Annotated in this window: 214 protein-coding genes, 4 tRNA genes, 1 other RNA gene and 1 pseudogene (1 of these 220 only partly in view); 88 read left to right on the top strand and 132 right to left on the bottom strand. The window is 70.0% G+C overall.

Annotation, left to right across the window (positions count from 1 at the left end; translation table 11 throughout):
- The 3 genes in view from IE173_RS03145 to IE173_RS03135 are tightly spaced (at most 25 nt apart) and all read left to right on the top strand, a layout consistent with a single transcriptional unit that may run on beyond the window.
- A protein-coding gene (locus tag IE173_RS03145) for an NAD+ synthase (protein WP_191281895.1) crosses the window boundary here: on the top strand, positions 1-1,311 show its 3' portion. The gene continues 423 nt to the left of window position 1, outside the view; 1,311 of the gene's 1,734 nt are visible here — the last part of the coding sequence; the start codon falls outside the window, past its left edge; the stop codon is at positions 1,309-1,311.
- Between the two features lie 25 nt (positions 1,312-1,336).
- On the top strand, positions 1,337-2,158 hold the full coding sequence (gene panB, locus IE173_RS03140; RefSeq protein ID WP_191281894.1) for a 3-methyl-2-oxobutanoate hydroxymethyltransferase: 822 nt from the start codon (positions 1,337-1,339) through the stop codon (positions 2,156-2,158).
- Between the two features lie 4 nt (positions 2,159-2,162).
- Positions 2,163-2,897 carry a DUF72 domain-containing protein gene (locus IE173_RS03135; RefSeq protein WP_229841843.1) on the top strand — a complete coding sequence of 245 codons (735 nt, stop codon included), beginning with the start codon at positions 2,163-2,165 and terminating at the stop codon, positions 2,895-2,897.
- On the opposite strand, the gene IE173_RS03130 is transcribed toward IE173_RS03135, so the two are convergent.
- Complete coding sequence (locus tag IE173_RS03130; protein WP_191281892.1) at positions 2,894-3,064, bottom strand: methionine aminopeptidase; 171 nt, start codon at positions 3,062-3,064, stop codon at positions 2,894-2,896. The genes IE173_RS03135 and IE173_RS03130 overlap by 4 nt on opposite strands.
- Before the next feature lie 31 nt (positions 3,065-3,095).
- Here IE173_RS03130 and map point away from each other — a divergent pair, with 31 nt between their 5' ends.
- The 3 genes from map to IE173_RS03115 all read left to right on the top strand — a co-directional run bounded on the left by map (position 3,096) and on the right by IE173_RS03115 (position 5,130).
- Positions 3,096-3,980: a type I methionyl aminopeptidase gene (gene map, locus IE173_RS03125; protein ID WP_191281891.1), complete on the top strand. Its 885-nt coding sequence runs from the start codon at positions 3,096-3,098 to the stop codon at positions 3,978-3,980.
- A gap of 14 nt (positions 3,981-3,994) precedes the next feature.
- Complete coding sequence (gene ppgK / locus IE173_RS03120) at positions 3,995-4,753, top strand: polyphosphate--glucose phosphotransferase (RefSeq protein WP_191281890.1); 759 nt, start codon at positions 3,995-3,997, stop codon at positions 4,751-4,753.
- A gap of 173 nt (positions 4,754-4,926) precedes the next feature.
- A complete protein-coding gene (locus IE173_RS03115) occupies positions 4,927-5,130 on the top strand; it encodes a cold-shock protein (RefSeq protein WP_191281889.1) in 204 nt (67 codons plus the stop codon).
- A 78-nt stretch (positions 5,131-5,208) separates the two neighbouring features.
- Here IE173_RS03115 and rnpB read toward each other — a convergent pair.
- The 6 genes from rnpB to IE173_RS03085 form a co-directional block, all read right to left on the bottom strand.
- Positions 5,209-5,597, bottom strand: an RNA gene (gene rnpB, locus IE173_RS03110) — RNase P RNA component class A.
- Positions 5,598-5,606: 9 nt separating this feature from the next.
- Positions 5,607-6,041, bottom strand: coding sequence for a reverse transcriptase-like protein (locus IE173_RS03105; protein WP_191281888.1), 435 nt, complete (start codon positions 6,039-6,041; stop codon positions 5,607-5,609).
- Positions 6,038-6,778: a zinc ribbon domain-containing protein gene (locus tag IE173_RS03100; RefSeq protein WP_191281887.1), complete on the bottom strand. Its 741-nt coding sequence runs from the start codon at positions 6,776-6,778 to the stop codon at positions 6,038-6,040. Before IE173_RS03100 ends, IE173_RS03105 begins: the two co-directional genes overlap by 4 nt.
- 44 nt (positions 6,779-6,822) lie before the next feature.
- The gene (locus tag IE173_RS03095) at positions 6,823-7,641 is read right to left on the bottom strand and encodes a Nif3-like dinuclear metal center hexameric protein (protein WP_191281886.1); all 819 of its coding nucleotides are present in this window, start codon (positions 7,639-7,641) and stop codon (positions 6,823-6,825) included.
- Between the two features lie 4 nt (positions 7,642-7,645).
- Positions 7,646-10,354: a purine-cytosine permease family protein gene (locus tag IE173_RS03090; RefSeq protein WP_191281885.1), complete on the bottom strand. Its 2,709-nt coding sequence runs from the start codon at positions 10,352-10,354 to the stop codon at positions 7,646-7,648.
- A gap of 9 nt (positions 10,355-10,363) precedes the next feature.
- Entirely contained in the window at positions 10,364-11,293 is a 930-nt protein-coding gene (locus IE173_RS03085; RefSeq protein ID WP_229841842.1) for a DMT family transporter, read from the bottom strand.
- Between the two features lie 217 nt (positions 11,294-11,510).
- Here IE173_RS03085 and kdpF point away from each other — a divergent pair, with 217 nt between their 5' ends.
- Genes kdpF through IE173_RS03055 form a run of 6 tightly spaced genes read left to right on the top strand, consistent with a single transcriptional unit; the run spans position 11,511 to position 19,290 of the window.
- On the top strand, positions 11,511-11,600 hold the full coding sequence (kdpF, locus tag IE173_RS03080; protein WP_191281884.1) for a K(+)-transporting ATPase subunit F: 90 nt from the start codon (positions 11,511-11,513) through the stop codon (positions 11,598-11,600).
- A gap of 17 nt (positions 11,601-11,617) precedes the next feature.
- The gene (gene kdpA / locus IE173_RS03075) at positions 11,618-13,291 is read left to right on the top strand and encodes a potassium-transporting ATPase subunit KdpA (RefSeq protein WP_191282458.1); all 1,674 of its coding nucleotides are present in this window, start codon (positions 11,618-11,620) and stop codon (positions 13,289-13,291) included.
- Between the two features lie 3 nt (positions 13,292-13,294).
- Positions 13,295-15,361, top strand: a complete 2,067-nt coding sequence (gene kdpB / locus IE173_RS03070; RefSeq protein WP_191281883.1) for a potassium-transporting ATPase subunit KdpB — start codon at positions 13,295-13,297, stop codon at positions 15,359-15,361.
- A gap of 26 nt (positions 15,362-15,387) precedes the next feature.
- A complete protein-coding gene (gene kdpC, locus IE173_RS03065; protein WP_191281882.1) occupies positions 15,388-16,035 on the top strand; it encodes a potassium-transporting ATPase subunit KdpC in 648 nt (215 codons plus the stop codon).
- 4 nt (positions 16,036-16,039) lie between these two features.
- The gene (locus IE173_RS03060; RefSeq protein ID WP_191281881.1) at positions 16,040-18,550 is read left to right on the top strand and encodes a DUF4118 domain-containing protein; all 2,511 of its coding nucleotides are present in this window, start codon (positions 16,040-16,042) and stop codon (positions 18,548-18,550) included.
- Positions 18,547-19,290 (top strand): response regulator, encoded by a 744-nt coding sequence (locus IE173_RS03055; RefSeq protein WP_191282457.1) that lies wholly within the window; start codon positions 18,547-18,549, stop codon positions 19,288-19,290. Before IE173_RS03060 ends, IE173_RS03055 begins: the two co-directional genes overlap by 4 nt.
- Here IE173_RS03055 and IE173_RS03050 read toward each other — a convergent pair.
- A tRNA-Val gene (locus IE173_RS03050) sits at positions 19,250-19,322 on the bottom strand. The two genes, IE173_RS03055 and IE173_RS03050, sit on opposite strands and share 41 nt — an antisense overlap.
- Before the next feature lie 40 nt (positions 19,323-19,362).
- Between IE173_RS03050 and IE173_RS03045 the strand changes: the two genes are divergently transcribed.
- On the top strand, positions 19,363-20,184 hold the full coding sequence (locus IE173_RS03045; protein ID WP_191281880.1) for an ion transporter: 822 nt from the start codon (positions 19,363-19,365) through the stop codon (positions 20,182-20,184).
- 38 nt (positions 20,185-20,222) lie between these two features.
- Positions 20,223-22,136 (top strand): clostripain-related cysteine peptidase, encoded by a 1,914-nt coding sequence (locus tag IE173_RS03040; RefSeq protein WP_191281879.1) that lies wholly within the window; start codon positions 20,223-20,225, stop codon positions 22,134-22,136.
- Between the two features lie 25 nt (positions 22,137-22,161).
- On the opposite strand, the gene IE173_RS03035 is transcribed toward IE173_RS03040, so the two are convergent.
- Positions 22,162-22,635: a peroxiredoxin gene (locus IE173_RS03035; protein WP_191281878.1), complete on the bottom strand. Its 474-nt coding sequence runs from the start codon at positions 22,633-22,635 to the stop codon at positions 22,162-22,164.
- Between the two features lie 188 nt (positions 22,636-22,823).
- Here IE173_RS03035 and aceE point away from each other — a divergent pair, with 188 nt between their 5' ends.
- Both aceE and IE173_RS03025 read left to right on the top strand, forming a co-directional pair.
- Positions 22,824-25,550, top strand: coding sequence for a pyruvate dehydrogenase (acetyl-transferring), homodimeric type (aceE, locus tag IE173_RS03030; RefSeq protein ID WP_191281877.1), 2,727 nt, complete (start codon positions 22,824-22,826; stop codon positions 25,548-25,550).
- Positions 25,551-25,565: 15 nt separating this feature from the next.
- Positions 25,566-26,753, top strand: coding sequence for a PucR family transcriptional regulator (locus IE173_RS03025; protein ID WP_191281876.1), 1,188 nt, complete (start codon positions 25,566-25,568; stop codon positions 26,751-26,753).
- Positions 26,754-26,768: 15 nt separating this feature from the next.
- On the opposite strand, the gene IE173_RS03020 is transcribed toward IE173_RS03025, so the two are convergent.
- Entirely contained in the window at positions 26,769-27,572 is an 804-nt protein-coding gene (locus IE173_RS03020) for a DeoR/GlpR family DNA-binding transcription regulator (protein WP_229841841.1), read from the bottom strand.
- A 159-nt stretch (positions 27,573-27,731) separates the two neighbouring features.
- Between IE173_RS03020 and IE173_RS03015 the strand changes: the two genes are divergently transcribed.
- The 10 genes from IE173_RS03015 (at position 27,732) to IE173_RS02970 (ending at position 37,609) form a co-directional block, all read left to right on the top strand.
- Positions 27,732-29,018, top strand: coding sequence for an ABC transporter substrate-binding protein (locus IE173_RS03015; RefSeq protein ID WP_191281874.1), 1,287 nt, complete (start codon positions 27,732-27,734; stop codon positions 29,016-29,018).
- 84 nt (positions 29,019-29,102) lie between these two features.
- A complete protein-coding gene (locus tag IE173_RS03010; protein ID WP_229841840.1) occupies positions 29,103-30,011 on the top strand; it encodes a carbohydrate ABC transporter permease in 909 nt (302 codons plus the stop codon).
- A 3-nt stretch (positions 30,012-30,014) separates the two neighbouring features.
- Positions 30,015-30,881 carry a carbohydrate ABC transporter permease gene (locus tag IE173_RS03005; RefSeq protein WP_191281873.1) on the top strand — a complete coding sequence of 289 codons (867 nt, stop codon included), beginning with the start codon at positions 30,015-30,017 and terminating at the stop codon, positions 30,879-30,881.
- 32 nt (positions 30,882-30,913) lie between these two features.
- Positions 30,914-31,777, top strand: coding sequence for a ketose-bisphosphate aldolase (locus IE173_RS03000; RefSeq protein WP_191281872.1), 864 nt, complete (start codon positions 30,914-30,916; stop codon positions 31,775-31,777).
- Positions 31,778-31,806: 29 nt separating this feature from the next.
- Entirely contained in the window at positions 31,807-32,997 is a 1,191-nt protein-coding gene (locus tag IE173_RS02995) for an ADP-dependent glucokinase/phosphofructokinase (protein ID WP_229841839.1), read from the top strand.
- A complete protein-coding gene (locus IE173_RS02990) occupies positions 32,994-33,968 on the top strand; it encodes a class I mannose-6-phosphate isomerase (RefSeq protein WP_191281871.1) in 975 nt (324 codons plus the stop codon). Before IE173_RS02995 ends, IE173_RS02990 begins: the two co-directional genes overlap by 4 nt.
- A gap of 118 nt (positions 33,969-34,086) precedes the next feature.
- The gene (locus IE173_RS02985) at positions 34,087-35,001 is read left to right on the top strand and encodes an ACP S-malonyltransferase (protein ID WP_191281870.1); all 915 of its coding nucleotides are present in this window, start codon (positions 34,087-34,089) and stop codon (positions 34,999-35,001) included.
- Positions 35,001-35,999, top strand: a complete 999-nt coding sequence (locus IE173_RS02980; RefSeq protein WP_191281869.1) for a beta-ketoacyl-ACP synthase III — start codon at positions 35,001-35,003, stop codon at positions 35,997-35,999. Before IE173_RS02985 ends, IE173_RS02980 begins: the two co-directional genes overlap by 1 nt.
- Positions 36,000-36,063: 64 nt before the next feature.
- Positions 36,064-36,312 carry an acyl carrier protein gene (locus tag IE173_RS02975; RefSeq protein WP_191281868.1) on the top strand — a complete coding sequence of 83 codons (249 nt, stop codon included), beginning with the start codon at positions 36,064-36,066 and terminating at the stop codon, positions 36,310-36,312.
- Between the two features lie 55 nt (positions 36,313-36,367).
- Positions 36,368-37,609, top strand: coding sequence for a beta-ketoacyl-[acyl-carrier-protein] synthase family protein (locus IE173_RS02970; RefSeq protein WP_191281867.1), 1,242 nt, complete (start codon positions 36,368-36,370; stop codon positions 37,607-37,609).
- Between the two features lie 81 nt (positions 37,610-37,690).
- Here IE173_RS02970 and IE173_RS02965 read toward each other — a convergent pair whose 3' ends face one another.
- The 8 genes from IE173_RS02965 to IE173_RS02930 all read right to left on the bottom strand — a co-directional run bounded on the left by IE173_RS02965 (position 37,691) and on the right by IE173_RS02930 (position 45,147).
- Positions 37,691-38,167, bottom strand: coding sequence for a hypothetical protein (locus IE173_RS02965; RefSeq protein ID WP_191281866.1), 477 nt, complete (start codon positions 38,165-38,167; stop codon positions 37,691-37,693).
- Between the two features lie 135 nt (positions 38,168-38,302).
- On the bottom strand, positions 38,303-38,473 hold the full coding sequence (locus IE173_RS02960; protein ID WP_191281865.1) for a hypothetical protein: 171 nt from the start codon (positions 38,471-38,473) through the stop codon (positions 38,303-38,305).
- Between the two features lies 1 nt (position 38,474).
- Positions 38,475-38,987, bottom strand: a complete 513-nt coding sequence (locus tag IE173_RS02955; protein ID WP_373298442.1) for a DUF3145 domain-containing protein — start codon at positions 38,985-38,987, stop codon at positions 38,475-38,477.
- A gap of 120 nt (positions 38,988-39,107) precedes the next feature.
- The gene (locus tag IE173_RS02950) at positions 39,108-40,742 is read right to left on the bottom strand and encodes a bifunctional 3'-5' exonuclease/DNA polymerase (protein ID WP_191281863.1); all 1,635 of its coding nucleotides are present in this window, start codon (positions 40,740-40,742) and stop codon (positions 39,108-39,110) included.
- A 34-nt stretch (positions 40,743-40,776) separates the two neighbouring features.
- Positions 40,777-41,187, bottom strand: coding sequence for a DUF779 domain-containing protein (locus IE173_RS02945; protein WP_191281862.1), 411 nt, complete (start codon positions 41,185-41,187; stop codon positions 40,777-40,779).
- 94 nt (positions 41,188-41,281) lie between these two features.
- Positions 41,282-42,805 carry an acetaldehyde dehydrogenase ExaC gene (gene exaC / locus IE173_RS02940; protein ID WP_191281861.1) on the bottom strand — a complete coding sequence of 508 codons (1,524 nt, stop codon included), beginning with the start codon at positions 42,803-42,805 and terminating at the stop codon, positions 41,282-41,284.
- 59 nt (positions 42,806-42,864) lie between these two features.
- Positions 42,865-44,184 (bottom strand): sigma-54-dependent transcriptional regulator family protein, encoded by a 1,320-nt coding sequence (locus IE173_RS02935; protein WP_191281860.1) that lies wholly within the window; start codon positions 44,182-44,184, stop codon positions 42,865-42,867.
- A gap of 108 nt (positions 44,185-44,292) precedes the next feature.
- Entirely contained in the window at positions 44,293-45,147 is an 855-nt protein-coding gene (locus tag IE173_RS02930) for a DUF1684 domain-containing protein (protein ID WP_229841838.1), read from the bottom strand.
- Positions 45,148-45,259: 112 nt separating this feature from the next.
- Between IE173_RS02930 and IE173_RS02925 the strand changes: the two genes are divergently transcribed.
- Positions 45,260-48,928 carry an SCO7613 C-terminal domain-containing membrane protein gene (locus tag IE173_RS02925; RefSeq protein WP_191281858.1) on the top strand — a complete coding sequence of 1,223 codons (3,669 nt, stop codon included), beginning with the start codon at positions 45,260-45,262 and terminating at the stop codon, positions 48,926-48,928.
- On the opposite strand, the gene IE173_RS02920 is transcribed toward IE173_RS02925, so the two are convergent.
- Complete coding sequence (locus tag IE173_RS02920; protein WP_229841837.1) at positions 48,929-50,458, bottom strand: FAD-dependent monooxygenase; 1,530 nt, start codon at positions 50,456-50,458, stop codon at positions 48,929-48,931. It lies immediately after the preceding gene.
- Positions 50,459-50,529: 71 nt separating this feature from the next.
- On the opposite strand from IE173_RS02920, the gene IE173_RS02915 reads away from it, so the two are divergent.
- Entirely contained in the window at positions 50,530-50,970 is a 441-nt protein-coding gene (locus tag IE173_RS02915; RefSeq protein WP_191281857.1) for a hypothetical protein, read from the top strand.
- Here IE173_RS02915 and IE173_RS02910 read toward each other — a convergent pair.
- Positions 50,967-52,229 carry an HNH endonuclease gene (locus IE173_RS02910; protein ID WP_191281856.1) on the bottom strand — a complete coding sequence of 421 codons (1,263 nt, stop codon included), beginning with the start codon at positions 52,227-52,229 and terminating at the stop codon, positions 50,967-50,969. The genes IE173_RS02915 and IE173_RS02910 overlap by 4 nt on opposite strands.
- A gap of 136 nt (positions 52,230-52,365) precedes the next feature.
- Here IE173_RS02910 and IE173_RS02905 point away from each other — a divergent pair, with 136 nt between their 5' ends.
- Entirely contained in the window at positions 52,366-53,547 is a 1,182-nt protein-coding gene (locus IE173_RS02905) for an LCP family protein (protein ID WP_191281855.1), read from the top strand.
- Here the strand turns inward: IE173_RS02905 and IE173_RS02900 are convergent.
- The 3 genes and pseudogenes from IE173_RS02900 to IE173_RS15655 form a co-directional block, all read right to left on the bottom strand.
- The gene (locus tag IE173_RS02900; RefSeq protein WP_191281854.1) at positions 53,541-54,758 is read right to left on the bottom strand and encodes an MFS transporter; all 1,218 of its coding nucleotides are present in this window, start codon (positions 54,756-54,758) and stop codon (positions 53,541-53,543) included. The two genes, IE173_RS02905 and IE173_RS02900, sit on opposite strands and share 7 nt — an antisense overlap.
- 256 nt (positions 54,759-55,014) lie before the next feature.
- Positions 55,015-56,067 (bottom strand): ATP-dependent nuclease, encoded by a 1,053-nt coding sequence (locus IE173_RS02895; RefSeq protein WP_191282530.1) that lies wholly within the window; start codon positions 56,065-56,067, stop codon positions 55,015-55,017.
- Between the two features lie 228 nt (positions 56,068-56,295).
- A pseudogene (locus IE173_RS15655) lies at positions 56,296-56,388 on the bottom strand (ATP-binding protein); the annotation flags it as partial.
- A 192-nt stretch (positions 56,389-56,580) separates the two neighbouring features.
- Between IE173_RS15655 and IE173_RS02885 the strand changes: the two are divergent.
- Both IE173_RS02885 and IE173_RS02880 read left to right on the top strand, forming a co-directional pair.
- Entirely contained in the window at positions 56,581-56,817 is a 237-nt protein-coding gene (locus tag IE173_RS02885; protein WP_191281853.1) for a hypothetical protein, read from the top strand.
- An 88-nt stretch (positions 56,818-56,905) separates the two neighbouring features.
- Positions 56,906-57,250 (top strand): hypothetical protein, encoded by a 345-nt coding sequence (locus tag IE173_RS02880; protein WP_191281852.1) that lies wholly within the window; start codon positions 56,906-56,908, stop codon positions 57,248-57,250.
- Between the two features lie 10 nt (positions 57,251-57,260).
- On the opposite strand, the gene IE173_RS02875 is transcribed toward IE173_RS02880, so the two are convergent.
- From IE173_RS02875 to IE173_RS02865, 3 genes are all read right to left on the bottom strand, one after another.
- Positions 57,261-57,335 (bottom strand) — tRNA-Ile (locus IE173_RS02875).
- Between the two features lie 185 nt (positions 57,336-57,520).
- A complete protein-coding gene (locus IE173_RS02870) occupies positions 57,521-58,738 on the bottom strand; it encodes a glycosyltransferase (protein ID WP_191282453.1) in 1,218 nt (405 codons plus the stop codon).
- Positions 58,739-58,791: 53 nt separating this feature from the next.
- Positions 58,792-59,727 carry a DMT family protein gene (locus IE173_RS02865; protein ID WP_191281851.1) on the bottom strand — a complete coding sequence of 312 codons (936 nt, stop codon included), beginning with the start codon at positions 59,725-59,727 and terminating at the stop codon, positions 58,792-58,794.
- A 41-nt stretch (positions 59,728-59,768) separates the two neighbouring features.
- Between IE173_RS02865 and def the strand changes: the two genes are divergently transcribed.
- Positions 59,769-60,335, top strand: a complete 567-nt coding sequence (gene def / locus IE173_RS02860; protein ID WP_191281850.1) for a peptide deformylase — start codon at positions 59,769-59,771, stop codon at positions 60,333-60,335.
- Between the two features lie 9 nt (positions 60,336-60,344).
- Here def and IE173_RS02855 read toward each other — a convergent pair whose 3' ends face one another.
- Entirely contained in the window at positions 60,345-62,753 is a 2,409-nt protein-coding gene (locus tag IE173_RS02855) for a phosphoketolase family protein (protein WP_191281849.1), read from the bottom strand.
- Positions 62,754-62,851: 98 nt separating this feature from the next.
- Between IE173_RS02855 and mgtA the strand changes: the two genes are divergently transcribed.
- On the top strand, positions 62,852-65,380 hold the full coding sequence (gene mgtA, locus IE173_RS02850; protein ID WP_191281848.1) for a magnesium-translocating P-type ATPase: 2,529 nt from the start codon (positions 62,852-62,854) through the stop codon (positions 65,378-65,380).
- On the opposite strand, the gene IE173_RS02845 is transcribed toward mgtA, so the two are convergent.
- From IE173_RS02845 to IE173_RS02825, 5 genes are all read right to left on the bottom strand, one after another.
- Positions 65,370-65,765: a response regulator gene (locus tag IE173_RS02845; protein ID WP_229841922.1), complete on the bottom strand. Its 396-nt coding sequence runs from the start codon at positions 65,763-65,765 to the stop codon at positions 65,370-65,372. The genes mgtA and IE173_RS02845 overlap by 11 nt on opposite strands.
- 2 nt (positions 65,766-65,767) lie before the next feature.
- Positions 65,768-66,655, bottom strand: a complete 888-nt coding sequence (locus IE173_RS02840; protein ID WP_191281846.1) for a sensor histidine kinase — start codon at positions 66,653-66,655, stop codon at positions 65,768-65,770.
- 80 nt (positions 66,656-66,735) lie between these two features.
- Positions 66,736-67,047 (bottom strand): SHOCT domain-containing protein, encoded by a 312-nt coding sequence (locus IE173_RS02835; protein ID WP_191281845.1) that lies wholly within the window; start codon positions 67,045-67,047, stop codon positions 66,736-66,738.
- A gap of 158 nt (positions 67,048-67,205) precedes the next feature.
- Complete coding sequence (locus tag IE173_RS02830; RefSeq protein WP_191281844.1) at positions 67,206-67,880, bottom strand: response regulator transcription factor; 675 nt, start codon at positions 67,878-67,880, stop codon at positions 67,206-67,208.
- Positions 67,877-69,076: a sensor histidine kinase gene (locus IE173_RS02825; protein WP_191281843.1), complete on the bottom strand. Its 1,200-nt coding sequence runs from the start codon at positions 69,074-69,076 to the stop codon at positions 67,877-67,879. Before IE173_RS02825 ends, IE173_RS02830 begins: the two co-directional genes overlap by 4 nt.
- Positions 69,077-69,165: 89 nt before the next feature.
- On the opposite strand from IE173_RS02825, the gene IE173_RS02820 reads away from it, so the two are divergent.
- Genes IE173_RS02820 through IE173_RS02810 form a run of 3 tightly spaced genes read left to right on the top strand, consistent with a single transcriptional unit; the run spans position 69,166 to position 70,494 of the window.
- Positions 69,166-69,735 (top strand): hypothetical protein, encoded by a 570-nt coding sequence (locus IE173_RS02820; RefSeq protein ID WP_191281842.1) that lies wholly within the window; start codon positions 69,166-69,168, stop codon positions 69,733-69,735.
- 31 nt (positions 69,736-69,766) lie between these two features.
- A complete protein-coding gene (locus IE173_RS02815; protein WP_191281841.1) occupies positions 69,767-70,027 on the top strand; it encodes a hypothetical protein in 261 nt (86 codons plus the stop codon).
- Positions 70,028-70,077: 50 nt separating this feature from the next.
- Positions 70,078-70,494, top strand: coding sequence for a DUF4262 domain-containing protein (locus tag IE173_RS02810; RefSeq protein WP_191281840.1), 417 nt, complete (start codon positions 70,078-70,080; stop codon positions 70,492-70,494).
- Between the two features lie 61 nt (positions 70,495-70,555).
- Here IE173_RS02810 and IE173_RS02805 read toward each other — a convergent pair.
- The 9 genes from IE173_RS02805 to IE173_RS02765 all read right to left on the bottom strand — a co-directional run bounded on the left by IE173_RS02805 (position 70,556) and on the right by IE173_RS02765 (position 78,512).
- Positions 70,556-70,628: transfer RNA gene (locus tag IE173_RS02805), tRNA-Asn, on the bottom strand.
- Between the two features lie 165 nt (positions 70,629-70,793).
- Positions 70,794-71,573, bottom strand: a complete 780-nt coding sequence (locus tag IE173_RS02800) for an ATP-binding cassette domain-containing protein (RefSeq protein ID WP_191281839.1) — start codon at positions 71,571-71,573, stop codon at positions 70,794-70,796.
- A 45-nt stretch (positions 71,574-71,618) separates the two neighbouring features.
- Complete coding sequence (locus IE173_RS02795; protein WP_191281838.1) at positions 71,619-73,205, bottom strand: ABC transporter substrate-binding protein; 1,587 nt, start codon at positions 73,203-73,205, stop codon at positions 71,619-71,621.
- An 81-nt stretch (positions 73,206-73,286) separates the two neighbouring features.
- The gene (gene dnaG / locus IE173_RS02790; protein WP_191281837.1) at positions 73,287-75,161 is read right to left on the bottom strand and encodes a DNA primase; all 1,875 of its coding nucleotides are present in this window, start codon (positions 75,159-75,161) and stop codon (positions 73,287-73,289) included.
- Between the two features lie 9 nt (positions 75,162-75,170).
- A complete protein-coding gene (locus IE173_RS02785; RefSeq protein WP_308433074.1) occupies positions 75,171-76,148 on the bottom strand; it encodes a bifunctional riboflavin kinase/FAD synthetase in 978 nt (325 codons plus the stop codon).
- Positions 76,145-76,606, bottom strand: coding sequence for a hypothetical protein (locus IE173_RS02780; protein ID WP_191281836.1), 462 nt, complete (start codon positions 76,604-76,606; stop codon positions 76,145-76,147). Before IE173_RS02780 ends, IE173_RS02785 begins: the two co-directional genes overlap by 4 nt.
- Positions 76,607-76,630: 24 nt before the next feature.
- Positions 76,631-76,999 (bottom strand): hypothetical protein, encoded by a 369-nt coding sequence (locus IE173_RS02775; RefSeq protein WP_191281835.1) that lies wholly within the window; start codon positions 76,997-76,999, stop codon positions 76,631-76,633.
- A complete protein-coding gene (gene truB / locus IE173_RS02770; protein ID WP_191281834.1) occupies positions 76,996-77,895 on the bottom strand; it encodes a tRNA pseudouridine(55) synthase TruB in 900 nt (299 codons plus the stop codon). The genes IE173_RS02775 and truB overlap by 4 nt, the downstream gene beginning before the upstream one ends.
- Positions 77,895-78,512 carry a TetR/AcrR family transcriptional regulator gene (locus tag IE173_RS02765; protein WP_229841836.1) on the bottom strand — a complete coding sequence of 206 codons (618 nt, stop codon included), beginning with the start codon at positions 78,510-78,512 and terminating at the stop codon, positions 77,895-77,897. The genes truB and IE173_RS02765 overlap by 1 nt, the downstream gene beginning before the upstream one ends.
- A 71-nt stretch (positions 78,513-78,583) precedes the next feature.
- Here IE173_RS02765 and IE173_RS02760 point away from each other — a divergent pair, with 71 nt between their 5' ends.
- Positions 78,584-80,029: an MFS transporter gene (locus tag IE173_RS02760; protein WP_191281833.1), complete on the top strand. Its 1,446-nt coding sequence runs from the start codon at positions 78,584-78,586 to the stop codon at positions 80,027-80,029.
- Between the two features lie 9 nt (positions 80,030-80,038).
- The gene (locus tag IE173_RS02755) at positions 80,039-81,046 is read left to right on the top strand and encodes a ketopantoate reductase family protein (protein WP_191281832.1); all 1,008 of its coding nucleotides are present in this window, start codon (positions 80,039-80,041) and stop codon (positions 81,044-81,046) included.
- Here IE173_RS02755 and IE173_RS02750 read toward each other — a convergent pair.
- Entirely contained in the window at positions 81,027-81,731 is a 705-nt protein-coding gene (locus tag IE173_RS02750) for a nucleoside/nucleotide kinase family protein (RefSeq protein WP_229841835.1), read from the bottom strand. The genes IE173_RS02755 and IE173_RS02750 overlap by 20 nt on opposite strands.
- Before the next feature lie 30 nt (positions 81,732-81,761).
- Between IE173_RS02750 and IE173_RS02745 the strand changes: the two genes are divergently transcribed.
- The 3 genes from IE173_RS02745 to IE173_RS02735 are packed head-to-tail and all read left to right on the top strand — an operon-like array spanning position 81,762 to position 84,923.
- The gene (locus IE173_RS02745; protein ID WP_308433073.1) at positions 81,762-82,637 is read left to right on the top strand and encodes an HhH-GPD family protein; all 876 of its coding nucleotides are present in this window, start codon (positions 81,762-81,764) and stop codon (positions 82,635-82,637) included.
- A gap of 9 nt (positions 82,638-82,646) precedes the next feature.
- Positions 82,647-84,047: an RNB domain-containing ribonuclease gene (locus IE173_RS02740; RefSeq protein WP_191281829.1), complete on the top strand. Its 1,401-nt coding sequence runs from the start codon at positions 82,647-82,649 to the stop codon at positions 84,045-84,047.
- Between the two features lie 15 nt (positions 84,048-84,062).
- Positions 84,063-84,923 carry an Fpg/Nei family DNA glycosylase gene (locus IE173_RS02735; protein WP_191281828.1) on the top strand — a complete coding sequence of 287 codons (861 nt, stop codon included), beginning with the start codon at positions 84,063-84,065 and terminating at the stop codon, positions 84,921-84,923.
- Here the strand turns inward: IE173_RS02735 and IE173_RS02730 are convergent.
- Positions 84,904-85,557, bottom strand: coding sequence for a TetR/AcrR family transcriptional regulator (locus IE173_RS02730; RefSeq protein WP_191281827.1), 654 nt, complete (start codon positions 85,555-85,557; stop codon positions 84,904-84,906). The genes IE173_RS02735 and IE173_RS02730 overlap by 20 nt on opposite strands.
- A gap of 91 nt (positions 85,558-85,648) precedes the next feature.
- On the opposite strand from IE173_RS02730, the gene IE173_RS02725 reads away from it, so the two are divergent.
- Positions 85,649-86,053: a DUF4259 domain-containing protein gene (locus tag IE173_RS02725; RefSeq protein ID WP_191281826.1), complete on the top strand. Its 405-nt coding sequence runs from the start codon at positions 85,649-85,651 to the stop codon at positions 86,051-86,053.
- A 24-nt stretch (positions 86,054-86,077) separates the two neighbouring features.
- Here the strand turns inward: IE173_RS02725 and IE173_RS02720 are convergent, their stop codons facing one another.
- The 8 genes from IE173_RS02720 to nusA form a co-directional block, all read right to left on the bottom strand.
- The gene (locus tag IE173_RS02720) at positions 86,078-87,178 is read right to left on the bottom strand and encodes an NAD(P)-dependent alcohol dehydrogenase (protein ID WP_191281825.1); all 1,101 of its coding nucleotides are present in this window, start codon (positions 87,176-87,178) and stop codon (positions 86,078-86,080) included.
- A gap of 14 nt (positions 87,179-87,192) precedes the next feature.
- Positions 87,193-88,695 carry an aldehyde dehydrogenase family protein gene (locus tag IE173_RS02715; protein WP_191281824.1) on the bottom strand — a complete coding sequence of 501 codons (1,503 nt, stop codon included), beginning with the start codon at positions 88,693-88,695 and terminating at the stop codon, positions 87,193-87,195.
- A 38-nt stretch (positions 88,696-88,733) separates the two neighbouring features.
- On the bottom strand, positions 88,734-89,456 hold the full coding sequence (locus tag IE173_RS02710) for an alpha/beta hydrolase (protein ID WP_191281823.1): 723 nt from the start codon (positions 89,454-89,456) through the stop codon (positions 88,734-88,736).
- Between the two features lie 80 nt (positions 89,457-89,536).
- Positions 89,537-91,807 (bottom strand): ATP-binding protein, encoded by a 2,271-nt coding sequence (locus IE173_RS02705; protein ID WP_191281822.1) that lies wholly within the window; start codon positions 91,805-91,807, stop codon positions 89,537-89,539.
- Between the two features lie 52 nt (positions 91,808-91,859).
- Positions 91,860-92,345, bottom strand: coding sequence for a 30S ribosome-binding factor RbfA (rbfA, locus tag IE173_RS02700; RefSeq protein ID WP_191281821.1), 486 nt, complete (start codon positions 92,343-92,345; stop codon positions 91,860-91,862).
- Positions 92,346-92,530: 185 nt separating this feature from the next.
- Positions 92,531-95,236, bottom strand: a complete 2,706-nt coding sequence (gene infB, locus IE173_RS02695) for a translation initiation factor IF-2 (RefSeq protein ID WP_191281820.1) — start codon at positions 95,234-95,236, stop codon at positions 92,531-92,533.
- 73 nt (positions 95,237-95,309) lie between these two features.
- Positions 95,310-95,564 (bottom strand): YlxR family protein, encoded by a 255-nt coding sequence (locus tag IE173_RS02690; RefSeq protein ID WP_191281819.1) that lies wholly within the window; start codon positions 95,562-95,564, stop codon positions 95,310-95,312.
- Positions 95,565-95,592: 28 nt separating this feature from the next.
- Entirely contained in the window at positions 95,593-96,573 is a 981-nt protein-coding gene (gene nusA / locus IE173_RS02685; protein WP_191281818.1) for a transcription termination factor NusA, read from the bottom strand.
- A gap of 146 nt (positions 96,574-96,719) precedes the next feature.
- On the opposite strand from nusA, the gene IE173_RS02680 reads away from it, so the two are divergent.
- The gene (locus IE173_RS02680; RefSeq protein ID WP_191281817.1) at positions 96,720-97,994 is read left to right on the top strand and encodes an MFS transporter; all 1,275 of its coding nucleotides are present in this window, start codon (positions 96,720-96,722) and stop codon (positions 97,992-97,994) included.
- Here the strand turns inward: IE173_RS02680 and IE173_RS02675 are convergent.
- The 6 genes from IE173_RS02675 to IE173_RS02650 form a co-directional block, all read right to left on the bottom strand.
- Positions 97,980-99,743, bottom strand: a complete 1,764-nt coding sequence (locus IE173_RS02675; RefSeq protein ID WP_191281816.1) for a proline--tRNA ligase — start codon at positions 99,741-99,743, stop codon at positions 97,980-97,982. The two genes, IE173_RS02680 and IE173_RS02675, sit on opposite strands and share 15 nt — an antisense overlap.
- 48 nt (positions 99,744-99,791) lie before the next feature.
- Complete coding sequence (locus tag IE173_RS02670) at positions 99,792-101,603, bottom strand: choice-of-anchor G family protein (protein ID WP_191281815.1); 1,812 nt, start codon at positions 101,601-101,603, stop codon at positions 99,792-99,794.
- The gene (locus IE173_RS02665) at positions 101,600-102,262 is read right to left on the bottom strand and encodes a hypothetical protein (RefSeq protein WP_191281814.1); all 663 of its coding nucleotides are present in this window, start codon (positions 102,260-102,262) and stop codon (positions 101,600-101,602) included. Before IE173_RS02665 ends, IE173_RS02670 begins: the two co-directional genes overlap by 4 nt.
- Entirely contained in the window at positions 102,259-102,744 is a 486-nt protein-coding gene (locus tag IE173_RS02660; RefSeq protein WP_191281813.1) for a signal peptidase I, read from the bottom strand. Before IE173_RS02660 ends, IE173_RS02665 begins: the two co-directional genes overlap by 4 nt.
- Positions 102,745-102,755: 11 nt before the next feature.
- Complete coding sequence (locus IE173_RS02655; protein ID WP_191281812.1) at positions 102,756-103,418, bottom strand: hypothetical protein; 663 nt, start codon at positions 103,416-103,418, stop codon at positions 102,756-102,758.
- A 161-nt stretch (positions 103,419-103,579) separates the two neighbouring features.
- Positions 103,580-104,575 (bottom strand): NAD(P)-dependent alcohol dehydrogenase, encoded by a 996-nt coding sequence (locus IE173_RS02650; RefSeq protein ID WP_229841834.1) that lies wholly within the window; start codon positions 104,573-104,575, stop codon positions 103,580-103,582.
- 123 nt (positions 104,576-104,698) lie between these two features.
- Between IE173_RS02650 and IE173_RS02645 the strand changes: the two genes are divergently transcribed.
- Positions 104,699-105,367 carry a TetR/AcrR family transcriptional regulator gene (locus IE173_RS02645; RefSeq protein ID WP_191281811.1) on the top strand — a complete coding sequence of 223 codons (669 nt, stop codon included), beginning with the start codon at positions 104,699-104,701 and terminating at the stop codon, positions 105,365-105,367.
- Here IE173_RS02645 and ispG read toward each other — a convergent pair.
- From ispG to IE173_RS02600, 9 genes are read right to left on the bottom strand one after another with little or no spacing between them, the layout of a single operon-like run.
- Positions 105,357-106,508 (bottom strand): flavodoxin-dependent (E)-4-hydroxy-3-methylbut-2-enyl-diphosphate synthase, encoded by a 1,152-nt coding sequence (gene ispG / locus IE173_RS02640; RefSeq protein WP_191281810.1) that lies wholly within the window; start codon positions 106,506-106,508, stop codon positions 105,357-105,359. The two genes, IE173_RS02645 and ispG, sit on opposite strands and share 11 nt — an antisense overlap.
- A 9-nt stretch (positions 106,509-106,517) precedes the next feature.
- Positions 106,518-107,588, bottom strand: coding sequence for an alpha/beta fold hydrolase (locus IE173_RS02635; protein ID WP_191281809.1), 1,071 nt, complete (start codon positions 107,586-107,588; stop codon positions 106,518-106,520).
- An 11-nt stretch (positions 107,589-107,599) separates the two neighbouring features.
- Positions 107,600-108,460, bottom strand: a complete 861-nt coding sequence (locus IE173_RS02630; RefSeq protein ID WP_191281808.1) for an alpha/beta fold hydrolase — start codon at positions 108,458-108,460, stop codon at positions 107,600-107,602.
- Positions 108,457-109,215: a 3-hydroxybutyrate dehydrogenase gene (locus IE173_RS02625; RefSeq protein WP_191281807.1), complete on the bottom strand. Its 759-nt coding sequence runs from the start codon at positions 109,213-109,215 to the stop codon at positions 108,457-108,459. The genes IE173_RS02630 and IE173_RS02625 overlap by 4 nt, the downstream gene beginning before the upstream one ends.
- Positions 109,212-110,306, bottom strand: a complete 1,095-nt coding sequence (locus IE173_RS02620; protein WP_191281806.1) for a branched-chain amino acid ABC transporter permease — start codon at positions 110,304-110,306, stop codon at positions 109,212-109,214. Before IE173_RS02620 ends, IE173_RS02625 begins: the two co-directional genes overlap by 4 nt.
- The gene (locus IE173_RS02615; protein ID WP_191281805.1) at positions 110,303-111,178 is read right to left on the bottom strand and encodes a branched-chain amino acid ABC transporter permease; all 876 of its coding nucleotides are present in this window, start codon (positions 111,176-111,178) and stop codon (positions 110,303-110,305) included. Before IE173_RS02615 ends, IE173_RS02620 begins: the two co-directional genes overlap by 4 nt.
- Positions 111,175-111,918 (bottom strand): ABC transporter ATP-binding protein, encoded by a 744-nt coding sequence (locus IE173_RS02610; RefSeq protein WP_229841833.1) that lies wholly within the window; start codon positions 111,916-111,918, stop codon positions 111,175-111,177. The genes IE173_RS02615 and IE173_RS02610 overlap by 4 nt, the downstream gene beginning before the upstream one ends.
- Positions 111,915-112,673 carry an ABC transporter ATP-binding protein gene (locus IE173_RS02605; RefSeq protein WP_191282529.1) on the bottom strand — a complete coding sequence of 253 codons (759 nt, stop codon included), beginning with the start codon at positions 112,671-112,673 and terminating at the stop codon, positions 111,915-111,917. Before IE173_RS02605 ends, IE173_RS02610 begins: the two co-directional genes overlap by 4 nt.
- A gap of 28 nt (positions 112,674-112,701) precedes the next feature.
- The gene (locus IE173_RS02600) at positions 112,702-113,892 is read right to left on the bottom strand and encodes a substrate-binding domain-containing protein (protein ID WP_191281804.1); all 1,191 of its coding nucleotides are present in this window, start codon (positions 113,890-113,892) and stop codon (positions 112,702-112,704) included.
- Between the two features lie 149 nt (positions 113,893-114,041).
- Here IE173_RS02600 and IE173_RS02595 point away from each other — a divergent pair, with 149 nt between their 5' ends.
- Positions 114,042-114,971 (top strand): LysR family transcriptional regulator, encoded by a 930-nt coding sequence (locus tag IE173_RS02595; protein ID WP_191281803.1) that lies wholly within the window; start codon positions 114,042-114,044, stop codon positions 114,969-114,971.
- A 1-nt stretch (position 114,972) separates the two neighbouring features.
- Here the strand turns inward: IE173_RS02595 and IE173_RS02590 are convergent, their stop codons facing one another.
- The 6 genes from IE173_RS02590 to IE173_RS02565 form a co-directional block, all read right to left on the bottom strand.
- The gene (locus IE173_RS02590; protein WP_191281802.1) at positions 114,973-115,665 is read right to left on the bottom strand and encodes an ABC transporter ATP-binding protein; all 693 of its coding nucleotides are present in this window, start codon (positions 115,663-115,665) and stop codon (positions 114,973-114,975) included.
- Positions 115,658-116,434: an ABC transporter ATP-binding protein gene (locus tag IE173_RS02585; protein ID WP_191281801.1), complete on the bottom strand. Its 777-nt coding sequence runs from the start codon at positions 116,432-116,434 to the stop codon at positions 115,658-115,660. Before IE173_RS02585 ends, IE173_RS02590 begins: the two co-directional genes overlap by 8 nt.
- Positions 116,431-117,540: a branched-chain amino acid ABC transporter permease gene (locus tag IE173_RS02580; protein WP_191281800.1), complete on the bottom strand. Its 1,110-nt coding sequence runs from the start codon at positions 117,538-117,540 to the stop codon at positions 116,431-116,433. The genes IE173_RS02585 and IE173_RS02580 overlap by 4 nt, the downstream gene beginning before the upstream one ends.
- Positions 117,537-118,406, bottom strand: a complete 870-nt coding sequence (locus tag IE173_RS02575) for a branched-chain amino acid ABC transporter permease (protein WP_191281799.1) — start codon at positions 118,404-118,406, stop codon at positions 117,537-117,539. Before IE173_RS02575 ends, IE173_RS02580 begins: the two co-directional genes overlap by 4 nt.
- Positions 118,407-118,479: 73 nt before the next feature.
- Positions 118,480-119,715 carry an ABC transporter substrate-binding protein gene (locus IE173_RS02570; RefSeq protein ID WP_229841832.1) on the bottom strand — a complete coding sequence of 412 codons (1,236 nt, stop codon included), beginning with the start codon at positions 119,713-119,715 and terminating at the stop codon, positions 118,480-118,482.
- Between the two features lie 200 nt (positions 119,716-119,915).
- Positions 119,916-121,244 (bottom strand): M50 family metallopeptidase, encoded by a 1,329-nt coding sequence (locus IE173_RS02565; RefSeq protein ID WP_229841831.1) that lies wholly within the window; start codon positions 121,242-121,244, stop codon positions 119,916-119,918.
- Positions 121,245-121,333: 89 nt separating this feature from the next.
- Between IE173_RS02565 and IE173_RS02560 the strand changes: the two genes are divergently transcribed.
- Positions 121,334-122,512 carry a serine/threonine-protein kinase gene (locus IE173_RS02560; RefSeq protein WP_191281797.1) on the top strand — a complete coding sequence of 393 codons (1,179 nt, stop codon included), beginning with the start codon at positions 121,334-121,336 and terminating at the stop codon, positions 122,510-122,512.
- Here IE173_RS02560 and IE173_RS02555 read toward each other — a convergent pair.
- The 4 genes from IE173_RS02555 to IE173_RS02540 are packed head-to-tail and all read right to left on the bottom strand — an operon-like array spanning position 122,509 to position 126,566.
- Positions 122,509-123,543: a DUF2330 domain-containing protein gene (locus IE173_RS02555; RefSeq protein ID WP_191281796.1), complete on the bottom strand. Its 1,035-nt coding sequence runs from the start codon at positions 123,541-123,543 to the stop codon at positions 122,509-122,511. The genes IE173_RS02560 and IE173_RS02555 overlap by 4 nt on opposite strands.
- The gene (gene dxr, locus IE173_RS02550; RefSeq protein WP_191281795.1) at positions 123,540-124,622 is read right to left on the bottom strand and encodes a 1-deoxy-D-xylulose-5-phosphate reductoisomerase; all 1,083 of its coding nucleotides are present in this window, start codon (positions 124,620-124,622) and stop codon (positions 123,540-123,542) included. Before dxr ends, IE173_RS02555 begins: the two co-directional genes overlap by 4 nt.
- Positions 124,623-124,635: 13 nt before the next feature.
- A complete protein-coding gene (locus IE173_RS02545) occupies positions 124,636-125,580 on the bottom strand; it encodes an FKBP-type peptidyl-prolyl cis-trans isomerase (protein ID WP_191281794.1) in 945 nt (314 codons plus the stop codon).
- Positions 125,581-125,600: 20 nt separating this feature from the next.
- On the bottom strand, positions 125,601-126,566 hold the full coding sequence (locus tag IE173_RS02540) for an FKBP-type peptidyl-prolyl cis-trans isomerase (RefSeq protein WP_191281793.1): 966 nt from the start codon (positions 126,564-126,566) through the stop codon (positions 125,601-125,603).
- Between the two features lie 47 nt (positions 126,567-126,613).
- Here IE173_RS02540 and IE173_RS02535 point away from each other — a divergent pair, with 47 nt between their 5' ends.
- Both IE173_RS02535 and IE173_RS02530 read left to right on the top strand, forming a co-directional pair.
- Entirely contained in the window at positions 126,614-127,936 is a 1,323-nt protein-coding gene (locus tag IE173_RS02535) for an aminotransferase class III-fold pyridoxal phosphate-dependent enzyme (RefSeq protein ID WP_191281792.1), read from the top strand.
- Positions 127,933-128,994, top strand: coding sequence for a hypothetical protein (locus tag IE173_RS02530; protein WP_191281791.1), 1,062 nt, complete (start codon positions 127,933-127,935; stop codon positions 128,992-128,994). Before IE173_RS02535 ends, IE173_RS02530 begins: the two co-directional genes overlap by 4 nt.
- Positions 128,995-128,997: 3 nt before the next feature.
- Here IE173_RS02530 and IE173_RS02525 read toward each other — a convergent pair whose 3' ends face one another.
- Positions 128,998-129,477 carry an OsmC family protein gene (locus IE173_RS02525; RefSeq protein ID WP_191281790.1) on the bottom strand — a complete coding sequence of 160 codons (480 nt, stop codon included), beginning with the start codon at positions 129,475-129,477 and terminating at the stop codon, positions 128,998-129,000.
- Positions 129,478-129,530: 53 nt separating this feature from the next.
- On the opposite strand from IE173_RS02525, the gene gabT reads away from it, so the two are divergent.
- Complete coding sequence (gabT, locus tag IE173_RS02520; protein WP_191281789.1) at positions 129,531-130,874, top strand: 4-aminobutyrate--2-oxoglutarate transaminase; 1,344 nt, start codon at positions 129,531-129,533, stop codon at positions 130,872-130,874.
- A gap of 4 nt (positions 130,875-130,878) precedes the next feature.
- Here gabT and IE173_RS02515 read toward each other — a convergent pair whose 3' ends face one another.
- The 5 genes from IE173_RS02515 to IE173_RS02495 form a co-directional block, all read right to left on the bottom strand.
- A complete protein-coding gene (locus IE173_RS02515) occupies positions 130,879-131,838 on the bottom strand; it encodes an NADP-dependent oxidoreductase (RefSeq protein ID WP_191281788.1) in 960 nt (319 codons plus the stop codon).
- Between the two features lie 73 nt (positions 131,839-131,911).
- The gene (locus IE173_RS02510; RefSeq protein WP_191281787.1) at positions 131,912-132,730 is read right to left on the bottom strand and encodes an ABC transporter permease; all 819 of its coding nucleotides are present in this window, start codon (positions 132,728-132,730) and stop codon (positions 131,912-131,914) included.
- A gap of 13 nt (positions 132,731-132,743) precedes the next feature.
- On the bottom strand, positions 132,744-133,664 hold the full coding sequence (locus IE173_RS02505; RefSeq protein WP_191281786.1) for an ABC transporter permease: 921 nt from the start codon (positions 133,662-133,664) through the stop codon (positions 132,744-132,746).
- A complete protein-coding gene (locus IE173_RS02500) occupies positions 133,664-134,854 on the bottom strand; it encodes an ABC transporter ATP-binding protein (protein ID WP_191281785.1) in 1,191 nt (396 codons plus the stop codon). The genes IE173_RS02505 and IE173_RS02500 overlap by 1 nt, the downstream gene beginning before the upstream one ends.
- Positions 134,855-134,861: 7 nt before the next feature.
- Entirely contained in the window at positions 134,862-136,073 is a 1,212-nt protein-coding gene (locus IE173_RS02495) for an ABC transporter substrate-binding protein (protein ID WP_191281784.1), read from the bottom strand.
- A gap of 150 nt (positions 136,074-136,223) precedes the next feature.
- Between IE173_RS02495 and ald the strand changes: the two genes are divergently transcribed.
- Positions 136,224-137,348: an alanine dehydrogenase gene (ald, locus tag IE173_RS02490; protein WP_191281783.1), complete on the top strand. Its 1,125-nt coding sequence runs from the start codon at positions 136,224-136,226 to the stop codon at positions 137,346-137,348.
- Here the strand turns inward: ald and IE173_RS02485 are convergent.
- The 10 genes from IE173_RS02485 to IE173_RS02440 all read right to left on the bottom strand — a co-directional run bounded on the left by IE173_RS02485 (position 137,319) and on the right by IE173_RS02440 (position 156,108).
- The gene (locus IE173_RS02485) at positions 137,319-140,003 is read right to left on the bottom strand and encodes an FtsK/SpoIIIE domain-containing protein (protein ID WP_191281782.1); all 2,685 of its coding nucleotides are present in this window, start codon (positions 140,001-140,003) and stop codon (positions 137,319-137,321) included. The genes ald and IE173_RS02485 overlap by 30 nt on opposite strands.
- 102 nt (positions 140,004-140,105) lie before the next feature.
- Positions 140,106-140,978 carry a double zinc ribbon domain-containing protein gene (locus tag IE173_RS02480; protein WP_191281781.1) on the bottom strand — a complete coding sequence of 291 codons (873 nt, stop codon included), beginning with the start codon at positions 140,976-140,978 and terminating at the stop codon, positions 140,106-140,108.
- Positions 140,975-143,284, bottom strand: a complete 2,310-nt coding sequence (locus IE173_RS02475; protein WP_191281780.1) for a transglutaminase TgpA family protein — start codon at positions 143,282-143,284, stop codon at positions 140,975-140,977. Before IE173_RS02475 ends, IE173_RS02480 begins: the two co-directional genes overlap by 4 nt.
- Positions 143,281-144,645 (bottom strand): DUF58 domain-containing protein, encoded by a 1,365-nt coding sequence (locus tag IE173_RS02470; protein ID WP_229841830.1) that lies wholly within the window; start codon positions 144,643-144,645, stop codon positions 143,281-143,283. The genes IE173_RS02475 and IE173_RS02470 overlap by 4 nt, the downstream gene beginning before the upstream one ends.
- Positions 144,642-145,613, bottom strand: coding sequence for an AAA family ATPase (locus IE173_RS02465; protein WP_191281779.1), 972 nt, complete (start codon positions 145,611-145,613; stop codon positions 144,642-144,644). The genes IE173_RS02470 and IE173_RS02465 overlap by 4 nt, the downstream gene beginning before the upstream one ends.
- Positions 145,614-145,640: 27 nt before the next feature.
- Entirely contained in the window at positions 145,641-151,550 is a 5,910-nt protein-coding gene (locus IE173_RS02460; RefSeq protein ID WP_191281778.1) for an Ig-like domain-containing protein, read from the bottom strand.
- A gap of 3 nt (positions 151,551-151,553) precedes the next feature.
- Positions 151,554-152,981, bottom strand: a complete 1,428-nt coding sequence (locus IE173_RS02455) for a serine/threonine-protein kinase (protein ID WP_191281777.1) — start codon at positions 152,979-152,981, stop codon at positions 151,554-151,556.
- A 67-nt stretch (positions 152,982-153,048) separates the two neighbouring features.
- On the bottom strand, positions 153,049-153,897 hold the full coding sequence (locus tag IE173_RS02450; RefSeq protein ID WP_191281776.1) for a PP2C family protein-serine/threonine phosphatase: 849 nt from the start codon (positions 153,895-153,897) through the stop codon (positions 153,049-153,051).
- Positions 153,894-154,511, bottom strand: coding sequence for an FHA domain-containing protein (locus IE173_RS02445; protein WP_191281775.1), 618 nt, complete (start codon positions 154,509-154,511; stop codon positions 153,894-153,896). Before IE173_RS02445 ends, IE173_RS02450 begins: the two co-directional genes overlap by 4 nt.
- Before the next feature lie 160 nt (positions 154,512-154,671).
- Positions 154,672-156,108, bottom strand: a complete 1,437-nt coding sequence (locus IE173_RS02440; protein WP_191281774.1) for an aminobutyraldehyde dehydrogenase — start codon at positions 156,106-156,108, stop codon at positions 154,672-154,674.
- A gap of 114 nt (positions 156,109-156,222) precedes the next feature.
- Here IE173_RS02440 and IE173_RS02435 point away from each other — a divergent pair, with 114 nt between their 5' ends.
- The 4 genes from IE173_RS02435 to IE173_RS02420 are packed head-to-tail and all read left to right on the top strand — an operon-like array spanning position 156,223 to position 159,984.
- A complete protein-coding gene (locus IE173_RS02435) occupies positions 156,223-156,687 on the top strand; it encodes an Lrp/AsnC family transcriptional regulator (protein ID WP_191281773.1) in 465 nt (154 codons plus the stop codon).
- A 2-nt stretch (positions 156,688-156,689) separates the two neighbouring features.
- The gene (locus IE173_RS02430; protein WP_191281772.1) at positions 156,690-158,081 is read left to right on the top strand and encodes an aspartate aminotransferase family protein; all 1,392 of its coding nucleotides are present in this window, start codon (positions 156,690-156,692) and stop codon (positions 158,079-158,081) included.
- Entirely contained in the window at positions 158,066-159,430 is a 1,365-nt protein-coding gene (locus IE173_RS02425) for an NAD(P)/FAD-dependent oxidoreductase (protein ID WP_229841829.1), read from the top strand. Before IE173_RS02430 ends, IE173_RS02425 begins: the two co-directional genes overlap by 16 nt.
- Before the next feature lie 32 nt (positions 159,431-159,462).
- A complete protein-coding gene (locus tag IE173_RS02420) occupies positions 159,463-159,984 on the top strand; it encodes a TspO/MBR family protein (protein WP_191281771.1) in 522 nt (173 codons plus the stop codon).
- On the opposite strand, the gene IE173_RS02415 is transcribed toward IE173_RS02420, so the two are convergent.
- On the bottom strand, positions 159,981-160,940 hold the full coding sequence (locus IE173_RS02415; protein WP_191281770.1) for an aldo/keto reductase: 960 nt from the start codon (positions 160,938-160,940) through the stop codon (positions 159,981-159,983). The two genes, IE173_RS02420 and IE173_RS02415, sit on opposite strands and share 4 nt — an antisense overlap.
- 104 nt (positions 160,941-161,044) lie before the next feature.
- On the opposite strand from IE173_RS02415, the gene IE173_RS02410 reads away from it, so the two are divergent.
- Positions 161,045-161,635 carry a methylated-DNA--[protein]-cysteine S-methyltransferase gene (locus IE173_RS02410; RefSeq protein WP_191281769.1) on the top strand — a complete coding sequence of 197 codons (591 nt, stop codon included), beginning with the start codon at positions 161,045-161,047 and terminating at the stop codon, positions 161,633-161,635.
- Complete coding sequence (locus IE173_RS02405) at positions 161,632-162,225, top strand: DNA-3-methyladenine glycosylase I (protein WP_191281768.1); 594 nt, start codon at positions 161,632-161,634, stop codon at positions 162,223-162,225. Before IE173_RS02410 ends, IE173_RS02405 begins: the two co-directional genes overlap by 4 nt.
- A 9-nt stretch (positions 162,226-162,234) precedes the next feature.
- Here IE173_RS02405 and IE173_RS02400 read toward each other — a convergent pair whose 3' ends face one another.
- The 14 genes from IE173_RS02400 to IE173_RS02335 form a co-directional block, all read right to left on the bottom strand.
- On the bottom strand, positions 162,235-162,699 hold the full coding sequence (locus tag IE173_RS02400) for a hypothetical protein (protein WP_191281767.1): 465 nt from the start codon (positions 162,697-162,699) through the stop codon (positions 162,235-162,237).
- A gap of 43 nt (positions 162,700-162,742) precedes the next feature.
- On the bottom strand, positions 162,743-163,486 hold the full coding sequence (locus tag IE173_RS02395; RefSeq protein ID WP_191281766.1) for a YaaA family protein: 744 nt from the start codon (positions 163,484-163,486) through the stop codon (positions 162,743-162,745).
- A 17-nt stretch (positions 163,487-163,503) separates the two neighbouring features.
- Positions 163,504-164,016 (bottom strand): P-loop nucleotide/nucleoside kinase family protein, encoded by a 513-nt coding sequence (locus tag IE173_RS02390; protein WP_229841920.1) that lies wholly within the window; start codon positions 164,014-164,016, stop codon positions 163,504-163,506.
- Positions 164,017-164,041: 25 nt separating this feature from the next.
- Positions 164,042-164,314 carry a F0F1 ATP synthase subunit epsilon gene (locus tag IE173_RS02385; protein ID WP_191281765.1) on the bottom strand — a complete coding sequence of 91 codons (273 nt, stop codon included), beginning with the start codon at positions 164,312-164,314 and terminating at the stop codon, positions 164,042-164,044.
- Positions 164,315-164,316: 2 nt separating this feature from the next.
- Complete coding sequence (gene atpD / locus IE173_RS02380) at positions 164,317-165,819, bottom strand: F0F1 ATP synthase subunit beta (RefSeq protein ID WP_229841828.1); 1,503 nt, start codon at positions 165,817-165,819, stop codon at positions 164,317-164,319.
- Positions 165,820-165,848: 29 nt separating this feature from the next.
- Complete coding sequence (locus IE173_RS02375) at positions 165,849-166,745, bottom strand: F0F1 ATP synthase subunit gamma (RefSeq protein WP_191281764.1); 897 nt, start codon at positions 166,743-166,745, stop codon at positions 165,849-165,851.
- A 3-nt stretch (positions 166,746-166,748) separates the two neighbouring features.
- Positions 166,749-168,386 (bottom strand): F0F1 ATP synthase subunit alpha, encoded by a 1,638-nt coding sequence (gene atpA / locus IE173_RS02370; protein WP_191281763.1) that lies wholly within the window; start codon positions 168,384-168,386, stop codon positions 166,749-166,751.
- A gap of 36 nt (positions 168,387-168,422) precedes the next feature.
- Positions 168,423-169,211 (bottom strand): F0F1 ATP synthase subunit delta, encoded by a 789-nt coding sequence (locus tag IE173_RS02365; protein WP_191281762.1) that lies wholly within the window; start codon positions 169,209-169,211, stop codon positions 168,423-168,425.
- Positions 169,211-169,777, bottom strand: a complete 567-nt coding sequence (locus IE173_RS02360; RefSeq protein ID WP_191281761.1) for a F0F1 ATP synthase subunit B — start codon at positions 169,775-169,777, stop codon at positions 169,211-169,213. Before IE173_RS02360 ends, IE173_RS02365 begins: the two co-directional genes overlap by 1 nt.
- 30 nt (positions 169,778-169,807) lie before the next feature.
- Entirely contained in the window at positions 169,808-170,029 is a 222-nt protein-coding gene (gene atpE, locus IE173_RS02355) for a F0F1 ATP synthase subunit C (RefSeq protein ID WP_191281760.1), read from the bottom strand.
- A 42-nt stretch (positions 170,030-170,071) separates the two neighbouring features.
- On the bottom strand, positions 170,072-170,827 hold the full coding sequence (gene atpB, locus IE173_RS02350) for a F0F1 ATP synthase subunit A (RefSeq protein ID WP_229841827.1): 756 nt from the start codon (positions 170,825-170,827) through the stop codon (positions 170,072-170,074).
- 189 nt (positions 170,828-171,016) lie between these two features.
- Positions 171,017-171,460, bottom strand: a complete 444-nt coding sequence (locus tag IE173_RS02345; protein WP_191281758.1) for a hypothetical protein — start codon at positions 171,458-171,460, stop codon at positions 171,017-171,019.
- On the bottom strand, positions 171,457-172,737 hold the full coding sequence (locus tag IE173_RS02340) for an MraY family glycosyltransferase (protein WP_191282443.1): 1,281 nt from the start codon (positions 172,735-172,737) through the stop codon (positions 171,457-171,459). The genes IE173_RS02345 and IE173_RS02340 overlap by 4 nt, the downstream gene beginning before the upstream one ends.
- The gene (locus IE173_RS02335) at positions 172,734-173,411 is read right to left on the bottom strand and encodes an L-threonylcarbamoyladenylate synthase (protein WP_191281757.1); all 678 of its coding nucleotides are present in this window, start codon (positions 173,409-173,411) and stop codon (positions 172,734-172,736) included. The genes IE173_RS02340 and IE173_RS02335 overlap by 4 nt, the downstream gene beginning before the upstream one ends.
- Before the next feature lie 67 nt (positions 173,412-173,478).
- Between IE173_RS02335 and IE173_RS02330 the strand changes: the two genes are divergently transcribed.
- Positions 173,479-174,108 carry an HAD-IA family hydrolase gene (locus tag IE173_RS02330; RefSeq protein WP_191281756.1) on the top strand — a complete coding sequence of 210 codons (630 nt, stop codon included), beginning with the start codon at positions 173,479-173,481 and terminating at the stop codon, positions 174,106-174,108.
- Here IE173_RS02330 and IE173_RS02325 read toward each other — a convergent pair.
- From IE173_RS02325 to argS, 10 genes are all read right to left on the bottom strand, one after another.
- Positions 174,105-174,359 (bottom strand): PLDc N-terminal domain-containing protein, encoded by a 255-nt coding sequence (locus IE173_RS02325; RefSeq protein ID WP_229841826.1) that lies wholly within the window; start codon positions 174,357-174,359, stop codon positions 174,105-174,107. The genes IE173_RS02330 and IE173_RS02325 overlap by 4 nt on opposite strands.
- Positions 174,360-174,398: 39 nt before the next feature.
- Positions 174,399-175,253, bottom strand: coding sequence for a peptide chain release factor N(5)-glutamine methyltransferase (gene prmC / locus IE173_RS02320; RefSeq protein WP_191281755.1), 855 nt, complete (start codon positions 175,251-175,253; stop codon positions 174,399-174,401).
- 10 nt (positions 175,254-175,263) lie between these two features.
- Positions 175,264-176,346: a peptide chain release factor 1 gene (gene prfA, locus IE173_RS02315; RefSeq protein WP_191281754.1), complete on the bottom strand. Its 1,083-nt coding sequence runs from the start codon at positions 176,344-176,346 to the stop codon at positions 175,264-175,266.
- A gap of 3 nt (positions 176,347-176,349) precedes the next feature.
- Positions 176,350-178,185, bottom strand: coding sequence for a transcription termination factor Rho (gene rho, locus IE173_RS02310; RefSeq protein WP_229841825.1), 1,836 nt, complete (start codon positions 178,183-178,185; stop codon positions 176,350-176,352).
- Between the two features lie 150 nt (positions 178,186-178,335).
- Positions 178,336-179,280, bottom strand: a complete 945-nt coding sequence (thrB, locus tag IE173_RS02305; RefSeq protein ID WP_191281753.1) for a homoserine kinase — start codon at positions 179,278-179,280, stop codon at positions 178,336-178,338.
- Positions 179,277-180,356 carry a threonine synthase gene (gene thrC / locus IE173_RS02300; protein WP_191281752.1) on the bottom strand — a complete coding sequence of 360 codons (1,080 nt, stop codon included), beginning with the start codon at positions 180,354-180,356 and terminating at the stop codon, positions 179,277-179,279. The genes thrB and thrC overlap by 4 nt, the downstream gene beginning before the upstream one ends.
- A 2-nt stretch (positions 180,357-180,358) precedes the next feature.
- Positions 180,359-181,672: a homoserine dehydrogenase gene (locus tag IE173_RS02295; protein ID WP_191281751.1), complete on the bottom strand. Its 1,314-nt coding sequence runs from the start codon at positions 181,670-181,672 to the stop codon at positions 180,359-180,361.
- A complete protein-coding gene (gene lysA / locus IE173_RS02290) occupies positions 181,669-183,057 on the bottom strand; it encodes a diaminopimelate decarboxylase (RefSeq protein ID WP_191281750.1) in 1,389 nt (462 codons plus the stop codon). The genes IE173_RS02295 and lysA overlap by 4 nt, the downstream gene beginning before the upstream one ends.
- 104 nt (positions 183,058-183,161) lie before the next feature.
- Complete coding sequence (locus IE173_RS02285; protein WP_191281749.1) at positions 183,162-184,001, bottom strand: LmeA family phospholipid-binding protein; 840 nt, start codon at positions 183,999-184,001, stop codon at positions 183,162-183,164.
- Positions 184,002-185,654, bottom strand: a complete 1,653-nt coding sequence (argS, locus tag IE173_RS02280) for an arginine--tRNA ligase (protein ID WP_191281748.1) — start codon at positions 185,652-185,654, stop codon at positions 184,002-184,004. It lies immediately after the preceding gene.
- A gap of 33 nt (positions 185,655-185,687) precedes the next feature.
- On the opposite strand from argS, the gene IE173_RS02275 reads away from it, so the two are divergent.
- The gene (locus IE173_RS02275) at positions 185,688-186,287 is read left to right on the top strand and encodes an arginyl-tRNA synthetase (RefSeq protein WP_191281747.1); all 600 of its coding nucleotides are present in this window, start codon (positions 185,688-185,690) and stop codon (positions 186,285-186,287) included.
- 1 nt (position 186,288) lies between these two features.
- Here the strand turns inward: IE173_RS02275 and IE173_RS02270 are convergent, their stop codons facing one another.
- Positions 186,289-187,098: a transglutaminase-like domain-containing protein gene (locus IE173_RS02270; RefSeq protein WP_191281746.1), complete on the bottom strand. Its 810-nt coding sequence runs from the start codon at positions 187,096-187,098 to the stop codon at positions 186,289-186,291.
- 24 nt (positions 187,099-187,122) lie between these two features.
- Between IE173_RS02270 and IE173_RS02265 the strand changes: the two genes are divergently transcribed.
- Positions 187,123-187,195 (top strand) — tRNA-Arg (locus tag IE173_RS02265).
- A gap of 27 nt (positions 187,196-187,222) precedes the next feature.
- On the opposite strand, the gene IE173_RS02260 is transcribed toward IE173_RS02265, so the two are convergent.
- Positions 187,223-188,668 (bottom strand): helix-turn-helix domain-containing protein, encoded by a 1,446-nt coding sequence (locus IE173_RS02260; protein ID WP_191281745.1) that lies wholly within the window; start codon positions 188,666-188,668, stop codon positions 187,223-187,225.
- A gap of 115 nt (positions 188,669-188,783) precedes the next feature.
- On the opposite strand from IE173_RS02260, the gene IE173_RS02255 reads away from it, so the two are divergent.
- From IE173_RS02255 to IE173_RS02225, 7 genes are all read left to right on the top strand, one after another.
- A complete protein-coding gene (locus IE173_RS02255) occupies positions 188,784-190,673 on the top strand; it encodes a phosphoenolpyruvate carboxykinase (GTP) (protein ID WP_373298441.1) in 1,890 nt (629 codons plus the stop codon).
- Between the two features lie 190 nt (positions 190,674-190,863).
- Positions 190,864-191,418: a sigma-70 family RNA polymerase sigma factor gene (locus IE173_RS02250; RefSeq protein WP_191281744.1), complete on the top strand. Its 555-nt coding sequence runs from the start codon at positions 190,864-190,866 to the stop codon at positions 191,416-191,418.
- Positions 191,402-192,160 carry a hypothetical protein gene (locus IE173_RS02245; protein WP_191281743.1) on the top strand — a complete coding sequence of 253 codons (759 nt, stop codon included), beginning with the start codon at positions 191,402-191,404 and terminating at the stop codon, positions 192,158-192,160. Before IE173_RS02250 ends, IE173_RS02245 begins: the two co-directional genes overlap by 17 nt.
- 106 nt (positions 192,161-192,266) lie before the next feature.
- Positions 192,267-194,258, top strand: a complete 1,992-nt coding sequence (locus IE173_RS02240) for a TPM domain-containing protein (RefSeq protein WP_191281742.1) — start codon at positions 192,267-192,269, stop codon at positions 194,256-194,258.
- Between the two features lie 38 nt (positions 194,259-194,296).
- A complete protein-coding gene (locus IE173_RS02235; protein WP_191281741.1) occupies positions 194,297-195,034 on the top strand; it encodes a PspA/IM30 family protein in 738 nt (245 codons plus the stop codon).
- 17 nt (positions 195,035-195,051) lie between these two features.
- Positions 195,052-196,116, top strand: a complete 1,065-nt coding sequence (locus IE173_RS02230; RefSeq protein WP_191281740.1) for a DUF418 domain-containing protein — start codon at positions 195,052-195,054, stop codon at positions 196,114-196,116.
- Positions 196,113-196,916 (top strand): arginase family protein, encoded by an 804-nt coding sequence (locus IE173_RS02225; RefSeq protein WP_229841824.1) that lies wholly within the window; start codon positions 196,113-196,115, stop codon positions 196,914-196,916. The genes IE173_RS02230 and IE173_RS02225 overlap by 4 nt, the downstream gene beginning before the upstream one ends.
- A 26-nt stretch (positions 196,917-196,942) precedes the next feature.
- Here the strand turns inward: IE173_RS02225 and IE173_RS02220 are convergent, their stop codons facing one another.
- Positions 196,943-197,524, bottom strand: coding sequence for a DUF4333 domain-containing protein (locus IE173_RS02220; protein ID WP_191281739.1), 582 nt, complete (start codon positions 197,522-197,524; stop codon positions 196,943-196,945).
- Between the two features lie 70 nt (positions 197,525-197,594).
- Here IE173_RS02220 and IE173_RS02215 point away from each other — a divergent pair, with 70 nt between their 5' ends.
- Both IE173_RS02215 and IE173_RS02210 read left to right on the top strand, forming a co-directional pair.
- Entirely contained in the window at positions 197,595-198,377 is a 783-nt protein-coding gene (locus tag IE173_RS02215) for a crotonase/enoyl-CoA hydratase family protein (protein WP_191281738.1), read from the top strand.
- Positions 198,378-198,400: 23 nt separating this feature from the next.
- On the top strand, positions 198,401-198,880 hold the full coding sequence (locus tag IE173_RS02210; protein WP_229841823.1) for a hypothetical protein: 480 nt from the start codon (positions 198,401-198,403) through the stop codon (positions 198,878-198,880).
- On the opposite strand, the gene IE173_RS02205 is transcribed toward IE173_RS02210, so the two are convergent.
- Positions 198,877-199,233 carry an SIP domain-containing protein gene (locus IE173_RS02205; protein WP_191281737.1) on the bottom strand — a complete coding sequence of 119 codons (357 nt, stop codon included), beginning with the start codon at positions 199,231-199,233 and terminating at the stop codon, positions 198,877-198,879. The genes IE173_RS02210 and IE173_RS02205 overlap by 4 nt on opposite strands.
- Before the next feature lie 55 nt (positions 199,234-199,288).
- A complete protein-coding gene (locus IE173_RS02200) occupies positions 199,289-200,707 on the bottom strand; it encodes an amidase (RefSeq protein WP_191281736.1) in 1,419 nt (472 codons plus the stop codon).
- A 90-nt stretch (positions 200,708-200,797) separates the two neighbouring features.
- Here IE173_RS02200 and IE173_RS02195 point away from each other — a divergent pair, with 90 nt between their 5' ends.
- From IE173_RS02195 to IE173_RS02180, 4 genes are read left to right on the top strand one after another with little or no spacing between them, the layout of a single operon-like run.
- Positions 200,798-201,166 carry a GntR family transcriptional regulator gene (locus tag IE173_RS02195; RefSeq protein WP_191281735.1) on the top strand — a complete coding sequence of 123 codons (369 nt, stop codon included), beginning with the start codon at positions 200,798-200,800 and terminating at the stop codon, positions 201,164-201,166.
- A complete protein-coding gene (locus IE173_RS02190; protein WP_191281734.1) occupies positions 201,163-202,086 on the top strand; it encodes an ABC transporter ATP-binding protein in 924 nt (307 codons plus the stop codon). The genes IE173_RS02195 and IE173_RS02190 overlap by 4 nt, the downstream gene beginning before the upstream one ends.
- Positions 202,083-202,862 (top strand): ABC transporter permease, encoded by a 780-nt coding sequence (locus IE173_RS02185; RefSeq protein ID WP_191281733.1) that lies wholly within the window; start codon positions 202,083-202,085, stop codon positions 202,860-202,862. The genes IE173_RS02190 and IE173_RS02185 overlap by 4 nt, the downstream gene beginning before the upstream one ends.
- Positions 202,863-202,904: 42 nt before the next feature.
- The gene (locus IE173_RS02180; protein ID WP_191281732.1) at positions 202,905-203,513 is read left to right on the top strand and encodes a hypothetical protein; all 609 of its coding nucleotides are present in this window, start codon (positions 202,905-202,907) and stop codon (positions 203,511-203,513) included.
- A 14-nt stretch (positions 203,514-203,527) separates the two neighbouring features.
- Here the strand turns inward: IE173_RS02180 and IE173_RS02175 are convergent, their stop codons facing one another.
- The 4 genes from IE173_RS02175 to IE173_RS02160 are packed head-to-tail and all read right to left on the bottom strand — an operon-like array spanning position 203,528 to position 205,713.
- Positions 203,528-203,947 carry a VOC family protein gene (locus IE173_RS02175; RefSeq protein ID WP_191281731.1) on the bottom strand — a complete coding sequence of 140 codons (420 nt, stop codon included), beginning with the start codon at positions 203,945-203,947 and terminating at the stop codon, positions 203,528-203,530.
- Positions 203,944-204,522, bottom strand: a complete 579-nt coding sequence (locus tag IE173_RS02170) for a GNAT family N-acetyltransferase (RefSeq protein WP_191281730.1) — start codon at positions 204,520-204,522, stop codon at positions 203,944-203,946. The genes IE173_RS02175 and IE173_RS02170 overlap by 4 nt, the downstream gene beginning before the upstream one ends.
- Before the next feature lie 25 nt (positions 204,523-204,547).
- On the bottom strand, positions 204,548-205,231 hold the full coding sequence (locus tag IE173_RS02165) for a uracil-DNA glycosylase (RefSeq protein ID WP_191281729.1): 684 nt from the start codon (positions 205,229-205,231) through the stop codon (positions 204,548-204,550).
- Positions 205,228-205,713: a phosphoribosyltransferase gene (locus IE173_RS02160; RefSeq protein WP_191281728.1), complete on the bottom strand. Its 486-nt coding sequence runs from the start codon at positions 205,711-205,713 to the stop codon at positions 205,228-205,230. The genes IE173_RS02165 and IE173_RS02160 overlap by 4 nt, the downstream gene beginning before the upstream one ends.
- A 44-nt stretch (positions 205,714-205,757) precedes the next feature.
- Here IE173_RS02160 and IE173_RS02155 point away from each other — a divergent pair, with 44 nt between their 5' ends.
- Positions 205,758-207,209, top strand: a complete 1,452-nt coding sequence (locus IE173_RS02155; RefSeq protein WP_191281727.1) for an MFS transporter — start codon at positions 205,758-205,760, stop codon at positions 207,207-207,209.
- 5 nt (positions 207,210-207,214) lie between these two features.
- Here IE173_RS02155 and IE173_RS02150 read toward each other — a convergent pair whose 3' ends face one another.
- Entirely contained in the window at positions 207,215-207,988 is a 774-nt protein-coding gene (locus IE173_RS02150; RefSeq protein WP_191281726.1) for an SDR family oxidoreductase, read from the bottom strand.
- Between the two features lie 23 nt (positions 207,989-208,011).
- On the opposite strand from IE173_RS02150, the gene IE173_RS02145 reads away from it, so the two are divergent.
- The 7 genes from IE173_RS02145 (at position 208,012) to IE173_RS02115 (ending at position 216,018) form a co-directional block, all read left to right on the top strand.
- Complete coding sequence (locus IE173_RS02145) at positions 208,012-209,160, top strand: acyltransferase family protein (RefSeq protein WP_229841822.1); 1,149 nt, start codon at positions 208,012-208,014, stop codon at positions 209,158-209,160.
- A 54-nt stretch (positions 209,161-209,214) separates the two neighbouring features.
- Positions 209,215-210,531, top strand: coding sequence for a bifunctional o-acetylhomoserine/o-acetylserine sulfhydrylase (locus tag IE173_RS02140; RefSeq protein WP_191281725.1), 1,317 nt, complete (start codon positions 209,215-209,217; stop codon positions 210,529-210,531).
- A 77-nt stretch (positions 210,532-210,608) separates the two neighbouring features.
- Complete coding sequence (metX, locus tag IE173_RS02135; RefSeq protein WP_191281724.1) at positions 210,609-211,814, top strand: homoserine O-acetyltransferase MetX; 1,206 nt, start codon at positions 210,609-210,611, stop codon at positions 211,812-211,814.
- Entirely contained in the window at positions 211,811-212,665 is an 855-nt protein-coding gene (locus tag IE173_RS02130; RefSeq protein WP_191281723.1) for a hypothetical protein, read from the top strand. Before metX ends, IE173_RS02130 begins: the two co-directional genes overlap by 4 nt.
- Positions 212,666-212,867: 202 nt before the next feature.
- Positions 212,868-214,037, top strand: coding sequence for a sensor histidine kinase (locus tag IE173_RS02125; RefSeq protein ID WP_191281722.1), 1,170 nt, complete (start codon positions 212,868-212,870; stop codon positions 214,035-214,037).
- Positions 214,034-215,332 (top strand): L-lactate permease, encoded by a 1,299-nt coding sequence (locus tag IE173_RS02120; protein ID WP_229841821.1) that lies wholly within the window; start codon positions 214,034-214,036, stop codon positions 215,330-215,332. Before IE173_RS02125 ends, IE173_RS02120 begins: the two co-directional genes overlap by 4 nt.
- Before the next feature lie 23 nt (positions 215,333-215,355).
- Positions 215,356-216,018, top strand: a complete 663-nt coding sequence (locus IE173_RS02115; protein WP_191281721.1) for a response regulator transcription factor — start codon at positions 215,356-215,358, stop codon at positions 216,016-216,018.
- Here IE173_RS02115 and IE173_RS02110 read toward each other — a convergent pair.
- Complete coding sequence (locus IE173_RS02110) at positions 215,991-217,229, bottom strand: MFS transporter (RefSeq protein WP_191281720.1); 1,239 nt, start codon at positions 217,227-217,229, stop codon at positions 215,991-215,993. The two genes, IE173_RS02115 and IE173_RS02110, sit on opposite strands and share 28 nt — an antisense overlap.
- Positions 217,230-217,266: 37 nt before the next feature.
- A complete protein-coding gene (locus IE173_RS02105) occupies positions 217,267-218,541 on the bottom strand; it encodes a glycosyltransferase 87 family protein (RefSeq protein WP_229841820.1) in 1,275 nt (424 codons plus the stop codon).
- Between the two features lie 98 nt (positions 218,542-218,639).
- Between IE173_RS02105 and IE173_RS02100 the strand changes: the two genes are divergently transcribed.
- The 6 genes from IE173_RS02100 (at position 218,640) to IE173_RS02075 (ending at position 223,526) form a co-directional block, all read left to right on the top strand.
- The gene (locus IE173_RS02100; protein ID WP_191281719.1) at positions 218,640-219,470 is read left to right on the top strand and encodes an ABC transporter substrate-binding protein; all 831 of its coding nucleotides are present in this window, start codon (positions 218,640-218,642) and stop codon (positions 219,468-219,470) included.
- Positions 219,471-219,479: 9 nt separating this feature from the next.
- Positions 219,480-220,337: an amino acid ABC transporter permease gene (locus tag IE173_RS02095; protein WP_191281718.1), complete on the top strand. Its 858-nt coding sequence runs from the start codon at positions 219,480-219,482 to the stop codon at positions 220,335-220,337.
- A complete protein-coding gene (locus tag IE173_RS02090) occupies positions 220,334-221,071 on the top strand; it encodes an amino acid ABC transporter ATP-binding protein (protein WP_191281717.1) in 738 nt (245 codons plus the stop codon). Before IE173_RS02095 ends, IE173_RS02090 begins: the two co-directional genes overlap by 4 nt.
- A gap of 69 nt (positions 221,072-221,140) precedes the next feature.
- Positions 221,141-221,917: a VOC family protein gene (locus tag IE173_RS02085; protein ID WP_191281716.1), complete on the top strand. Its 777-nt coding sequence runs from the start codon at positions 221,141-221,143 to the stop codon at positions 221,915-221,917.
- The gene (locus tag IE173_RS02080) at positions 221,917-222,366 is read left to right on the top strand and encodes a YdeI/OmpD-associated family protein (protein WP_191281715.1); all 450 of its coding nucleotides are present in this window, start codon (positions 221,917-221,919) and stop codon (positions 222,364-222,366) included. The genes IE173_RS02085 and IE173_RS02080 overlap by 1 nt, the downstream gene beginning before the upstream one ends.
- Complete coding sequence (locus IE173_RS02075; RefSeq protein ID WP_191281714.1) at positions 222,363-223,526, top strand: iron-containing alcohol dehydrogenase; 1,164 nt, start codon at positions 222,363-222,365, stop codon at positions 223,524-223,526. Before IE173_RS02080 ends, IE173_RS02075 begins: the two co-directional genes overlap by 4 nt.
- 4 nt (positions 223,527-223,530) lie before the next feature.
- Here the strand turns inward: IE173_RS02075 and IE173_RS02070 are convergent, their stop codons facing one another.
- Genes IE173_RS02070 through IE173_RS02060 form a run of 3 tightly spaced genes read right to left on the bottom strand, consistent with a single transcriptional unit; the run spans position 223,531 to position 226,711 of the window.
- The gene (locus tag IE173_RS02070) at positions 223,531-224,892 is read right to left on the bottom strand and encodes a glucose-6-phosphate dehydrogenase (protein ID WP_191281713.1); all 1,362 of its coding nucleotides are present in this window, start codon (positions 224,890-224,892) and stop codon (positions 223,531-223,533) included.
- A gap of 19 nt (positions 224,893-224,911) precedes the next feature.
- A complete protein-coding gene (locus IE173_RS02065) occupies positions 224,912-225,631 on the bottom strand; it encodes a purine-nucleoside phosphorylase (protein WP_191281712.1) in 720 nt (239 codons plus the stop codon).
- Between the two features lie 24 nt (positions 225,632-225,655).
- Positions 225,656-226,711, bottom strand: a complete 1,056-nt coding sequence (locus IE173_RS02060) for an isopenicillin N synthase family dioxygenase (protein WP_191281711.1) — start codon at positions 226,709-226,711, stop codon at positions 225,656-225,658.
- A 54-nt stretch (positions 226,712-226,765) separates the two neighbouring features.
- On the opposite strand from IE173_RS02060, the gene IE173_RS02055 reads away from it, so the two are divergent.
- Both IE173_RS02055 and IE173_RS02050 read left to right on the top strand, forming a co-directional pair.
- A complete protein-coding gene (locus IE173_RS02055; protein ID WP_191281710.1) occupies positions 226,766-227,128 on the top strand; it encodes a hypothetical protein in 363 nt (120 codons plus the stop codon).
- A 128-nt stretch (positions 227,129-227,256) separates the two neighbouring features.
- Positions 227,257-229,338, top strand: a complete 2,082-nt coding sequence (locus tag IE173_RS02050; protein WP_229841819.1) for a UvrD-helicase domain-containing protein — start codon at positions 227,257-227,259, stop codon at positions 229,336-229,338.
- Positions 229,339-229,671 lie beyond the last annotated feature (333 nt).

The raw sequence follows: 229,671 nt of genomic DNA, 5'->3' as shown, positions 1-229,671 counted from the left end.
GTCTTCATCCCCGGCGACGAGCTGCTCGTGCTGCGCATGAAGGGCGTGGATGTCGCGGTCATCATCTGCGAGGACCTGTGGCGTGACGGCGGGCCGGTCGGCCGCGTGCTCGACGCCGACGCCGGGCTGCTGCTCGTGCTCAACGCGTCCCCCTACGAGCGCGACAAAGACGAGGTGCGGCTGCCCCTCGTGACCCGCCGCGCGGTCGAGACCGACACGATCGTCGCCTACGTCAACCTCGTCGGCGGGCAGGACGATCTCGTCTTCGACGGCGACTCGGTCGTCGTCGACGGGCAGGGCACCATCCTGGGTCGCGCACCGCAGTTCCGCGAGCACCTCCTCGTCGTCGACGTCGACCCGGCGCCGGCCGAGGCCGACCACGAGGCGCCTCCGGCCGTTCTGCGCGTGGAGGTCGACGCCCGCGGTGACGAAGCCGGCGACCTCGCGCGAGACATCGCAGAACTGCCCGACGACCGCGAACAGCTGTGGAACGCTCTCGTGCTGGGTCTGCGCGACTACGTCGAGAAGAACGGCTTCCCGTCGGTCGTGCTGGGCGTCTCGGGCGGCATCGACTCGAGCGTGTGCGCCACGATCGCCGCGGATGCGATCGGTGCCGACCGGGTGTACGGCATCTCGATGCCGAGCCGATACAGCTCCGAAGGCTCGGTCGACGACGCCGCCGACCTCGCCCAACGTCTCGGCATCCACTACTCGGTCGAGCCGATCGGCGACATCGTCGCGGTGATCGAGAACCAGCTCGGGCTCACCGGCGTGCCCGCCGAGAACGTGCAGGCGCGCGTGCGCGGGCTGCTCTGGATGGCGGAGTCCAACCGCAACGGCCACCTCGCGCTGACCAACGGCAACAAGACCGAGGTCTCGGTCGGCTACTCGACGATCTACGGCGACACCGCGGGCGGATTCGCCCCGATCAAGGACGTACCGAAGACGCTGGTCTGGGAGCTCGCGCGCTGGCGCAACGAGTACGCGGTCGCCCGCGGCGAGACCCCGCCGATCCCGCAGAACTCGATCACCAAGCCCCCGAGCGCCGAACTGCGACCCGATCAGACCGATCAGGACACGCTGCCGCCCTACGACCTGCTCGACGAGATCCTCGAGCGTTACGTCAGTCGACGGCTCGGTCGCGAGGACATCATTGCCGAAGGCTACGAGCGAGTGACCGTGGAGTACGTCGCGAAGCTGGTCGATCGTGCCGAATGGAAGCGTCGCCAGGGCGCCATCGGCCCGAAGGTCTCGGGCATGGCCTTCGGTCGCGACCGCCGCCTGCCGATCACCTCACGCCCCGCGGGCTAGCCCCCGCCCCGACTAGCCTGGACTCATGGCAGACGAGGTCGTCAAACGCGTACGCACCCGGCACTTCCACAACGCGAAGCAGCAGGGCATCAAGATCACCGGCCTCACGTCGTACGACATGCTGACCGCGGCGATCTTCGACAAGGCGGGCATCGACTTCCTGCTGGTCGGAGACTCCGCCGGCAACAACGTGCTCGGCTACGACACCACCGTGCCGGTGACACTGGATGACCTCATCCCGCTCACCCGCGGGGTCGCGAGCGCCGTCAAGCGCGCGTTCGTGGTCGCCGACATGCCGTTCGGGTCGTACGAGACCTCCGCCGACGAGGCCCTGCACACGGCCTTCCGGTTCATGAAAGAGACCGGCGCGCACGCGGTGAAGCTCGAGGGCGGCGTGCGCAGTGCCGAGCAGATCCGGCGCATCGTGTCGGCCGGCATCCCGGTCATGGCCCACATCGGATTCACCCCGCAGAGCGAACACCAACTCGGCGGCCACGTCATCCAGGGTCGCGGCGAGTCCGGCGTCGAGGCGCTGCTCGCCGACGCGAAGGCCGTCGAGGCGGCGGGCGCGTTCGCCGTCGTGCTCGAGATGGTGCCGAACGCGGCGGCGAAACGGGTGACCGAGGAGGTCTCGATCCCCACGATCAGCGTCGGCGCCGGGCCGCACTGCGACGGCCAGCTGCTGGTCTGGACCGACTGGGCGGGCCTCACGACCGGACGCATCCCGAAGTTCGTCAAGCAGTACGCGAACCTCGCCCAGGTACTCGGGGATGCCGCGACCACGTGGGCGGCCGACGTCGCCTCAGGTGCATACCCGGCACCCGAACACTCCTACGACGACGACTGACCTGGTGCCACGCGCGGTCGTCGGGATGGCGGGGTGGGTCTACCCGCCCTGGCGCGGAACGTTCTATCCGGTGGGTCTGAAGCAGTCCGACGAGCTCGCACACGCTGCGAGTCGCGTCACGTCGATCGAGATCAACTCGTCGTTCTACGCCACCCCCAAGCCGGCATCCTGGCTCGCCTGGCGCGACGCCGTGCCCGACGGTTTCGTGTTCTCGGTGAAGGCCCATCGCTACCTCACCGTCGTGAAGCGGCTCCGTGATCCCGCCGAGTCGATCGACCGCTTCCTCGACTCAGGGGTGCGCGACCTGGGGAGCAGACTCGGCCCGATCCTGTGGCAGCTCCCCGAAAACCTCCCGTACGACGAGGATGCCGTCGGCGCCTTCCTCGCTGCGTTGCGCCGGCATCCGATGCGCTTCGCGGTCGAGGTGCGGCACCCCTCGTTCGACGACCCGCGTTTCCACGCACAGGCCGAAGCGGCGGGCGTCGCGGTCGTCGTCGGTGACACCGCGAACGGGTGGCCGGTGCTCGACTGGCCGACGGCAGACTTCGCCTACGCGCGACTGCACGGCGATGTCGAGCGCTACCCCGACGGCTACGACGAAGCGGGCATCGCGCGCTGGGCTGAGTGGACCCGCGCACAGCTCTCTGCGGGCCGTGACACCTACGTGTATTGCCTCACCGAGAACAAGCTGCACTCGCCGCGAGACGCCGAAGCACTGCTCAGGGCACTCGGCAGCTAGCCGTCGGCCTCGTCTTCGGCCGCCCACGCGCGCGCACGTTCCCGCGCGATCTCCGGAGCGCGAGCCGCGTCCTCCCGGGTCGCATACGGCCCGTCGCGATCGGATCCGAGAGACTGCGGCCCCTCTTCGACCTCGCCGGTCTTGTGGTTGTACCACCACTCGCTCATGCCGCGAGCCTACGCTCGGTAGTCTCGAATCATGCCTCGCGACGACCTCGGAAACCTGATTCCGGGCCGGGTCGGAGCCTCCCGCCGGGTGCCGGACCGCATCCCTCGCCCCGAGTACGTCGGTCGCCCCGGGCCGCGCCCGTACACCGGCGACGACCGCTACGACGCCGAACAGATCGCCCGCATCCGCGCGGCAGGACGCATCGCCGCTCAGGCCGTCGATGCGGTCGCAGCGGCCATCCGGCCGGGCGTCACGACCGACGAGCTGGATGCGATCGGCCATGAGTTCCTCCTGGCCCACGACGCCTACCCGTCCGCTCTCGGCTACCGCGGCTTTCCGAAGTCGATCTGCACCTCGGTCAACGAGGCGATCTGCCACGGCATCCCCGACGACACCGTTCTGCAGGACGGCGACATCGTCAAAGTCGACATCACCGCATTCAAGGACGGGATGCACGGCGACCTGTGCGCGGCATTCGGCGTGGGCGAGATCGCGGCCGAAGCCGGCGACCTGATCGAGCGCACCCGCGAGGCGCTGTCCCGCGGAATCCGCTCCGTCGCTCCCGGCCGCGAGATCAACGTCATCGGACGCGCGATCGAGAGCTACGCGAAACGCTTCGGGTACGGCGTCATTCGTGACTACACCGGGCACGGCGTGGGCGAGGCATTCCACTCCGGGCTCGTCGTGCCGCACTACGACGCGGCACCCGACCACGCCACCGTGATCGAACCGGGGATGGTGTTCACGATCGAACCGATGCTGACGATCGGCACGCCCGAGAGCCCCGGCACGATCGAAGCCGACGAGTGGGATGACGGATGGACCGTGGTCACCCGCGACCGTCGGCTCACGGCACAGTTCGAGCACACGATCGTGGTGACCGAGCGCGGCTCCGAGATCCTGACACTGCCATGAGGCAGGATGCAGGAATGGCGACCACGAGCCTCGCGATCGGAATCGACATCGGCGGCACCGGCATCAAGGGTGCCCTCGTCGACGTCACGACCGGTGAGCTGGTGAGCGAACGGATCAAGGTGGCGACGCCCGCCGGCGGCGAACCGGCGGACATCGTCGCCGAGGTGGCGGCGATCGTCGAGCAGCTCGGCGACAGCACGGGCAAAGTGCCGGTCGGAGTCTGTTTCCCCGCCGTGGTCATCGGCGGTCGCACCATGTCGGCCGCCAACGTCTCGAAGCGCTGGATCGGACTGCCCGCAGAAGCGTTGTTCGAGCAGACCCTGGGCCGCGACATCGTCTTCGTCAACGACGCGGATGCCGCGGGCGTCGCCGAGCTGCATTTCGGGGCCGCTCGCGGCATCCGCGGTCTCGTCATCATGACGACGCTCGGCACGGGCATCGGCAGCGCCCTGCTGTTCGACGGCGTTCTCATCCCCAACACCGAACTCGGGCACCTTGAGATCGACGGGCGAGACGCGGAGCGACGTGCCTCGTTCGCCGCGAAGGAACGGGGCCGCCTGAGTTGGACCCGTTGGGCGAAGCACCTGCAGCGCTACTACGAGACCCTCGAGATGCTGTTCTCGCCGACGCTGTTCGTCGTCGGTGGCGGGGTCTCGAAGGAGTCCGACCAGTTTCTGCCCCTGCTCAAGTTGCACACCCCGATCGTGCCCGCCGAGCTGCGCAACAACGCCGGCATCCTCGGTGCCGCCTGGCTGGCCGCCCGGTTGCTCTGACGGGGCCTGCACAGCCGTTCTCGTCGGCGAATCGGCACGTTGACGGCGGGTTTCGCCATATTTCAGTTGTATGAAGTTCTGTGCGCGGGGGGAGACAAATGCGGCGGTCGTCCGCTACCGTCAATCCACAGTTGCTCCGATCGACGGAGTCTTGCGCCAGAAAGCAGTACGCAATGCCCAGTGGAACCGTGAAGTGGTTCAACGCCGAAAAGGGTTTCGGCTTTATCGTCCCGGACGACGGATCGCAGGATCTGTTCGCCCACTACTCCGCGATCGAGGCGTCGGGCTACCGGTCCCTCGAAGAGGGACAGAAGGTCACGTTCGAGGTCGCACAGGGTCCCAAGGGCCCGCAGGCCGCGAGCATCAAGATCGCCTGATCCCGCTCCTTTTCGAACGCGTCGTCCCGTTGGGGCGGCGCGTTCGTGTTTTCCGCGTGTGAGTACCGGTCGGGGGTGCAAACGGGTCGGCCGATACGCCGGGTTCTGTCCCCTGCTTTGCAGCAGGGTGACGGCCATCTCTCTCGGGACTACGTTGCCGCAGCCCTCTAGCGGTCTACCCGGGAACTCGGGGGGCCCCGTCAAGCGTTCCCTGTCTGACCTTGCACCGGACGAGGTTTACCCAGCGAGCCCGATCACTCGGGCCCCTGGTGGTCTCTTACACCACCGTTTCACCCTTACCGACTTGCACGCCCCTCGAAAGGTTCGGTCAAGCAGGCGGTCTGCTCTCTGTTGCACTTTCTCGCGGATCACTCCGGGTGGGTGTTACCCACCGCCCTGCCCTGTGGTGCCCGGACGTTCCTCGGCACCCTGCCGAAGCAGGATGACGCGACCGTCTGGCCGGCCCGTTTGCCTTCTCAGGGTACCGCGGGCCGCGCGAACGACAGCCTCTTGTCCATCGCCTCGTTCGCCAGCCGGTCGGCACGGGCGTTCTCGGCACGCGGGATCCACTCGAATCCGACCGGCGTGCCCATGAGGAGGTCGCGCGCCTCGGCGGCGAGGTCGGCCATGTCGGGGTGCTTGATCTTCCACCGGCCGCTCATCTGCTCGACCACGAGTTTCGAGTCGAGCCGGATGCGCAGTTCGGCGTTCGGGTCGATTGCGAGGGCGCGAGTGACGCCGGCGATCATCCCCGAGTACTCCGCGACGTTGTTGGTGGCCACCCCGACGTAGACCCCGAGTTCGGCGAGCACCTCACCGGTGGCTTCGTCGATCACGACCGAGCCTCCGGCGGCGATCCCCGGGTTGCCGCGCGATCCGCCGTCGGCCTCCACGATGAGCCGCCTCGTCACAGTCCCGACTCCGCGGTGCGGACGAGGATGGCGCTGGAGTCCGGGCAGAGGATGACGTCGTCGGGCGCAGCAGCGCGGATCTTCGTCATGTCGGTCGCGGCGAGGGCCACCCCGCTCGCACTCGACACTCCGCCGCGCAGGTGCGAGGCGCCCGTACCGTAGCGCTCCCGCTGCTTCTCATAGAGCGCGAGCAGGTCGGCGGGCACCTTCGCCGCGACCGTCTGCCGATTCGCGGCCGCGTGGGTTCGCTCCCCCTCGATCTCGGCGAGTGCGGCGTCACGCGCGGCCGTGGCTTCGGAGATCTCGGTCGACAGGGCCGCGAGTTCGGCCTCCGTGCCGGCGAGGGCGGCTTCGCGTTCCTCGAGGGTCTCCATCACCGCGAGTTCGATGTCTTCGAGATCGCTCTTGCGGCGCCCCAGGGATTCGAGCTCCTGCTCGAGCGCGGCGACGTCTTTCACCGACGTGCTCGTGCGCAGCCGTTCGGCGTCACGGGTGATGCGCGCCTGAACGACCTCGACATCGGACTCCGTGCGCTTCAGTTCGAGCCGCACGTCTTCGACGGCACCGGACTGCTCGGCCCGGGTGCGCTCCAGTTCGGTCTTCTTCCCGGTGAGGGTGTCGACGACCTCGCGCTCGGGGAGTTTCTCGGAGCGCCGCGCGAGCTGCCGCAGCTTCGTGTCGAGTTCCTGCAGCTCCAACAGCAGCGCCTGATCTTCGGGGGCGGCCTTCAGGCCCATGCGTTCCTCATCTTCGTCACACTCATCAGGTCAAGCCGGGTTCATCAGACTATGGCGAAGTCCCACGGGTCGGTGCGCAGGTCGCTCACCGTCACCTCGACTCCCGGCAACGCATCCCGCAGCTGAGCCGCCGCCACCTCGAGCCAGAGCCATTCGCTCGCCCAGTGCGACACGTCGATGAGCGCGGGCCCGCTCGCCACCCGTGCGTTCTCGCGCGCCTCCGACGCCGGGTGGTGGCGCAGGTCGCTCGTGATGTACACGTCGGCGGTGAGCACGTCGGGCAGAGCCAGGTAGGCGTCGCCGGCGCCGGCGCACAGGGCCACCCGGGTGACCGGGCGGTCGTACTCCCCCGCGACCCGGATGCCCTGAGCGGTGGCCGGAAGGATGTCGGAGAGCCCCCGCGCGAGCCGGCCGAGCGTCGTCGGCTCGGTCAGGTCACCGACCCGGCCGATGCCGTGCGCGGGGTTCGTCGGCGAGGGCACCAGCGGGTGCAGGTCGCGCAGGCCGAGCCGTTCGGCCATCACCGCCGAGGTGCCCGAGGTGACGACATCCGCATTGGTGTGCGCTGCGATCAGAGCGCAGCCGGCCCGGATCAGCCGGGCCAGCACCGCCCCCTTGTAGCGGGTCTCGGCGACGGTCGTCACGCCGCGCAGCAGCAGCGGGTGGTGCACGATGAGCAGGTCGGCCCGGGCGTCGATCGCCTCGTCGACGGTGTCGAGCACCGCATCGACCGCGAGATGGATGCGGCGCACCTCGCTCGCGGGATCCCCCGACAGCAGGCCCACGGCATCCCAAGGTTCCGCGCCGGCGATCGGCCACAACGCCTCGACGCACGTCTCGACGTCGGCGAGGGTGGCTGTCATCCGTTCAGTCTACGAGCGCACGTTCTTGACGACGGATCGCCGGCACCGCGCTGACCAGCGGGAGCAGCAGGCCGAGCACGAGGGCGACGAGAACGCCCACGTCGCTCGTCAGCAGCGGATCGTCACCCGCCAACCCGAGGAACGGGAGCAGGTAGCCCTGCCAGTCGAGGCCGGGGAGCACGGCGGAGGTCAGCCCGAATCCGATGACGCTGATGACGACGAGGCCGGCCAGGTTGACCCAGCGCACCGCGGGGTAGATGCCTCCGCGGCGTAGCAGCGATTCCGCGTCGAACCCCTGGCGGCGGATCATGACCTCCGCCCCGAAGATGCCCGCCCATACCGCCACCGGCACCGCGATCGTGGTCGCGATGTCGCGGATGAGCGCGCGCGCGTCGCCGGCGAGGAACACCAGCGCCGCCGCAGCTGCGAGCACGAGGAGTCCGGCGATCGCCGTCGTCACCGACCGGCGGGCGCGTACGCCCAGCGACTGCAGCGCGAACCCTCCCGAGTAGACCGTCAGCACGACGCCGGAGAGCAGGCCGAGCGCGAGGGCGGCGATGAGCGGCGCCGGGTACCACAGCGGCAGGAGCGCCGCGATCGTGTACAGCGGGTTGGTCACCAGTCCGTCGGCGATGAGCGGGTCGGATGCGGCGAGCAGGGCACCCCAGGCGATGAGGATGAAGGCCGGCAGCGTCGCCCCGAACGTCGCCCAGAGCATCGTCGAGCCGCCGTCGCTCTCGGTGCGCTGGTAGCGCGCGACGTCGGCGCTGGAGTGCACCCAGGCGAGTCCGACGAAACTGAACACCAGCACGACGCCGGTGACGAGCAGCGTCCACGGTCCGTCGTCGATGCCCTGCGCCGCGGTCAGGTCGAGCCGCGGGAAGGTGAGCACGACGACCCCGATCACCAGAAGTGCGGTGACGATGCTCAGCACCAGCTGCACCCGCGCGATGAGGCCGTAGCCGAAGATCGCGACGACGAAGGCGAGCGCGAAGCCGGCGCCGAGCCCGACGAGGGTCCAGACCAGTTCGCCGAGACCCGCGTCGAGCCCGGCATCGACGAGAACACGGGCGACCCCGGTGGCGAGAATCCACAGCAGCGCGCCTCCCCAGAAGACCCGGGAGACGAGGGCGATCACGGCGGGCAGTCCGTTGCCGACGACGCCGAAGGTCGCCCGCGACACGACCATCGTCGGCTGACCGCTCCACTTGCCGGCGAGGGTCACCAAACCGAGCGGCAGGAACGACAGGGCGACCCCGATGAGGATCGCGACGAGCGCCTGCCGCAGGCTCATTCCGAGCCCGAACAGCACGGCACCGAGCGACAGCGACACGATCGACGAGTTCGTCGCGAACCACAGCCAGAACAGCCGGGCGGCGCGCCCCGCCCGCAGATCGAGCGCGGTCGGTTCCGTTCCGGCGGACTCGACGAGGAGTGCCGGATGCGACTGGGGTTCCTCGTCGACCAGCGCGTGCTCGTCGTCGGCGAGACGCACGGTCGGGATCGGCTCCGACGGCGGGGCGACGACGTGCACCGACCCCGTGGAATCGACGGCGATCGCCCCCGTTCCGAAGGCACGATCGACATCGTCGACGTCGTCATCCTCGTACGCGGCCGCGACCGGCTCCCCCGGCCCGAGGTCATCGGGATGGGGAGCGGGGATGCTGCCGGTCGGCGCGCCGAGCAGGGCCTCGAAGTCGGCGGGCGGCGGGGCGAGATCGCCGAGCCGCGGCGCGACGTCGGTCGTCGGATCGTAGGGCGGAATCGGCGCGGGCTCCAAGCCGATCGGCGGCGGCAGATGCGCGAAATCCGGTGTTGCCGGCGGAGGCAGGTCGACCGCCGGACTGGCGGGCGGGGGCAGGTCGACGGCCGCTGTGGTGGGAGCGGCCGCAAAACCGGGAGGTTCGACGAGCGGAGGCGGCGCGATGAACGGAGGTTCCACCAGTGGCGGCGGCGCGGATCCCCCGAAGGCTGCGGCACCCCAGGCCGGCGGCTCGGCCGGGGCAGGCTCCACGGGTGCAGGCTCCACCGGGGCCGGCTCCACGGGTGCTGCCTCAACCGGGGCGGGCTCGACCGGGGCAGGCTCGACCGGGGCAGGCTCGACCGGGGCTGCCTCGACCGGGGCAGGCTCGACCGTTGCGGGCTCGACCGGTGCCTCGAACCCCTCGGGCGGTGCCGGCCGCAAGAAGGTCGGGGGCGCCGGGAAGAGCGGAGCATCGGGATACGGCGAACCTTCCGGCGCGGTCGGGGGCGGTGCCGCGACGACGCGCGCCTCCTCCGCTCGACGCCGCAGCTCGCTTTCGAGCCGTTCGATCGCCTCCAGGGTGGGACTCAGCGATGTCTCGATCACCGGCTCGGCGATGCTCGGCTCCTCGTTCGGCGACGCCTCCGCCTCGACCGTCACCACCGGTTCGACCGGTTCGACCGCTTCAGCCGGTTCACCCCACCCGGCACGCTCGACAGGCGGGACCGGGGCGGGCTCCTCAGCCGACGGGATCGGTGGAAGCGGATCCGCCACCGGGGGGATGATCGAAACCGGGGAGGTGTACGCGGCGACCTCGGCCGCCATCGCCGCGGCCAGTGCGTCGTCGTCGAAATCGGCGCCCTCGGTGTCCGACCCGGGCGGCGTGTACGTCGACCGACGGATCCCTGAAGGCACATAGGGGTCGGGGTTGTCCCCCGATTCGGCGTCCCCCTGCGGTACGTCGGTCATGCTCGGATTCTAGGCCGGGGGGATCGCGCGAGCGCCGCGACGAGCCGAAACCAGCACGGCGAGTCCGATCAGCACGAGCGCGAACCCGGCCCAGCCGACGACGGAAAGTCGCTCTCCCACGACGAGCACCGCGAGCACCGTGGCGAACACCGGCTCGAGCAGCGTGATCGTCGTGGCCGTCGAACTGCGCACCGACCGCAGCCCGATCCCGAACAGCAGGTAGGCGACGAACATCGGGCCGAGCACGAGATACCCGACGAGCCCGACCGACGTCCACGACTGCAGCAGCGGACCGCCGACGACGAGCAACACCAGGAGCAGCGGCACGGCACCCAGGCCGAACATCCCGCCCATCACGCCTCGCGACGGGTGTCCGGCGCGAATCGCCCGCGACGACGCATAGGTGTACAGGGCGTAGGCGAAACCGGCCAGCAACCCGAGGCCGACCCCCAGGGCCGCGACCGCGGCGGATCCCCCCGCAGCGCCTCCCTCCTGACGGCCGAGTGCGAGCAGGGTGATCCCGATGACGGCGAGCGCTGTGGAGACGAGCCAGCGCGTCGAGAGTCGCTGCCGCTCGATCAGCCACTCGATGAGCGCGGCGAACACCGGGCCGGAGCCGAGGGCGACGACGTTGCCCACCGCGACCCCCACCAGATCCATGCCGGTGTAGAAGGCGAGCGGATAGACCGCGACGCCGATCGCCCCGATCGTCGCCCAGCGTCGACCGACGGGGTCGCGCAGCACACCGCGCGACATCCGGGGCGCCGTGACGAGGAGCAGCACGCCGCCGATCCCCATCGTCGCGGCACCGATCGCCAGCGGGCTGACGTCGTCGGGCATCAGGGTCGCCGTCGTGCCGGTCGTTCCCCAGAGCAGGCAGGCGAGCACCAGCGCGACGACCCCGGCAGCTGAGAAACCGGAGTTGCGCGCGCCCGTCACCCCACGACGATAGCGGCGTGAGGGATCCGCCCGGATCGGCGTTCCCGCCGTGAGGGTTTCGTAAGGACCGGCCTCACGCCCCAGGTCCGGGCGTTGACTCGACCGTCACCACCCACCCGATCGAGGGAGAACGCACCGTGCTCGACGTCGTGTTCATCGCCGGCATCCTCGCGCTCGTCGCGCTGGTCGCCGCCGTCGCGAAGGGGGTGGAGCGACTGTGACCGCCTTCGAGATCATCGCCGCCGCCCTCGCCCTTGCGGCCGTCGGCTACCTCATCGCGGCCCTGCTGAAACCGGAACGATTCTGATGGCCGCATCGACGTCGATGGAGTGGCTCTACTTCGTCGCCCAGCTGGCGACCCTCGCGGTTCTGCTCACGGTCGTGCACCGCCCGCTCGGCGACTACCTCGCGCACACCGTCACGACGACGAAGGAGCTGCGGGTCGAGCGCGGCTTGTACCGCCTGATCGGGGTCGACGGGTCGTCGGAGCAGAGCTGGCCCGCCTACCTGCGTTCGGTGCTCGTGTTCTCGGCGCTCGGCATCCTCGCGGTCTATGCGCTGCAGCGGCTGCAGGAGTTCCTGCCGTACTCGCTCGGGATGCCTGCCGCGAGCGAACATCTCGCTTTCAACACGGCCATCTCGTTCGTCACCAACACGAACTGGCAGTCGTACTCCCCCGACGTGACCTTCGGCTACACGGTGCAACTGGTCGGGCTGGCGGTGCAGAACTTCCTGTCCGCGGCCGTCGGCATCGCGGTCGCGGTGGCCCTGATCCGGGCGCTCGCCGCGCGGAAGTCGGGCACGATCGGCAACTTCTGGGTCGACCTGACCCGGATCACGCTGCGCGTTCTGCTGCCGCTGTCGATCGTCATCGCGATCGTGCTGGTCGCGGGTGGCGTCATCCAGAACCTCGCCGGATTCCAGGAGGTGCAGACGCTCGCCGGAGGCACGCAGAACCTGCCCGGCGGCCCGGTGGCGAGCCAGGAGGCGATCAAGCTGTTCGGCACGAACGGCGGCGGCTTCTTCAACGCCAACTCGTCGCACCCGTTCGAGAACCCCACGGCGTGGACGAGCCTGTTCGAGGTGTTCGTGTTCCTCGCGATCCCGTTCTCGCTGCCGGCGACCTTCGGGCGGATGGTCGGCGACCGCCGCCAGGGTTACGCCGTCGTCGCGGCGATGGCGGTGCTCTACCTGGTGCTGGTCGTCGCGATGACGGCCGCCGAACTGCAGGGCGCGGGTACCGCGCCGGAGCTCGCCGGCGGAGCGCTGGAAGGCAAGGAGGTGCGGTTCGGCATCCCCGGGTCGACCCTCTATGCCGCCTCGACGACCCTGACCTCGACCGGCTCGGTCAACTCGATGCACGACAGCTACACCTCGCTCGGCGGCGGGGTCGCGCTGGTGAACATGATGCTCGGCGAAGTCGCGCCCGGCGGGGTCGGATCCGGCCTCTACGGGATGCTCGTGCTCGCGATCATCGCGGTGTTCGTCGCCGGCCTGATGGTCGGGCGCACCCCCGAGTACCTCGGCAAGAAGATCGGGCCGCGGGAGATCAAGTTGGTGTCGCTGTTCATCCTCACCACCCCGACTCTCGTGCTGCTCGGCACGGCCCTGTCGTTCGCGATTCCCGCGGTGCGCGCCGACGTCGAGTCGACCTCGATCTGGAATCCCGGGCTCCACGGTTTCAGCGAGGTGCTCTACGCGTTCACCTCGGCGGCGAACAACAACGGGTCCGCGTTCGCCGGGCTCACCGCGAACACCCCGTGGTTCAACACCGCGCTGGGGGTCGCGATGCTGCTCGGCCGCTTCCTGCCGATCGTGTTCGTGCTCGCGCTCGCGGGTTCGCTCGCCGCGCAGGACAGGCTCCCGGTCACGGCGGGCACGTTGCCCACCCATCGCCCGCAGTTCGTCGGGCTGCATGTCGGCACGGTCGTCGTCGTGTCGGCGCTCACCTACTTCCCCGTACTCGCGCTGGGTCCCCTGGCGGAAGGGCTGTCCTGAACCATGTCCACCCTGACCACCGATAAGCCGGCCACGGCTTTCTCCCCGTCGCAGCTGCTCGCCGCCGTACCCGGAGCCCTGCACAAACTCGACCCGCGGCAGCTGTGGCGCAACCCCGTCATGCTGCTCGTCGAGGTCGGCGCCGCCCTGACGACGGCGATCGCGATCGCCGAACCGTTCCTCGGCTCCGAAGAGGCGCTCGCCCCCGGCTTCAGCGCAGCGATCGCGGTGTGGCTCTGGGTCACCGTGATCTTCGCGAACCTCGCGGAGGCGGTCGCCGAGGGCCGAGGCAAGGCCCAGGCCTCGACGCTGCGAGCCACCCGCACGAGCACGCCGGCGCACCGGGTCGCGAACTACGTCGAGGGCTCGGATGCGGTCGGCGTGCCGCTCGAGGAGCTCTCGTCGGCCGACCTCCGGCTCGGTGACGTCGTCGTGGTGACGGCGGGCGAGATCATCCCGGGCGACGGCGACATCGTGGCGGGCATCGCGAGCGTCGACGAGTCGGCGATCACCGGCGAGTCCGCCCCGGTGGTGCGCGAACACGGCGGCGACCGCAGCGCCGTCACCGGCGGCACCCGGGTGCTGTCGGACCGCATCGTGGTGCGCATCACGTCGAAGCCGGGCGAGACCTTCGTCGACCGGATGATCCGTCTCGTCGAAGGCGCCGCCCGGCAGAAGACGCCGAACGAGCTGGCGCTCGGCATCCTGCTGTCCAGCCTCACGATCGTGTTCCTGGTGGTGGTGCTGACCCTCGGCCCGATGTCGTCGTACGCGGGCGACCCGTCGAGCATCGTCGTGCTCGTGGCGCTCCTGGTGTGCCTCATCCCGACGACGATCGGCGCCCTGTTGTCGGCGATCGGCATCGCCGGCATGGACCGACTGGTGCAACGCAACGTGCTCGCGATGTCGGGCCGCGCCGTCGAGGCCGCGGGCGATGTCACCACCCTGCTGCTCGACAAGACGGGAACCATCACCTACGGCAACCGTCAGGCGTCCGAGTTCGTGCCGCTCCCCGGCGTGAGCGCCGACGAGTTGCGCGAGGTGGCACGCCTGGCCTCGCTCGCCGACCCCACCCCGGAGGGCTCCTCGGTGGTGACCCTGGCCGGCGGCGCGGTCGAGATCCCCACCGGGGCGGTCGACATCCCGTTCACGGCGCAGACCCGGATGTCGGGGCTCGATCTCGCGGACGGCCGTCAGGTGCGCAAGGGCGCCGGTTCGATGATCGCCGAATGGACGGGGCAGTCACCCGCCGGGCTCGAGGCGATCGTGACGGGCATCTCGCAGTCCGGCGGAACGCCCCTGGTCGTCGCCGAGAAGACCGGGGCGGAATCGCGGGTGCTCGGCGTCATCCATCTCAAGGACGTCGTCAAGACCGGCCTCCCCGCCCGGTTCGCCGAGCTGCGGGCGATGGGCATCCGCACGGTGATGATCACGGGCGACAACCCGCTCACCGCGAAGGCGATCGCCGCCGAGGCGGGGGTCGACGACTTCCTCGCGGAGGCCACGCCGGAAGACAAGATGGCGCTCATCCGCCGCGAGCAGGAGGGCGGGCGGCTGGTCGCGATGACCGGTGACGGCACCAACGACGCCCCCGCGTTGGCCCAGGCGGATGTCGGGGTCGCCATGAACACCGGAACGTCGGCCGCGAAGGAGGCCGGCAACATGGTCGACCTCGATTCCGACCCGACGAAGCTCATCGACATCGTGCGGATCGGCAAGCAGTTGCTGATCACCCGCGGGTCGCTCACGACCTTCTCGATCGCCAACGACATCGCGAAGTACTTCGCGATCATCCCGGCGATGTTCGTGACCTCGTTCCCCGGCCTGGCCGTGCTCAACGTGATGCAGCTGCACTCGCCGGCCTCGGCGATCCTGTCGGCGATCGTGTTCAACGCGCTGGTCATCGTCGCGCTCATCCCGCTCGCGCTCCGTGGCGTGCGCTACCGCCCGCTTTCGGCGTCGAAGATCCTCAGCCGCAACCTGCTGATCTACGGCCTCGGGGGCCTCATCGCACCGTTCATCGGCATCAAGCTCATCGACCTCGTCGTGAGCCTCATCCCCGGCTTCTAGAGTCTCGTCCGGTCAAGGAGAACCCCATGGCTCGCACCCCCGCCCCTTTCCGCCGCCCCTGGGCGGCACAGACCTGGACCGCCCTGCGCGCCCTCCTGATCTTCACCGTCGCACTCGGCGTCGGCTACCCGCTCGTCGTGCTCGGCCTCGGCCAGCTGCTCTTCCCCGCACAGGCGAACGGTTCCCTCGTGCGCGTCGACGACGAGGTCGTCGGGTCGTCGCTCATCGGCCAGTCGTTCACCGACGACGAGGGCAGCCCCCTGCCGGAGTGGTTCCAGTCCCGGCCGTCGGCGGCGGGTGCGGGCTACGACGCGGCGGCGTCGAGCGGGTCGAACTACGGGCCCGAGAACGCCGACCTCATCGCGGCGATCGAGGAACGCCGTCTCGCGATCGCCGAGCTCGAAAGGGTCGATCCCGACGAGATCCCGGTCGACGCGCTCACCGCGTCGGCCTCGGGTCTCGACCCGCACATCTCGCCGGCCTACGCGTTGCTGCAGGTGGCCCGGGTCGCGGAGGCCCGGGGACTCGACAAGGCGCTCGTGCGCGAGCTCGTCGAGGCGCACATCCAGGGCCGCGACCTCGGCTTCCTGGGCGAGCCGACGGTGAACGTGCTCGAACTCAACATCGCCCTGAGCCGGCTGGGTGGTTCGGCACAACTCGACGGGGCAGACTGACCTCATGGCGAGGGGCCGGTTGCGCGTGCTGCTGGGCGCAGCTCCGGGCGTCGGCAAGACCTTCACGATGCTGGAGGAAGGCCGTCGCCTGAAAGCCGAAGGGCGCGACGTCGTCGTCGCGGTCGTCGAACACCACGGCCGGGCCGCGACGTCGGCGTTGCTGGAGGGCCTCGAGGTGCTGCCCCGCCGCACCGTCGACCACCGCGGCGTCACCCTCGACGACCTCGATCTCGACGCCGTGCTGGCGCGAAAGCCGCAGCTCGCGCTCGTCGACGAACTCGCCCACACCAACGCACCCGGCTCCGCGCACGCGAAACGCTGGCAGGACGTCGCGGCGATCCTGGATGCCGGCATCGACGTCATCTCGACGGTGAACATCCAGCACATCGAGTCGCTGGGCGACGTTGTGGAGCGCATCACCGGGATCACCCAGCGCGAGACCATCCCGGACGCCGTCCTGCGTGACGCGGATCAGGTCGAGCTGGTCGACCTCGCCCCGCAGGCATTGCGCACCCGCCTGGCGGAGGGCGTGGTGTACCCGGCGTCACGCATCGACGCGGCGCTGAGCAACTACTTCCGGCTCGGCAACCTCACGGCCCTGCGTGAACTCGCGCTGCTCTGGCTGGCCGACGAGGTGGACTCGGCGCTCAAGAAGTACCGGGCCGAGCAGGGCATCAAGGCGCCCTGGGAGGCTCGCGAGCGCATCGTCGTCGCACTGACCGGCGGGCCGGAGGGCGACACCCTGCTGCGCCGCGGTGCGCGCATCGCGGCCCGCTCGAGCGGGGGCGAGCTCTACGCCGTCCATGTCACGCGTCCGGACGGGCTCGCCGATCCGGAACCGGGGATCCTCGCGGGGCAACGCACCCTCGTCGAGACCCTCGGCGGCACCTTCCATCAGGTGGTCTCCGACCGGGTGCCGGAAGCGCTCGTCGAGTTCGCGAAGAGCGTGGATGCCACGCAGCTGGTGATCGGGGTGAGCCGGCGCAGCCGCCTCGAGGCCTTCTTCGGAGGCGTCGGCACGTCGGGAACCGTCATCCGGCTCTCCGGCGATATCGATGTGCACATCGTGTCGCACGCGCACGCCGGTCGCAGCACGCTGCCGTCGCTCGGCGTCGCGCTCTCGTGGCGCCGTCGGCTCGCCGGCTTCGCCCTCGCGATCGTGGGGCTGCCGCTGCTGACCTGGCTGCTGCATTCGCTGCGCAGCGAGGAGTCGATCACGAGCGACGTGCTCGCCTTCCAGCTGCTCGTCGTGGTCGTCGCACTCGTCGGAGGCATCTGGCCCGCCCTGCTGGCCGCCGTCGCGGCGGGAATGCTGTTGAACTACTTCTTCGTCGACCCGCTCTACACGGTCACGATCGCCAACCCGCTGCACGCGCTCGCCCTGGTCATCTTCGTCGTCGTCGCCGTCCTGGTGAGCGTCGTGGTCGACCAGGCGGCGCGGCGCCTTCGGGCGGCGACCCGATCGGCGGCCGAAGCCGAGGTGCTCATCGCCGTCGCGGGAAGCGTTCTGAGCGGCGAGGACGCGGTGCAGGCGCTCGTCACCCGACTGCGCGAGTCGTTCGGGATGACGAGCGTGCTGCTGCGTCAAGACGGCGAGATCGTGGCAGCGGCGCGCGAGCCCGAGATCGCCGCCGACGACGACCAGGAGACCACGGTGCCGCTCGGACGCCACGCGAGCGTCTACCTGCGCGGCCGGCCGCTCACGCCGACCGACCGCCGCATCCTCGGTGCGTTCGTCTCCCAACTCACCACGGCGCTCGAACAGGGCCGGCTTCGGGCGGAGGCCGCCGATGCGCAGCCGCTCGCCGAGGCCGACAAGCTGCGCAGTGCGCTGCTCGCGGCGGTGGGTCACGACCTGCGCCGTCCGCTCGCCTCGGCGACGACCGCCGTCACGTCGCTGCGCAGCGACGACGTCAGCCTCGACGAAGCCGATCGCGAAGAGTTGCTCGCAACCGCCGACGAGAGCCTCGCCGCACTCGGGGCGCTCGTCGCCGACCTGCTCGACGTCACCCGGCTCCAGGCCGGGGTGCTCGGCGTCACGCTCGACGACGTCGGCCTCGACAGCGTCGTCGGCGGCGCGATCGACGAGCTGGCCCTGCCGCCCGGCCGGATCGCGCTCGACCTGCAACCGGTTCGCGATGTGCGCGCCGACGCGGTGCTGCTGCAGCGGGTCGTCGTCAATCTGGTCGCCAACGCCCTGCGATTCGCTCCGGAAGGGTCGCCGCCGCTCATCGCGACGAGCGAGCACGGCGATCGGGTGCAGTTGCGGGTGATCGACGCCGGCCCCGGCATCCCGGCGGAACGCCGCGATGATGTGTTCGTGCCCTTCCAGCGTCTCGGCGATACCGACAACTCCGCCGGCATCGGTCTGGGCCTTGCCCTCTCCAAAGGTTTCACCGAGGCGATGGGCGGCACCCTGGAGGCGGAGGACACCCCGGGCGGCGGCCTGACGATGGTCGTCGAGCTCCCGGCCGCGACGGTGACCACGGCCACGGCCACGGCGGAGGCCCGGTGAGAATCCTCATCGCCGACGACGACCCGCAGATCCTGCGGGCGCTGCGCATCACGCTCGGGGCGCGCGGCTACGACGTCACCACCGCCGCCGACGGACAGGCCGCTCTCGACGCGGCGGCCAGAACGCATCCCGAACTCGTCGTACTCGACCTCGGCATGCCGGGCCTGTCGGGGATCGACGTCATCCAGGCGTTGCGGGGCTGGACGACGGTGCCGATCCTGGTCGTCTCGGGACGCACCGAGTCGTGGGACAAGGTCGAAGCGCTCGACGCCGGCGCCGACGACTACGTCACGAAGCCCTTCGCCGCCGACGAGCTGCTCGCCCGCATCCGCGCCCTGTCGCGCCGCCTGACGCCGACCGCCGACGAGCCGGCCGTCACCTTCGGCGACGTCACCGTCGATCTCGCCGCGCGGATCGTCACCCGGGCGGGCGCGACGGTACGGCTCACCCCGACGGAGTGGCGGCTGCTCGAGGTGCTGCTGCGGCATCCGGGGCGGCTCGTGACCCGCGAGACCCTGCTGACCGAGGTGTGGGGGCCGCAGTACACCTCCGACACGGGGTATCTGCGGCTCTACCTCTCGCAACTGCGCAAGAAGCTCGAACCGGAGCCGTCGGCCCCCCGCTACCTGGTCACCGAAGCGGGGATGGGCTACCGCTTCACGCCGGAGGGGATGGGCAGCACGGGTCCGAGTGGCGGAGTGGGCCCTGAGGGACTCGAACCCCCGGCATCCTCGGTGTAAACGAGGCGCTCTACCAACTGAGCTAAGAGCCCGCGACGCGCTCGATGCTACCGGTCGCTCTAAGGTGTCGGCATGAGAGCCGCTCGCGAACGCGTCCGCACCCTTGTCGAGTCGAAGCCGTTCCAGCGCTTCATCATCACCCTCATTGTCCTCAACGCCGTCATCCTCGGGCTCGAGACCTACCCGGCGGTCATGGATGCCATCGGCGAGGTGCTGGGCGCCGTCAACGCCGTCATCATCGGCATCTTCGTCGTCGAGATCACGCTGCGGATCTTCGCCCACGGCTTGTCGTTCTTCCGCAACGGGTGGAACCTCTTCGACCTCTTCGTCGTCGTCGTCGCGCTCATCCCGGCGGGCAGCGAAGCCGGCGTCCTGCGCGTGTTGCGACTGCTGCGCGTGCTGCGGCTGCTGTCGGCGGTGCGGTCGATGCGGCTCGTGGTGACGGCGCTCGGCGCATCCATGCCGGGGATCGCCTCGATCGGCGCGTTGCTGTTCATGCTGATCTATGTCTTCTCGGTCGCGGCGACCACCTTGTTCGGGGCGCAGAACCCCGCCCACTTCGGCGACCTCTGGGTGTCGGGCGCGTCGCTCTTCCGCATCATGTTCGGCGACGGCTGGCCCGACTTCGTGGCACCGATGGCCTTCGACGCCCCGTGGATCTGGGGCTTCTTCATCGTGTTCACGATCGCGGCATCCCTCATCGTGCTGAACCTGCTGATCGCCGTCGTCGTCGAGGCGATGGACCGCATGAAGATCGCCGACATCGACGAGGCGATCGAGGAGGACAAGGCCCTCGACGAGCGCATCCTCGACGAGCTCGCGGCACTCCGGGAACAGGTCTCCCGATTGGAGGCAGCTTCGACCCGCAGCCAGCCCGACCGACCAGTATCCTGAGCGAGCATCACCCAACATTGGACGAAAGAGGCAGACGGATGGCGCGCTCACGGTTGACTCAGACCCGGTTGTCGCGCGTCCTGTCAACGCTCGGCGCGGGCGTTCTCGCGGCCGCCGGCCTCACGGCCTGCGTCGGCACGCCCGGCGGCATCCAGGCGCCCGACAGCTGGACGGTGCTCACCTACGAGATCGCCGACACCAACCTCGAGCCGTTCATGATGGACGACGTCGAAGAGATGGGCGTCGTCGGCTCGCAGCCCGGGTTCAACCTCATCTCGCTCGTCGACCGGGCGGAGGGCTACACCGACACGTCGGTGCTCGGCATCCCCGACTGGACCGGCGCGAAGCTGCTCGAGATCGAGAAGGGCGGGGCGACCGAGCTCGCGGACTACGGCCCGCTCAACACCGGTGACCCCGACGTGCTCGCGGCCTTCATCAGCGAGAGCATCAAGGCCTACCCGGCGGCCAACTACGCCCTGATCATCTCCGACCACGGCGCCTCCTGGCCGGGCGTCGGCGGCGACGAGTCGCACGACTACGACTCCCTCACGCTCGCCGAGCTCGACCAGGCGATCGGGGCGGGCCTCGAAGAAGCCGGCGTCGACAAGCTCGCCCTGCTCGGCTTCGACGCGTGCCTCATGGCCACCTACGAGGTCGCCTCGACGATGGCACCGCACGCCGACCGCCTCGTGGCCTCCCAGGAGCTCGAGCCCGGCCACGGCTGGGACTACACGTCCCTCGAGGCGGCGTACCGCGGTGCGACGCCCGATGAACTCGGCTCGGCGATCATCGATGGATTCGGCAACCAGGCCCTCGCCTCGGGCACCGAGAACGAGATCACCCTCTCGCTCATCGACCTCGAGAACTTCGCGGCCGTCGACACGGCGGTCGCCGAGTTCGCGGCGGCACTCACCGAGCGCGTCGCCGATGTCGCGCCGTCCGTGGGCCGCACGCTCGCCCAGACGCTCGGCTTCGGCACCAACCCCGACCCGCGCTACGACACCCACATGAAGGACCTCGGCATCCTGGCCGGTGAGATCAGCGTCGACGCCCTCGACGTCGCCGACGAGGCGGATGCCGTGGTGCGCGCCGTCAACGACGTCGTGCTCGACAAGGTCGACGGCCAGGCCACGCGCGGCGCGACCGGCCTGTCGATCTACTTCCCGCCGAACGGCGAGTTCTACAACGCCGACTACGCCGCCGTCGCGGAGAGCACCGGCTGGGCCGACTTCCTGACGACCTACTACGCCGAGGGCGGGCAGATCGACTCCGGCGACCTGCCGGACTTCATCTCCAACGATGCGATCGTGCAATTCGCCGACGGCGGGCTCTACGTGTCCGGTCAGTTCGGGGCGGGCGCCGAAGCCAACATCTCGGAAGCCTTCCTCTACTACGGCATCCTCAACGGCGACGGCACGATCAGCTACATCGGCGAGCGTCCCGCGCAGGTCTCCACCGACGGCTCGGGGGTGGCGAGCGCGTTCTACAACCTCGGCTACCTGTCGCTGGATGACGGAAGCGCCACGTCGCTCGCGTACCTGGCTTTCTCGCAGGACGAGAACGCCGGCACGGCGAGCGTCAGCGTGCCGCTCGAGTACTACGAACCCGGCAGCGGCACCCCGATCAACGCCCTTCTGGAACTCGGGCTCGACGCCTCGACCGGCTCGATCCTCTCGGAGACCTATTACTCCTACAACCCCGACACGAGCACGTATGGCGAACTCGCGGTGCAACCGGGCGGAGTCATCGTGCCCCTCGTGCAGAACTACGACCCGGCGACCGGCCAATCCGCGTGGGCGTCCCCCAACGGCGTCGAGCTGTCGGCCGAACTCGCGAACCTGCAGTACTTCGTCGACCCGTTGCCCTCGGGCACGCAGCTCGTCGTCGAACTCTGGGTCGTCGACTTCGGCGGCAACAACGACTACGTGAGCGCCCTGGTCACCGTCCCGTAGCGGGAGGGCCTCCGCAACCGGGGGGTCAGACGGTGAGCGGGCGGACCTCGTCGAGCGCGGAGCGGTATTCCTCGATCGAGCGCGGCTCGCCGGGGGCGGTGATGAACGAGGCGCGGATGACGCCCTTGACGTCGATCACGAAGGTCGCGCGATTCGCGAAGCCCTTCTCCTCGAGGAAGACCCCGTACTCCTTGGCGACGGCGCCGTGCGGCCAGAAGTCGGCGAGCAGCTGGAAGTCGTAACCCTCCTGCTCGGCGAAGGCTCGCAGGGTGGCCTTCGAGTCGACGGAGATGCCCAGCAGCTCCACCTCGTGGTCGGTGAAGAGGTCGAGGTTGTCGCGCAGCGCGCACAGTTCGCCGGTGCACACTCCCGAGAACGCGAGGGGGAAGAAGACCAGTGCCACCGGCTTCACCCCGCGAAAATCGCTGAGCCGTACCCGTTCACCGAACTGGTTGGCGAGGTCGAAGTCGGGTGCCTGAGTGTCGTTCTCGAGAGCCATAGCTGCTCGTGCTTCCTTTCACCACCGCATGTGGGATCCGGTGGTCCAGCGCACGATCATACGCCTCGGATTACCGAACGGCCGGGACAACTAGAGTGGAACGGCGCTTCGGCGCGGCGGTCCACGAGATCGCATCCTCAAGCCACCTGAACGCTTTACCAGCGTCGACACACCATGCGAGGTCACCGGTGCCCATCCACGACCAGGACCCCTACTCGGTCGATCACATCGACCAGGACCCGGACGAAACGGCCGAATGGCAGGAGTCGCTCGACGCCCTCGTCAGCGCCAAGGGTCGCGGGCGCGGGCGCGACGTCATGCTGAGCCTCCTCAAGCGCTCCAAGGACCTGCAGCTCGGCGTGCCGATGGTGCCGACGACGGACTACATCAACACGATCGCGCCCGAGAACGAGCCCGCCTTCCCCGGTGACGAGGAGGTGGAGCGCCGCTACCGCGCGTGGATCCGCTGGAACGCCGCGATCACCGTGCACCGCGCGCAGCGCCCCGGCATCGCGGTCGGCGGGCACATCTCGACCTACGCCTCGTCGGCGGCCCTCTACGAAGTCGGCCACAACTGGTTCTTCCGCGGCAAGGACCACCCGGGCGGCGGCGACCAGATCTTCTACCAGGGCCACGCCTCCCCCGGCATGTACGCCCGCGCCTACCTCGAGGGCCGGATGAGCGAGCAGCAGCTCTCCGCCTTCCGTCAGGAGAAGTCGCAGGCGCCGAACGGCATCTCGTCGTATCCGCACCCGCGGCTGATGCCCGAGTTCTGGGAGTTCCCGACCGTCTCGATGGGCCTCGGCCCGATCAACGCCATCCACCAGGCGCAGGCGAACCGCTACCTCACCAACCGCGGCATCAAGGACGCCTCCGACCAGCACGTCTGGGCGTTCCTCGGCGACGGCGAGATGGATGAGGTCGAGAGCCGTGGCGCGCTCCAGTGGGCCGCGAACGACAAGCTCGACAACCTGACGTTCGTCATCAACTGCAACCTGCAGCGCCTCGACGGTCCGGTGCGCGGCAACGGCAAGATCATCCAGGAGCTGGAGTCGTTCTTCCGCGGCGCCGGCTGGAACGTCATCAAGGTCGTCTGGGGCCGCGAGTGGGATGCCCTGCTCGCGAAGGACACGACGGGCGCGCTCGTCAACCTGATGAACGTCACGCCGGACGGCGACTACCAGACCTACAAGGCGGAGTCGGGCGCCTACGTGCGCGAGAACTTCTTCGGCCGCGACCCGGTGACGGCGGAACTGGTCAAGGACCTCACCGACGACCAGCTCTGGAACCTCAAGCGCGGCGGCCACGACTACCGCAAGGTCTACGCCGCGTTCAAGGCCGCGACCGAGCACAAGGGCCAGCCGACCGTCATCCTCGCGAAGACCGTCAAGGGCTACGGCCTCGGGCCGTCGTTCGAGGGCCGCAACGCGACCCACCAGATGAAGAAGCTCACGCTCGACAACCTCAAGCAGTTCCGTGACGAGATGCGCATCCCGATCACCGACGCGCAGCTCGAGGCCGACCCGTACCAGCCGCCGTTCTACCACCCGGGAGCCGGCGACCCGGCGATCGAGTACCTGCAGGAGCGCCGTCGCGCCCTCGGCGGCTACCTGCCGGAACGCCGCTCGAAGTACACCCAGATCACGCTGCCCGGCGCCGACGTCTACGAAGACATGAAGAAGGGCTCCGGCAAGCAGCAGGTCGCCACGACGATGGCCTTCGCCCGGTTGCTCAAGGACATGCTGCGCGACAAGGGGATCGGTCAGCGGGTCGTGCCGATCATTCCGGATGAGGCGCGCACGTTCGGCATGGACGCCTACTTCCCGACGGCGAAGATCTACAACCCGAACGGCCAGCACTACACGTCGGTCGACCGGGAGCTGCTGCTCGCCTACAAGGAGAGCCCTCAGGGTCAGATCCTGCACACCGGCATCAACGAGGCCGGCGCATTCGCCGCCTTCACCGCGGCCGGCACCTCCTACGCGACGCAGGGCGAGCCGCTCATCCCGGTCTACGTCTTCTACTCGATGTTCGGCTTCCAGCGCACCGGCGACGCGATGTGGGCGGCGGGCGACCAGATGGCCCGCGGGTTCATCATGGGCGCCACGGCCGGGCGCACGACGCTCACCGGCGAGGGCCTTCAGCACGCTGACGGCCACTCGCACCTGCTGTCGTCGACGAACCCCGCGGTCGTCTCGTACGACCCGGCGTACGGCTACGAGCTCGGGCACATCGTGCGCGACGGCCTCGACCGGATGTACGGAGGCAACCACCCCGACCCGAACGTCATGTACTACATCACCGTCTACAACGAGCCGATGCAGCAGCCCGCGGAGCCGGAGAACGTCGACGTCGAGGGCATCGTCAAGGGCATCTACAAGCTCAAGGCCGCGGAAGGTTTCGGGCCGAAGGCGCAGATCCTCGCCTCCGGTGTCGGCATCCCGTGGGCCCTCGAGGCGCAGGAGCTCCTCGCCCGCGACTGGAACGTGGCGGCGGATGTCTGGAGCGTCACGTCGTGGACCGAGTTGCGTCGCGACGGCCTGGCCGCCGACGAGCACAACTTCCTGCACCCGCAGGAAGCGCCGCAGATCCCCTACCTCTGGCAGAAGCTGCAGGGCGCCGAGGGGCCGTTCGTCGGGGTCTCCGACTTCATGCACGCCGTGCAGGACCAGATCCGGCCGTTCGTGCCGGGCGAGTACCTGACGCTCGGCGCCGACGGGTTCGGCTTCAGCGATACCCGGGCGGCCGCGCGCCGGTTCTTCAAGATCGACGGACCGTCGATCGTCGTGCGCGTGCTGCAGTCGCTCGCGCGCCGCGGCGACGTCGCGCCCGACGCTCCCGCTCAGGCGATCGAGCGTTACCGGCTGCACGACGTGGCGGCGGGAACGTCGGGTTCGGCCGGCGGCGAGAGCTAGGCGCGAGCACCGAGAATGGCTCCTGCGCGCACCAAGCAGCAGACCCTCGCCTGGCTGCGGACGCTGTCGGGTGAGCTGTCGACGGCGACCCTGAAACGCCTCGAAGAGACGCTGCCCTGGTATCGCGACATGCCCCCGGGTCGCCGCAGCGCGGTCGGGCTCGTCGCGCAGGCGGGCATCACGAGTTTCATCTCCTGGTACGACGACCCGAAGTCGATTCCGTGGATCGCGGCGGATGTCTTCGGCGCCGCTCCCCGGGAGCTGCTGCGTTCGGTGAGTCTGCAGCAGACCCTGCAGCTGATCCGGGTGACCGTCGAGGTCGTCGAGCAGCGGGTCAAGGACAGCGAGGAGAGCCTGCGGGAGGCCATCCTGCTGTACTCCCGTGAGATCGCCTTCGCGGCGGCCGACGTGTACGCCCGCGCCGCCGAGGCCCGGGGCCTGTGGGATGCGCGCCTGGAAGCCCTCGTCGTCGACTCGATCCTGACCGGCGAATACGACTCGGAACTGCCGAGCCGCATCGCGGCGCTCGGCTGGAACGGGCACGGCGAGGTGAGCGTGCTGGTCGGCACCGCTCCCCGGATGCTCGACGTCGACATGCTGCGGCGCACCGCCCGGCATCTCGAGGCCGACGTGCTCATCGGGGTGCAGGGCAGCCGCCTCGTGATCGTCATCGGTCGCGTCGACGCCCTGGACGCCGACTCGACGACCGAGCCCCGGCCCTTCCTCGAGATCGCCGGGGAACTCGAACCGGGTTTCGGCGCCGGTCACCTCGTGCTCGGCCACGCGGTGCCGTCGCTGCTCGAGGCGGCGCGCAGCGCGAAAGCAGCCCTCGCCGGTTTCGCCGTCGCTCGGGCCTGGCGCAACGCCCCGCGGCCGGCCCTCGCCGACGATCTGCTCCCCGAGCGCGCCTTCGCGGGTGATCCGCTCGCGCGGTCGACGCTCATCAACCGCATCTACCGGCCCCTGCAAGACCACTCGACGGAGCTGCTCACGACGCTGTGGTGCTACCTCGACAACGGCCGCTCCCTCGAGGCGACCGCGCGCGAGCTGTTCGTGCATCCGAACACGGTGCGCTACCGCCTCAAGCGCATCTCGGAGGTCATCGGCTACGACGCGACCGGCGCCCGCGAGGCCCTCATCCTGCAGGCCGCCCTCGTCGTCGGCGCCATCGCGGGGTCTCCCAAGGCCAACGCCGACCGCTGAGCCGCCGCGTGGGGGCTACGGCGTGAGCACCTGCACGCCGGCCTGCGCGAGCGCGTCGGCCAGTTCGGGCTCGGGCGGGGTGTCGGTGACGAGGTAGTCGGCGCGCTCCAGGGTCGCGACCTGGGCGAACAGGCGCCTGCCCATCTTCGACGAGTCGGCGAGGATGGCGGTGTGCTGGGCCCGCTGCATCATGTCCGCCATCATGGCGGCGTCGCCGAGGTTGCTCGTCGAGTAGCCGGTGGTCGCGACGGCGCCCACCGCGATCAGGGCGAGATCGCACCGGATGTCGACCTCGGACCCCCCGGCGTTCATCGTGAACGCGACCGGGCCCGTCGTCGCCTGGGTGATGGTGCGCACGGCGCCGCCGAAGACGTAGAGGTCGCGGATGGCCTTGGGCGAGATCTCGGCGGGGATGCGGAGGTTGTTGGTCGCGATGGTGAGTTCGCGGTGATCGCGCAGCGCCCGTGCGACGGCGAGCGTGGTCGTTCCCGCGTTGAGCATGATGACCGTGCCGTCGGCGACGAGGCCGGCGGCGAGTTTGGCGATCGATTCCTTCTCGGCGATCTGCATCCGCAGGCGCACGTCCAGGCCCCGATCGGTGCGCGGACCTTCGATGCTCACGGCACCACCGTGCGTGCGAACCAGCACGCCCTCCCGATCGAGCTGGTCGAGGTCGCGCCGCACGGTGTCGATCGACACGCCGAAGTGCTCGGAGAGCGCAGCGACGGTCACCTGGCCGGATTCGGCGACGAACGCCGCGAGGTCGGCCTTGCGCCCGGCCGGCAGACGCCGGCCTCGCCCGGTTCCGTTTTCGCTCACGAACCCACATCTAGCACACTCCTGCATCTTCTTGCCGCTTTCGGGCGAAGATTTCGCCCAATGGACTTGCGCACCGCATCGATTCGGGCATAACATCGCCAGAAGTTGCACTAACGCGCAAAACCCAGCGCGAAACAGCACTCTCGAAGAGGAGAAACAATGGCCACATCGACCCGAGGGCGTCGCTCCGCCCTCAAGCTCGTCGGCACCGTTGCCGCAACGGCAACGATCCTGGCGGTCGCCGGATGCTCGACCGGCGGCGGCTCCGCCGACGGCGAGGTCACGATCGAGTTCGCCCAGTGGTGGGCCCCGGAACTGCCCGAGGGCGCGTTCCAGGGACTCATCGACCAGTTCGAGGAAGAGAACCCGGGCATCAGCGTCGAGCTGATCAGCGGGCCCTACGCCTCGACGAAGGAGCAGCTGTTCGCCGGCGCCGCGTCGGGAACGATGCCGGATGTCGTCGGCCTCGACGGCGCCTGGGTGAGCGACTTCGCCCAGCAGGGCGCGATCGCCGACCTCACCGCTCTCATGGCCGAGAACGGCATGGATGACAGCAAGCTGGCGAGCCAGATCCAGATCGACGGCGCGACCTACATGATCCCGGTCGTCAACTTCGTCTACCCGCTGTTCGTCAACACCGACCTGCTCGCGCAGGCCGGCATCGCCGAGGTGCCCAGCACCCGCAGCGAGTTCGAGGCGGCCGCGCAGGCGATCACCGACCTCGGCACCGCGAGCGGCTGGGTGCTCCCGCTGTCGCTCGAAGCGCCCAACGGCATCCAGAACGACCTCATGTCGTGGAACTGGGCGTCGGGCGGCTCGATGCTCGACGACGGCGGCCTTCCCGACCTCACCAACGACGATGTCGTCAGCACGGTCGAGTTCGTGCAGGGCCTCTGGAATGACGGCGTCATCGCCCCCGGAGCCTTCACGATGAAGGAGCAGGACAAGGTCGAGGAGTTCACCAACGGCCGCGTCGGAATGATGATCGACTCGCTGTCGCACATCAACCTCATCCAGGAGAGCAACCCCGACCTGAACTTCGACATCGCCGCGATCCCGGCCGAGGACGGCTACGAAGGTGCCCGCGGCATCCCGTACGCCTCGTGGGGCATCGGCGTCGCCGAGGGAAGCGAACACCAGGCCGAAGCGCTCAAGCTCGTCGAGTTCCTGATGAGCACCGAGATCAACTCGGAGCTGTCGACGATCGCCAACGCGTTCCCCGGCAACGTCGACTCGGCTCCCGAGTTCGGTGAGGGCAAGGAACTGTTCGAGAAGGCCTTCGAGATCTACCAGAGCGGCTACCCGGCGAACGAGTTCACCGGCCTGCCCGTCGCGGAAGACCTGATGCGTCAGTTCGACACCGAGTTCCAGAAGTTGCTCGAAGGGCAGGTCTCGGTCGACGAGATGCTCGCCACGGTGCAAGAGTCCTGGTCAGCCGAGTTCTAACCCATCAGTAGCGGGCCGCGCCACGGCGGACGTGGCGCGGCCCCCTTCTCTTCCCGACTCTTTCGACCACAGGAGGTTCCGGCCGTGAGCACAACGCTCCCCCGCCGCCGGTCGCGCGTGAGCCTCAGCCGTCGCGTCGAGCCGTACGCCTACGTCGCCCCGACATCGGCACTGCTCATCGTGCTGATGCTCGTGCCGATCGTCATGGTGATCGGCTACTCCTTCCTCGACAACGTCATCCTCAACAAGAACCCCGAGGTCGTCGGCTTCGACAACTACGTCGAGGTGCTGACCGACGGGGTCTTCCACACGGCGATCGCCAACACCTTCATCTTCGTGACGGCCAGCGTCGTCGCCCACCTCGTCATCGGCCTGGCGTTCGCGATGATGCTCAACTCGACGCTGCTCGGGCCGCGCATCATCTCGCTCTTCCGCGGGCTGTTCATCCTGCCGTGGCTGTTCACCGCCGCGATCGTCGCCGTTCTCTGGCGCATGCTGCTGAACCCCAACGGGGTCGCCAACTACCTGCTCGCCGCCGTCGGAATCACCACGGGCGACACCGAGTGGCTCGCCGACCCGGCGCTCGCCCTCGGCTCGGTCACCTTCATCAACATCTGGTCGGGCTATCCGTTCTTCATGATCAGCCTGCTCGCCGGGCTCCAGGGCATCCCCGCCGACCTCAACGAGGCCGCCCGGGTCGACGGCGCCGGCCCGCTGCAGCGCTTCTGGAACGTCACCGTGCCGCAGCTGAAACCGATCATCATCTCGATGGCCTTGCTCGACTTCATCTGGACCTCGCAGCAGTTCGCGCTGATCTGGATGACGACGGGCGGCGGCCCGATCATCGCCACCGAGGTGCTCAGCACCTACACCTACAAGCTCGCGTTCGCGAAGTACGAGTTCGCCCTCGCCTCGACGAGCGCCGTGCTCGTGCTGCTGCTGTCGATGGTGCTCGCCATCTTCTATGTCCGTCACCAGCGAGCGAGGGACTGAGTCATGACCACCGTCACCCGCACCCCGCGGCTCTCCCGGAGTTCGCGCCGCCTCGTGCAGCGCATCGGCCTGCTGCTCGGCCTCCTCGCCGGCGCCACCTTCGCCGCCGCACCGGTGCTGTGGATGCTGTCGAGCTCGTTCAAGCCGAACACCCTGATCTTCGAGTTCCCGCCGCGGCTCATCACCGAGGGGTTCTCGTTCGAGGCCTACGGTGCGATCTTCGGCGACCCGGAGAAGATCCGCTTCTTCATCAACAGCTACGTCGTCTCGGGCGCGGTCACGATCGCGACCCTGTTCGTGGCGATCCTCGCCGCCTACGCCTTCAGCCGGTACGACTTCCCGTTCAAGAAGCCGCTCAACGTGATCATCGTCACCGTGCAGGCGGTGCCCCCGATCACGCTGCTGGTGCCCTACTTCGGGCTCGTCGTGACCCTCGGGCTGTTCAACACCTACCCGGGCCTGATCCTCACCTACATGGTGTTCACGCTGCCCTACGCGATCATCATGATGACCGGCTACTTCAACACCATCCCCCGCGAGCTCGACGAAGCCGTGCGCATGGATGGCGCCGGATCGTGGACCGCACTGTGGCGCATCCTCGTGCCGATCTCGGTTCCCGGGATCGTGTCGGTCGGGGTCTACACCTTCATGATCGCGTGGAACGAGTACCTGTTCGCGCTCACCCTGACCAAGACGACCGACATGCGCACGGTGCCCATCGGCATCCAGCTGCTCATGGGTCAGCACTCATATGAGTGGAACGAAATGATGGCGATGAGCATCCTCGGCTCGATCCCTGTTCTCGTTCTCTTCCTCTTCTTCCAGCGCTTCTTCATCGGCGGCCTCACCGCCGGTGCGGTCAAGAGCTGATCCGAAACCACCACCGAACAGGAGAACCAGCAGTGCTCTACACCGGAAAATCCATCCTTGATGTCGCCAACGCGAACAACTTCGCGATCCCGGCCTTCAACATCAGCGACTGGGCGATGTTCACCGGGGTCATGGACATCAGCGAGGAGAAGGCCGCTCCGGTCATCGTCGCCATCCACCCCGATGAGGTCCGCCACGTCACGACCGACCTGATCGCCGCGATCCGCTCGCGGGCGCACCGTTCGAGCGTCCCCGTCGCGATCCACTGGGATCACGGCGGCAGCTTCGAGCAGATGATCCAGGCGATCCACGCCGGTTTCACCTCGGTGATGATCGATGCCTCGCTCAAGCCGTTCGACGAGAACGTCGCCCTCACCCGCAAGGTCGTCGAGGCGGCACACGCGGTCGGCATCCAGGTCGAAGGCGAACTCGGCACGATCGGCGCGAACGACAGCTACGGCGAGTCGGGTGCCGCCGAGATCATCTACACCGACCCGGCGGATGCCGTGCGCTTCGTTCAGGAGACCGGCGTCGACAGCCTCGCGATCGCCATCGGCACCTCGCACGGGCTGTACCCGGCGGACAAGAACCCGGAGCTGCGCCACGACCTGCTCGAGCAGATCAAGGCGGCCGTCGGCATCCCGCTGGTGCTGCACGGCGGATCGGGCAACCCGGACGCCGAGCTGAGCCGTGCGGTGACGCTCGGCATCAACAAGATCAACATCTCCAGCGACATCAAGGTCTCGTACCACGACCGCATGCGCGAGATCCTCGGCACCGACAAGCGGCTCCGGGAGCCGAACGCGATCCAGCCGGAGGCGATCGCGGCGATGAAGGTGACGGCGGCCGAGAAGATCGACCTGTTCGGCGCGGCCGGCAAGGCTCCGCTGTACTGAACCGGTCGGAATAGGGGACGATCGGCGTCGTGGGCGACATCGTGCTCGGACTCGGCGGCACCGTCGATTTCGAGATCCGCTGGGACGCGGCCGAGCTGGAACGACTCGCTCGCGAGTACGGGCTCGGCCGTGACGACCTGTCGACCGCGACGCCGATCGTCGACGAGCGTTCGCTCGTCGCGGTGATCCTCGCCTTTCTGGCGACCGGTTCGGGGGGCGAGCGGTTCGTGGAGTCCTCGGCGATCGTCGAACGCTTCGCCGCCCGCTTCGAGACCGCGGTCACCCTCGGCGGCACCGGGGTGCGGGCGGGGATCGCGCTCGACAGCCTCGGCATCCCGAGCGTGCAGCATCTGGTGAGCATCGACGACAACGTGCGGCGTCTGCTGCCGGCTTCCACCCGCTACATCTCGAGCGCCACGCGCGACACGCTCGACCCGCACGTGATCGTGCAGTTCCCGGCGGGCGCGCGGGTGCGGCTGCGGGATGCCGAACTCGTCGCCCCGCAGCCCAACCGGCTGATCTTCGCGAACGACCCGCCGAATCGCGAGATGCTGCTGAGCGACGAGCTTCCGGCGGCGCTGGCGAAGGCCGACGTCTTCCTCGTCTCGGGTTTCAACACGATGACCGACGGCGATCTGCTCGAGCGTCGCCTCGACAGCCTCGAGGCGGCCCTGCGCAGCCTGCCCGCCGACGCCCTGCTGTTCTACGAGGACGCCGGCTTCTACCGGCGCGAATTCGCGCACATCGCCCGCGAGCGACTGCTGCCCCGCATCGACGTCTACAGCATGAACGAAGACGAGCTGCAGGAGTACGTCGGGCGGCGGGTCGATCTGCTCGACCCCGTCGATGTCGAGCAGGCGCTGCGTGCGGCGCACGCCCTCATCCCGGCCCCGGCTCTGGTCGTGCACACCCGGTACTGGGCGATCGCGGTCGGCCCGGAGTCCGGGCGGCACCGCGGCGCCCTCGACAGCGCCGTGCAGATGGCGGCGACGCGTTACCGGCTCGGCGATGGTCACACCGCGGCGGACTTCGTCGCGACCGCGGCCCTTCCGCGCCACGGCGGCGGAGCGGATGTCGTCGCGCACGTCGAGCGTGAGCTCCCCGCCGTCGGCGTCCCCGGGTACATCATCGAGACCGCCACCCCGACGACGATCGGCCTCGGCGACACCTTCGTCGGCGGATTCCTCGCCGCCGTCGACCGGAAGCGCCCTGCCGCGTGACCGTGCGCCTGCCGTCGAACCGGCCGCCCGAACGCTTCTACCGGGGCGGTGCGCGCATCACGGCCTTCCGGAACGAACCCCCGGCCGGCGAACGGGAACCCGAGGACTGGATCGGGTCGACGACGACGATCTTCGGCGACCCGAGCCTCGGGCTCTCCCGGCTTCCCGACGGCCGGTTGTTGCGCGACGCCGTCGAGTCGGATCCGGTCGGCTGGCTCGGCCACGCGCACGTCGGCCGCTGGGGCGCCGACCTGCGGCTGCTGGTGAAACTGCTCGACGCCGGACAGCGCCTGCCGGTGCACGCCCACCCCGACGACGACTTCGCCGCCCGGCACCTCGGCCACGCGCACGGCAAGGCCGAGGCCTGGTACATCCTCAGCGGCGGCACGGTGCACGTCGGACTGACCCGCGACGTCGATGCGGGCGAGCTGGCGGCACTCGTCGCCGACCAGGACGTCGCCGCGTTGCTCGGGCTGCTGCACGAGGTGACGGTGAGCCCCGGCGATGTCGTGTGGGTGCCTCCCGGGGAACTGCACGCGATCGGAGCCGGGGTGCTGCTGCTGGAGCTGCAGCAACCCGAAGACCTCTCCATCCTGCTCGAGTGGCAGGGGTTCGCGATCGATGGAACCCGGTCCGGCCACCTCGGCCTGGGGTTCGACGCCGCGTTGCGCGCCGTCACCCGCACCGCCCGCAGCATCGACGAACTGCGGGGTCTGGTGCATCCCGCGCCGGCCTCGGGGTCGGTGTTCCCCGCCGCGGCCGACCCCTACTTCCGTCTCGAGCGGATTGTCGTTGACGGCGAAGCCGACGTCGCACCCGGCTTCGCGATCCTCGTCGTGACGAGCGGCGCGCTCGAGATCGGCCGCGAGGCGGCGGCGAAAGGCTCGACACTGCTGCTGCCCGCATCCGATGGAACGGTGACGGTGCGCGGCACCGGGGAACTGCTGGTCGCGCGCCCGCCTGCCCCCTGACGCGGCCTTTCCCCCATCGGTTCTCGGATTCCTCTGTAGAGAACCACCAAGATCCGAAAGCCGCGCCTGTCGGGCCGTCGCACGGCAGACCGGCGCATTTCCGGCAGGATGGTGTCTCGTGAGTGTCGTCGTCGTTGCCCCCGGCCAGGGGTCGCAGACCCCCGGATTCCTCGAACCCTGGCTCGCCGAGCCCCGATTCGCCGAACACCTCGGTGCCCTGGCCGACGCCGCGGGCCTCGACCTGGTGGCGCACGGCACCGTCTCGGACGCCGACACGATCCGCGACACCGCGGTCGCCCAGCCGCTCATCGTCGCCGCCTCGCTGCTCGCCTTCGGCGCCCTCGCCGGGCACCGCGACCGGCTCGCCGGCGTCGCCGGACACTCGGTCGGCGAGTTCGCCGCGGCGGCCGCCGCCGGCATCCTCAGCGAAGCCGACGCCCTCGCCCTGGTGCGCGAACGCGGCACCGCGATGGCCGAGGCCGCGGCGCTCGAGGCGACCGGCATGAGCGCCGTCATCGGCGGTGACGAGAGCGAACTGCTGGCGAAGCTGGATGATCTCGGCCTCTCCCCCGCGAACTACAACGGCGGCGGCCAGCTCGTCGTCGCGGGCGACCTCGCCGCCCTCGCCCAGCTCGCCGGGAACCCGCCCACGGGCGCACGGGTCATCCCGCTGCAGGTCGCCGGAGCCTTCCACACCCGGTACATGCAGCCCGCCGTCGAGCGCCTGCGCGCGGCCGCTGCCGGGGTGACCGTGAACGACCCCGCCGTGACCGTCTGGACCAACAAGGACGGCTCGACCGTGGCATCCGGGGCGGCCTTCGTCGACTTGCTCGTCGGCCAGGTCGCGAACCCGGTGCGCTGGGACCTCTGCATGGCGGCGTTCGAGAAGGCCGGCGTGACCGGCCTCGTCGAACTCGCCCCGGCCGGCGCTCTCGTCGGTCTCGCCAAGCGCGGCCTGAAAGGCCTCCCCACCGTCGCGGTGAAGACCCCCGACGACCTCCCGGCGGCCATCGCCCTGATCGAGAACAGCTGATGACGACCCTGAAGCAGGCCGAAGGCCCGAAGTACACCCGCATCCTGTCGTTCGGCGCCGCCCGCGGCGACCTGACGGTGCCCAACGACGACCTGGTCGGCCCGATCGACTCGAGCGACGAGTGGATCCGCCAGCGCACCGGCATCGTCACCCGCAAGCGCGCGAGCAAAGGCGTGAACGCGATCGACCTCGCCGAGACCGCGTCGAAGGAAGCCATCGCGAAGGCCGGCATCCGTGCCGACCAGATCGGTGCCGTGATCGTCTCCACGATCAGCAACGTCGCCGTGACCCCGTCGATGGCGGCACTGCTCGCCGACAAGGTCGGCGCGACTCCCGCCCCCGCCTACGACGTCAGTGCCGCGTGCGCCGGCTACACCTACGCGATCGCGCAGGCCGACGCCCTCATCCGCAGCGGTGCCGCCGAGTACGTGCTCGTCGTCGGCGCCGAGAAGCTCTCGCAGTACGTGCATCCCGAAGACCGGTCGATCTCGTTCCTGCTCGGCGACGGCGCGGGTGCCGCGATCGTCGGCCCGGCCGACGAGCCCGGCATCTCGCCGACGGTCTGGGGATCCGACGGTTCGAAATGGGATGCCGTCGGTATGAACGCCACCTTCGAGGAGTACCTCGACGGCGAGAAGCCGTGGCCGACGATGCGGCAAGACGGTCAGACCGTCTTCCGCTGGGCCGTCTGGGAGATGGCGAAGGTCGCCAAGCAGGCGCTGGATGCCGCGGGCGTGACCCCGGATGACCTCGCGGCCTTCATCCCCCACCAGGCGAACATGCGCATCATCGACGAACTCGCGAAGCAGCTGAAGCTCCCCGAGAAGGTGGTCATCGGGCGCGACATCGAGACCACCGGCAACACCTCGGCAGCATCCATTCCGCTCGCGACCCACCGGCTGCTCGAAGAGCATCCGGAGCTCAGCGGCGGGCTCGCGCTGCAGATCGGCTTCGGTGCGGGTCTCGTCTACGGCGCTCAGGTCGTGCGGCTGCCCTAATAGACTCGACTCCGGTCATTCGAACTTCCGATCCACCTCACCTGATACCCCAAGGAGAAGCACCATGGCACTGTCCACCGAAGAGGTCCTCGCGGGCCTCGCCGAGCTCATCAACGACGAGACCGGCATCGCGACCGACAGCGTGGAGCTCGACAAGTCGTTCACCGACGACCTCGACATCGACTCCATCTCGATGATGACGATCGTCGTCAACGCCGAAGAGAAGTTCGACGTGAAGATCCCCGACGAAGAGGTCAAGAACCTCGTCACCGTCGGCGACGCCGTCACCTTCATCGTCAACGCCCAGGGTTAGTCATCCGGGTGGGGGCTCAGGCCCCCGCCCTGTCTTACGAAACACGGGAAATCGAATGACCAAGCGAATCGTCGTCACCGGTATCGGCGCATCCACCCCTCTCGGTGGGACCGCCCCGGACACCTGGACCGCCCTCCTCGCCGGAGAGTCGGGTGCCAACTCGCTCGATTACGAGTGGGCGAGCATGTACGACCTGCCGGTCACCTTCGCCATGGAGGCGAAGGTGCGGCCGTCGGAGGTGCTCGAACGCGTCGAGACCAAGCGCCTCGACCCGTCGAGCCAGTTCGCCCTCATCTCCGCCCGGGAGGCGTGGGCCGATGCCGGCGCCCCCGACATCGACAAGACCCGCATCGGCGTCGAGTACTCCACCGGCATCGGCGGCCTCTGGACGCTGCTGGACGCCTGGGACACCCTCCGCGAGAAGGGGTCGCGTCGCGTTCTGCCCATGACGGTGCCGATGCTCATGCCGAATGCGGCATCCGCTGCCGTGTCGATGGATCTGGATGCCCGCGCCTTCGCCCGTACCGACGTGTCGGCGTGCGCCTCGAGCACCGAAGCCATCGCGAACGCCTACGACCACCTGCAGCAGGGCTACGCCGACATCATCCTCGCCGGCGGCACCGAGTCGTGCGTGCACCCCATCACCCTCGCCTCGTTCTCGTCGATGCAGGCGCTCTCGCGGCGCAACGACGAGCCGACGAAGGCGTCGCGTCCCTACGACCGCGACCGCGACGGCTTCGTGATGGGTGAAGGCGCCGCGACGCTCGTGCTCGAGACTCTCGAGCACGCCCAGGCGCGCGGCGCGAAGATCTACGCCGAGATCGCCGGCGGCGGCGTGACGAGCGACTCGTACCACATCACCGCTCCCGACCCCGAAGGTCGCGGCGCCGCGCGTGCGGTGTTCGCCGCCCTCGCCCAGGCCGGTGCGACGGTGGATGACGTCACCCACATCAACGCGCACGCCACCAGCACCCCGGTCGGCGACATCGCCGAGTACAAGGCGCTGCTCGCCGTCTTCGGCGACCGCGTGCACGAGATCCCGGTGTCGGCCACGAAGGGCGCTCACGGGCACCTCCTCGGCGGCACAGGAGCCCTCGAGGCGCTCATCACGGTGCTCGCGGTGCAGAGCCGCACGGCGCCGCCGACGATCAACCTCGACAACCAGGATCCCGAGATCCCGTTGTTCGTTCCCACGGCTCCGCACGCCCTCGGCGACGGCCCGCAGCTCGCGATCACCAACTCGTTCGGCTTCGGCGGCCACAACGCCGTCGTCGCGATCCGCTCCTACGAGGGCTGACCGCTCGCAACTCTTCCCGGGGAGCCCCGGCGTCTGCACTCCCGTGGATACCGGGGTTCCTGGGCCAGAGTTGGAGCCGGGTCAGAGGCGCTGCCGCCTGTCGATCAGCCGAAGGTCGTCGTTCTTGCGCGACCGCGGCGGCACCGGGGCGTCCCCCCGCGAGAGCCGGATCGACGAGTGCAGGTAGAACACCGCGATCGGCGCGCTCGAGGCGAGGTACCACCACGCAAGGGGGTCGACGGGATCGGGATAGGGGAAGAAAAAACCCACCAAGGCGAGCGCGAAGAACGCGAAGAGCACAAACCCCATGGCGGGTCTGCCTGTCGCACGCCACCAGACGCGCGGGGGCTCAACGGCTTCACCGCGCGCCCGGAACGCGCGGCAGCCCACCCCGACGACGACGAAACCGAGCACCAGATCGACGGTCAGAACCGCGACGTCGGGAAGGCGCATCTGTTCGAGCGACCACCGCACCAAGGCCGGGACCAGTATCCAGGCGACGAGCACGTAGGCGACCTTCGCCCAGACCTCGGTGATGCGAAACGGCTTCCAGCGCACGGACTCTCCCTGACTCGAGTGGGTCCATCCTGGCGGAAGTTGGACGACTGTTTGCCCAAGAACGGGGTCTCGCGGGGGCGAATGAGCCCGTTCTCGGGCAAACAGCCGATTGGGGGGTCTGGAGTTGTGGGGATCTCAGCGGATGGGGAGGCAGCCGTCGTGCGCGGCGCACTCCCCTTCACCCTCGGCACCGAGGGGGGCGAGGGCGGAGGTGTCGAGGATGACGTCGGCCGTCAGGATCTCGGCGACCTCCTCGTGGAGGATGTGGGTGGTCACGGGGGTGCGCATGCCGGCCGACTCGCGCATCTCAGCCCACCTTGTGGAGCCAGATGACCGGCGACTCTTCGGAGGCGAGCCGGAACGACTCGAGTTCGTCGTCCCAGGCCTGCCCGAGGGCGAGGCGCAGTTCGCGGTGCAGTTCGAAGGCGTCCGACCCGGCTGACTCCATGGCCGCACGCACCCGGTCTTCGGGAACGACCATGTTGCCGACGGTGTCGGTCTGCGCGTAGAAGATGCCGAGGTCGGGGGTGTGCATCCAGCGGCCGCCGTCGGTGCCGAGGCCGGCGTCCTCGGTGACTTCGTAGCGCAGGTGCTCCCAGCCACGCAGGGCGGATGCCAGAGCGGCGCCGGTGCCACGATCGCCTTCCCAGAAGTACTCCGTGCGGAACGCGCCCTTGAGAACGGGCTGGTCACGCCAGTCGAAGTTGACGGCGCGCCCGAGAGCGCGGCCAGCCGCCCACTCGACGTGGGGGCGCAACGCGCTGGGCGCGGAGTGGATGTAGACCACTCCGCGTGCGATCTTCGATTGCACAGCAGCCACTTCTCTCTCCATTCGTCAGGATGCGACTTCCCCATCGACCTGCTGAATGGCGAGATATGACTCAAGGGCGATTATGCCCGAGGATTGCCCGGAATCACAAGCATGTGATTCGGCAATCCGCTATTTGGCATCCGAGTACCGGTCGACGATCGCGACCGACACCGCGAACTCCACCGGCACTCCCCCGAACAGCAGCCGCCCCGCTTCGGCCGCCGATTCGCGCATCGCCGCAGCGACTTCCTCCGCCAGCCCAGCCGGCGTGTGCACGATCAACTCGTCGTGCAGGAAGAACACCAGGTGCGGCTTCTCGACCAACGACCCGCCACCGAGACTCCACAGCCGCCGCCGCAGCGACCCCATCCAGCACAGCGCCCACTCGGCCGCCGTCCCCTGTACGACGAAGTTGCGGGTGAAGCGCCCCCACGCGGCGGCGCGCTGTTGCGTGCGGCGTTTCTGCACCTCGGATGCGGTCTCGTCGTACCCGAGCCCCTCGCCGGGCGGCGACGACCGCCCGAGCCAGGTGGAGACGACATCGCCGTGCTCCCCCGCCCGCGCGGCGGCTTCGACGAACGCCATCGCCGCCGGGAACGCCTTCTCGATGCGCGGCCGCATCCGCCCGCTCTCGCCGGTCGTTCCCCCGTAGATCGCGCCGAGCATCCCGTACTTCGCCTGTTCGCGGGTCTCGACAGCACCGGTGTCGACCATGCCCTGGTACATGTCGCTCGCCTGGCCCGCCTTCGCCATCGCCCGATCGCCCGACATCGCGGCGAGCACCCGCGGTTCGAGTTGCGACGCGTCGGCGACGACGAATCTCCATCCCGGGTCGGGCACGACGGCCGAGCGCACCTGTTTCGGCAGCTGCAGCGCTCCCCCGCCGTCCGATGCCCAGCGCCCGGTCACGACGCCCCCGGGCACGTACACCGGGCGGAAGCGCCCGTCGCGCACCCACTCCTCGAGCCAGTGCCAGCCATTCGCGCTCAGCAGCCGCGACAACGACTTGTACTCCAGCAACGGCTCGACCGCGGGGTGGTCGATCTCGCGGATCTCCCATTTGCTGGTCGACTCGACCCGGAATCCGGCGTTCTGCAGCGCTTTCAGCAGGTCCTGCTGCGAGTCGGGGTTGAGGGCGGGCGCGTCGAGCAGCTCGCGCAAGCGGTCGGCGAGGGCGTCGAGCCGGGCCGGCCGGCCCCCGGGGATGCGCGGGCCGAGGATCTCGGTGAGCACCCGGTCGTGCTCCTCGACGCTCCACGGCAACCCGGCGAAGCGCATCTCGGCCGCGACGAGTGCCCCGACGCTCTCGGCGGCGAGCAGCAGCCCGAGCCGACCGTGGTCGGCGGCGCCGGCCACGGCATCCCGCTGCCGCCGCCACTCCGCGATCGGGTCGGCATCGTCGGCCGGGCCCTCGAGGTCGAAGAGCGCATCGGATGTCGTGGCAGCTCGGGCGGGCGGTGGGGCGTCCCAGGAGTCACGGGCGGCGGTCGCGAGGGCCGAGGATGCCGCAGCCGCCGAGTTGCGCAGGATCGTGTGGCACAGCCGGAGGTCGACGCAGCGGTCGACCCGCACGCCCGCGGCGAGCAGCTGCGGATACCACCGCGAGGTGTCGCCCCACACCCAGCGCGGCCGTTCGGGTTCCCGTGCCGCGACCCAGGCCGCAAGGTCGGCCTCGGCGACGACCGTCTCGAGAACGAGATCGCCGTCGTCGGAGAGCTCCGTCGCCACCACCCCGCGCGAGGTCGAGCGCAGGGCGATGTACACCACTCCAGTCTGCCGGGGGCGGCAGACACCACCGTCACGCGAACGGTTCGCGGGCGTCCATCAGCTCGGAGCGGATGAGAAACCGCACGCCCGTCGGCGCTTCGACCGAGAATCCCGACCCTCGCCCCGGCACGACATCGATCGTGAGATGCGTGTGGCTCCAGTACTCGAACTGCTGCGCCGACATCCAGAACGACACCGCGCGCGTCGGTTCGCCCGAGAGGGCGATGTCGAAGACCCCCAGCAGTACGTCGGCGTCGGAGGTGACGAACTCATCCGCGGGGTAGCACATCGGCGAGCTGCCGTCGCAGCACCCACCCGACTGGTGGAACATGAGCGGCCCGTGGGTGCGCCACAGCGAGCGCAGCAGATCGAGGGCGAACTCGCTGAGCGCGACCCGTGAGCGGGTCTCGCCCGGGCGGGTGATGGCCGAGTGCAGAACCATGGATGCCTCCCTCGGTGGGTGGGACGGCCGGCGAGATGTTGCTCGCCGCCCGCCGGCCGTCCGTCGATGTGCGACGCCGGAGCGCCGCAGGTTCTCAGAAGAAGCCCAGCGGGTTCTCGGAGTACGAGACGAGGAGGTTCTTCGTCTGCTGGTAGTGGTCGAGCGCGAGCGAGCTGTTCTCGCGGCCGATGCCGCTCGACTTGTAGCCGCCGAACGCCGCGCCGGCCGGATAGGCGTGGTAGTTGTTGATCCACACCCGCCCCGCCTGGATGTCGCGGCCGGCCCGGTAGGCGGTGTTGCCGTTGCGACTCCACACGCCGGCGCCGAGCCCGTACAGGGTGTCGTTGGCGATGCGGATGGCCTCGTCGTAGTCCTTGAACGTGGTGACGGCGACGACCGGACCGAAGATCTCCTCCTGGAACAGCCGCATGTCGTTGCGGCCCTCGAAGATCGTCGGTTCGACGTAGTAGCCGCCCGAGAGGTCGCCGCCGAGGTCGACGCGGCCCCCGCCGGCCGCGATCGTCGCGCCCTCCTTCACCCCGATGTCGATGTAGCTGAGGATCTTCTCGAGCTGGTCGTTCGACGCCTGCGCCCCGACCTGCGTCTCGGTGTCGAGCGGGTTGCCCTGCTTGGCCCGCTTCGTGCGCACCAGGGCGTCCTGGAAGAACTGGTCGTAGATGTCTTCCTGGATGAGCGACCGGGAGGGGCAGGTGCACACCTCGCCGCTGTTGAACGCGAACAGCGTGAACCCTTCGAGCGCCTTGCTGTAGTACGCGTCGTCGGCGTCGGCGACATCCTTGAAGAAGATGTTGGGGCTCTTGCCGCCGAGTTCGAGGGTCGCGGGGATGATGTTCGCCGCCGCGTACTGCAGGATGAGCCGACCCGTCGTCGTCTCGCCGGTGAAGGCGATCTTGCGGATGCGGTTGCTCGAGGCGAGCGGCTTGCCCGCCTCGACGCCGAAGCCGTTGACGACGTTGACGACGCCGGGCGGCAGGATGTCGCCGATCAGCTCGATGAGCACGAGGATCGACACCGGGGTCTGCTCGGCCGGCTTGAGCACGACGGTGTTGCCCGCGGCGAGGGCCGGCGCCAGCTTCCAGACCGCCATGAGCAGCGGGAAGTTCCACGGGATGATCTGCCCGACGACGCCGAGCGGTTCGTGGAAGTGGTACGCGACGGTGTCGTCGTCGAGCTGGGTGAACGTGCCCTCCTGCGCCCGCACGAGGCTCGCGAAGTACCGGAAGTGGTCGGATGCCAGCGGCAGGTCGGCGTTCAGCGGCTCGCGGATCGGCTTGCCGTTGTCCCAGGTCTCGGCCACGGCGAGCAGTTCGAGGTTCGCGTCGATGACATCCGCGATCCTGTTGAGGATCGCAGCGCGCTCGGTCGTCGAGGTCTTGCCCCAGGCGGGCGCCGCCTTCTCGGCGGCGTCGAGCGCGGCCTCGATGTCCTCGGCGGTGCCGCGCGCGACCTCGGCGAACGGCTTGCCGTTCACCGGCGAGATGTCTTCGAAGTACTGGCCGCCTTTCGGCTTGACCCAGGTGCCCCCGATCCAGTGCTCGTATCGGGGTTTGAAGGTGATCTTGGAGTCCGGGGTTCCGGGCGGGGCGTAGACGGTCATCGTCTCTCTCCTTGCGACGTCGCTGTCGATCGGCCTCGGCTGAGGCCCGTGCGTCGACGCTAGGAGCGCGGAGGTTGCGCGGAGGTTGCATCCGGTTGCATGGTGTGCCCGACGCGTCCGAGTTCGCGTTCGAGACGTTCGATGCGCGAGAGCACGGAGGCCCGCTTGGGCGACTTCGCGGGCAGCACCCGCAGGCATTCGATCCACACCCCGAGGTCGTAGGCGGCGTCGTCGGTGCGCGCGTAGGCGAGCAGAACGTCGGGTGCGGCGTCGGCGACCATCGCTTCGCGCAGAGTCGCCCGGAGCTCTTCGCGGATGGCGACGATGCCGGGTGCGTCGGATCCGGGCAGGACGGGGCCGAGGTACGACCCGAGCGCGACCTTGTGCGCGCCGCGATCGAGGAAGTCGAGCACCCGGCGGGCGTCGAGGTCGATGGCGCGCGGCAACCGGTAGGGCCGAGAGAGCGGGGCGAGGTCGGCGGGAAGCTCCCGCCGCAGCCGCACCATCTCCGCGCGCAGGGTGACGACGGCATCCTCACGGCCGTAGAGCAGCTCGCTCAGCCGTTCGACGCCCAGACCGGTGCGATGCCAGGCGAGCAGCGTGACGATCTCGGCGTGGCGCGCACTGAGTTCGGTGGTGCCGCCGGTGTGCACGAGCTCGCCGACGTCGCGACCGAGAACGCGCAACTCCGGTCGCGCGACGATCGCCGGTGCGGGCGGCCGGTGAGTCGCGACGTCGTCGAGCCGCTGCACCCTCAACTCGGCCTCTACGGCCGCGACGGCGGCTTCGACGAGCGGCAGCATCGTCGCGTCCGCGGCGGTGTCACCGCCGGTGATGTCGACGACGCCCAGAATCGCGCCGGTGCCCGGCTCACGCACCGGCACGGCGGTGCAGCTCCAGGGGTGCACGACGCGCCCGAAATGCTCGGCTCCGGAGATCTGGATGCCGCGACCGAGGGCGAGCGCCGTGCCGGGAGCGCTCGTGCCGACCGCCGGCTCCGACCAGTTGGCGCCTTCGAGGAATCCCATGCCCTCGGCGCGGCGACGCAGGTCGCGGTCACCATCGATCCAGAGCAGTCGCCCCGCGGAGTCGCCCACCGCGACGATGAGCTCCGCGTCGAACGCGTGCCGGATGAGCAGCTTCTGCAGCACGGGAAGTGCCGCGTGCAGCGGGTGCGCGTTGCGGTACGCGCGCAGCTGCTCGTCGGTCAGCTCGAGGTCGGCGACGATCCGGTCGGCGTTGAGACGGTAGCCGAGCGAGCGCTGCCACGACTCCAGCACCAGCTGCCGCACGGCATCGGCCTCGAGATCGGCACCCGCTCCGACGACGGTGTCGTGAGCGCGCGCGAGCACCCGTCGGTCGCCACCGCTGGCCGCCATCGTCGTCACCTCCGCTCCATCGACGAGGTGCGCACAGCGTATCTCGTCGCCCAGGGCGGTGGACCAGGCGGGCGCGACCCGACCCGTTGGCGGCTACTGCGCGCCGCGCTAACCGTGCAACAGTGAGCCGTCTTTCGCGAGCACGTTCTTCTCGCCGGCTTCGACCGGGATGCCGAAGCGGTTCTGCTTGGGCGGCAGCGGGCAGTTGAACGCGTAGGAGAACGCGCAGGGCGGCAGGATGGCGCGGTTGAAGTCGAGCGTGATGGTGCCGTCGGGGTTGGGGGCGACGAACAGGAAGCGCCCGACGCTGTAGGTGGTGTCGCCGCTCGTCGCGTCGGCGAAGACGATCTGCAGCGCCCGACCGGCCTTGAAGGCGACGAGGTCGTAGTCGACGCCGTCGCGGGTGAAGCGGATGCTGCCGGGGATGACCTCTTCGCGCGGGCTGTGCGTGGCATCCTCGTCGTCTTTGAGGTGCTGGAAGCCCATGGTCGTGCCTTCGGGATTCTCTTCCCAGGCCGCGGTGACGACCCAGTCGGGGTCATAGGGGAAGGCGTCGATTCCGCCGAAGTTCTCGATCCCCTCCGAGTGCGCATCCCATACGCGCAGCGCGTAGCCGCCGCCCGACTGGGTGATGACGGCGCCGCGCACGGCATCGCCGAACACGACCTCCGACGGGGCGGGGTCGTCTTTGCCGCGCACCACGGCCTCGCCGTCGACGAGCGCGCCGTCGACCAGGATGCCGTCGGCCGCGGTCGCGATGACCTTCAGCCCCGACTCCCCCTGCGGAAGGGGTGCCCAGCGCCCCGGAACACCCCAGATCGTCTGCTCGTCGTCGACCAGCTGGGTGACGGTGAGGGCGAGGCTGCCGAGCGGTTGGGTGACCGCCAGCTCCCGACGTTCGTGGAAGTAGGCCAGTTGCTCTTCGGGGGTTTTGGCGGCCAGATCCGTCGGGCTCAGCGTCATGCGGTCCATCCTCACTCAGGTCTCTGACGTACAACCGGGGCGACACGGGCGAATTCCCCAGGCGCGACCGGATGTCGGTCGGCCCACACCCGAGTATCCCTAGACTCCGGGCATGGCGTGGAGTGATGCAGCGGCCAAATACTTGCGCAGTTCGACCTCGTGCCCCCGGTGCGAGCGCGGACCGGTCGGGCCGGAGCACTGCCCTAACTGCGGGGCGATCCTGGTCGGGGAGGTCGCCGACGAGCTGCGCGCCGTCTCGGCCGAGGCGGCGGAGCTGCTGACCCGGCGGCAGGAGATCATCGGGCGGCTCAGCACGAAGGCGGCCCTCGCTCCCCCGCCGACCGGTCAGCCCGCAGCGGCCGCCGCGCCGGCGACCGCGGTCGCGCCCGTGCTGACGGCGGCACCCGCATCCAGTTCGCAGGTCAGCCTGCAGTCGGTGCTCGCGATCGCCGGCGCGGTGCTCGTCGCCGTGGCGATCGTCGTCTTCCGGTTCTTCAACGTCGACGTCGACATCTCGGCGCGACGGGTGGTGATCGCGGTCGTCACGGTGCTCTTCCTCGGTTTCGCCTGGCTGCTCGCCCGGGGACGCCTGACGTTCTCGGCCGAAGCGGTCGGCGCACTCGCGATGGTGTTCGTGGCGCTCGACATCTGGGCGATCTCGGAGATCGTGCCCGAGGGCGTGAGCGGGTGGACCTTCGCCGCGATCGCGACGCTCATCGCCTCGCTACTGACGCTGCTCATCGCCGTGCTGGTGCGCCTGCGGGTCTGGCTCTGGTTGGCGCTCGTCGGCTTGATCTTCGTGCCCGCGTTCTTCGGATACGCCGTCGACGGACCGTGGTCGGCGATCGTCGGCCACCTCGGCGCGGTCGCCGTCGCACTGGTCGGGTTCGAGGTCGCGCGCCGTCTCACCACCCGGTTCGACAGCCCGCTGCTCGCCGACCGGGTGACCGTCACCCTCGGCGCCGCGCTGTTCGGCGCATTCGCCCTCTTGGCGCTGCCGACGGTGGGGTTCGGGCTCGACCGCGTCGAATGGGTGCTCGGCTCAGCCCTCGTCATCGCGGCACTTGCGGCCCTGTGCGGGGTCGCGACCCGAACCCTCGCCCCCGCGGCGTGGAGTGCCTTCGTCGGAGCGCTCGGTGCCCTGGCCGCCGGCATCCTGCCGTTCGCCCTCGATCTTTCGGGCGACGACCAGGCCTGGTGGCTCGCGCTCGCCCCCGCGGCGGCGGCGGTCGGACTCGCCGCCATCGCCCTCATCCCGTGGCCTGCACGGGTGCAGCGCCCGCCGGTGCGTGGTGGAGCCCTCGTCGTCGCGATGCTCGCCGCCGTGCCCGCCGCCCTCGTCGGTATGACGCAGCTGTTCTCGCCGGTCTTCGGGTGGCTGGGGCAACGGTCGATCTTCGAGGCGACCCCGAGCCTGGCGGCGATCGTCGGGCTCGCCGCCGCAACCGTCGGCGTGTTCGCGCTCGCCGTGGCGGTGCGCCGCGACGGTCGGTCGTGGCAGCCCTGGCTCATCCTCACCGCCTGGCTCGCCGCCGCGACCCTCACCGCGGCACCCGCGTGGTCGGGCCTTGCTCCGGTCGGGCAGGCGATCGTCGGCGTCGTGATCGCCGCCGGCATCGGTCTCGTCGTGCTGCTGGTGCCGCGGGCTCGGGACGCCGCGCTGTCGTTGCGTGCCGCGTTCCTGCTGGCGGCTCACGTCATCCTGCTGTTCCTCGCGCTGCTGTCGTGGACCGACGAGAGCCTCACCGTCGCCGTCGGCGCCGCGATCGTCGCGACCCTGGTCGTGCTCGCGATGGCGCTGCCCGCGACGTTCCGGCCGCTCTACGTCGTCGTCGGCTACGGGTACGCGCTCGTTCTGGTGGCACGCGGCCTCGACCTGCTCGGACTCGACACGATCCCGGTGATCGCCTACACGGCGACCGCCGCATCGGTATTCGCCCTCGTCGTCACCCTCGTGCGCCGGGTGCGCGCACCGCTCTGGTACGCGCAGCTCGCGGTCACCGCGGTGCCGTTCGTGATCGGCGTCGCGACGATGATCGCCGAACGCACCTGGGAGACGGCGCTCGCGAACGCCGCGATCTTCGCCCTCTCGCTCACCCTCACCCTGACCCGGCGCCCCGGTCTGACCCGCATCGTGCGCAGCGGGGCGGCGGCTCTGCTGCTGCCGTCGCTCGCGGTCGTCGTGGTCAACGTGATCCCGCGCATCATCGAGACCGGCATCGTGCCCGCGTGGGAGGGCGGCGGCGGAGCCCCCGTCACGCTGCCCGTGATCGCGACGGTCGTCGCCCTCGTGCTGCCGACCACTCCGCTCATCGCCGGCTCGCTGCGGCGCGGTGACGTGGCCGATGCGGACGTGGCATCGGTGCGGCAGTGGATCGAGATCTCGGCGTTCGTCACCGGCGGCATCACGGCGCTGCTCTCGCTCGTGCTCGAGACCCCCGACCTCGGCACCGCGCTGCTGGTGTTCCTCATCATCGGCATCGGCGCGGCCGGGGCGAGCATCTTCGCGAAGCGCCGCTACGGCTGGTGGCTCGCGGCCGGATGCTGGACCGCCGCCCTCTGGTGCGTCTGGGGTCTCGCCGGAATCCGCGATGTCGAGCCGTACGTCTACCCGCCGGCGGTCGCCGCCGTCATCATCGGCGTCGTACTCACCCTGCGCGGTCGCGCCGGCGCCTCCCTCGTGGCGCCCGGTCTGGCGATCGCGATCGCGACCTCGCTCGTCGTGCTCGTCGCGAGCGGGTCGGGAGAGGATGCCGTGCTTCCGTGGCGTGCGCTGGCTCTGCTGGCGGCATCCCTCGTCCTGTTGCTCATCGGCACCGTGCTCATGCGGCGCTCGCTCACCCAAGGCTGGGAGCGCCTCCGCTCGCTGTGCCTCCCCGCCCTCATCGCGTCGATCGGAGCTGCGTCGGCGGGCACCATCCAGGCGGTGCGCTACGGCGTCGAGGCCGACGACCTCGGCCTGGGGCATCCCGATCTGGTCGTCTGGCCGGTGCTGACGTTCAGCGTCGTCGCCGCGATGCTCGCCGCCTCGGCCGGCCGCTCGCTGCCGGGAGCGGGCCGGTGGGCGCAGGTGCCCGCGCTCGTGTTCCTCGTGGTCGGTCCGATCTCGGCGGTCGCACCGGGTGTCGCGCCGATGTGGGTGCTGTGGACGCTCGCGCTCGTGCTGCTGCTGTTCATGCTCGTCACGGTTCTGGCAGCCCTCCGTGCGGCCGACCGCGGGGAAGTGACCATCCTGCCGCCGACCTGGGTGGTGTTCCTCGCCGCCTGGTGCGTCGCGGTCGCCGGCTGGAGTGTGCGCGACCTCAACGTGGAGTGGTTCTCGCTCCCCCTGGGTCTCGCCCTCGTCGGCGCGGGCGCGCTGGTGCTGCGACGTGACCCGGTGGAGCAGCCGGGCACCCTCACGTCGTGGCCGGTCGGGTTCCGTAAGTCGTGGGCGGTGCTCGCTCCTGGCATCGTCGTGACGGTGCTGCCGTCGGTGCTCGCGACCGGAACCAACCCGGCGACCTGGCGGGCGATCCTCGTGCTGACGCTGGCCCTCGTCGCGCTGCTGGCCGGCGCCCTGCTGCGCTACGCCGCGCCGTTCGTGCTCAGCCTGGTGACCTTCGGGGTGGAGATCCTGGTCATCCTCGTGGTACTCGTCGCCGGACGCGACATCGACCCCGTGGTCTTCTACGTGGCGGCGGGCGCGGCGGGAAGCATCCTGATCACGGTCGGGATCTGGTTCGAACGACGCTCGCGGGGTGATCAGGCCAACAGCGCTCGGATGCGCGACCTGCGCTGATCACCCGAGCAGTGCCCGGAAGCGCTCGGTGGCGTCGGCCGACGGGGCGGCGGCCGCGACGAACCCGTCGGGGCGCACCAGGTAGAGCCGCGAGGCGTCGAGCCGGCGATGGATGTCGGGCGGGAAGACGTGCGCGGCCAGCCCCAGTGCCGACGCCGTGGCCTCAACTGCTTCGGCAGCCGCACCATAGCCGTGCACCTGCCAGGTCATCGTGCCAAGCGCGGCGAAGTTGTCGCCTGACCACGCCAGGCGACGCCCGACGATGGGGTGGCGGCGACCGCGACGCCGCGTGCGTTCGGCATCCGACATCCAGTAGTGGATGCGCAGCTGCGCGAGGTAGCCGTAGATGCGCTCGGTGCCCACCAGCCGGGGCATGACCCGCACCGCACCCGGGGCGATCAGCGGCACGACGCGGTCGCGCACGAAACGGGCGAGCCGACTGGTGGAGGTGACCCGGGCGAAGACCGCATCCGTCGTGGTCACCAGCCGTCGGGCGACCGGGCGGCGTTCGGCTTCGTAGCGGTCGAGAGACTCCGGCCCGCGACGACCTTGGATGACGTCGGCCAGTTTGCAGGCGAGATTGTGGGCGTCTTGCAGGCCGGTGTTCATGCCCTGCGCGCCCACCGGCGAGTGCACGTGCGCGGCGTCGCCGACGAGGAAGACCGGTCCGTGGCGGAACCGGGCGGCGAGCCGATGGTGAACGCGGTAGCTCGAGAACCAGGCGGATCGCTCGTACGCGACGCCGAACTCCGCCGTCAGGCGAGTCCGTACGGCGTCTTCGAGGTCGTGATCGGGGGCGCTCTCGTCGACGGTGCCGAGGATGCGGTGATGACCGGGGCCGCCCATCGGGAAGGCGAGCATGAAGTCATCCCGGCTGACCCGCATGTTCATGGCGCCCTCGGCGAGCCCGGCGACGCCGACGGCATCGGCCACGTAGAACCGCAGCGGGTTGGTCGACCCTTCGAACGGGATGCGAAGCAGCTCGCGCACGCGGGAGGATGCGCCGTCGGCGCCGATGCACCAGCGGGCTCGGATCACGACGGGTGCGCCGTCGGGCGTTGCGAGCGTCACCTCGACCGGGTGGTCGGCGCGGTGGTCGGCTCGGGCGTCGACCCGGAGGTCACGCAGGTCGTGCCGCCAGCGCAGGTCGCCGCCGAGACCCAGGTAGGCATCCACCAGGATCCGCTCGTTGCGGCTCTGCTCGAGCACGTGGATTCCCGGGTAGGGCGTGAGGTTCTTGCCGAATCCGGCGAAGCTCACCGGGCGGAAGGTGCGGGTGCGGGAGCCGGGGACGATCTGCGGCGCGGTGTCGCACTCGCGCAAGACCCGGTCGACGAGGCCGAGTTGGGCGTAGATCTCCATCGAGCGGGCCTGCACGGCGAGAGCCCGCGACTCGCGGGTCGGCTCGCTCTTGCCATCGACGACGATGACGTCGACGCCCAGCCGCGCGAGGCACACCGCCGCCATGAGGCCGCTCGGGCCCGCTCCGACGACGAGAACGTCGGTGTCGACTGCTGGAGTCACCGCCACGCAGCCAGCCTCCCACCGGCGCGGGACTTTCGCCCCTCCCGCGAGCTGCGCCGACACTGGACTCTGGGCACATGACAGCGTTGCGCCTGGCCCGCATCGGCCTTCTCATCAGCACGATCCTCGTCGGGGTGACGGCGGTCGCCGGCGGTGCCGCCCTGATCGTCGGCTCGCTCAACCCGTCGCTCGCGACCGTGCTCAGCCCGCCGGTCGAGTACCTCGAGGGGTCACCGTTCAACTCCTACCTGGCGCCCGGAGTCATCCTCGCCCTGGTGCTCGGCGGTCTGCACCTGGTGGTCTTCGTGCTCGTGCTGCGGCGTCACGAATGGTGGGTGCTCGCCGGCGCGGTGGCCGCGTTCGATGCGCTCATCTGGATCTTCGTGCAGATGGTGTTCATCCCGTTCAGCTTCCTGCAGGCGTTCTACTTCGCCTTCGGCCTCGCCGAAGCGGGTCTCGTGATGCTCGCGCTCGGGTTGCTGACCCCGGCGAAGCACCACCCCGTGCATCGCAGCTAGAACGGCGGCGGGTCAGTGGTGCGGATCGCTCCGGTGGGGCTGGTCCAGGTGAGGATGCCGCCGGGCCGCTGCTCGACCTTCCAGCGGGATTCGTCCTTGAGGGTGTGATGTCGCCGCGAGAGGTGGGCGAGGTTGCCGGCGGAGGTCGTGCCGCCCTTCGCCCACTGCTCGGTGTGGTCGAGGTCGCAGAGCCGCGCAGACCGGCCACAGCCGAAGAACCGGCAGGTGCCGTCGCGTAGCGCGAGCCACCGCTTCAGATCGGCGGGCGGTCGGTAACTGGTGCGGTCGACATCGAGAATCGTGGACGACACGGGAGCGGTCAGGATCCGGTAGAACGACGGCGCATGCGCGGTCAGCTTCCGGGCGGTGTCGGCGTCGATCGGGCCGAACCCCTCGAGGGTCGCCGGCTGCTCCGACAGCCCGAGGAGGCTCATCATGGGGATCAGCACCCCCACCGTCGCCCGCGGCTCGGTCGCCGGGTCGCTGCGGCCCGTGAGCATGTCGGCCACCACATCCGCTCGCAGCTGATCCAGCGTGCGCGTCTCGCCGGGCTGTTCGGCCAGGTGGCGGGCGATCGCATCGACCCGCTGCCAGGCCATCTCGCCATCTGACGCGGTGACCTGCGCACCCAGCCACGACATCCCGTCGCGGTCGTTCTCTCGCCAGAACCGCCGGCCCTTCGCCGCCTCGGCATGCCGTTCCGTCAACGAGATCGGGTGAAGCCGCTCGCGCAGGGTGTGCATGCGGCCCGTGAAGCGCGCCGGCGGGAGTGCCGCCCACTCCGCCGCCTTGCTGTCGAGGGCGGCATCCGTCTCGCGACCCTCGGGAAGGGAGTCGAGGGTCGCGGCGACGGTGCGGACGTTCGCCGCCGACACCTCCCCCTCGCGGAACATGGCCCACACCTGCGGTGCCCGGGCGCGCAGCACCTCGGCCTGGTGCGCCATCGCCACGACGGTGCCCTCAGCGATCGACAGGCGCATCGCGATGTCGGCGACCGCGGCATCCATCGCGACATCCAGCTGCCGCTTCGTGGGCTCGTCGTCGAGCACGACATAGATCTCGGGATGCCGGCGGGCCTCGGCCAGCACGTTCGCGATCGACCCCATCTGCTCGGCCATCGACCGCGCCAGCTGCGCCGCCGCGAACTCGGCCCGCCCCAGCTCGAAGTGCACTCGCGTGCCGGGCTGCGACTCATCCCACGGCCGCTCCCACACGTCGACGAGGTCGAATTCGTCGAAGTCAGGCGGGTAGCTGGTCATGACTTCACGCAACCGAGAACCACCGACATTGACCCGTCGAATCGGGTCGAAACCCGCGCTCTCCGACCAACCGTTACCGATTCGTGATCAGCTCGCTCCCAGGGTCGCCCCAGGCGGGTCTGCCTATGGTCAACCCGTGACCGACACCGCGCGCCACGGACGCCTTCCGCAGCGCGGACCGCTCCGCACCACCCTCATCGCCGTCGCGACCGCGCTCGCCGTGCTGTTCGCCAGCACCGTCTCGGTCGCCGCGATCGCCGCCTGGCAGATCTCCACCAGCTTTCAGCCGGGTGTCGACATCCAGGGCGGCGAGGACCCCCCGCAGGTCGGCCCGATCGACCGGCCCGTCAACATCCTCATCGTCGGCAGCGACAGCGGCGAAGGCAACCCCGCCTACGGCGAGCGCGGCGAGAACCTCAACGACGTGACGATACTGTTGCACCTCTCCCCCATCAGCAACAGCGCCGTCGCCGTGAGTTTCCAGCGCGACATGTTCGTGCCGATCACCGGATGCGAGAACGGCAGCCCGGGAACACGCAAGATCAACGAGGCGCTCTACTACGGCGGGCTGGCCTGCGCCGTGACCACCGTCGAAGCGCTCACCGGGCTCGAGATCGGCTACGCCGCGAAGGTGGAGTTCGACGGCGTCATCGCCCTCTCGAACGCCGTCGGCGGCGTCGAGGTCTGCGTCGCCGAGGCGATCCACGACAGCCAGCTCAGCTTCGACCTCGAAGCCGGCATGCACACCCTCGAGGGCTGGCGGGCGCTGCAGTTCCTGCGCAGCCGCTACGGCGTCGGCGACGGATCCGACACGACTCGGGTCAGCAACCAGCAGCTCTTCCTGTCATCCCTCATCCGCAAGGTCAAGTCGGGCGACACCCTCAGCAACCCCCTCACCGTCTACGCGATGGCGAAGGCGGTGGCGAGCAACATGCAGCTCAGCACCTCGCTCAACTCGCTCGACTCGATGGCAGCCATGGCATTCGCGCTGAAAGACATCCCGCTCGCCAACATCGCGTTCGTGAGCTACCCCACCGGCGCGACGACGATGGGCGGCGTCAGCGGCGTCGCGCCCCGCAAGGCCGACGCGAAGATCCTGATGGATGCCATCGCCGCCGACGCGCAGATCGTCGTCACCGGCGATCCGGGCGGTGGCGCGCAAGCGGGTGAGGATGTCGTGGAGACTCCGACACCGGCGCCCAGTGGGTCGGCGTCACCCGCGGAGACACCCGATGAGACCGCGGTCGTGGAACTGCCGCCTTCGATCACCGGGCAGCCGGCGTCGGAGCAGACGTGCACCATCGGGAACAACTACTGACGGCGGCGCCGCGCACGCACGACGAGCAGCAACACGACGAACGACGCGAGTTGCGCCGGCACCGTGATCAGACTCAGGGCGACCGCATTCGGGTAGAGCGCCCCGGCGAGGGCAGCTCCTCCGAAGGTTCCGACACCTTGGAAAACGGCGAATACCCCGTAGGCGGTACCCCGTCGCGCTACGGGAACGAGGTCGGCGACAAGCGCCTTCACCGTTGAATCGTGCACGCCGGTCGCCGCACCCCAGATCACGATGCCCACGAGCACCAGCGCAAACGACGAGGAGAAGGTCAGCACCGGAATCGTCGCGACGAGAATCGGCACGACCAGCAGCGCACCGCCACCGATGCGGTCATATGCGCCGCCCGTGAGGACCGCTGCCAGAGCGGCCGCCGCCATGCCGGCCGCGAACACCACGGGGACCGCGGCGAGACCGACCAAACCGCTCTCGGTCAGATGGAATGAGATCACCCCGAACCCCACGAGTCCGAAACTCGTGAGTGCCGCCGAGATCCCGAACAGGTAGAACGATCCCGGGAGCCGCCCGTTGGCTTCCGCCACCGGAACAGACGGAGTTCTCGTGCCCGCAACGGACGCGAACGCACCCGGATCAGGGACGCGGCTGCGCATCCAGAACAGCAGCACGAGCGCGAAGACCCCTGGGATCGCGAGCACGGCGAGCGCCGGCCACAGCGCGCCTGAGATCGCGATGATGGCAGCCACGAGCAGTGGGCCCGAGAACGCGCCCACCTGATCGAGCAGTTTGTGCACGCCGAACCCGCGACCCCCGCCGACTGCGGTCGCGGCGTGCGCCAACAGGACGGTCTTGGCCGGGCTGCGGATGGCCTTCCCGACCCGCTCGAGGATGATCAGCAGCGCCGCCGCGACCAAGCCGACCGGCCCGATGAAGGGAGTCAGCGCCAACAACGGGATGCAGACAGCGGTCAGCGCGTATCCGCCGATCGCGAAGCCCCAGTACTTCTTCGTGCGATCCACCAGCGGACCCGACACGAGTCGCAACCCGTATCCCGCCGCTTCCGCGCCGCCGGTGACGAGGCCGACCATGAGAGCACTGGCGCCGAGCGAAGCAAGCAAGGGGCCCTGGATGGAACGCGCCCCGTCGGCGACGAGATCGACGGCGAGGCTCACGATGCCGAACCCGATCACGACGCGCCAGGCACCCCAGCGCGGGGTTGCAGGCGGAGGGCTCATGGCAGGTCCAGAGTAGGGCGGACGGGACTTGAACCCGTGACCGACGGATTATGAGCGACCAAGTAGCGCTCCGGGTCGCGCCGGCGACCGCTGGATATCTCTGTGCTTTCAGGCAAGTCGGAAAACACTGAGCCTCCCAGAACCGCCTGGAACGTCTCTGCGATGTGTGCACTCGAAGTGTGCACCTAACAGCAGGCAGTCGATCAAGCGATGGTTTGCGAACCTTGCTGGTCAATCACTACTACGGCTGTCGACCTCAGACCGAGCGCAAGGCAGCGTCGATCGCCTCGCACCACTCCTTGGCAGCCTCCGCTCCGAGCACGTCCCGAACCCAGACATCGGTCGCTGCCTCCCACACCTTCGAAGGGCGCATCGTTCCGCCGATCTGTCGCGCGATCTCGCCAGACCAGGCGTGGTGATTTTCGATCTGAACAGCTGAATCTTTTGCGTCGAGCAGTGGGCCGACATCTTGTCCAAGACGTTCCGCCACCGCCACCCAATTCTCGTCGGTGAGCCCGAGATATACCTCGCGCTCTGGTGCCAGTTCGCCCGGCAACCTCAGGTAGTCCGTTCCGCTGACCTGGTCAGCGTCGACAACGCACATTCCAGGTCGGGGTAGCTTCCCCGCCGCCGCGACGGTCGCGAGGTTGATGACAGTGCTGGCCGGCCCAACTCCGGTGATCTCGACGCGCTGGAGTGCATCGGGCAACCCGGCTGCGATCAGACGCTCGATTAGGTACTTCGCTTCGTCATCCTCGCAGTAGATATCGAGCTCCTCGTGGCGCTCGTCGTCCATGAGATTGAGCGCAAAGTTCGCCGTCACGCCGTAGAGAACTTGTCGCCGTTGATCACGATCGAGTGAGATAAACATTCGAGCCGCAGGCGGTAGTTGCTCGAGGACATAGGGCGAGTGGGTCGACATGATGATCTGAGCTCGCTTCTCAAGCGCTAGGCGCAGGAGCTCTGTAATCAGCGCACGCTGAGCTTTGGGATGAAGTGAAGCCTCCACCTCGTCGATGACGATCAAGGACTTATTGGGCGCGGCGGTGACGAGCGCCAGCAGATCAAGCACTGAATCTTCGCCTGCGCCCTGATGGAAGTTTGAGTACGTCACTCCCCCCTGGCTGACAACCCCGACCTGCTTACCTTCGGCGCGGTCGAATTTTGCTTCTTCGTATCGCCGTCCCAGAGTTCGATTTAGTTGAGCTACCTGAGCCTCTGAGAGCGGCTCGGCGGAGCCGCGACTGATGACGTCCTGAGCCGTACGGCCGTAGCCAATTTGCGTGTTCGCGGGCTGGATACGCGACACGTCCAGGAAGTAGGACGCTCTCTCCCGTCGCTGAGCAGTCCATCTCCAGCGCTCCGTTGGCTTGCGGACCGTGACAACCTCTGTGTTCTCTGCGACCCGGCTAGTGAAATCAATCGAGACGCCGCTCACCTCGTCCCACGGCGTCTTAGGGAAGAAGTCGTCCGGGAAGAATGTTGCCGTCGTCCCGTCCGAACGGTACGCAGCTGCCGCGGTTTTCAGAACAGTGCTCTTCCCCGACCCATTCACTCCCGCTATTGCGACGACGGGATAGCGAAACTCGACTGTCTCTCCTTGCCAGCCCCTAAGCCCGTCGATCCTCACCGAAGTGAGGAAGAGCGGCCATCCGCCCCCGGCGTGACGGAGAGAGTCCCAAGCGGATGTGAGCTTTGGTTCTGTTGGTGCTGGCACAGTTTCCTCCCTGGCGAAACTGGTCTGAATCTAGCGCCATAAAAGTCCGACAGGTGAGGTCATCGATCGCGGTCGGGCTGGCACCACTATCGCTACGATCCGACTGTGACTGACGCTCCAGATTCGACGTCGATCGTCTACACCTTCTTGATGATCGTCGGCCGCCTATACCCTGGCGGACACCGGATGCACCGGGATGTCGAATCGCTGTCCCCAAGCGAGAAGGCCGTTGCAGCGCGTCAGTTCTTCGCAGAGGCCGGCGAGATGGACAACGACCCTGTCGGGCGCGGCCTGACGATGTCAACCATCGAACGGGTCGTGCGCCAAGCGCGTGGTAGCTGACCCGGTTTCTGGATTGAACGGGAGCATGGTGGCAAACTCGTTCGTGACCCACCCCCGACTGGCCCGAAAGGCCGGAAAGCAGGACCTAGTGCGCGCGTACGACACCTCTGAGACCTTCCAGACCTGGAACGTCCTCGACTCCTTCTTCCGCGAGATGCCGTCTGGAACCGTTCTTCGTGTCGACCGGCGTGAAGACACCACGGGCCGAACTGTGATCACCTACGGCAACTACGAAAAGGATCGCGGCAAGGACGGGAGCTTCGAGCTCGTAGCCGGACTTCCGATGTTCTTCTACGAGGACGGCACGATGGCCGGCGGCACCGTAGGAGGTGAGGACCCGTCGCAGTTCGTATACCCGGACGAAATGCTCATGGCACGAGACATCACGGACCTCCGCTTCCGAATCGTCAGCCTCGGATCGCCGCGGAAGTAGAGCGAGAAGGTGGGGCGGGTGGGACTTGAACCCACGACCGCACGGGTTATGAGCCCGGTGCTCTGACCAGCTGAGCTACCGCCCCGAAGAGCGTGAACGCTCTGCTCAAACTTAGCCGACCGGCGTCTGCCGACTTGAGCAGCGAGTGCCGAAACCGCTGTTCAATCCAAGATTCGCCGATGTGTGCACCTTGAGTGTGCACCAGAGGCATAGTTCTCAACGTTTGCAGCGATTTTGGCCCGTGGGGCCAACTGTTATGAGTCCGCTGCTCTAACCAGCTGAGCTACCGCCCCGCGCCGGCTTCGACCGCTTCGCGACCGGCACCGACTCGGTGACCGGGTCGGTCACCGTTTCACCACGGTACAGCGCCTCGAAGGTGTCGACGGTGGCCTGAAGGTCGTGTTTCGCGACGATGCGCTGCGACGCCTTCTTCATGGCGGTGTACTCCGCGGGCGGCGCGGTGAGCACCGAGGTGAGGTGCGCCGCAAAAGCCGGGATGTCGCCGGGCTCGTAGAGGTAGCCGTTCTCGCCCGGGTGCACGAGGTGCGGCAGCGCCATCGCGTTCGCGGCGACGACGGGCAGAGCGGATGCCATGGCCTCCATCGCGGCGATGCACTGCAGTTCGGCACGGGAGGGCATCGCGAACACGGCGCCGTGGGTGAGGATGTCGCGCAACTGCTCGTCGGGGATCTTGCCGTGGAAGGTCACACGGTCGGTGATGTGCAGGTCGCGCGCGAGCCGCTCGAGGCGGTGCAGGTCTTCGCCGTGGCCGACGATGTCGAGTTTCGCGTCGAGCGAGGGGTCGAGCAGGGCGAACGCCTGCAGCAGTTCGTGGATGCACTTCTCTTCGTCGAGACGACCGACGAAGACGACGCGGTTCTCGGTGCGCGGCTCGAAGCTGGGCACGTAGTTCGACGTGTCGATGCCGTTCGAGATGGAATGCACGTCGGTGAGGCCGGTCATCTTCTCGAAGTAGTCGCTCGACCGCTTCGTCGGCGTGGTGACGACGTCGGCGAGCGAGTAGACATCCGCTGCCGCCTTCCACTGCGACTTGATCAGCCAGCGCAGCGCAGGCCCCGGCAGGATCGTGACGTGCTGGGCGATGTTCTCGGCCATCGTGTGGTTGGTGCCGATCAGGCGGATGCCGGCCGCTTTCGCCGCCTCGGCAAGGCCGGTGCCGACGATGATGTGCGACTGGAAGTGCACGACATCCGGCTTGTACTGCTCGATCAGGCGGCGGCCGTTGGCTTTGATGCGCCACGGGAGGGCGAACCGCAGCCACGGATGCGGCAGCCAGCGCCAGCTGGTGAGGCGATGCACCATGAACTCGACCCCGTCGTGGGTTTCCATCCCGGAACGCCCCGGCCCGTCGGGCGAGGGCGCCACCATGTGCACCTCGTGCCCGCGCTTCTTCAACTCCACCGCGAGCCGTTTGGCGAAGGAGGCGGAGCCGTTGATATCGGGGGCGAAGGTGTCCCCGCCGAGCATTATCCGCACTCGCACGAGGCTACCGCAGCCGCCGCGTTATCGATGCGCCACGCCTATCGATGAGTTTGCGGGTGGTGCTTCGCGAGTTGGTAGACCCCGTAGACGGCGACGGATGCCGCGACGGCCCACACGGGGATGACCCAGAGGGGTGCGTGGGCGGCCTCGCCGAGCACCGCGATGCCGATCGCGACGGCGAGCAGCGGGTCGACGACGGTGAGCCCCGCGATCACCAGGTCGGGCGAGCCGAGCGAGTACGCGGTCTGCACGAAGTAGGCGCCGAGCACGACGGCGAGCAGCAAGGCGGCGATGCAGGCGATCGTCAGCCACTCGAACTCGCCGCCGACCACCCCGGCCATCAGGTTGCCGAGTCGGTTGATGACGACCTTCGCGAGCGTCGCGACGAACCCGTAGAGCACGCCTGCCGACACGATGTAGAACAACGCGCCCGCCTTCTTGCGGGCGAACGCGAACGTGAGTCCGAGCAGCAGGATCACCGCGCCGAGGATGCTCAGCACGATCACGAGCTGGGTTTCGCCGACGACCTGCTCTCCGGCCACGAAGGTGGCGACCGTGACGAACAGGGCGATTCCGCCGACGCAGAGCGCGATCGCCCGCAGCACCGGGCCCCCGAGCTTCGTCTTGGTGACCCGGGCGTTGACGATCGCGGTGATCACGAGGGCGACCGCGCCGATGGGCTGCACGACGATGAGCGGCGCAAATGTGAGGCTGCCGAGCTGAAAGAGGATCGCCAGGCCGAGCAGCACCGTGCCGATGACCCACGACGGGCGGGCCAGCAGCCGCAGCAGCTGCCGCACACTCAGGCCGGCCTTGTTGCCCGATCCGTGGCGTTCCTCGACGACTCCGACACCGGCGTGCTGGAACTGCGCACCGAGCGACAAGAAGACCGCGCCGACAAGCGCGATGAGAATGCCGAGCACGGGGATATTCCCAATGGCGCTCTGTGCGGCGAGGTCGTCGAGCGGGTTCATCCCGAGAAATCTAGCGGTCCTCGGCTGGATATCCTGGCCGAATGGCCGTGCGTCCCATCCGCATCACGGGCGATCCCGCGTTGCACTCCCCCGCATCCCCCGTTCCGTCGATCGACGACTCGGTGCGTGAACTCGTGCGCGACATGGAGGAGACGATGGCGGCGGCTCCCGGTGTGGGCCTCGCGGCGCCTCAGGTGGGGGTTTCGCTGCGCATCTTCGTCTGGTCGTGGGTCGACGACGACGGCGTGCGGCACCAGGGCACCGCGATCAACCCCGAGCTGCTGATCGCGCCGCTGCCGCTCGGCGAACTCGACGACGACGAGGAGTCGGAGGGCTGCCTGTCGATCCCCGGGGAGCGTTTTCCGCTGCGGCGCTCCCCCGAGGCCCTGCTCACCGCGACCGGCCTCGACGGCGAGCCCTTCGAGATCCGCGCGACCGGGTGGCTGGCACGCATCTTCCAGCACGAATTCGATCACCTCGACGGGGTGCTCTACGCCGACCGGCTGATCCACCCGCACGACAAGGGTGTCGCGAAGGCGATCCGCAAGAAGAGCTGGGGCTCACCCGGGCAATCCTGGATGCCGGGCGTCGACAACCTCGAAGGCTAGGCCCCGCCTTCAGCTACGAACTGGCCAGCGCCAGTCGGCGACCTCCGGGATGTCTTCGCCGTGCTCGCGGGTGTAGTCGCGGGCCCGGGTGCGGGCGTCCTCGAGCTCCTGACGGAACTCGGGGTTGGCGGCGGCGAGCCCGGGAACCCGGTCGAGAACGGCGATCGCCAGCCGGTAGCGGTCGAGGTCGTTGAGCATCACCATGTCGAACGGCGTCGTCGTCGTGCCGCGCTCCTGGAAGCCGTGCACGTGCAACTGATCGTGCCCTGCACGCTTGTAGGTCAGCCGGTGGATGAGCGCCGGGTAGCCGTGGAAGGCGAAGATCACCGGCTTGTCGGTCGTGAAGATCGCGTCGTACTCGGCATCGGGCAGGCCGTGCGGATGCTGGTCTTCCGACTGCAGACGCATCAGGTCGACGACGTTCACCACCCGCACCGCCAGCGTCGGCAGCCGCTCCCGCAGGATCGCGGCAGCGGCCAGCACCTCGAGCGTCGGAACGTCCCCGGCGGCGGCGAGCACGACATCCGGTTCTCTGCCTTCGACCTCACTGCCCGCCCACGGGAACACCCCGACGCCGCGGGTGCAGTGCTCGATCGCCTCGTCCATCGTGAGCCACTGCGGCGCGGGCTGCTTGCCGGCGGCGACGACGTTGACGTAGTCGACCGAGCGCAGGCAGTGGTCGTAGGTCGACAGCAGCGTGTTCGCGTCGAACGGCAGGTACACCCGCACGATCTCGGCGCTCTTGTTCACGGCCACGTCGAGAAACCCCGGGTCTTGGTGGCTGAAGCCGTTGTGGTCCTGCCGCCAGACGTGGCTGGAGAGCAGGTAGTTCAAGCTCGCGATCGGCTGACGCCACGGGATGCGGCGACAGGCTTCGAGCCATTTGGCGTGCTGGTTGAACATCGAGTCGACGATGTGCACGAACGCCTCGTAGGTGTTGAACAGCCCGTGCCGGCCGCTCAGCAGGTACCCCTCGAGCCAGCCCTGACACTGGTGCTCACTGAGCACCTCCATCACGCGACCGGTGGGCGCCAGGTTCTCGTCGACGCTCACCACCTCGGCGTTCCACTGCTTCGCGGTCGCTTCGTAGATCGCCGGGGCGAGCCGATTGGATGCCGTCTCGTCGGGCCCGAAGATGCGGAAGTCGGCGGGGTTGTGCCGGATGACGTCGGCGAGCCAGTGGCCGAGCACCGCCGTCGACTCGAGCTGCAGCGCGCCGCGTGCGGCGGGATCGACCTCGACCGCCGTCTGCCGGAAGTCGGGAAGGCTCAGGTCGCGACGTAGCCCGCCGTTCGCGACCGGGTTGGCGCTCATCCGCAACTCCCCCTCCGGCGCGAGCGCGATCACCTCGGGGAACGGTGCCCCGGACTCGTCGAACAGCTCCTCGGGACGGTAGGACCGCATCCAGTCGTCGAGCACCCGCAGGTGCGCCTCCGTGTCGCGGGCGCTCGCCAGCGGAACCTGGTGGGCGCGCCAGGTGTTCTCCACCGGCTTGCCGTCGATCTCGGCCGGGCAGGTCCAGCCCTTCGGCGTGCGCAGGATGATCATCGGCCAATTCGGGCGCGACTCGTCGCCGGCCGCCGCGGCCGCCTTGATCGCGGCGATGCGGTCGAGCACCTCGTCGAGCACCGCGGCGAACCGCGCGTGCACGGCCTTCGGGTCCTCCCCGTCGAACCCGCCCGAGACGAGGAACGGCTCGTGCCCGTAGCCGCGCATCAGGGCGAGCAGCTCGTCTTCGGGGATGCGGGCGAGCACCGTCGGGTTGGCGATCTTGTAGCCGTTGAGGTGCAGGATCGGCAGCACGACACCGTCTTGCCGGGGGTTGAGGAACTTGTTACCGTGCCAGGCGGTCGCGAGCGGACCGGTCTCGGCCTCCCCGTCGCCGATGACGCAGGCGACGAGCAGATCGGGGTTGTCGAACGCGGCGCCGTAGGCATGCGACAACGCGTAGCCGAGCTCGCCACCCTCGTGCATCGAGCCGGGGGTGTCGGGCGAGGCGTGGCTCGGGATACCGCCGGGGAACGAGAACTGGCGGAACAGGCGGCCGATCCCCGCCTCCGACCGATCGATGTCGGGGTAGACCTCGGAGTAGGTGCCGTCGAGCCACGCGTTCGCGACCATGCCCGGGCCGCCGTGCCCGGGACCGGCGATGTAGACGGTGCTCTGCTTGCGCTGCTGGATGGCGCGATTGAGGTGGGCGTAGAGGAAGTTGAGGCCGGGTGTCGTTCCCCAGTGCCCGAGGAGGCGCGGCTTGACGTGGTCGCGGGTGAGCGGTTCGCGCAACAACGGATTGGCCAGCAGGTAGATCTGCCCGATGCTCAGGTAGTTCGCGGCCCGCCACCACGCGTCGATCCGATCGATGGTCGTCCGATCGATGGTCGGCTGGTCGATGGTCGGCTGGTCGACGGGCGCACGCATGAGCCCATCTTGCGGGGCGCGGGGCCCGGGAACCAGGGCGGAAGTCCCGCGGGACCTTGGGCCTTCCCGGGCGAACGCCCACGGCGCAGGATCGTGGGGTGCGCGAGAGGGCCCATGTGGTGGATGCGGAGGCGCCCGCCGCCTACTGGACGATGCCCGCCGCCGTCGTGCTGCACGCGGTCGGCTCGCGCGACAGCGGACTCAGCCGCGCGCAGGTGCAGCGGCGTCGCCGTCGTGACCCGCTCGACGAGCACCGGCGCCGTCCCGCGATCCGGGTGCTCGTGACCCAGTTCGCGAGTCCGGTCACCCTGGTGCTCGCTGCGGCGACCCTGATCGCCGTGGCGCTCGGCGACATCGCCGACGGGATGATCATCCTCGCGATCATCGTCGCGAGCGGCCTGCTCGGCTTCTGGCAGGAGTACCGCGCCGACGCCGCCGTCGCCGAGCTGCTGGCCAGTGTGCGGGTCATGTCGCGGGTGCTACGCGGCGGCGTCGAACACAGCGTGCCAGTTCGCGACGTCGTGCGCGGCGACGTCATCCTGTTGTCGGCGGGTGACCTGGTGCCCGCCGACGCGCGGTTGCTGGAGACAGACGGCCTCCAGGTCGACGCCTCGGCCCTCACCGGTGAGTCGTTCCCGGCCGAGAAGAATGCGAACGCCGAACTGCCCGAGGCGACGGCGCTCGCCGCTCGATCGACCGCGGTGCAGTTCGGAAGTCACGTCGTCAGCGGAACCGCCCGCGCCGTCGTCGTCGCGACGGGCAAGCAGACCGAGTTCGGCCGGGTCGCCCGGGCTGTCGGCGGACCGTCGGTGCGCACCAGCTTCGAGCTGGGGATCGCGCGGTTCGGCTGGCTGCTCATCCGGCTGGTCGCCGTGCTGACGACGTTCATCTTCGTCGTCAACTGGGCCCTGGGCCGCCCCGTCATCGAAGCCCTGCTGTTCGCGCTCTCGCTCGCCGTCGGCATCACGCCGCAGATGCTGCCCGCGATCGTCGCGCTCAGCCTCGCCGCCGGCGCGCGCCGACTCGCCCAGCGGCACGTGATCGTGAAACGGCTTGACGCGATCGAAGACCTCGGCGCCATCACTGTGCTGTGCACCGACAAGACCGGAACGCTCACCTCCGGTGCCGCCGAGTTGAGTGCCGCCCTCGGGCCGGACGGCGAACCCAGCGAACGGGTCGCCGCCCTGGCGGCGGCCAACGCGGCGGCGCAACGCGGCTTCCGCAACCCGCTCGACGACGGCATCCTGCGGGTGCATCCGACCGAGGTGGTCGCCCTCGAAGAGCTGCCCTACGACTTCCAACGCAAACGGCTGAGCGTGCTCGTCGACTGGTCGGGCGGGCCGTTGCTCATCACGAAAGGCGCCGTGCAGTCGGTGCTCCCCCGATGCGTCGGTGCGGCCGGCGGCGAACCGGCACGGTGGGATGCCGACCGCACGCACATCGAGCGGCGGGCCGACGAGCTCACCGCGGCCGGCAACCGAGTGCTCGCCGTCGCCACCCGCCCGCGGAATCCGGCGGCCGGGCCGCTCACCGTCGCCGACGAGACGCAGCTCGAGTTCGCCGGGCTGCTCGTCTTCCGCGACCCTCCGAAACCCGGCGCGCGCGAGGCGGTCGCCACGTTGCGCGCCGCCGGCGTCGACGTGCGGCTGATCACCGGCGACAGCGTCGGCTGTGCGCGCACGATCGCCACCGAGGTGGGGATCGACGCCGAGCGAGTCGTGACGGGGGCGGATCTCGGCGATCTCGACTCGACCCGGCTCGCCGCGACCCTGCGCGACGTGCGGGTCTTCGCCGAGGTGGAGCCGCTGCACAAGGAGCGCATCGTCGCCGCCCTGCGAGCGAACCGGGAAGTCGTCGCGTTCCTCGGCGACGGCATCAACGACGCGCCCGCCCTGCACGCCGCCGACGTCGGCATCTCGGTCGACACCGCGGCCGACATCGCCAAGCAGGCGGCGAGCGTCGTGCTGCTGGACAAGGGCCTCGACGTCGTCGCGACCGGCGTGCGGCTCGGGCGTCAGACCTTCGCGAACACCCTCAAATACATCCGGCTCACCACCAGCGCCAACCTCGGCAACATGGCGTCGCTCGCGATCGCGAGTCTCGTGCTTCCGTTCCTGCCGCTGCTGCCGCGCCAGATCCTGTTGCTCAACTTCCTCAGCGACATCCCGGCGATGTTCATCGCCCGAGACGCCGTCGATGAGGAGCAGTCGGCCCGGCCGATCCGCTGGCACATGCGGTCGCTGCTGCGATTCATGCTGGCCTTCGGGCTGCTGTCGACGGTGTTCGACCTCATCACCTTCGCCGTGCTCGTGGTCGGGTTCGGGGCCGGCGAGACGCTGTTCCAGAGCGCCTGGTTCGTGATGTCGACGCTCACCGAACTGGCGGTGCTCTTCTCGCTGCGCATCCCACGGCCGATCTGGAAGTCACAGCCCGCCCTCGGGCTGCTGATCGCGAGCTTCGCTGTGGCCGCGGTGACGGCCGCACTGCCCTTCCTGCCGCCGGCCGCCGAGCTGCTGGGCCTCCAACCGCCGCCGCTGACCCTGTTCGCCGCGCTCGCCCTCGTGCTGGCCGGTTACGTCGCCGCGAACGAACTGCTCAAACGCCGACTCCCCCACCTCATCGGCTGAGGGCCGCCTCGCGGATGACGTCGAACAGCGCCTCCGGCTCGGCGTCCTTGTAGAGCACCGCGTAGGCGCCGGCCTGAGCCGCGGCCGGCACGTGGTCGTCGAGATCGACGCCCGTCACGAGGATGATTCGCGGTGCGGGACCGTTGGCGCGCACCGCCTCGTCACCGAGGATGCGCTCTGTGGCGACCAACCCGTTCACGCGCGGCATCTGGATGTCCATGAGCACGACATCCACGAGCTGCTGACGCAGAAAGGCGAGGGCCTGCGCGCCGTCACCGGCCTGGCCGACGACCTCGAGGTCGGGTTGCGAGCCGAACAGCAGCGCCCAGCCCTCGCGCTGCCACGGCGAGTCGTCGACCAGCAGCATCCGCACCGGACCCCGCATGGTCACTCGGTGCCCAGCTTCACGCCCTCGATGCCGTTGTGGGCGCGCACCGCCGGGAAGATCGCGGTCACCGTGAAGCCGACGCCGGGGGTGACGATCGTGTTGAGCATCCCGCCGTAGAGTTCGGCGCGCTCGCGCATCTCAGTCATCCCGCGACCGGTCGGGGTCTGCGTGAGTGCGGCGAGGTCGTCCTCCTGACTGGAGACCCGATCCCGGGCGACCTCGTCGGGGTCGAGCCCCTCACGTCGCGCCGCGGCCCGGGCACCGTCGTCGGCGACGACGATCTCGAGGGTGTCGCTCCAGGTGAACGAGACGAGCACGTGGGTGCCCTCCCCACCGTGGGCGAGGGCGTTCTCGAGGGCTTCCTGCAGGATGCGGTAGATCGCCAGCTCCGCGCCCTGCTTCAACCGGATCGGCTCACCCGTCTCGCGGAACTCGACCTCGAGGCCGGCATCCCGCATCACCTTGAAAAGGTCGCGCAGGGTCGACAGGCGCGGCTGCGGACCGGCCGCGGCCTCGCCCTCGCGGGCGAGCGCCATGACCCGACGCAGGTCGGCGAGCGTGGCGCGGGCGGTGTCGGCGATGACGGCCGCGCTGCGGGCGGCGACCGCCGGATCCTGGGATGCCGCATACCGGGCGCCGTCGGCGTGGCTGATGAGCACCGACACCGAGTGCACGACGAGCTCGTGCAGTTCCCGGACGATGCGCAGCCGGCTGGTCTGCTCGGCGAGAGTCAGTTCCAGGTCGAGCCGTTCGCGGTCGGCCGTGGTGCGGTCGAACTCATTGCGCAGCGCCGCACGCCGGGCGCGACGCCAGAGCACGAACAGCACGATTCCGACGACGACGAGACCGCCCGCGAGCGCGGCGAGAGCGACCGTGATCGCATCCAAAGGTGCCTCCTGATCCGCGGCTGGCACATGCCGCGGCCCCGACCGGTCAGTTTATCCCGGTCGGGGCCGCGGCTTTCGCATTACTTCGCGGGCGGCGGCACCGGCCCGCTGGAGCGCAGCACCTCGAGACGGGCGCGGTACTCCTTCTCGTCGATGTCGCCGTTCGCGTAGCGCTGGGCGAGCACCGACTCGGCGCTGCCCGCGGCCTGAGCGTGCTGCCAGTAGGCGTGCGGGCCGTAGCCGTAAGGGCCGCCGTGGCGGCGCCAGCGCCGACCGAAGATCGCGAACAGCACCACGAACAGCAGGATCCAGAACAGCGGGATCAGGAAGAACCAGAAGCCGCCGTGCCAGGGATGGAACGCGACGGCGCTCAGGGCGAGAGCGGTGAACACGAGTGACTCCGTTTCCGCGGATCCCCGAGTGGGATCCGACATCCCGACTCTTCTCGCATCGGGAGCGGCGCGAATCTGCCGCCGGGAGTCTCTCGACTACTCCCTGAGGCGTCAAAAGGGGTCGCATCGGACTCCTCAGAGCGACCCTTCTTGACACTTCACGCCTGACCGGCCCTGACCAGACCCGTCTCGTAGGCGATGACGACGAGTTGCACGCGGTCGCGGGCGAGCAGCTTCGACATGATGCGCGACACGTGGGTCTTCGCGGTGAGCGGGCTGAGGAAGAGGCGACCGCCGATCTCCTCGTTGGTGAGGCCCTGGCCGACGAGCGCCAGCACTTCGCGCTCGCGGTCGGTGAGCGGCTCGAGCGGCCGGGTGTCCGGGGAGTCGTTGAGGGTGCCGGCGACCCGCTCGAGCAGCCGTTTCGTGACGCTCGGGCTGAGCAGGGCCTCCCCGCCGGCGACGACCCGCACCGCCCGGATCAGCTCGACGGGTTCGGTGTCTTTCACGAGGAACCCGCTCGCCCCCGCCCGGATCGCCTGCGCGACGTACTCGTCGAGCTCGAAGGTCGTCACGACGACGACGTGGGTGCCGGCGAGGGCGGGGTCGGCCACGATCTGTTCCGTCGCCCACAGGCCGTCGCCGTCCGGCATCCGGATGTCCATCAGCACCACATCGGGCTGGGTGCGCTTCACCAGGGCGACCGCCTCGCGACCCGTCGCCGCCTCCCCCACGACGTCGAGATCGGGCTCCGCTTCCAGCAGGCTGCGGAAGCCCGCGCGGATCAGGTGCTGGTCGTCGGCGAGGACGACCCGGATGCGGGGGCCGGTCATGTGGGAACGCCTTCCATCGGGATCGTGGCCGAGACCCGGAACCCCGTGCCCGGCGCCGGTCCGGCCGACAGGTGGCCGCCGAGCAGCTCGGCACGTTCCCGCATCCCGAGCAGGCCGCGGCCGCCGGTCTCACTCGCCGGCGTCGTCGAACCCGCACCGTCGTCGGTGACCTCGAGGCGGTAGCTGCCGCCTTCGGTCCACAGTCGCACCGTCGCGTGCGCGGCGCCGGCGTGGCGGGTGACGTTGGTGAGCGACTCCTGCGCGATGCGGAACAGGGCCAGCTGCACCGACTTGGGGGCATCGACGATGCGGTTGTCGAGAGTCACCTCGACCCCGCGGATCGCGGCGACGAGGGCCGGCAACCGGTCGAGCGCGGGTTCGGGCACCAGCGGGGCATCCGTCGTGCCGTCGGATCGCAACGCGCCCAGCACCGACCGCACCTCGTCGAGCGCCGCCTTGCTCGTCTCCTTGATGCTCGCGAGCGCCTCGGCCGCCTTGTCGGGCTGCCGCTCCATCAGGTGGAGTCCGACGCCGGCCTGCACGTTGATCTGGCTCAGGGAATGCGCGAGCACGTCGTGCAATTCGCGGGCGATGCGCACCCGCTCGGCCTGCACCTCGCTCTGCTCGCGCTCGCCCGCCAGCCGCCAGTACTCGGCCGCGCGGTCGCGGCGAGTGCGCATCCCCTCGCCGATGCCGAAGACGATGAGGATGCCGAGGGTGGTCGCCGCGATCCGCCCCGGGGTCCACTCCTCGCGCCCCATCGCGATGGCGGCGCCGACGGTGGCGATCCAGGCCGCCCCCACCGAGACCCACGCCCACACCCGGGCACCGCGCACGATCGCCGAGACGATCGCGAACGCCAGCGCGACATACGGGGGGCCGCCGTGCGGGTTGACGAACAGGTCGAGCGATGCCGCCGCCGCCACGACCACGACGACCGGGCCCGGGAAGCGCCGCGCGCCGATGAGGGCGAGCGGCCCCACGAGGGCCAGACCGAGGATGCCGACCGCCTCCCGCGGCAGGTAGTCGCCGACTCGGATCGTCCAGATGGCGGCGAGCACCTGCGGGATGAAGGATGCGATGACCGGCACCCAGAGGGTCACCCACTTCGGGGCGCTCCACTCCGGGGGAGGCGGGCCATGCCATCCGCGTGCGCCGTGCGGCCCGTGCGCGCTGTACCACCCGGGATGCCGCATGCGCCGATGCTACGCGGGCGCCGCGCGGTGGGCGTCGTCCCGCGGGAGTAACTCTCGCTGTCTGGTGAGGATCGCTTAGTATTCTCACCATGCAGCGGTCAGGGGTGCTTCTCGTGGTGGCCGTCACGATCGCGGGGTTGGCGGGGTGCGCGTCAACCGAACCGTCAGACCGGGTCAGCCCGACGCCTTCAGAGGCACAGGCCGCTGAGCGGTCGTGTCCCGAGGGCTTCTTCGACGCGCTCACGGATCATCTCGAGACTCAGCCCTCGGAGCCGTTCACCGAGATCACGTTGGTCGAGGATCCGTTCTACGCCTTCCGGCCGGATGCGGTCAACGACACCGTGCGCGAGGGGTGCGTCTTCCGGGTGGAGCGCGCGTCGGCCGCCGGCGACCTCATGATCCAGGTCTTCGGGGTGACCTCGGGCGCCGACGAATCCCAGGTGCTCGGCATCCTCGAATCGGCCGGATGGGTTCAACCGTTTCCCGATGTCGAGCCCGGCGCCTACGAGAGCGAAGAACGCGACGCCGCAGAGAACTCAGAGCTGGAATCGATCGGCGTCTTCCCCGTCGGTGGCCCGGATTTCGTGCTCGGGTTCCCCGATTGGTCGACGTACTTCGACCCCGCCGAGATGGTGCTGCAGTCCGTTCCGCACATGTAGAACCACGCCCCCCGCCTCTACGATCGTGGGCATGCGCGAAGGTGTGTGCCCCTCCTGCGACGGAACCGAGATCTACGCGGCCCGCAACGGTGTCGATTTCGGCGAGTACGGCGCCGTCGGGTTGCGGCCGCATCTGGAACTGGGTTTCCGCGGAGCCGTCAGCCTCCACCAGAGCCACGAGGTGTGGGCGTATGTCTGCGCCGAGTGCGGGCTGTTCGAGTTCCGACTGCACGAGCCCGCCGGGATCGAGTTCGTGCGACAGAACTGGGTGCGGGTGAAGGGGGCGAATTGACCGTGCCCTCTCGAGATTCCGCCCGGTCGGCGGACGAGGAGCTCTCGGTGTTGATCGAGGAACACGGGTGGGCAGTCCGTCACGTCATGGGATCGCCCAACGCGAGCCAGTTCTCGTACACCGTGGGGCTGAGCGCTTTCGGCCACGCCGAAATCGTCGTCACCGGGATGCCGTTCGATTCTGCTCACATTTTCCTGAACCTGGTGGGTCAGGACTTGCGCGACGGAATCGTGGTCGCTCACGGCATCCGGACGACCCGGTTCACCGATTCCGGAGACGTGGCCTTCATCGATGCCGAGAACACGGAGGGCCTCACCGCGGTACATCATCGGTATGGCGAGGTGAGGGCGCTGCAGCTGATCTGGCCGGACTCGACCGGCGCTTATCCCTGGGAGACGGGCTATCGCAACCCGCCGGAGGCCCAGCCGTTGCTCGGTCCCGTCCCCGACACGTTCGTAGAGGCATGATCGGTGGCATGCGGCGGGAACGACAAAGGCCCGGAATCACGGGGAGTCCGGGCCTCATCTGCTCCCCGGCTTGGACTCGAACCAAGAACCTATCGGTTAACAGCCGATTGCTCTGCCAATTGAGCTACCGAGGATTAGCTGTGTGAACAGCCGGTCCAGCGTAGCAAACCTGAACCGGCGCTCTTGCCCACCGCATCCCGACGACGGGGCAAGCTGTCGCAACACGATGACCGTTGCCCGGCATCCCGGGGTGTCGACGGCGTGTCGCGCGGATGGTCACCGGAGAGCGACACTCCGGGTCACCGGGTGGTGGCGGCGAGGGCTTCCACGTAGGGGTGCAGGGGGTTGTCGAGCACCTCGTCGGCCTGGCCGTAGCCGACGAACATGCCCTCGTGCATGACGGCGATCTGGTCGGTCATCGTGCGCAGTTCGCGCAGGTCGTGGCCGATCACGAGAGCCGAGAAGGCGCGCTCGCGCTGCAGGTCGGCGATGACGGTGAGGATGCGGCCGCGCACGAGCACGTCGACACCCATCGTCGGGTCGTCGGCGACGAGCAGGTTCGGTTCGAGGATGAGGGCACGGGCGAGCGCGATGCGCTGCCGCTGCCCGCGGGAGAGTTCGTGGGGCATCTTGGCCATGACGCCGATCGGGAGGCGCACGGCATCCACCAGTTGGGCGACGAGCGCACCCGCCTTCTTGCGGTCGTACTTCTCGTCGCGCTGGTAGATCGGGGCGGCCACGTTCTCGCCGACGGTGAGATGCGGTTCGAGGGTGCTTCCGCCGTCCTGCGGCAGGTAGCCGACCTTGCTCACCAGTTTGTCGCGCCGCTGCGGTGAGAGGTCGCGGATCTCCCGGCCGAGCACCTGAAGGTGCCCCCCGACGATGTGCGGCGCCGTGCGCTCCCCCGGCACCGACTGGGCGGCCACCGCACGGGCGAGGGTGCTCTTGCCCGACCCGGCCTCACCGACGACGCCGAGGATGCCGTCGAGCGGGATCTCGAAGGTGACACCGCTCACGGCGGGTCGATCATCGCCGTACCCGAGGGTCAGGTCGTCTGCCCGAACCGCGACGTCACTCACGCTGCCACGCTACCCGGCCTGACCCGGAGTCAGCGACGCAGCAACTCAGCGACGCAGCCGGCTCAGGTCGAGCGGGAGCGAGTCGTCGACCCCGAACCCCGAGATCGTGCCGCGCACGAACACCACGCGCACCCCCTGGGTGAGCGGGATGGCGGGGAGCTGCACCGCGATCGCGTTCTCGATCTCACGCAGCTTCGCCGCGCGAAGGTCGGCGTCGGGCTCGCTCGCGTACTCGTCGAGCAGCTTGTCGACGCCGGCGTCGGCGTAGCCCGGCGCGAGCAGACCGGCTGAACGGAACGGTTCGAGGTAGTCCCGGGGGTCGGCGGTGACCGGCAGCACACTGGTGAACACCGCCTCCACCTCGCCGGCGACGAGCGCCGAGCCGAAGCCCTCGGCATCCGTCTCGACGACGGTGACCGTGAACAGGCCGCTGTCGTCGAGCTGCTCGGCGAGCGCGTCGATCTCGACCCTCCCCGGATCGCCCACCTGGTCGAGGTCGACATGGATGCTGAGCTCGACCGGGTACGGAATCGCCGCCGCGTCGAGGGCTGCCGTGGCGCGGTCGACGTCGGGCCCGCCCTCACCGTCGCCGTGGAGCGCGGAGAACACGTCGGAGGAGCCCGGGATGCCGTCGGCGGTGTAGCCGTAGAGCGGCTCCACCCAGTTGGCGCCGAGCCCGTCGGCGAGGGCTTCGCGGTCGACGAGCTCGCTGATGGCGGTGCGCACGGCCGCCGCCTTCGCTGCGTCGGGGGTCTCGGTGCGGGAGCCGAACGGCATGTGACCGAAGTCGAACGCGAGCAGGCGGACACGACCGGATGCGGCCCGCGCCATATCGATCCCGTCATCCCCGGCGAGCGACTGGATGGTCTCGGGACCGAGCCGGCCGGCGAGCACGTCGACCGTGCCGTCGCTCAAGCGCGTCGCCAGATCGCCGTCGTCGCCCGCCCGAAGCTCGAGGGTGGATGCGGCCAGCGGCGAACCGCCGAACCCGAGGTACGGGGTGAGTGTCAACACCTCGTCGCTCGACGACTCGAGAACGTACGGCCCGCCGAAAGCTTGAGCGTCGATGATGTCGGCGTCGGGGGTGAGCTCGTCGGCGAAGAAGGCTTCCTCGTCGAGCACCAGCCCGGCGGGGCCGGCGAGCACGAACGGGAAGCCGGTGTCGATCGCCGTGCCGAGATGGAACTCGATCGTCGTGTCGTCGATGATCTCGATGCTGTCGAGGTTCGCGAGGCGCCGCCAGGCTCCGTCCTCCGACTGCAGCGCGAGCTGACGCTCGAGACTGAACTTGACATCCGATGTGGTGAGGTCGTGACCGTTCGGGAAGACCAGCCCGGACTTCAGCACCGCGGTGTAGACCCCGTCTTCGGTCCATTCGACCGATTCGGCGATCTCGGGAACGGGGTCGGCCTGATCGGCGTCGACGACGAGCAGCGACGGGTAGAGCTGGGTGAGGAAGGCGAAGGAGCCGAGCGAGTCGCTCGCCGCCGGGTCGAGCGGCGGAACCTCACCGCTCCACCCGACGCGGATGGGGCTCGACGCCGAACCCCCGCTGGCGCAGGCGCCGAGCGTCACGATCACGGCGAGGGCGGTGGCGGCAGCGATCGCGCGTCGCAGCAGGCTCCGACTCAACGGGCCTCCTTCAATCGGGTGGCAAGGGCCTCGGGATGCCCGCTCGTCAAGGGTCGCGCGGGCCTACCAGTCATAACACAGTCAGCCTGCACGCAACTTGCGCCGCTCGATCTCGAGGGCCGCGATCTCGACCTGGATGCGCCGGGCCCGATCCACGTCGCCTTCCGCCGCGGCACGCTGCGACGCCCCCTGGAGGTCGGTCTTGCGACGAGCCAGGTCGACGGCCACCAGATCGGCGACCTGCGCACGGGCGTACTTGTCGAGGTTCGCCTCCCGGGTCTCGGGAATCGGGGCGACCCCGAGCTGGGCCACCAGGCCCGCGAACCGCGACGGCACGGCTTCGCTGACGCGCGCGACCCAGTCGGGCCGGTCCCAGTACTCGATCGCCGTGGCGACACCGTCGCGCACCACGTCGAGGATCGAGTTGCGCATCCGCACCGTGACGGCGCGCTCGAGCAGTTCGCGACCGATCGCCTGCGGCCGCTGCAGGATGACGAGGAACGCGTCGCGTTCCATACGGGTCTCGACGTCGGTCGGCAGGTCGAGCAGACGCACCTCGGCCACCGGGGCTTCCGCCTCACCCTCCGCCGGTACCGGCGTCGACGTCGTCGGCCGGGCCGACTTCACGGCGCGCACGGCGCGGCCGACTTCGGCGGGATCCATCCCCAGCCAGCCGGCGAGGTTGCGCACGTAGCCGTCGCTCAGCGAGCGATCCCGGATGCCGGCGACCACCGGCGCCGCCGCGCGCAGGGCGGCGACCCGGCCCTCGACGGTCTCGAGGTCGTGGCCGGTGAGCACCCGGCGGATCATGAACTCGAACATCGGCTTGCGGTCGGCGATGAGCTTGCGCACCGCCTCGTCGCCGCGCTGGGTGCGCAGGTCGCTCGGGTCGAGGTTGTCGGGGGCGACCGCGACGAAGGTCTGCGCCGCGAAACGCTGCTCCTCCTGGAACGCCCGGCTCGCCGCCTTCTGCCCGGCCTCGTCGGGGTCGAAGGTGAACACCACCTCGCCGGTGCCGGCCGTATCGGCGTTGTCGACATCCCCCAGCACCCGCCGGATCACCTTGATGTGGTCGACGCCGAAGCTCGTGCCGCAGGTGGCCACGGCCGTCGTGACGCCGGCGAGGTGGCAGGCCATGACATCCGTGTAGCCCTCGACGACGACGACCTGCTTGCCTTTCGCGATGTCGCGGCGGGCGAGGTCGAGCCCGTAGAGCACCTGGCTCTTGTGATACACCGGCGTCTCGGGGGTGTTGAGGTACTTCGGGCCCTTGTCGTCGTCGTCGGAGAGCAGCTTGCGGGCGCCGAAGCCGACGGTCTGCCCGGTGATGTCGCGGATCGGCCAGATCAGGCGGCCGCGGAACCGGTCGTAGGCGTTGCCACGGTCACCGGTGCTCAGCAGACCGGATGCCGTGAGCTCCTCCGGCGTGAACCCCTGCTTCTTGAGGGCATCCCCGAGGGCGTTGAACGACTTCGGCGCGAAGCCGATGCCGAAGTGCTGCGCCGCGGCGGCGTCGAAGCCGCGCGCGCCCAGGAAGTCGCGGCCGATCTGCGCCGCCGGGGTCGCCAGTTGTGCCTGGAAGAACTTCTCGGCGGCGGCGTTCGCCGCCAGCAGCCGGGCCCGGTTGCCGTGGTCGCTCGCCTGCCCGCCGTCTTCGTAGTGCAGCTCGTAACCGAGCCGGGCCGCGAGCCGCTCGACGGCCTCGGCGAAGGAGACGTGGTCCATCTTCTGCAGGAAGGAGAAGACATCGCCGCCCTCGTTGCAGCCGAAGCAGTGATAGAGCCCCGCCTGGGGCCGCACGTGGAAGCTCGGGCTGCGCTCCTCGTGGAACGGGCACAGGCCCTTCATCGAGCCGACACCCGCGCTCTTCAGCGTCACGAAGTCGCCGACGATGTCGGCGATGTTGGTGCGTGCCCTGACTTCGTCGATATCGCTTCGACGAATCAGCCCGGGCATGTTGTGATTCTAGGGACGGGGTGCGTCGGGCGCCGGATCGCTCCCGAGGCCGGCTTCCTCCGCGAGCAGGGCCCGGATGCGCTCGGTGTCGGCGGCGAGCGCGGCGACGAGCGTCGGCACTCCGTCGAACTTGACCATCGGGCGGAGGTACTCGACGAAGTCGAGCTCGATCGTCTTGCCGTAGGCGTCCAGCGACGTGTCGATCAGATGCGCCTCGGTGCGCCGCGCCGGGATGCCGTCGAACGTCGGGTTGTTGCCGATCGACACCGCCGCGCCGTGACGGACGCCGTCGATCCACGCCCAGGCGGCGTAGACGCCGTCGGCCGGCAGGAATCCTTCCATCGCCGGATCGAGGTTCGCCGTCGGAAAGCCGATCTCGCGCCCGATCGCGTCGCCGTGCACGACCGTCGACCGCACGCGCGGGTAGCGGCCGAGCAGCTTCGCCGCCTCCCGCACCTCGCCCGCGCTGAGATGCTGCCGGATGTTCGTCGACGACACCCGGCGCCCGTCGACGAGCACGTCTTCCAGCAGAACGACCTCGAAGCCGAAGATCCTGCCGTGCTCGCGCATCGAGTCGATGCGACCCTCGCCGCGGTGCCCGAAGCGGAAGTCGGTGCCCACCAGCACCAGTCGCGCGTCGAGCGCGTCGTGGAGGATGCGTTCGGCGAAGGCGATCGGCGGGAGTTCGCTCAGCTCGCGGTTGAACTCCAGAACGAGCGTCGCCGCCACGTCGGACTCGGCCAGCAGGTCGGCGCGCTGCGCATTCGACACGAGCGCCTCGGGACAGTCGTCGGGCCGCAGCAGGGCGAACGGATGCCGGTCGAACGTCGCGACGACCGGCAGCAGTCCGCGGTCGGCGGCGAGCGAGGTCAACTGGGTGAGCACCCCGCGGTGCCCGAGGTGCACGCCGTCGAACTTGCCGACGGTGACGGCGCTCGGGCCGAATCCGGGCGGCACCGCACCCAGGCCGTTGAACAGCTGCATCATGGCGCGCTCTCGACGGCGGCGCTCTCGGCGGCGGTGACGCGGCGCCCGCGCCACAGGTAGAACAGCCCGATCACCGGCAGCACGAGCGGAATGCACAGGTATCCGGCGCCGTAGGCGCTCCACACGGTCGCCTCGCGGCCAAACGGGTCGACGCTGTCGAGCCCGAGCAGGCCGGGTGCCAGGACGCTCACCGTGCCGATCACGAGCACGCCGACGAATTCGAAGCCGATCGTGACCCAGGCGATCGTGGTCCAGCGCAGCGCCAGAGCCAGCGTCGCGACAATGTAGACGACGGCCGCGAGAGCGGAGAGCGAGAACGCGATCGGCGCCTCGCCGAACCGATCGATGATCTGGAACACGCTGCGGCCGGTGGCGGCGACGGCGAGAACGGCGTAGACGGCGACGAGGATGCGGCCCGGGCCGGCCAGTTGTGAGGAATCGAGACGACGGGTGGACATCCGTTTCAGACTAGGGCCTGCTCTTCACGCCAGCTGGACGGTCCAGATCTGGTTCATGCGATACGCCATCACGGCGATCGCGAGCGCGGCGACGCCGAGCACGACGGTGCTCCAGCGCGACCGGTCGGTGAGCGCCCAGGCGATCGCGGCGGGTGGCATGAGGCACGCCGTCGCCAGGTACACCCAGAACTCACCGAGGTTGCCGGTCGGGTGGTTGCCGGCGGCCGGCGCGATGAGCGCGATGACGACCTGCGCGAGCAGCAGCACCTCCACCAGCGCGACGGCGAGGATCGTGACGTCTTCGGGCTTGCGACCGACGAGTCCCAGCACGACGCACAGCACCCCCGCGAGGGTCGCGACCCCGATGAGGATGACGGTGAAGATGTCGATCACGTGAGCACCTCTTCGGTGGGGAAGTTGACGAGCACGCGACAGACGCCGTCGCGTACGGAGACGAGGCCGGCGAGCCGGCCGCCGGGGGCGAGCGCCGCGACGACGGGCGCATCGGCGACTGCGACGGCGACGCGCTTGCCCTGACTCAGGGCGAGGGTCGTGTCGGCATCCATCGACACCGTCGGGAACAGTCGCGCCGCGACCTCCGCCGGCGGGAGGAGCGCGGCCGCGAGGTCATCGTCGGGGTGGACGGCCGTGGCGATGTCGAACGGGCCGATCCGCGTGCGGCGAAGGGCCGTGAGATGCCCCCCGACACCGAGAGCCCGGCCGAGGTCGCGGGCGAGGGCTCGCACATAGGTGCCCGACGAGACGGCGACCCGCACGTCGAGATCGAGCAGGGGCCCCTCCGCTCGGCGGCTCAGCACCGCGAACTCCGACACCGTCACCGGACGCGGAGGCAGGTCGACCTCCTCGCCGGCGCGGGCGCGGTCGTACGAGCGCCGGCCGTCGACCTTGATCGCCGAGAAGCTGCTCGGCACCTGGGCGATCTCGCCGGTGAGCGCCGTCACCTCCGCCGCGATCGCCTCGGGCGTCACCCCGCTCGCGTCGGTCTCCGCGACGACCTCGCCCTCGGCGTCGTCGGTCGTCGTCGACTGCCCGAGCCGGATCGTCGCGGTGTACTCCTTGTCGAGACCGACGAGGTAGGTGAGCAGGCGCGTCGAACTGCCGACGCCGAGGATCATCAATCCGGTCGCCATCGGGTCGAGCGTGCCCGCGTGCCCGACCTTGCGGGTGCCGAGGGCGCGGCGGGTGCGGGCGACCAGGTCGTGACTCGTCGGCCCCTGCGGCTTGTCGAGAAGCAGGATGCCGCCGCTCCCCCCGTGCACGGGCGGCATCAGGCCGGCGTCGCCCGGGACATGCGCACGAGGATCTCGGCCTTCGTGGGAGCCGCGCATTCGATGAGTTCGCGCACGTCGGGGTCGTCGAAGTCGTCGGCCATCCGCAACCCGATGAGGGTGTTCAGCAGCATCCCGGATCCGAGGAACGCCTGGGCCTCGTCGGCCGTGAAGCCGGCCTCGTGCCTGAGCAGCCGGTACACCTCGAGGAATCCGCGGCGCGCGGCGCGACCGATCTCGGGGTCGGATCCGAGCACGAACGCGTGCATCAGGCTCAGCAGGAGGCCGCGGTCGGTGATCAGGTCGCCGTAGGCGGCGCCGAGGCGCTCGTGGATCTGCTCCCGCGGGGAGGCGGGGTTCTCATCGATCGCCCCTCGGAAGGCGGCGATCAGTCGCTCCAGCGCTCGCTCGAGCACCGCGAGGAAGAGGGCCTCCTTGGTGCCGAACATGCGCACCACATACGGCTGGCTGACGTTCGCGGCCCGCGCCACGGCATCCGTCGTCGTTCCGAAGTAGCCACGCTCGCCGAACACCGCAGTCGCCGCGGTCAGCACGAGTTCGCGCCGATCCTCGGCGCGCATGCGCGGAATCGGATCGGATGCGGTCTCGGGCGTCACGCTTGACAGGGTATCAACTGATTACTAGCGTGCAGGTAATCATTCGATTACTTATTACGAAGGGTCCTCCGATGTCCTCCCCCTCACGCCGGGTGCCGTTCGGCCTCGTGCTCGCCGCGACCGGCATCCCGATGTTCATGGCCACCCTCGACAACCTCGTCATGACGAACGCGCTCCCCGCCATCCACGCCGACCTCGGCGCGACCGTCGAAGAACTGCAGTGGTTCGTCAACGCCTACACCCTCGCCTTCGCGAGCCTCATCCTCTTCGCCGTCGGGCTGGGCGACCGGCTCGGGCGACGCACGATCTTCCTCGCCGGAATCGTCGTGTTCACGGTCGCCTCCGTGCTGGCCGCCCTCAGCACCGACCCCGCCCAGCTCATCGCCGCGCGCGCCCTCCAGGGGCTCGGCGGAGCCGGCATCATGCCCCTTTCGCTCTCGCTGCTCGCCGGATCGGTCGAGGCGCGGCTGCGTCCGCTCGCGATCGGCGTGTGGGGCGGGATCGCCGGGCTCGGCGTCGCCGCCGGGCCGCTCATCGGCGGCGCCGTCGTCGAAGGCTGGAGCTGGGAGGCGATCTTCTGGATCAACGTGCCCGTCGGCATCCTCGTTCTTCCGCTGATCCTGTTCACCCTGCCGAACACCCTCGGCGCCCGGCTGCGCCTCGACGTGCCCGGGGTGCTGCTCGCCGGGCTCGGCGTGCTCGGGGTCGTCTACGGCATCGTGCGCGGCAACGACGCGGGCTGGGACTCGCTCGAAGTGGTCGGCTCGCTGATCGTCGGGGCAGCCCTGGTCGCCGCGTTCGTCGTCTGGGAGAGCCGCACGGGCTCTCCGCTGCTGCCGCTGCGCCTGTTCCGCGACCGCAGTTTCAGCGTCGCGAACGTCGTCGGCTTCGGCTTCTCGTTCGGGATGTTCGGGGCGGTCTTCATCCTCATCCAGTTCCTGCAGGTGGTGCAGGGCCACTCGCCGCTCGAAGCCGCCGTCATGACGACGCCGTGGACGATGGCGCCGATGGTCGTCGCACCGCTCGCCGGGTTCGTCGCGCCGCGCGTCGGCACCCGCGTACTCATCATCGCCGGGCTGCTGTTCCAGGGCGCCGGGCTCACCTGGCTCGCCCTCGTGATGACGGCCGACGTGCCGTACCTGACGATGCTGCCCGCCTTCATCTCGGCCGGGATCGGGATGGGACTGGTGTTCGCGCCCGTCTCGACGGCCGTGCTCGCCCACACCAGCGAAGCCGACACCGCGAAAGCCAGCGGCACCAACTCGACGCTGCGCGAGATCGGCGTCGCCCTCGGCATCGCGGTGCTCACCGCCGTCTTCACCGGTGCGGGCGGCGAACTCACGCCGACCGACTACGTGGATGCCGCCGTGCCCGCCGTCGCCGTCGGTGCGGCCGTCGTGTTCGCGACCGCCGCCGTCGCGTTCCTGCTGCCCGCGGGGCGCTCGAACCGGCGCCCGGAACCCGTCGTCGACGAGCCGGCCATCGACCAGCCGGAGCGGGAGCTGCTCCCGGCCTAGGCTCGAAGCATGCGGGTGGCCGTGATCGGAGCGGGGGCGGTGGGCGGACTGCTCGCCGCCCTCCTCGATCGCGCGGGACACGACGTCGAGGTGACCGCGCGCGGTGAGCACCTCGCGGCGATCCGCGCCGACGGCATCGCACTCGACGGCGGCTACGGGTCGCACGTCGCGCGGGTGACCGCGGGCGAGGTGCTCGGCACCCGTCCGGAGCTCGCGATCCTCGCGACCAAGGGGCAGGATGCCGAGGCCGCCCTGCGCGCGAACGCCGCAGTTCTCGAAGGGGTGCCGCTGCTGGTCGTGCAGAACGGGCTCGGCGGCATCCGGGTCGCCGGCGAGGTGCTGCCCGGCTCACCGCTCGTCGGCGGGCTCGCCCTGTTCGCCACCTCGTATCTCTCCCCCGGTCGCATCACGGTCACCGCGGCCCTGCCGATCGTCATCGGCGGCGCCCCCGGCACCGACCCGGCCGTCGTCGAACGCTTCGCGACCCTGCTCGGCGGCGCCCTCTCGGTCGAGGTGGTCGAGCGTCTCGAAGACGCGCAGTGGACCAAACTGCTCATCAACCACGTCAACGCCCTCCCGGCGATCACGGGGCTGAGCGTGCAGCAGACCGTCGAGGATCCGGCCCTCCTTCGAGTGCTGGCCGCGAGCCTGCGCGAGACGGTGCGCATCGCGAACCGCATCGGCATCCGTTTCGCCGGCCTGCAGGGCATCCCCGGGTGGGTGCTGCCCTGGCTCGGCCGCGGTCCGCTCGCGCTCGCCGCGCGGCTGCCGCGGCTGCTCGCGAGGCGCATGGGTGACGTGCCGAATCCGGGATCGACGCTGCAGAGCATCCGCCGCGGTCAGCTCACCGAGATCGACTTCCTCAACGGCGCCGTCGTGCGGGTCGCTCGGGAGCACGGACTCGACGCTCCGATCAACGCGGCACTCGTCGCCCTGGTGCACGACGTGGAGCGCACGGGAACGTTCCTCTCCTCGGCGGAGGTCGCGCGGCGCGTGCCTACCTCGGGGCGGGTTTGACCGAGCAGTAGTCGGCGAAGCGCCGCACCGGGGCGTCGGCGTCGGTGTTGTCGACGATCGCGCTGGCCGCCGTGTTCGGGTGCGCGTCGCGCACGTACAGCCGCTGCGCGTCGGCGTAGCGGCGGTTCGACTCCGCCTTCGGGTCGGGATCGGCCCCGTCGCGCTCCACCATGCGGGCGAGCCGCACCTTCGGGTCGGCGTCGAGCCAGATCGAGAAGTTCCAGGCCCCCCGCAGTTCGAAGCGGTTGAGGAACACCCCGTCGACGATGAGGATCGCGTCGGCCGGGCCGGTCACCCACGCCGACTCGACCGGCGTGTCGCGCTCGAGGTCGAAGCCGCGCAGCTGGAAGCCCGTGCTGCCCCCCATGCGGAACGGCTCGAGCAGCACGCGGCGCAACAGCGAATAGTCGAAGGCATCCCGGTAGTAGCCGTCGGAGGAATACCGCCCGAAGCGGTAGCGGTGCTCGCGCGGGTGATGGAAGTCGTCGACCGACGCGCGGAACACCGTGTAGCCCGCGCGATCGAAGGCGACAGCGAGGTCGTCGGCGAACCGCGTCTTGCCGGCACCGTCGGGCCCGTCGACGGCGAGCGTCGTGCGGCCCTTCGCATAGTGGTGGGCATACTCGGCCACGAGCGACTCCAGCAGCTCCCGCCGAGCCGGGGCGATCTTCGACCACGTCACCACGGCGCCAGCCTAGCCAGCTACCCTCGCGGTGTGACCCCCGGAACGGCCATCGGCGAGCGCATCGCCGCCTGGTACGCGACGGGGCATCGCGACCTCCCCTGGCGGCGCCCGGGCTTCACCGCCTGGGGAACCCTGGTGAGCGAGTTCATGCTGCAGCAGACGCCGGTCAGCCGCGTCATCCCCGCACTGGAGCGCTGGCTGACCCGTTGGCCCACCCCCGCGGATCTCGCGAACGTGCCGCCCGGCGAGGCAGTGCGCGCCTGGGAACGCCTCGGCTACCCACGCCGCGCGCTCAACCTGCACGGCGCCGCCACGGCCATCGCGGAGCGGCACGGCAACGAGGTGCCATCAGACGTCGACGCGCTGCTCGCCCTCCCGGGCGTAGGACCGTACACCGCGCGGGCGGTCGCGGCGTTCGCGTACGGCATCCGCACCCCCGTCGTCGACACCAACGTGCGCCGCGTGCTCGCCCGGGCGATGCGCGGTCAGGGTGCGGCGGGCCCGGCGCGCACGGCGGTCGACCTCGCCGAGATGGAGGCCCTGCTGCCCGCCGATCCGGCGCGGGCGCGGCTGGTCAACGCCGGCACGATGGAACTCGGGCAGACGGTGTGCACGGCGCGAACACCACGCTGCGACGAGTGCCCGCTGGCCGCGGTGTGCGCCTGGCGGGCGGCCGGCTATCCGCGCTACGCGGGCCCGCGCGCCCCGGTGCAGAAGCGGTACGAAGGCTCCGACCGCCAGGTGCGCGGCCTCGTGCTGCGCGAACTGCGGGGCAGCGACATCCCGGTGCCGGTCGAGGTGATCGCGGGGCTGTGGGCGGATGCCGCGCAGCTCGCGCGCGCCGTCGAGGGGTTGCTGCGGGACGGTCTGGTCGAGCGGGAGGGTGACGAGCTGCGACTTCCGTAGGCTGGTCGAATGCCGTCCGTGCCGCTGAAGCTCACGCGGGAGGCCTCGCAACCGGAACTCGTCGCGGCGCTGGCGGCGATCCGCGCCGAGCTCGAGCTGCCGAGCGGCTTTCCGGCTGAGGTCTCGGCCGAAGCCGGTCGTGCCGTCGATGCCTACGAGCCGCCCGATCTCGATCTCACCGACCTCCCCTTCGTCACGATCGACCCGGCGGGCGCGACCGACCTCGATCAGGCCCTCGCGATCGAGCCCGACGGGGCCGGCTGGCGGGTGTTCTATGCGATCGCCGACCTCCCCGGGTTCGTGGCCCCCGGCGGCGCGATCGACGACGAGGCCCGCGAGCGCGGCCAGACGCTCTACGCGGCCGACGGGCGCATCCCGCTGCATCCGGTGACGATCAGCGAAGGCGCGGCCTCGCTGCTCCCCGACGTCGAACGCGGCGCATTCGTCTGGGAGCTGCAACTCGACGCCTCGGGCCGGCAGACCTCGGCGCGCGTGCGTCGCGCGCGGGTGCGCAGCCGACGGCAGTGGAGCTACGAGGACGCGCAGGCCGCCGTCGCCGGCGATCCGATGCTCGGGATGCTGCGCGACGTCGGCGAGGCCCGGATCGCTCAGGAGAGCGAACGCGGCGGAGCGAGCCTGTCGACGCCCGAGATCCTCGTCGTGCGCGAGGGCCGGGAGTATCGGCTGGAGCGGCGGGTCGTGCTGCCGGTCGCCACCTGGAACGCCCAGATCTCCCTGCTCACCGGCATGGCGGCCGCCCGGATGATGCTGGATGCCGGCGTCGGCATCCTGCGCACGATGCCACCCGCCGAGCCGGAGGCGATCGAACGGTTCCGGCGGCGCACGATCGCCCTCGGAACCCCGTGGGCCGAAGCCGAGCGCTACGGCGACTACCTGAGACGGCTCGACAACGACGAACCGCGGCAGATCGCCATCCGGCATGCGGCCGCCTCGCTGTTCCGCGGGGCGGCGTACGCACCGTTCGACGGCGCACCGCCCTCCGAATCCGTGCAGGCCGCGATCGGTGCCCCCTACGCCCATGTCACCGCTCCGCTGCGGCGGCTCGTCGACCGGTTCGGGCTCGAAGTGTGCCTCGCGGTGAGCGGCGGCACCGACGTGCCCGCCTGGGTGCGCGAGGCTCTGCCCCTGCTGCCCGCGGCGATGGGCCGCTCGACGAACACCGCGGGCCGCCTCGGCCGTCGCATGCTCGACACCGTCGAGGCCGCCGTGCTGGCACCGCACGTCGGCGAGGTGTTCGACGCCCTGGCGATCACCGACGCGACCGTGCAACTCGTCGAACCGGCGGTCGAGGCGGCCTGCGACGGATCGCCCGAGCCCGGTTCGCACGTGCGGGTGCGGCTCGTCGAAGCCGACATCGCGACGGGAACCGTGCGCTTCCGGGTGAGCTGAGCCAGACTTTCCTGCATGCCGGAACTGCCCGAGGTGCACGCCCTCGTGAGCGATCTGCGCAGCAGGCTCATCGGCCGCACCGTCGCGCGGCTCGACGTCGTCGCGTTCGCCGCGCTCAAGACCTACGACCCGCCCGTTTCGGCTCTCGACGGACTCACGATCACCGGCGTGGAGCGCCACGGCAAGTACCTCGACATCGTGGCGGGAGACGTGCACCTCGTCATCCACCTCGCGCGCGCGGGATGGTTGCGCTGGCGCGAGAAGGCCCCGCTCGCGACCGTGCGGCGGGGTGCCGGACCGCTCGCGGCGCGGCTGGTGCTCGACGACGGCACGGGCTTCGACCTCACCGAAGCAGGCACCAAGAAGAGCCTCGCGATCCACGTCGTGCGCGACCCGCAGGATGTCGAACGCGTCGCGACACTCGGCCCCGACCCGCTCGACGCGACGTTCACCGAAGACGTGCTCGCCGGCATCCTCACCGCCGCCGGTCGCTCGCAGATCAAAGGCGTGCTGCGCGACCAGCGCCTCATCGCCGGGATCGGCAACGCCTACTCCGACGAGATCCTGCACGTCGCGAAGATGTCACCGTTCAAGCCGGCGAGCATGCCGCCCGACGACATCCACACGCTCTACGAGGCGATCCAGTCGACGCTGCGCGACGCCGTCGCCCGCTCTGAGGGGCTCGCCGCCTCCGAACTGAAGGGCGAGAAGAAGTCGAACCTGCGCGTGCACGGTCGAAACGGCCAACCCTGCCCGGTGTGCGGCGACACCGTGCGTCAGGTCATCTACACCGACTCGACCTTCCAGTACTGCCCGACGTGCCAGACCGGCGGCAAGCCGCTCGCCGATCGCGTACTCAGCCGGCTCCTGAAGTAGCGATGGCCCGCTCGATGCCCAGGATGAGCAGCTCGAGCACGAACTCGAACTCGGCGACGTGGTCGTGCGTCGCGCTCGCGAGCGTCGCCGCCAGGTGGGGGTAGAGGGCGCCGTCGCCGCGCACGACGTCGAGCTGATAGCCGTGCGCCGAGGCATCCCCTTGCAGGCGCAGCTCCTGGAGGGTGAACGCGAAGACGTGCACCTCGATCGCGTGCATCGCGTCGTGGGCAAGCTGAAGCGTGCATCCGCCGGCCAGCAGCGCACCGAGTACGGCGTCGACGAACCGCAGCCGCGCGGGGCCGACGGCGGGGCGGCTCGTCGCGAGGGCGGCGACCCACGGATGCTCGAGCAGCACGGCGTGCGCACCGCGGACCAGCGCGCGCAGCGACTCCCGCCAGTCCACCGACTCGTCACGCGCGGGGAACCGCGCGATGGCGGCATCCACCATCCCGTCGAGCAGGTCGTCCTTGCCGCCCACGTGGCGGTAGAGCGACATCGCCTCCACCCCGAGTGACTCGCCGACGCGGCGCATGCTGACCGCGTCGAGGCCCTGCTCATCAGCGAGTCCGACGGCCGCTGCGAGCACCCGCTCGCGGCTGAGGACGTCGCGCTGGGCTTTCCGCCGTGGGTTCATGGGGGGAGCATACATCCTACGCTTACGTTGTAAGCAGAATCCTCGTGTCGGAACCGTGCGGCAGACTCGACGCGACGAACATCGGAGGAACATGGGCACCTGGGGTCCGGGCGTTTTCGAGAACGACGAGACGATGGACTTTCTCTGGGAAGTCGAAGAAGGCGGCGTCGATGCCCTCCGCGATGCGCTCGACCAGATGATCGATGCGGCCGGGCGACCGGAATCCTGGGCGGAGAGCACCGCGATCGCGGCCGCCGCGATCATCGCCGCCGCCTACGACGGCCGCGCAGATCTGCTGCCCGAGGAGGCGACCGCCCTGCTGTCCACCCTCACTCCCCTGATCCTCGAGGATCAGGCGCTGCGCGACCGGGCACGGTACGCCGTGCATCGCGTGCTCACCGGCGATTCCGAACTGCTCGAGCTGTGGCGCAGCTCCGGCGAATCGGATGCCGCCATCGCGGCGATCGCCGAAGTGCAGTCCCGGCTGAGCGATTAGCTGCCGCGACTGCACTTCGACGATTCAGAAGACGATGACCGGCTTGACCGTCACGCCGTGGTGCATGTCGTCGGCGGCCTGGCCGATCTGGTCGAGCGAGTAGCGCTTCTCGAGCTTCTCCAGCGGCAGCTTGCCGTCGGCGTGCAACGCGATCAGCTGCGGGATGAGCGTCGCCGGATCGGTGTCGCCCATCGTGACGCCGCGCAGCACCTTGCCGGTGAGGATCCCCTGGATGTCGACGGGGATCTCCGTTCCGGGAGGCGGTGCCCCGCAGACCAGCACCGTGCCGCGCACGGAGGCCGCATCGAGCGCCTGCCGCGCGACACCGGGGTTGCCCGTGGTGTCGAAGCTCAGGGCCACGCCACGCCCGCCGGTGAGCTCGGCGAGCCGCTCGGCGACGTTCTCGGTCGTGCCGTTGATCGTCGCCGTCGCCCCGAGCTCGGTCGCGAGCGCCAGGCGCTCATCGACCAGATCGATGGCGATCAGCTGCGCCGGCTTGCGCAGCGCGGCGGCAATCACCGCGGAGAGGCCGACGGCGCCGGCCCCGTAGACGGCGACCACGTCATCCGAACCGGGGTCGAGCACGTTCCACATCGACCCGAAGCCGGTCAGCACCCCGCAGCCGAGCGGCGCGAGCACCGTGAGGTCGGCGCCGGGGTCGACCTTGACGACGGAGCGCTCGTCGGCGATCGCGTACTGACCGAACGACGACTGGCCGAAGAAGTGACTCGCGATGGGCGACCCGTCACGAGTCACCGTGCCCGAGGAGTCGGAGCGCATCAACCCGATGAGGTTCCGCGGCAGCCAGGTCTCGCAGTAGGCCGGGTGCGCCGAGGTACACGCGGCGCACGACCCGCACGACGTGAAGCTCAGCAGCACCTGGTCGCCCGCTTCGACTCCGGTGACGCCGGCGCCGACCTTCTCGACGACGCCGGCACCCTCGTGTCCGATGATCCCGGGCGTGGGGAAGGGGATCCCGCCGGCGATCACTCCGAGGTCGGTGTGACACAGACCTGAGGCGACGAGCTTGACGAGCACCTCCCCCGGCCCGGGATCGGAGAACTCGACCTCGCTGACGACGAGTTCTCCCGGTGCGTTGAGCACCGCCGCTCGACCTGCAGTCACGGTGCTTGTCGAAGTCACCGGGCAGGACCCTGGTCGAGGTTGAACACGATCGAGTGCGAGCGCTGGTACGACGCCATCGCCTCGGGGCCGCCTTCGCGTCCCCAGCCGGAGTTCTTCACGCCACCGAACGGCACGGCGGGGTCGAGCAGCGCCCAGCCGTTGACCCAGGTGATGCCGGCGTCGAGCTGCGCGGCGACGCGGTGTGCCTTCGCCAGGTCGGCGGTCTGGATGCCGCTGGCGAGGCCGTAGCGCGTCGAGTTGGCGAGCTGGATGGCCTCCTCCTCGGTGTCGAACGGCTGCACCGTGAGCACCGGGCCGAAGGTCTCCTCGACGATCGCCTCGGCGTCGGCCGGGAGATCGGCGAGCACGGTCGGGCTGTAGTAGAACCCGCCGTTCAGGTCGACCTTCTCGCCGCCGGTGACGACGCGCGCACCGGCAGCCTTGGCGCGTTCGACGATCGCCGCGACCTTCTCGAGCTGGGTGGCGCTCGCGAGCGGACCGATCACGGTCTCGGGGTTGGTGATGTCGCCGAACGGCACGTGCGGCAGCGCGTCGGCCAGGATGCCGAGCACGACCTCGTAGATCGGGCGCTCCACGAGCAGGCGCGGGCCCGCCATGCAGAACTGCCCCGTGTTGAAGACGAACGCGCCGATGACGGTGTGGATCGCGGCGTTCAGATCGGCATCCGCGAACAGGATGTTGGCGGCGTTGCCACCGAGCTCCGCGGTGAACGACTTGAGCGTCTTGCCCGCGAGCTGCGCCGCGTGGGCGCCGATCTCGGTCGATCCGGTGAACGCCACCTTGTCGACATCCGGGTGTCCGACCAGGTGGTCGCCGAGCGTCGCGCCCGATCCGGTGACGACGTTGAAGACACCGTCGGGAACGCCCGCGTCCTTCAGGATCTGCGCCATCAGCAGCGCGCTGAGCGGGGTGTCACCGGCCGGCTTGTGCACGATCGTGTTGCCGGCGATCAGCGCCGGGGCGATCTTGCTGCTGGACAGGATGAGCGGGAAGTTGAACGGCGTGATCGCCGCCACCACCCCCAGCGGCTCCGTCTTCACGTAGGCGTGCGTGTTGCCCGTGGTCTCGCGCACCGACCCGTCGAGGTGGTGTCCGAGGCTCGCGTAGTACTCGTACAGTTCGGCGGCGTTGTTCACGTCGATGATGCGCGCGAAGGTGATCGGCTTGCCCACGTTGGCGCTCTCCGCCTGGGCGAGTTCCTCGGTGCGCTCCCGCATGAGCACGTAGGCGCGCTGCAGGATGCGCGAGCGTTCGCGGCTGGACAGCCCCGACCAGACGCCGGAGTCGAACGCCGCCCGCGCCGCCGCGACCGCGGCATCCACATCGGCGGTCGTCGCTTTGGCGACATCGGTGATCTTCGCGCCCGTCGCCGGGGCGACGACATCCATCCGGCCGCCGTCGGAGGCCTCGCGCCAGGTGCCGCCGATGAACAGCTGTCCGGGCGGGAAGGCGGGGGTGGTCGGGGCGGTCTTCGGCTTGGGTTCGGTGAGAGTCATGGGTGGATCGCTTTCGTCGAGTGAAGTGAGAGGGGGTGTCAGTTCGCGACGGACTCGGCCGCCGCGACGCGCGCGAGCAGCGCGGCGAAGCCGGCCGGGTCCTCCTGGAACGGGGCGTGCCCGTGCGGGATGCGGATGACGTCGGCACCGCTGCGTGCGGCGAGCGACTCCTGGAAGGGCGGCGGGACGATGCCGTCGTTCTCGGTGAGGATGTAGGTCGCCGGCTTGGTGCGCCAGGCGACCTGGGTGAGCTCGTCGATGAGCGAGCGGAGCGACTGCGGCCGGAACAGGTCGGCGAGCTGCTCCGACACCTCGCGCGGAACTCCGGGCGGCATGTCGGAAGCGATCATGTCGACGCGCTCCTCGCGGGTGCGGCCCATCGTGACCTGGCCGTCGTCGACGCCCCAGGCGTCCGGCAGCACGCCGCCCATCGCGGCGAGGGCACTCTCACCGGCGTCGAGCGCAAAGGCGGCGATGTAGACGAGTCGTTCGACCGACGGGTGGTCGCCGGCCTGGGTGATGGGGGCACCACCGTAGGAGTGACCGACGAGCACGACGGGGCCGTCGGCGCGTTCGATCGCCGCGGTCACGGCCGCGGCGTCCGCCAGGAGGCCTTCCGTGCTGCCGGTCGACGGGAGGTCGATCGCGTCGACATCCCAGCCGTCACCGCGCAGGATCTGCACGATGGGTTCGAACTCCCACGGGCCCACCCAGGCGCCGTGGACGAGGATGATGCGGGGTCGGGTCGAAGAAGTAGTCATCTGGGGACCGTGCCTTTCGGACGACGTCGGTGTCGTCCCCCCAGCGTGCGACCCCGCTGCGGGCCGCGGTATCCGTAGGACTACGTACGGCCTACGTAATCTGTTCCGGTCGATGCGAGCGAGGCTTCGTACCAGGCCGCGATCTGCGCGCGTGAGGTGAACCCGAGCTTGCCGAGGATGCGCTGCACGTGGGTGTCGACCGTGCGCACCGACAGCACCAGCTCGTCGGCGATCTCGCGGTTGCTCATCCCGCGGTGGATCCGCGCCGCCACCTCGTGCTCGCGAGCGCTCAAGCCACCCGTGCCGACCGTCTTGTCCGCGAGGGCCAGGTCGACCGCTTCGGCCGGTCCCAGGTCGCGGCCGCGCGCGAAGAACCGCTCGTAGCCCTTGTCGCCGAGGAGCCGCCGAAGCGAGTCGACGCAGCGGTCGTGGTGGCCGCCGAGATGCGGCCCGAACGCCCAGATCGACGAGCCGATCGAGCGCCACCGGGCATCCGTCGCTCCGAGCAGTGTCGCCGCGCGTTCCGCGGCACCGCGCTCGGCTTCGACCCAGCTGACCACCTCGAGCATGAGACATTCGCCGACGGGGTCGTCGAAACCCCGCTCATCGACGAGCCCCTGGCGGGCCAGACGATCGGCGGTGTCCAGGTCGTTCTCGACGAACGCCGCCAAGGCGATCGCCCATTGCGCATGGGCGCGCATCCAGTTGTCATGGATCGTCTCGGCATAGGCGAGGGTCTCCGACGCATGCCGTGCGGCCCCTGCCTGCCGGAGGTGGCTCAGAGCCGCCGTCAGCTGGAACTGGGCCAACAGGGCCTCTTCGGGCCGGCCGCTGTGCTGAGCCACCCGGATCGAGTCCTCGAACTCCCGAGCGGCTTCGGCCGGGCGGCCGGAGAAGTTCTCGAGGGTGCCTCGCCAGCGGTGCACCTCGATGCGGGTCGCCGCGAGTCGTTCGGGAGCGAGCGAGCCCCTCGCGGCCTGCTCCTCGGCCTCGTCGAGCCGTCGAGCTGCCTCGGGAAGGTCGCCCTGCAGCAGTGCGAGCCAGGCGGCGTTGACGAGCGCCGGCACGCGCTGCGCCGGCGAGGCGCCGGGCAGAGCGAGCACCCGGGTGGCCCAGGCGCGCCCTTCGGGGATGAAGCCGCCGACCGCCCAGTGATACCGGAGGTTGGAGAACAGCTCGAGGGCGAGATCGGTGTCGACCGCCGACGCGGTGGTGAGGGCCGCGTGCAGCTCGGCCCGGTCGGCGCGGAGCCGGGCGATCGTGTCGGCCTGCCCGGGGCCGTACCAGTGGGCGCTGGATTCCGCCGCCACCGCGGCGTAGTGATCGAGATGGCGTCGCGTCAGGCCCGGCCACCGCCCGTCCTCTTCGGCTCGATCCCGCCCGTAGCGACGGATCGTCTCCAGCATCCGGAAGCGCCCGGTTTCGGGATCCGCCTCGACGACCGACTGGGCCACCAGCTCGTCGAGCGCGTCGAGCACGTCACCGCCGTCGGCGACGGCCGACGCTGCGGCGAGATCGAACGGACCGGCGAAAACCGAGAGGGCGCACCACAACTCGCGTTGTTCCTGTGTGCAGAGTTCATAGCTCCAGTCGACGACCGCCCGCAGGGTGCGCTGACGGCTGACGGCGCTCCGCGACCCGCTCTGGAGGAGCGTGAACCGCGACGCCAGACGGCTGGTGAGGTCGGCGATCGACAGGGTGCGCAGCCGCGTCGCCGCCAGCTCGATCGCCAGCGGCAGGCCGTCCAACGCCCGACACAGTTCCGCCGCCGATTCGGCGTCGTGCGGGCCGAGTTCGAAGGCCGCATCCGCTGCCCGGGCGCGGGCGACGAGAAGCGAGACCGCATCCGGAAGCCGGTCGGGCGCGCTTCCCACGACCGGTTCGGCCGACAGCGGCGGAACGGCGAAGACCCGCTCGCCGTCCAGCTCGAGCGGGCGCCTGCTGGTGGCGAGCACCGTGAGATCGGGGAGGGCGACGAGGAGCTCGTCGATGAACGCCGCCGCCGCATCGATGATGTGCTCGCAGTTGTCGACGACGAGGATCGCCGGACGGTCGCGCAACGCCTCCACGACGACATCCAGCGGGTCACGCGCCGACTGGTCGGCGAGCCCGAGCGCCCGCACGACCGCCCGCGGCAGGCGTTGCGGATCCTGCACGCTCTCGAGCGACACGAACCACCCGTCGATGCCCGCCGACTCGAGGCGCAGATTCGCGGCGCGCATCGACAACCGGGTCTTGCCCGCACCCCCGACACCGGTGAGCGTCACGAGTTGCGCGACCTCGAGAAGACCCTGCAACACGGCGAGTTCGCGTTGGCGCCCGACGAAGACGCTTCTCGGTTCTCTGATCATCGAGACTCCCGCGTCGTCAAGGGTGCCTTCGAGTATCTCAGGTCAGCCGCTGTCAGCGCCCGTCGGCATCCTCGGGGGCTTCGTCGTCATCGTCATCGTCATCGTCATCGTCGTCGAAGTCGCGGGGCTTCACGTAGGGGTCTTCGTCGCCCGCGTAGGTCGCGTTGGCCGCGGCGGCGCGGGCCTCGTTGTCGCGTTCCTGCGCTTCGCGCAGCAGCTCTTCGATCGACGCCGCATTCTCGGGGATGGCGTCGGGGATGAACTCCAGCGACGGCGTCAGCCGGGTGTTGAGGTTCTTGCCCACCTCGGTGCGCAGCAAGCCGGTCGCGGCCTTCAGCGCCAGCGCCGATTCCGCGCGCTCCTCCTCCGACCCGTAGACCGTGAAGAACACCGAGGCGTGCTGAAGATCCCCCGTCACCCGCACATCGGTGATGGTGACGAACCCCAGCCGTGGATCCCGCAGCCCCTTCTCGAGGCGCTTCGCGATCACCTCTTTGATGCGATCCGCGACCTTCGCCGCACGATCTCCCTGAGCCATTGAGTGCCTCCAAGCAAGCTGGGGATGAATAGAGCGCCTGCGCCCTCACATCAATTGAACGTCGAGTCGTGGATCACGAGCGGACGAGCCCGTGGAGGGGTGCGCCGCTCTCTGCAAGTCAATCGGGGTAGGGGTCCCCGCTCTTGACTTGCAGAGAGCGGGGCACCCCGAAACCACGCGCCGAGTTAGGCGCGCACCTTCTCCTTGAGCTCTATGGTCTCGATCTCGTCACCGATCTGGATGTCGTTGAACTTGCCGAGGCCGATACCGCACTCGAAGTCGGTCTTGACCTCGGTGACGTCGTCCTTGAAGCGGCGCAGCGAGTCGATGGCGAGGTTGTCGCCGACCACCACACCGTCGCGGATGACGCGCGCCTTGGCGTTGCGCGTGATCGTGCCGGAGCGCACGATCACACCGGCGATGTTGCCGGCCTTCGAGGAGCGGAAGACCTCGCGGATCTCGGCGACACCCGACTGGATCTCTTCGAACTCGGGCTTGAGCATGCCCTTGAGCGAGTTCTCGATGTCCTCGAGCGCCGCGTAGATGACCGAGTAGAACCGCACGTCGATGCCTTCACGCTGGGCACGTTCGCGCGCCTTCACGTCGGGGCGGACGTTGAACCCGATGACGATCGCGTTGTCGATCGTCGCCAGGTCGATGTCGGATTCGGTGATCGCACCGACACCGCGGTGCAGGATGCGCAGCTGGACGCTGTCGTCGATCTCGATCTTGAGCAGCGACTCTTCGAGCGCCTCGACGGCACCGGAGACGTCACCCTTGATGATGAGGTTGAGCGACTCGACCTTGCCCTCTTCGAGCGCACGGGTGAAGTCTTCGAGCGAGATGCGCTTGCGGGCCTTGGCCAGCTGGGCGTTGCGCTCGACGGCTTCGCGCTTCTCGGCGATCTGCCGAGCCGTGCGGTCGTCTTCGGTCACGATGAAGGTGTCGCCCGCTCGCGGAACCCGCGAGAGGCCCTGCACCTGCACCGGACGCGACGGGTAGGCTTCGTCGACCGTCTCGCCGTTCTCGTCGTGCATCGCCCGCACGCGCCCGTAGGCGGTGCCGGCGACGATCGGGTCGCCGACGCGCAGCGTTCCGTTCTGGATGAGCACGGTCGCGACGGCGCCGCGGCCCTTGTCGAGCTTCGCTTCGATCGCGACGCCGCGGGCCTCGCGGCTGGGGTTCGCGACGAGGTCGAGGCCGGCGTCGGCGGTGAGCAGCACGGCATCCAGAAGCTCGGTGATGCCCTTGTTCTGCAGCGCCGAGACGTCGACGAACATCGTGTCGCCACCGAACTCTTCGGCGACCAGGCCGAACTCGGTGAGCTGCTGACGCACCTTCGCCGGGTTGGCGCCCTCTTTGTCGACCTTGTTGACGGCGACGACGATCGGCACCCCGGCGGCCTGGGCGTGGTTCAACGCCTCGACCGTCTGGGGCATGATGCCGTCGTCGGCCGCGACCACGAGGATCGCGATGTCGGTCACCTGCGCACCACGGGCGCGCATGGCGGTGAACGCCTCGTGGCCCGGGGTGTCGATGAAGGTGATGGCCCGTTCGATGCCTTCGTGCTCGGTCCAGACCTGGTACGCACCGATGTGCTGCGTGATGCCGCCAGCTTCGCCCGCGACGACGTTCGCTTCGCGGATCGCGTCGAGCAGCTTGGTCTTTCCGTGGTCGACGTGGCCCATGACGGTGACGACCGGCGGACGGATCTCGAGGTCGTCGACGTCGTCTTCGTCATCGAGGTCGATGTCGAAGCCTTCGAGCAGTTCCTTGTCTTCGTCTTCGGGCGAGACGACCTGAACGCGGTAGCCGAGTTCGGCGCCGAGCACCTCGAAGGTGGACTCGTCGAGCGATTCGGTGGCAGTGGCCATCTCGCCGAGCGCGAAGAGCACCGTGACGAGGGTGCCGGGCAGAACGGTGAAACCGGTGATCTGCTCGATCTTCTCGGCGAAGTCGGCGATCGACGCTCCGCGGCGCATCCGGATGATGGTCGTGCCATCGCCACGGGGAACGCTCACGCCACCGATCGTCGGGGCCTCCCGCATCTCGAACTCGGCGCGCTTCGTACGACGCGACTTGCGGGCCTTGCTCTTGCCGCCACCGCGACCGAACGCCCCCGCGGTGCCACCGCCGGGTCCGCGACCGCGACCGCCACCCCCACCGGGGCGACCGGCGTATCCGCCGCCTCCGGCTCCGGGTGCGCCGCCGCCGGGACGCTGGAATCCGCCACCGGCGCCGCCGGGACGGGCGCCCGGGCTGCCGGGACGCTGCTGGAATCCGGGACGACCGGGACCGCCCGCGGCGGGACGCTGGCCCGGGGCGAGGGGGCGCGCCGCACCGGGACGCGGCGCCATCGGGCGAGGACCGGCACCGCCACCGGGACGGGGCATGCCCTGGCTGCCCGCGAACGGGTTGTTGCCGGGGCGAGGGGCGCCGGGCCGGGCCATGCCCTGGCTCGAGGCGTAGGGGTTGTTGCCGGGACGCGGGGTGCCGGGACGCGGGATACCCGAGGGGCGGTCGCCGTCGGCGGCGGGTGCGGCCGGCGGCGCGTCGGGGGTCGTCGGTGCCGCGGGCGCGGCCGGAGCTACGGCCGCCGGTGCGGCGGGAGCCTCAGCGGCGGGTGCGGGCGCCTCGGACGGGGCTGCGGCGGGCTTCGGCGCCGGCTTGGGTGCGGCGGGGGCCTTCGCGGCCGGTGCCGGCGCCTTCGAGGCGGCCGGGGCCTTGTGCCCGTCGGCTTCGAGGGCCGACTTCAGGCGCCGCGCGACCGGCGGGGCGATGCTGCTGGATGCGCTCTTGACGAACTCGCCCATGTCTTTGAGCTTGTCGAGCGCGATCTTCGAGTCGATGCCGAGTTCGGCGGCGACTTCGTGAACTCGTGGGTTGGCCACAATTCTCCTGTCTGGGGTCCACCCCAGGCAGGGCGGACGTCAAAGGGTGAGGAAACTCATTTCGAGTCGCTCATTAGTTGTCCATGTGCCGATCAGTCCATTTCTGAAGGTCTGACATGTCGGTGATCGCGGTGCGGAGCGCCCGGCCGAAGGCCTTGCGCTTCACCGCGGCGTCGATGCATCCAGGGTCTGGATGCACCCACGCCCCCCTGCCCGGAAGTCGAGCCGCGGCATCCACCGCTACTCGCCCGTCGCGCGCGACGATCCGCAGAAGTGAGGATCGGGGAGCGCGCTGCCGGCAACCCAGGCAGGTTCGAACGGCTTCCATCCTACCCCCGTCGGTCGTTGACTGTGTGTCAGGACTCCATCACGGAGTCGGGCTGGATGTCGATCCGGGCGCCGGTGAGCTTGGCGGCGAGGCGGGCGTTCTGCCCTTCCTTGCCGATCGCGAGCGAGAGCTGGTAGTCGGGCACGAGCGCACGCACGGCCTTCAGGGACTCGTCGACGACGAACGCGCTCGACACCTTCGCGGGGCTGAGGGCGTTGGCGACGAAGGTCGCGAGGTCGTCGGACCAGTCGACGATGTCGATCTTCTCGTTGTTGAGTTCCGCCGTGACGGACCGCACGCGGGAGCCGAGTTCGCCGATGCAGGCGCCCTTCGCGTTGATGCCCGGTTCGGTCGCGCGCACGGCGATCTTCGTGCGGTGGCCGGCTTCGCGGGCGAGGCTGGCGATCTCGACGACTCCCGACGCGATCTCGGGAACCTCGAGCGCGAACAGCTTGCGCACCAACCCGGGATGCGTGCGGCTCACGGTGATCGACGGGCCCTTGAGGCCCTTGCTGACGCTCGTGACGTACACGCGGATGCGGGACCCGTGGGCGTAGTCCTCGCCGGGCACCTGTTCTTCGGGCGGCAGGATCGCCTCGACGGTCCCTAAGTCGACGTGGATCATCCGCGGGTTGGGGCCCTGCTGGATGACGCCGGCGACGATGTCGCCCTCGCGCCCGCGGAACTCGCCGAGCACCTTGTCGTCGCCGATGTCGCGCAGACGCTGGTTGATGACCTGCTTCGCCGCGAACGCCGCGATGCGACCGAAGTCGTCGGGGCTGTCGACCGCTTCGCCGATGACCTCGCCTTCGTCGTCGAGCTCGGGCACGTACACGGTCACATGCCCGGTCTTGCGGTCGAGTTCGGCACGTGCTCCGGAGTCGGGCGTGCGGTCGGTGTGCTTGAGGTACGCGGTGAGGATCGCCTGCTCGATGATCGTCACGAGCTCCTCGAACGGGATCTCGCGCTCGCGCTCCATCATCCGGAGCACGGTGAGGTCGATGTCCATCGCAAGGCCTCCGCTATTCAGTTCACCGTGTCAGCACCCCGTGGTGCCGGGTGCATCGGTCGAGCTTAGCCGAGCCGTCGGTGCGGCATCATCCACCGCGGCCCGGTCGTTGCCGGCACCGCGTGCCTCGGTCCTAGACTGCTCCGATGCCCTCCCTCGGCGAAGCGATCGCTCCTCGCCGCCTGGGACGCGACTTCCGCTGGCTTCTCGGCTCGTCCTGGACGAGCAACCTGGGCGACGGCATCGCCCTGTCGGCGGCACCGCTGCTGATCGCCTCCCTGACGTCGTCGCCGCTTCTCGTCGCGTCCGGCGCGATGATGCAATTCCTCCCGTGGCTGTTGTTCGGCCTGCTCGCGGGTGCCGTGGCCGACCACCACGATCGCCGTCGTCTCGTCATGATCGCCAACGCGGCGCGCGCCGTCGTCGTGCTCGGGCTCGTGGCCTTCCTCCTCACCGGCACGGCGAACGTGTGGATCGTGCTCGCGACCGCGTTCCTCTACGGCACCGCCGAGGTCTTCGCCGACTCCGCGGGCAGCACGCTGCTGCCGATGCTGGCGCGTCCGGCCGACCTGGGCGTCGGGAATGCGCGGCTGCAGGCCGGGCATCTGGTCGGCAACCAACTCGCCGGACCGCCCCTCGGGGCGTTCCTGTTCGCGCTCGGCTCGTTCTGGCCGTTCCTGGCCGAGGTGCTCTGCGTCACGCTCGCGGTGCTGCTCATCTCCCGGATCACCCGCACCCCGGTGCCGCCGCGAGAGAGCGAACCCGGCGTCACCCCGCGCCCGATCCGCGAGGGGCTCCACTGGCTGCGGCACAACGCGCCCGTGCGCACGCTGGTCGTCATCATCCTGGTCTTCAACGTGACCTGGGCGGCCCCGTGGGGAGTCCTCGTGCTCTACGCGACCGACTACCTCGGTATGGACGCGGTCGGCTACGGAGCGCTGACGACCGCGTCCGCGCTCGGCGGGTTCGTCGCCATCGCCGGCTTCGGCTGGCTCGAGCGCCACGTGTCGTTCTCGACGCTCATGCGGGTGTGTCTGAGCCTCGAGGTGGTCATGCACCTCGTCTTCGCCCTCACCCGGTCGCCGATCGTCGCGTTCGTCGTGATGTTCGGCTTCGGCCTCTACGCCTTCGTCTGGGGCACGATCTCGACGACCGTGCGTCAGAGGCTCGTCCCCATGCAACTTCAGGGTCGGATCGCGTCGGTGAACATGGTGGGCGTCTTCGGCGGCCTCGTGATCGGCCAGCTCCTCGGCGGCATCATCGCCCAGCTCTGGGGACCGACCGGCCCGTGGTGGTTCGCGTTCGCCGGGTCAGCGCTCACCCTCGCGCTGGTCTGGCGCTCGATCTCGCACATCGCCGCCGCGAAGCCGGTGATCGACGACGAGTCCGACGACGACAGCGAGCCGTCAGGACAGCGCTGACAGGGCTTCTGCGACGGGCACGTCGCCGCGCTCCCCCGAGCGGCGATCCCACAGTTCGACGACGCCCTCGGCGGCGCCCCGGCCCACGATGACGATCTTCGGCACTCCGAGCAGCTCCGCGTCGTTGAACTTCACGCCGGGGCCCAGCTTCGGGCGGTCGTCGTAGAGCACGTCCTTGCCCGCGGCCTCGAGCTGGGCGACGAGTTTCTCGGCGAGCTCGAACGCCGCCTCATCCCGGCCTGCGGCGATGACGTGCACGTCGAAGGGCGCGATCTCGGCGGGCCACAGCAGGCCCTTGTCGTCGGCGGTCGTCTCGGCGATCGCGGCGAGGATGCGGGTGACGCCGATGCCGTAGGAACCCATCGTGACGGTCACCAGCTTGCCGTTCTCGTCGAGCACCTTCAGGTCGAGCGCTTCGGCATACTTGCGGCCGAGCTGGAACACGTGCCCGATCTCCATGCCTCGGGCGAGTTCGACGGGGCCCGAGCCGTCGGGCGCGGGGTCACCGGCGCGCACGGCGGCGACCTCGACCCAGCCGTCGCCGAAGAAGTCGCGCCCGGCGACGAGGCCGAAGACGTGCTTCTCGTCTTCGTTGGCTCCGGTGATCCAGTCGGTGCCGTCGACCACCCGGGGGTCGAGCAGATAGCGGATGCCGGTGGCCGACTCCTCGCCGAGGAACGGGCCGAGAGCCGACCAGGGGCCGATGTAGCCCTTCACGATGAGCGGATTCTTCTCGAAATCGGCCTCGGTCGCCGCCTCCACCTCGGCGGGGGCGAACGCCACCTCGGCGCGCTTCATGTCGACGTCCCGATCGCCCGGGAGGCCGACGACGACGATCTCGCGGGTGCCGTCGACGTGGGTGAGCGCGAGCACGACGTTCTTGAGGGTGTCGGCGGCCGTCCAGGCCCCGTCAGGCTTCGGGTACTCCGCGTTGGCGAGATCGACCAGGGTCTGGATCGTGGGCGTTCCGGGTGAAGGCAGAACCTTCGCGGGCGGGAGCGTTGCGATGTCGACATCCCGAACCGGCACGAGGGTCGTGAAGGCCTCGACGTTCGCCGCGTAGCCGCCGGCCGAGCGCACGAAGGTGTCTTCGCCGATCGGGGTGGGGTGCAGGAACTCCTCGGAGCGCGAACCGCCCATCGCTCCGGCGTCGGCCTGCACGATGACGTACTCCAGCCCGAGGCGGGTGAAGATGCGCTCGTACGCGTCGCGCTGCGCCTGATACGAGGCGTCGAGACCGGCGTCGGTGTAGTCGAACGAGTAGGCGTCCTTCATCGAGAATTCGCGTCCGCGCAACAGTCCCGCGCGGGGGCGGGCCTCATCCCGGTACTTGTCCTGGATCTGGTAGATCGACAGCGGCAGGTCTTTGTAGGAGTTGTAGAGGTCTTTCACGAGCAGCGTGAAGACCTCCTCGTGCGTCGGCGCGAGCAGGTAGTCGGCGCCCTTGCGATCCTTCAGCCGGAAGATGCCGTCGCCGTACTCCTCCCATCGACCGGTCGCCTCGTACGGTTCGCGCGGCAGCAGCGCGGGGAAGAGCACTTCCTGCGCCCCGGCGGCCGCCATCTCCTCGCGGATGACGGTCTCGATCTTGCGACGCACCTTGAGCCCGAGCGGCAGCCAGGAGAAGATCCCGGGAGCCTGACGGCGGATGTATCCGGCCCGCACGAGCAGCCGGTGGCTCGACACCTCGGCGTCGGAGGGGTCTTCGCGCAGCGTGCGGACGAAGAGCTGGGAGAGGCGGGTTGACACGCCCTCCACCCTAGTTTCCTGGGGACACCGTCTCGCGCACCACGTCGATCAGCGCAGAGCGTTCGGGCCGACTGAGGCGTTCGCGAGGAAGAACTCGGCGACGGATGCCGCGGCGCCGTCGACGACGCCGACGTGGACCGCGGTCTGGAACCAGCGACCCGGGTCGGGGGCGTCGGGCTCCCCCACCGAGCCGGGCTGATCGGGGCGGGCGTTGACGGTGACGTCGACGAGCGTCTGCAGCGCGGCGAGCACGGGGTCGAACGCCACCAGGAACGCCGGCACGGTCACGGAGGTGAGCGACGAGACGGTGGATGCCGTGGTCGCCGTCGCAGTCGCGAGCAGCGGGGTGATCACCTGGCTGCGGATCACGGGAACCAGATCGGTCACGAGCGGGGTCGCGACCGCGCTGGTGACGGCCGTGGTGAGACTTCCGAGGCTGATTCCGAGGAGGGCGAGCAAGGTGTTGAGGATGCCGGGCGAGGCTTCGGTGACGGTCGTCGCGACGACCGGGGTCGGCGCTCCCGACACTCCGGTGAATCCGCCGACGGTTCCGGTGATCTCGGTGTGCAGGTCGAGGCCGAGCACGTTCACGGTCGTGAGCAGCACGGTGGCCTGCGTGCGGAGGGTCGCATCCAGCACGACCGTCACGGTTGCCGCCTCCAGGGCGGCGTCGAGAGCCGGCTGAAGGGTGAGGTCGATGAAGTCGGTCAGCAGCGCCCCCGCGCGGGTGCTGAGTTCGGCCAGCACCGGAGCGGTGAGCACCGACGTGTTCGGCGGGAGCCCGTTGAGCCCGCCCGACGAGCCGTAGGCGGCGTCGAACAGCGCCGCGAGGTCGGCCTGCACCAGCCCGCTCGTGAGATCGATCGTCACCACTCCGTCGGTGAGCTCCCCCGACACGGCGGCGACGACCGGGTCGAGGTCGAAGTCGATGCCGACCGTCGCGGAGTCGAGCGAGGCGAGTGAGATGTCGACCCCGAGAAGGTCGAGGGCGAGGATCGAGGTGAGGGTGTTCTGCACGGCGGTGAGCGCGGCCCCCGTGATCGCGGTGCCGGCGGGCGAGAGCGCGTCGAGATCCGTTTCGAGGTCGACGATCGACGACCTCAGCTCGCTCGCGACATCCGTGACGGTCGCGCTGGTGAGCGCCAGCCCCAGGTCTTGCACGAGGTAGTCGCGGACGAGGTCGGTGCCCGGCGCGCCTCCCGACCAGAGCGACGCGCAGGAGTCGAACTCGGCGATCGCGCCGACCGTGCCGATGCGCAGCTCGGCATCCGCGAGGTCGGCGGAGTCGACGCCGAGGCCGGGAAGCGCGGAGCCGATCAGGGTCGAGAGCTGCAGGGTCGCCAGGCGCGGAGTCGCCGTGCCGGGGTCGTCGAGGGAGGCGAGCCCGCCGGCCGCCGTCGTGATCGCACCCGACGCCCCGACCGAGAGGCCGTCGCTCGTCGCCCGGCCGTACTGGGTGTAGGTGCCCGTGTCGGTGTCGAACGGCAAGGTGATGCCGGCGCCGACGTCGAGCCCCGACAGCACGCTCAGAGCCAGATCGGTCGACCACGCGTCGGACCCGAGGTCGGTCGGCGCTCCCGAAGTCGTCGCGGAACTGGTGAGCGCCGGGGCGAGGTTGTCGACGGTGATGCCGTCGATCGCTGCGACCGGGTCGAGGTCGGTGCCGAGCAGGGTGCCGGTCAGCATCCGCCCCCACGCCGTCGTGTCGACGCTGCCGGGCGCCGTGCAGTCGGCCGCCGCCGCATCCGTTCGCACGTATTCGAGGTCGGTCCAGCTCGCCAGCGACGGGGTCGCCACGATGAGCCCGCTCGCGCCGACGAGGAGCGCGAGGCCGAGGGCGGCGAACCGCGGGGCCTTCATGTGCGGCTCCGCAACGAGCGCGCGGTCACGCCGGCGAGCAGCACCCCGCCGGCGAGCAGCAGCGGCCCGACGATCGACGCCCCGGTTTCGGCGAGCCCGACCGGTCGGGTGCCGTCGCCGGCGCGGAAGCCGAACCCGATCTCGGCGGACTCCGTCGCGAGGGCACCCGGAGTCGCCGACGGCAACGCGAGTGTCGCCAGGAAATAGCGCGGAACTCCCGGAGCGATCAGCCCCAGCTCCCAGCGCTGCCCGGCGTCGGCGAGCGCGACGGGGGCCTCGGCGATGATCGTCTCGGCGCTGCCGTCGAGGCACACGCCGTCGGCCAGCGGGTCGACGGGGAGCTGCCACGCCACGCCGCACTCGGTGAGTTCCAGCGTCAACCCGTCGACGTCGGTCGCGAGCGGGTCGGCGGCCGACACCTCGAGGCTGAGCTCGCCGCTCGTGGGTGCGGTCAGGTTGGCGGTCACCGGCCACAGGATGCGTTCCCCCGGTGCGATCTCGAGCGAGTCGGCCGGGTAGGGGTCGGCTTCGAGCCAGAGCATGCCGGCACCGCCGGTCTCGGGCACGGGAGCGGCTCCGGCGGCCGACGCGACGAGGGCACCTCCCCCCGCGATCAGGAGAGCGGCAAGGCTGAAACGCGCGACCACGAGCGCTTTCATCGTGACTCCGCCAGGTGGAGCGGCTGCCGGCGCGGCCACCACGCCCAGAGCACGAGCAACGCGACGGTGACCGTTGCGATGCCGAGTCCGACCGGCGACTGCAGGGTGGCGAGCGCGGCGCCACCGAACGGGATGCCGCCGAGCACGAGGCCCACCCGCTGCACCTGGTACGGCTGCGGGTCGGCGGTGTCGTTCGCGTCGCCGCGCAGCACGAGCTCCGCGCCGCCCGGCCCCGGTTCGGAGCTGACGACGCGGTGGGTGATCGGGATGGCGCCATCCCGGGTGACGGTCACCACGTCACCCGGGACGACACTCCCAGCGTCGACATCCCGCACGATGAGGAGGGAATCCGTCGGGTACGTCGGCGTCATCGAGCCGCTCGCGAGGCGCACGACTCCGAGTCCGAATCCGAACACGCCGACCAGGATCGTGGCGACGATCACCCCGATCCCACTCACCGCGACGCCCTCGAGTCGGCTCACGTTCTCGCCGATCAGGTCGAGACGGCGTCGAAGAACCAGGTGACGTCGGCGGTCTCACCCATCAGGGTGTCGCTCGCGCCCGACGGCAACTCGAGCCGGAAGCACACTGTTCGCGGTGTGCCGGGCGCGCCGGCCGCACCGGCCGCGAGCGCGAACGTCGTCGCACCCGAACCCGCCGTGAGCGCGCTGCCGTCGGCGACGAGCTCGCTTCCGGTGGTGGCGAAGGCTCCCGCCGTGCAGGTCGTGGCGTCGGGATGCAGTCGCGCGCCGTAGCGGAGCGCGTCGCCGAGCGGGCTGTCGCCGAGCGTGTAGTCGGAGACCAGGGTGAGATCCCCGCCGAGGGAGTCCGCCGCGGCGCGCAGCGACACCCAGCCGTAGGCGACCTCGCCGGGGCTGAGCGCCGCCGCGACATCGTCGAAGTCGACGACTCCCGCGGCGCCCGCCGTCTCCCGATCGAACCAGGCGCCGGCATCCGTCGCGACCGACTGCTCGATCTCGAACTGCGACGCCACGACGCCCGGGGCGCCGTCGACGCCGGCGGTGACCCATTCCTCGTCGAGCCAGGCGGCGAGCGACGTGACGGTGGCGCCCGTCAACAGCACGGCTCCCGCCGCGGCGACGGCGACGATCTTGCGATGCCGTGCGGCGGCACGGCGCTCAGTGATTGCTGACATGACCTGATCCCCCTCGGTCGGTTCGCCCCGCCGAACGGCACCGGGTGGTGAGGCCGGTTTCGGGTGCCGTGGGTCAGGGCTACGGCGCCTTTGCCGTCGTGGCGACCAGGTTAGATGCGAGTCACCCTCGAATCACCCCCCAGTGGGAGGGTCGCCCGTTCTCAGGTAAGGCGGAGCACGAGATTGCCTCGCTTGCGTCCGGTACCGACGAAGCGGTGAGCCTCGACGATCTCATCGAGGCCGTAGTGACGCTCGATCACGGGCACGAACCTGCCGGCCTCCGCGAGCTCGACGAGATACGTCACGTCCGCCGCGGTGCTGGGCACGCCGTGCATCGTCACGAGCTTGCCGCTGCGCCTGCTGTCCCGCCGCGCGGTGAGCATGCTGTGCAGGTCGCCGACGACGAGCAACAGAGCGCCACCCGGCTTGATCGAGGCGCCGACGCGGGCGAACGGGGCGTTGCCCACCGCGTCGACGATGACGTCGTAGGTCTTTCCGTCGGCCGCGAAGTCGGTGGTCGCATAGTCGATCACCTCGTCGGCGCCGAGGGACCGCACCAGGTCGTGGTTGCGGGCGCTGCTGACGCCCGTGACGTGCGCCCCCATGGCCCGGGCGATCTGCACCGCGGCGGATCCCGTCGAACCCGATGCCCCGTTGACGAGCACGTCGGCGCCGGCCGGCAGTTCCACCTGACTGAGGAACCCGCGGGCGGTGAGGCCTCCGAAGACCAGGCAGACGGCCTCGTCGAACGTCAGATTCGCCGGTTTGCGCGCGATCGCGGCGGTCTCCCGCATGACGGCATACTCCGCGTGGGCGCCGAAACGGAACCCGCGCAGCCCGACGACCTCATCGCCGGGGGCGAACAGGCTCACCTCGCTGCCGACCTGCTCGACGACGCCGGCGAGGTCCATGCCGAGCACGGGCCGGCGCGGGCCGAAGATTCCGAGCGAGAGCGGTCCGAAGAAGCCCAGGCCCGGGGGCAGGTCGAGGCTGCGGGATCGGTAGTCGGCGACGCTGACGGTGCTGGCGTGCACGCGGATGAGCACCTCGTCGGCCTTCGGCTGCGGTCGCGGGATGTTCTCGACGTGCACGACCTCGGGGCCGCCGAACCTGCGGTAGACCGCTGCCCTCATCGTGGTGCCTGCCTCTGGTGACATCGTCGCTCCTGCTCTCTCGCGGATCCATCGCGGATCTCTCATGGGGTTTCGTACACTGTACGTCGTACAATGTACGAAGGCAAGCAGTTGTTAGTCTGACCACACCGGAGAGGGGTTGTCACGATGTCGACCGCTCACACCAACGCCCCGCGTCGCGTCCCCGTGACCAGGGAACTCGTGCTGCGCACCGCCGTCGATCTCGCCGACGCCGCCGGCATCGATGCGCTCACCATGCGACGCCTCGCCGAGGAACTCGACCTGGGCGTCATGTCGCTCTACTACCACCTGCCCAACAAGGAGGCGATCCTCGACGGGATCGTCGACGTGATCTTCGGCGAGATCGACGAAGCCCTCACCGATCTGCCGCCGGCCCCCGGCTCCTGGAAGACCGAGCTGCGCTCCCGCATCCTCGGGGCGCGCGCCGTGATGTTGCGCCATCCCTGGGCTCCCGCGATCATCGAGTCCCGTCCGTCCGTGGGGCTCGCCATGGCCCGGTACGTGGACGCCCTGATCGGCATCATGCATTCCGGGGGCCTCGACTACGACCTCATCCACCACGCCATGCACGCCCTCGGCAGCCGTGCCTACGGTTTCGTGCAGGAGCTGGGCGAATCACAAGGGGGAGGCGACGGCCTCGAGCAGATGGCCGCCGAGATCCCGAACCTGGTCGAGATGCTCACCCAGGTGCGTCACGACGACCCCGAGTCGACCCTCGGCTGGTGCGACGACCAGGTCGAGTTCGAGTTCGGGCTCGACCTCATCCTCGACGGGCTGGAACGCCTCAGGCGGTGACGACCTCGGGCGAGCCGACGGCATCCGCCGGCATCGCTGCCGCAAGGCGCTGCGCCTCCTCGATGAGGGTCGCGACGATCTCCGACTCGGGAACCGTCTTGATGACTTCGCCCTTGACGAAGATCTGGCCCTTGCCGTTGCCCGACGCGACGCCGAGGTCGGCTTCGCGGGCTTCGCCGGGCCCGTTGACGACGCAGCCCATGACGGCGACGCGCAGCGGAACGGTCATGCCCTGCAACCCCTCGGTGACGCTGTCGGCGAGGCTGTAGACATCCACCTGGGCTCGTCCGCACGACGGGCAGGAGACGATCTCGAGTTTGCGCTCCCGCAGGTTGAGCGACTGCAGGATCTGCAGCCCCACCTTGACCTCTTCGGCCGGCGGGGCCGACAGCGAGACGCGGATGGTGTCGCCGATCCCCTCGGAGAGCAGGATGCCGAACGCCGTCGCGCTCTTGATGGTGCCCTGGAACGCGGGGCCGGCTTCGGTCACACCGAGGTGCAGGGGCCAGTCCCCCGCCGCGGCGAGCAGGCGGTAGGCCTTCACCATGACGACGGGGTCGTTGTGCTTCACCGAGATCTTGAAGTCGTGGAAGTCGTGCTCCTCGAAGAGGCTCGCCTCCCAGATGGCGCTCTCGACGAGCGCCTCGGGGGTCGCCTTGCCGTGCTTCTCGAGCAGCCGCGGGTCGAGCGAGCCGGCGTTGACGCCGATCCGCAGGCTCACCCCGGCATCCTTCGCGGCCTTCGCGATCGCGCCGACCTGATCGTCGAACTTGCGGATGTTGCCCGGGTTGACGCGCACCGCGGCGCAGCCGGCATCGATCGCCTGGAATACGTACTTGGGCTGGAAGTGGATGTCGGCGATCACCGGGATCTGCGACTTCTTGGCGATGATGTGCAGCACGTCGGCGTCGTCTTGGCTCGGCACCGCAACCCGCACGATGTCGCAGCCGGATGCCGTGAGCTCGGCGATCTGCTGCAGCGTCGCGTTGATGTTCGTCGTCGGCGTCGTCGTCATCGACTGCACGCTCACCTGCGCATCGCCGCCGACCAGCACCTTGCCGACCTTGATCTGGCGGCTCTTGCGGCGCGGAGCGAGGGTTTCCGGAGCCGGCTTCGGCATTCCGATGTTGACGGCGGGCACGAGTCGAGCTTAGGCGGCTCCTCCCGCGATGTGCTGTGCAAGCTCCGCGTCGAATGCCGCCGCTTCGTCGAGGTGGGGCGCGTGACCGGCCTCGGGGAGCGCGACCTCGCGGTAGGTGCCGCCGTTGGCGCGATAGCGGTCGAGCACCGCGCGGGTCTGCACCTTCATCGGCTGCGGCGGGGCGACATCCGCTCCCGGCCAGCCGGGGATGACCCCGACCTGACCGAGCATGTTGAGGTCGAAGAACGACGCGTCGGAGACGATCGCGTCCTTCTCGCCGTGGATCCAGAGGATCGGGGGCTTCACCACGAGATCGACGATGCCCGAGACGTCGAAGTGCTGCGGCGCCATCGTGTTGAGCACGCCGCGGGTTCCAGGGGCGAACCCGGGCCAGTTCTCGGAGGCCACCGAGTCGCCCGGGTAGTTGTCGGGGCCCGTCTTCGTGGTGAGCATCGACGCGACCCAGAGGTCTTCGTGCGCCTCCTGCAGTTCGGGCTTGGCGACATACGCCGACCGGTAGACGCTGCGCGGGGAGGTCGGCTCGTCGGCGCTCGTGTCTGCGGCCTCGAGTCGCGCGACGAAGTCGGGGTTCGCTCCCCCGCCCCCGGTGCCCGCGCCGTCGGGTGTGGTGCGCGTGCCGTCGGGGCCGTGGGTTCCTCCGAAGCCGTAGGGCGAAACGGGCGCCTCGAGGGTGACCGACAGCACCCGCTCGGGAGCGTCGAGCAACAGCGACAAGACGACCCCGGCGCCCATGCTCCAGCCGACGAGATGCACCGCGTCGAGGCCGAGGGCGTCGAGCACGCTCAGCACGTCGTCGGAGAAGTCGCGCAGCCCCCGGGTGGCGTCCACCGGGAGGGTCTCGCTGTCGCCGAAGCCGCGCAGGTCGACCGCGAGCGCACGGAACTCCGGTGGCAGGGCGAGCATCGTCGGCTGGAAGAACAGCGACGACGAGACGTTGCCGTGCACGAAGACGACGGTCGCGGCCGGCTTGCTGGTCGCGGGACGCTCGAGCACGTTGGCGGTGAGGCGCGGGGTGACGACCGGGCGGGCGACGATGCCGTCGAACGGAGCAGGGGGCATGGCGGGTCTCCTCAGGTGAGCGTGGCGCGGAGGGCGTCGGCGACGACCCCGGCACCGGGGTCGGTCATCAGGATCGTGTAGTGGTTCACGTCGTCGACATCGATGACCCGCATCGTCGGGGCGAGCGGCGGCGACGCGGGCAGGCCGGGATACAGGCCGCCCGGTTCGTCGAGCAGGCCGCGCGGCGCGCGCAGCAGCGGCGCCGGGATGCGCAGGCCGGCGAGTGCGTCGAGGTACCACTCCGGGCCGTACAGGTCGAGGGAGTCGGCGGCGATCGCGTCGATCGTGCTCGCGGTGCGCAGGCGGGGCGGGTCGCCGACGAGATCGTAGTCGGCGTACTCCGCGATGTCGGGGGTGAACGCGCCGCGAAACGCCGGATGCTCGCGCCAGAAGTCGAGGTAGGCCTCGCGGGTCGGGAACTCGCGGGAGAGGCGGGCGGCGATCGGCCCGAGGACGGTCGCCGACAGGTCGTCGTCGGCGACTCCGGGCGGGCGCTGGAGCGGGTACCCGCCATCGACGAGCAGTAGCGACGCGATCGTCTCCGGTCGTTCGGCGGCGAGCGCGACCGCGACGAACGCGCCCATCGAGTGGGCGACCACCGGCACGCTTCCGAGCTCGAGGGCGTCGATCAGCCGGCCGAGATCACGCGCGTGGTGCCGCAGTCCCGTCGACGGAGGCAGCGCCCGGCTGCGGCCGCGCCCGCGCAGGTCGGGGGCGATGAGGCGCACGGCGGGCAGGTGCCGGGCGAGCGCCAGCCAGGCGCGCGAACTCGAGGTGATGCCGTGGATCGCGAGCACGGCCGGCGCAGCGGCAGGCCCGAACTCGGTGACGGCCAGCTCGCCGTCGCCGACATCCACCGTCAGCTCCCTCATCGGGCGGTCCAGCCGCCGTCCATCACGTACGAGGTGCCGGTCACCATGCGCGCCGTCGGCCCGCACAGCCACGCCACGAGGTCGGCGACCTCCTCGGGCTCGAGCAGGCGCTTGATCGCGTTCTCGGTGAGCATGACCTTCTCGATCACCTCGGACTCCGGGATGCCGTGCACCCGCGCCTGGTCGGCGATCTGCTTCTCGACGAGGGGGGTACGCACGTAGCCGGGGCCGACGCAGTTGCTCGTCACCCCGTGGGGCGCGCCCTCCAGCGCGATGACCTTCGAGAGCCCCTCCAGGCCGTGCTTCGCCGTGACGTAGGCCGCCTTGAACGGGCTCGCCCGCAGCCCGTGCACCGACGACACGTTGACGACGCGGCCCCACCCCGAGCGGTACATCCCGGGCAGCACGGCGCGGGTGAGCAGGAACGGCGCGGTCACCATGAGGTCGATCATCATCCGGAACCGCGCCGGATCGAAGTCCTCGATCGGGCTCACCGTCTGGATGCCGGCGTTGTTCACGAGGATGTCGGCCTCCACCCGGTGGCCGGCGAGCGCGTCGAGATCGCTCAGGTCGACCATCCAGGGTTCTCCCCCGATCTCACCGGCCACCCGGGCCGCGCCCTCGCCGTCGAGGTCGGCGACGATCACGGACGCGCCGCGGGCGCTCAGTTCGCGGGCGACGGCTTCGCCGATGCCGCTCGCGGCACCCGTCACCAGCGCGCGTTTGCCCGCGAGTTCGTCAACGGTGTGGGTCACGTCGTCTCCTCAAGTCGATCACGGGCGTCCTCGGCCGTGCGCCGCCGGGCGACGCGGCCGGCGAGTCCGACGATGCCTCCCGGCAGGAAGAGCACGACGAGGATGAACAGGGTTCCCAGAATGAACAGCGGCTCCGAGAGCGGCACCCGCAGCACGGGCGGCAGGCCGGCGATCGCGTCCGAGCCGGCGAGCGCGGTGAGCCGTTGGTCGAGCAGCGTGTAGACGACGGCCCCGATCACGGCACCCCACCGAGAACCCACCCCGCCGAGCACGACGATCACGAGGATCGTCAGGGTGAAGTCGGCCGAGACGGCGCGCGGCGTCACCCCGCTCTGCAGCAGCAGGTAGAGCATCCCGGAAATCGCCGCGAGCACCGAGCCGATCACGAACGCGACGAGTTTCGCCGGGAACGGCGGCAGGCCCAGCACCCTGACCCGCAACTCGTTCTCGCGCACCGCCGCGGCGACGTGTCCCGCTCGGGAGCGCTCGAACCAGCGCACCGCGAGGAACACCAGCACGAGCACCGCGAGCGCGACCCAGAACAGGTTGCGGGTGTCGACGACCCCGACGAGGAAGTCGGGCACCTGCTCGGTGGCGAGGCCCAGCCCCTCCTCGCCGCCGGTGACGTCGGGGTTGCGTCGGATGAGCACCGACCCCGCCTGCGCGAACGCCAGGGTCACCATCGCGAACGAGATCCCGCTCACGCGCAGGCTCACCGCGCCGAGCAGGGTCGCCACGACGAGCGCACCGACGAGCGTGAGTCCGATCGCGGGCAACAGGCTCAGCCCGGTGCGCTCGAGGATGACGCCCAGGCCGTAGGCGCCGACCGCGAAGTACAGCGCGTGGCCGAACGACAGCAACCCGGTGATGCCGAACAGCACGTGGTAGCTGAGGGCGAGGGCCGCGAAGATCAGGCTCAGCGCGAGCAGTTGGAGGGTGCCCGGCGTGTACGTCGACCCCGGCAGGACGCCCGGAACGACGAGGTCGATCAACGGCAGCACCGCGACGAACGCCACGAGCGCCCCGCCGAGCAGCCATTTCACCAGCGGGCGGGCGACGAGCCGGCCCAAGGTCGTGCGGATCGTGCTCATGTGCGCCTCCCGAACAGGCCGCTCGGGCGCAGCAGCAGCACCACGGCGAGCAGCAGCACGACCATGAGGTCACCCGTGCCCGCGAGGTAGAAGTTCGCGAACTGCTGCAGCACCGCGACGACGACCGACGCGAGCGCCGCCCCGGGCAGCGAGCCGAGGCCGCCGATGACGGTGACGATGAACGCGAAGATGAGCAGCGACCCTCCCAGCTGCGGCGAGACGTACCCGAAGTAGTGCGAGGCGAGCACCCCGCCGATCCCGGCCGCTGCGCCGCCGATCGCGAACACCACGGTGAACGCCCGGCGCACGTCGATGCCGAGTGCGGTGACCATCGAACGGTTCTCGACGCCCGCGCGGATGACGAGGCCGAACCGGGTGAAGCGCAGGAACAACACGATGCCGACGAGCACGAGCACGGCGACCGCGATGAGCAGGAACCGGTTGTTCGGGATGCGCGCGCCCAGGATCTCGGTCGTCTCGGCGAGCCACTGCGGCCCGCGGATGAACTGCGGATCGGTGCCCCAGATGCCGTCGAACAGCGCGACCGTCGCGAGCGCGAGCCCGACCGTGACCAGCACTTGTTCGATGTGGCGCTCGTAGAGCCGTCGGATGAGCAGGAACTCGGTGCCGGCGGCGAACAGGGCACCCGTGACCGCACCCACCCCGAGGGCCGCGAACAACGAGACCCAGCTGTCGGCGCCGAGGGCGCGTGCCGTCTCCCAGCCGAGGAAGGCCGCGAGGGTCAGGAAGCTGCCGTGGGCGAAGTTGAGCACACCCATCAACCCGTAGATGAGCGACAACCCCGAGGCCACGAGGAAGTAGAGGGCGCCGAGCCCGAGCCCGGTGATCAGCAACAGGATGACGGTGCTCATCGGTTCGCCTCGCTCGTCGGGTCACCCTCGCTGTGCACGCCGAGCAGCCGTTCGACGCGCTCCTCGTCGGCGAAGAACTCGTCGGCGGGTCCGGCGTGCACCGTGCGACCGCTCTCGATCACCACGACCTGGGCCGCGAGTCGGCGCGCCACCTGAAGGTTCTGCTCGACGAGCAGGATCGGCACGACCTGCGCCGCGCGCTCCAGCGCCGCCGCGACCTCGGTCACCAGCTTCGGCGCGAGCCCCTTGGTCGGCTCGTCGACGAGCAGGATGCGGTTGTCGTTGAGCAGGGCGCGGGCGAGCGACACCATCTGCTGTTGGCCGCCGGAGAGCGTGCCGGCGCGTTGCCCGGCTCGCTGCACGATGTCGGGGAACAGCTCCACGACGAGTTCGCGGCCGGGAGCGCCGTCGCGCTCGGCGAGCCGGAGGTTCTCGGCGACGGTGAGCGAGGCGAAGACCTCGCGATCCTCCGGCACGTAGCCGACCCCGCGGCGCACGATGCGGTGGGTGAGCAGGCCGTCGATGCGCTCCCCCGCGAGTTCGACGACGCCGCTGCGCGGGATGAGGCCGAGGATCGCCTTGATCGTGCTCGTCTTGCCCGCGCCGTTGCGGCCGAGGATCGCGGTGACCCGACCGGCGGGCACCTCGAGGTCGATCCGCTCGATCACCGGCTGGTGACCGATCGACGCGGCGAGACCCTCGACCCTGAGGACGGGGTTGCCGGGAATGGGGGCGCTCACACCGGCTCCCCGAGGTAGGCGCTCTGCACGACCGGGTCGGCCATGACGGCTTCCGGGGTGTCGCAGGCGAGCAGCTTGCCGTGGTGCATGACGGCGACCCGATCGACCAGGCCGAGCACGACATCCATGTGGTGTTCGACCATCAGCACGGTGCGCCCCTGCTCGCGGTGGACGCGGCGGATGAGTTCGACCAGACCGGGCACGTCGCCCGATCCGACCCCCGCCATCGGCTCGTCGAGGAGGATGACGCGGGGATCCGCGGCGAGCAGCATCGCGATCTCGAGCTTGCGCTTGTCGCCGTGCGAGAGGCCCCCGGCGAGCGTCGTCGCGTGGCGGCCGAGGCCCACCTCGTCCAGGCGCTCGGCGGCGATGCGTGACGCCCGGTCACCGGCGCCGGGGGTGCGGAACGGCGAGAACGATCCGCCGAGCGCGGCCTGTGCGGCGAGGCGCACGTTCTCGAGCGCCGTCAGCCCTACGAACAGGTTCGAGGTCTGAAAGCTGCGGCCGAGGCCGGCGCGGGCACGCCGGTCGACCGCGTCGGAGGTGACGTCTCGCCCGTCGAGAGTGATGCGGCCCGAGGTGGGTCGCATCACCCCCGACACGAGGTTGAACAGGGTGGTCTTGCCCGCTCCGTTCGGACCGATCACCCCGAGCATCTCGCCCTCGGGAACCGCGAGCGACACGTCATCGATGATGCGGGCGCCCCCGATCTGGAGGGAGAGGTGCTCGGCGGTGAGCACGGTGGTTCGGGTCACGAGTTTCGACTCCTGGTCGTTCGGTACGTCAGCCCGCGACGGGCGGGGTGACGGTGTCGGCGTCGACGACCTCGACGAGTTCCGGCACGAACGAGTCGCCGTCGGCGACGAGCTTCGCCTGGAACATCGGCTGGATGAGCGCGTGGTCATCGGCGCGGATCGTGTAGCCGCCCTTGACGCCGTCGAACTCCCAGCCCTCGAGCGCCGCGATCATCCCGTCGACGGTGTCATCGCCGTCGCGCACCGCCTGCACGATCATCTGCGCGGCGGTGAAGCCGTCAGGCGAGAACAGGTCGGCTTCGTGGCCGGCCTCCTCGAGGGACGCGATCATCGCGGCTTCCGCGTCGGTGCCCGCCGCGCCACCGAAGTAGTGCGAGAGGAAGGAGATGTCTTCGCTCGCCGCTCCGTACGCGCCGTAGGTGGCGATGTCGCCGAGCCCGGTGACGACCGGCATCTCGTCGAACACGCCCTGCTGGCTGAGCGCCTGCCACATCGCGCCCGAGGTGGCCCCGGCCCAGGCGACGAACACCAGGTCGGCGCCCGTGCCGAGCACCTGCTGGGCGAACGGGGTGAATTCGGTGGCGTCTTCCGGAACGAGCACGCTCGTCACGGTCGCGCCCTGGGCGCCGAGCACCGCGTCGACGGCGGCCACGTTGCCCTGGCCGAAGGCGGTGTCCTGGGCGAAGACCGTCACGGACTTGCCGTCGGGGTCCCCGATGAACGTGCCGGCGGTCGCGACGTCCTGGTAGGTCTGGCGTCCCGACCGGAAGGTGTACTCGTTGACCCCGGTGATGGCGTCGGCCGCAGCCGGGCCGGAGATGTAGAGGATCTCGTTCTGGGCGGCCTGTTCGGCGAGCGCGAGCGCGATGCCCGACGACGCGGTGCCCGCGATGATCTGGGTGCCCTGGCCGATGACGTCCTTGGCGAGGGTGACGGCCTTGTCGGCGTCGCCGGCGTCGTCGAGGTAGGTGATGTCGAGTTCGCGGCCGTCGACGGTTCCGGTGCCGTTGGTCGCGTAGTCGAGCCCGGCCTCGAACCCGTTGAGGTAGGCCTCGCCATACGCCGCGAGGGGTCCGGTCTGGGAGGTGATGATCGCGACGGGAACGGGGGCGCCCACCTCGACATCGCCGCCGGGGGTGGTCGGGGCGCAGCCCGCGAGGATGACTCCCGTGGCGACGATGATCGCCGCCGGAGTCAGACGCCGTGTGGTGACTCGCATGTGATTGCCTTTCCTGCTACGTCGGAGGAAGACGAGACTGAGCAGACGTCAGGTCTCGGGCGGGTCGACGATCCTCGTCTGACCCGCGCTCGAACGCTAACGCAGAGAATCTCTTCCCACTACCGATCAAACTGTGCAATTCTGCACATATGAGTGCGCAATTCTCCTCCGCGAGCGTCACCGCCGACGACCTTCTCGTCCTTCTCGCCGTGGCCCGGTCGGGCCGGTACACGACCGCCGCCCGGCAGCTCGGCGTGACCCACACCACCGTCGCCCGGCGCATCGAGGCGCTCGAGCTCGCGCTCGGTGCTCGCGCCATCGTGCGAGGGTCCTCCGGGTGGCGGCTCACGCCGCTCGGCGAGCGCGCCGCCGCCGCCGCCGAGGGGGTCGAAGCGGCTCTCGCCCGGCTCGACGGCGACGACGCCGACGTGAGCGGCGTCATCCGGCTCTCGGCCACCGACGGGTTCAGCGCCTTCATCGCGGCGCCGGCGATGGCAGCGCTGCGTCGCCGTCATCCGGGGATCTCGCTGCAGATCGTGGCGCAGACCCGGCAGGCATCGCCCCACCGCTCGGGCGTCGACCTCGAGGTCGTCGTCGGACGACCGGAGGTGCGCCGGGCCCAGGCCTTCCGGCTCGCCGACTACGTTCTCGGGCTGTACGCGTCGCGCGAGTACCTCGCCGCCGCGGGCGAGCCCCGCGAGCTCGCCGACCTCGACGGAGCGCCCCTGGTGTACTTCATCGAGTCGATGCTCCAGGTCGATGTGCTCGACGACGCTCGCCACGAGGTGCCCGCCATGGTCGACGCCGTCACGAGCACGAACGTCTTCGTGCACGTCGAGGCGACCCGCGCGGGCGCGGGCTTCGGGCTTCTTCCGGCGTTCCTCGCCGACCGGGAGCCCGACCTGGTGCGCGTTCTCCCAGAACTCATCGGCCCCCGGCTTCCGTACTGGCTCGTCGCCCCGACCGACGTGTACCGGCTCCCCCTCGTCACCGCCTACCTGGATGCCCTGCGCGACCGGCTCGAAGAGGTGCGCCCGGCGCTGCTCGGGACGAGCGGCGCGCAGGTCACCGCGACGTAGGTCACATGCCCAAGTGGGCGAGCAACTCCGTCTCGCGTCGCTGGAACTCCGCGTTGTCGAGGCTCTCGACGACCCGGCCCTGCGCGAGCAGGTAGTGCCGGTCGGCGACCGTCGCGGCGAACTTGACGTTCTGTTCGACGAGCAGCACCGCGACGCCGTGCTGCTTGGCTTCGCGGATGATCTCCGCGATCCGTTGCACGATCACCGGAGCGAGGCCTTCGCTCGGCTCGTCGAGCAGCAGGAGCCGAGAGCCGCTGCGCAGCACCCGGGCGATCGCGAGCATCTGCTGCTCGCCCCCGGAGAGCTGGGTCCCCATCGAGCCGCGTCGGTCACGCAGGGCCGGGAAGACGTCGTAGATCTTCTCCAGCGACCAGCCGTCAGGGCCGACGATGGGCGGCAGCGTCAGGTTCTCGAACACGGTCAGCGTCGCGTAGATCCCCCGATCGTCGGGCACCCACCCCACGCCGGCCCTCGCCCGCCGATCGGGCGTGAGCCCGTCGATCCGTCGGCCGTCGAGGGTGATCCCTCCGGTGTACTGGCGATGAAGGCCCATGAGGCAGCGCAGCAACGTCGTCTTGCCCGCGCCGTTGCGCCCGACGAGGGTCACGACCTCGCCCGGCGCGATCGTGAGCGACACGTCGTGCAGTGCCGCGGCCTCCCCATAGGAGGCGGAGAGCGATGAGACCTCAAACATGCGACTGCCCCAGATATGCCGTGATGACCTTCGGATCGGTGCGCACCTCGTCGTAACTGCCCTCGACGAGGACAGCCCCCTGCTGGAGCACCGTCACTCGGTCGGCCAGGCTGCCGACCACGTGCATGTTGTGGTCGACGAACACGACCGTCCGGCCGCGGGCGATGCGGGCGATGAGCGCGATGGTGCGGTCGACGTCCTCGACGCCCATCCCGGCCGTCGGCTCATCGAGCAACATCAGGCTCGGATCGAGGGCGAGAGCGAGAGCGAGCTCGACCGCGCGTTTCTGGCCGTAGGCGAAGTGCCCGACCTCCCGGTTCGCCTGATCGGCCATCCCCACCTCGTCGAGCAGCTCCATCGCGCGCCCCTCGAAACGCGCGAGCCGCTTCTCCGAACGCCAGAACCGGTACCCGATGCCCGTCGGACTGCCGAGCGCCAGCTCGAGGTGCTGCCGCGCCGTGAGCTTGTCGAAGAGGCTCGTGATCTGGAACGACCGCGCGATACCCAGGTGGGCGATCTCTTCGGGCTGACGACCGGTGATGTCGCGCCCCTCGTGCTCGATCGTTCCCGACGTGGGCTTGAGGAACCCGCTCAACAGATTGAAGAGGGTCGTCTTGCCCGCCCCGTTCGGTCCGACGAGGGCGTGAACCGTGCCACGCCGCACCTCGAGGTCGACGGCGTCCACGGCGGTGAAGCCGCGGAACACCTTGGTCAACCCGTGCGTGCGGAGCACGACATCCGTCGCGTCGACCGCCGGTTGTGCACTCATCGCGGGGCCTCACTCTGGGACTCGTCGTGGGGGGTGTCGGTCGCCGTGACCGAGTCGGGGGCGTCGATGCCGTCATCCGGGTCCGGTCGTCGTCGCGCCGGGAGCCGACCGCGGATCCGCTCGACGAGCCCGGCGACGGTGCCCCAGACGCCCTTGCGGAACAGCAGCACGCAGACGATGAAGATCGCTCCCGTGATGATGCCGATCCCGTCGAACCCGGCGCTCGAGAGGTAGTCCTCGAGGAGCACGATGATCGCGGCGCCGATCGCGCCGCCCCACAGCGTGCCCATGCCGCCGAGCACCGTCATCAGCACGACCTTGCCCGACGTCGTCCAGTCCACTTCCTGGAGCGAGACGAAGCCGTGGCTGATCGCGAACACGCCGCCGGCGAGACCCGCGATGCCCGCCGACAGCACGAAGGCGATCAGCTTGTAGCGCTCGACGTCGTAGCCGAGCGCCCGCACGCGCGCCGGATTGTCGCGGATGCCGGACAGCACCCGCCCGAACGGGGAGTGCACGATCCGCCAGCACGCGAAGGCTCCGAAGATGATGATCGGGATGGCGGCGTAGTAGAAGTAGAACGACTCGGTCTCGATCGCCTCGATGCCGAAGAAGGTCTTCGGCACCCCCTGCAGGCCGTTCTCGCCGCCGGTCACGACGCTCGCCTGGTTTGCGACGAAGTAGATCATCTGGGCGAACGCCAAGGTGACCATTGCGAAGTAGATCCCGGAGCGGCGCACCGACAGCAACCCGATCGGCACGGCGAGCACCATCGCGGCGACGGCGCCGAGCAGGATCGCGAGCGGGAACGGCAGGCCGAGGTGCGACGCGATCCACCCCGTGAAGTAGGCCGAGGAGCCCCAGAAGGCCGCGTGCCCGAAGGAGAGCAACCCGCCGTAGCCGAGCAGCAGGTCGACCGACATCGCGAACAGCGCCCAGGCGGCGATGTCCATCGCGACGGGCGGATAGACGAACCAGGGAAGCGCGAGCACCGCGACCAGCGCGATGGCCAGCCAGACGATCCGCCTGATCGTGGTGGCGCGCGACGGGGCCGGGAAGGCGTCGAGGCCGCCCCGAGGAGGCGCGATGCGGGACGTGGCGCTCATACCGACTCCCTCCGTCCGAACAGCCCGGCCGGTCGGACGAGGATCACGACCGCCATGAGGATGAAGATGAGGATCTGCGAGAACGTGCTCGCGTAACCCTGCCCGTACGCCTCGACGAGGCCGACGAGGAATCCCGCGACGACGGCGCCGAGGATCGAGCCGAGCCCGCCGATCACGACGATCGCGAACAGGATGATGATGAAGTTCGACCCCATCGTCGCGGTGATCGCCCGGAACGGTGCCGCGAGGACGCCTGCCAGGCTCGCGAGCGCGACCCCGAACCCGAAGACCGGCGTCACCCACCGGCTGACGTTGATGCCCAGGGCCCGGGCCCGGTCGGGCTCCTCGGTCGCCGCGCGCACGATCATGCCCACGCGCGTCTTGGCGAGCAGGAGCCACACTCCGGCGCAGACCGCGACGGAGAAGACGAAGACGAACAACTGGTAGACCGGGAGCTGGATCGGCCCGATGCTCAGCAGGCCGCCGAGTCCCGCCGGCTGCTCGTAGGGCAGCCCCGAGACGCCGTAGCGCAGCTTGATGATGTCGACGAGCACGAGCGAGATCCCGAAGGTCAACAGGAACGTGTAGAGGTTGTCGAACCCGAGCAGCCACCGCACGAGCACCCGTTCGACGAGGATGCCGAACCCGAAGAGCACGACCGGCACGATGAGCAGCGACCACCAGAAGCCGATGCCGGCGACATCGAGCAGCACCGCGGTGAGCACGGCCCCGAGCATGTAGAACGCGCCGTGCGCGAAATTGACGACGTTGAGCGCACCGAAGATGACGGCGAGGCCGAGCGCGGCGAGCGCGTAGAACCCGCCGGCCGCCAGGCCCTGCAGCGTGTACTGGACGAAAGCATCCATGAGGCGAGACTGTCACTTCCTGATGTCAGGGCGGCTCTCGTTCGAGCCGCCCTGACATCGTTGGGGGGCGAGGTTACATCGAGCAGTTCGGGTTCACGTCCGAGAAGGCGTCCTCGGCCGGGATCGTCGCGATGATCGCCTCGTAGTCCCACGGCTCCTCGACATCGTCGGCCGCCTTGACGCGGGCGACGTAGGAGTCGTGGATGACGCTGTGGTCGCTGCGCACCACGCCGTTGCGCAGGAACAGGTCGTTCAGCTCCGCGCCTTCCAGCTCCGCGATCACGGCGTCGGCGTCGTCGGTGCCGGCCCGCTGGATCGCCTCGAGGTACTGGAGCGCCGCCGAGTAGTTGCCGGCGTGGGCGAACGTCGGCCGGGTGTCGGTGAGCTGCGTGAACCGGTCGGCGAACTCACGGTTCTGCTCGTCGTAGTTCCAGTACCAGGCGTCCGTGAACGTCGTGCCCGAGAACTGGTCGACCCCGAGGGAGTGGATGTCGGTGATGAACATCAGGCCGACCGCCAGCGTGGTCGACTCCTGCATGCCCGCCTGGTTGTACTGCTTGACGAAGTTGATCAGGTCACCGCCGGCGGCCATGATCCCGATCACGTCAGGATCCTGTGCCGCGGCGCGCGTGATGAACGTCGAGAAGTTGTCGTTCGGGAACGGGGTCGCGATGCTCTCGAGCACCTCGCCGCCCGCCGCCTCGACGGCCGCCGTGAACGACGCGTTCATGCCCTGGCCGAACGCGTAGTCGGGGTAGACGATCGCCCAGCTCTCGCCGCCGTCCTCCACGACACCGGCAGCCCCCTTCGCGAGCATCTCGGTGTTGTACGCCCAGTGGAAGGTGTACGGGTTGCACGAGGCGCCCGTGAGTTCCATCGTGGCGGCGGTGACGTTGATGAACAGTCGCTCCTTCGCCGCCGCGACCTCGGCCACTGCGAGAGCCGCCGACGAGGTCGGCACGTCGAGGATGATGTCGGCACCGCGGCGGTCGTACATCTGCTGCGCCTGCGTGTTGGCCACGTCGGGCTTGTTCTGGTGGTCGGAGGTGATGACCTCGATCTCGGTGGCGACCGCCTCGTCGCCGTACTTCTCGCGGTAGTCGGCGATCGCCATGTCGACCGCCACGCGTGTGTTCGGGCCGGACAGGTCGCGGTACACACCCGACTGGTCGTTGAGGATGCCGATGGTCACCTTGCCGTCGCTCAGGGCGGAGCCGTCCGGAGCCGGAGGGCCCCCGGCACAACCGGTGAGGACGAGCGCCGCGGCGGTGATTCCGCCGACGACGAGAGAACTGGATTTCCTGGTCACGGTTACTCCTTCGTAGGTGTGATGCAGAACGTGATGGTGCTGGTGGTGCCTCGGCGCCCCGCACAGCGCGCTCGACATCGAGCGGCGGGTTCGTCAGGGATCGTTTTGAACGCTAACGCAGAGCCCTGGGCGAAACTACGGCTCCCCCTGTGCAATTCCGCACATACGGGTGCGCGCTCCCGCGTACCGGGCCACCGCGCTCAGAACAGGCTGATCGGGTTCACGATGTCGGAGAACAGCACGAACAGCGTCAGCACCGCGAGTACCCCCGAGACGGCCATCGTGAGGGGGATGAGGCGGGCGACGTCCACGGGGCCCGGGTCGGGGCGCCGGAACAGCTTCGCGAACCCGCGGCGGATCGCCTCCCAGAGGGCGCCGGCGACGTGGCCGCCGTCGAGCGGAAGCAGCGGGATGAGGTTGAACAGGAAGAGCGCCAGGTTGAGCCCGCCGAGCAGGCTGAGAATGCTCGCCGCCCGGTCGGCGACGGGCAGCGTGTCGAGGCTCGTGATCTCGCCGGCGAGACGACCGATGCCGACGACGCCGATGATGCCCTCCGGGTCGCGCTCGGTGCCGCCGAAGGTCGACACGCCGAGGTCGTAGACCCGAGCCGGCAGGGTGACGATCGAGTACCCGATGCGGCCCGCAGCATCCCAGACGAAGCCGGGAACCGCCGTCACCGGCTGCTGCACGTTCTGCGTCGCGTAACCGATGCCGATGAAGCCGACATCGTGCGTGACGGGCGACCCGTCGGCGTTCAGCACCGGCTGACCGTCGGCGTCGTAGACCGGTCGTTCGGTGAGCAGCGGCGTCACGGCCAGGGTCTGGGTCTCGCCGTCGCGCACCACTTCGATGTCGAGCTCACGTCCGGCCGCCGCCGTGATGATCTCCGAGACCTCGGTATACGCGGCGATCGGCTGCCCGTCGATCGCGACGATGCGGTCACCGGGCTGGAGTCCCGCCTCCGCCGCGGGGGCGACGGGATCGTCGTCGGTGCACTCCGTCTGCGTGCTGCTCGACGGGACCACGCATTCGTAGACCACACCGACCGTCGTCGATGATTGCGGAATCCCGAAGCCGACGAGCACGATTCCGAAGAACACGAACGCCAGCAGGAGGTTCATGAACGGCCCGCCGAGCATGATGGCGATGCGTTTGGGCACCGGCAGCCGATAGAAGGTGCGGTGCTCCTCCCCCGCCGGGATCCCTTCGTGCGCGGAGGTGCGGGCATCTTGCACGAGGGTGTCGAAGAAGCCGGTGGATGCCGTGCGCGGCTTGCCGCCCTTGCGTTCGGGCGGGTACATCCCGGCCATCGAGATGTAACCGCCGAGGGGAATCGTCTTCAGCCCGTACTCGGTCTCGCCGACCCGCTTCGAGAAGAGGGTCTTGCCGAAGCCGATCATGTACTGCCCGACCCGCACCCCGAAGAGTTTCGCGGGCACCAGGTGACCGATCTCGTGCAGCCCGATCGAGATCATGAGGCCGACCACGACGATGACCACGCCGAGGATGTAAAGCAGCGCGGATTCCACCCGGTCAGCGTACGGCAGCGTGCCTAGCGCGGCTGGGAGTGGACTGCAAGGCCCCTGTGCTCGCAGGCGAAGTCGGACACTATGGGAGAGTGCAGGCACCCGACGTCGGACAGACCTTCCATGAGCGATACGTGCTCCAGGAGCGGCTCGGCGACGGCGGAACCGCGACGGTGTTCCGGGCGGACGACCTGGAGCTCGGTCGCTCCGTCGCGATCAAGGTGTACGGCCCCGAAAGCGACCTGAACGACATCGGGAGGCGGCAACGGGAGGCGCGAGCGCTCGCCGGCCTGCGGCATCCCGCGATCGTGACCCTCTTCGATGCCCGCCTCGACGCGACCCCGCCGTATCTCGTGCTGGAACTCGTCGACGGCGAGACGCTCGCCCGGCGCATCGCACGCGGCCCGCTGTCGGCCGTCGAGACCCGGCTGATCGGCGCCGCGGCGGCCAGCGGACTCGCCGCCGCGCACCAGGCGGGCATCGTGCATCGCGACGTCAAGCCGGCCAACATCATGATCCCGCCGGATCCCGATCCCGCCGAAGCCCGCCTGCTCGACTTCGGCATCGCCCACTCCATGGGCGGATCCCGAGCGACGACCGTCGGATCGGTCGTCGGGTCGGCGATCTACCTCAGTCCCGAACAGGCCCGCGGCGATGAGGTCACGCCCGCCTCCGACGTGTACTCCCTCGGCTTGGTGCTCATCGAGTGCCTGACCGGGCGCCCCGCATTCTCCGGGTCGGCGCAGGAGGTGCTCGGCGCTCGACTCGTGCGCTCGCCCGCGCTCGACGACCCCGCCCTCGCCGCAGACGCACCCCTGCTCGCCCGGATGACGGCCCTCGCCCCGGACGATCGCCCGAGCGCAGCCGAGGTCGCGCTCCAACTCGGTGAACCCGCCGCGACCCGGGTGCTCGCGGCCACCTCGGCCGAGGCGCCCACCGAGCGGATGGCGACGGATGCGCCCACCGAACGGATGACGGGCGCTGTGCTGCCGCCTCCCCCGCGGCCACCACGCGAGCGCCGTCGCCTCCCCCTCGGCGTGCTGCTCGCCGGTCTCGGTGCGGTGCTCGCCGGGGTCGTCGTGGTGGCGGCGCTTCTCGTCGGCATCCCGGCACTCACATCGGGTTCGTCCCCTGACGACGCGCCGCCCGCCGACGTGCAGACCGACACCCCGACCCCCACGCCCACGCCCACACCCACTCCGACGCCCGACGACGCCCCGGGCAACAGCGGGAACGCCCCGGGTCACAGCGACAAGGACAAGAAGCCCTAGGAGCGCTTCGCCCCGACGATCGACACGACCAGCAGCACGCCGATCGCGGCGGCGACTCCGACGCCGACCAGCACCCAGCCGAGCGGGATGCCGAACAGGCCGAGCGGCACACTCACCCGGTACTCGGTGCCCGTGGTCTCGTCGGTCAGGGTGTCGGCGAACTCCAGGTCGCCGAGGATCTGCGTGCCGGGTTCGGCGAACGAGAGCTCGACGACCGTGAGGTAGTCGCCGAACCGCTCCACCTCGGTGCCGACGACCGGGGCCGCCCAGGAGGTGAACGCCGCGACGGGTGCTCCCCCTCCCGCGAACGACACGCGCTGGCGGTGATCGTCGAAGACGTAGAGCCGCACGGTCTGCGGCGCCGTCGCGGCCCTCGAGAGTTCGAGCGGGTACACCAGGTGCTCGGCGGCGAAGGTGAAACGCAGCGGATCGAGTCCGCCGTCGAGCGGCGCGTCGCCCGTCAGTTTGAGCGCCACGAAGTACCACCCGCGCTCGACGTAACCGTCGAGCAGGGCGGAGACCTCGGGCGCCAGGGCGAAGCCGTTGCCGTCGAGCCAGGCGTGGAGTCCGGCGCTGTCCGACGCCGCGAGGGTGACGGCTTCGATCGGGCCGAGTTGCACGACCGCGAGCACGTCGGGCGGCGCCCCGGCGGACCCGCCGTCGCCGAGGGCGTCGACCTGCCACCAGTCGTACACTTCGACGGCGGTCGGGGTCGTCACCCGGTCGATCGCCTCGAAGTCGGCGCGATCACCGAGGGTGACCGTCGCCGGCGCGGGCGTCGGGAAGATGAGCCCGGTCTCGGCCTCGGCACTCAGCACCCCGAGCAGCAGGTCGATCTGCTGCACCCCGCTGCGCGCATCCCCGTCCTGCCACGAGACGATCGCGTGCTCCTCGCCGACGGCGACCTCCGAGCCGGGCGACGGAGCGACGCCGCCGCAGGCGCAGGCACTCGCGGGCGCGACGGGCGCGATCGACAGGCCGGCGGCGAGCAGCAGCGCGGCGAGGCCGCGTCGGACGTCAGTCGATCTCACTCCGCCAGGATGGCATCCGCGGCCGCCCGTGCCCAGCGTTCGGCGTCGAGCACCCCCTCCAGCGTCAGCGCACCGGGCTCGTGCCGGTCGACGACGCGCTCCACCGTCTCGACGATCGCGAGGTACCCGATCCGCCCCGCATGGAAGGCGGCGACCGCCTGCTCGTTGGCGGCGTTGAAGACCGCCGGGTAGGTCGAGCCGGCCTCTCCGACCCGTTTCGCGAGCGCGACGGCGGGGAAGGCGTCGTCGTCGAGAGGCTCGAACGTCCAGGTCTGAGCCTGGGTCCAGTCGAGCGGCACGCCGACCCCGGGCACCCGATCGGGCCAGCCGAGCCCGAGAGCGATCGGCAGCCGCATGTCGGGCGGCGAGGCCTGAAGAATCGTGGAGCCGTCGGTGAACTCCACCATCGAGTGCACGATCGACTGCGGATGCACGACGACATCGATCGACTCGTACGGCACGTCGAACAGCAGGTGCGCCTCGATCACCTCGAGACCCTTGTTGACCAGCGTCGCCGAGTTGGTCGTGACCATGAGGCCCATGTCCCAGGTCGGATGCGCGAGGGCTTCCGCGGGAGTCACCGTCGCCAGGTCGGCCCGGGTGCGTCCGCGGAACGGGCCGCCGGATGCGGTCAGCACGAGCCGCCGCACCTCGCCCGCCGATCCGGAGCGCAGCGCCTGCGCGATCGCGGAATGCTCGGAGTCGACGGGCACGATCTGCCCCGGCTCCGCCGCCGCTTTCACGAGGTCGCCGCCGACGATGAGGCTCTCCTTGTTGGCGAGCGCCAGCGTCGCACCCACCTCGAGGGCGGCGAGCGTCGGGCCCAGACCCACCGACCCGGTGATGCCATTGAGCACGACATCCGCCGGGGTGTCCCGCACCAGCTGCACGGCCTCGTCGGCACCGAGCGCCAGCCGGGTCACCCCGATCGTCGCCGCCTGGGCCTCGAGACCGCGCCGATCCGAGCCCGCGGCGAGCCCGACGATCTCGAACCGGTCGGGATTCGCCGCGACGACCTCGAGCGCCTGCCGGCCGATCGACCCCGTGGAGCCGAGAACGATGACGCGCCGCGGATTCATCTCGGGGGCCGGATCAGGCGTCGGGGTTCAGGGCGAGGATCTCGATGTAGAAGACGAGCGTCGAGAACTGCAACGCGTGTCCCTCGGTCGAGCCGTAGCCGAGCGCCGGCGGCATCGTCACCAGCACCTTCGAGCCGACCGTCTGGCCGACCAGTGCCTCGCGGAAACCGGTCACGACACCGTTCACCTCGAAGGTCGCGGGGGTGCCGTTGGCGAAGCTCGAGTCGAAGACCTCCCCGGTCTCCCACGCCGTGCCGAGATAGTTCACCGTCACCGAGTCGGCGACCCCGACGACATCCCCGTCGCCCGCTTCGAGCACGGCGATCTCCAGATCGGTCTTCGGCGCGGTGGCCGGCAGGGTCACCGTCGGCGCCTCTGCCGTGCCACCGACCACGGGAAGGTCGGTCGACCAGACATTGTCGCTCAGCACGTCGACGACGAAGACGAGCACGTCGTCGACTCCGATGCCGACCGTCTCGGCCTGCTCGCCGAAGCCTTCGGCGTTGGGGATGACGCCCACCGCGCGGCTGCCGGGGCCGAGACATCCGAGGGTCTTCGCGAAGCCCTCGAAGAGCGACGCGTAGTCGGCGCGGAACGGGGTCGCCGGGTCACCCTCTGCCCAGCCGTACGTCTCGAGTTCGTCACCGGTCGTGCCGTTGTAGAGGGCGTAGGCAGCGGACACCAACTGTCCCGGCTCGGCCTCGTCGCCTTCGATGAGCACGGCCCGTTCGGTCGTCGTGACCTCGAGACCCGCGTCGAACGTGACGGTCGGCGCCGCGCCGAAGTCACCCGCGACGTCGACAGCTGACACCGCGTCGCCGCCGGGGGCCTCGCAGACGCCGATCGATGCGCCATCGGTCTCGGTGGCGTCGGGCGTCGGCTCATCGCCGCCCGTGCAGCCCGCGAGAACGAGGGCGGAGGCGAGAACGAGTGGCAGGGCGATCAGCGAGCGGCGCAACGAGAATCCTTCGACAGCGGTCACGCCGCGGGCGGCGTCGTGGCGAGGATGTCGACCACATACACCACCGTATCCGTCCCGGCTATGCCTGAACTGGGAGACCCCGCCGACCCGAAACCGTCGGCGGGCGGAACGATCACCACGACGCGCGATCCGACGGCGCGCCCGACGAGCGCGGCGTCGACCCCGGGAAGCAGGTCGACGAGGGAGCGCGGGGCATCCCCCCAGGTCTCGTCGAACACGTCGCCGGTGCGCCAGTTCACCCCTTGGAACTGCACGAGGAACTCGTCGTCGGCGCCCACCACCGCACCGGTGCCCTCGAGCAGGGTGGCGCTGAGGAGCGTGCCGGGCGGGTCGCCCGCGGGAATCGTGACGGTCGGACGCCCGTCGGCGTCGAACTCGAGCCCCAGCTCGGGAAAGCCGTCGGGCAACGCGACCGCGACGCCGTCGGCCTGCAACGGCACGAGCGCGAGCACATCGACGACGAACACGAGGTCGTCGTCGGGACCGATCGCGAGCTCCGGCTGACCGGCCGAGCCGAAGGCCTCCGCCGCCGGCACGACGCCGACGATGCGGCTTCCCGGGGTCGCGCAGAGGATCGTCGCGAGCAGCCCCGGTTGCACCGCCCCCTCATCGAGCAGCACCCGTGCCGACGCCGTTCCGGGTGCCTGCTCCCCCGTCGTCGCGTTGACGATCGTGATGGCCACCTCGACCAGGTCACCGGGCGCGACCGGGTCACCGGAACCTTCGATGAGCACGGTGCGCTCGACTCGATCCACCGAGAAGGGTCCGTCGGCGGCGATCACCGGGGAGTTGCCGAGGTCGCCCGAGACGACGACCGCATCCGATGCCTCCCCCGGCGACGCACAGGCCGAGTCGTCCGTCGGGGTCGGCGACGGCGGACCGAGGGTCAGCGGGCGAGCCGCGCAGCCGACGAGCACCAGAGCGGCGATCGCGAGGGCCGCCAGGCCGGGTCGGATGGGCACCCTCCATCCTCTCCGACCCGGGTGCCGCACGGCCGTAGGCTGCCGGTATGGGATTCAGCGTGCCGCAGGAGCGGAAGCTCGTGACCGATCTGCCCGGGCCGAAATCCGTCGCCCTGCAGGAGCGTCGGGTGGCCTCCGTGAGCCGTGGCGCGGGCACGCTCGCCAACATCTACATGGACCACGGCTCGGGCGCGATCCTGGTCGATGTCGACGGCAACCAGCTCATCGACCTGGGCTGCGGCATCGGGGTCACGACGATCGGCCACGCCCACCCCGAGGTCGCCGAAGCGGCCTACGAGCAGGCGAAGAAGCTCACCCACACGCTGTTCACGGTGACACCGTACGAGAACTACGTGCGGGTCGCCGAGAAACTGCAGCAGATCACCCCGGGGACGCACGAGAAGCACTCGATCCTCGTCAACTCGGGCGCCGAAGCCGTCGAGAACGCCGTCAAGATCGCGCGCCGCTTCACCGGTCGCCGGGCGATCGTGTCGCTCGATCACGCCTTCCACGGCCGCACCAACCTGACGATGGCGATGACGTATCGCCCGTGGCCGGAGCGCGCCGGCATGGGGCCGTTCCCCGGCGAGCTGTACTCGGTGCCGATCTCCTACCCGTTCCGCGACGGGCTCTCCGGTGAGGAGGCCGCGGCGAAGACGATCGACTACATCGTCACCCACATCGGCGCTTCCGAGGTCGCCGCGTTCTTCGCCGAGCCGATCCAGGGCGACGGCGGCATCATCATCCCGGCCCCCGGCTACTTCGCGGCGATCAAGACGTTCTGCGAGCAGAACGGCATCGTCTTCGTCGCCGATGAGATCCAGGCCGGCATCGCCAGAACCGGCACGTGGTACTCGATCGAGCACCACGGCGTCGTGCCCGACCTCGTGACGAGCGCGAAGGGCATCGCGGGCGGCTTCCCGCTCGCTGCGGTCACCGGCACGGCCGAGATCATGGATGCCGTTCAGCCCGGTGGGATCGGCGGCACCTTCGGCGGCAACCCGGTGTCGACCGCTGCAGCGCTCAAGGTGTTCGAGATCATCGAGCGCGATGGGCTCCTCGCCGAAGCACAGCGTGTCGAGAAGGCGCTGCTCGCCCGGATCGGGGGGTGGCCAGAGCGATTCCCGGTCGTCGGCGAGGTGCGCGGCAAGGGGGCGATGTTCGGCGTCGAACTGGTGAAGCCGGGCACGAAAGAGCCCAACCCCGAGGCGCTGTCGGCCGTGCTGAAACATGCGACGCGCAACGGGGTCATCCCCCTCGACGCCGGATCGTGGGATTCGGTGTTGCGCATCATGCCGAGCGTCGTCATCAGCGAAGCGCTGATCGACGACGCCGCCGGGGTGATCGAGGAAGCGCTGGGCGCGCTGTGACGCTGCCGCCGCCCCTCGGGGTGCCGCTCGACCCGACGCCGCCGCCGTTCGCAACGGCCTCGCAACCCCGGCGTCTCCGGCCATGGCCGTTCCTGCTCGCGGCGATGGCGGTGAGCGTCGTCTCGGCGATCGCGCTGCTGGCCAGCACCTGGACCCTGCCGAACATCCAGCACTTCCACGACTCGTACGTCGCCTGGTCGGAGCCTCTCCCCGACGACGTCGCCGCGATCGCCGCCGTCACCGGGATGAGCGAGGAAGGCGAGCTCGTCTACCGCGCCTCCACCCCCGCGATCGAAGACGACGACGACTTCAACCAGCACTGCTCGATCGAGGGCGGCGCGGTGCTCGGCTGCTACTACGAGGGCAACGTCTATGTGTACGCGGTCACCGACGACCGTCTCGCCGGCACCGTCGAGGTCACGGCCGCCCACGAGATGCTGCACGCCGCCTACGAGCGGCTCAGCCCCGACGAGCGGGAGCGCATCGACGCCCTCGTCGAGGAGGCGATCGCCGCCATCCCCGACGACGACCCGGTCTTCGACGACCTCGAGCTCTACGCCGCCGATCAGCAGGCCGACGAGTGGCATTCGCGGCTCGGCACCGAGTTCGCCGACCTGCCGCCGGCGCTCGAAGCGCACTTCGCGCGGTACTTCGACGATCGCGCCAAAGTGGTGGAACTGAACGCGAAGGCGACCGCGCTGTTCGACCAGCTCCGCGCCCAGATCGAGGCGCTCGTCGCCGAGATCGACGCGCTCGACCCGGTGCTCGACGCCCGCATCGCGGCCTACGAAGCCGCGATCGCCGACTTCAACGCCGACGTCGACTCGTTCAACGCGCGGGCCGCCAACGGGTCGTTCTCGTCGCAGCAGCAGTTCAACCAGGAGCGCGCCGCCTTGGTGGCTCGTGGCGCCCAGATCGACGCCGAAGGTGCGGCGCTCGACGCCGAGATCACGCGGTACAACGGTCTGGTCGAACAGCTCACCGCGCTCGACGCCGACTATGCCGACCTGTACAGCGCCCTCGACCCGAGCGACGACACCGGCACCGTCTCCCCGTAGCCGTCAGCCCGCGGCGGAACCGGTGAGCACCGTCGGTTCGTGCCGCACCGGGAAGTTGACGCTCGAGGCGATGAAGCACAGCCGGTGGGCCTCGGCGTGGATGCGTTCGGCGATCAGCGGATCGCCCGCCGAGATGGTGACGGTGGGCCGCAGGATGACCTCGCGGAACCTGCCCGCGCCGTCGGGCGTCGTGACGAGGGTTCCCTCGGCATCGTCCCGATACGACTCGACGACGATCCCGTTCGCGACCGCGACGTAGAGGTAGCTCAGCAGGTGGCACTGCGCGAGCGCCGCGATGAGCATCTCCTCGGGGTTCCAGCGGTCGACGTCGCCGTGGAAGACCCGGGCCGCCGAACCGAGGATGTCGGGCTTACCGGCGACGGAGACGACGTGATCGCGTCCGTAGTCGCGGTATCCGCTGGTACCGGAGCCGCGGTTTCCCGTCCAGGCGAGGGAGGCCACGAAGCGGTGATCGGCATCCATCGGGGTCTCCTCTCTCGAGCCGTCGCCCACAGCCCGGTTCTAGACTGAGGGGCATGACCGACACGCTCGCCCCCACCGTAGTTCCCACAGAACGCAAGGTGGTGACGGCGATCCCCGGGCCGCGATCGATCGCACTCCAGGAGCGCCGCCGCGCCGTGGTCTCCGACGGTGTCTCGTCGGCCCTGCCCGTCTACATCGAGCGGGCGCACGGCGCCATCGTCGTGGATGTCGACGGCAACGCGTTCCTCGACCTCGGCGCCGGAATCGGCGTCACCACGATCGGTCACACCGACGACTCCGTCGTCGCCGCCGCGCGGGAGCAGTTGGGCGACGTCATCCACACGCTGTTCACGATCACGCCGTACGAGGAGTACGTGCGGGTCGCCGAACTCCTCGCCGCCCACACACCGGGCACCCACGCCAAGAAGAGCGTGCTCGTGAACTCGGGGGCTGAGGCCGTCGAGAACGGCGTCAAGATCGCCCGCAAGTACACGGGTCGTGCCGGCGTGGCCGTGCTCGATCACGCCTACCACGGCCGCACCAACCTGACGATGGCGATGAACTTCAAGGCGATGCCCTACTCGCTCGGGTTCGGCCCGTTCGCCGGCGACGTCTACCGCGCCCCCAACTCCTACCCGCTGCACGACGGTCTCTCCGGTGAGGCCGCGGCGGCCCGCACGATCTCGTACCTCGAGAAGACCGTCGGCGCCGCCGACCTCGCCTGCCTCGTCGTCGAGCCGATCCAGGGCGAAGGCGGCTTCATCGTTCCCGCCGCCGGCTTCCTCCCGGCCCTCCAGGCGTGGTGCACCGCCAACGGCATCGTGTTCATCGCCGACGAGATCCAGAGCGGGATGGCGCGCACCGGTGCGTACTACGCGAGCGAGCACTTCGGCCTCGTTCCCGACCTCGTGCTCACCGCCAAGGGCATCGCCGGCGGCCTCCCGCTCGCCGCCGTGACCGGTCGTGCGGAGATCATGGACGCCTCCCAGCCGGGCGGCCTCGGCGGAACGTTCGGCGGCAACCCGGTGGCCTGCGCGGCCGCGATCGCCGTCTTCGAGCGCATCGAATCCGACGGGCTCCTCGCCGAGGCGGCACGCATCGAGGGCGTCCTCAAGCCGGCGTTGCTCGCATTGCAGCAGAAGTACCCGGTCATCGCCGACGTGCGCGGTATCGGCGCGATGATCGCGATCGAGCTGAGCGACCCGGTGACCCACGCCCCCGACTCCGCCGCGGTCACCGCGATCGCGGCCGAGGCGGCCCAGCACGGTCTGCTCGTGCTCACGGCGGGCACCTACGGCAACGTGCTGCGGTTCCTGCCGAGCCTCGCGATCAGCGACGCGCAGCTCGCCGACGCGGTCGACGTGCTCGACGCCTGCTTCGCCGGGCTCGCCGCCTGACGGGTTACCGGGGTTCCAGCACGACCTTGCCGCCGGCATGGCCGGTGACGAGCAACTCGTAAGCAGCGCGGGCTTCCTCGAGCGGGAAGGTCCGCGCCACATCGACGCCGATCGCGTCGTCGGCGAAGAACTTCGCGAGGGTGAGGCGGGCAGCATCCCGGATGGCCGTTCCGGGATCGGCGCCGGCTCCCCCGCCGATCGCCTGTCCCCCCGCCGCGAGCACCGCCTCGAATTGTGCGTTGGCGATCGTGACGAGGCGGGCCGGATCGTGCAGCACGGCGAGCGACACCGTGACGGCTTCGTCGGTGCCGACGGTGTCGATCGCGGCGTCGACCCCGTCGGGTGCGAGCGTACGCACCCGATCGAGCAGTCCCTCGCCATAGCTGACCGGCTCGACGCCGAGGGAGCGCAGCTCGTCATGGTTGCGCTCGGATGCCGTGCCGATCACCCGAGCGCCCCGCAGCCGGGCGAGTTGCGCCACGAGCCAGCCGACGGCACCACTCGCGCTGTGCAGCAGCAACGTGTCGCCTTCGCCCACGCTCACGGCCTCCAGGGCGTGCACTGCCGTGGTGCCGTTGGAGAGCAACCCCGACGCCTCGACGAACGACCGGTGCGCGGGCTTCCGCAGCAACAGCCCCGCCTTCACCGTGAGCTCGGAGGCCTGGGCGCCGCGGAGCTTGTGGCCATAGACCTCGTCGCCGACCGCGAGCTGCTCGCCCTCGAGGCTCACGGCATCCGCTCCCGCCGCCGTGATCACGCCCGCCGCCTCGCTGCCGAGGCGCACCGGCAGTTTCGCCGGGTCGGTGCCCGCCGCCCCGGCCGCCTGCTTCGCATCCCACCGGTTCAGCGCCGCCGCCCGCACGGCGATCGTCACCTCATCGGATTCGGGAGCCCGCGACTCCACATCGATGACTTCGATGACCTCGGTTCCGCCGTAAGCGGTCGCCGCGACTGCACGCACCATGCCTTCATCCAACGCCCGCAAGCTGGGAGCGATTCCCGGTCAGGCGAAATGGCCGGCGACCGTCATCGAAACCTCAGGGGGTGCGGGCGAGACGCTTGCGCCGACCCGCCGAGTACAGCTGCGAACCGATCACCAGGGCGATCGCGAGCAGGAACACGGCGGTCGCGATGACGTTCGCCTGCGCCGGAATGCCACGCGCGGCCGCCGTGTAGACGTACTTGGGGAAGGTGGATGCGGCACCCGCGTTGAAGTTCGTGATGATGAAGTCGTCGAATGAGAGCGCGAACGACAGCAGCGCGGCCGCGATGATTCCGGGAAGCAGCAGCGGGAAGGTGATGCGCCACCAGACCTGGCTCGGGCTGGCGTAGAGGTCGCGCCCAGCCTCCTCGAGCGCCGGATCGAGACTCGAGACCCGGGCCCGCACCGTGACCACGACGAAGCTGATGCAGAACATCGTGTGGGCCAGGATGATCGTGCCCACCCCCTTCGGCACGCCGGCGGTGAGGAACTGGGCGGCGAGACCCGCGCCGAGCACGACCTCGGGGGTCGCCATCGGCAGGAAGATGAGCAGCGTCGCGGCGGCCCGGAACCGCAGGCGGTAGCGCGCGAGGGCGATCGCGATCGCGGTTCCGAGGGCCGTCGCCGCGAGAGTCGCGACGACACCGACGAGGATGCTGGTGCCGAACGCCTCGCACACCGCGCCGTTCTCGACCACGCAGATCGACGTCCAGTTGTCGAAGGTGAAGCCGCGCCAGACGATGTTGGACTTCACCGAGTCGTTGAACGAGAACGCGATCGTGTAGACGATCGGCGTGAGCAGCAGCACGAACCCGAGGATCGCGTAGACGGCGAGACCCCAGGTGCCGATCCCGAGCCGCAGACCCCTGTTCATTCGAAATCCGAGTTCATACCAGGTCCTTCGTGCCGGCGCGTCGGATGTAGAGCCCGACGAGCAGGAGGATCGCCCCCATGAGGATGATCGAGAGCGACGCCGCGACCGGGTAGTTCTCGACGCGCAGGAAGTTCGCCTCGATGACGTTGCCGATCATGGCCGTGTCGGGTGCGCCGAGGAAGTCGCTCGAGGCGTTGATGTAGTCGCCCGCCGCCGGGATGAAGGTCAGCAGCGTGCCCGACACCACACCGGGCATCGACAGGGGAAGGGTCACCTTGAAGAACGTCGTCGCCGGGCTCGCGTAGAGGTCGCCGCCGGCCTCGAGGTACCGCAGGTCGAGGCGCTCGAGCGAGGTGTAGATCGGCAGCGTCATGAACGGGATGAAGTTGTACGCGATGCCGAAGATCACCGCACCCGCCGTGCCGGTGAGCCGGGCGTCGTCGGGGAGGATCGTCAGGGACTGCAGCACCCCGAGCACCGGTCCCTCGTCGGCGAGGATCTGCTTCCAGGCGAAGGTGCGCAGCAGGAAGCTGATGAAGAACGGGGCGATCACGAGCACGAGCGCGAGGGCTTGCAACAGCGGGAACCGCCGAAGCTTCACGCCGATGAAGTAGGCGATCGGGTAGCCGATGAGCAGGGCGATGATCGTCGCCGCGATCGCGAAGCCGAACGAGCGCGCGATGTGCGGCCAGTAGGTCGTCATCACCTCGACGTAGTTCTCCCAGCGGAACGCGTAGACGTACCGACCGATCTCGCCGAACGGGTCGGGCGCCTTCAGGCTCGTGACGATGAGCGACACGAACGGAACGACGAAGAACAGCGCGAGATAGGCGACGCCGGGCAGCAGCAACAGCAGCGCGACCGGGCTCCGACGGCCGGGCGCGGCATCCGCGACCGCGGGAGCGTCGGACGTGCCGATCATCCCGAAGGCCATCAGGCCTCCTCGAGCTCGGCCTCGATGCGGCGCCGCTGCGCGATGGCGATCGCCTGGGTGTCATCGTCGGGGTCGAACCGCAGCGCTTCGGCCGGCTCGTCGGCCACGCCGAAGCCGTGGTCGACCGACCAGGTCAGCCAGACCTCGGCCCCGTCGCTGACGACCGGGCCGGAGACGAGGTTCTGGGCGAAGAGGGTCAACGTACCCACCCCGGGGACGGCGATGAGGTACTGCGTGCTCACCCCGCTGAACGAGACATCGTGCACGCGACCCGGTCCGAGCAGGTTGACGCCGGCGGCGGGGGCCGGTTCGGTCGTGTGCAGCACGAGCTTCTCGGGCCGGACGCCGATCGTGACGTCGCCCGCGTGGCGTTGGGCCCGCTCGCGCGGCACGGCGATCTTGCGGCCGGCGACATCGACGACGATCGTGTCGCCCTTGGCCGAGAGCACGGGGCCCGCGAACAGGTTGGACTGGCCGAGGAAGTTCGCGACGAACGCGGTGCGCGGCAGCTCATAGAGCTCGGCCGGAGCCCCCATCTGCTCGATGCGGCCCTTGTTCATGACGGCGATCGTGTCGGCCATCGTCATGGCCTCCTCCTGATCGTGCGTCACGTGCAGGAAGGTGATGCCCACATCCGTCTGGATGTCTTTGAGCTCGACCTGCATCTGTCGCCGCAGCTTGAGGTCGAGCGCGCCGAGCGGTTCGTCGAGCAGCAGCAGTGCCGGGCGGTTCACCACCGCGCGGGCCAGGGCGACCCGTTGCTGCTGACCGCCGGAGAGCTGTGCCGGCCGGCGCTGCGCGACGTGGTCGAGCTCGACCATCTGCAGCGCCTCGTGAGCGCGAGCGATCGCGTTCTTGGTTCCCCGCCGCTTCAAGCCGAACGCCACGTTCTCGAGCACCGTCATGTGCGGGAAGAGGGCATAGCTCTGGAACACCGTGTTGACCGGTCGGCGATACGAGGGCGTGCGGGTGACGTCGTCCTTGCCGATGAGCACGCGACCGGTGGTGGGGGTTTCGAGCCCGGCGACGATCCGCAGCGTCGTCGTCTTACCGCAGCCCGACGGACCGAGCAGCGCGAAGAACGACCCCGCGGGAACCGTGAGGTTCAGCTCCTCGATCGCCGTGAAACCCGGAAACCGCTTGCTGACGTCGTCGAGCTGGAGGTCGGCTCCTGACGACGCCGACTCCACGCCCGTGTCAGGCTCCCACGAGGACGGACTGGAACGCCGTGCTGAACGACTGCTCCTCGGCACCGGTCAGCGCGCGGAACGTCTTCACCTGTGCCAGAGTCTCCTCGTTCGGGAAGATGAGCTGGTTCTCGGCCGCTTCCGGATCGATCGCGACCGCCGCTTCCTTGGCGCCCACGACCGGGGTGATGTAGTTCACCCAGAGCGCCACTTCGGCGGCGACCTCCGGCTCGTAGTAGTAGTTGATGAGCGTCTCGGCGTTCTTCTTGCGCGGCGAGCCGATCGGGATCATCAGGTTGTCGTTCCAGAGCGTGCCGCCCGATTCCGGAATCGCGAACTCGAACAGGTCGCTACCGACCTCGCCGTTGATGAGCGTGACGTCGCCCGACCAGACGATTCCGGCGATCGCGTCGCCGTTGATCAGGTCCTGGGTGTACGAGTTGCCGCGCACCGCACCGATCTGACCGCTGGTGACCTTCTCGCGGAAGATGTCGAGGGCGGCGTTGAAGTCGTCTTCGCTGAAGTCCTGCGAGATGTCGATGCCCTGGTCGAGCAGGATGAGGCCCATCGTGTCGCGCATCTCGCTGAGCACGACGATCTTGCCGGCGAGCTCGGGATCCCAGAGGTCGTCGAGGGTCTTGAGCCCGTTCGGCAGCTTCTCCTTGTTCCAGCACAGACCGGCGAACCCGCCCTGCCAGGGCAGCGAGTGGGTGCGTCCCGGGTCGAACCCGACGTTCAGCAGGTCGGGAACGAGGTTCGCCTTGTTCGGGATGTTGGCCTCGTTGAGCTCCTGGGTGTAGCCGAGCCGGATGAGCCGGCCCGCCATCCAGTCGGTCAGCGTGATGAGGTCGGCGCCGATGTCCTGCCCGAGAGCCAATTGGTCGCGCACCTTGGCGTAGTACTCGTTGTTGTCGTTGATCTCGACGAGGTAGTCGACCTCGATGCCGGTCTGTTCCGTGAACGCCAGGAGAGTCGGGTAGTTGCCCTCGTCGTCCTCGTCCATGTAGCCGGGCCAGTTCGCCCACTTGAGGGTCGGGTCGGAGTCCGACTGGTCGGTCGCCGGGGTCGGGCCGCCGGACGACTCGGGGGCACAGGCCGCGAGCGCGAGAGCCGCGGCTCCGCCGACACCACCCGCCAGCACCGTTCGGCGCGAGAGCTGGGAGGCGCGAGCCTGCTGAACGAGGCGACGGATCAGGGGATCCTCGGGAAGCGACCTGGGCATGAAAAGACTCCTTCCGGCGTGGGACGATCCTGGCACAGGAGGCGCCCCGACGGAACTATTCAGCACTTCCGTAACACGAATTTCACGCAATCCGCTGTCTGATGACCCGAACAGTGCGGATTCCACGGCCTGCGGCCTACACTGGCCGCCATGAGGGTAGGCGTTCCGAGCGAGGTCAAGAACAACGAATTCCGAGTCGCGATCACGCCCTCGGGGGTGCACGAACTCGTCGCGCACGGCCACGAGGTTCACATCCAGGCGGGTGCCGGACTCGGCTCCTCGATCAGCGACGACGACTACCGGGCCGCGGGCGCGACGATCGCCGAGGGCGACAACGCCGCGGACGACGTCTGGGCGACCGCCGACGTGCTCCTGAAGGTGAAAGAGCCGATCGAGTCGGAGTACCGGCACTTCCGCGACGGCCTGGTGCTCTTCACCTACCTGCACCTCGCGGCAGAGGCGGCCCTCACCAGCGCCCTCATCGAATCCGGCGTCACCGCGATCGCCTACGAGACGGTGCAGCTGCCGAACGGCTCGCTGCCGCTGCTCGCCCCGATGAGCGAGGTCGCGGGGCGGCTCGCGCCGATCGTCGGCGCCAACGCGATGCTCCGTCCGCACGGCGGGCCCGGGCTGCTCGTCCCGGGCGTCGCGGGAACCCACCCGGCGAACGTCGTCGTCATCGGAGCCGGCGTGGCCGGCACGAACGCCGTCGCCTTGAGCGTCGGCCTCGGCGCACAGGTGATCGTGCTCGACACCAACATCCAGCGCCTGCGTGAGCTCGACGACGACTACGCCGGCCGGATCGTCACGATCGCCTCGAACTCGTTCGAACTGGAACGCGCCGTGCTCGCCGCCGACCTGGTCATCGGAGCTGTGCTCGTCCCCGGGGCGAAGGCGCCGAAGCTCGTGAGCAACGACCTGGTGCGCCGCATGAAGCCGGGGAGCGTGCTCGTCGACATCGCCGTCGACCAGGGCGGCTGTTTCGCCGACACCCGCCCGACGACGCACGCCGACCCGACCTATCCGGTGCACGGCTCGATCTTCTACTGCGTCGCCAACATGCCGGGAGCCGTGGCCCACACGTCGACCTATGCGCTCACCAACGCCACGCTGCCGTATGTGCGGGCGATCGCGAACTCCGGCTGGCGCGACGCTCTGCGCGCCGACCCGGCCCTCGCCCTCGGCCTCAACGTGCACGCCGGCCAGGTCGTCAACACCCCGGTCGCGACCGCGCACGGCCTCGCGTCAGGCTCCCTGGAGTCGGCGCTCGCCTAGGCCGCCGTCGGGTTCGGCGGCGAAGACCGCGCGCCGGATCCTGCCGCCCTCCACGAGCCACACCTCGCCCGGCGCCAGGGGCGGAGGAACCTCGCGGACGCGCGCGATCGCCCGGACGTCGGCGACTCCGCAGCCGCTGAACACGATCGGCAGGTCGCGACGCGCCCGGGCCAGCGTCGCCCAGTCGGCCTGCCAGGCATCCGGATCGCCCAGCACCACCGTTCGCCCCGGATCGATCACCGGGTCCCCGGGGTCCGCCTCGCCGAGCACGCGCACCCGCACCCGCGCCGCGTCCCAGCGGTCGACGAGTTCTCGCGGACGGGACGCGACGACCGCGAGCTCACCGCGCGCGGGCACGACCACGACGGTCGGGGGCACCGCCTCGATCGCGGAGCGCAGCCGCGGCTCCGGCCACGCGACCTGCACCGCGGCGCCCTCCCAGATGCCCGCACCCGGCTGGGCTCGCGGGTCGAACGTGTCGCCCTCGCCGCCCGCGAGAACGTGCTCTTCCCGGCTCGCGCACCGCAGCAGCAGCCGGGAGCCGAAGAGCGGTGCGAGCCCGTGCACGGGGCCGGCGAGTCGGCGTGCCGACGCCGCAACCCGGATGCCGCGCGCAAGCCCGTCGCGCAACAACCGGGCCACGAGGTCGGCGAGCTCGGGGGCATGATCCGCCGCGCATCGCGAGAGGGTGAGATCGAGGTCGTCGAGGAGCAGCACCGCGTCGTCGGGGAGCGCACCGGGGTCGGCGAGCACCCCCCAGAGTTCGACCGGGTCGCCGGGCAGCCAGCGCGCGGCGACGCCCGCCCCCGCGGCGACCGCCGCGAGAGCCGTCGTGGTGCCCGCGCCCGACGCTCCCAGAACGAGCAGGTGTCCGTGCCTCGGTTCGAGCGCGGCGACCGGTTGCCGCTGTTCGGCCGGGAGGTCGCGCAGGCCGAACGGGATTCCGTGGCCGGTCGGCAGGGCACCGTGCGGCACGAGCGACGGGAGCGGGTCGCACCACGGCCGAAACGGCGCCGCCCCGGATGCGGCCCGCGCGACCCGATCGACGTCGGCCCGCGCGGCGAGGGCTAGTTGCACGATCCGGCGCTGCCCGGCCCCGTCGACGATGACGGCACGCCCCCTCGGGTGCGGCGGGAGACGCGCGGCCGCGTCGTCGCCGATGAGCCCGAGACTGTCGGCACGGTCGGCGACCCGCAGCGCGATCCGCACGGCGACATTCGCCAGAACCGCGTCGCGCACCACTCCCGCGGGTCGCTGCGTGCACAGGATGAGGTGCACCCCGAGCGATCGCCCTCGGGCGGCGAGGTCGGCGAACAGCGGGTGCAGCTCGGGCCGCTCGGCGACGAGGGCGGCGAACTCGTCGACGATCACCACGAGCCGGGCCAGCCGCCCGACGGGGAGTTCCTCGATCGCCCGCGCCCCGGCATCCGCGAGCGCACGCTCTCGGCGACGCATCTCGGCGCGCAACGACTCGATCGCCCGACGGGCCAGGGGTCCGTCGAGGTCGCTCAACGTGCCCAGCACGTGCGGCAGCCCCTCGAGCGGCGCGAAGGCCGCCCCGCCCTTGAAGTCGACGAGCACGAACGACACCTCGCCCGGCGACCGGCCGTCGGCCATGCCGAGTACCCACGACACGAGGAGTTCGCTCTTTCCCGCCCCGGTCGTCCCGGCGACCACGGCATGCGGGCCGTCGGCCACGAGGTCGATCACGACGACGCCGTCCGCAGCGACGCCGAGCGGGGCGCTCAACCCCGGTCTCGCTCCGGCACCGGCGACCAGGTCACCGAGCGTGACGCGGTCGGGGAGCCCGGCACTCGCCGGGCGGACTCCCGACTGCCGGGCGGTGTCGGCGAGACGGTCGGCCGCCCGCCGGGCCGCCGCCTGAGTCATCGCGTCGGCGTGCCACGCGTCGACGCGCGGCAGTCCCGCGACCGCGGCCCGCCCCCAGACGACGAGCGTCTCGCGGTCACCCGTCACGAATCGATAGCGGCCGGGAGCACCGTCGCTCGTCTCGTGCGGCAAGCGGCGCGCCCAGTCCTCCCCGGGGGGAACCTCGCACGCCGTGGTCTCCGGCGACCGGCGCGCCGCGACCCGGAGCGCGAGGGTGCGGGCGACCGCGGCGGCCAGCACCGGGGGGCCCTCGACCGTGAACCCCGCCTCGACGACCTGAAGCAGGGGCGCGCCGGGGATCGTCGCCGCCTCGGCCCGCAGCCGGGCGAGTTCGGCGGGCTCGCCCGAGCCCCCGGCGCCCGACACCTCGATCCCGCTCCGCGCCGCGCCGCGGGAGACGGCGATGACGAGGCGGGTGTCGGCGGCGACCCAGGCCGCGTCAAGCGTGAGGAATCCGCGCAGGCGGTGCCGCTCCGCCTCCTGTGCGCGGTTCACCTGCTCGGCGATCTCGGTGAGCGCGGCCGCGAACCGGCGTGCCGCCGCCCGGGCGGTCCGACGCCGCTGCCGACGCCCGTCGACGAGGGTCGCCACCGCGATCACCGGGCCGAGCACCGCCATGAGGAGCATGAACGGTGACCCGGTCACGGCGAACAGCACCGCCGCGACGAGGATGGGCGCCGTCGTCGCCACCAGAGGGAACCCCGGCTTCTGCGGCTCCGGCTCGACGGGTGGGGCGGGGATGCGGACGACCGGCGGATCGATCATCCCCGCAGCTTCGCGGTCGGCGACCACTCCCCCGCGGTCCCGTCGCGGCGGTGCGGAACGTCGAGCCTCGCGGCGCCCGTGGAGGACGCGGGGCTCGTCGGCCTAGCTGACGACGAAGAACTGTTCGCCGATGTCCACCCGGGTGCCGCGGGCGACGAAGTACCGCCGGCCGGGTTCGCAGCGCTTCGGGTCGGCGTCGGGTTGCCGCACGGTCGACCCGTTGGTCGAGTACCGATCGCTCACCCAGAATCGGCCACCCTCCTGGCCGAACTCGAGATGCGTCTTCGACACCGACTTGCCGGCGTCGAAGACGGTCACGAGCTGGTCGACGACCTCGCCCGGCTGCGCCGCCGGATTGCGCCCGACGAGTCCCGCACCCGACACCGTCACGCTCTCGCCCGTGCTGAACTGCAGCACGAAGCGCTCCTCCGTGGGCACCGCCCCGACGATGCGTGTCGGCTCGAGATCGACGCTGCTCAACCGGGGGTTCTGACCCCACGGGAACGGATCGGGTGCTTTCCGCAGGATCTTCGGGGTGGGCGGGGTCGTCACGGCCGGGGGCTCGACGACAGGCTGCTCGGTGACGGGCTCCTCGACGACCGGCTCCTCGACGACGGGCTGCTCGACGACGGGCGCCGGCTCGGCGGGCGGCTCGTCGAGGGGGTCGAGCTGCGATGTGTCGCGCGGATCGCCGAGGGAGTCCGACGGGGCCGACAGATACGACGACGTCAGCACGAACCCGCACTCGCCGCAGAACACGTCGTCGTCGTCGATCGCCGCATCGCATTGCGGGCAGGTGTACTCGCTGTCGGCGACCGCGACCGGACGGGCCACCGGCTCCGGATCGGGCTCCGACGAGAAGAGGATCTCCGGCAGCACCGGCCGCTGCGTCGACGGTGCGGCCACGGTGCGCCCGCACTCCCCGCAGAACTGGGCGCCCTCGGGGAGAGCCGTGCCGCAGAATCGGCAGCTCATCGTTGCCTTCCTTCGCGCCGGAACAGACTCCGAACACTATAGGCACCGAGCGATCGCAGGGAGACGAGAGCCCGCACCCGTTGCCAGCGGGTCAATCCGAGGTCGAGGGCCGCACGCAACTCGCCGACTGCATCCCACACCCGATCGGCGTCGGCCGGGTTCGCGTGCTCGGGCGCGAACACCGCGCGGTCGGCGACTGCGGCGAGAACCCGCGACGGCAGACCCCCCGCGACGGCGGCCAGCTCGGAGCGGGTCGCGGCCGGGGGTGTCGCGAAGCCGTGGTCGAGCACCGCATCCGCGAACTCGTCCCAGCCCCCGCTGATGCGCTGGACGGTGTCCGGCGCATTGCGCCGCAGCCGTCGACGTCGGACCTTCGCGGCGACGATGAGCGCGAACGGCGCGAGGACCACGGCGATGATCAGCAGGCCGACGCCGACCACTCCGAGCGCCGCGAGCAACGCCGCGAGCAGCGGGTCGAGCTGGTCGGGGTCGTCCTGCGCGTTGTCGGGGGCGGCCTGATCTGCTTGGGGATCCGGTCGGTCCGGCGGCGGCGGCACGACGGACGGCGGACGGGCCACCTGGTTCTCCTCCTCGGGCTCCTCCTCCGGGATCGGCCGATCTTCCGGAACAGGATCGATGGCGACCCAGCCGTACTGCGCGGTGTCGACCTCGATCCAGGCCGTGACATCCGAACCCCGCACGACGCCGTCCTGGGGCACGAACCCGAAGACCACCCGCGCGGGGAACCCGAGCTGACGCGCCATGAGGGCTGCGGCCACCGCGTACTGCTCGGCGTCGCCGATCATCCGGGACTCGGTGACGAGTTCGGCGATCCGGTCGGCACCGTGCCCGGAGCGGCTCGGCGGATCCTCTTCGTCGAGGCCGTGGCTGATGTAACCGTCGGTCTGCAGCGCGTCGAGCATCGCGACGAGCCGTTCACCCGGCGAGGTGAGCGTGCGCACGCGTTCCTCGAGGTACAGCGCGAGTTCCTCCGGGATCTCCCCGAGCCGCGGCACGTCGGCATCACCCGGCGAGAGCGCGTCGAACTCGGTCGTCGCCGGCTGGTCGGGCAGCACCGCGTCGATGCGATAGCCGTCGCCGGTCTCGAGTCCGCCGAGCACCGCGGCCGTACCGGTGGTCGCGTTGTAGTAGAACGCGTCGGTGAGGCTCGCGCCGCGGGCGCCGGTGAAGGTGATCGACTCGAACGCTCCGGCGCTCGGCAGCCAGACTCCGCGGTAGCCGGCCACCTCGACGACGAGTGTCACCGACTCCCCCGAGACTCCGCCCTGATCGACGGATTGCGGGATGCGCACGAACGTTCCCGAGGCGCTGTCGACGGAGGCGGTTCCCACGGCGTAGACCACGCCGTCGTAGCTGTCGAGGGTCGCGACGCGCACCCGCGAGCCGGCGGGCAGACCCGAGATCGTCAGCATCACTTCGTCGACGCGGTCGTCACGCAGGTAACGACGGAAGCCCGCCAGCGGGCTCGGATAGTCACGAGGATCGAAGGGCTGCTCGACCGCCGTGCGCAGCACGTCGCGTTCCCCGGTGACCGGCACGACGGCCGTCGCTCCGATCGACGCCCCCGACGCGATCACCAGGATGAGGCCGCCGGCGACAACCGTCCGCATGCCGAGCGCGGCGCCCCCTGCCGTCTCCAGCGGGCGTCCCTCGGCATCCGGTGTCGCGCGCGCCAGGGCGCGGATCGCCGATCGGCGTCGCCGCCAGCGATGCCAGACCAGGAAGACCAGTGAGCCGGCGAGCATCCCCAGGGCCAGCGGCACCGGCCACGGCACCTCGTCGGGACCGAAGGCGATCGCGACGAGGAACGCCACGATCGGCGGGAGCACCGCCAGCTCGGGGTAGCGGGCGCGGGCGGCGATGGTGACCGACAGCAGGGTCGCGGTGAGGAGCAACAGGAAGGCCGGCACGAGGAGGGCCTGATAGTCGCCGACCGGCAGCGTGATCGTGAGCAGTTGCTTCCAGCCGTACGAGACGCCGGACAGCAGGTCGAGGATGCCCTCCCAGCTCGGCAGGAATCCGCCGATCGCCCGGCCGGGGACGGCGAGGGGAACGCCCAGCACGACGAAAACGCCCGCGGCGACCAGCAACACCACGAACGACGGCCAGCGGAATCGAGCCCCCAGAAGCGCCACGACGGTGCCGGCGATCACCGCGCCCCCGGCCGTCGCGAGGTACCACGGGTCGCGGTAGACCGGCCAGAAGGCGGCGGCCGCCAGTCCGATCAGAATCCAGAGGATCGCGACATCGACGGCGATCGACGCGGCACTGCGGGCGGGCTTCATGCGACGGCCGCCGATCGGGCGAGGGCGATGCGCAGATCTTCGAGGTAGCCGATCGTCAGCACGCTGAGACCGGCGACCCGACGGAATCCCGGAACGGCATCCGGATCGCACACGATCGCGACGACCGCGACGTCGACGGGGAACGAGTGCGAGGCGGCGCGCAGTTCGCTCGGAGTCACGAGCGACCCGCAGACCAGGAAGGCGACCGAGATGCCGGCATTGTCTTCGGCGGCGATGCGGCCGACGTCGCGGATCCCCAGCGCGGCCGACGCCGCCTCGACGACGGCGAGATCGTCGAGCAGCCGACTGGGAAGGTGGGTCGCGAGGGCCCGCACGGCGTAGATCTTGCGCTTGGCGAACTCGGGGGTGACCGTGCTCACGACCACCGACACGGTGCGGCCGTCGCGGATGGCGCGCACCCCGAGCGATCCGGCGACGCTCACCGCGAGCTCGAACTCCTCCTCGGTCGCGTAGTCCGACGTCGCGAGCGAGAGGGCCACGACGAGGTGGCTGCGCCGGGTCTGCTCGAATTGGCGCACCATGTAGGTTCCGGTCTTCGCCGTCGACTTCCAGTGGATGTAGCGCCGCTCGTCGCCCGTCTGATACTCGCGCAGGGCGTGGAAGGCGACATCGCTCGAGGTGAGGTCACGGGTCGGGCGGCCCTCGAGGTCGCGGATGAGACCGGTGCTCGTCGAGGGCACCCCGACCGTGCGGGGGTGCACGACGAGGTTCTCGGTCTCGGTCCAGATCAGCTCACGGCGCACCAGCCCGATCGGGTCGGCGCGAACGGTGCGCACCGGTCCGACGGGGATGACGCCCCGCCGCAACGTCGGGATGGCGAAGCCGTTGGTGAACGATGCCCCGGGCCGGAGACTCGGCATCGCCAGTTCGGCGAGCCCGACGCCCACCGGGATCTCGACGGTGACCCCGAGCACCCGTCGCCCCGTCGGATTGTGCAGGGTCACCGCTCCCCCGGCCGGATCACCGACCACGACGCGACGGTGCAGCAGTTCGAGGCTCACGTCGAACGGCGACCGGCCGACGAGGTAGACGAGGGCGATCACCGCGAGCACCGCGGTCGCCCATCCGACCACCACGAGTTCCACCCAGCCGAGCGTGTACCCGAGCGCGAGGGTCACGGGGACGAGCGCGAGCACGACCCAGCCGAGCGGAGTGACGACGGTGGCGATCCGCGCCGCGGCCCGGCCGATCGTGGAACCCGCCAGAGCGAAGAACCGCACGATGGCGACCACCAGGTCGGCCAGCGCTCCGGTGCGCGCCCCGACGATGCGGGTGCGCGCGTTCGTGAGCCCCGCCGAGTCCGCCGGGCTGTGCGACTCGGCTCGGCGAGGACTGCTCACACGGCCTGCCGGTCGCTGGGCGGCGGGGTCTCGAGCAACAGCTGGCCGACGATCCCCGACGTCGTCACGCCGTCGAACTCGGCCTCCGGGTCGAGCAGCAGACGGTGGGCGAGCACCGGTTCGGCAAGCGACTTCACGTCGTCGGGGATGACGTAGTGCCGCCCGCTCGCGGCGGCGAGGGTCTTCGCGCTGCGGATGAGCGCGAGCGCCCCCCGGACACTCGCCCCGAGGCGCACCTCGGTCGCCGTGCGGGTCGCCTCGACGAGGCGGGACACGTAGTCGTTGACGCTCGGGTCGACGTGCACGTGGCGCGCCTGCTCGGCCATCTCCAGCACCGCGTCGGCGGTCACGATCGGCTGCAGCACGAGATCGTGCGCCTTGACGTCGGACCCCTCGAGGATCCGCAGGGTCGACGCGTGGTCGGGGTACCCGATCGACGCCTTGAGCAGGAAGCGGTCGAGCTGGGCTTCCGGCAGACGGTAGGTGCCCGCCTGTTCGATCGGGTTCTGCGTCGCGATCACCATGAACGGATGCGGCGCCTCGTGCGTTTCGCCGTCGACGGTCACCTGGCCCTCCTCCATGACCTCGAGCAGGGCAGCCTGGGTCTTCGGGGAGGCGCGGTTGATCTCGTCGGCGAGCACGACGTTGGCGAACACCGGGCCCGGGTGGAACTCGAAGAGCCCGCTCTTCTGGTCATAGACGCTGACCCCGGTGATGTCTCCGGGCAGGAGGTCGGGGGTGAACTGGATGCGATTGCTCGTTCCGGCGACGCTCTGGGCGATCGCGCGGGCCATCGATGTCTTGCCGGTTCCGGGGTAGTCCTCGAGCAGCAGGTGACCTTCGCTGAACAAGGTGACCAGACCGAGGCGGATGACGAACGTCTTCCCCAGCAGCACCTGCTCGACGTTCGCCACGATCCGCCCGAAGGTCTCCTGGAACGCGGAGGCCTGCTCAGGGGTCATGCTCATGGATGGTCCTTCCGGGGGGACGGGGGCTCAGTAGTCGAGCGCCGAGTAGCTACGAAGATAGGTCTCGCCGCCGTTCGCGGTGATCCGCACACGCAGGTCACGCTTCGGTTGACCCGTCTCGCAGGTCCCGACGTCGGGCATCGCCAGCCAACCGGCCTCGGAATCCGAGTTGTCGCAGCGGTAGGCGACCGCCTCATAGCCGGGCCCCGGGATCGAGGTCCAGCTCCACTCCCCGTCGATCAGACCCGCACCGAAGGTGAGATCGCCAGGCGTGGAGTTGTGGACGGGCACGCCGAGCGCGAAGTCGGCCGACCAGGCGGCGCTGCACAGAGTCGCCTCGGGGTAGGCGCGACAGGCCTTGACCTGTGCGGTGACCGGATTGCCGTACTGGGTACCGCCCGCCGTCAGGAAGCTGCCGATCGGCAGCACACCGCTCTCGCTGCCTTCGGCCCCGGAGGTGAACCGGTACATGAACAGATCGGCGTCGGTCGAGCCGCTCCCGATCACGTAGCCGGTCAGCTGAGCGTCGAAGAACTCGCCGCCGTCGCCGTTCTCGACGATCTGGTGCGAGATCGACGTGACCTGGCCCGGCGCGGCGCGCGGCGTCACCTGCACCGGCGTGGCCGCCGTGCAGCCCTGGCCGTTGTACGCGAACACCCAGATCGTGTAGGTCTGGTTGGCCGAGAGCCCGCCGAACGACGTGCTCGTCGTGCCGGCTCCGAGGTGCTGGCTGCCGGCCGGCGGCGACACGTTCGGCGAGCCGTTCTCGACCCCGCTGACGGTGCACTTGGGGTCGGGGCCGCCCGCCGTGATCAGGGCGTAGAACTTGACGATCGGCGCGCCGTTGGCGCCGAAGACGTCGGCCCACGAGGCGTTCGCCGTCGAGCCGTCGGTCAGCGACGCCGATGCCGAGACCGCCGGACCGATGAGCACGGGCGGTCCGGCGGGGACGCCGACCCCGGTCGCCTGGTTCCAGGTCGCGAGCGAGTTCGGGGCGCTGTTGCGCGCGCTCACCGAGTAGCCGACCGCGCTGCCGTTGGCGATCGACGGCGAGGTGAGGTTGGCCGAATAGAAGCTGCCGACCGGATCACCGGGGTTCACATCGACCACCTTGACGGCATCCCCGACCGTCACCACGTACTGCTCGATCGCGCTGCCCCCGGTGTCGGCGGGCTTCTTCCAGATGACCCGGAGCCCCTGGTCGAGCGGCGTGGAGTCGAGGCCCGCGGGCGGCGGCGGGATGATGTCCGACCAGATCGACCCCGAGAGCGACGCGCTGGCCGACGGTCCGATCCCGTTGACGGCGATCACCGACAGCCGCACCGCGTGGCCCGGGCCGTTGCCCGGTGTCGTGAGCGCGCAGTTGACGCTCGATGCACACGAGGTGACCGAGAGCACGTCATCCGTCGCGACCGAGACCATCGTGACCTCGTAGTGGTCGATCGGCGAGTTGTTGAACGCCCCCGGCGCCCAGGACAGTTTGAGCAGCCGGTCGCCGAACTCGGTGACCGCGATCCCGGTGACCGCGTCGGGCACGTCCTGCACCGAGATCGTGATGGTGCCCCAGACGTAGCGATCCGGATCCTGCGTCGCGTCGGCGACCTGGTACTGAAGGCTGGTGTCGGCCGGAACCGCGGTGCCACTGACCGTGACGGTGAGCTGCGACCGGTCCGCACTGGGCACGACGCTCACTCCGTCGGGCAGCGACGCCCCGTCGAGTCCGCGGATCGCGACCACTTCGAGCGGCGTTCCCGGGAACGGGTTGTTGGCTTCGTCGTTCGCGAGCACGTCGATCGTCGTCGAGCCCCCGCGCGGCGTCACCGCCGTGTCATCGACCGGCTTCACGAGGGGCAGGGTCGAGGGTACGACGTTGAGCACGATGCGCCCCGCGCGGCCTTCGTTGAGGTCGTCGCGCACGGTGAGAGTGACGCTCGTCACCGTGCCCTTCGGCACGTTCGTCGCGGCCCTCAGGACCAACCGCTGATCGTTGAGTTCGACGGTGAAGCCTTCGGGCGCCTGCCCGACGACCGAGTAGCGCAGCTCATCGACGTCGTCGTAGGGGTAGTTCGTCAGGCGGACGAGGTCGAGCTCCTTCTCCTGACCCGGCTCGAAGTCGACGACGCCGCCGATGAAGACGGGCGGCTGGTTCTCGCGCGACTCGACGTCGATCGGCAGGGTGAGGATGGCGCGCCGACCGTTGGGATCGTCGGCGGTCGCCCCGTCCGTCACCTCGAAGGTGATCGAGGCCGGGCCGAAGTACAGGTCGGCGGAGGTGAAGACGAGCGTGTCGTCGTCGACGACGAGGTCGTCGCCGTTCGAGTGGGTGGCCCGCACCGTGCTGGAGTCGGTGAGCCGCACGCCCTGCCCGCGCAGGGTGATCACGTAGTCGTTCAGGTCGATCGTCAGCGTGTCTTCGCTCGCCACCTTCAGCAGCGGCGCGGTGCGGTCGATCTGCGGCAGGGCGTCGGCATAGCCGGGCACCCAGACGAACGCGAACGACCGGATCGAGTCATCATCGGGGTGCGTCACCGAGAACGGGATGATCTGACTCTGATCGCCGATCCGCACCCGCACGCGATTGTCGTCCAGCAGTTGCGCCGTCGTCGCGAAGTCGGGCAGGAGCGCGACCTCGAGATCCCGGACGTCGCCGTCCGCGAAGAACACGTTGTCGAGCACGTCGACGTCGACGATCGTCCGGTCGACGACATCGCTCGCGGTGAGCACCGTGTCCTGGGCGATCGGATAGGACAGCGGTGCGTCGGGGTCGACGGTGACGGTGACGAAGTTCGAGCTGGTTCCGCCGTACTCGTTCTGGATCGTGTAGATCACCGCGTAGGAGCCGGGTTCCTCGGGCGGCGTGATGTCGACGATGGTGTCGTCGACGATCGAGACTTCCGTCCCCGCCGCGACCGGAACCGCCGACACCACGCGAAGCGGGCTGCCATCGGGGTCCGAGTCGTTCGCGAGCACCTGCACGCTCACCGTGCGGTCCGGTCGCACGGCGACGACATCCTCGTTCGCGACCGGGTTGCGGGCGCCGTCGAGGCGCGGGCTGATGCCGACCCGCACGGTGCCTTCCGCACGGGCGCCGAGGCCGTCGACGACGGCGTAGGTGAACTCGTCGGTTCCCGAGGAGTATTCGCCCGCCTCGAACTCGATGTAGTTCGGTCCGGTGCTGAGTACCGCGCCCTTGTCGGGGTTGCTGGTGATGCCGATGAGCTGCACCGAATCGCCGTCGGGGTCGACGCCGCTCAGCGGGATCTGGATGCGCACCGTCTCGCCCGCGAGAACGCGTGCGGTGACGCGGCTCGGCACGGGCGGGCTGTTGGTGGCGACGTTCTCCTCCCGCACCGAGATCGTGACGCGCGCTTCGGCGCGTTGCCCGGCGGACTCGACGCTGTACACGGCCACGTAGTCACCGGCCGTGTCCGGTGCGAGGTAACGCAACCGGTCGCCCGACGCGAAGAGCAAGCCGGCGCCCTCCGGCAGGTCGCCGGCGAGGTCGGGCACCAGGGTCAGGGGCTTGCCTTCGGGCTGCTCGTCGTTGGCGAGCACCGGGATGTCGACGACGTCGCCCACTCGCACCGTGGCGGTGTCGTCGACGGCGATCGGCGGCTGCAACTGGGCGGGCTCGGGGATCTCGACGACGGTGATCGTGCCTTCGGCATCCGCGAGACCGTTGCTGATGCGGTAGTTGACGGTGACGCTGCGCCCTTCCAGGGGGGCGGTGAGCGTGATGCGCACCTGACGCTGGTCGAGGATCTCCGCCCGGACCCCTTGACTCGCGGCCGGATTGGTGACCCCGGTGACGACGAGCACCCCGCCGGCGGGGTCGATGTCGGTCGTCGTCGGGTCGATCGTCTCGCTGGAGAGCGTCGTGATGAAGACCGTGCGCGGCACGGTGATCGGGCGGGTGTTGGCGTCCGGCGGCGCCGCGACGTCGATGCGCACGAGGCCCGTCGCCGTCTGGTCGCCGTCGGTGACCGTGAATTCGACGTAGTGGGTGCGCACCTCGTCGCTCACGAATGTGAAGGTGCCCGCTTCGAAGCTCGGCTCGATGCGCGAGCCGGCCCGTTCCGGCACCGCGTTGAGGCGGAGCGGCCCGTTGCCCCCGCGCACGTGCGTCATCGGGCGGATCGTGATCTCCTGACCCGCCGTCACCAGCGCGACCCAGGGCTCGACGACGATCGGAAGGTCCCCGGCCGGGCTCACCTGCACGGCGACGTTTCCGGTCGACTGGGCGAGCCCGTCGGTGACGACCAGGGTGATCGACTTCAGGTCTCCGCCGCTGCCGGAGTCGGAGAACACCACGACACCGTCTGGCTTGTGGCTCACCTGATCCGGCGAGCTGGTGCTCGCCGTCGTGAGGTAGAAGGCGTCGCCGTCGGGGTCGACCCAGTCGCCGAGCACCTCCGTCGTGACCCGGCCCCCGGCAGCGACGTCCGCTCGGGTCGACCGCATCTGCTGGGGCGGCGAGTTCTCGTCGGCCGACCGGACGGTGATCGTGACGGTCGCGGTCGCGATGCCCCCGCGGCCGTCGGAGATCGTGTAACGGAAGGCGAGCGACCCCGAGGCGGCGGGCCCGAGGGTGAGCTGCAGCTGCTGGTTGCGCGTGACGAGGTCGACGCGACCGATCTCCTCGGGGATCGGGTCGACCTGTTCGATCACGAGCACGTCGGCGTTCGGGTCGTAGTCGTTGAGCAGCACGGGCAACACCGTTGCGCGCCCGGGCCGGGCCCCGAAGGCGTCGTCGATCGCCACGGGAGGCTGTTGCGCCTCGTCGACCGTCGGCGGGATGTTCTCGTCGTTCTCCTCCGCCTGATCCTGCGGATCCTCGACGAGGAGGTCGTCCCAGTTGTCGATGAGCTGGGCGTCATCCTGGATCGCCCAGGTGGCTCCGCGGCGCACGTCGTTGAGCACGACGCGGTCGACGTTGACGGCGAAGTCGAAGACCCCGGCCGCCGCCTCGTCGAGGTCGAAGCGCACGTCGTCGCCGGAGTCGGCGCACCGCCGCCAGGCGATTCCCGTGTTCCACGCCGCGTAGTCGCAGCCGTTCAGGCTCAGGGGCGCGGCGGGGCTGCCGGATTCGCCGTCGACGACCGTCACGGCGTCGGCTCCGCTCAGCGGCACGGCGATGAGCCCGGATCCGGTGCCGAGCAGCACGCGTTCGCCCGCGTCGGCCGGCTCCTGCAGGCTCACTTCCTCGCCGACGTCGACGAGGTCGGCGAGGTCGACGACCCCGCTTTCCAGGGCGACCCGTCGACCGTCGACGTCGAGCACCGCCCATCCGCCGTCGACGGAGGTGATCTGCACGTCGCCCACCTCGCCCAGGCCGGTCGGCCAGCGCGCCTCGACGACGTCGGTGTGACGCGCGTCGACCCGGAACACCTCGCCGACTTCGGCCGAGTAGGCGAACAGCGTGCCGTCGGGCTCGACACTCACCACCGAGTCCAGCCCGAGGAGGAGAGAACTCGGCTGGGCGGCGTCGAAGTCGGCGAGTTCGCCGAGGGGGACGATCCACAGCTCGCCCGTGCCTGCGGCGTGGATGACGACGCGCGACCCGGCGAAGAACACCCGGGGGTCTTCCGGGGGCAAGGCGATCGCTTCGCCGAGCAGGGACTCCGCCGGGTCCACGATCTGCACCGTCGCGTTCGCGTGGTCGACGACGAGCACCGCGGTGCCCTGCTGCACGATCTCGAGGTCGGCGCTGTCCGCGCGCAACACGGTGTTCAGCTCGAGGACCTCGGGGTTGGCGCGTCCGACGGTCTGCTGAGAGCCGTTGGCGACCCACACCGCTCCGTCGCCGAGGTCGAGTTTCTGGGCGGTGTAGCCGGTCGAGGTGATCGCGAGGCTGGCGACCAGGGCGGCGACGACGGTGCCGCTCGTCGCCGTGGCGACGAGCGATCGGTGGCCGGCAATCCAGGATCGGATGCTCATCGATCACTCATCCGCAACATCGACGCATTTCTCGGCGCTCTGCTCGCCGGGCTTGCCCTGCCGGGTGACGGTGACGGCGAGGCACACCGTGTCGCCCGGGGTGGTGTCGACCACGAATCGCGGCTGTGACTGGGTCGCCGTGCGGATGCCCCCCACTTCGATCTCGTACAGGTCGCCCTCGGCGAGGCCGGGATCGGGCCACGAGAATTCGACGCTGCCGTCTTGCTGCGTCGCGGAGATGTCGGTGACGACCGGGATTCCCTCGTCAGCCGAGGCCCGCCACAGCACGACCAGAGCGGTCGCGCCGAGGCCGATGACGAGGACGGCCGAGGCGATGAGCAGCCAGGTCACCGCCTGCACTCCCCCTTGCGGCGGGGAGGGGCGGCTGTGCGAGAACCGGCGCGGCGCAGGAGTCGCCTCGCGCACCGTGCCGATGCCGGCGTACTCTCCCGCGCCGTCGCGCCGTCGCCGGCGTCGCGGGCTCGGCGAGTTGCGTGCGCCCGGGAGGGGCCGGAGCCGGGTGCGGTCTTCCAGATCGGCGACGGTGCCGAGCGCCCACTCGTCCATCGCGATCTCGAGCGGCGTCTGCGAGACCCCGAGCTCGGCTTCGATGGTCTGGAGTTCGCGGATGAACTCGATGATGCTCGCCGGCCGCGCCTCGGGGCGACGCGACATCCCCCGCTTCAGCAGGGCCTCCAGGCTCGCCGGCACGTCGGACCGGCCGATCGGCTGCGGCTTGGCGCGCGCGATGCGCGACATGAGGTCGCTGCTGCTGTTGGAGCCGCCCGGGTCCTCGAACGGCGACCGCCCGGCGAGCAGAGAGTAGATGGTCGCCGCGAAGGCCCAGACTTCGCTCGCGATCGAGCCGGGAGTCTCGTCGAGCAGGACTTCGGGCGCCGACCAGGGAATCGACAGCCCGACGGAGTCTTCTTCACGCTGCGTCGTGAGGGTGGCGGCGATGCCGAAGTCGGAGAGCACGGGATGCCCGTAGGCGGTCAGCAGGATGTTGGACGGCTTGATGTCGCGGTGCAACACGCCGGCCCGGTGGGCCGTCTCGATGGCGCTGCCGATCTTGATCGCGATGCGCAGCACCTCCGGCACCGGGATGCGTTCCCGGCGGTACCGGTCGGAGAGGCTCGAGGAGCACAGTTCCATCACGAGGTAGGGCCGGCCGTCGGCGGAGACGCTGGCTTCGTAAACGGTGAGGATCGACGGATGCGCCGACAGTTGCGCCATGAGGTTGGCTTCGGCCTGGAACATCTGACGCACCTGGTCGTTGACGACCTCGCTCAGCATGACCTTGACGGCCACCTGACGACGCGGCATGTTCTGCTCATAGAGGAACACGTCGGCGAATCCGCCGGATCCGAGAATGTGCACATAGGAGAATCCGGGCAGCACGGGAGGTTGGGACGGCAGTCGCCTGGCCATGGAAGACCCCCCTCTCCTGCCGCGGGTTGCCCCATTCTAGGCAGACTGCGACTGAGCGCCCGCCGTTTCAGGGGCGCGTTCCCCCTGAACTGGGGACTGTGCCGACCGTGTCACGCTGGGGTCGCTGCGCCGGTGCCGCGACGTCGATCACGACGACGGTGACATTGTCGCGGCCGCCCGCCGCGAGAGCGGCATCCATGAGGTCGTCCGCCGTCTCCGCCGCCGACGCGCCGCCGGCCAGGTAGCTGCGGATGCGCCGGTCGTCGACCTCTTTCGTGAGCCCATCGGAGCACAACAGCAGCCGCATGCCGGGGCGCATCGGCAGCATCCACAGGTCGGGCCGGGGGCTTTCGCGGAAGCCGACGGCGCGCGTGATGACGTTGCTGTCGGGGTGGTCTTCCGCCTGCCGTTCGTCGATCAGGCCGGCGTCCACCATCTCCTGCACGACCGAATGGTCGCGCGTGACCCGGCTGAACTCGCCGTCGGCGAGCAGGTAGACCCGGCTGTCACCGATGTTGAACACCGCGAAATGCGGTTCGCCGCCCTGCAGGGCGAGCAGCACCCCGGTGACGGTCGTGCCCGCACCGATCGGGATGTGGGCCGCGAAGTCGTCGATGTCGTCGGCGGCCGCGGTGAGGGCGCCGTCGAGTCCCGCGATGTCGAGGTAGCCGTGTTCGGCGGTGCCGGCGAGCGCGGCGAGTCGTTCCACGACGGCGGCGCTCGCCCGGTCGCCGGCCGCGTGACCGCCCATGCCGTCGGCGACGGCGAACACGGGAGGAGCCACCAGCACGCTGTCTTCGTTGACGACGCGCTTGCGACCGACGTCGCTGCGGCCCGCCCAGTCGAGGACGTAGCTCCTGCGCTTGCCCGGCACGGTGAGCCGGTACCCGGTGCGGTCCCGGCCGACGCTGCTCATGAGTCGCGCCCGGCGAGCGGAGGCAGGATGTCGAGCACGGCACCCTCGCCGAGGTCGATGCGGGTGCCCGGGACGACGACGACCGACTCGCCGCGGATGAGGGTACGCGGTGCGGCTCCGGGCAGTTGCACGATGGTGCCGTTCGTCGAGCGCATGTCGCTCGCCACGAGGGCCCCGCCCACCACTTTCAGCTCGAGATGCGTCGCCGACAGCTCTTTACCGGGCGACGGCAGCGTCACCAGTCGCGGCTCCCCGCCGGTGTGGATGCGCGGCACGCTCGGCCGACGCCCGACATACACGGTGACGTCGAGCGCCACTTCGGTGCCATCGGCGAACAGCGCCCGGAACGGGGCCGGACCCGCCGGCTCGGGCGCCGGAGCTTCGACGGGGAGACCAGCCTCGACGATCGGCGCAGCGACGCCCGCTTCAACGATGCCCGCTTCAACGACGGTCGGCAACGGCCGCGGCGCGGGAACCGGCGGTTCGACGAGCGGAGGCGGACTCGCGGGTGCGACGACAGTCCCTCGAGCCACGGTGTCATCGAGGTCCACGCCCCGCGCCGGCGCCGGAGGTCGCGGAGCAGCACGAACGGTGTCGTCGAGGTCGGGCTCCACCCCCCTATCCTCCACCCGGACGCCGACGCATCCAGCAACGCACCGCCGCAGCAAAGAGCTACCCAGCGCTCGAAGACCGATTGAGTCCTCGAGTCGATCGGGGTAGGGGTCCCCGCTCTCTCGGCTCGAGGGCTCAATCGGTCTTCGAGCGCACCCCGGGTTACTCGCCGATGTACGACATGACGTGCTTGATGCGCGTGTAGTCCTCAAAGCCGTACATCGACAGATCCTTGCCGTACCCGGAGTGCTTGAAGCCGCCGTGCGGCATTTCGGCGACGAGCGGGATGTGCGTGTTGATCCAGACGCAGCCGAAGTCGAGTCTCTTGGCGAACCGCATGGCGCGGCCGTGGTCGCTGGTCCAGACCGAGGATGAGAGCCCGTACTGCACGCCGTTGGCCCAGGCGAGGGCCTCGGCTTCGTCGCTGAAGCTCTGCACGGTGATGACGGGGCCGAAGATCTCGTTCTGGATGGCGTCGTCGTTCTGTTTGAGGGCGTCGACGATGGTCGGCTCGATGAAGTAGCCCTTGCCGCTCTTGCGTTCGCCGCCGGTGACGACGTTCGCGTGCTTCGGCAACGCGTCGATCACCCCGAGCACGCGCTCGAGCTGGTTCTGGTTGTTGACGGGGCCGTAGAAGGTGTCGGGGTCTTTCGGGTCGCCGGTGGTGACGTTGGCGGCGACGTAGTCGGTGAGCGCGGCGAGGAACGCGTCATGGGCGTCCTTGTGCACGAGCACGCGGGTCGCGGCGGTGCAGTCCTGGCCGGCGTTGAAGTAGCCGGCGATCGCGATGCCTTCGGCCGCTTTGGCCATGTCGGCGTCCGGGAAGACGACGACGGGCGCCTTGCCGCCGAGTTCGAGGTGCACGCGCTTGAGGTCGGCGGAGGCGGCTTTGGCGACTTCCATTCCGGCGCGCACCGACCCGGTGATGGAGACCATCTGCGGGGTCTTGTGGTCGATCATCAGGCCGCCGGTGGTGCGGTCTCCGGTGATGACGTTGAGCACGCCTTTCGGCAGGAACTCGGCGGCGATCTCGGCGAGCAGCAGGGTCGACTGGGGCGTGGTGTCGGAGGGCTTGAGCACGGTCGTGTTGCCGGCGGCGATCGCGGGCGCGACCTTCCACACGGCCATGTTGAGCGGATAGTTCCACGGGGTCACCTGGCCGATGACGCCGATCGGCTCGCGGCGGATCGACGAGGTGTGGTCTTTCATGTATTCGGCGCTGGCGCGGCCTTCGAGGATGCGGGCGGCGCCGGCGAAGAACCGGATCTGGTCGACGGAGAGCATGATCTCGTCGTCGACGAGGGTGGTGCGCGGCTTGCCGGTGTCTTGCGATTCGAGGTCGGCGAACTCGTCGGCTCGCTTCTCCATCTCGTCGGCGATGCGGAACAGCGCGAGCTGCCGCTCGGAGGGGGTGGACTCGCCCCATTCCTCGAATGCGGCGGCGGCGGCCGCGTAGGCGGCATCCACGTCGGCTTTCCCGGACACCGGGGAGGCCGCGTAGGAGGTTTCGGTCGCCGGGTCGACGACGGGGAACGAGCTGTCTCCCTTCGCGTCGACGTACTCACCGTTGATGAAGTTGCGCAGCGTGCGATCAGCCATGCGCCCACCCTACTTCGCCACCCTTTCCGCCGAAACTAGCGATTTCGTCACTGTCAGGCCTCTCAGATTGCGGAATCGCTTGCGGGGGCCCTCGACGGCTGTCAGGATCGAATCATGGCGCGCTCGAAGGCGGTGGCGCTCGATGAGGTGTCGAAGGGCATCATCGAGCAGCTCCAGGAGGACGGCCGACGCTCCTACGCCGAGATCGGCAAGGCGGTCGGCCTCTCCGAGGCGGCCGTCCGCCAGCGGGTGCAGAAGCTGACGGATGCCGGCGTCATGCAGGTCGTCGCGGTCACCGACCCGATGCAGCTCGGGTTCTACCGGCAGGCGATGATCGGCGTCCGGGTGACCGGTGACACGACCCGCGTCGCCGAGGAGCTCGCGGCCATCCCGTCGGTCGACTATGTCGTGCTGACCGCCGGGAGTTTCGACATCCTCGCGGAGGTCGTCTGCGAGTCCGATGAGGATCTCATCGAGCTGCTCAACCACCGCATCCGCGCGATCGAAGGCGTGCTCTCGACCGAGACGTTCGTCTACCTGAAACTGCAGAAGCAGTTCTACAACTGGGGTACCCGATGACCATGGAAACGCTGACCACCGCGAACGACGCCGATCTGCAACAGAAGGCGAAGGATCACCTCTGGATGCACTTCACCCGTCAGTCGGTGGTGGAGGAACACGGCACGCCGATCATCGTCAAGGGCGAGGGCCATCACATCTGGGACTCGAAGGGCAAGAAGTACATCGACGGCCTCTCCGGGCTGTTCGTCGTCAACGCGGGCCACGGGCGCCAGCGGCTCGCCGCCGTCGCGGCGAAGCAGGCGGAAGAGCTGGCGTTCTTCCCGATCTGGTCGTACGCGCATCCGAACGCGATCGAGCTCGCCGACCGGCTCGCCGACTACGCCCCGGGCGACCTCAACCGGGTGTTCTTCTCCACCGGCGGCGGCGAAGCCGTCGAGACGGCCTTCAAGCTCGCCAAGTACTACTGGAAACTGCAGGGCCGGCCGACGAAACACAAGGTGATCTCGCGCGCGATCGCCTACCACGGCACCCCGCACGGCGCGCTCGCGATCACCGGTATCCCGGCGATGAAGGAGATGTTCGAGCCCGTCGCACCCGGCGGCTTCCGGGTACCGAACACGAACTTCTACCGCGCCGAGGAGATGGGATTCGCCGGCGGCACCGAGGAGCAGTTCGGAGTGTGGGCGGCGAACCGCATCGAGGAGATGATCCTGTTCGAAGGCCCGGAGACGGTCGCGGCGGTCTTCCTCGAGCCGGTGCAGAACAGCGGGGGATGCTTCCCGCCTCCGCCGGGATACTTCCAGCGGGTGCGGGAGATCTGCGACCGCTACGACGTGCTGCTGGTGTCGGATGAGGTCATCTGCGCCTTCGGCCGCATCGGCCACATGTTCGCCTGCGACGCCTACGGCTACGTACCCGACATGATCACCTGCGCGAAGGCGATGACCTCCGGATACTCCCCGATCGGCGCGACGATCGTCTCGGACAAGATCTACGAGCCGTTCCGGCACGGCTCGACGTCGTTCTATCACGGGTACACCTTCGGCGGGCATCCCGTGTCGGCGGCGGTCGCGCTCGAGAATCTCGCGATCTTCGAGGAGGAGGGGCTCAACGAGCGGGTGCGCACCCTCTCGCCGGTGTTCCGCTCGACGCTGGAGAAGCTCAAGGATCTGCCGATCGTCGGCGACGTGCGCGGCGACGGCTACTTCTTCGGCATCGAGCTGGTGAAGGACAAGGCGACGAAGACCACCTTCGACGACGACGAGTCGGAGCGGCTGTTGCGCGGGTTCCTGTCGAAGGCGCTGTTCGAGGCGGGTCTCTACTGCCGGGCCGACGACCGGGGCGACCCCGTCATCCAGCTCGCTCCCCCGCTCACGATCGGCGAGCCCGAATTCGACGAGATCGAGTCGATCCTGCGCGGCGTGCTCACCGAGGCGTGGACCCGGCTCTGACTTACGCCGACCTGAGTTTCTGGCACGCGACTGCCGGTGACCTGACGCCGCGGGCGGGGCTCGACGGCGACACCGACGCGGATGTCGCGATCGTCGGGGGCGGACTCACCGGGCTGTGGACCGCGTGGTATCTGCTCGAACGCGACCCCGCGCTGCGCATCGTCGTGCTCGAGAAGGAGATCGCCGGGTTCGGGGCGTCGGGCCGCAACGGGGGGTGGTGCAGCGCGCTGTTCCCGCGTTCGACCGTCTCGCTGGAACGCGCCCACGGGCACGGCGCCGCCCTCGACATGCGGCGGGCGATGATCGGGACGGTCGCCGAGGTGGGTCGGGCGGCGGAGTCCCTCGGGATCGACTGCGACTACGCGCGCGGGGGCACCATCGCCTACGCCCGGTCGGCGGTGCAGGAACGAGCCGCACGCGCCGAGATCGCCGAAGCGGAGCGCTACGGGGTCGACGACATCGGCTGGCGGGGCGCTGGCGAGGTGCACGCGGCGGGCGCGCTCGGCGCGAGTCTCGACCGCAACTGCGCGCGGCTGCATCCGGCGAAGCTCGTGCGCGGTCTCGCCGCCGTGCTGGAGGCCCGCGGCGTGCGGATTCTCGAACGCACCGAGGTGACGTCGGTGACGTCCGGGTGCGTCGAGACCACCCGCGGTGTCGTCACCGCCGACCGGGTGGTCGTGGCGACCGAGGGCTACACCGCGACGTTCCCGGCGACGCGGCGCCGCATCCTGCCGCTGTATTCGCTCATGATCGCCACCGAACCGCTGCCGCCCGCGTTCTGGGACGAGATCGGCATCGCCCACGGGCAGACCTTCACCGACTACCGTCACCTGCTGATCTACGGGCAGCGCACCGCCGACGACCGCTTCGCGTTCGGCGGGCGCGGCGCGCGCTACCACTGGGGCAGCGCCATCCGACCGGGCTACGATCGCGTGCCCCGGGTGTTCGAGCACCTCCGGCGCACGCTCGTCGAGTTGTTCCCTGCCGCGGCGGATGCGGCGATCACCCACCGGTGGGGCGGGCCGCTCGGGGTTCCCCGCGACTGGCATGCGGCGGTGACCTACGACCCGGCGACCCGGATCGGCCGGGCCGGCGGCTACGTCGGCGACGGTCTCTCGACGACGAACCTCGCCGGGCGCACCCTCGCCGACCTGCTGACCGGGGCCGAGACCGAGCTCACCCGGCTGCCCTGGGTCGGGCACCGCTCCCCCGAGTGGGAACCCGAGCCGCTGCGCTTCCTCGGCGCCAACGCCGGGATGCTGGCGATGGCGGCCGCCGACGTCGAGGAACGCGTCACGCGGCGTCGATCGGTCATCGCTCGCGTGATGGCTCCGTTGGTGGGCCACTGATGGTGCGGCCCCGGGCCCGGTAACGTCGCCGCATGAACCCGACGGTGAAGTCGGCCCTGACCCTCGGGGCGTTTCTGGTGATCTCCGCCGCTGTGGCGGCGCTGGGCGGCATCGCGACGATCTCCCAGGTCGACGGCTGGTACGCCGAGGCGGAGAAGGTCGTCTGGAGCCCGCCAAATGGACTCTTCGGTCCGGCCTGGACGGTGCTCTACACCCTCATGTCGGTCGCCGCCTGGCTGGTGTGGCGGGAGACCGTGCGGGTGGGCAGCGTGATCGACCGACGTGACGTGCGACGCGCCCTGACGCGCTACGTCGTCCAGCTCGTTCTCAATGCCGTGTGGACCCCGGTCTTCTTCGGTCTCTACCCCGTGGCCGGCGTCGCCGCGCTGTGGGCGGCAGCCGTCATCATCGTCGCGCTCGATGTCGCCGTGCTGCTGACGATGACGGCGTTCTGGCGCGTGCGGAAGGCTGCCGCCGTGATGCTCATCCCGTACTGGGCGTGGCTGCTGTTCGCCACGACCCTGAACGTCGGGATCGCCGTGCTGCAGTCCTAGGCGGGCGCGAAGAACCCGTCGATCGCGGCCAGCTCGTCGGGCGTCGGGCGCCAGCCGTTGCCGGCCGCGGCGTTCGCCCGGATCTGGTCGGGCTTGGTCGCCCCGGCGATGACGCTGGACAACGCCGGGCGGGAGAGGAACCAGCCGAAGGTCGCCTCGAGGATGCCGATGCCGCGAGCTGCGGCGAAGGATTCGAACGCCTCGATGGCGTCCCAGGGCGCGTTCTCGTGCACTTCGGGACGCTGCCGGCCGATGCGGGTGTCGGCGGGCAGATCGGTGCGCGAGAACTTGCCGGTGAACAGCCCGTTGGCGAGCGGGAAGAACGGCAAGAACCCCAGTCCGAGGCGCTCGACGGTCGGGATGACGTCGGCCTCGGCTTCGCGCGCGAGCAGGTTGTAGTGATTCTGGGCCGTGACGAACCGGGCGGCGCCGAGACGGGTCGCTTCGGCATCCGCCTCGGTCAGCTGCGCCGCATCGAAGTTGGAGTTGCCGATCGCCCGCACCTTGCCTTCACGCACGAGCTCGTCGAGCGCGCCGAGGGTCTCCGCGATCGGGACGGTCGGATCGGGGGTGTGCTGCTGGTAGAGATCGATCGTCTCGATGCCGAGCCGGTTCAGCGACCCCTCGACCGCCGCGCGGATGTAGGTGCGGCCGCCACGCGGGCCGAGGTCGGCGAGCGGACTGCCCATCGAGGTGTGGCCGAACTTGGTGGCGATGACCGCCTCGTCCCTCCGGCCGGCGAGGGCGGCGCCGAGCCGGGTCTCGCTGAGGCCGTACTCGGCCCCGTAGACGTCGGCGGTGTCGAAGAACGTGACACCGGCGTCGAGAGCCGCGTGCACGACGGCGTCGGTTCCCGCCTGCTCGAGGGTGAGGGTGCCGGGGCGGCCGAGGTTGTTGCAGCCGAGACCGACCACCGAGACGGTGAGCGCCGACGTGCCGAGGGTGCGTTTCTCCATTCCGCCAGCCTAGGCAGCGTCCTCCCCAGGTCCGCGCGGGAGCCGGCGTGCACGATGTCCGATTCCCGCGCTCCCCGGTCGGAGGCGGCGTCTACGCTCGACGCATGACCACCACCCCCGCGGCGCTGCGTCGCATCGACAGCCCCCTCGGGCGCATCGAGATCGTCGGCGACGGCTCCGCCGTCATCGCCCTCTCGATCGAACGCGACGGGTCGCTGCCCCACGACGACCTGCCCGAAGCCCCCGACGCCGTCCTCGATCGCGCGGCGGCGCAACTCGCCGAGTACTTCGCGGGGCGACGGCGCGACTTCGACGTCCCCGTCAGCCTCGCCGGCACGGCGTTCCAGAAAGCGGTGTGGGAGCAGCTCGTCGATCTCGAGTGGGGCGAGGTGGTGTCCTACGGCGACCTCGGCCGCGGAACCGGGCGGGCCACCGCCGGGCGCGCCGTCGGCGGTGCCGTCGGAGCCAACCCGGTGCCGATCATCGTGCCCTGCCACCGGGTGCTCGGCAGCGACGGCATGATCACCGGGTACAGCGGAGGCGAAGGCATCCCGACCAAGTCGTGGTTGCTCGCCCACGAGGGCATCGCCCACCGGGTGCCACGGAGCCACGAGCCGGTGTCGCTGTTCGACCTCGAAGCCGGCGATGCCGAGGCGGCGGCCGACGGCTTCGCCCAGCGGTCCGGCGCCGCGTGAGCCGACCCGAGATCCTCGTCAGCGACGACGGAAAGCCGCGATGCGGCTGGATCGGCACCGACCTCGAGTACCGCCGCTACCACGACGAGGAGTGGGGCACGCCGCTGCACGGCGACCAGCCGCTGTTCGAGAAGATCTGTCTCGAGGGCTTCCAGGCGGGCCTGTCGTGGATCACGATCCTGCGGCGCCGACCGGGTTTCCGCGCGGCGTTCGACGGGTTCCGGATCGAGACGGTGGCCGCCTACGGCGACGCCGAGGTCGAGCGGCTGATGCTCGACGAACGCATCATCCGCAACCGCGCGAAGGTGCTGGCGACGATCGGCAACGCGAACGTCGCCGCCGACCTCGTGGGCGAGCGACCCGGAGCGCTCGATGACCTCATCTGGAGCTACGCGCCGGCCGACCCGCGTCGGCGTCCGCGCACCTGGGCCGACATCCCGGCGGTCACCCCGGAGTCGGAAGCGCTCAGCGCCGCACTGCGCAAGCTCGGCTTCCGGTTCGTCGGGCCCACCACGATGTACGCGCTCATGCAGTCCGCGGGGCTCGTCGACGACCACCTGGCGGAGTGCTGGCGCGCGCACGAGCCGTGATTCGCGGCGTCACCAGCCGCTCGCCGCCCACCAGGTGAGCAGGCCGACATCGGCGATCGCCGCCACAGCGAGAAGCAGCGCGATCACCACCCGCCGGCCTGACCGCGCGACGCGGGCACGCGCCCGCTCAAGCTGGGCCACCCTCGCCGCGACGAGAGCATCCTGCTCCCCGAGCAGCACGGGGACCGGGATGTCGTCGGCACGCGCCGGAACGGTCCCGCGCGCCGCGAACGCGATCGATCCGGCGATCAGGATGACCGCGGCCAGGAATGCCCAGAAGCCGAGCGACCCGGTCACGACCGGATCCCAGGCGACCCGCTCCCGGATCGCGAGATAGAGCGTGACGGCGCCGACGTCGAGGGTGAGCACCGCGAACGCCCGCGCCTCGAGCACCCCCTGCTGCGCCCGTACCGCGACGAGCTCGGAGTCGATCACCCCCACGGCATGCGACGGCGTCGCGTCCACCCGTTTCATGCGCACATCCTGGCAGATGCGATGTCACCCGGCGCGGGCAGGCTCAGACGACGAGGTCCAGCTCTCCGGGCGCGCCGGGTTCGAGCCGGATACCTTCCGCAGCCGCCCAGGCGAGCAGCGCGTCGACGTCGGGATGGTCGATCTCGGCGAGTAGCAGGCGGCGGGCGAACGCGCCCTTGCCCTTCTTGTTGAAGTGGTTGAGCGCGCGCTTGCGCCCCTCGCCGTCGTCGCTGACCACGCGGATGTACACCGCATCTGGGCGATCCGGGATCGGACCGAGCGCCGCGTAGCCTTCCGACCTCAGGTCGACCAGCAGACCCGTGCGGGCCGCGAGCGCCGCCGCGAGCGGGGTGCGCCAGATCGCGCCGAGCGTCGTTCCCGGCAGCCGGGAGTCGTGCGACAGCCGGTACGCCGGGATGAGGTCGAGGGCTCCGCTCAGCCCGAACAACGCCGAGCCGATCGCGAGGTGCCCGGCGGCGAAGGCGCGCGCGCTCGGCGGAAGGGATGCGGCATCCAGTTCGTCGAACAGCACCCCGTCGTATCTGTCGATCGCGGACATCGTCGGAGAGGTCGAGACGATGCGATTCCGGGCGGCCTCGGTCGCGCTCGACGGCCCGAGGCGCAGCATCCCGGCGGCGGCGGCGAGGTTGCGCGACAGTGCCTTCAGCGCGGACAGCGCCCGACGTCGAGCGCTCGTGAGTTCCGGGAACGAGAGGGCCGTGAGGTCGAGCGGCGGGCCGTCGCCGCCGACGCGCTTCGTCTCGGAGGGCGGGAGCAGGATCAGCACGAGCCGGGACCGCGGGCTCAGGACCGCACGAAGGCGGCGATCTGATCGACCAGCACCGGGACGGGGTGCACCGAGTCGACCGTGATCCGGGGGACGGCACCCGACTCGCCGCTCCAGGGCTCCCACTCGTCGAGGCTCTGCTCGACGGCGTGCCAGGTGGGTTCGGCGATGTGCGCGAGCTGGCGACCGCGTGCTTCGAGACGTGCGCGATGCACGTTCTCGTCGGAGCAGACCACCTCGACGAACCGGATCGGGATGCCGCGACGCGCGGCGAGCTTGACCCACTGCTCGCGCGCGGGCTCGACCGCGTTCACGGCATCGACGATGACCCCGCCGACGCTCGCGATGACCGATTCTGCGATCGTCTCGGCGACGAGGTACGCGGCGAGACCGGTCGGCTGGTCGGCGTCGATTCCCGCCGAGAGGATCGCCGACTCGATCGGATCGACCGACACCACCGGCAGACCGAGTGCCGTTGCCGACCCTTCGGCGACCGTGCTCTTGCCGCTACCGGGAAGCCCGGCCATCACGATGAGCAAGCGCCCCCCGATCGGGTCAGGAGACGAGGTGGGCGGTGCCGGCGACGATCGTCACGGTGTCGTTCTGCACCGAGAGGAACCCGTCGTCGGCGCTCGCGGTCACGACCGATCCGTCGAGAAGGGTCACCCGCACCTGGCCAGAGGCGAGAATCCCGAGCACCGGCTCGTGCCCGGCGAGGATGCCGATCTCGCCGATCGTGGTGCGCGCCACGACCTGCCGCGCCTCGCCCGACCACACCTCGTGGTCGGCCGCGACGACGCTGACAGCCAGTGACTTGACGTCGGCCATGCTCAGCCGTTCTGCTTCTGGATCTTCGCCCACTGCTCTTCGACCATGTCGATGCCGCCGACGTTGAAGAACGCCTGCTCGGCAACGTGGTCGAACTCGCCCTTGACGATCGCGTCGAACGACTCGACGGTCTCCTTGAGCGGAACGGTTGAACCCTCGACGCCGGTGAACTTGGTCGCCATGTAGGTGTTCTGCGAGAGGAACTGCTGGATGCGGCGCGCGCGCGACACCGTGATCTTGTCTTCCTCGGAGAGCTCGTCGACACCGAGGATCGCGATGATCTCCTGGAGTTCCTTGTTCTTCTGCAGAATCGCCTTGACGCTCGTCGCGACCCGGTAGTGGTCCTCACCCAGGTAGCGCGGGTCGAGGATGCGCGAGGTCGACGACAGCGGGTCGACGGCCGGGTAGAGACCGCGCGAAGCGATCTCACGCGAGAGCTCCGTCGTGGCGTCGAGGTGGGCGAAGGTGGTCGCCGGCGCCGGGTCGGTGTAGTCGTCGGCGGGGACGTAGATCGCCTGCAGCGAGGTGATCGAGTGGCCGCGCGTCGAGGTGATGCGCTCCTGGAGGATGCCCATCTCGTCGGCGAGGTTCGGCTGGTAGCCCACCGCGGAAGGCATGCGGCCGAGCAGCGTCGACACCTCGGAACCCGCCTGGGTGAAGCGGAAGATGTTGTCGATGAACAGCAGCACGTCCTGCTTCTGCACGTCGCGGAAGTACTCCGCCATCGTGAGGGCCGACAGGGCGACGCGCAGACGGGTTCCCGGCGGCTCGTCCATCTGGCCGAAGACGAGGGCGGTCTTGTCGAAGACGCCCGCCTCTTCCATCTCGTGGATGAGGTCGTTGCCCTCACGGGTGCGCTCACCGACACCGGCGAACACCGAGACACCACCGTGGTTGGCGGCGACGCGGTAGATCATCTCCTGGATGAGCACCGTCTTGCCGACGCCGGCGCCGCCGAAGAGGCCGATCTTTCCACCCTGCACGTACGGGGTGAGCAGGTCGATGACCTTGATGCCGGTCTCGAAGAGCTGCGTCTTGCTTTCGAGCTGGTCGAAGGCCGGGGGGCGACGGTGGATCGGCCAGCGCTCGGTGATCTCGATCTTCTCGCCGGGAGCGGCGTTGAGCACCTCGCCGATGACGTTGAACACCTTGCCCTTGGTGACGTCGCCGACGGGCACCGAGATCGGGTTGCCCGTGTCGCGCACCTCCTGGCCGCGCACCAGACCATCGGTCGGCTTGAGCGCGATGGCCCGCACCAGGTCGTCGCCGAGGTGCTGGGCGACCTCGAGCGTGAGCGTCACCGTCTCGCCGGCGAGGGTGATCTCGGTCTGCAGCGCGTTGTAGATCTCGGGGATCGCGTCGTGCGGGAACTCGATGTCGACGACGGGGCCGGTGACGCGGGCGATGCGTCCGACGCCGCCCGCGGCTTGCGTCGCGCGACCGCCGCTGGCGTGCTGTTCCGGCGCATCCTTCTTCGCGGGTGCCTTCTTGGTGGCTGTAGCCATCTCGTGTCCTCTTCCTAGAGCTTCTTCGTTTACTTCACGAGGGCGTCGGCGCCGCCGACGATCTCGGAGATCTGCTGGGTGATCTCCGACTGGCGGGCGTTGTTCGCCAGTCGGGTGTAGTCCTTGATGAGCTTGTCGGCGTTGTCGCTCGCCGACTTCATCGCTTTCTGCGTGGCGGCGTGCTTCGCGGCGGCCGACTGCAGCATCGCGTTGAAGATGCGGCTCTCGATGTAGACCGGAAGCAGCGCGTCGAGCACGTCGTCGGCGTCCGGCTCGAACTCGTAGAGCGGCAGCGCGACGTGCTCGGTGCCCGGGTCCTCGACGCCTTCGACGACCTCGAGGGGAAGCAGACGCACCGTCTCGGGGTCTTGAACGAGCATCGAGACGAAGCGGTTGTAGACGATGTGGATCTCATCCACGCCGCCTTCTTCGGTCGGCTGGATGAACTTCTCGACGATCGCCGCGGCGATCTCCTGCGCGGTGCCGAACTCCGGGTTGTCGGTTCCACCGGTCCAGTCCCGCTCGGAGGCCCGGCGGCGGAAGGCGAAGTACCCGACGGCCTTACGGCCGACCAGATAGTGCACGACCTCCTTGCCGTCGGCTTCGAGCCGCGTGCGCAGCTCGCTCGCCTCGCGGATGACCTGCGCGTTGAACGCGCCGGCCAGTCCGCGGTCGGAGGTGAACAGCACGATCGCGGCACGCGTGGGGTTCTCGGGCTCCGTCGTCAGAAGGTGATGGACGTTGGAGTAGGTGGCGACCGCCGAGACCGCACGGGTGACGGCCCGAGCGTAGGGGGCGGACGCGAGAACGCGCTGCTGCGCCTTCTGGATGCGCGACGCCGAGATCAGCTCCATGGCGCGAGTGATCTTCTTGGTGGTCTGGGCCGTCCGGATCTTCTGCCGGTAGACCCTCAGTTGGGCTCCCATGGGCTACCGGCGACTCTTCACGATCTTCTCCTGGTTGATTTCTTCCAGGGGGATCTCGTCGAACTGCTCGGAACCGGGGGCGTCGAGTGCGCGACCGTCGCCGGTCTGGAACTCGGTCTTGAACTTCTCGACGGCCTTCTCGAGCTCCGCCACCGTCTCGTCGCTCAGCACGTTCGTGTCGCGCAGCGTGTCGAGGATCTTGGTGTGGCGCTTGAGCGAGTCGAGCAGCTCGCGCTCGAAACGCAGAACATCGGGCACCGGCACCTCGTCGAGGTGGCCGTTCGTGCCGGCCCAGATCGAGACGACCTGCTCCTCGACCGGGTACGGCGAGTACTGCGGCTGACGCAGCAGCTCGGTGAGGCGTGCCCCACGAGCCAGCTGACGCCGCGACGTGGCGTCGAGGTCGGAGGCGAACATCGCGAACGCCTCGAGCGAACGGTACTGGGCCAGCTCGAGCTTCAGCGTTCCCGAGACCTTCTTGATGCTCTTCACCTGAGCGTCACCGCCGACGCGGGACACCGAGATGCCGACGTCGACAGCGGGGCGCTGGTTGGAGTTGAAGAGGTCGGACTGCAGGAAGATCTGGCCGTCGGTGATCGAGATCACGTTGGTCGGGATGTAGGCCGAGACGTCGTTGGCCTTGGTCTCGATGATCGGCAGACCGGTCATCGAGCCGGCGCCCAGCTCGTCGGAGAGCTTGGCGCAACGTTCGAGCAGACGCGAGTGCAGGTAGAAGACGTCACCCGGGTAGGCCTCACGTCCCGGCGGGCGACGCAGCAGCAGCGAGACGGCACGGTAGGCCTCGGCCTGCTTGGTCAGGTCGTCGAAGATGATCAGCACGTGCTTGCCGGCGTACATCCAGTGCTGGCCGATGGCCGAACCGGTGTACGGGGCGAGGTACTTGAAGCCGGCCGGGTCGGATGCGGGAGCCGCGACGATCGTCGTGTACTCCATCGCGCCGGCATCCTCGAGGGCGCCCTTCACGGCCGCGATCGTCGAACCCTTCTGACCGATCGCGACGTAGATGCAGCGCACCTGCTTGGTGGTGTCGCCGGAGTCCCAGTTGGCCTTCTGGTTGATGATCGTGTCGATCGCGATCGCGGTCTTGCCGGTCTGGCGGTCGCCGATGATGAGCTGACGCTGGCCACGGCCGACCGGGATCATCGCGTCGATGGCCTTGATGCCGGTCTGCATCGGCTCGTGCACGCTCTTGCGCGACATGACGCCGGGCGCCTGCAGTTCGAGGGCGCGACGGGTCTCGCTCTTGATCTCGCCGAGGCCGTCGATCGGGGTGCCGAGCGGGTCGACGACGCGACCGAGGTAGGCGTCGCCGACGGGAACCGAGAGCACCTCGCCCGTGCGGGTGACCTCCATGCCCTCCTCGATGCCGGTGAACTCACCGAGCACGATGACGCCGATCTCGTTCTCGTCGAGGTTCAGCGCGAGGCCGAGGGTGCCGTCGGCGAAGCGCAGCAGCTCGTTCGCCATCGCGCCCGGGAGGCCTTCGACGTGCGCGATGCCGTCCGCGGCGTCGACGACGGTTCCGACCTCGGTCTTCTTCGCGCCCGAGGGCTGGTAACCCGCAACGAAGTCTTTGAGGGCGCTACGGATCTCTTCGGGAGAGATGGTGATGTCTGCCATGAGGTTCCTTTGTGGAAGTGGTCTACGGTGCCGGGGTCAGCCGGCGAGTTGGAGTCGGAGGTCGGCGAGGCGGGCGGCGACGGTGCCGTCGATGACGTCTTCGCCGATCTGCACCCGCAGGCCGCCGATGACGGCCGGGTCGATCCGCAGGGCGATGCGCGGCTCGCGCCCGTACTGCGTCGTCAGGGTCGAGGTGAGCTTCTCGAGTTGCGCTGCGGAAAGCGGCGCTGCCGCCGTGACCGTTGCGACGATGCCGCCGGAGGCATCCGCCACCGTTTCGGCCGCCGACTGCAGCAGTTCGCCGATGCGGCGGCCCCGGGGGCTCTGCACCAGGTGGCGCACGATCGACACGGTTGCGGGGTTCGCCTTGGCGCCGAGCAGTCGCTCGACGAGCGCGGCCTTCTGCAGCGGGTCGCTCAGGGTGCTGCCGACCGCGAGTTCGAGCTCGTTGTCGCTCGTCACCGCCCGCGCGAACGCGAAGAGCTCCGACTCGATCGAGGCCTGCGGCGACGCCGCGGCGATCGCGCGTATGCCGATCTGCTCGATGCCGTCGATCAGCTCGTCGGAATCCGACCAGCGGGCCGTCGTGAGCCCCGACAGCAGGCGCGCGGTGACCGCATCGAGACTGCCGAAGATCTTGCCGATGAGCTTCGACTTCGCAGCCTCGTCGATCGACGGGTCGACGAGCGTCGACCGCAGTTGGGGCGAACCCGCGATGTCACGCCCGGCCGACAGCAGCTGCTCGCCGGTGGCGAGCGTGACGCCCTTCTCTCCGGCGAGAGCGGTGACGGCCGAAGCGAGCGCGGCGCGGGAAGCGGAACCCATCAGCGACCAGCCTGCGCCTTCTCGGACGCGGCGAGGTCGACCAGGAAGCGGTCGACGATGCCGGCGGCCTTCTTGTCGTCGCTCAGCGACTCACCGATGACACCCGACGCGAGGTCGAGGGCGAGCGAACCGACCTCGGTGCGCAGCGACGCGAGAGCGGCTGCCCGCTCGGCCTCGATCTGCACCTGGGCGTTCGCGACGATGCGCGCCGCGTCGGCCTGTGCCTGCTCGACGAGTCCGGCACGGATCTGCTTGGCGTCTTCGCGCGCCTCCTCGCGGATGCGACCGGCCTCGGTGCGCACCTCGGCGAGCTGTGCCAGGTACTTGTCCCGCGCAGCGTTGGCCTCGGCCTGCGCCTCGTCGGCGCGCTTGATGCCGCCCTCGATGGCGTCGACGCGAGCGGCGAGTGCTGCGTTGATGCGCGGCACGAAGCGCCACAGCATGAGGCCGAGGATCAGCGCGAAAGCGATCGAGCCCCAGATCAAGTCGGGCAGCGCGGGAAGCAGCAGCGACTGCGACTCCTCGCCCTCGGCTTCGACGGCGAGCACAGCGAATGCGGTCAGCATCCGGACTCCTTCAATTCGAGGGGGCGCAACTTACGGCGCGGGGAACGGGATGAAGGCGACACCGATGGCGATGAAGGCGAGAGCCTCGGTGAGCGCGATACCGATCCACATGAGGGTCTGGAGGCGCCCGGCCATCTCAGGCTGGCGGGCGACCGACTCGATCGTCTTGCCGACGATGATGCCGACGCCGACACCGGAGCCGATGGCGGCGAGACCGAAAGCAAGCGGGGCGAGCGTTCCGACGATGTTCACAGGGATTTCCTTTCGAGGTGGGGCAGAAACGTTCGACGAGCTCTAGTGCTCGTCGGCCAGCGCCAACTGGATGTAGATGGCGGTGAGGATCGTGAAGACGAAGGCCTGAAGCGCGGCGACGAAGATCTCGAGCGCCGTGAATGCGATGCCGAAGGCGAAGGTGCCGACGCCGAGGAGCCCGAGGGGGTTGCCCTGCTCGACGAGCACCGTCACGAAGAAGAAGTTCGTCGCGAGGAAGCACAGCACGAGCAGCATGTGCCCCGCGACCATGTTCATGGTGAGTCGGAGCGTCAGCGTGACCGGCCTGATGATGAACGTCGACAGCGCTTCGAGGATCGCGATGACCGGCACGATGAAGATCGGAACGCCCGGCAACACCGTCTGGTTCTTGAAGAACCTGAAGCCGTGGCGCCGCATGCCGGCGTAGATGAAGGTGAAGTAGGCGACCAGGGCCATGATGAGGGCCTGCCCGATGAGCCCGGTGCTGGCGATCTGCAGACCCGGGATGACGCCGGTGATGTTCAGCCCGAGGGTCAGGAAGAAGATCGTGAACAGCACCGGCATGAACCGGCGGCCGTCCTTCTCACCCAACGTCTCGATGATGATGTTGTTGCGCACGAAGCCGGTGATCGTCTCGAAGACCACCTGGCCCTTGGTCGGAACGACCTTGAGGTTGCGTGTCGCCACCCAGAAGATGACGGCGAGCACGACGACCACGAGCATCCGGATGAGCAGGATGCGGTTCATCTCGAACGGAGTGTTGAGGAACAGAATCGGCTCGGGGAAGAACTCTTCCACCGACGGCCCACAGAACTCACCCGGAGGGCACTCCGACATGGGAAGGATCGGAGTGAGGATTGAAGCTAACAGGGGCTTTCTCCTGAATCGGGCGCGACAACGCGGGCGATTTGTGGGGGGAAGGTCACCTTCACCCTATCAAGGAATTGAGTTGCCTCCGGCGCCCCCGGCGGCCCGCATCCGGACCGGTCACGCCCGAGGAGGATCGCCCGGCAGCACGACGTCGCTCGCGTAGGGGATGCGCGTGCGGACGAGGGCGACGATGTCGCCGACCAGGGTGCCGATCACCGCGGCGATGACCGCCCAGAAGAACACGACCGGGTCGACGGCATCCCAGGCGCGCATGAAGATCGCCGCGACGACGAAGGCGACGAGCTTGAGCACCCAGACCCCGAGCACGATCCCGAAGAACGCCGGGTTGCCGGGATCCCCCCGCGTGACCCGACCGGCGATCAGGATGCTGACGGCGGTGAGCCCGAGGAATACCGCGGAGAGTGCTGCCCCCGACAGTCCGCCGAGCAGGCCCGGCAGCCCGGAGGTCAGCCAGCCGATGGTGCCGGCGACGACCGCGACCGCCACCGCGACGATCGCGCCGTAGCGCAGGGCGCGGGTCATCAGGGCTGCGACGGTCATGCGGACGCCTCTTTCTCATGCAACCGCTCGAGGGCTCGTGCGGCCTCCGCGTCGGTGTGTTCCACGCCCACCGCGCTCGCCCCCGCCGCGGCGTCGAGCGGATCGAATTCGGCGACCCCGGCATCCGCCGCCAGATCCGCCGGAGCGCTCTGCACCGCCGCCTCGATCGCTTTGCGACGACTCAGCGGGGCGAGCGTCACGATCGTGCATACGACGAACCCGACGAGCATCACGATTCCGCCGATCAGCAGCCCGCGCCCGGGGATGAGGAACAGCAGCATGCCGACCGATGCGGCGGCGGTCCACGCGTAGAAGATCACGACGGCGTGAACGTGCGAGTGCCCCATGTCGAGCAGGCGATGATGCAGGTGATTGCGGTCGGCGCTGAACGGCGACTTGCCGGCGCGCAGCCGACGCAGCACCGCGAGGGTGAAGTCGGCGAGCGGCACGATGAGCACCGCGAGCGGCAGGATGACCGGGATGAGCGCCACAAGCCCCTCGCTCGCACTCGTCGGCACGGTCTGCCCGGCCAGGGCGACGGTCGACGTCGCCATCAGGAGTCCGACGAGCAGCGCTCCGCCATCCCCCATGAACAGCCGGGCCGGGCGATCGTCGCCGCGCCGCCAGTTCCACGGCAGGAACCCGAGGCAGGCGCCGATGAGCGCCGCGGTGATGAACTGCGCGAGGTTGAAGTAGTCGCTCTGCTCGGTCGGGCCGTACGACACGATGTAGCCGTAGACGAAGAACGCGGCACTCGCGACCGTCGCGACGCCGGCGACGAGCCCGTCGAGCCCGTCGATGAAGTTGACGGCGTTCATGACCAGCACGATCGCGAAGATCGTCACGAGCAGCGACATGTAGGGCGACAGCGGTGCGACGGTGCCCGGCAACGGCACCCAGCCGATCTGCACGCCCTGCCAGGCCAGCAGGCCCGCCGCCATGATCTGCCCGGCCAGCTTGGTGAACCAGTCGAGATCCCAGATGTCGTCGGCGACGCCGATGAGCACGATGAGCAGCGCGGCACCGAGCACCGCGAGCACCTGCTGCGGCTGGTTGAAGATGAGGGCGAGAGGGGGCAGCTGCGAACCGACCGCGAAGGCGATGACGATGCCGAGGAACAGCGCGATCCCGCCGAGACGCGGGGTGGGCCGGGTGTGCACGTCACGTGCGCGGATCTTCGGGTACAGGCGGTACTTGTGGCTGAGCTTCCAGATCGCCCACGAGGCGCCGAACGAGACGACCCCGGACACGAGCGCCACGAGGACGTAGAAGATTATGCGCAACGCTCGGCCCCCACGATCTCGATGATCGCGGCATCCGGGATGACGCCGTGACGCAGGATCCGCAGCTTGCCGTCGGGATGCTCCAGCGCCGTCGCATCGACGATCGTCGACCCGGTGCCGACCTGGGCATCGGGATACGCGGCGCCGACCTGACCGGCCTCGAGGTACACGGCGACCGCGTCACCGAGCGCGACCTCGGCCTCCGCGGCGGTCATCGCGGCGGGTTCGCCGGTGCGGTTCGCGCTCGAGACGGCGAGAGGCCCGGTCTCGGCGAGCAGTTCGAGCGCGATGCGCTGATCCGGCATCCGCACGGCGACGGTGCCCCGGGTCTCCCCCAGGTCCCACTCGAGGGTGGGTCGGGCCCGCAGCACCACGGTCAGCCCGCCCGGCCAGAACTGCGCGACCAGCGCGCGCACCTCGTCGGGGACGAACTCGGTGAGCGCGTCGAGGGTCGGGATGCCGGGAACCAGCACCGGCGGCGGCGCCGTGCGGTCGCGGCCCTTCGCCTCCAGCAACCGCTGCACGGCCGCCGGGGAGAACGCGTCGGCCGCAACGCCGTAGACGGTGTCGGTCGGGATCACCACCAGCTCCCCGCGCCCGATCGCAACGCGGGCGGAACGCATCCCGGTCAACAGTTCGTCGGGGACGCTCGTGTCGTACAGAGCCATGGCGCCCTCTACCCTACGGGGCGCGCGGTCAGCAGCACCTGCGACCGTCAGGGAGACTGGGAACATCATGGGTTTGCTCTTCGTCTTCGACATGGATGACGTCCTCTACGACTACGACTGGCGTCACCGGATGACCGGTCTCACCGCGCTGACGGGGCTCGACTTTCCCGAGCTGCGGCGCCGGTGGTGGCACGACGAGGGCGAATGGGCCGCGGAAGCGGGGCGCTGGCCCGACGGGGCGTCATACCTCGCGGACTGGTCGGCGGCGGTCGGCGCGAGCGTCACCGCCGAGGAGTGGCTCGCCAACCGGGCATCGGCGATGACGCCTCGCCCCGAGGCCCTCGCCGCCGTCGCGCGCGCGGCGGAACTCGGTCGGGTGACCTTGCTCACCAACAACGGACCGCTCGTCGGCGAGAACCTCACGACGCTCGCACCCGAGCTCGTGCCGTTGTTCGGCTCCGAGCATCTCAAGGCGTCGAGTCACTACGGCGCCCGCAAGCCCGACCCGCGGGTCTTCGAGGGGGTGTTGCGCGCCTACGACGAACCGGCCGAGCACACCTTCTTCGCCGACGACATGCCGATCAATGTCGAGGGCGCCCGCTCCGTCGGCATCACGGCGCACCTCTACCGCGACCCCGCCGCTCTGTTGAACGCGATCGAAGACTTCGCCGAGGGGCGTCGCGAGCTCGCGAGCTAGGGCGCCGTCGTGCGGATCTGCGCGGTGCGACCCGCGATGAACCAGCCGAGCGGCCCCAGCAGGGGCAAGGCGAAGATCACGACGACCCAGAGGAACTTGCCACCCCCGGTGTAGCGCTTCGACGCCAGCACCGAGATGAGCCCGGCGATGAACAGCACCAACTGGATCGCGGCGAGGATCCAGACGACGATGAGCCCGATCCAGGCGGCTCCGGTGTCCTCGATCACGTCTGCTCCGTTCCGGTCGAGCACCGTGCCGACCTCACGACCGACATCCTGGCAGAGGCGAGGTCAGCGCAGCGCGGTGGTCGCGCGGTCGCGGCCGAGGAGGTCGCGGGTCGTCGCGGCGGCGCGCCAGCCGTCGGCGTCGAGCAGAGCGCGGATGTCGGCGCCCTGGAGTTCCCCGTGTTCCAGCACCAGAGTGCCGCCGGGGCGCAGCAGACGCCACGCCGTCGCCGAGACGGCGCGCACGACATCCAGGCCGTCCGCTCCCCCGTAGAGCGCGGCCTCCGGGTCGTGCAGGCGCACCTCCGGGTCGCGCGGGATCGCACCGAGGGGGATGTACGGCGGGTTCGAGACGACGACATCGAGGGTTCCGTCGAGTTCGGGTAGCGCATCCGCCAGGTCGGCGAACACCAGGCGGAGGTTCGAGGCGCCCACCCGGGTGGCGTTCTCGCGAGTCCAGACGTAGGCGCGGGGCGAGTTCTCGACGGCGACGACCTCGGCGTGCGGCACCTCGGTCGCCAGTGCGAGGGCGATCGCCCCGCTGCCCGTGCCGAGGTCGGCGGCGCGCGGGGATCCCCCCGGAACGGCGAGCAGGGCGTCGATCGCGAGTTGCGCGACGAGCTCCGTCTCGGGTCGCGGCACGAACACCCCGGGGCCGACGGCGAGTTCGAGGGAGCGGAACGCGGCACGCCCGGTGAGATGCTGCAACGGCTCCCGGGCGGCGCGGCGTTCGACGAGTTCGAGCACCGCGTGGCGCTGTTCGGCATCGACCGAGGCGCCCGTCACGACCTGCGCCTGCACCTGCCCCCGCGAAACGCCGAGCACGTGGGCGACGAGCAGCTCGGCGTCGGCTTCCGGCGACGGCACGCGCGCCGTCGTCAGCACGGCGACGGCATGATCGAGAAGGGCGCGCAGGTTCACCGGAGCGACGTCATCGGGGGGTGTCGGCGAGGTCGGCGAGACGCGACGCCTCGTCGGCCTGGATGCACGAGTCGATGACCGGCTGGAGCGCGCCGTTCATCACCTGGTCGAGGTTGTACGCCTTGTACCCGGTGCGGTGGTCGGCGATGCGGTTCTCGGGGAAGTTGTAGGTGCGGATGCGCTCCGAGCGGTCCATCGTGCGGATCTGACTCTTGCGCTGATCGGAGGCCGCCGCGGCGATCTCCTCCTGCTGACGCGCGAGCAGCCGCGCCCGCAGCACGCGCATCCCGGCCTCGCGGTTCTGCAGCTGCGACTTCTCGTTCTGCATCGACACGACGATGCCGGTCGGCAGGTGGGTGATCCGCACCGCCGAGTCGGTCGTGTTGACGCTCTGCCCGCCCGGGCCCGACGAGCGGAACACGTCGATGCGCAGATCGTTCGGGCTGATGTCGATCTCTTCGGGCTCGTCGACCTCGGGGAAGACGAGAACGCCCGTCGTCGAGGTGTGGATGCGCCCCTGCGACTCGGTCGCCGGCACGCGCTGAACCCGGTGCACGCCGCCCTCGTACTTGAGCGACGCCCAGACGCCCTCGGCCGGGTCGGTGGCATTCGACTTGATCGCGACCTGCACGTCCTTGTAGCCGCCGAGGTCGGATTCGTTGCGTTCCAGCAGTTCCGTCTTCCAGCCGCGGGACTCGGCGTAGTGCAGGTACATGCGCAACAGGTCGGCGGCGAACAGGGCCGACTCCTCGCCGCCCTCGCCGCCCTTGATCTCCATGATCACGTCGCGGCCGTCGTCGGGGTCGCGCGGGATGAGCAGGCGGCGCAGCTTCTCGGCCGCCGCGGTCAGCTTCTCCTCGAGCGCGGGAAGCTCGGCGGCGAACGCCTCATCCTCTTCGGCGAGGTCGCGTGCCGCCGCGACATCCTCTTCCGCGGCCTGCCACGCGGCGTGCGCGGCGACGATCTGATTCAGCTCGGCGTAGCGCCGGTTGACCTTCTTCGCACGCCCGGCATCCGCATGGATCGCCGGATCGGAGAGCAGCTGCTGGAGTTCCTCGTGCTCGGTCAGCAGCGAGGCGACCGATTCGAACACGCCTTACTCCTTGTGGTGCCCGTTGCCGTTCGGGATGACCTTCTGGATCTGCACGAGGAACTCGACGTTCGACTGCGTGTCCTTGAGCTTGCTGAGCACCACCTCGAGCTGCTGCTGCGGGTCGAGGCCCGCGAGCGAGCGGCGCAGCCGGGAGGTGATCTGCACCTCTTCCGGCGTGAGCAGCTCGTCTTCGCGACGCGTGCTCGAGGCGACGATGTCGACCGCCGGGAAGATGCGCTTGTCGGCGAGCTGGCGCGAGAGGCGCAGCTCGGAGTTGCCGGTGCCCTTGAACTCCTCGAAGATCACCTCGTCCATCTTGGAGCCGGTCTCGACGAGTGCCGTCGCGAGGATGGTCAGCGAGCCGCCGCCCTCGAGGTTGCGCGCCGCACCGAAGAAGCGCTTCGGCGGGTAGAGCGCGCTCGCGTCGACGCCACCGGAGAGGATGCGACCGGATGCCGGCGAGGCGAGGTTGTAGGCGCGGCCCAGGCGGGTGATCGAGTCGAGCAGCACGACGACGTCGTTGCCCAGCTCGACGAGGCGCTTGGCGCGCTCGATCGCGAGCTCGGCGACCGTCGTGTGGTCTTCGGCGGGCCGGTCGAAGGTCGAGGCGATGACCTCGCCCTTGACGGCGCGCTGCATGTCGGTGACTTCTTCGGGGCGCTCGTCGACGAGCACCACCATGATGTGCACCTCGGGGTTGTTCACCGCGATGGCCTTGGCGATCGCCTGCAGGATGATCGTCTTGCCGGCCTTCGGCGGCGCGACGATGAGGCCGCGCTGGCCCTTGCCGATCGGGGCGATCAGGTCGATGATGCGCGTCGAGAGCTTCTCGGGCGTCGTCTCGAGCCGCAGGCGCTCCTTCGGGTAGATCGGGGTGAGCTTGCCGAACTCGATGCGCTCGGCCGCCTCCTCGACGCTCTGCCCGTTGATCGAGTCGATCTTGACGATCGCGTTGTACTTCTGGCGGCTCTGCTCGTTGTCCCGCGGCTGGCGGATCGCGCCGACGACGGCGTCGCCCTTGCGCAGGTTGTACTTCTTCACCTGACCGAGCGAGACGTAGACGTCGTTCGCTCCGGGGAGGTAGCCCGAGGTGCGCACGAACGCGTAGTTGTCGAGCACGTCGAGGATGCCGGCGACGGGGATGAGCACGTCGTCGTCGCTGATCTCCGGCTCGAACTCGTCGTTCTGGCCCTGACCGCGGCCGCGCTTGCGGTCGCGGTACCGGCCGCGTCCGCGACCTTCACCGTCACCGGCGTCGGTGGCGGGACCGTTCTGACCGGCGTTGCCGCCGTTGCCGTTCTGACGCGGCTGACCGGCGGTCTGGCCGCCCTGCTCGGCCCGCGCACCCTGGCCGCCGCGGTTGCGGTTGCGGTTGCGTCCGCGAGGCGCGGTCTCTTCGCCCTCGGCGTCGGACCCGGAGGTGACCTCGGGAAGCAGGCTGTCGAGTTCCGCGGCGATCTCTTCACGCGAACGCTGCGGCTCGACCGGCGCGTCGATCGCGGGGAGTTCGACCGCGAGCGCGGCGACCTCCTCGGTCGATGCGGTGGCGCGGCGGGAGCGGCGGGCCGGAATCGTGTCGCCCTCGGCGACCGGTGCGGCCTCGACGATCGGTGCGGCGTCGGCGGGAGCCTCGACGGGTGCGTCGGCTGCCGGAGCTTCGGCCTGCGGGGCCTCGGTCTCGGGGGTGTCTGAGAGAGAGTCCACAAGTTCTCCTTTTCGAAGTTTGGCGGCGCCGGCGATTCCGCGCTCCGCGGCCAGGGCCTGCAGCTCGGGGAGCTTCAGGCGGCTCAGGGCAGCGCGGTCGGCCGCGACGATCGCGGCGGTGTCGACGTCAGTCAAGGGGTGTGTTCCTTTCGACCCGGGCACAGAACGTCCCGGGGTTCGGTTCTTCGGGACCGCTCGAATGACCTCGGATGAGGTGCGCGAGAGGAGGACTGAAGAACCTGATGGGAGTGCACTTCTTCAGAAGGGGGCGAGCTCTGTGTTGGGCTAGGCCACGGCCTCGGTGGAGTGCGGTACCACTGTAGCACCCTTGAAATCGACGGCGAGCAGCAGGCAGTCCCACGCCGTGGTCGACGACTTCTCGATGAGATCCGCCGCGACGAGCCGCTGCGCGGGGTCGCTCCCGAGCACGAGGATCGAGGGTCCGGCCCCGGACACCACCGCGGCGAGGCCGTGTGCGCGCAGCACCTGGATGAGGGCATCCGTCTCGGGCATCGCGCTCGCCCGATAGCTCTGGTGGAGCTTGTCTTCCGTGGCCGCGAGCAGCAGTTCGGGGCTCTGGATGAGCGCCGCGATGAGCAGCGCCGAGCGGGACACGTTGAAGATGGCGTCCTCGTGCGGCACCGACTCCGGCTGCAGGCTGCGGGCGAGGGCGGTCGACATCACCGATTCGCGCGGGACGGCGACGAAGGGCGAGACCCCGCGGTGCACGATGAGCTTCTTGTGCCGCGGACCCTCGGGCGTCATCCAGGCGATGGTGAGCCCGCCGAAGAGGGCGGGGGCGACGTTGTCGGGATGCCCCTCCAGCTCGGTCGCCCGCGCCAGGAGTCCCTCGGCGTCGATCTCGACGATCCCCTCGAGCAGGCCCTTCGCGGCCATGATGCCGGCGACGATCGCGGCTCCCGACGATCCCAGGCCGCGGCCGTGCGGGATGCCGTTGTGCGCGACGACATCGAGACCGGGCATCTCGACGCCGTAGTGGGCGAAGGTGTGCGCGGCGGCCCGGATGACGAGGCTCGACGAATCGGTCGGCACCTCGCCCGCGCCGACCCCGTGCACCTCGATCGTGGCGCCGGGCTGGGCCCGGGTGGTGAACACCAGTTCGTCGTACAGCGAGAGCGCCAGCCCCAGGGTGTCGAACCCGGGGCCGAGGTTGGCGGTCGTCGCGGGAACCTTCACCGCGACGCTGCGACCCACCGGAACGGTCGTCATGAAGACTTCTTCAGGCCGAGAACGCTCGCGACCTCGGCGACATCCACCGCCACCTTGGTCGGCGCGACCTCGCCCCCGTCGGCGGTCTTGAGCGCCCACTGCGGATCCTTCAGCCCGTGGCCGGTGACGGTGAGCACGACGGTGGCACCCTTCGGGATCTCCCCGGCCTCGGCCCGTTCGAGCAGCCCGGCGACACTGATCGCCGATGCGGGCTCGACGAAGACGCCGACATCCCGCGACAGGATGCGGTGCGCATCGAGGATGACGTCGTCGTCGATCGCGCCGAAGTAGCCGTCGGTCAGCTCGCGGGCGGCGAGCGCGAGCTCCCACGACGCGGGGTTGCCGATGCGGATCGCGCTGGCGATCGTCTCGGGGTCTTTGACGATCTCACCCCGGACGAGCGGAGCGGAGCCCGACGCCTGGAAGCCGAACATCCGCGGCAGCTTGGTGACCCGGCCCGCGGCGAGGTCTTCGGAGTAGCCGCGGGTGTACGCGGTGTAGTTGCCGGCGTTGCCGACCGGGATGAAGTGGAAGTCGGGGGCGTCGCCGAGCACCTCGACGACTTCGAAGGCCGCCGTCTTCTGGCCCTCGATGCGGTCGTTGTTGACCGAGTTGACCAGGTGCACCGGGTAGTTCGCGGCGAGTTCCCGGGCGATGTCGAGGCAGTCGTCGAAGTTGCCCCGCACCTGCAGCAGCTCGGCGCCGTGGGCGATCGCCTGGGCGAGCTTGCCCATCGCGATCTTGCCGTCGGGCACGAGCACCGCGGCGGTCAGCCCGCCGTACGTGGCGTAGGCGGCGGCCGACGCCGACGTGTTGCCGGTGGAGGCGCAGATGACGGCTTGCGCACCGTGCTCCTTCGCCTTGGTGACGGCCATCGTCATGCCGCGGTCCTTGAAGGAGCCGGTCGGGTTCATGCCCTCGTACTTGACCCACACCTTCGCGCCCGTGCGGTCGGAGAGCGCCGGGGCGGCGATGAGCGGGGTGCCGCCCTCGCCGAGGGTGACGATCGGCGTCGCGTCGGTCACGTCGAGTCGGTCGCGGAATTCGTGGAGCACTCCACGCCACAGGTGGGCCATGACTACAGTCCTTCTACTCTCAGCACGCTCGACACCGCGCTCACGACGTCGGTGGATTCGAGGGCCGAGACGGTTGCGGCGAGCGCAGCCTCGGTGGCCTCATGAGTGCCGATCACCAGGGTAGCGGTGGGCGAGGCCCCATCCGGCCGGGCGTCCTGCTGCACGGCTTCGACCGAGACGCCGTGCTCGGCGAAGAGGGTCGCGATGGCGGCGAGCACTCCGGGTTTGTCGGCGACCTCGAGGGTGATGCGGTAGCGGGTGCGCACGCTCGAGATGGGCAGCACCGGCAGGTTCGCCTGCGTCGACTCGGCGACCCCGGGTCCGCCGATGACGTGGCGGCGGGCGGCCGAGACGACGTCGCCGAGCACGGCGGAGGCGGTCTGCATCCCGCCCGCTCCGGCGCCGTAGAACATCAGGCTTCCGGCGGCCTCGGCCTCGAGGAACACCGCGTTGTTGGCGCCGTGCACGGCCGCCAGCGGGTGGTCGATCGGCACGAGAGCGGGATGCACGCGGGCGCTCACCCCTTCGACCCCCGACTCCGGGTCGACGACGCGCTCGCACACCGCGAGCAGCTTCACGACGAAGCCGGCCTTGCGCGCGGCGGCGACCTGCTCGGTGGTGATGGCCAGGATGCCTTCGCGGTAGACCGCCTCGAGCGGCACGGTGGTGTGGAAGGCGAGGCTCGCGAGGATCGCGGCCTTCTGCGCCGCGTCGTAACCCTCGACATCCGCAGTCGGGTCGGCTTCGGCGTAACCGAGCCGCTGCGCGTCGGCGAGCACCTCCTCGAGGCTGTCGCCCTCGGTGTCCATGCGGTCGAGGATGTAGTTGGTCGTGCCGTTGACGATGCCGAGGATGCGCAGCACGCGGTCGCCGGCGAGGCTGTCGCGCAGCGGCCGGATGATCGGGATGGCGCCGCCGACGGCCGCCTCGTAGTAGAGCTGCGCGCCGACCTGTTCGGCGATCTCGAACAGCTCGGGGCCGTAGGTGGCGAGCAGCGCCTTGTTGGCGGTGATGACGTCGGCGCCCGAGTTGAGGGCGAGCTCGAGGTATTCGCGCGCGGGCTCGAGCCCGCCCATGAGTTCGATGACGATGTCGGCGCCGAGGATCAGCGAGCGGGCATCGGTGGTGAGCAGGTGCGGGGGGATCTCGGCGGAGCGCGGCGCGTCGAGATCGCGCACCGCCACCCCGACCAGCTCGAGGCCCGCGCCCACGCGCTCGCTCAGCTCGGCGCCGTGCTCGAGCAGCAGCGACGCCACCTGGGCGCCGACCGAGCCCGCACCGAGCAGGGCGATGCGGAGGTTGCGGTACTCGATCATGCGGTCACTCCCACGTCACGGGAAAGCAGGTCGGCCTCGGTCTCGCGGCGCACGATGACCCGCGCGGCGCCGTCGCGCACGGCGACGACGGCGGGGCGGCCGAGGTAGTTGTAGTTGCTGGCGAGCGACCAGCAGTAGGCGCCGGTCGCGGGTACGGCCACGAGATCGCCCGGGGTCACGTCGCCCGGCAGGTAGTCGGCGTGCACGACGATGTCGCCCGACTCGCAGTGCTTGCCGGCGATCCGCACCAGGGCGGGGTCGGCATCCGACGTGCGGTTCGCGAGGCGCACCGTGTAGTCGGCGCCGTAGAGGGCGGGCCGGATGTTGTCGCTCATGCCGCCGTCGACGCTGACGTACTTGCGCACGTCCGCGCCATCGACGACGACATCCTTCGTGGTGCCGACCTCGTAGAGCGTGACCGTCGACGGGCCGACGATGACGCGGCCCGGCTCGATCGCGACGACCGGCACCGGGATGCCCAGGGCCTCGCACTCGGTCGACACGACGCGGGCGAAGTCGGCGGCGATCTGCTCGATCGGCGTCACCACGTCGGCGCTCGTGTAGGCGATGCCGAACCCGCCGCCGAGGTTGAGTTCGGGCACCTCTCCCCCGGCGAGCAGCTCGGCGTGCACCGCCAGCAACCGCCGTGCGGCTTCGGCGAAACCGGCCGATTCGAAGATCTGCGACCCGATGTGCGAATGCAGCCCGAGGAACCGAAGCGACGGATGCGTGCGGATCGCGGCGACGACGCCGGGGGCGTCGGCGAGCGGGATGCCGAACTTCTGATCCTCGCGCGCGGTCGCCAGATACTCGTGCGTCGAGGCGTGCACGCCGGAGTTGATGCGCAGTCGCACCGCCTGCACGCGCCCGTGGCGCTCGGCGGCGGCGGCAACGCGATCGATCTCGACGACGCTGTCGAGAACGATCGCGCCCACGCCGAGGTCGACCGCACGGTCGATCTCGGCGAGGCTCTTGTTGTTGCCGTGGAAGCCCAGCACAGAGGCGTCGACCCCGGCGGCGAGCGCGACGGCCAGTTCGCCGCCGCTCGCCACGTCGATGCGCAGCCCCTCCTCGACGACCCAGCGGGCAACCGTCGTGCAGAGGAACGCCTTACCGGCGTAGTAGACGTGCGCGCTCGAGCCGACGGCGGCGAACGCCCGGTCGAAAGCGTCGCGCACCGCGACCGCGCGGTGGCGCACCTCGGCCTCGTCGACGACGTAGAGCGGGGTGCCGAACTCGGCGGCGAGGTCGGTCAACGACGCCCCCGCGACGCGGATCGCGCCCGCGGCGTCGCGCGTCGCCGAGGCGGGCCAGACGGTGGGCGCGAGGGCGTTCGCATCTTCCGGATGGGCGAGCCAACCGGGTGCGAGAGGGGAGGCGGTCAAGAGGACGCTCACATGAGAAGAAGGGATCGGATGTGAGGCGAGCGGACCCGGCTTGGTCCCTGAAGCCCGCGCCAGTCTATTCCGCCCGCGGGCCGGGCGAGAACTCAGGCCGCGGGGCAGGTGCCCGGCGTCGACAGCTCGGGTCCGCCGAACGCGGCACCGTCGCCCCGGAAGGCCAGAACGAGTTCGGCATCGTCGATCGTCGCGTCGGCGAGCACGAGCGCCTGGGGAACGCTCGACGCGATGCACAGCGTCTGCGGCTGCAGAAGGCCCGCGACGAGCGAGCCGAGGAACGAGTCGTCGTCCGATCCGGCTTCGAAGGTCTCGCTGCCGATCGTCACGCTGGTCGGGGTCAGCACCAGCGCGCCGTCGGTCGCGGACGGCTCGAGAGACACCCCGAGCGGAACCGTCACACCGAACAGCGAGAACTCGGACGTCAGCGTGACCTCCCCATCGGCGAACTCGAAACTCGGCGCCGTCGAGGCGTCGTCGCCCTGCCCGAGCGCGGCGAGATCGTCGGCGCCGATCGCGAAGTCGATGCGCAGCACGTCGACCGGCGCCGTGTCGTCGAGCGGCACCCCTTCTGCGTGGAACCGCACGGCACCCGACAGCTCGCCGAAGGCGACCTCCGGAACGTCGACGTCGACGGTGTCGACGCGCCCGGCGAGCGCCTGCACGATGATCGAGCCGGCCCCCAGGTCGACATCCACCTCGGCGTCGTCGGACAAGCCGAGCACGGCGATCACCTTCTCGCGCACGTAGTCGCGCGCGTAGTCCTTCGCCAACGCCTCGGCGACGACAAAGGCGATGACGCCGAGCACGAGCACCGACGCGACGACGATGAGCGCGATGATCGGTCCGCGGCGGCGGCGCGGCGGTTGCGGAGCCGCCGGCTCCGACTGCGCCGGCTCGGCGGGCTCGAGCGGAAGAACCTCGGTGCTCATCTACATCCGTTCCGGAGCGCTCACGCCGAGCAGACCCAGGCCGTTGCGCAGCACCTGGCCGGTGGCATCGTTCAGCCACAGCCGGGTGCGGTGCAGGTCGGTGATCTCCTCGTCGCCGAACGGACTCACCCGGCAGGCGTCGTACCACCGGTGATACGACCCGGCGAGGTCTTCGAGGTAGCGCGCGACCCGGTGCGGCTCCCGCAGCTCGGCGGCCTGCCGCACGACGCGCGGGAAATCGGCGAGCGCGGCGAGCAGGATGCTCTCGGTCTCGTGCGTCAACAGGCTCGCGTCGAAGGCATCCCGCGTCACGCCCGCCTCGGCGGCGTTGCGCGCCACCGCCTTGGTGCGCGCGTGGGCGTACTGCACGTAGAAGACGGGGTTGTCGTTGGTGCGCTTGGTGAGCAGGCCGAGGTCGATGTCGAGCGCGGAGTCGGCGGAACTGCGCACCAGCGCGTACCGGGCGGCGTCGACGCCCACGGCCTCGACGAGGTCTTCCATCGTGACGACCGTGCCGGCGCGCTTCGACATCCGCAGGGCTTCGCCGTCGCGCAGCAGGTTGACCATCTGACCGATGAGGATCTCGAGGTTGACGTACGGTTCGTCGCCGAACGCGGCGGTCATCGCCATCAGACGTTTGACGTAGCCGTGGTGATCGGCGCCGAGCATGATGAGGTTGCGCTCGAAGCCGCGCTCGCGCTTGTTCAGGTAGTACGCGAGATCGCCGGAGATGTAGGCGCCCTCACCGTCGCTCTTGATGACGACCCGGTCTTTGTCGTCGCCGAACTCCGTCGTGCGCAGCCAGATGGCGCCGTCGGCCTCATAGATGTGGCCGAGTTCCCGCAGGCGGGCGACGGCCCGCTCCACCGCGCCGGACTCGTGCAACGAGTCCTCGTGGAAGTACACGTCGAAGTCGACGCCGAAGTCGTGAAGGCTCGCCTTGATGTCGCCGAACATCAGCTCGACCCCGACGGTGCGGAACACGTCCTCGGCCTCCTCGGGGCGCAGCGCCGAGAGGTCGCCGTCGTACGCGGCCTCGACGCGCGCGGCGATGTCGAGGATGTAGTCGCCGCCGTAGCCGTCTTCCGGGGTCGGCCGGCCGAGGTGAGCAGCCAGGAGGCTGCGGGCGAACCGGTCGATCTGCGCGCCGTGATCGTTGAAGTAGTACTCCCGGGTCACGAGCGCGCCCTGCGCGGAGAACAGCCGGGCGAGGCTGTCGCCGACGGCGGCCCACCGGGTTCCGCCCAGATGGATCGGCCCGGTGGGGTTCGCGGAGACGAACTCCAGGTTGATGGTCACCCCGGGATAGAGGTCGCCTTCGCCGTAGCGCTCCCCCTGCTCGACGATCGACTTCGCGAGCGCACCGGCGGCGGCGGCATCGAGGGTGATGTTGAGAAAGCCCGGCCCGGCGACATCGACGGCGGCGATGCCGTCGGTCGCCGCGAGGGCCGTCGCGAGTTCGGTGGCGAAGGCGCGCGGGTCGAGCCCGAGCCGCTTGCCGAGCTTCATGGCGACGTTCGACGCCCAGTCGCCGTGGTCGCGGTTGCGAGGCCGCTCGAGAGTGACGTCCTCGGGGCCGATCTCAGCCGCGCGATCGCCCGCCACCGAGCGGGTCAACTCGAGCAATGTGGCGGAAAGTTCGGCGGGGGTCACAACGGTCGATCGTAGCCGGGTCAAGATGGAGGCATGCCCGCCGCATCCTCACCCCTGATCCGGCGCGCGACCGCGTCGCTCGCCATCGCAGCCACCCTGCTGACGCTCGCCGCGTGTGTCGACGCCCCGGAGCAGCCCGAGCAGCCCGACTCGTCGGCGACGCCCACGGACTCGCCGACCGTCGAACCCGCACCGAGCGCGTCCGACACGCCGGATGCGCTCGACATCGAGTGCACCGACCTCGTCGACCTCGACACGATGTACGCGTTCGACCCCAACTTCGCGCTGGTCGGCCCGTTCGACCCCGACTCCGGCTCTCTTGCGGCCGACGACCTCGCCGCGGGCGGAGTCGTGTGCCAGTGGGTGCGCGAGTCGGGGGGCGGCACGATCGACCTCTCCGTCGCCGCGTACTCCGCCGACCAGATCGACGAGCTGAAGAACGAGGCGTTCGCCGAGAGCCAGATGGTGCCGACCTACGGCGAAGAGGCGTATTTCGAGGTCGAGGGCGACGTGGGCACGGCGATCGTGTTCCACGGCCGGTATCGGCTCGTCCTCTCGTCGGAGGCGTTCTTCGAGCCCGGGGAGCCGACGGGGATCATCGAGGCAGCGCTCGCGGCACTCGACGCCCTCTAGTTCAGCCGAGCACCACGACCTCGGAGGGCGCGTCGCCCACGGATTCACTGCTCGTCGCGCGCACGTCGATCGTGAGCAGTTCCACGTCTGCGAGGGTGTTGGTGAGGAAGGCCGTGTCGGCGGAGTCGCGACCGGTGGCGATGCGCACGAGGCCTGCGCGCGGGGCGAGCCGGGTCGCGTCGACGACGACCCACTGACCCTCGATGCAGGCTTCGACGACGGCGTGGAAGTCGCGCGGCTCCAGCTCGGGGGCGTACACCGAGACGAGGCGCGCGGGCACGTCGAGCGCACGGAGGAACGCGGCCGTCACGTTCGCGAAGTCGCGGCAGACGCCCGCTCCGACCTGGAGGGTCTCGACGGCGCCCCCCGTAGGGCTCGTCGCCGCCCCGTCGTATCGGAGGTTGGCGTGCACCCACGCCTCGACGGCGGCGACCAGGCCACGACCTTCGAGCCCGGGGAACAGGTCGCGGGCCCGATCGGTGAGGGTGTCGGATTGCACGTAGCGGCTGGGGCGCAGATAGCGGATCAGGTCGCGTTCGACGACGAGGTGCGGGGCCGCCCGACCGACGACGGTCGCGGCGTAGTCGATGCGCAGGATGCCGGGGCCGGTTTCGAACAGGTGCAGCCGGGTGCCGTGGGAGTCGGTTGCCTCGCGGACGTCGACGAGCTGCTCGTCGAGCCGCACGGTCAGCGCCTCGACCGTCGTCGGAACGCCCTCCGCGACGGCGACCGCGAGCACGAACGCGGTCGGGTCGACGACCTCGAGAACGAGGCCCGACCCCACCTCACGACGCGGGCCGCTCGAAGTCATGCTGCTAACCTAGGTGCGCTACGCGCCTTCGTAGCTCAGTGGATAGAGCGCTTCCCTCCGGAGGAAGAGGTCGCACGTTCGAATCGTGTCGAGGGCACCGGTTATGCGAGTCCCCGGACTCCATTCAGCTCGAGGCGTGAGACTCCAGGAACTCGTACAGCTCACGATCGTCGACGCCCGGGAAAGTGCCCGAGGGCAGCGGCGAGAAGATGTGCGCGTGCACCTTGGCGCTCGACCAGGCCTTGCCCTGCCAGTGCGCCGCGAGATCGGCGGGCGGGCGCCGGCAGCAGCTCGCGTCGGGGCAGCGTGACTGCTCGCGCCGCGTCGTCTCGCGACCGCGGAAGTACTTCGCATCGTCGAAGGGAACGCCGATGGTGATCGAGAACTCGTCGTTCGCGGCGCTCGTGCCGATCTGGGTGGACTCGAAGAAGGTGCCGCTCGGGGTGTCTGTGTACTGGTAGAACTCGGTCGTGCGGTTGGTGCGCACGAAGGCCCGACGGGCACTCCAGTAGCGGCAGACGATCTCGCCCTCGACCGATCCGGTGACGTCCATCGGCAGCGGCAGGCCGTCGTTCTCGTAGGCCTTCGCGATCGCGCCGTCGCCGCCGACCCGCAGGAAGTGCACGCGCATGTCGAGGTGCGCGGTGGCGAGGTTGGTGAAGCGCAGCGCCGCCGCCTCGTGCGTGACGCCGAACGCGTCGCGGAAGTCTTCGAGGGCGATGTCGCGGTCGCTCTTGGCCTGTTGCAGGAAGTTCACCGCCTGGGTGCGCGGCATGAGAGCCGCCGCCGCGAAGTAGTTGATCTCCAGCCGCTGCTGCAGGAACTCGGCGTAGTCGTTCGGCGCCTCATGGCCCAGCATCCGGTGCGCGATCGCCTGCAGGGCCATCGAGCGCAGCCCGTGCCCGCCGGGGATCGACGCGGGCGGGAGGTAGATGCGGCCGTTCTCGAGATCGGTCACCGAGCGGGCGGAGTGCGGAAGATCGCCGACGTAGACGAGCTCGAATCCCATCCGCTCCGCCATGAGGCTCACCGAGCGGTGCGTGAGCGCCCCGGTGGAGTGGCCGACGCCGCGCAACGCCTCCTCGACGAGGTCGTCGATCTCGGCCATGTGGTTGTCGCGTTCGCGCATCCGGGCCCGAAGCTCCGTGTTCGCGCGCCGCGCCTCCTCGGGCGTGGCGATCGCCTCGCGCGACCGCCGAGCGAGCTCTCGGTGCAGGCCGACGAGGGCGCGCAGCGTCTCGTCGGACATCCCCTTGCCCGCCCGGACGACGGGCAGACCGAGCTGCGCGTAGACCGGGTTGCTCTGTGCGCGCTCGAGTTCGATCTCGAGGCCGGCCCGCTCGGTGGGGGCCCGATCGTCGAGCAGTTCGGCGAGTTCGATGCCGAGCCGGGTCGCGATCGCGCCGAGCAGCGAGAGCCGGGGCTCCCGGCGCCCGTTCTCCATGAGCGAGAGCTGACTGCCGGCCACCCCGACGTCGGCCCCGAGCTGTTCGAGCGTCAGGCCGGCCTCGGTGCGGAAGTGCCGCATCCGTTGCCCCAGGGTCACAAGATCCTTCACGAAATGAAGCATACGGAAAGAACAGCGCTTCTTTCGACCGATTTCGGACGTTAGCGCGGGAATCTCGTGGCACATTGGTCATAGAAGGCAGTTCTTGACCACCCCAACCAGCGAGGGAGCCCCACCCGTGACACTCACGACCGGCATTCGACCCCTCGACGGCGTACCCGAGGTCGTCGACCAGATTCCCCTTCACGACGCCACCTGGGCCTTGCCGCCCGAGGGCACCGACCCGCGGGTGATCGCGTGGGTCGAGAAGATGGCCCACCTCACCACCCCCGACACCGTCGTCTGGTGCGACGGATCCCGCCGCGAAGCCGACGAGCTCATCCGCGGCATGATCGACCAGGGCACCCTCATCCGGCTCAACGCCGACCACCGCCCCTACAGCTTCCTCGCCCGCAGCAACCCCGACGACGTCGCGCGGGTCGAATCCCGCACGTTCATCTGCTCGGCCGATGAAGCCGACGCGGGCCCCACCAACAACTGGGCCGAACCCGCGCAGATGCGCTCCGAGCTCGAGGATGTCTTCGCCGGCTCGATGGCCGGGCGCACGATGTACGTCGTGCCGTTCTCGATGGGTCCGCTCGGCAGCCCGCTCGCCCGCGTCGGCGTTCAGATCACCGACTCGCCGTACGTCGTCGTGAGCATGGGCATCATGACCCGCATGGGCCACGAGGCGCTCGCGCAGATCCACCCCGACACCGAGTGGGTGCCGGCCATGCACTCCGTCGGCGCCCCGCTCTCCCCGGGCGAACCCGACGTCGCGTGGCCGTGCAACGCCACGAAGTACATCTCGCACTTCCCCGAGACCCGCGAGATCTGGTCGTTCGGCTCCGGCTACGGCGGCAACGCGCTGCTCGGCAAGAAGTCGTTCTCGCTGCGCATCGCCTCGGTCATCGGCCGCGACGAGGGCTGGCTCGCCGAGCACATGCTGCTGCTCAAGGTCACCAACCCGAAGGGTCGCGTGTTCCACGTCGCCGCGGCGTTCCCGAGCGCGTGCGGCAAGACCAACTTCGCGATGCTCAAGCCGACGATCCCCGGCTGGACCGTCGAGACGATCGGCGACGACATCGCGTGGCTCGCCCCCGGCCCCGACGGCAAGTTGCGTGCCATCAACCCCGAAGCCGGCTTCTTCGGCGTCGCCCCTGGCACCGGGATGTCGACGAACTCGACCGCCGTCGAGACGATCTGGGGCAACACGATCTTCACCAATGTCGCGCTGCGTCCCGACGGCGACGTGTGGTGGGAGGGTCTCACCGACACCCCGCCGGACGGCCTCGTCGACTGGACCGGCCGGCACTGGACTCCCCTGTCGGGCGTGCCCGCCGCACACCCGAACTCCCGTTTCACCGTGGCCGCATCCCAGTGCCCGACCATTTCGGACGACTGGGACGACCCGCGGGGCGTCGTCATCGACGCGATCATCTTCGGCGGCCGGCGTGCCACCAACGTGCCACTGGTGGCGGAGGCACGCGGATGGGAACATGGCGTCTTCATCGGCGCCACGATCTCGTCCGAGCGCACGGCGGCCGCCGAGGGCATTGTCGGGGAGCTGCGACGCGACCCGTTCGCGATGCTCCCGTTCTGCGGCTACAACATGGCCGATCACTGGCAGCACTGGCTCGACGTCGGCGAAGGCCTGCGCAAGACCGGTGGAGTGCCGCGCATCTTCCAGGTGAACTGGTTCCGCAAGGGCGACGACGGCCGCTGGCTGTGGCCCGGATTCGGCGAGAACGGCCGCGTGCTCGCCTGGATCCTGGAGCGGGTCGAAGGCACCGCCGCAGCGGTCGAGAGCCCCGTCGGCTGGTTGCCCGCGCCCGGCGCGATCGACTACGCCGCCGCCGGCGTTCCGGACGCCGACTGGGCCGAACTGTTCGCGATCAACCCCGCCGCGCATCTCGCCGAAGCCGACGACGCCGAGAAGTTCTTCGGCACGTTCGAGGGCCGCGTCCCCGCCGCGATCATCGACCAGCTCGACGAGCTCCGCGCCCGGATGCGGGCCGCCCAGGCCTGATCCACCCCTTCGCACCGGACCGACGGCGCGCCGACCTCGCTGGCGGCGCGCCGTTCCCGTGTTTGTCTGGTCGCGCCGCCGCTCCTGCGGCGCGACACGCTCCGCCCGCCGCGCGCGAGCGCCGGGCTTCGCTGGTTCATCCCAACCTTTTCCGTACCCTCGTCGTCTAAGTAGGTAGGGAGGTGTGCGGATGCGCGCTGCGGCAGCCTGGGAGGGCGTCGTCACCGAGCTGGTGGCGCAACGCGGCGAGGCGCTGCTGCGTTACGCGACCCTGCTGTGCGGCAGTCGGGATGACGCCGCCGACCTCGTACAGGACGCCCTCGTGCGCACCTTCGGCCGGCTGCGCAACGGCTTCAGCGTCGAGAGCGCCGAGGCCTACGTGCGGCGCGCCATCCTCAACGGCCACCTCGACGGCGGACGTCGCAGCACCCGCTGGCGCCGGATCGCGCCGCTCGAGTACCGCCCCGACGAGCAGGACTCCCCCGCCGGCGCCACCGAGGCGCGGCTCGATCTGCACGAGGAGCTGCGGAAGCTCACCCCGCGCGAGCGGGCCTGCCTCGTGCTGCGCTACTACGACGACCTCAAAGTCGACGACATCGCCGAGACCCTCGGCATCAGCTCGGGCGCCGTGAAGCGCTACCTCAGCGATGGGCTCGCCAAGATGGCGATCTCGCTCGCCGACGACGGCACGGTGGAAGACCGGCTCACGCCGCGAAAGGAGGCCTCCCGTGGCCACCGAATCTGACCTCCGCGACCTGCTGAGGGGCCCCGACCCGGAAGGACGTGGCGAGATCGACCTCGACGCCGTTTTGAGCCGCACCCGGCGCCGGCGGCGTCCGCGGGTGATCGCCGCGCAGGCCCTCGGGTCGGTCGCCCTCGTCGGCGTGCTGGGCACCGCGGTCTTCATCGGCGGACCCCTCGCCGACCGCAGCGTGATGATGACCGCCGACGATGCCGGCGCGGGCGCCGATGAAGCCATCGCCGAGTCGGGGGAGGCACCGTACGTCGATCAGGACGCCTTCAAGTGGATGCCGGACGCCTGCGGCGCCCCGGTGACCGATGTCGTGAGCTCCGAAGGGGTGACTCTCGAGCTGTCGATCGCGACGATCGTCGAGCCGGAGGAGCGCATCCCCGTGCAGGTCACCCTGCGCAACGACGGGCCCGACCGGCTCGTCGGAACCAGCAGTCCGTGGCCGCACGTGAGTCTCGCGCGCGACGGCATCGTGGTCTGGCACTCGTACCAGACCCAGGAAGCCATCGGACTCGTCGTCGATCTGGCGCCCGGCGAGTCGATGACCCTCGAAACCTCCTTCAACCGGGTCATCTGCGGCAGCGAAGACGACCTCATCATGGACGGACCGCAGAACGACATGCCTGCCGCACCGCCCGGCCAGTACGAGCTGCGCGCGGTACTCGTCGTGACGACGGATGACGGCACCAGCTACCTCGCCGCGTCGGCACCGTTCCAGCTGGAGATCGCCGGGTAGCGGTCGGTCCTGCGCCCTCCCGGTGAGACCGGGGGCCCCGATAAGATTCGGGCGGGCCGCGGATGGCCCGAGACGGGTCGGCGCGAGCCGCCTGGGAGGAGCCCGAATGCGACCGCTGCCGACCGCTGGAGCCCTCGTGGCCGGTGCCGCCCTCGTGCTGATGAGCCCCGGCCCCGCGGTCGCCGAACCGCCCGTCGACTTCGCGGGCGCCTACGTGATCGACCAGGCGGGCGTACTCGGCAGCACCTTCTCGATCGAGTCGGCGCTCGACGATCTCTACGACCGTGCCGAGGTGTCGCTCTTCGTGGTCTACGTCGACACCTTCGACGACCCGAGCGACCGCGAACTGTGGGCGGACACGACGGCGGGCCTCAGTGGGTTCGGCCCCGACGACGTGTTGCTGGCCATCGCCGTCGAGGACCGGCTGTACGCGCTCAACGACGAGCTGCTGTTCGACGACCAGTACGACCGCGTGTCGGCGCGCATCGAAACCCAGCTGCGCGACGACCACTGGGAAGAGGCCGCCCTGGAAGCGGCCGACGCGATCGGCGACGAGCTCGCGGGCGAGAATCCGACCGAACCCGGCACCACCGACGGCGAGGGTGGCGGCATCCCGATCCTGCCGATCCTCGCGGGGGTCGGGGTGGTCGGCGTCGGCGCGTGGGGCATCTCGCGGCTGGTCAAGCGCCGTCGCGGGGTCGACCCGACCGCCCCGGTCGAGAAGCTCGACCAGAAGCAACTCGATCAGCGGGCCGGCAGCCTGCTGGTGAGCCTCGACGACGCCCTGCAGAGCAACGAGCAGGAGCTCGGCTTCGCACAGGCGCAGTTCGGCGAGAAGGCCACCAAGGGCTTCGCCGCGGCGCTCGCCGAGGCCGAGAAGCAGGTGAAGCAGGCGTTCGCGATCCGTCAGCAGCTCGACGACGCGACGCCCGAGACGGCCGACGAGAAGCGCCGGCTGACGACCGAGATCATCCGGCTGTGCGAGGCCGCGTCGGCCTCACTCGCCGCGCAATCCGCCGACTTCGAGCAGCTGCGTCAGCTCGAGACGAACGCTCCCGCGGTGCTCGAAACGGTCGCCGCGACCCACGGCGGCCTGCCGTCCCGCATCGACGCCGCCGAGGCGACCGTCGCCGCACTCTCGACGAAGTACGGGGCCGCGGCCGTGGCGTCGGTGCGCGACAGCGCCGCTCAGTCGCGGGAACTCGCCGCCTTCGCCGCAACCGCGATCGCCGAAGCCCGCGCCGCGCTCGAGGCCGGAAAGGCATCGGAGGCCGCCGTCGCCGTGCGCGGCGCGCAACAGGCCGTCGGCCAGGTCGAGCGCGCGATCTCCGCGGTCGACAAGCTCGCCGCCGACCTCCCCGCCCTGGTCGAGCGCCTCACGGCCGGGATCGCCGATGTGAAGCGCGACGTCGCCGAGGCGCGTGCCGGTCTGGCCTCGGCCGCGCCCGAGATCGCCGAGCCGTTGCGCGTCGCGGTCGACGACGCCGAGAAGGTGCTCGCCCGGGCCGACACCGGCGACCCGGCCAGCGCGATCGGCGAGGTGGAGCGGGTCAACGCGACGCTGCACGAAGCCCTCGGCAAGCTGCGGGATGCCGCCGCCCAGGCCGAGCGGGCGAAGGCCCAGCTCGCGCGTGTCACCTCCGAAGCACAGGCGGCCGTCGCGGCGGCGAAGGACTTCATCGCGACCCGACGAGGCGCCGTCGGTGCGACGGCCCGCACCCGGGTCGCCGAGGCGGAGCGCCAACTCACGCAGGCGCTGACCGCGGCACGCACGGATCCCGTCGAGGCGCTGCGTGCCGCCCAACAGGCGGTCGCCCTCGCCACCTCGGCGATGCAGAGCGCGCAGAGCGACGTGGCGGCGTTCAACGGCGGAGGCTCCACCGCACCCTCGGGCGGCGGTTACGGCGGAGCCGCCCTCGGCGGCATCCTCGACGGTCTGTTCTCGGGCGGATCGTCGGGAGGCTGGTCGTCGTCGGGTGGCGGCGGCTGGTCGAGCGGTTCCAGCTGGTCGCGGCCACGGCCCCGGCCGCGACCGAGCAGTTCGTCGAGTCGACCCCGACCCTCCGGCGGTCGCCGCTCTCGCGGCGGACGCTTCTAGACTTCCCCTCACCTGACGAAGAAACCGAAAGGCACATCATGGCAAAGCAGTCCATCCTCGGCCGCATCTCGCAGCTGGTGCGCGCGAACATCAACGCGCTCATCGACCAGGCGGAGGACCCGCAGCTGATGCTCGACCAGTTGGTGCGCGACTACACCAACTCGATCGCCGAAGCAGAGAGCGCGGTCGCCCAGACCATCGGCAACCTTCGCCTGATGGAACAGGATCACGCCGAAGACCTCGAGTCGGCCGCCGACTGGGGCCGCAAGGCTCTCGCGGCCAGCACGAAGGGCACCGAACTGCGGGCCGCGGGCAAGACCGAGGACGCCGACAAGTTCGACAAGCTCGCGAAGATCGCGATCGGCAAGCAGATCTCCGCCGAGAACGAGGCGAAGACCGCCGAGCCCACGATCGCGTCGCAGAACCAGGTCGTCGACCAGCTCAAGGACGGCCTCGACAAGATGCGCGAGAAGCTGTCGGAGCTCACCAGCAAGCGCGACGAGCTGGTGGCCCGCGCGAAGACCGCGGAAGCGCAGTCGCAGGTGCACGACGCCATCCAGAGCATCGACGTGCTCGACCCGACGAGCGAGCTCGGGCGCTTCGAAGAGAAGGTGCGCCGCGAGGAGGCCAAGGTCATGGGCCAGCAGGAGCTGGCGGCCTCGAGCCTCGACTCGCAGTTCGAGTCGCTGGAAGACCTCGACAAGGAGGCCGAAGTCGAGGCCCGCCTCGCCGAGCTGAAGTCGGGCGGCGCGCCGGCCGTGACGTCGGGGAACTGACGACCGCCGACCAGAACGTGACCGGGGAGGGGCGACGGGCGACCGTCGTCCCTCCCCGGCTGTTCGGGCTGGATGCCGCGCGTGGCACGGCCCTGCTCGGGATGTTCGCCGCCCATACCCTCCTCGGCCGCGGGGAGCAGGTCTTCGACGGCCGGTCGGCGATCCTGTTCGCCACCGTCGCCGGGGTGTCGCTCGGCCTGATCAGCGGGGGCGCCCATCCCCCGCTACCGGGCGAGCGCTCGGCGATCCGCCTCACGGTGCTCATCCGCGGTGGCGTGCTCATGCTGCTCGGCCTCGCCATGACGACGTTTCTGCGGCCGCCGATCGCCGTCATCCTCGACTACTACGGGTTCGCGTTCCTGCTGCTCATCCCGATGCTGTTCCTCGCCGGGCGGGTGCTCGGGCTGCTCGCCGCGGCGATCACAGTCCTGGCTCCGCCGATTGTCGCGGCGGTGACGGCCGGCATCCCGTACGCGACCATCGCCGAGCCGGTGCAAGTCTTCGCGCGCTGGCTGTTCTACGGCGAGTACCCGATGGTGACGTGGCTGGCGTTCCTGCTCGCCGGGTTGCTGCTCGCCCGCGCCGACCTGCGCGACCGCCTCACCGCGGCGATGGCCCTCGTGTTCGGCGCCCTCGCCGCCGTGCTGGGTTACGGCTCGACGCTCGTCATCCCCGGCATCACGGCCGACGCGCACTCCGGCACGACCGCGGAGGTCGTGGGCTCGGGCGGCGTCGCGGTCGCGATCATCGGCGGCCTCTCGCTTCTCGATTCGGCGACCGGACGGGGGGAACCCGTTGCGCGGGTTCTGCGGTTCGTGCTCGCCCCCGTCGCCGCGGCGGGGGCGATGGCGTTGACGCTGTACACCGCCCACGCCGTCGTGCTCGCGATCGTCCGGTGGACGTCGCCCGACCCGGATCGCTGGCAGGTTCCGGGGTGGACGTTCCTCGCGCTCGCCCTCGCGACACTCGTCGTGGCGACCCTGTGGCGGCGGTTCATCGGCACCGGTCCCCTCGAGGCCGGGCTTCGGGCCCTCACCCGCCTCGCCCTGCGCACTCCGGGTGAGCCTAGAGTGGCTCCGTGACCCTCCGGTTCGTGCTCGTGCCGCAGTGGCAGGGCTCCCCCTCGCCGCGGGCGATGCGACTCGCCGACGGCGTCGCCGCGTTGCGCGCCGACCTCCCCGCATCCGCCACCTCCGAGGTCGCGGTGCCGCTGGAATCCGGCGATGATCAGGGCACCGGCATCTCGCGCTTCAGCTCGGTGCAGCTCGTGCGGGAACGCACCTCGCTCGTGCTCCAGGATGTCGACGGGCCGTTCGTCGTCGTCGGCGGCGACTGCGGCGTTTCGGCCGCCGGCATCGCGGTCGCCGCGAACCGGCATCCCGAGGTCGCCGTCGTCTGGTTCGACGCCCACCCCGACCTCAATTCCGCCGAATCCTCGCCGTCGGGAGCGTTCTCGGGGATGGTGCTGCGCGCCGCGATCGACAACGGCGACATCGCGGCCGACCGGGTGGTGCTGGCCGGCGCACGATCGTGGGATGCCGGCGAGGAGACGTTCGCGGCCGAGACCGGGCTGCGCGTGCTGACCGTGACCGACCTCGACGACCCCGCCGCGCTGGTCGAGGCGGTCGCCGCCACGGGCGCCGATGCCGTCTACGTGCACATCGACCTCGACGTGCTCGACCCGGCCGAACTCGACGGGTTGCTCGACCCGGAACCGTTCGGGATGAGCCCGTCCGCCCTCGTGGCGACGCTCAAGGCACTGCGGGCACGGTTCCCGCTCGCCGGCGCGACTCTCTCGGCCTACGCGCCGAGCGCCCTCGACACCGAGCAGGCGGCCGACGACGCGGCCACCATCCTGCGCATCATCGCCGCGCTCGACTGACCGCCGAGAACCTCAGTGGCCTCGACTCAGTCGACTCGGATCTCGTACGTGCCCGTGGTGGCGTCGAACGCCGTGATCGTGACGACTGCGTCGACCGGGCCGTCGGGCGACTCGTAGCTGCAGTCGACCGTGTTGCCGACGACGATCGCGACCTCGGTGCCCTCGCAGGTGACCTCGGGCACGTAGTCGAGCACGTTGTTGAGGGCCGTGATGGCGAGCGCCTCGATGTCGGCGATCGGCACGGAGGCACCCGGCTCGGCGGTCGGCTCCGGCGCGTTGTTGGGCACGTCGGCGACCTGGATGTCGAACGCGTAGTTGGTGCCGTCGACCTCGGTGAAGGTGATGACGGTGTCGAACTCGAGCCCGACGACCGGGTCGACGAGCAGGCAGGTGATCGACGTGTCGACCTCGACGGGGATCTCTTCCTCGCCGCAGTCGATCGTCGGACGCACCCCGACCTGCTCCTCGAGCTTGTCGGCAGCGAGGGTCTCGATGTCTTCCGGCGGCACCGTCGGTGCGGTGTTGACGCCGACGCTGAAGGTGCACCCCGCGAGCAGCGTGATCGCGAGCGCGGCGACAGGGGCCAAGGTGAGTGAGCGGGAACGCACGGTCTGCCTCCAGGAAAGACGTTGGTTGAACGCTAGCGGATGTCGCGTCCCGGACGCCTACGCTGGACCGGTGGCTGACAGAGTGACCATCGAGCGGGATGGGCACGTGCTGCTCATCGGACTGAACCGGCCGGAGAAGCGCAACGCCGCCGACTTCGCGATGCTGCAGGAGCTGTGCCTCGCCTACGGCGAACTCGACCGGGACCCCGAGTTGCGGGTCGGTCTCGTGTTCGCCCACGGCGACCACTTCACCGGCGGCCTCGACCTCGGCGATGTCGCGCCGCGCATCGGCGCGAACGGGCTCGACCTCGTTCCCGACGGGGGTCTCAACCCCTGGCAGGTCGAGGGCGAGTTCCAGCGCAAGCCCGTCGTCATCGCCGTGCAGGGCATGTGCCTGACCCTCGGCATCGAGCTGGCGCTCGCGAGCGATGTCGTCATCGCCGCCGACTCGACCTCGTTCGGGCAGATCGAGGTGCAGCGGGGCATCCTGCCCTTCGGCGGCGCGACGATCCGGTTCCCGCGCGCGGTCGGCTGGGGCAACGCGATGCGCTGGATGCTCACCGGAGACTCGTTCGACGCCGCCGAGGCGCACCGCATCGGCCTGGTGCAGGAGGTGGTGCCGCACGGCACGCAGCTGCAGCGCGCCCGCGAGATCGCGACCCGGATCGCCGCTCAAGCTCCCCTTGCGGTGCAGGCGACGCTCGCCAACGCGAGGGAGGCGATCCGCGACAGTGACGCGCGCGCCGAGCAGCAGTTGCAACCCGAACTCGTGCGCCTGGCCGCGAGCGAAGACGCCGCCGAAGGGATGCGCGCCTTCGTCGCCCGCGACGAACCGTCCTTCCGCGGCCGATGACCGGCGAGGAGCGACCCCGCCCGGTGCGTCCGGACCCGGCGACGCTCTCCCGTGCGGAGCGCGCGGTCGGCTCCGTCGTGCGCTTCGGGGCGCGGGTGCCGGGGCTCCGCCGATTCCTGCTCTGGCCCGTCGTGGCCCGCCCCGGCTACTGGTTCGCGACGGCGTGCGCCTGGCTGTGGGGGCGCATCCTGTTCGGTCGCTTCGCGAAGGGGGGCGGCATCCACTACTTCTCCCGGCTGCCGAAGTGGGCCTATGGGCGCGGCGGCACGACGATCGGGGCGATCTACCTGACGACCGACAACACGGCCGCCGACGTGCTCGAGCACGAGGCGATCCACAAGGCGCAGTGGAAGAAGTACGGGCTCGCCTTCATCGCCGTCTACGTCGCGGCCGGCTCCCCGCCGCTGACCAACCGCTTCGAGGTCGAGGCCGGGTTGGAGAAGGGCGGATACGTGCGACCCCGCCGCCCGAGGCCCGGCCGGGGCGCGTCGCCCGAGGGTTAGGCGTTCGTGCGGATGCGCGCGGCGCGGTCGCCCGAGACCCAGCCGTAGACGCGGTGCTCGCGTTCGAGGTCGGTCGGCAGCATCTCGCCCAGCCAGGCGTCGATGGCGCCGCCCAGCGACTGCCCGCGGTCGCGGCACAGCCAGGTGACGCAGACCCGGCCGGGGGCCGGGAGGTCGCGGATGGCGTCGGCGGATTCCACCTCGATGAAGACCTGCCCGCGGGCCCGCACGGGCAGGGTGGCCAGCACCGTCTCGACGATCGGCAGGTCGGCCTCGACCGCTCCGAGCAGCACGAGGTCGCCGACAGCGGGCTGCCAGGAGATCGTCGCGGGGAGGAGGTCGGAGAGGAACATCGCGAGATCAGTATAGGCATGCCTTACTGAGTGTTGCCTTACCTCACTCCGGTCTTCACTCCGACCACGCCGGCGGATGCCGCCGCTCCCAGTGCAGTCGCCGCTCCAGCTGGGCGCCGATCGCCAGCAGCACGTCTTCCCGGCCCGGCCGGCCGATGAGCTGCACCCCCATCGGCAGCCCGTCCGGCGTGACGTGCACCGGCAGCACGATCGCCGGCAGGCCGCTCGCGTTGACCATGCTGGTGTACGGCGTGTAGAGCACCTGTTGCGCGAAGTTGCGCTCGCCGTCTTCGGCGTCGTACCAGCCGAGCGGCCGGGGGGTCAGGGCCATCGCGGGAGTGAGCACGACATCCACCGCTCGGGCACGCGCGATGAACCGGCGCTCGAATCCGGTGAGCCAGGCGAGCGCGGCGCCGAGTTCCCGTGCCCCGAGGCGTCGGCCGGTCTCGACGAGCCAGCGGGTGAGCGGCTCGAGCAGGGCGAGGCGGTCGTTCTCCACCGGGATGCCCGCCGCGCCCGCCTGCCAGACGGTACGGAAGGCGGCGGCGTAGCCGGGCTCCGGATCGAAGGCGAGCTCCTCGACGCCGTGACCGACGGCATCCAGCTCGCGGATGGCGATCTGCAGCGCCTCCTCCGCCTGCGGGTCGAGCTCGAGGTCGTACGCGGTCGCCCACGGCGAGTCGCGGGTCACGCCGACCGAGAACCGGCCCTCGCCCCGCACCGCCGCCCCGAGGAACGGACCCTCGCCCCAGAGCGGCGCGACCGTCGCCCACTCGGCGGTGCCGTCGCCGGCGAGGGCGTCGAGCAACAGTGCGGCGTCGGCGACCGTGCGGGCGAGCGGCCCGGCGACGACGAGACCGGCGAGGCTCGGGAAGCCCGGCATCGCCGGCACCCGCCCCCGCGACGGCTTGAGGCCGACGAGACCCGTCGCGGCCGCGGGGATGCGCACCGAGCCGCCGCCGTCCGACCCAGGAGCGAACGGCAGCAGTCCGGCGGCGACGGCGACCGCCGCTCCCCCGCTCGATCCGCCCGCGCCGCTGGTGAGGTCGTACGGGTTGCGGGCGATCGGACCGGCGACGGGTTCCGTGTAGCTCGGAAAGCCGAACTCCGGCGCGGCGGTCTTGCCGAGGCTGACGGCTCCTGCCCGGTCGAACGTCAGGGCGAGCGGGTCGGATTCCGTGGGCACGTTGTCGGCGAGGGCGCGCGACCCGTAGCGGGTCGGCACGCCGGCCCGGGCGACGAGGTCTTTATCGGCGAACGGCAGCCCCCACAGCGGCAGCGCGTGCGACAGCTCGTCCACGGCAGCGGCCCGGGCGCGGGCTTCCGCGACCGTCACGGTGACGAATGCCCCGAGCCCGGCGTCGAGCCGCGCGATGCGCGCGAGGTAGTGATCGGCGAGTTCGCGGGGCGTCACCTCGCCGCGTCGCAGCCACTCGAGCTGTTCGCCGGCGGTGAGGTGGTGCAGTTCGAACACGCCCCGAGCCTACGGAGGACTTGACACGGCGCCGGATCCTTGGTTGGTTAGTCACTCAAGTAACTAACCCAGGAACCGAGAGGAGGAGCCGTGGACGAGAGCCGACCGATCTTCCAGCAGATCGCCGAACAGATCGAGAACGACATCATCGCCGGCGCCCTCCCCGAAGAGACCCAGGTGCCGTCGACCAACGAGTTCGCCGCCTTCCTGCGCATCAACCCGGCGACCGCCGGCAAGGGCGTCGGCCTGCTCGTCGACGCCGGGGTCCTCTACAAGAAGCGCGGAATCGGCATGTTCGTCGCGTCGGGGGCTCGCGCCCGCCTGATCGCCGAACGTCGCGACCGGTTCCGCGAGCAGTACATCGCTCCGCTGCTCGCGGAGGCTCACAAACTCGGGATCGACGCCGACCAGCTCGCCCGCCTGATCCACGACACAACCCCAGAGGAGTCGCATCCATGACCGCGATCGTCGACGTTCAGGACGTCACCAAGCACTTCGGCTCCGTCGCCGCCGTCGACGGCGTCTCGTTCCGCCTCGAGGAGGGCAAGATCTACGGCCTCCTCGGTCGTAACGGTGCCGGCAAGACCACGCTCATGTCGCTGCTCACCGGCCAGGAGTTCGCGACGGCCGGCGACATCCGGATCTTCGGCGAATCCCCCGTCGAGAACGCGCGCGTCGCGGAACAGATCTGCTTCATCAAAGAGAGCCAGAAATACCCCGACGACTTCAAGGTCAAGCACGTGCTGCGGATGGCTCCTCGGTTCTTCCCGAACTGGGACCAGTCCTTCGCCGACCAGCTCGTCGCCGAGTTCCGAGTACCGCTCGACCGCAAGATGAAGAAGCTCTCGCGCGGTCAGTTCTCGGCCGTCGGCGTCATCGTCGGCCTCGCCTCGCGTGCGCCCCTCACCTTCTTCGACGAGCCCTACCTCGGGCTCGACGCCGTCGCCCGGCAGCTCTTCTACGACCGCCTCCTCGCCGACTACGCCGAGCATCCCCGCACGGTCGTGCTCTCGACCCACCTGATCGACGAGGTGAGCGCTCTGCTCGAACACGTGCTCGTGATCGACGAGGGGCGACTGCTCGTCGACAGCCCGGCCGACGAGCTGATGGGCTCGGCGACCACGGTCGTCGGGGGCCGCGACGCCGTCGAGAGCTTCGTCGGCGGGCGCGAGGTCATCCACCGGGACGGCATCGGCGGGCTGCTCTCGCTCACCGTCGCCGGGCTCACCGCGGCGGAGCGCGCAACGGCCAAGGCCGCCGGACTCGAGCTCGGCCCCGTCTCGCTCCAACAGCTCATCGTGCGCCTCACCGCGGGCAGCACGACCGACTTCACCGAGAACGCCCCCACCACCCCGATCCCCGAGGAGGCCCGCGCATGAGCGCCGTCAGCACCCCGACCATCCCCGGCCCCCGGCCCCTCGCCCGCCGCATCGGCAACGTCGTGCGGCTGCATCTCGCCAACCCGTTCACGATCATCGGCACCCCCGTCATCGTGCTCGGCTTGATCTTCGCCGTGAACTGGATGATCTGGTGGATCGTCCGCACTGCGGCACCCTCCGACCCGCAGAGCGTGGCCGACGTGGCCGACGGCCTCCAGTACAGCGGGGCGACGCTCTGGATCTTCGTCTACATGATGGTCGTCGCGATCATGGCGATGAACCTGACCTTCTCGTTCGCGCTCGGCTTCGGCTCGACCCGCCGGGACTTCCTGCTCGGCTCCGGCCTGACCTTCGTGGGACTCGCCGCGATCTACGCCGTCGCCTACATCCTGTTGGCGGCCCTCGAGACCTGGACCGGAGGCTGGGGGGTCGGCGGCACGATGTTCAACAGCTTCTACTTCGGCGTCGACTCGCCCTGGTGGCTGCGCCTGTTCCACGTCTTCGCGCTGTTCCTGTTTTTCTTGGCAGCGGGCAGCGCGTTCGGCTCGATGTACGTGCGCTGGAAGGCGCGGGGACTCATCGTGTTCTTCTCGGTCGTCTCGATCCTCATCATGGGAGCGGTGGCGCTGGTCACGGTCTCCGACTCGTGGCCCGCCGTCGGCGAGTTCTTCGAGGTCGCCGGATTCACCGGGTCATACGCGCTGAGCCTCGTGCTCTCGGCGATCGCGGGCGCGGCCGCCTACCTCATCCTGCGACGCGCCACCCCTCGAAACTGAGCGAACCGAGTGATACATTCCCCACACACGGGGAGGTCAGGCATGCGGGTGCGCACGGTTCTCGGCGCGGTGATCATGGTCGCCCTGCTCGCCGGTTGCGTTCCCGAGCCCGCGGAGAGCGGCGAGACCCCTCCTTCGGAGACCGAACCCACCGGCACCGCCACGCCCACCCCGGAAGCGGGCGCGCCGGTGTTCGGGATGCCCGAACTGTGCGCCGACATCCTCACCGCCGACACCGCGGCAGCTTTCGCCACCGCCGGGCTCGACCTGCTCGGCGGTCCTGACGGCCTGTACGGCGAGAACTACTTCGGCGACCCGACCCCGGAAGAGAAGGCTGGCGGCATCACCTGCGTCTGGGGCGACGAGGCCGTGCCGGCCTCGACCGTCATCGTGTCGGTCGCGCCGGTCACGACGAGCACCCGCTCGGGGATCGTGAGCGCGCTCATCGCCAGCGGGCTGATCGAGTCGCAGATCGAGGGCGGTCTCACCTACGCGCGCATCGGCGACGAGGTGAGCGCGCCCGCCGAACTGCACGTCATCCGCAACGACAGCTGGATCTCGGTGCTCGAGGCGGTCGGCGGCGAAGACCGCTTCCAGCACGCGACCGAGCTCGTCGACGAGGTGACCGGGCAGGTCTACACCGAGTCTTAGGTCGACACCGAGGCTCAGGCCGGGTCGAGCTCCTCGAACACCGTGATCTGCATTCCTCCGGGGGCTTCGAACCGGGCGTTGAGCGACCGCCACGGCGTCTCCACGGCAGGCGCGACGACCTCGGCCCCTCCGGCGGCGAGCCGCGTCGCCGCGGCCGCCGCCTCGGGCACCTCGAACGCCACCCGCACCGTCAACGGGTAGCGGTGGGCGACGGGTCGACCCACCTCGACGTCGTCGATGTAGGCGACCTGCGCCGGATTGGCCAGTTCGAGGGTCGCAGTCGGCGCCTCGAGGATGACGACCCGCGCTCCCCCGGGCCCGTCGTAGGACTCAAGCTCGCGCAGGCCCAGCACGTCCCGGTAGAACGCGAGCGCCGCATCCAGATCCTCGGTTTCCAGCACAAGCCGCAGCTGGGCGACGGGGGCGTTCGTCATTTGAGGCTCTTCTGCATCAGCACCGTGCCGAGCCAGCGGCCGAACTTGAAGCCCACCTTGCCCATATGGCCGATCTCGGTGAACCCGAAGTTGCGGTGCATCGCGAGCGAGGCATCCGCTCCGCGGTCGGCGATGACGGCGATGACCTCTTTCACGCCGGCCGCTTTCGCGCGCGGCAGCAGTTCGGCCATGAGCGCCTTGCCGAGACCCTTTCCGGTCGAGGCCGGGCCGAGGTAGATCGAGTTCTCGACGGTGAAGCGGTAGGCGGCCTTGGGCTTCCACGGGGTGACGTAGGCGTAGCCGAGGATGACCCCGCGCGGGCTGGCCGCGACGAGCCACGGGTAGTGCAGCTCCTGCACCTTCGCGAACTTCGCGCGCATCTCTTTGAGGGTGAGCGGGTCTTCGTCGAAGGTGACCGTGGAGTTGGCGACGTAGTGGTTGTATATCTCCAGCATGTGAGGGATGTCGCGGCTGGTCGCATCCCGGATCTCGAACGCGAACGCGGGTTCGGCGGGGGGCGCGGGCTTGAGGTGGGGCGGGAGCTTCCGCCGCGGGTTGTACTCCTCTTCCAGCACGACCCCGAGCTTATGTCGGCACGGGTCAGGCCGGCAGGCGCCAATCGATCGGATCGGCGCCCGCGGCGGTCAGCAGCTCGTTGGCGCGACTGAACGGCTTCGACCCGAAGAAGCCGCTGGATGCCGACAGCGGGCTCGGGTGGGCGGACGCGATGATCGGCGTCGCGCCGAGCAGCGGACGCAACGTTCCGGCATCCCGGCCCCAGAGGATCGCGACGAGCGGCGTGCCCCGGGCGACGAGCGCCTCGATCGCGGTCTGGGTGACCTCCTCCCAGCCCTTGCCGCGGTGCGAGCCCGAGGCACCGGCCTGCACGGTGAGCACCCGGTTGAGCAGCAGCACGCCCTGGTCGGCCCAGCCGGTGAGGTCGCCGTGCGGCACGGGCGGGAGCTGCAGATCGTCGTTGAGCTCCTTGTAGATGTTGGCGAGGCTGCGCGGGATGGGCCGCACGTGACGTTCGACCGCGAACGACAGGCCGATCGGATGTCCGGGCGTCGGGTACGGGTCCTGCCCGACGATGAGCACCCGCACCCGCTCGAACGGCGAGGTGAACGCGCGCAGCACGTTCGGCCCCTCGGGCAGGTAGCGGCGTCCTGCGGCGATCTCCCCACGCAGGAAGTCGCCCATCGCCGCGATCCGCCCGGCGACCGGCTCGAGCGCGGCGGCCCACCCGGGGTCGACGAGCTCGGTGAGCGGCTTCGGCTGCGTCATCCGGCCGGCGGGTACGGGACGGGGCCCTCGCTCGACCAGGGGAACATGATCCACTTGTCGGTGTGCCGCCAGGTGTAGGTCGGCTCCTGCACGGTTTGCGGCTTCGCGTAGAGGCACACCGTGCGCACCTCGCCACCGCCCGCCTCCAGCAGCTTCAGCACGAGGGCGAGGGTGCGTCCGGAGTCGGCGACGTCGTCGACGAGCAGGATGCTCTTGCCCTGCAGCGAATCCTGGTCGAGGGTCGGCGGCAGCACGATCGGCGCTTCCAGGGTCTCCTCGACGTCGGTGTAGAACTCGACGTTGAGACTGCCGAGCATCTTGACGTCGAGCGCGTAGCCGAGCGCCCCGGCGAGCGTGAGCCCGCCGCGCGCGATCGCGATGATCGCATCCGGGCGGAAGCCGTCATCCGCGATCGTCGTCGCCAGCTCGCGGGCCGCCTGGCCGAAGAGTTCGTAGGTCAGGATCTCGCGCTCGTCGGCCACGGCCCGAGCTTATCCGGGCGGTCGGGCGCCACTAGGCTCCGCTCATGACGAACGCCGTCGGGACACCGCGGTCCCTTGCGCAGATCACCTTCGCTCTCGTCGGGTTCCTGTTCCTGCTGGAGCTGACGAGCGGCATCCTCCAGGGCTACTACATCCCGCTGATCAGCGATCTGGTCGGGCACCTCGACATCACCGACGCCGACTTCAACTGGTTCGAGGCGGCGCAGTTGCTGCTCTCGGCCCTCGCGGTGCCGATCCTGGCGAAGCTCGGCGACATGTTCGGCCACAAGCGGATGCTGCTGGTGTCGACCGCACTCACTGCGGCCGCGTCATGGTGGCTGGTCATCGCGGGCGACTTCACGACGTTCCTCATCGCCTGGGCGCTGCAGGGTTTCTACTCCGTATGGCTGCCGCTCGAGGTGGCGCTGATCTTCGACCGTGGTCGACGCAGCAAGACCGGCGTCTCACAGACCCGCCGTGCCGCCGGACTCCTGGTCATCGCGCTCGAGGTCGGCGCGATCGCGGGAGCACTCGGCGGCGGCGCGCTGTTCGCCGGCGTGTTCGCGGGCAGCGTCCCGCTGACCCTCGCCGTGCCGGCGGCCGTCGTCACGCTGGTGTTCTTCGCGATCCTCTTCGGGGTTCCCGAGTCGGAGCGCACGGCGGGACGTTCGCTCGACGTCGTCGGGTTCGTGCTGCTGTCGTTCGCCCTCCTGCTGACCACGTCGTCGCTCACCTTCCTGCGCATCAACGGGCCCGGAACGTGGTGGGTGTGGGTGGTCATGGCGGCAGGACTGCTCGCCTTCCTGCCGTTCGGCCGCTGGGTGCTGGGGAAGGACGATCCGGCGATCGACCTGAGGGCGCTCGCGAGTCCGACGATGTGGCCGGTGCAGGTCACGGCGGGGCTGTTCGGCATCAGCGTGCTCGGTGCGCAGATCCCGCTCTCGACGTTCGCGGGCACCGATCCCGAGATCGCCGGCTACGGACTGGGCCTGAGCTCCGGGATGCGGTCGATCGTGATCGGCATCTACCTGCTGTCGCTCATCGCGGGTGCCGCGCTGTTCGCGATCTTCTCGAGACGGCTCTCGCCCCGCATCGCCCTCATCGTCGCGACCGCGCTCGTCACCGTGGGGTACTTCGCGCTCATCCCGTTCCACGACGATCTCGCCCAGGTGCTCACCTGCATCTGCATCGCCGGGGCCGGGTCGGGCGCCCTCGTCGCGGCGCTCCCGGCGGCGGCCGCCGCCGCGGCACCGCTCGGGCAGACCGGCATCGCGACCGGGCTCACCAACACCACGAAGACCGTCGGCGGGGCGTTCGCCTCGGCGACGTTCGGCATCGCCCTCGCCACCGGCGTCACGGCGGGCGTCGGCACGGCCGCGAGCCTCTCGGGCTACTACACGGTGTGGATCGTCTGCGGCGCGAGCGCGCTCATCGCGACGGTGCTGCTGTTCTTCGTGCCCAAACTCGCGTTCGCCGACCCCGTCGACGTCGAGTAGGCCGTTCAGCCCTGGGGGGTGAGGGGGCTGCGGATCACCTTGTGCGGGGCGGCCTGCGCGACGGGTTTGATCGTCACGAGGTCGAGGTTGACGTGCCCGGGGAGCTCGATCGCGTGCACGATCGCCTGCGCGATGTCGTCGGCGACCAGCGGCGCGTCGACGTTGTCGTAGACGGCGTCGGCCTTCGCTCGGTCGCCACCGAACCGCACGAGCGAGAACTCGTCGGTCTTCACCATCCCGGGCGCCACCTCGATCACCCGGATCGGCTCGCCCGCCAGCTCGAGCCGCAGCACCGCCATGAGCATGTGCGCGCCCGCCTTCGCGGCGTTGTACCCGGCGCCGCCCTCGTAGGCGAGGTGCGCCGCGATCGACGTGACCGTGAGGATGTCGGCGTGGCCGGCATCCCGAGCGCCGTCGCGCAACGCGGGCAGCAGCGCGGCGATCAGGTTCTTGACGGCGAGCACGTTGACCTCGAACATGGCACGCCAGTCGGCGGGGTCGCCGTGCTCGACGCTCGCCATGCCGAAGGCTCCCCCGGCGTTGTTGACGAGGGCGTGTACCGGCCCGATGGCGGCGAGCTCGTCGCGCACCCGGGCGACGTCGGCCTCGTCGGTGAGATCGGCGACGATGGTGCGGATGCCGGTGCCGTCGGCGAGCGCCGCCAACCGGTCGGCGCGCCGGGCGACGCCCACGACCTCCCAGCCGTGCGACGCGAACAGCCGAGCCGTCGCCTCCCCGATGCCCGAGCTCGCTCCCGTCACGACCACGCGTTTCGTCATGACTCCACCGTAGGGTGGATGAAGTGAGGGGCAGCCGCATCCCGTTGTGGGACAACGCGAGGTTCGGCTGCATCGTGCTCGTCGTGATGGGTCACGCGATCCAGCGGCAGACCCTCGACTCCGACAACGCGCTGACGCTCTACCTGTTCATCTACGCGTTCCACATGCCCGCGTTCGCGATCATCAGCGGGTACTTCTCGAAAGCGTCGCCCCCCGGCACGCGGCAGATGCGGCGCATCATCACCGACTTCGTGCTGCCCTACGTCATCTTCGAGGCCATCTGGGGTCTCGTGCAGTTCCTCGTCGAGGGCTACCCGGCGTTCAACCCGACCGAGCCGTCGTGGACGCTGTGGTTCCTGCTCGCGCTCGCGATCTTCCGGCTCGTGCTGCCCTACCTCGTGCTGCTGCGCTGGCCCCTCGCCTGGGCGGCGCTGTTGAGCGTCGGCGTCGGATATCTGGCGAACGTCGACTCGACCTTCTCGCTGTCGCGGGCGATCGGCATCCTGCCGTTCTTCGTGCTCGGCTGGCAGCTGCGGCAGTGGAAGGTCATCGACCGGTGGCGCGACCTCGGGGCGGCGGTCTGGGGCTGGCGGGCGCTCGCGGTGGCCGTGTTCGCGGGGTGGCTCGTCGTCGTCGCCCTCCATGTGCCGACGTTCCGCGAGTTCGGCCTCAAGCACTGGTTCTTCTACGACGACTCCTACCTCGACCTCGGCGAACCGGTGTGGTGGGCAGGCCTGCTGCGCCTCGGGCTCATCGTGCTCGCCGTCGTGCTCAGCGCCGCGTTCTTCGCGCTCATCCCCCGGCGCGAGACGTTCTTCAGTGCCTTCGGGCAGGCCACGATGTACGTCTACCTGCTGCACAGCTTCGTGCTCTATCCGCTGCGCGAGTCGGGCGTGCTGCGCGACGACCACGCGTCGGCGACGTGGCTGCTCACGATGATCTTCGCGTCGACGGCGATCGCGATCGCGCTGTCGAGTCCCGTGGTGCGGAGGCTGTTCCGGCCGCTCGTCGAACCGAAACCGCGCTGGTTGTTCCGGGTGAACGATGATCGCCCCGACGAGTCCCGCACGGATGCCGTCGGCGCGCGGCGGGAGGGCAGTGGGCTGAAGCCCTCGCACCATGGTTACGCCGCATTGCAGTCGTCCTGGCCCCGGGACCGCTCGGGAACCTAGGCTCGCATCCGTCCCGAGGCGATCCCTCGGCCCTCACCCACGCAAGGAGCCCCCATGTCGGACTGGCGATTCGAAACCCAGCAGATCCACGCCGGATCGGCCCCCGACCCTGTGACGAACGCACGCGCGACGCCGATCTACAAGACCACGTCGTACGTCTTCAACAGCTCGGACCACGCCAAGAACCTGTTCGCGCTCGCCGAGTTCGGCAACATCTACACGCGCATCAACAACCCGACCCAGGCGGTCATCGAGGAACGCATCGCCGCGCTCGAAGGCGGCACCGCGGCGCTCGCCGTCGCGTCGGGCTCGGCCGCGATCACCTACGCCGTGCTCAACATCGCCGGCGCGGGCGACCACATCGTCTCGTCGTCGTCGATCTACGGCGGCACCTACAACCTGTTCAAGTACACGCTCGCCAAGCTCGGCATCGACGTGACCTTCGTCGAGAACCAGGACGACGCCGACGAGTGGAAGGCCGCGATCCGGCCGAACACGAAGCTGCTGTTCGCCGAGACGATCGGCAACCCGCGCATCAACATCCTCGACATCGAGAAGGTCGCCGAGGTCGCCCACCGGGCCGACGTACCGCTCATCGTCGACAACACGATCGCGACGCCGTACCTCATCCGCCCGTTCGAGTTCGGCGCCGACATCGTCGTGCACTCGGCGACGAAGTTCCTCGGCGGCCACGGCACGGTCATCGCCGGCCTCATCGTCGACGGCGGCCGGTTCCCGTGGTCGCAGCATGTCGACAAGTTCCCGGGCCTCACCGAGCCCGACCCGTCGTACCACGGGGCGTCGTACACGACGGTGCTCGGCGACGGCATCGCCTACGTCATCAAGGCCCGCGTGCAGCTGCTGCGCGACACCGGTGCGGCGATCGCCCCCGACACCGCGTTCTCGCTCATCCAGGGCGTCGAGACGCTCTCGTTGCGCATCGAGCGGCACGTCGAGAACGCGCAGGCCGTCGCCGAGTGGCTGGAAGGCCACCCCGACGTCGCCTCGGTCAACTACTCGGGACTGCCGTCGAGCCCCTGGTACGAGGTCGCCGCCAAGTACGCCCCCCGCGGGGTCGGAGCGGTGCTGTCGTTCGAGCTCAAGGGCGGGGTGGATGCCGGCCGTGCCCTGGTCGAAAGCGTCACCCTGTTCAGCCACCTGGCCAACATCGGCGATGTGCGTTCGCTCATCATCCACCCGGCGTCGACGACGCACTCCCAGCTCACCCCGGAGCAGCAGCTCACGACCGGCGTCACGCCGGGCCTCGTGCGGCTCTCGGTCGGGCTGGAGAACATCGACGACATCAAGGCCGACCTCGAGGCCGGCTTCGCCGCCGCCCGCAAGGTGAGCGCCGCGAACGCCAACGCCTGAGGAAGTCGACCACCCCGGTGGTCGACGAGCGAGGGTGCGGGCGTAACACGTCATCGACGTGCGCCAGAATGGGCGCGATGGACTGGCAGACTCCCGAGGACGCCGCACCGTCGGCATTCGTGACGGAGTCCCAGCGACGCCGGGTCGCGGGCAAGCCGCCGGCGACCGGCGCGTGGCGTGAAGGCGACGATCCGGGCAACCGGCTCTTCGCCGCCATCGGCGACCTCGCGCTGGAACGCGGCGGCGGCATCCCGAACGTCACCCTCGCCTACGAGACCTGGGGTGAGCTCGCCCCCGACCGGTCGAACGCGATCCTCGTGTGCCACGCCCTCACCGGCGACAGCCACCTCGTCGGCCCCGCCGGCCCCGGTCATCCGACCGCCGGATGGTGGTCGGGGCTCGTCGGCCCCGGCAAGGTGCTCGACACCGACCGCTACTTCGTCGTCGCGCCCAACATGCTCGGCGGTTGCCAGGGATCTACGGGCCCGGCGTCGCTCGCGCCCGACGGGTCGGAGTGGGGGCCCCGATTCCCGTATCTGACGATCCGTGACCAGGTGGCCGCGCAGGCGGCCCTCAGCGACCGGCTCGGCATCGAGCGCTGGGCGCTCATCGTCGGCGGGTCGATGGGTGGCATGCAGGTGCTCGAGTGGGGCATCGGGTTCCCGGATCGCGTCGAGCGGATCGCGGTGCTCGCCGCTCCCCCGCTGTCGAGCGCCGACGAGATCGCCCTCAACTCGGTGCAGGCCGAGGCGATCCGCATGGATCCCGCCTTCCGCGGCGGCGAGTACTACGACGCCCCCGAAGGCGAAGGCCCGCACCGCGGCCTCGCCCTGGCCCGCCGGATGGCGCTGCTCAACTACCGCTCACCGACCGAGCTCAACGACCGGTTCGAGCGGTCCTGGCAGAGCGGCATCAGCCCGCTCGGCGGCGGCGGCCGGTTCGCGGTGGGCAGCTACCTCGACTTCCACGGCAACAAGTTCACCCGGCGCTTCGACGCCAACAGCTACCTGGTACTGACGGATGCCATGGACTCTCACGACGTAGGGCGCGATCGCGGCGGCGTGGCGGCGGCGCTCGCGAGCGTCACCGCGAAAGCCCTCGTGCTCGGCATCGACTCCGACCGGCTCTTCCCGGTCGCCGGGCAGGAGATCATCGCGCGTCACCTGCCCGGCAACATCGACGGCGACGAGCCCGTCGTCATCACCTCGCAGTTCGGCCACGACGCCTTCCTCATCGAAGACGCCCTCGTCGGGGCCGAGATCTCACGGTTGCTCGCGGAATGACGCGCCGAGGGGTCGCACCCGGGGCACTCGTGCCGGTGCTGCTCCTCTGCGGCGTTCTGCCCGGGTGCGCCCCCGCCCCGCCGGCCCTCTCCGAGCAGGTGACGGTGATGGTCTACCAACCACGCACCGACATCGCCCTGGGACGTCTCGCAATCCAGGTGCGCAACGGAACCGAAGACGCCCTCGAGATCGTCGGCGCCCGGCTCTCCTCCCCCGACTTCGTCGCCGACACCGTCTGGCCGAACGATGCGGCGAGGGTTCCGGCAGGTCTCGCCCTCGACCTGCGTGCCCCGCTGCCCGAGGTGCATTGCGATGCCGACACCGACCCGGTCGCCACGATCGAGTTCGTCGTCGACGGCGTGACCGGCGTCGCGGAGCGCGCGGTCGAAGATCCCTACGACCTGCTGCCGCGGCTGCACCGCGAGGCGTGCCTGGCCGAAGAGATCGCCGAGATCGCCACCCTCACACCGCGCGAGGTGATCCTGCCCGACCGGGTCGCCCCCGCCATCCTCGTGATCGACGTCGAGCCGACCGGCGCTCCCGGCACGGTGACGCTCGATGCCGTCGGCGGCACGACCCTGTTGCAGCCGACGAACGCCGGGCAGGCGAACGACCTGGTGGAGCTCGGGATCACGATCGACGCGAGCGGTCCGTTCGAGGTGCGCATCCCGTTCGTTCCGAACCGCTGCGACCCGCACGCGCTGATGGAAGACAAGGTCGGCACCATCATCCCGCTGTACGTGACGACGGCGACGGCGAGCGAGACACGCTGGATGCTGCCCGTCACCGAGGCCCAGCGCGCCGACTTCTACGCGTTCTTCACGGCGTACTGCGGGCTGCCCAGCGGCTGAACCAGGCACTGAACCAGGCACTGAACCGCCGAGAGCCGCGACCGGTATCGGTCACGGCTCTCGAACACCCCCAGGAGTTCGTGGCAGTCAAGCGCCCCTCTGCACCCCAGCGGTGCGTGGAACTGTACCCCGCCATGCTAACCCCGCCGTCCGCGTGGCACCCCCCATTCGCGTGGCACGGTGTGTCACGATTGCGTTCAGCATGGACCTCATCAGTAGGGAGCGCGATCGGCTCCTCCAGCGCAGCGCCCGCGTCTACGGCCTGAGCTTCACCGCGGTCTCTGCCCTGTGCTTTCTGCTTCCCGGCGCCGTGCCGTCGTCGGCGCTGCTGGTCGGCATCCCGCTCTACCTCATCCTCGCCGCCGCCCTGATCGGGGTGGGCCTGAGCCGCACGATCTGGTGGCCCATCGCGGCTCTCATCGCGGGCACGGGCATCGTGCTCACCGTCGCGTTCCTCGCGGCCCCGCCGACTCCGGCGGCCTCGCTCGCGATCGTGCACGTCACCGCCGCGGGCCTCGCCGCCCTCGCGCTCGTGCTCACGACGAGCATTCCGCGGATCGCCCTGCTCGTCGTCGGCGCCCTGAGCGGCGTCGGTGTCGTCATCTTCGCCGAGATCGCGACGCCCGCGCAGGCGCTGCGCAGCGGCGGGACCGTGCTCGTCGGGTGGGGTCTCGCGACCCTCATCGCGGTGTGGATCAGTGCGGGCGTGCCGCAGGTGGCCAAACGCATCGCGAGCATCGGGCGCGCCCATCGCGCCGAACGTCAGGCGAGCGAACTCGAAGCCCAACGCCGGCAGGGAGCCCGCCTGCTGCACGACACCGTGCTCGCGACCCTCACGCTGCTCGCCCACTCAGGGGTCGGGGTGAAGCCCGATGCCTTGCGCCAGCAAGCCGCCGACGACGCCCGGCTCCTGCGCCAGCTCCGGCTCGGGCAAGGGCCGAGCCTGCCGACCGAAACCGGGTCGATTCCGATCGTGCAGCCCGATGAGACGGTGCTCGGCACCACTCTCGAATCGGTCAAGCAGCGGTTCGGGCGGATGGGACTCAAGGTGTCGTGGCACGGCACCGGCCAGGTGCTGCTGCCGAGCGAGGTGCTCGATGCGTTCCTGCTCGCCCTCGCCGAATGCCTCGAGAACGTGCGGCGCCACTCGGGCGTCACCGAGGCCCACGTGACGATCACCGACGACGACAAGATGGTGCGAGCGCTCGTGACCGACGCCGGAGTCGGCTTCGACATCTCGGACATCGACGAGGCGAAACTCGGATTCGCCGAATCGGTCGTCGCACGGCTGCGCGAGGTCGGCGGCAACGCCCGGCTGTTCTCGGCTCCCGGCTCGGGCACGACGGTGGCCCTGGAGGTGCCGCGGGGATGAACAAGAACGACACCATCACCTTCTCGCGACCCGAAGAGAACACGCTCGGCGTCGTCGTCGGCAACGCCCGCCGCGCGGTGAGCAGCACGGCACGACGCTTCAGCCGCGCCGCGAGCGCCCACCGGGCGAGCCTGGGAACCGCGTTCCTCGGGCTCGGGGCCGTGATCGTCGTCGGGCTACGCGCCGTGTACGGACTCATCTGGTTCGTGTCGCAGTGGGAGGTCTACCCCGAGCCGCTCGCCGCCCTCGCCGCGTGGATCGTGCTCGCCGCGATCCTCATCGGCGCGATCATGATGTCGCGGGTGAGCGGCGATCGCCTGCCGGACTGGATGTTCGGGCTGTTCCTCGCGGGTCTCGCGATCGCCTTCGCCCTCGACGTCATCGCGATCTGGGAGTTGCGCGACATCGGCGGGCACGCGACGGCGGCACTGACCGCGGGGATGGCGCTGCTCGTGCTGGTGGCTCTGCGCGGGTCGGCCGAGATCCTGGCCGCCGCCGGGGTGCTGGGCGTCGCACTGGTCGCCGTGATGTTCCTCGACGCCCCGGTCGGCGCGTTCGCCGACTCCACCTGGATTGCGACACAGGTGACGGCGATCGCCGGATCGGTGCTGCCGCCCGTGATCGGCGTCGTGATCGTCGAGGGCTTCCGCCGCATGGTGCAGGTCGAACTCGACCGCGTGCTCGTGCAGAGCACCGTGTCCGCCCCGCGCTTCGCCGTCGGGATGCTCGCCTCCGAAGAGCTCGCCCGGCTCGACCTCGCCGCGGAGGAGCTGCTGGATGCCGTCGCCAACAAGAAGACGAACCTGCCGCTCACGCCGAAGAACGCGTCGGTGGCCGCCCAGCTCGCGACGGAGCTGCGCCTGCACCTGATCGAGGGTCGACGGGAGACCTGGCTGTACCACGCGATCAGCGAGTCGGAGCAGCTCGGCAAGTCGGTGACGCTCTCCGACAAGTCGAGTCTCGCCGGGTTGCTCGACCCGACGCAGCGCGACGGGCTGCTCTCGGCGGCCTGGTTGCTCGTCGCCGATGTGCCCTCGGCGGCCAACCCGAGACGCCGGGGACCGGTGCGCACCGTCAACATCCAGATCGGCCCCGTCGTGCCCGGCACCGCCGACGTGCCCGATCACAAGATCGCCGTTCCGATCACGATCACGTCCACCGGTGTTCCCCGAAACCGGGTCGACTCGGGTGTCTGGGACGCGATCGGCCGCATCGGGCGATACTCTGACTCCACTCAGGACGCCAGTCTGCGGGTCGACATCGAGTGCATCGTCGACAACCCGGCCGACCAGTGAGCACCCCGACGGAAGGAACCCCTGTGGCCGCCCCTATTCGCGTCGCCCTCGTCGATGACCACCGCATGATCCTCGGGGCGCTGACGGAATGGATCCGCAGCACCGCCGACGACATCGACGTGGTCGCCGCCGTGCCCACGTGGCCCGAACTGCTGACGCATCCGGAGTTCCCGGTCGACGTCGTGCTGCTCGACCTGGACCTGAAAGACAACCTGCCGGTCGCCCTCAAGATCTCGACGCTCAAGACGACGGGCGTGCGCACGGTGCTGATGAGCACCTACTCCGAGCCGAACGTCGTGCGCGAGGCGCTCGGCGCGGGAGCGCTCGGCTACCTCGTGAAGAGCGAGCCCGTCGACATGATCATCGAGGCCATCCGCGCGGCCGCGAAGGGCGAGAGTTTCATCTCGGCCGAACTCGACCTCGCGATCAACGCCGCCGACATCGGCGGCGCTCCGAAGCTCTCGGCACAGGAGCGTCGCGTCATGGCGCTCTACGGCGGCGGCGAGCCGGTGAAGGCGGTCGCCTACCAGCTCGGCATCTCGGAGGAGACCGCGAAGAGCTACCTCAAGCGCATCCGCGAGAAGTACCGGGTCGCCGGCATCGACGTCGGCACGAAGGTGGCGCTGCGGAAGCGCGCCATCCAGGACGGCATCCTCATTCAGGACAACCCGACCGGCTCGTTCTGATTCGCTGATCGACGTGCCGGCGAAGCGGTGACCAGTCCGCCCAGTACGGCCAAGAGGATGCCCGGTAGGCACAGCGCAAGGCCGACCCAGGTGGGCGCGACGTAGCCCCACCCGGCGGCGATCACGGCACCGCCGAGCAGCGCGCCGATGCTGTTGCCGATGTTGAGCGCCGAGTGGTTGGCGGCCGCCGCGAGGGTCTGACTGTCGCCCGCGACATCCATCAGCCGCGTCTGGATGGCAGGTGAGATCGCCGCCGCCGCGAACCCCACCGCGAACAGGCCCGCGAACAGCCCCGGCAGCGCCGTCGCCGCGAGCGCGAGCCCGAACAGCGCCGCGACGAGCAACCCGAAGCAGATGAAGACCGCCCGCAGGGCGCCACGGTCGGCGAGCCGTCCGCCGAAGAGATTGCCCAGCGTCATGCCGACGCCCATCGCGATGAGGGCGATCGGCACGACCGCCGGCGAGAGCCTCGTGACTTCGGTGGTGAGCGGAGCCACATAGGTGTAGACGGCGAACAGGCCGCCGAAGCCGAGCGCTCCGGTCAGCAGGGCGAGCCACACGGCGGGCCGGGCGAATCCGCCGATCTCGCGCCGGATGGTGGCCTCGGGGTCACCGGGCTGCTTCGGCACGACGAGCACGATCGCGATCGCGGTGAGCGCGAAGATCGCCGCGACCACGAGATAGGCGGCGCGCCAGCCGGCGTTCTGCCCGAGGAAGGTGATCGCCGGCACGCCGACGACGTTGGCGATCGTCAGCCCGGAGAGCACGAGGGCGATGCCCTGACCGCGCTTGCCCGGCCCCATGAGCGACGCCGCGACGAGGGCCGCGATGCCGAAGTACGCCCCGTGCGGGAGTGCCGCGAGGAATCGCGCGACGACCACGAGTTCGAAGGTCGGCGCGAGCGCGGAGGCGAGGGTGCCGACGGTGAAGGCGACCGCCAGTGTCAGCAGCAGTCCTTTCCGCGGAAAGCGTGCGGCAACCACCGCGATCGTCGGCGCGCCGACGACGACGCCGGCGGCGTACGCCGAGATGAGGATGCCGGCGCGCGCGATCGCCTCCTCGGGATCGGACGCCGCGAGGTCGGGCAGCAGGTCGCGGGCGATCTCGGGCAGCACCCCCATCGCCGCGAACTCGGCCGCTCCGATGCCGAACCCGCCGAGCGCGAGCGCGAGCAGGGCCAGGCGTACCCGCAGCGGCGAGAGGGAGGTCATGACGAGAAGCAGCCGTTCGATCGATGAGTGCGACGACTCACCGTCGAGCTTGAATCCAATCTAACGCCGCATCGTCGGCGTCGCTCTCGTGGTCGGCCAGCGGGTGGCGGACCACCTGGATCAGGGCGACCACCGCCCAGGCGAACAGCGTGAGGTAGAGGATGTTGCGCGCCGTGAGCACGAGCACCAGCACCAGGTTCGGCACCCCGAGAAGCTCGTGATAGAGGTACGGGTAGAACGCCTGGGTGAGCACGGCGATGGCGATGCCGAGTACCGCCGGCACCCGGAACGACCGGCCGGCACCGGATGCGGCGGTCACCAGCCCGAAGACGATCGGCACCGCGAGCCAGGTGACGAACTGCGGGGAGCCGACCTTGTTGAAGATGATCATCGCCAGCGTCAGGGCGAGCACGAGCGGAGGCAGCACCTCCCCCGGCTCCCGGCCGCGCCGGGTCGCGATGACCCCCAGACCGAGCAGCACGAGCGCGGCGAGCGCGAGCAGCGGGGTCGCGACCGCGGCCGCGTCCAGCACCCCGTCGCCGCGCAACTGGAAGGTGAGGATCGCGGTGTCGTAGTACACCTGGGTGTGCCCGGGGCCGAGGGTCGCGTCCCACATCCACGGCGTCGCGATCACCGACTCGATCTGCAGTCCCCGGCCCGTCTGCTGCGTGATGAAGCTGAAGACGTTGCCGCCCGCGCCGAGCGCGAGTGCGGCGATCAGCACCACCGCCGTCGTCGCCGCGGCCCCGATGACGACGCGGCCGCGATCACGCAGCGCGACGACGACGGCTGCCACGAGCGCCGCTGGCCACACCTTGGTCCACGCGGCGACCGTCAGCAGCACCCCGCCGAGCGCGGGCCGGGTGACCACCACAAGCACGCCGAGCATCGCGAGGGGCACGGTGATCGAGTCGATGCGGCCGATCGCGACCGGGCCGAGGGCGACGAGGAAGCCGAGCCACCACCATCCCGGGTGCGCCACCCCGTGCCGGCGTGCGACCGTGATGAGCACGGCGAAGGCGATCGCGTCGGCGAGCATCACGAGGCTCAGCCAGGTGCTCGCGTACAGGTCGGGGCCGAGGGCGGCGGCGGCGATCATCGGCACGATCGCGAGGATCGGGTAGACCCACACCGTGTCGATGCCGACCCAGCCGTAGCCTTCGAACGCGTAGTCGACGATCCAGAATCGGTAGACGCTGGTCACGTCGCCGATCGGCTGACCGGGGGCATAGAGGGCGAGCATCCCGAGCCAGAGGTGAGCGAGCAGGAATCCTGCCCACAGCGCGATCGGACTCCGCACGGTCGCTAGCACCCGAACAGCGTAGCCCTGTCATGAATCGACACCTGGCGACCGGCACCTCGGCTCCCCCGGCAGAATGGTTGACCCAGCACATATCTCTTGGAGGCCCCATGTCCCGCACCATCACCAAGCTGGCCGCCGCCGCCGGCGTGCTCGCCCTCGGTCTCGGTCTCGCCGGCTGCCAGACCACCGAATCCGGTTCCGGTGGCGACTACGTGACCGACGGCAAGCTGACGATCGCCACCGGCGAGCCCGCCTACTACCCCTACGTGATCGACGACGCGCCCGAGTCGGGCGAGGGCTTCGAGGCCGCCGTCGCCTACGCGATCGCCGAAGAACTCGGCTTCGCGGCCGAGGACGTCGTCTGGGTGCGCACCGGCTTCGACGCCGCGATCGCGCCGGGTCCGAAGGACTTCGACTTCAACATCCAGCAGTACACGATCACCCCGGAACGCGCGGAGCAGGTCGACTTCTCGTCGCCGTACTACGCCGCCGACCAGGCCGTCATCACGATCGAAGGGTCGGCAGCTGCCGAGGCCACCTCGATCGCCGACCTGCAGGGACTGCTGATCGGCGCAGCCACCGGCACGACGAGCCTCGCGGCGGTCGAGCAGATCATCCAGCCGACGGCCGGCGCGCAGGTGTTCAACAGCAACGACGACGCCAAGCTCGCGCTCGAGAACGGTCAGGTCGACGCGATCGTCGTGGACCTGCCGACCGCCTTCTACATCACCGGCGTCGAGCTCGACGCGGGGGTCATCGTCGGCTCGCTGCCCGAGATCGAGGGCGCGACCGCCGAGTGGGGCGTGCTGCTGGCGAAGGACAGCCCGCTGACCGACGCGGTTTCGGCGGCGATCGACGCGTTGCGCGAGAACGGCACGCTCGACGCCCTCGTCGCGGAGTGGCTCGGCGCCGACCAGGGAGTGGCGGAGCTCCAGTAGCTTCGAACGGTGAGTCGTTACCCGGAGGGCCCGCCGCCGAGCTCGATCGAGCTCGAGCGGCGGGCTTTCCGTCGTCGCGAGTCGACCCGATCCGTGCTCGTCGGGGCGGCGAGCACGCTCACCTTCGGGGTGCTGGTCTGGCTCTTCGTGATCAACACCCCCGGGTGGGCTCGGGTGCAGGAGAGCTTCTTCGACCCCGAGACGGCTCTGGCCGCGTTCCCGCGGGTTGCGGAGGGCTTTCTGGTCAACCTGCGCATCCTCGTATTCGCGGTCGTCGGGGTCGCGATCGTCGCGACCCTCCTGGCCTTCCTGAGGACGCTGCGCGGGGCCGTGTTCTTTCCGCTCAGGGTGCTGGCGGCCGCCTACACCGACCTGTTCCGCGGCATCCCGCTCATCATCGTGATCTATCTGATCGGCTTCGGGGTGCCGGGGCTGCTGCAGACGCGCATCTCGGCGGAGTTGCTCGGCACGATCGCCCTCGTGATCACCTACTCCGCCTACGTGTCGGAGGTGATCCGTGCGGGCATCGAGGGGGTTCATCCGTCGCAGCGCCTGGGCGCCCGCGCCCTCGGCCTGACGCATGGACAGACCCTGCGCCTCGTCGTGCTGCCGCAAGCGATCCGCCGGCAGGCTCCCCCGTTGATGAACGACTTCGTCGCCATGCAGAAGGATGTCGGGCTGGTGTCGATCCTCGGCATCGTCGACGCTGTTCGGGGGGCGCAGATCGAACAGGCGAAGTATGCGGAGTTCACCCCGTACATCGTCGCGGCGGTGCTCTTCGTACTGCTCGCGATCCCCACCATCCGGCTCACCGACTGGGTCAGTGCCCGGCTGCGGAAGCGCGAGCAGATGGGATCGGTCGTGTGAGCGCCGTTCTCGAGCTGACGGGCATCCGCAAGTCCTTCGGCGCCACCCCCGTGCTCCGCGGAATCGACCTGGAACTCGCCGAGCACGAGGTCGTCGCCCTCATCGGGCCCTCCGGGTCGGGCAAGTCGACCCTGCTGCGCACGATCAACCTGCTGGAGCCGATCGACGACGGGCGCATCCTCCTGCGCGGCGAGGACATCAGCGACCCCCGCGTCGCCGTCGACCGGGTGCGGGCGCGCTTCGGCGTCGTGTTCCAGCACTTCAACCTGTTCCCGCACCTCTCGGTGCTCGACAACGTGACGCTCGCCGCCCGCAAGGTGCATCGGGTTCCGCGGGCGCGGGCCGAGGAGCGCGGTCTCGAGCTGCTCGACCGCATCGGCCTCGCCGAGAAGGCGCGCGAGCATCCCGACCGGCTCTCCGGCGGACAACAGCAACGCGTGGCCATCGCGCGGGCGCTGCACACCGACCCTGAGGTGCTGCTGCTCGACGAGATCACCTCGGCGCTCGACCCGCTGCTCGTCGGCGACGTGCTCGAACTGGTGCGCGAACTCGCCGCCGAAGGCACCACCATCCTGATGGCGACGCACGAAATGGCGTTCGCCCGGGACGTCGCCCACCGAGTGGTGTTCCTCGACGGCGGCGTCATCGTCGAGCAGGGACCCGCGGCCGCGTTGTTCGCGAACCCCCGCGAGCCGGCGACGCGAGAGTACCTCCGTCGGTTCTCGGCGGGCTGACCCGGATCCGCGCTTTCACTCGGTGGATGACCCCTGGCCCTCGGACCGCGGGTGAACGACACTGGCACTGTGTCCGAAGTCGCGCGAGTGAGTGCCGCCGTCGATCGTTTCCCGGGCGAGCCGATCTGGCTCGAACTGGCGACGACCGACCCGGAGCGCTCCCTGGCGTTCTACGGGGGCCTGCTCGGCTGGACGGCCGACGCCTCCGACTCTCTCGACGGCGCCGCGACCCTGCGCCTGCACGGCGACCACGTCGCCCGGCTCGTGCCGATGCCCGATGACGGCTGGATCGTCTACCTCAAGGTGCTCGACGCGGGGGCCGCGGCCGCGGCCGTCGAGGCGAACGGCGGCCGCGTCGAGGTCGGGCCGTCGATGGCCGGCGACCTGGGGGTGCTGCTGATCGCGACCGATCCCTCGGGGGCCCGGGTGGGGTTCTGGCAGCCAGGAACGCATCCGGGGTTCGGAGCCGAGAACGAGCCGGGTGCGCCCGCCTGGTTCGAATTGCACACCCTCGACTTCGCGGCGGCGGTGCCGTTCTACCGGAACGTCGCCGGCTGGCAGACGGTCTCGATGGGCGACTCCGACGAGTTCCGCATGGTCGTGCACGGCGAGCCCGGGGAGGCGCGGGTCGGTATCTACGACGCGGCGCGCGACGACCTCGATGACGAGTCGGCCTGGATGCCGTACTTCGCGGTCGCGGACGCCGAGACCGCCGCACGCCGCATCCGCGAACTCGGAGGGGCGCTGCTCGACCAGCCGGTCGACACCCCGTTCGGACGCGTCGCGCACGCCACCGACCCGCTCGGAACCCTGTTCACCGTCATCCAGCTGCCGGAGGCCTCCTGATGCCCACCTTTCGCACGACCCTGTTGGCCACCGGCGGCAACAACGTCGGCATCGTCGTTCCCGACGAGATCCTCGCGTCGTTCGGCGCGGGCAAACGGGTGCCCGTCGTGGTGACGATCGACGGCGGGTACAGCTACCGCACGACGACCGCGGTGATGGGCGGCAAGAACCTCATCTCGTTCAATGCCGACACCCGCGCGAAGACCGGCAGGGGCGCGGGCGACGAGGTCGAGGTGACACTCGAGCACGACACGGCCCCGCGCACTGTCGAGGTGCCCGAGGTGCTCGCCGTCGCGCTCGCCGCCGATCCCGCGGCGGCCGCCGCCTGGGAGAGACTCGCGCCCTCACACCAGAAGGCGCACGTCACGGCGATCCTCGACGCCAAGAGCGATGACACGCGGAATCGCCGGGTGGCGAAGGCGATCGACATGCTCGTCGGGCGCGCGTGACCGGGGTCGCGTCGTTCCGGCTCCCCCGCCTGCTGGTCGGTGCCGGCGCACGGCAGCGCATCGGGGAGGCCGCCCTCGAGCTCGGCATCTCCCGACCGCTGATCGTCACCGACCCGTTCCACGCTCAGAACGGCGTCGCCGCCGAGATCGCCGCCCTCTTGCGCGCCGACGGCCTCGAGCCCGTCGTGTTCTCCGACACCGTGCCCGACCCGTCGACCGCGGCGGTCGACGCCGGGGTCGCCGCGGCGCTCGCTGCGGGGGCGGATGCCGTGATCGGCGTCGGCGGCGGCAGCCCGATCGACACCGCGAAGGCGATCGCGCTGCTCGCGCTGAGCGGCGGCGAGATGCGACGCTACAAGGCCCCGGTGCAGACCCTCGGCGGCGCCCTGCCGATCCTCGCGGTGCCGACGACGGCCGGCAGCGGATCGGAGGCGACGCAGTTCACCGTCATCACCGACGACGCCACCGCCGAGAAGATGTTGTGCGCCGGTGCCGCGTTCCTGCCCCGCGCGGCGATCGTCGACGTGGAGCTGACCCTCACGATGCCGCCGCGGCTCACCGCCGACACCGGCATCGACGCGCTCACGCACGCCGTCGAGGCCTACGTGAGCCGCAGAGCCACCCCGCTGAGCGACATCTTCGCCCTGCGCGCCATCGGGCTGATCCGCGGGAACCTCGAGGCCGTCTACGCCGACGGCGCCGACCGGCGCGCCCGGGAGGAGATGATGCTCGCGTCGCTGTTCGCCGGTGCGGCCTTCTCGAACGCGAGCGTCGCGTTGGTGCACGGCATGAGCCGACCGATCGGCGCGCGCTTCGGAATCGCCCACGGGCTCTCGAACGCCCTGCTCTTCCCCGCGGTCACCCGCTTCTCGTTGCCCGGTGCCGCAACCCGCTACGCCGACTGCGCGCGGGCGCTCGGCCCGGTGGCGGGGAACGACTCGGACCTCGCCGCCGGGGAGACCCTGGTCGACGAACTCGAGCGGCTCAACACCGCCCTCGGCGTGCCCCGGCTGAGCGACCTGGGCGTTTCCCCTGAAGCGTGGGATGCCGCCATCCCGACCATGACCGCGCAGGCGATCGCGTCGGGCTCGCCGGCGAACAACCCGGTCGAGCCGAGCCCGAGTGAGGTCTCGGCGCTGTACGCCGGCGTCTTCCGCTGAGCGACTAGTGCCAGCTCCGCGGGCCGCGGGTTCCGGCCGGGTAGCTGTCGAGCGGAACCCGATCGGCGCGCCAGGCGGCGAGCACGGGCGCGACGATGCGCCAGCACTCCTCGGCGATGTCCCCGCGCACCGAGAGCGTCGGATCGCCGTCGAGCAGTTCCGCGAGCACCTCGCCGTAGGGCTTGAGTTCGCTCGGGCCGAACTCCGCATCGAGGGTGTCCCATTCGAGGTCGAAGGGGTCGTCGCGGCCGTTGGTCACGAGGTCGAGGGACATCGTGGCGGGTTTGATCCCGATGCGCAGCCGTGCCTGACGCCCCGGCCCGTGGAACCCGGTCGGCAGGTGCGGCACGTCGCGGAAGGTGAACACGATCTCCTGCCGGGGGTCGCCGATCGCCTTGCCCGAGCGCAGCACGAAGGGCACGCCCGCCCAGCGCCAGTTGTCGATCGCGACGGTCATCTCGGCGAGGGTCTCGGTGTTCCGTGAACGATCGACCCCGTCTTCGCTGAGGTACGCGGGCAGTTTCCGTCGACCGATCGTGCCGGCCGTGTAGCGTGCCCGCCGGCTCTCGGTGCCGTCCTTCTTCCACGGCCGGGTGGCGCGCAGCAGCTGCGCCATCGCGCCCCGCAGGTCTTCGGACCCGACGGTGGCGGGCGGCTCCATCGTGGCGAGCGCGAGCACGAGCAGCAGGTGGCTCTGGATCATGTCGACGAGCGCCCCGGCCCGGTCGTAGTAGCCGGCGCGGCCCTCGAGCCCGAGGTCTTCCTCGATGTTGACCTCGACGTGGGCGACGTTCTGCGCCGACAGCAGCGGCTCGAAGATGCGGTTGGCGAACCGGAGGCCGAGCAGGTTGATGACGGTCGACTTTCCGAGGAAGTGGTCGACGCGGAACACCTGTTCTTCGGGCACCAGTTTCTGCAGCAGCCGGTTGAGCGCCCGGGCCGATGCCAGGTCGGTGCCGAACGGCTTCTCGATCGCCAGCACGATCCCGTCGGGGAGCTTCATCGTGGCGAGCGTGCGGCACGCCAGCACCGTGACCGCGGGCGGCAGGGCGAAGAACAGGGCGACCCGACCCGTCGCGGCCGTGAGGACGCGCCCGAGGGCCTCCGCGTCGGTGACGTCGGCCTGGAGGTAGACCGAGGACTCGAGCACCCGGTCGGCCAGCCGCGCGTCGACCCCCGAGAACGCCTTGCCGACCCGCCGCTGCCAGGCGGCATCGCTCATCGGGTCGCGATCGACGCCGATCAGGCGGATGGCGCTGCCGCGTGACGAGGCGAGCAGCGTCGCGAGGCCGGGCAGCAGCAGACGCGACGTGAGGTCGCCCCCGGCGCCGAGGATGACGAGGGTCTCGATACGCGAAGGGGCCACGGTCCGATGCTAGAGCGACTCAGCTGACCGGCGGCGGCATCGACGCGGCAAGCGCCAGCTGCGCCGCGGTGCCGAACCCGGTCTCCCGGTCGAGGGCGGGAAGGTGTTCTCCCGTCGTCAGGTCGTCGGTCACCGTCACCAGGGCGAGAGTCTCGATTCCCTCCTTCGCCCCCACGGCGTAGAGGGTCGCGGCCTCCATCTCCACCGCGAGAGTGCCGAGCACCGCGAGCTTCCCGGTGACCGTGGGGTCATCGGCATAGAAGGTGTCGCTCGAGAACACGGCCCCCACCCGGAGCGCCACGGCATCCCGTTCCGCGGCTTCGACGGCCGCCCGCAGCAGCGAGAAGGCCGGAGCGGCCGAGAGCGCGACGCCCGGCACCCAGCCCGCGGTCATCGCGGAGTCGGTGTGCGCGACCGAGGCGGCGACGACGGTGCCGAGCGGCATCGCGGGCTGGAGCCCGCCCGCCGTGCCGACGCGCACGATGCGGGTCACGCCGTAGAACCGGGCCAGCTCGGTGGCGTAGATCGCGATCGACGGCCCGCCCATGCCCGAGGCGAGCACCGAGACCGGCGTGCCCTGGAACGTGCCCGTGAACCCGAGGATGCCGCGCACCTCGGTCACCAGCCGGGCGTCGTCGAACAGCTCGTCGGCGATCCGTTGGGCGCGACGCGGGTCGCCGGGCATGAGCACGACGGGCGCGATGTCACCGGGTTCGGCGCTGATGTGCGGGGTTGCCATGCCCCTGAGGTTATCGACGCGAGGCTAACCGCGGGCGGCGAGCACCCGATCCTTCTCGGCCCCCGCGGTGTCGTTCCTCTTGCCGGCGCGGGAGCCCGCGAGCTTGGCGCGGATGTGCTCGCCCACGGTGATCGGCTCGGGGTAGCGGTTGGGGTGCGCGTCGTCGATGAGGTGCGGCATCGTCGTGATGAGCGCGTCGATGTCGCCGTCGTGGAAGTAGGCCGCGCTGCGGCGGCGTTCGATCGTGCCGTCGACGATCGGCGGCTTGACCCGGTGCAGCGTCGACATCCACTGGTCGTTCGTCCAGCGCGCGGTGACGTCGCCGAGGTTGATGAGCAGGGCGTCGTCGGCGGGGCTGACGTCGTTCCACGATCCGTCGGTGCCGAGCACCTGGAGTCCCTTCACCTGGTCGGCCCACAGCACCGTGACGATCCCGTAGTCGGTGTGTTCGCCCATGCCGATGAGGTCGCCGTCGAGCTGGATTCGCCCCGGCGGCAGGGCGTAGTTGTTCATGCGCATGACGTCGAGCGAGTGCCCGGTGTAGGCGTCGTAGAAACCCTCGGGCAGCCCGAGCGCGTCGGCGAAGATCACCGTCATGGTCTCGGCCACGCGCTTGGCTTCGGCGTAGTAGGCCTCCACCTTCTCGCGGAAGCCGGCGACCTCGGGCCACACGTTCTCGGCGTAGTCGTCGGCGGGCAGCTCGACGCCGGGATAGTCGGACCGTGCCGCGCCGACGTTGAACGCTTCGAAGAAGTCGTTCATGCGGTTGGCGCTCTCGACGCCGAGGCTCAGGCTCAGGCTCTCCGACTTGGGCGGCGAGTACCCGCGGTTGATCTTCGGAGGGGTCTTGTAGGTCTTCTTCGTCTCGAGGTCGAGGGCGAAGAAGGCATCCATCGCTTCGGCCAGCCCCGCGATCACCGCGTCGGGGATGCCGTGGCCGAGGATCTGCATGAATCCGACGGTGCGACAGGCGTCGTCGATCGCGCGGGCCACCGCCGCGCGTTCCTCGGCGGTGCCGTCGGCGACGTAGGGCGTGATGTCGATCGAGGGAACGGAGAAGTTCGACGATTCGGTGGCCATTGCGTCACGCTAACAAGCGCCGGTTTCGGGCGCGTTACGCAGTATCCTCGCGAAATGACCGTCGCCGTGACGCCTCCATCACGCAACCGGGTCGGCGTCGTCGCCCTCGTTCTCGCCCTCGTCGCGGCCGTCGCACCCCTCGTGGCCTGGATCGTCGTCGCGATCATCGGGGCGGTCGAGTCGTCGACCTTCGACGATGCCGTCTACGTGGGCTTCCTCGGCGGCATGCTCGTGTTCTTCGGCGTCGTGGCGGTGCTCTCCCCCGTGTCGTTCACCGCCGTCGTGCTGGGCGTGGTCAGCCTGTTCCGCGGCGGCCGCAAGGCGCCCGGGATCGTGGCGATCATCATCGGGGTGTTCGGCTCACTCGGCCTGTTCTGGCTTCCGGTCGTGCTGGCCGAGGTGGTTCCCGGCTGGTAGCGCGTCGCGGCGCGCCCGCGTGCCCCCCGAAGACGCGATAGCAGGACTCCCCCCGCCCGCGCACACTGGGAGCAGGAGTCGCGGCGCCACAGAAAGGCACCCGGCTCCTGAAGATTCCGGGGGGAATTGTGGCAGCGGGAGACCCTGTCGCGGGGGAGGCCGCGCGACAGCGTGAGCAGGCGGATGAGAGCGCCCGCCGGGCCGGCATCGCGCGCCAGATGGCCCTCAGCTTCGAGACCACCGCGCCCAGCGAGCAGCGTCTCGCCCGCGCCCTGATCGAGCTCGAGCCCCTCGGCTACAGTCTGCTCGCCGACCGCAAGCACCCCGGGCCGGCCGGAGGCAGCGTCGATCTCGTGCTGGTCGGGCCGAGCGGCGTGGTGCTGGTCGGCACCACGTCGTGGCCTCAGGTGACGATCGCCGGGGGCCGGGTGTGGCGCGGTGACGTCGACGCGACGAACGAGGTCGAGCGGCTCGCCGATCTGCTGCACCTGACACAGGGCGAGCTCGCCGAGATCGGTCTGGCCCCCGGCGAGGTGCACGCCGTCATCGCCCTCACCGGGGTCGACCTGCCGCGCACGCAGCTGCTCGGCGTGACGCTGCTCGGCGACACCGCCGCCATCGGCGAGATCGCCCGGCTCGGCGTCCGGCTGTCGCCGACCCGGGTCGCCGAGGTGCGTACAGCCCTCGAGCACCTCTTCCCGCCGATGACCACCGGACCGGTCACCCTCCCCGTCGCCGCGACCCAGGTCGCCGCCGACCCGCAGCTGCCGATCGATCCGCCCACGGCGGAGCAGCTCCACGCGGCGTTGCTCGACGGCTACCGCCGCGCGCCGATCGAGGAGTGGATGGCGTTCCTCGACCCCGACCAGGCTCGCCTGGTGCGACGCTCGTTCAACGGGCCGTCGCGCATCCGGGGCGCCGCCGGCACCGGCAAGACCGTCGTGGCGCTGCATCGCGCCGCCTACCTCGCGCGGGTCACCGGCGGTCCGGTGCTCGTCACGACGTTCGTGCGCACCTTGCCCGCCGTTCTCCAATCGCTGCTCCATCGGATGGCACCCGACGTGGCCGACCGGGTGGAGTTCCGGAGCGTGCACGGTTTCGCCGCCGAGGTGCTCGCCGCGCGGGGCAGCCGTCTCGATGTCGACGCCGAACTCGCCTCACGCCTCTTCGACGAGGTCTGGCGACGGCACGGCATCGACGGGCCTCTCGGCGTGATCGATCCGGCCGCCCGGTACTGGTACGAGGAGGTGTCGGCGGTGCTCAAGGGCCGCGGCCTGACCCGCTTCGAGCAATACGCGGGGCTGGCCCGGCACGGGCGGCAACGCCCCCTCACGGTCGACCAGCGGGCCGCGGTGTGGGAGCTCTATGTCGCCTACGAGAACGCCTTGCGCGCCCGCGATGTCGCCGACTGGCAGGACCTCATCCTCGAGGCCCACGCCGCGCTGCAGGAACAGCCGCTCGACACCTACCGGGCGGTGATCGTCGACGAGGTGCAGGATCTCTCACCGCTCATGATCCGCATGCTGCATTCGCTCGTCGGCGACATCCCCGACGGTCTCAACCTGGTGGGCGACGGGCAGCAGACGATCTATCCCGGCGGAGCGACGCTCGCCGAGGCGGGGGTGTCGATCGCCGGGCGTGCGGCGGTGCTCACGACCAACTACCGCAACACCGCCGAGATCGCCGAGTTCGCCGGTCTTCTGGTGGAGGGCGATCGGCTCACCGACATCGAGGGCGCGACGACGGGGGCGGATGCGGCCCGCGCACTCCGCCGCGGACCACGGCCCGTCTACACGGTCTTCCCCTCGCGGGCGGTACACGACCGGTCGCTCGTCGAACGGGTGCGGCGCATCGTCGCCGACTCCGCCGCGTCGGGACGCGGGGTGCGCCTCGGCGACATCGGCGTGCTCGCGCTCTACGCCTGGCACGCTCAGGAGGCCGCCGAGGCGCTCGCGGACGCCGGCATCCCGACGATCGACCTCGCGACCTACGATGGCGCCCCCGTCGACGCGGTGAAGGTCGGCACGATCAAGCGCGCGAAGGGCCTGGAGTTCGCCGAGGTGCTCGTGGTGCGCACCCCGCCCTACCTCGTGCAAGACGGTGGAGCGGCGCTCGACGCCGCCGCGGTGGAGCGCACCGTTCTGCAGCGCCGCGAACTGTTCGTCGGCCTGACGCGGGCCCGCGACGGCCTCTGGGTGGGCGTGGCCTGACCTCGCCCGGGGTGGGCGCCTGTCGACTTTCTTCGACATCTCGAAACTGAGGCATAGACAAATCAGTCTGCACTCACCAAAATGAGGTGACGTCCTCNGGCCCGCGACGGCCTCTGGGTGGGCGTGGCCTGACCTCGCCCGGGGTGGGCGCCTGTCGACTTTCTTCGACATCTCGAAACTGAGGCATAGACAAATCAGTCTGCACTCACCAAAATGAGGTGACGTCATACCCGACGTGTCTTACCCGATGACTTTGCGAGACGCCTGTCGTGCCCGTAGGGGCTCCGACTAGGGGTAGCGGAGCCGACCAAGCAGCGCGTCGAAGCTTGGTGC

The sequence above is a fragment of the Pseudolysinimonas yzui genome (genome assembly GCF_014653215.1).
Classification (GTDB): Bacteria; Actinomycetota; Actinomycetes; order Actinomycetales; family Microbacteriaceae; genus Pseudolysinimonas_A; species Pseudolysinimonas_A yzui.
The sequence above is the reverse complement of the archived record's forward strand: the minus strand, read 5'-3'. Positions and strand labels throughout refer to the sequence as shown.

What these genes read in the sequence shown, in the direction of transcription:
- panB (WP_191281894.1), top strand. Translation starts at nt 1,337, where the DNA reads ATGGCAGACGAGGTCGTCAAACGCGTACGCACCCGGCACTTCCACAAC.
- IE173_RS03130 (WP_191281892.1), bottom strand. Translation starts at nt 3,064, where the DNA reads ATGAGCGAGTGGTGGTACAACCACAAGACCGGCGAGGTCGAAGAGGGG.
- map (WP_191281891.1), top strand. Translation starts at nt 3,096, where the DNA reads ATGCCTCGCGACGACCTCGGAAACCTGATTCCGGGCCGGGTCGGAGCC.
- ppgK (WP_191281890.1), top strand. Translation starts at nt 3,995, where the DNA reads ATGGCGACCACGAGCCTCGCGATCGGAATCGACATCGGCGGCACCGGC.
- IE173_RS03115 (WP_191281889.1), top strand. Translation starts at nt 4,927, where the DNA reads ATGCCCAGTGGAACCGTGAAGTGGTTCAACGCCGAAAAGGGTTTCGGC.
- IE173_RS03100 (WP_191281887.1), bottom strand. Translation starts at nt 6,778, where the DNA reads ATGGGCCTGAAGGCCGCCCCCGAAGATCAGGCGCTGCTGTTGGAGCTG.
- IE173_RS03095 (WP_191281886.1), bottom strand. Translation starts at nt 7,641, where the DNA reads ATGACAGCCACCCTCGCCGACGTCGAGACGTGCGTCGAGGCGTTGTGG.
- IE173_RS03090 (WP_191281885.1), bottom strand. Translation starts at nt 10,354, where the DNA reads ATGACCGACGTACCGCAGGGGGACGCCGAATCGGGGGACAACCCCGAC.
- kdpA (WP_191282458.1), top strand. Translation starts at nt 11,618, where the DNA reads ATGGAGTGGCTCTACTTCGTCGCCCAGCTGGCGACCCTCGCGGTTCTG.
- kdpB (WP_191281883.1), top strand. Translation starts at nt 13,295, where the DNA reads ATGTCCACCCTGACCACCGATAAGCCGGCCACGGCTTTCTCCCCGTCG.
- kdpC (WP_191281882.1), top strand. Translation starts at nt 15,388, where the DNA reads ATGGCTCGCACCCCCGCCCCTTTCCGCCGCCCCTGGGCGGCACAGACC.
- IE173_RS03060 (WP_191281881.1), top strand. Translation starts at nt 16,040, where the DNA reads ATGGCGAGGGGCCGGTTGCGCGTGCTGCTGGGCGCAGCTCCGGGCGTC.
- IE173_RS03045 (WP_191281880.1), top strand. Translation starts at nt 19,363, where the DNA reads ATGAGAGCCGCTCGCGAACGCGTCCGCACCCTTGTCGAGTCGAAGCCG.
- IE173_RS03040 (WP_191281879.1), top strand. Translation starts at nt 20,223, where the DNA reads ATGGCGCGCTCACGGTTGACTCAGACCCGGTTGTCGCGCGTCCTGTCA.
- IE173_RS03035 (WP_191281878.1), bottom strand. Translation starts at nt 22,635, where the DNA reads ATGGCTCTCGAGAACGACACTCAGGCACCCGACTTCGACCTCGCCAAC.
- IE173_RS03025 (WP_191281876.1), top strand. Translation starts at nt 25,566, where the DNA reads ATGGCTCCTGCGCGCACCAAGCAGCAGACCCTCGCCTGGCTGCGGACG.
- IE173_RS03015 (WP_191281874.1), top strand. Translation starts at nt 27,732, where the DNA reads ATGGCCACATCGACCCGAGGGCGTCGCTCCGCCCTCAAGCTCGTCGGC.
- IE173_RS03005 (WP_191281873.1), top strand. Translation starts at nt 30,015, where the DNA reads ATGACCACCGTCACCCGCACCCCGCGGCTCTCCCGGAGTTCGCGCCGC.
- IE173_RS02980 (WP_191281869.1), top strand. Translation starts at nt 35,001, where the DNA reads ATGACGACCCTGAAGCAGGCCGAAGGCCCGAAGTACACCCGCATCCTG.
- IE173_RS02975 (WP_191281868.1), top strand. Translation starts at nt 36,064, where the DNA reads ATGGCACTGTCCACCGAAGAGGTCCTCGCGGGCCTCGCCGAGCTCATC.
- IE173_RS02970 (WP_191281867.1), top strand. Translation starts at nt 36,368, where the DNA reads ATGACCAAGCGAATCGTCGTCACCGGTATCGGCGCATCCACCCCTCTC.
- IE173_RS02960 (WP_191281865.1), bottom strand. Translation starts at nt 38,473, where the DNA reads ATGCGCGAGTCGGCCGGCATGCGCACCCCCGTGACCACCCACATCCTC.
- IE173_RS02945 (WP_191281862.1), bottom strand. Translation starts at nt 41,187, where the DNA reads ATGGTTCTGCACTCGGCCATCACCCGCCCGGGCGAGACCCGCTCACGG.
- exaC (WP_191281861.1), bottom strand. Translation starts at nt 42,805, where the DNA reads ATGACCGTCTACGCCCCGCCCGGAACCCCGGACTCCAAGATCACCTTC.
- IE173_RS02935 (WP_191281860.1), bottom strand. Translation starts at nt 44,184, where the DNA reads ATGGCGGCCAGCGGTGGCGACCGACGGGTGCTCGCGCGCGCTCACGAC.
- IE173_RS02930 (WP_229841838.1), bottom strand. Translation starts at nt 45,147, where the DNA reads ATGACGCTGAGCCCGACGGATCTGGCCGCCAAAACCCCCGAAGAGCAA.
- IE173_RS02925 (WP_191281858.1), top strand. Translation starts at nt 45,260, where the DNA reads ATGGCGTGGAGTGATGCAGCGGCCAAATACTTGCGCAGTTCGACCTCG.
- IE173_RS02915 (WP_191281857.1), top strand. Translation starts at nt 50,530, where the DNA reads ATGACAGCGTTGCGCCTGGCCCGCATCGGCCTTCTCATCAGCACGATC.
- IE173_RS02910 (WP_191281856.1), bottom strand. Translation starts at nt 52,229, where the DNA reads ATGACCAGCTACCCGCCTGACTTCGACGAATTCGACCTCGTCGACGTG.
- IE173_RS02900 (WP_191281854.1), bottom strand. Translation starts at nt 54,758, where the DNA reads ATGAGCCCTCCGCCTGCAACCCCGCGCTGGGGTGCCTGGCGCGTCGTG.
- IE173_RS02870 (WP_191282453.1), bottom strand. Translation starts at nt 58,738, where the DNA reads ATGCTCGGCGGGGACACCTTCGCCCCCGATATCAACGGCTCCGCCTCC.
- IE173_RS02865 (WP_191281851.1), bottom strand. Translation starts at nt 59,727, where the DNA reads ATGAACCCGCTCGACGACCTCGCCGCACAGAGCGCCATTGGGAATATC.
- def (WP_191281850.1), top strand. Translation starts at nt 59,769, where the DNA reads ATGGCCGTGCGTCCCATCCGCATCACGGGCGATCCCGCGTTGCACTCC.
- IE173_RS02855 (WP_191281849.1), bottom strand. Translation starts at nt 62,753, where the DNA reads ATGCGTGCGCCCGTCGACCAGCCGACCATCGACCAGCCGACCATCGAT.
- IE173_RS02845 (WP_229841922.1), bottom strand. Translation starts at nt 65,765, where the DNA reads ATGCGGGGTCCGGTGCGGATGCTGCTGGTCGACGACTCGCCGTGGCAG.
- IE173_RS02830 (WP_191281844.1), bottom strand. Translation starts at nt 67,880, where the DNA reads ATGACCGGCCCCCGCATCCGGGTCGTCCTCGCCGACGACCAGCACCTG.
- IE173_RS02825 (WP_191281843.1), bottom strand. Translation starts at nt 69,076, where the DNA reads ATGCGGCATCCCGGGTGGTACAGCGCGCACGGGCCGCACGGCGCACGC.
- IE173_RS02820 (WP_191281842.1), top strand. Translation starts at nt 69,166, where the DNA reads ATGCAGCGGTCAGGGGTGCTTCTCGTGGTGGCCGTCACGATCGCGGGG.
- IE173_RS02815 (WP_191281841.1), top strand. Translation starts at nt 69,767, where the DNA reads ATGCGCGAAGGTGTGTGCCCCTCCTGCGACGGAACCGAGATCTACGCG.
- dnaG (WP_191281837.1), bottom strand. Translation starts at nt 75,161, where the DNA reads ATGCCCGGGCTGATTCGTCGAAGCGATATCGACGAAGTCAGGGCACGC.
- IE173_RS02785 (WP_308433074.1), bottom strand. Translation starts at nt 76,148, where the DNA reads ATGATGCAGCTGTTCAACGGCCTGGGTGCGGTGCCGCCCGGATTCGGC.
- IE173_RS02780 (WP_191281836.1), bottom strand. Translation starts at nt 76,606, where the DNA reads ATGTCCACCCGTCGTCTCGATTCCTCACAACTGGCCGGCCCGGGCCGC.
- truB (WP_191281834.1), bottom strand. Translation starts at nt 77,895, where the DNA reads ATGCCGCCCGTGCACGGGGGGAGCGGCGGCATCCTGCTTCTCGACAAG.
- IE173_RS02760 (WP_191281833.1), top strand. Translation starts at nt 78,584, where the DNA reads ATGTCCTCCCCCTCACGCCGGGTGCCGTTCGGCCTCGTGCTCGCCGCG.
- IE173_RS02755 (WP_191281832.1), top strand. Translation starts at nt 80,039, where the DNA reads ATGCGGGTGGCCGTGATCGGAGCGGGGGCGGTGGGCGGACTGCTCGCC.
- IE173_RS02740 (WP_191281829.1), top strand. Translation starts at nt 82,647, where the DNA reads ATGCCGTCCGTGCCGCTGAAGCTCACGCGGGAGGCCTCGCAACCGGAA.
- IE173_RS02735 (WP_191281828.1), top strand. Translation starts at nt 84,063, where the DNA reads ATGCCGGAACTGCCCGAGGTGCACGCCCTCGTGAGCGATCTGCGCAGC.
- IE173_RS02730 (WP_191281827.1), bottom strand. Translation starts at nt 85,557, where the DNA reads ATGAACCCACGGCGGAAAGCCCAGCGCGACGTCCTCAGCCGCGAGCGG.
- IE173_RS02725 (WP_191281826.1), top strand. Translation starts at nt 85,649, where the DNA reads ATGGGCACCTGGGGTCCGGGCGTTTTCGAGAACGACGAGACGATGGAC.
- IE173_RS02715 (WP_191281824.1), bottom strand. Translation starts at nt 88,695, where the DNA reads ATGACTCTCACCGAACCCAAGCCGAAGACCGCCCCGACCACCCCCGCC.
- IE173_RS02710 (WP_191281823.1), bottom strand. Translation starts at nt 89,456, where the DNA reads ATGACTACTTCTTCGACCCGACCCCGCATCATCCTCGTCCACGGCGCC.
- IE173_RS02705 (WP_191281822.1), bottom strand. Translation starts at nt 91,807, where the DNA reads ATGATCAGAGAACCGAGAAGCGTCTTCGTCGGGCGCCAACGCGAACTC.
- rbfA (WP_191281821.1), bottom strand. Translation starts at nt 92,345, where the DNA reads ATGGCTCAGGGAGATCGTGCGGCGAAGGTCGCGGATCGCATCAAAGAG.
- IE173_RS02690 (WP_191281819.1), bottom strand. Translation starts at nt 95,564, where the DNA reads ATGGAAGCCGTTCGAACCTGCCTGGGTTGCCGGCAGCGCGCTCCCCGA.
- nusA (WP_191281818.1), bottom strand. Translation starts at nt 96,573, where the DNA reads ATGGACATCGACCTCACCGTGCTCCGGATGATGGAGCGCGAGCGCGAG.
- IE173_RS02680 (WP_191281817.1), top strand. Translation starts at nt 96,720, where the DNA reads ATGCCCTCCCTCGGCGAAGCGATCGCTCCTCGCCGCCTGGGACGCGAC.
- IE173_RS02670 (WP_191281815.1), bottom strand. Translation starts at nt 101,603, where the DNA reads ATGAAGGCCCCGCGGTTCGCCGCCCTCGGCCTCGCGCTCCTCGTCGGC.
- IE173_RS02665 (WP_191281814.1), bottom strand. Translation starts at nt 102,262, where the DNA reads ATGAAAGCGCTCGTGGTCGCGCGTTTCAGCCTTGCCGCTCTCCTGATC.
- IE173_RS02655 (WP_191281812.1), bottom strand. Translation starts at nt 103,418, where the DNA reads ATGTCAGCAATCACTGAGCGCCGTGCCGCCGCACGGCATCGCAAGATC.
- IE173_RS02650 (WP_229841834.1), bottom strand. Translation starts at nt 104,575, where the DNA reads ATGTCACCAGAGGCAGGCACCACGATGAGGGCAGCGGTCTACCGCAGG.
- IE173_RS02645 (WP_191281811.1), top strand. Translation starts at nt 104,699, where the DNA reads ATGTCGACCGCTCACACCAACGCCCCGCGTCGCGTCCCCGTGACCAGG.
- IE173_RS02635 (WP_191281809.1), bottom strand. Translation starts at nt 107,588, where the DNA reads ATGCCCCCTGCTCCGTTCGACGGCATCGTCGCCCGCCCGGTCGTCACC.
- IE173_RS02630 (WP_191281808.1), bottom strand. Translation starts at nt 108,460, where the DNA reads ATGAGGGAGCTGACGGTGGATGTCGGCGACGGCGAGCTGGCCGTCACC.
- IE173_RS02620 (WP_191281806.1), bottom strand. Translation starts at nt 110,306, where the DNA reads ATGAGCACGATCCGCACGACCTTGGGCCGGCTCGTCGCCCGCCCGCTG.
- IE173_RS02615 (WP_191281805.1), bottom strand. Translation starts at nt 111,178, where the DNA reads ATGAGCACCGTCATCCTGTTGCTGATCACCGGGCTCGGGCTCGGCGCC.
- IE173_RS02600 (WP_191281804.1), bottom strand. Translation starts at nt 113,892, where the DNA reads ATGCGAGTCACCACACGGCGTCTGACTCCGGCGGCGATCATCGTCGCC.
- IE173_RS02595 (WP_191281803.1), top strand. Translation starts at nt 114,042, where the DNA reads ATGAGTGCGCAATTCTCCTCCGCGAGCGTCACCGCCGACGACCTTCTC.
- IE173_RS02590 (WP_191281802.1), bottom strand. Translation starts at nt 115,665, where the DNA reads ATGTTTGAGGTCTCATCGCTCTCCGCCTCCTATGGGGAGGCCGCGGCA.
- IE173_RS02585 (WP_191281801.1), bottom strand. Translation starts at nt 116,434, where the DNA reads ATGAGTGCACAACCGGCGGTCGACGCGACGGATGTCGTGCTCCGCACG.
- IE173_RS02580 (WP_191281800.1), bottom strand. Translation starts at nt 117,540, where the DNA reads ATGAGCGCCACGTCCCGCATCGCGCCTCCTCGGGGCGGCCTCGACGCC.
- IE173_RS02575 (WP_191281799.1), bottom strand. Translation starts at nt 118,406, where the DNA reads ATGGATGCTTTCGTCCAGTACACGCTGCAGGGCCTGGCGGCCGGCGGG.
- dxr (WP_191281795.1), bottom strand. Translation starts at nt 124,622, where the DNA reads ATGAATCCGCGGCGCGTCATCGTTCTCGGCTCCACGGGGTCGATCGGC.
- IE173_RS02535 (WP_191281792.1), top strand. Translation starts at nt 126,614, where the DNA reads ATGGGATTCAGCGTGCCGCAGGAGCGGAAGCTCGTGACCGATCTGCCC.
- IE173_RS02525 (WP_191281790.1), bottom strand. Translation starts at nt 129,477, where the DNA reads ATGGATGCCGATCACCGCTTCGTGGCCTCCCTCGCCTGGACGGGAAAC.
- gabT (WP_191281789.1), top strand. Translation starts at nt 129,531, where the DNA reads ATGACCGACACGCTCGCCCCCACCGTAGTTCCCACAGAACGCAAGGTG.
- IE173_RS02515 (WP_191281788.1), bottom strand. Translation starts at nt 131,838, where the DNA reads ATGGTGCGTGCAGTCGCGGCGACCGCTTACGGCGGAACCGAGGTCATC.
- IE173_RS02510 (WP_191281787.1), bottom strand. Translation starts at nt 132,730, where the DNA reads ATGAACAGGGGTCTGCGGCTCGGGATCGGCACCTGGGGTCTCGCCGTC.
- IE173_RS02505 (WP_191281786.1), bottom strand. Translation starts at nt 133,664, where the DNA reads ATGGCCTTCGGGATGATCGGCACGTCCGACGCTCCCGCGGTCGCGGAT.
- IE173_RS02495 (WP_191281784.1), bottom strand. Translation starts at nt 136,073, where the DNA reads ATGCCCAGGTCGCTTCCCGAGGATCCCCTGATCCGTCGCCTCGTTCAG.
- ald (WP_191281783.1), top strand. Translation starts at nt 136,224, where the DNA reads ATGAGGGTAGGCGTTCCGAGCGAGGTCAAGAACAACGAATTCCGAGTC.
- IE173_RS02485 (WP_191281782.1), bottom strand. Translation starts at nt 140,003, where the DNA reads ATGATCGATCCGCCGGTCGTCCGCATCCCCGCCCCACCCGTCGAGCCG.
- IE173_RS02480 (WP_191281781.1), bottom strand. Translation starts at nt 140,978, where the DNA reads ATGAGCTGCCGATTCTGCGGCACGGCTCTCCCCGAGGGCGCCCAGTTC.
- IE173_RS02475 (WP_191281780.1), bottom strand. Translation starts at nt 143,284, where the DNA reads ATGAAGCCCGCCCGCAGTGCCGCGTCGATCGCCGTCGATGTCGCGATC.
- IE173_RS02465 (WP_191281779.1), bottom strand. Translation starts at nt 145,613, where the DNA reads ATGAGCATGACCCCTGAGCAGGCCTCCGCGTTCCAGGAGACCTTCGGG.
- IE173_RS02460 (WP_191281778.1), bottom strand. Translation starts at nt 151,550, where the DNA reads ATGAGCATCCGATCCTGGATTGCCGGCCACCGATCGCTCGTCGCCACG.
- IE173_RS02455 (WP_191281777.1), bottom strand. Translation starts at nt 152,981, where the DNA reads ATGGCCAGGCGACTGCCGTCCCAACCTCCCGTGCTGCCCGGATTCTCC.
- IE173_RS02450 (WP_191281776.1), bottom strand. Translation starts at nt 153,897, where the DNA reads ATGAGCAGCGTCGGCCGGGACCGCACCGGGTACCGGCTCACCGTGCCG.
- IE173_RS02440 (WP_191281774.1), bottom strand. Translation starts at nt 156,108, where the DNA reads ATGGCTGATCGCACGCTGCGCAACTTCATCAACGGTGAGTACGTCGAC.
- IE173_RS02435 (WP_191281773.1), top strand. Translation starts at nt 156,223, where the DNA reads ATGGCGCGCTCGAAGGCGGTGGCGCTCGATGAGGTGTCGAAGGGCATC.
- IE173_RS02430 (WP_191281772.1), top strand. Translation starts at nt 156,690, where the DNA reads ATGGAAACGCTGACCACCGCGAACGACGCCGATCTGCAACAGAAGGCG.
- IE173_RS02420 (WP_191281771.1), top strand. Translation starts at nt 159,463, where the DNA reads ATGAACCCGACGGTGAAGTCGGCCCTGACCCTCGGGGCGTTTCTGGTG.
- IE173_RS02415 (WP_191281770.1), bottom strand. Translation starts at nt 160,940, where the DNA reads ATGGAGAAACGCACCCTCGGCACGTCGGCGCTCACCGTCTCGGTGGTC.
- IE173_RS02410 (WP_191281769.1), top strand. Translation starts at nt 161,045, where the DNA reads ATGACCACCACCCCCGCGGCGCTGCGTCGCATCGACAGCCCCCTCGGG.
- IE173_RS02400 (WP_191281767.1), bottom strand. Translation starts at nt 162,699, where the DNA reads ATGAAACGGGTGGACGCGACGCCGTCGCATGCCGTGGGGGTGATCGAC.
- IE173_RS02385 (WP_191281765.1), bottom strand. Translation starts at nt 164,314, where the DNA reads ATGGCCGACGTCAAGTCACTGGCTGTCAGCGTCGTCGCGGCCGACCAC.
- atpD (WP_229841828.1), bottom strand. Translation starts at nt 165,819, where the DNA reads ATGGCTACAGCCACCAAGAAGGCACCCGCGAAGAAGGATGCGCCGGAA.
- IE173_RS02375 (WP_191281764.1), bottom strand. Translation starts at nt 166,745, where the DNA reads ATGGGAGCCCAACTGAGGGTCTACCGGCAGAAGATCCGGACGGCCCAG.
- atpA (WP_191281763.1), bottom strand. Translation starts at nt 168,386, where the DNA reads ATGGCAGACATCACCATCTCTCCCGAAGAGATCCGTAGCGCCCTCAAA.
- IE173_RS02365 (WP_191281762.1), bottom strand. Translation starts at nt 169,211, where the DNA reads ATGGGTTCCGCTTCCCGCGCCGCGCTCGCTTCGGCCGTCACCGCTCTC.
- IE173_RS02360 (WP_191281761.1), bottom strand. Translation starts at nt 169,777, where the DNA reads ATGCTGACCGCATTCGCTGTGCTCGCCGTCGAAGCCGAGGGCGAGGAG.
- IE173_RS02345 (WP_191281758.1), bottom strand. Translation starts at nt 171,460, where the DNA reads ATGACCGTCGCAGCCCTGATGACCCGCGCCCTGCGCTACGGCGCGATC.
- IE173_RS02335 (WP_191281757.1), bottom strand. Translation starts at nt 173,411, where the DNA reads ATGGCTCTGTACGACACGAGCGTCCCCGACGAACTGTTGACCGGGATG.
- IE173_RS02330 (WP_191281756.1), top strand. Translation starts at nt 173,479, where the DNA reads ATGGGTTTGCTCTTCGTCTTCGACATGGATGACGTCCTCTACGACTAC.
- thrB (WP_191281753.1), bottom strand. Translation starts at nt 179,280, where the DNA reads ATGACGACCGTTCCGGTGGGTCGCAGCGTCGCGGTGAAGGTTCCCGCG.
- thrC (WP_191281752.1), bottom strand. Translation starts at nt 180,356, where the DNA reads ATGGCCCACCTGTGGCGTGGAGTGCTCCACGAATTCCGCGACCGACTC.
- IE173_RS02295 (WP_191281751.1), bottom strand. Translation starts at nt 181,672, where the DNA reads ATGATCGAGTACCGCAACCTCCGCATCGCCCTGCTCGGTGCGGGCTCG.
- IE173_RS02285 (WP_191281749.1), bottom strand. Translation starts at nt 184,001, where the DNA reads ATGAGCACCGAGGTTCTTCCGCTCGAGCCCGCCGAGCCGGCGCAGTCG.
- IE173_RS02275 (WP_191281747.1), top strand. Translation starts at nt 185,688, where the DNA reads ATGCCCGCCGCATCCTCACCCCTGATCCGGCGCGCGACCGCGTCGCTC.
- IE173_RS02270 (WP_191281746.1), bottom strand. Translation starts at nt 187,098, where the DNA reads ATGACTTCGAGCGGCCCGCGTCGTGAGGTGGGGTCGGGCCTCGTTCTC.
- IE173_RS02260 (WP_191281745.1), bottom strand. Translation starts at nt 188,668, where the DNA reads ATGCTTCATTTCGTGAAGGATCTTGTGACCCTGGGGCAACGGATGCGG.
- IE173_RS02250 (WP_191281744.1), top strand. Translation starts at nt 190,864, where the DNA reads ATGCGCGCTGCGGCAGCCTGGGAGGGCGTCGTCACCGAGCTGGTGGCG.
- IE173_RS02240 (WP_191281742.1), top strand. Translation starts at nt 192,267, where the DNA reads ATGCGACCGCTGCCGACCGCTGGAGCCCTCGTGGCCGGTGCCGCCCTC.
- IE173_RS02235 (WP_191281741.1), top strand. Translation starts at nt 194,297, where the DNA reads ATGGCAAAGCAGTCCATCCTCGGCCGCATCTCGCAGCTGGTGCGCGCG.
- IE173_RS02205 (WP_191281737.1), bottom strand. Translation starts at nt 199,233, where the DNA reads ATGTTCCTCTCCGACCTCCTCCCCGCGACGATCTCCTGGCAGCCCGCT.
- IE173_RS02190 (WP_191281734.1), top strand. Translation starts at nt 201,163, where the DNA reads ATGACCGCGATCGTCGACGTTCAGGACGTCACCAAGCACTTCGGCTCC.
- IE173_RS02185 (WP_191281733.1), top strand. Translation starts at nt 202,083, where the DNA reads ATGAGCGCCGTCAGCACCCCGACCATCCCCGGCCCCCGGCCCCTCGCC.
- IE173_RS02180 (WP_191281732.1), top strand. Translation starts at nt 202,905, where the DNA reads ATGCGGGTGCGCACGGTTCTCGGCGCGGTGATCATGGTCGCCCTGCTC.
- IE173_RS02175 (WP_191281731.1), bottom strand. Translation starts at nt 203,947, where the DNA reads ATGACGAACGCCCCCGTCGCCCAGCTGCGGCTTGTGCTGGAAACCGAG.
- IE173_RS02165 (WP_191281729.1), bottom strand. Translation starts at nt 205,231, where the DNA reads ATGACGCAGCCGAAGCCGCTCACCGAGCTCGTCGACCCCGGGTGGGCC.
- IE173_RS02155 (WP_191281727.1), top strand. Translation starts at nt 205,758, where the DNA reads ATGACGAACGCCGTCGGGACACCGCGGTCCCTTGCGCAGATCACCTTC.
- IE173_RS02150 (WP_191281726.1), bottom strand. Translation starts at nt 207,988, where the DNA reads ATGACGAAACGCGTGGTCGTGACGGGAGCGAGCTCGGGCATCGGGGAG.
- IE173_RS02140 (WP_191281725.1), top strand. Translation starts at nt 209,215, where the DNA reads ATGTCGGACTGGCGATTCGAAACCCAGCAGATCCACGCCGGATCGGCC.
- metX (WP_191281724.1), top strand. Translation starts at nt 210,609, where the DNA reads ATGGACTGGCAGACTCCCGAGGACGCCGCACCGTCGGCATTCGTGACG.
- IE173_RS02130 (WP_191281723.1), top strand. Translation starts at nt 211,811, where the DNA reads ATGACGCGCCGAGGGGTCGCACCCGGGGCACTCGTGCCGGTGCTGCTC.
- IE173_RS02125 (WP_191281722.1), top strand. Translation starts at nt 212,868, where the DNA reads ATGGACCTCATCAGTAGGGAGCGCGATCGGCTCCTCCAGCGCAGCGCC.
- IE173_RS02120 (WP_229841821.1), top strand. Translation starts at nt 214,034, where the DNA reads ATGAACAAGAACGACACCATCACCTTCTCGCGACCCGAAGAGAACACG.
- IE173_RS02110 (WP_191281720.1), bottom strand. Translation starts at nt 217,229, where the DNA reads ATGACCTCCCTCTCGCCGCTGCGGGTACGCCTGGCCCTGCTCGCGCTC.
- IE173_RS02100 (WP_191281719.1), top strand. Translation starts at nt 218,640, where the DNA reads ATGTCCCGCACCATCACCAAGCTGGCCGCCGCCGCCGGCGTGCTCGCC.
- IE173_RS02080 (WP_191281715.1), top strand. Translation starts at nt 221,917, where the DNA reads ATGCCCACCTTTCGCACGACCCTGTTGGCCACCGGCGGCAACAACGTC.
- IE173_RS02065 (WP_191281712.1), bottom strand. Translation starts at nt 225,631, where the DNA reads ATGGCAACCCCGCACATCAGCGCCGAACCCGGTGACATCGCGCCCGTC.
- IE173_RS02060 (WP_191281711.1), bottom strand. Translation starts at nt 226,711, where the DNA reads ATGGCCACCGAATCGTCGAACTTCTCCGTTCCCTCGATCGACATCACG.
- IE173_RS02055 (WP_191281710.1), top strand. Translation starts at nt 226,766, where the DNA reads ATGACCGTCGCCGTGACGCCTCCATCACGCAACCGGGTCGGCGTCGTC.